Source organism: Actinomycetospora endophytica, assembly GCF_021026375.1.
In the GTDB taxonomy this organism is placed as follows: Bacteria; Actinomycetota; Actinomycetes; order Mycobacteriales; family Pseudonocardiaceae; genus Actinomycetospora; species Actinomycetospora endophytica.
Map to the genome: position 1 here is coordinate 112,303 of NZ_JAJNDB010000008.1, position 198,436 is coordinate 310,738.

The window sequence follows — 198,436 nt, forward strand, 5'->3', positions numbered from 1 at the left end:
GATGGATCGTGCGGGTGCTGTCTTCGCGGGGGGAGGTCCCGGACGCGGAGATGCGGGCGGCGCACGCGGCGGTGCTGGCGCCGGTGGCTGAGGTGACGCTGGGTCGGATGGCGGGGTTCGTGTACGGCGGTGCGCCGGTCTCGGACGAGGAGCTGTACGCGCCGTCGGTGCGGGCGTTGCTCGCTCGGGTGCGGGAGGCGGTCGACCCGCGGGGGATGTTCGGCGGGTGATCGCGCGGTCCCGTTCTGAGCGAGGGGCCCCTTCGGTCGGCTCTATCGACTGCGGGGGCCCTTCGCTCGTCTCGTCGGGCCGGGTCGGCGTTCTGGCCGGGGGCGCCCTTCGCCGGTCTGTTCGAGCGAGGGGCCCGGCGCTCAGAACGAGCGGGGGTGGGGTGAGGCGGGGGTGGGTCGGGCGCGGGGCTCAGCGGAGGAGGACGTCGAGCGCCGGCTCGAGGAGGCCGCGGTGGGACGAGCGGGACTCGCGGAGCTCGGCGCCCAGCCCGAGCACGCGGAGCCGGACGAGCGGGGAGGGTGTCTGCTGGTCTTCGACCGAGTCGTCGTGACTCGGTTGCGAGCGGGCACTCGACGGTTGGGCGTGGTGTGTCGCATCCGGTGACCACGTCCCGGACGTCACCGTGCCGCTGCTCGCGACCTCGCTCCGGCGCGCAGGTCGGTCGTCGGAGCCCGACGCGCCGGCCGCGTCGGAGGAGCCGGACAGGCGCGCCGCCGACTCCTCGGTCTGCGGTTGGGCCGCGACCGACGGGACACGTGCGACGTCGGGTCGTGCGCTGGTGCCGGGACCACCCGCCGCCGCACTCGACGGTCCGGAATCGCCCGCCGTCGTGCCCGACGAGCCGACACCACCCGCCGTCGTGCCCGACGACCCACCGGGCCCGCTCGGTGCGGAGCCGCCGGGAACGGTCGGAGCCGAGGGCATCCCGAGCGCCCCGGGGGCGGCCGGGCCGGGCGGCGACAGCCCGGGAAGCGCCCCCGGCAGCACCGATCCCGGGAACGTCACCGCCGGGGCCGCCGCCTCGGGTACCGCCGGCGCGCCGGTGCCGAGCGCGGTCGCCGTCGCCACCCCCAGCCCCGCGAGCCCCACCGCCGCCGCGCCCAGGCGCCGGGCCCGCGGGACCTCGGCGGCGCGGACCACACCCCCCACCGAGCCGAGCACTCCCACGACCCCACCGCCGGCGACGACCCACTCCGCCGTCGTCGGCCACGAGCCCGTGAACACGCCGGGCGCCGCGCGGTCGGCCAGGTAGCCGACGAGGGCGGCGCCCAGGACCAGCGGCGCGATCGTCGAGCGCAGGATCCCGGAGTTGACCTCCCGCAGCTCCGAGGCGAGCGCCCGGCACTCCGCGCACTCGCGCAGGTGCTCCTCGACCTTGGCCGCGTCGCGCTTGGACAGTCCGCCCCGGGTGTAGGCGCCGAGCTTCTCCTCGGCCTCGCGGTGCCTGCGGTCGCGCGGCGGGGCGGCGGCGCCGCCACCGGCGAGGTGCTCCTGCAGGTACGCCTGCCGCAGCCCCTCGCGGGCGCGGTAGCCCAGCGCCGAGACCGCGTTCGCGGTGAGACCGAACAGCGGGGCGATGTCGGCGGGCGAGTCCCCCTCGACCTCCAGGTGCCACAGCACGGCCTGCCAGCGCTCGGGCAGCGTCGCGAACGCCCGGGCGGCCAGCGAGCGCTCGAGCCCCGCGACCGCCGGATCGGCGAAGGGCACGACGGTGCGCTCCGGGTCGATGCCGATGACGTCGCCCATGTCCTCGGTGAGGTCGAGGCGGCGTTCGGCGCGGGTGCGGTCGTAGGCGAGATGGCGCAGCGAGGTGAGCAGGTAGGCCCGGAACGCCTCGGTCGGACCGCCTCCGGCACGGAGGATCTCCAGCAGGCGGGCGAAGGCGGCCGAGACCAGGTCCTCGGCGTCGGCGGGGGAGCGGGCGAGCTGGCGGGCCAGGCCCCGGGCGGCGTCGCGGTGGCGGGCGTAGAGGGTGCCGAAGGCGCGTGAGGACGCCGCGTCCCCGGGGCGCCCCCGCACGACGGCGAGCAGTTCCGCGTCGCTGCGGGCGTCCGCGCGTCCGGACCCGTCGTCCGGCTCACCGCCGGACACGGGCCCGTCGACCGGACCGCCGCCGTCCGCCATCTCGGCACACCACCCCCTCGCGGGCGAGTGTGCGGGCGCGCACGAGAGGATCCCTGCAGCGTCACCGTCACGGATGACCGTCTCGCGCGTCGCCACCACAGGACCCGGCGATGGTGTACGGGCCGACGGACGAGTAGGAGAGGCGTGCATGACCCTCGCGGACGAGCGCACCGAGGACGTCGCGTCCTCGGACGACCGGGCGATCGGTGACACCGTGAGTCGCCGCCCGGGCCGCGGTCTCGCCCTCGAGGCACTCCGGGAACGGTGGTTCGCCTGCAGCAACGCGCTCGGGTGGTCGGTCGTCTCGGAGTGGCCCGACCCGGCCGTCGACGAGGTCTGCGAAGCCGTCCTCGACGGGCACACCGGCCCGCCGCTGGAGCAGGCGCTGACCCACTGGGCGGGCGCGCGCGCCACCGCGGGCATCGGGCTCGACGAGACGCTGTCCGACCTGGCCGCCCTGCACACCGCGGTCAGCGGGGCACTGGGCGAGCTCGGGCCCCGTCGTCGGCTCGCTCTTCCCGGAGCGGACGGGTCGCGGCTGGTGCGGGTCGTGTCGCTGGGCTGGACCGACGTGGCGTGCGGGGACCTCTCCGAGACCGCCGCCGTCGACCCGCTCTCCGGGCTCGCCAGCTCCCGCTACCTGCTCACCCGGCTGGCCGAGGTGCACCGCGCCGCCCGCGCGGGCGGCACCCGCGTCCCCGAGACCCACGCCCTCGTCGCGATCAACCTCCCGGTGGCGGGGTGGTCGCGGGTCGCGCCGTTGACGGTCGCGGGCGACGCGGCGTCGGTGGTGTTCGACGCCGGCGAGACGATTGCGGTGGTCGGGCGCTCGACGGTCGTCGTGCTCGCCCCGCGCGCCGGCCTGGCCGCCCGCGTCCGGGTGCTGCGCGGGCTGCTCGCACGGCGGCTCTCCGGAGCCAGCGGGGTCACCGGGACGCCGGGCGCGCGCATCGTCGCGCTGCCCGCCACGCTCGACGGTGTGCGGGACACCCTGACCCGGCTCCGCGACGCCGAGCCGCCCCTGCCGCGGCGTGACCGCATCATCGGTCTCGACGTTCCCGCGATGGGGACCGAGTCCGGCGCTGGTGCTGGTGACGACGACCGGCCGGGTCCGCCTGAGGCCCCCGGTCCCGCGCCCGATTAGTCTTCCCTGCTCGTGGAGAAGCGCACCGGCCTGCCCGTCGTCGCGATGGTGGGAGGCGGCCAGCTCGCGCGGATGACCCACCAGGCGGCGATCGCCCTCGGTCAGTCGTTGCGGGTGCTCGCGGTGGGGCCGGACGAGCCGGCCGCGCTGGTCAGCCCCGACATCGTCCTCGGCGACCACCGCGACCTCGACGCGCTGCGCCGGGTCGCCGCGGGGGCCGAGGCGCTCACCTTCGACCACGAGCACGTCCCCGGCGAGCTCCTCGAGACGCTCGTGGCCGAGGGCGTCGCCGTCCACCCCGGTCCGGACGCGCTGCGCCACGCCCAGGACAAGCTGGTGATGCGCCGCCGCCTCGCCGAGCTGGGCGAGCCGGTGCCGCCGTTCGCGCCGGTCGAGGGCACGTCCGACGTCGAGGCCTTCGCCGCCGAGCACGGGTGGCCGGTGGTGCTCAAGGCCGTGCGCGGCGGCTACGACGGGCGCGGGGTCTGGATGCTGGACTCCCTGGAGGAGGCCGCCGCGACCGTCCCCGAGCTGCTCGACGCCGGCACGCCGCTGATGGTCGAGCAGAAGGTGGCGCTGCGCCGCGAGCTGGCCGTGCTGCTCGCCCGCTCGCCCTACGGGCAGGCCGCGGTCTACCCGACGGTCGAGACGGTGCAGGTCGACGGGATCTGCACCGAGGTCCTCGCGCCGGCGCCGGGGCTGTCCGACGACGCGGGCGAGGCCGCCGAGGAGCTCGCGCTGCGGATCGCGGCCGCGCTCGGCGTCGTCGGGCTGCTCGCGGTGGAGCTCTTCGAGACCCCCGACGGGCGGGTCGTGGTCAACGAGCTGGCGATGCGCCCCCACAACTCCGGGCACTGGTCGATGGACGGCGCGGTCACCGGGCAGTTCGAGCAGCACCTGCGCGCGGTCCTCGACTATCCGCTGGGCTCGACGTCGACGCTGCGGCCGGCGTGCGTGATGGCCAACGTGCTCGGCGGTGATCCGGTTCCGGCCACCGGTCCCGACGAGCGCCTGCACCACACCCTGGCGCGGTTCCCCGAGGCGCGCGTCCACCTCTACGGCAAGGCCGAACGGCCGGGCCGCAAGATCGGGCACGTCAACATCACCGGCGACGACATGGACGACCTCCGGCGCCGCGCGCGCCTGGCCGCGGACCATCTCGCGACCGGTGTCTGGACCGACGGATGGAGCGTGCACTGATGTCCTCGGAGCTCGAGGTGGCTGGTCACCTGCCGCCGCTCGTCGGCATCGTCATGGGCAGCGACTCGGACTGGCCGACGATGCAGGCCGCCGCGGAGGCGCTCGACGAGTTCGGCGTGCCGTGGGAGGCCCGCGTCCTCTCGGCGCACCGGACCCCGCGGGCGATGCTCGACTGGTCGGAGTCGGCCGCCGGGCGTGGGCTCCGCGTGGTGATCGCCGGGGCCGGCGGCGCGGCACATCTGCCGGGCATGGTGGCCGCGGCGACGGTGCTCCCGGTGATCGGCGTGCCGGTGCCCCTCAAGCACCTCGACGGGATGGACTCGCTCCTCTCGATCGTGCAGATGCCGGCGGGGGTCCCGGTCGCGACGGTGTCGATCGGGGGCGCCCGCAACGGCGGTCTGCTCGCGGTGCGGATCCTGGCCGCGGCGGACGCCGGGCTGGCCTCGCGCATGGCGGACTTCCAGGCTGATCTGCGCACCTCGGTGGCCGGGAAGGACGAGGCCGTGCGCAAGCTCGGACCCGGCGGGGCCTGAGCGTTCCAGCGTGACTGTCAGGGGGTCGCGACCCCTTCTGCGACGCCCCGGCGAGCCTCGCGAACGGTCGTGGGGTGTGTGCCCGCGGGAACTACGTCAAGGAGATGCCGGGCCGGCAGACCGACGTGATCCATGACGGTCGAGGCGAGCAGCCGCACACGGTGCGAACCACCACCCCGACCGGCCACACCTACACCAGCCGCGCCGGACCCTGACCTCGCGGGCCTAGGGTGGCCCCGTGGACCTGAGGATCTTCACCGAACCCCAGCAGGGCGCCTCCTACGCCGACCTCCTGCGCGTCGCGCGCACCGCCGAGGACGCGGGCTTCGACGCGTTCTTCCGCTCCGACCACTACCGAGCCATGGGTGGGGTGTCCGGCGAGCCGGGGCCGACCGACGCCTGGACCACGCTCTCCGCGCTCGCCGTGCAGACGGAGCGGATCGCGCTCGGCACGCTGGTCACGTCGGCGACGTTCCGCCTGCCCGGCCCGCTCGCGATCACCGTGGCGCAGGCCGACCAGATGTCCGGCGGGCGGATCGAGCTCGGGCTCGGCGCCGGCTGGTTCGAGGCCGAGCACACCGGCTACGGCATCCCGTTCCCGCCGCTGGCCGAGCGGTTCGAGCGGCTCGCCGAGCAGCTCGAGATCGTCACCGGGCTGTGGACGACCCCCGCCGGCCAGCCCTACTCGTTCTCCGGCGAGCACTACACCGTCGTCGACTCGCCGGGCCTGCCCAAGCCGGCCCGGCCGATCCCGGTGATCATCGGCGGGAAGGGTCCGCGCCGCACCCCCGCGCTCGCCGCCCGGTTCGCGACCGAGTTCAACATCCCGTTCACCCCGCTCGACGAGGCCGCGCCGCAGTACGAGCGGGTCGCGCAGGCGTGCACCGACGCCGGTCGCGACCCCTCGGAGCTGGTCCTGTCGGCCGCGCACACGCTGGTGATCGGGCGGGACGACGCCGAGGTCGCCCGCCGCGCCGAGGCCGTCGGGGGCGGCACCGGGCCGCTGGAGAGCAACCCCCTGGCGGGAAGCCCGGCGCAGATCGTCGACGCGCTCGGGCGTTGGCGCGAGCGCACCGGCATCACCCGCGTCTACCTGCAGGCGCTCGACCTCACCGACCTCGACGCGCTCGAGCTGGTCGCCTCGGAGGTCGCGCCCCAGCTTCGCTGACGCCCGTGCGTGCGTTTCCGTGCTCAGGCACGGAAACGCACGCACGTGCCGTCAGGCCAACGTGAGACGCGGGCCATCACCCGGACCGTAGGACGTCCTAGCTTCTGGCGGTACCGTGGCACGAAAGCGCTGGTGCTGGGAGGAGTCGCAGTGAACCCGGAGTTCGACGTCTACGACCTGGGCGAGGAGCGCGCCGCACTGCGGGAGTCGGTCCGCTCGCTCTGCGAGAAGGAGATCGCCCCGCACGCGGCGGAGGTCGACGCGACGCCCCGCTTCCCCCGGGAGGCCCGCACCGCGCTCACCGCGGCCGGCTTCCAGGCGATCCACATCCCGGAGGCGTACAGCGGCGAGGGCGCCGACTCGATCGTCGCCTGCATCGTCATCGAGGAGGTCGCACGCGTCGACGCGTCGGCCTCGCTCATCCCGGCGGTGAACAAGCTCGGCTCGATGCCGATCATCCTGTCCGGCTCCGAGGAGCTGAAGCAGCAGGTCCTGCCGACCATCGCGTCCGGCGAGTCGATGATCAGCTACGCGCTCTCGGAGCGCGAGGCCGGCTCGGACACCGTCTCGATGCGCACCCGCGCCCAGGCCGACGGCGACGACTGGATCCTCAACGGCACCAAGTGCTGGATCACCAACGGCGGCGAGTCCGACTGGTACACGGTCATGGCGAAGACCGACCCGGACAAGGGCGCCAACGGGATCTCGGCCTTCGTCGTGCACAAGGACGACCCCGGGTTCAGCGTCGGCCCCAAGGAGCACAAGCTCGGCATCAAGGGCTCGCCGACCACCGAGATCTACTTCGAGAACTGCCGCATCCCGGGCGACCGCATCATCGGCGAGCCCGGCAGCGGCCTGAAGACCGCGTTCGCGACGCTGGACCACACCCGCCCGACCATCGGTGCGCAGGCCGTCGGCATCGCGCAGGGCGCCCTCGACGCGGCGGTGGACTACGTCCGCGACCGCAAGCAGTTCGGCAAGGCGATCTCGGAGAACCAGGGCGTGCAGTTCATGCTCGCCGACATGGCGATGAAGATCGAGGCGGCCCGCCACCTCGTCTACGTCGCGGCCGCGAAGGCCGAGCGCGGCGAGAAGAACATCGGCCTGGTCGCGTCGGCCGCGAAGTGCTTCGCCTCGGACACCGCGATGGAGGTGACGACGGACGCCGTGCAGCTCTTCGGCGGCGCCGGCTACACCACCGACTTCCCGGTCGAGCGGATGATGCGCGACGCCAAGATCACCCAGATCTACGAGGGCACCAACCAGATCCAGCGCATGGTGATGGCCCGGCAGGTCCTGCGGGGCTGACGCCCCGCGTCAGAGCACGCGCAGCGCCTTCTCCACCTCGCCCTTGCGGTCCAGCGCCGCGAGGTCGGGGTGGCGAACCTGCACCAGTGAGCCCCCGACGGCGAGGACCGCGAGCAGACCGTCGACCAGGCCGCCCTCGAGTCGCAGCGGCCAGTCCGCGATGGACAGAACGCGGGACCCGGCGTCGTACCCCAGTTCCGCGGCCCGACGGCGGGACACGGTCACCACCTCGTCGACGCTCGCGTCGTCGAGCGCCGGGGCGTCGCCGGGGACGGGGTCGAGCGGGGCGAACGCGTCGCCGTGCATCCGGACCTCGCTCGCGTAGTCGACCGCGTCGCCCGGCAGCCCGTCGAGCGGGCGGCCGAAGGCGTCGAGGGACAGCCCGACGACGAGGCCCGCGGCGGTGGCCGCGTCGAGGTGCTCGGCGTCGGCGAGCGCGACGTCGGCGCCCGCCGGGTCGTCGGTCACCACCGCGCCGTTCCACCAGGCACCGAGCAGCACGGCCGCCGTCTGCCAGTGCGCCGGCAGCAGCACCGCCACCCGCATCCCCGGCTCGACGTCGCACTCGTCGCGCAGGAGGTTCGCGGTCTTCGCGATCCAGTTCGCCAGCGTCTCGCCGGAGAACTCCAGACGCTCGCCCGTGGCGTCGTCGTAGAACGTGATCAGCGGCCGTCGCGCATCGGCGGCGAGCGCGGGGGCCAGCAGGGCGTCCGTGACGGTCATCGGCTCGTGAGGATACGGCCGGCTCAGTTCACGCAGGGCACCCCGTCGGCGGTGATCGGCGGTTGCGACGGCGGCGGCGGCGCGCTGTCCTGCGAGTCGCCGGTGGGCTGGGGCGCCACCGCGCCCGGACCCTTGTAGTCGGACGCGAGCAGCACCCGGACGGTGTTCGGCGGCACCGTCGGGTCGGGCTTCGTCGTCAGCCCGCCGAGCGTCTTCGCGACGACGCCCGCGGCCGCGTCGCCGCCGGGGCCGAACACGATCGACGACGCGTCGGTGTGCTGGTCGGCGTTGCCCGAGGTGACGTGGGTGTAGCCCTGCGCACCGAGGATCTGCACGACGCGGCCCGCGGCGCCCTCGGTGCCCGAGGCGTTGCGGACGTCGACCGGGATCGTCCCCGGCGCGGGTCCACTGGGCGTGGCCGCCGTGGGTGCGGGCTTCGGGCCGATCGCGTCGGCGACGAAGCGCTGTACCTCTACGGGGTCGACCTTGAGCGCATCGCCCGACGAGGTGTTCTCGCCGCCCTGGGTCGGGATCGTCATGAACGACACCGAGCCGCCGCTGACGCCCTGCATCTGCTGCGCCAGGCCGAGCAGGTCCCAGCCGTTGTCGAGGATGACCGACTGCTTCACGGCGTCGAGGAGCTTGGTGAGGGTGATCGGGTCGGCGAGGGTGCCCGCGGACAGGATCTTGTGGGAGAGCCCGGCGAGGAACGCCTGCTGGCGCCGGACGCGGTCCAGGTCGCCGAGCGGCAGCCCGTGGCGCTGGCGGACGAACGCCAGCGCGTCCTTGCCCTGCACCGTGCGCGGACCGGCGGCGAAGTGCGCCCCGGAGAAGTCGTCGTCCACCGGGTTCTTGAGGCAGACGTCGACGCCGCCGATGGCGTTCGTCAGGTTCGAGAAGCCGAGCAGGTTGACCTCGGCGTAGTGGTCGACCCCGATGCCGGTGAGGTCCTGGACCGCCTCGATGAGCGACTGCCGTCCGGCCTCGGAGGACTTCACGTCGACGTCGGCGGGGTTGCTGTCCCCACTCGCCGCGAGCTGCTGCTGCGCGGCGGCCTTGGCGGCCGGGTAGACCGAGTTCAGCTTCCCCTTGCCCGTCTGGCCCGGCAGCTTCACGAAGCTGTCGCGGGGCAGCGAGAACGCCACCGCGCGGCTGCCGTCGTTCGGCACGCGCACCAGCATCATCGTGTCGGTGTTGAGCTCGCCGTCCGCGGACCCGGCGTCGAGTTGGTTGAGGACGTCGCGCGGCAGCGGGTTGCCCTGCGCATCGGTCCGGCTGTCGGTCCCCACGAGCAGGATGTCGGTGGCGCCGTCGGCGGCGGTGCCCTTCTTCGACAGTGCGCCGGAGCTCGAGAAGCTGCCCGAGAGCGCGGCCCACGCGGTGCCGCTCATCGCGAACACCAGGACGGAGGCGACGACGGCGACGATGCGCAGGATCCGCCGGCCCCGGCCGGGCTTCGGACCGTCGCCCGACGGTGGCGCCGGCGGCCCGCCGGGACGGGGCGGCGGGACGGGGCGTGCCGGGGCCGGGCGCGTCGGGGCGGCACCGTTCGGACGGGCACCGTCCGGGCGCTTCCCGGCGGCCCCGGCCGGCGCCTTGGCGTCACGCGGGGGCGCCTTGGGATCCCGCGGCGGTGCCTTGGCGTCACGCGGGGGCGCCTTGGGATCCCGCGGCGGTGCCTTGGCGTCACGCGGGGGCGCCTTCGGCTCACGCGGCGGCGCCTTCGGTTCGCGCGGCGGTGCCTGGGGCTCGGGCGGAGGGCCACCGCCACGGGCGGCGCCCTCGGGCGGCGGGCCGTCCCGGAAGCCGACCGTGCCCCGGCGTCCGCGGGCCTCGTCGGCGCCGGGGGCCTCACCGGGACCCCGCGCCGCGGGCGGGCCGTTCGGGGCCGCCGCAGGCTCGGCGCCGCGTCCGGCCGACGGTCCGAACCGGCGTCCGGGATCCCGCGGGGGACGACCACGCTCGTCCTTCACGCGGGCCTCCCTTCGGGGTCGGCGGGCCCGGGCAGCCGGGGGTCGGGGTCGGGCGTCCGTGTCACCGTTGCCGCGCGGGGGGACCCGCGGGGCGGCGCTCGCGAACGAGGACGTCATCGTCCGTCGTGCGCAACTCACCAGGCAGGTTAGACGGCCTCCACGGCGGTTCGTGCCCACCACCCGTTCGGGCCTGCCACGGCGCGTCGGAGGATGACACACGCTCGCGCAGGTCCTCGGAGCCGGGACGGCCCCCGGGGACCTGGGATCCGACGACGCGGGGCCGATGCCGACGACGGGAGGACGACGACGTGCGCTGGATGGTGACGGGAGCGGGCGGGGCGCTCGGGACGGACCTCGTCCGGCAGTTGCGCGCGGACGGTGAGCGGGTGGCCGCCTTCACGCGCGCCGAACTCGACATCACCGACGCGGACGCCGTGGAGCGAGCGGTCGCGGCGTGGGTGGAGCCGGACGCCGTCGGGCCCGCCGTGCTGCTCAACGCCGCCGCGTTCACCGCGGTCGACCTGGCCGAGACCGACCCCGACGCGACGCGCGCCGCCGAGGCGGTCAACACGGTGGCGCCCGGCCTGCTCGCCGAGGCGTGCGCCCGCCACGGCGCCCGGATCGTCCACGTCTCCACCGACTACGTCTTCGACGGCGCGGGACCCGGGCGCACCGCCCCGGACGGCGGCACCGCCGGGTACGAGCCGGACGATCCGACGGGTGCGGCGGGTGTCTACGGGCGCACCAAGGAGGAGGGCGAGCAGCGGGTCCGCGAGGCGGCGGCCGCCCATCACGTGGTGCGCACCGCCTGGGTCTACGGCGGCACGGGCGCCAACTTCGTGGGCACCATGGCCCGGCTGGCCGGCGAGCGGGAGACCCTCGACGTCGTCGACGACCAGCACGGCTCGCCCACATGGTCCGCGGACCTCGCGGCCGGACTGGTGGCGCTCGGGCGCTCCGACGTCGCGCCCGGCACCCTGCATGCGACCGGCGGCGGGATCACCACGTGGTGCGGGTTCGCCCGCGCGGTGTTCGAGGAACTGGGCGCCGACCCCGAGCGGGTCCACGGGTGCACCACCGAGCAGTTCCCGCGCCCGGCACCGCGCCCGGCGTGGTCCGTGCTCTCCCCGGCCTCGTGGACGGCGGCCGGACTGCCCCCGCTGCGCCCCTGGCGCGACGCCCTCGCCGCGGCGGTGCGCCGTCACCCGGAGCTCATCGGCCGTACCCCCGCCGTGCGCTGAAGGGTAATCATCAGACGACGGACGGCTTCCCCGCGCCGCCGCCCGGCGGCACCCGTCGTCGGGACCTTTTCTCGACCCCGATCAGGCGTGTCGGCGAAAGACCGTCACCTCCCGGCGCCCCGCGCGTTGGTCGGGCATGGCGATGGAGACGGTCCTGCTGGCCCTCCTGGGTGTGGTGGCGGTCTGGTTGGTCATCGACGCCGGGCGGGAACGCCATCGTCTCCGTGCGCGGATGGACCGCGCCGCGCGCCGAGCGGTCGGTGACGACAGCCCCATGGGCGTCTCCGCCTCGCACCGCCGGTCCGTCCGCACGCCGGCCCCGGCGGCCCGTCCCGCGGAGCTGAACACCGGCGGCGTCGGACCCGACTCGTGGCGCTACTGGCCGCTCGCGCTCCCGGCGACCGACGAGTTCCACCGGTAGCCCTCGGGCGGGCCGCGTGATCGCCGCCCGGACCCCGGGGCCAGGATGGCCCCCATGACCGCGGCGCCCCGGAGCTCCAGCGCGACCACGACGTACGGCGACGGCCTGGCCGTCGTCGTCGTCACCTACTCCCCGGGCGACTCGCTGGCCGCCTTCCTCGACTCCGTCGTCGACGCGACCGACCGCCCCGTCCGCACGGTGCTGGCGGACAACGGCTCCGTCGACGGTGTCCCCGAGGCCGCCGCGTCGGCCGGGCGGGCCGAGCTGCTGGGCATGGGGGAGAACCTCGGCTACGGCGCCGCCGCCAACCGGGCCGTCGCGGGACTGGACCGGTCGGTCGGCTGGGTGCTGGTCAGCAACCCCGACATCGTCCTGGGCGCGGGCGCGCTCGACACCCTGCTGGAGGCCGCCGAGCGCTGGCCCCGCGCCGGGTCGCTCGGCCCGTTGATCCACACCGACGGCGAGGTCTACCCCTCGGCGCGGCTCCAGCCGTCCCTCGGGCGCGGGATCGGGCACGCGCTGTTCGCCCGGGTGTGGCCGGGGAACCCGTGGACGCGGTCCTACCGGCAGGAGGGCTCGGTCGAGGAGCGGACGGCGGGATGGCTCTCCGGCTCGTGCGTGCTGCTGCGTCGCGAGGCCTGGGACTCCGTCGACGGTTTCGACCCGCGGTACTTCATGTACTTCGAGGACGTGGATCTCGGCGACCGGCTCGGACGCGCCGGCTGGCTCAACGTCTACGTGCCCGACGCGCAGGTGGTACACACGGGCGGCCACGCCACGACCCGCGACGACGGGACCTCGGCGCGGATGCTCCGCGAGCACCACCGCAGCGCGTACCGCTTCCTCGCCGACCGCTACTCGGGCGCCCGGTGGGCCCCGCTACGCGGCGGGCTGCGGATGGCGCTCGCCGCGCGGGCGCGCTGGGAGACCCGGAAGCAGCGGGCCTAGCCGAGGCCGAAGAGGCGCTTCCACCACGGCACGCGGATCCCGACAGGCGGCGTGGTGGGCGTGTCGTCCGGCCCCGGCCCCGGGCTGGAGTCGGGGCGCGGGGTGGCGGGGCGGGCGGCCGGTGATCCGCCCTGGGCGGGGAACGGCGCCGTGCGCGGCCGGGTGGCGGCGGTCCGCACGGTCGGCGGCTCCACCGGTGAGAGCGGGCGCATCAGCGTCGGGTCCGAGACCTCGACCGGCGTCGTCTCCGGCTCGCTCGGATTCGGCCGCCCGTGGCTCCCCCGACGGTGCGGGTCCTGACCGGGTCCCGGACGACGCCCGTCGGCAGGGGGACGCGGCGACGGCGGCCGCCCGGGCTGGCGACCGTGCGTGTTCATCGACCCGTTCTGGTACCCCGGAGTCGGGATCATCTGGGTCTTCGAGGCGTCGAACGGTGACTCGGCGTTGTCGGGTGTCACGACGGTGCCGTTGCGTTGCTGCGCGCGGGCGATAGCCTGCTGAGCACGGTCCCACGCGTTCGACGGCTCCACCACGCTGCTCCTGCCCGGTCTCGGTCGGAGTGGCCCCGACGGCGGGGTCCGTTACCCGTTACGTGCCGAGGAACGTCACAGTAGCGCCCGGCCGGGACGCCGTCGTCACGCCGGGCCCACACGATCATGAGGGAGGTCGGTCGTGGACACCATGGGGGGACTCGACCGGACGGCCGCCGTCGTCCTCGTCGGGGGGCAGGGGAGCAGGCTGCGCCCGCTCACCGCCTCGACACCGAAGCCGATGCTGCCGACCGCGGGCGTGCCGTTCATCGGGCATCTGCTCTCGCGGATCGCCGCGGCGGGGATCCGCCGGGTGGTGCTCGGGACCTCGTACCGCGCGGAGGTCTTCTCGTCCTATCTCGGCGACGGTTCGTCGTTCGGGCTGCAGCTCGACTGCGTGCCCGAGCCCGAGCCGCTGGGCACCGGCGGCGGCATCCGGCACGCCGCGGACGCGCTCGAGGACGACTACGACGAGATCATGGTCTTCAACGGCGACATCCTGTCCGGGGTCGACCTCGGCGCCGTCGTCGACGAGCACCGCGCCGCGTCGGCCGACGCGACGCTGCACCTGGTGCGGGTGCCCGACCCGACCGCGTTCGGCTGCGTGCCCACCGACGACTCGGGACGGGTCGAGCGATTCCTCGAGAAGACGCTGAATCCGCCGACGGACCAGGTCAACGCGGGCTGCTACGTGTTCCGCCGCGAGGTGGTGAACGCGATCCCGACCGGGCGCGCGGTCTCGGTCGAGCGCGAGACGTTCCCGGGGCTGCTCGACCGCGGCGCCCGGCTGCAGGGGCACGTCGAGTCGTCCTACTGGCTCGACCTCGGGACGCCGGCCGCCTTCGTGCGCGGCTGCGCCGACCTGGTGCAGGGCATCGCCCCGACCTCGGCGCTGCCCGGGCCCGTCGGCACCGCGCTGCTGCTCGAGGGCGCCAAGATCGCGGGGTCGGCGTCGCTGTCGGACGGCACGACGCTCGGGCGCGAGGTCGTCGTCGGCGACGGCTCGCGCGTGATCGGATCGGTGGTCATGGACGGTGCGCGGATCGGCGACAACGTCACGGTGACCCGCTCGGTGATCGGGCCCGGCGCGGTGATCGGCGACGAGACCGTCGTGAACGACGCGGTCGTCGGCGACGGCGTCTCGGTCGGCGCCGGGTGCGAGCTCCGCGAGGGCGTGCGGCTCTGGCCCGGCATCACCATCCCGGACGGTGGTCTGCGATTCTCGGGGAGTGCCTGAGGTCCGTTCCGCCACGGAGGCGAAGCGCAGCGGAGCCCGACCGTCCGAGTCTGCTCCGGCCGGAGCCCGGCGTCGTCGGTGGGAGCCCGGTTTCGTCCTCGACATCGGGGCGCTGATCGGGCCGCTGCGGCACGGTCGCGGGGACCCCACCTGCCGCATCGACGACGACGGCGTCGTCTGGCGGGTCTGCTCGACCCCGATCGGCCCGGCGACCACGCGGATCCGGCGCACCGGCACCGAGGTCGTCGCCGACGCCTGGGGCGACGGCGCCGAGTGGGTGCTCGACGGCCTGCCCGCGCTGCTGGGCGCCGAGGACGACGACGCCGGCTTCGTGGGCCACCACCCCGTCGTCGCGGACGCGCGTCACCGGATGCCGGGCCTGCGCCTCGGCGCGACGGGCGCGGTGTGGGACCTGCTGTTCGCCGCCGTCCTGGAGCAGAAGGTCACCGGGACCGAGGCGCACCGCTCCTGGCGGGAGCTGTGCTGGCGCTTCGGTGCCGCCCCGCCCGGACCGGCCCCGCGCGGCATGCGCGTCCCGCCGACGCCGAAGGACACCAAGGCCGTCCCGGACTGGGAGTGGCACAAGGCCGGCGTCGACAGCGCGCGACGGCGGGCGATCCTGGCCTCGGCGACCGTCGCGCACCGGCTGGAGAAGGCGGTCGAGCTACGGGGGCTCGAGGGGCGGACCCTGCTGCGCAAGATCCCAGGCATCGGCGTGTGGACCGCCGCCGAGGTGGCCCAACGGGCGTGGGGCGACCCGGACGCGGTCTCCGTCGGGGACTTCCACATCCCCTCGACCGTCGGCTACGCCCTCGTGGGCCACAAGCTCGACGACGCCGGGATGCTCGAGGTCCTGGCGTGCTACGCGCCGCAGCGGCAGCGGGCGGTGCGCTACATCGAGGCGTCCGGTTTCCGGCGGCCGCGGTTCGGGCCGCGGTACTCGCCGCGCGACTTCCGCGAGATGTGAGGGTGTCCCGATCCAGGGGGGCGGCATGCAGGGGTGGAGTGCGGCGGAGGTGGCGCGTGCGAGCGGCGCGTCGCTCGCGCAGCTGACCGCCTGGGAGGGTTCCGGGCTGGTGGTGCCCGACGTCGTGTCCGACGACGGGTACCGCGCCTACGGTCCCGACGACCTCGTCCGGCTCCGGCGCGTCCTGCTGCTGCGCGCGCTCGGAGTGCCCGACGACGGGATCGGGGCGGCTCTCGACCGCACCGACGACCTCGCGACGGCGCTGCGGATGCACCTCGACGTCCTCGAGGCGATGCGCGAGCGGCTGGGGCGGCAGGTCGACGGCGCGGCGGCGCAGGCCCTGGCGGCGCGGCACCGCGGGCTCACCGGGCCGGACGTGTCGCCCGGGGTCGCCGACGCCCTGGACCGCCACGGCCTCGGGACGGCCGCCTACGCCCGGGACGCGCTCGCCGTCGCCGTGGGGTGATCGGGCCGGGAGGTCTCCCGGTGTGCGGCGCGCACACGGCGAGCCAGGTCGGCGTGGTGTGTCGGCGCTGGTGTGCGTCGCGCACACGGCCGGGCCAGGGCTGATGGGGACTGCTGGACCTCGTCCGCATGTCCGACGGGGCGTGATCACGAGTTCGGGAGCGTGTCGCGTCAGATCTTGCGCGTGTCGCTCCCGAAGTCGCGATGTTCGAGGAGCGCGACGGCCGGCGGACGACAGGGACCGGCGAGCCGCGGGCCCGGTCGCAGGCGTCGCTCGCGCGATCCCTGCGGGGGTCCTCGAGGTTCGCACAGGGCGGGGTGTCGGCAGCCCTGGTCGTGTGTGCCCCGCACACCGGCGCGGGGGCCGGATGCCGACGACGTCGGCCGTGTGTGTCCCGCACACCGGCGCGGGGCCGTCGACAGCGCCTGTCCGTGTGCGCGTCGATCCCGCCGAGCCCCGAGCCCCGAGCCTCAGCTCAGGAGCAGGGCCCGGCCGAAGGCGACGTCGTCGGGCAGCTCCGCCAATGGCCACCACCGCAGGTCCACCGACTCGTCGCTGCGCACCCCGCGGGCCCCCGCTGGCGCGCGGACGAGGTAGCGGACGTCGAGGTGGCGGGTCGGGATCCCGAGCGAGCAGGTCACCGGGTGCACGTCGAGGTGCACGGGCGCCTCGGAGATCGTCAGGCCCTCGATGCCGGACTCCTCGGTCGCCTCGCGCAGGGCGGCGCCGGCGAGCGTGGTGTCCTCGGGCTCGATGTGCCCGCCGAGCTGCAGCCACCGCCCGACCCGGGGATGCAGCGTGAGCAGCGCGTGCTCCCCGGCCTCGTCCACCACCAGCGCGGACGCCGTGAGGTGCCCGGCCTCGCAGGAGCGCGAGCACGCGTCGTCCCGCACCGCGAGATAGGCCAGCAGGGCCTCGCGGATCGCGGACTGCCCGGCGTCGGGGGCCTTCCACGCCGCCAGTACCCGGGTGGCGTCGGCGTGGACCGCCGCGGTCGGCGAGCTCACCGTTCGAGCAGCCGCTCGTCGGGCCCGGCGTCCGGGCGGGCGGCGGGCGGCTCGGCCGGGTGCCCGACGGCGACCGCCCCGAGCGGCTCCCACTCGGGCGGCAGGTCGAGCACGGACCGGGTGACGTCCGCGGCGAAGATCGTCGAACCCACCCAGCACGACCCGAGCCCCTGGGCGGCCAGCGCCACGAGCAGGCCCTGTACCGCCGCGCCGCCGGCGACCGTGAACATCGACCGCTCGCAGTCGGCCCGCCGCTCGTCGGGGTAGTCGTGGGCCCCGCCCTCGGGACCGCGCACCAGGAAGGGCAGCACCAGCTCGGGAGCGCGCCGCAGCAGGTCACCGCGCGCGGTCCGTCGGGCGATCTGCTCGGCGGTGAACCCGTCGGCCTTCAGGTCCACCTGCCACGCGTCGCCCATCGCGTCGAGCAGGGCCGCCCGCCGGGCCGGGTCCCGCAGCCAGACGAAGCGCACCGGACGGGAGTGGTGCGGGGCGGGTGCGGTCAGGCCCGCGCTCACCGAGCGGCGGACCGCCTCGGGATCGACCGGGTCCGGGCCGAACGACCGGACCGACCGCCGCGCGCCGACCGCCTCCTGCGCCCCCCGCGCGAGCGCCTCCGCCGTGCCCAGCCAGAACAGGTCCTCCTCGACGGGACGCACCAGCTCGCCCGCCGACCGCCCCGCGCCGATGAGGTGGCGCAGGCCGCGCACCACGGCCACCGGCACGCCGCCGAGCTTGCCCTTGACCAGGTCGGCCGCGGCGGCGACCTCGTCGGCGACGGCGACCTCGGTGACCAGCAGCTCGTTGCCCTGGGCGTCGAACGCACCGCCGTAACCGTGCAGCGCGACGAGGCCGGCGGAGCCGATCGCGGCGTCGGTCTGCCCGAGGCGCCAGCAGCGGCCCATGGTGTCGGTGACGACGACCGCGACGCGCACCCCGAGCGCGGCGGTGAGCCCGGCCCGCAGCGTCTCGGCCGAGCCGTCCGGGTCCTCGGGCAGCAGCGCGACCTCGTCGCCCTCGACGTTCGACCCGTCCACCCCGGCCGCCGCCTGCACGATCCCCAGGCGGTTGGTGACGATCTTCGTGCGGCCCTTGGTGGCGATCAGGCGCACGGTCTCGTCGTCGATGAGCGCCCGCCGGGCGGTGTCGCGCTCCTCGGGGTCGCGCGGCACCGTGACGAGCCTGCCCTCGACCTTGGAGAGCACCTTCGAGGTCACGACGACGACGTCGCCGTCGGCCAGGGTGGGTTCGAGCGCGGTGGCGAGGGCGGCCGTGAGGTCGTCGCCGGGGCGGAACTCGGGCAGTCCCGTCACGCCCCAGGCGGTGACCGTGCCGGTGGCCCGGTGGTCGGTGTGCTCAGCCTGCTCAGCCTGCTCAGACACCGGCGAGCCCGACCACGTCCAGCGCCTCACGGACCATGGCCGCCGTCGCCTCGGCATCGCTCATGAGCAGCGGCACCGAGCGCACGGCGACCCCCGGGACGTCCGCGGTGTCGCCCTCCGCCACGAGCCAGCCGTCGAGCAGGCCGCCCTCGGCGCGGGCGCCGTAGTGGCGCGCGACGCCCTCGGCGGAGACCTCCACGCCGATCGCGTCCAGGCACGGCTCGGCCATCCCGCGCACCGCGGCCCCGCCGATGATCGGCGACACCCCGACGACGGGTCCGGGGGCCTGCGCGAGCGCGGCCCGCAGCCCCGGGACGTCGACGATCGTGCCGATGCTGACCACCGGGTTCGACGGGGCGAGCAGCACGACGTCGGCGTCGGCGATCGCCGCGAGGGCGGCCGGGCAGGCGCTCGCCTGGTCCCGTCCCACCGACGCGAACCCGTGGGCGGTCGGCCCTGCGTGGTGGCGCACCCACCACTCCTGGAAGTGCACCGCGCGGCGCTCGCCGGTCTCGGGGTCGTCGATCACGACGTGGGTCTCGACGCGGTCGTCGCTGGCCGGGATGAGCGCGACGCCCGGCGACCACCGGCGGCAGAGCGCCTCGGTGATCTGGGAGAGGGGGTAGCCGGCGCGCAGCATCCGGGTGCGCACCAGGTGGGTGGCGACGTCCCGATCGCCGAGTCCGAACCACGTCGGGTCGGCCCCGTACGCCTCCAGCTCGGCCTTGACCGACCAGGTCTCGTCGGCGCGTCCCCAGCCCTTGCCGGTGTCGATGCCGCCGCCGAGCGTGTACATGCACGTGTCGAGGTCCGGGCAGACGCGCAGCCCGTGCAACCAGATGTCGTCGCCGATGTTGACGACCGCGCGCACCTCGTGCCCCGAAGCAGCGTCACCGTCGCCCAGCGCTGCCAGTACTCCCTGCAGGAACCGCGCGCCGCCGACGCCCCCGACCAGAACCGTCACCTTCACACCGCTGATCGTGCCCCGACCCCCCGACAGCGTGCCGCTCCGGGGCCCGGAAGCCGACCGGTCACCGCTGCCAGAAGAAGAACAGCTCCTGGCCGAGGCTCGCGAGCGTGCTGTCGCCGCCGACCGCGCCGTAGATGAACGACGCGAACGCGAACAGCGCGCTCGCCACCGGGCGCACGAACACCAGCAGCCCGAACAGGACCAGCGGGGCGTAGGGCGCGAAGCGGGAGACCGCGGCCCGCGTCTGGTACGAGAGGTACGGGTCGATCACGCCCCAGCCGTCCAGGCCGGGGATCGGCAGGATGTTGAGGATGAAGGCCAGGACCTGGATCAGCGCCAGGAAGGACATCCCGGCGCCGAGCAGGGGCGGCACGAACGGCACGACGACGGCCAGCAGGAACGCCAGCAGCAGGTTCATCAGGGGCCCGGCGATCGAGACCGCACTGGCCGCGATCCGGGACCGCAGCGCCGAGCGCTGGATCCACACCGCGCCGCCGGGCAGCGGGATGCCACCGATGAGCAGGAACAGCAGCGGGAGCACGAACGTCAGCCCGACGTTGGCGTAGCGGCGGATGTCGAGGGTCAGGTACCCGAGTCCGCGCACCGAGTGGTCGCCGCAGCGGTCGGCGACGAGCGCGTGGGAGAACTCGTGCAGGCACAGTGACACCGCCCAGCCCGCGAGGACGAGGATCACGACACCCGCCGTCACCGGGATCCGGGTGCCGAGGAGGGTGAGCGCGCCTCCCGCCGCCGTGACGAGGACGAGCCCGAGGAAGATCGGGCTGATCCGGGGGGAGCTCCGGGCGGAGAACACGCTGGCCACGGTTCCAGTGTCCCAGGCCCGCGGTACCGTCCTTCGCCACGCTGCGTCGATGAGATGGCCGCTCGCGTTCACCGCACGTGACGACCGTCCGTCGCGACATGCGGCCGGTTGTGTGGCTCAGCTTGACCCACATGGAACGACACCGCTGTAATTCACTGCGAGGTACACGCCGGTGCGGGGCCGGCGCTCCGCCAGCTGGGGAGTGCTAGCGGTGAGGGAGGCCGTGTGAACGGTGCGGAGAGCGGGTCGGTGGTGCTGGGCAGCGTCGGATCTGACGGATCACGGGATGTCCTCGGTGAGCTGATGGCCATCGCGGGCGAGGACGAACAGGAGTGGCAGGAGCGCGCGCTGTGCGCCCAGACCGATCCTGAGGCGTTCTTCCCGGAGAAGGGCGGATCCACGCGGGAGGCCAAGCAGATCTGCAACAGCTGCGAGGTCAGGTCGGAGTGCCTGGAGTACGCCCTGGGGCACGACGAGCGTTTCGGGATCTGGGGCGGGCTGTCGGAACGGGAGCGCCGTCGGCTCAAGCGCCGGGTCGTGTAGCCGGGCGCGCGGACGGCGTCGTCCCGTCGTCCGCACGTGGTCGAGGGGACTGCTCCCCGACCCCCGGCCACACCCCTGACGGTGGCGTCGTGGCGCCCTTCTAGTCTCGGGGTCGTCCGGCGCACGCCGGGGAACCGACGACGGCGCGACGAACGCGGTGGGGGCGAGGACGCTCCCGCCGTGCCCGCGGGAGGGACGGACGCGTGGCTCCGACGGCGCCCGTGCTGGCAGTTCTGGTCTGTCACGACGGCGAGACCTGGCTGCCCGAGACCCTCGGCGCGCTCGGACGCCTGACCGTCGGGCCGCGCCGGGTGATCGCCGTCGACACCGGCTCGACCGACTCGACGCCGGACCTGCTGCGCTCGTCCAACCGGGTCGACGTCGTCCTCGACCTCCCCCGGGACACCGCCTTCGGGACCGCGATCGCGGCGGCCGTCGCGGACGCCGACCGTCGCTGGGGCGCGCCCGGCAGCGAGCGCAGCTCCGGCGAGTGGCTCTGGGTGCTGCACGACGACGCCGCCCCCGAGCCCTCCTGCCTGGACGTGCTGCTCTCGGTGGCGGAGTCCTCGCCCGCGGTCGCGATGCTCGGGCCGCTGCAGCTCGACTGGGACGACCCCCGCCTCGTCGTCGAGGCCGGACTGTCCACCGACTCCTCGGGACACCGCCAGACCGGGATCGGCTCCGACGAGCTCGACCTCGGGCAGTTCGCGACGAACTCCGAGGTCCTCGCCGTGGGCTCCGCCGGGGCGCTCGTGCGCCGCCGGGAGTGGGACGCCCTCGGCGGGTACGACTCCGCCTACGGCCTGCTGCGCGAGGACGTCGACCTCGGCTGGCGGATCAACCGCGCCGGCGGCCTGGTGCTCTGCGTCCCCTCCGCCCGGCTGCACCACGCCCGCGCGGCGAGCACCGGCAACCGCGCCCTCGACGCCGCCGCCGTCAACGGCGCCGCGCCGCCCACCCTCCGCACCGTCGACCGCCGCAACGGCCAGTGGACGGTGCTCGCCAACGTCTCCGGCGCGGCGTTCGCCTTCGGCCTGGTGCGGTTCCCGGTGCTCGCGCTGCTCCGCGCGCTGGGCTTCCTGCTGCTGCGCCGCCCCGGCGACGCCGGCGCCGAGCTCGGCGCGACCAGCCGGGTGCTCTCCGACCTGTCCGACCTCAGCGAGGCCCGCCGGCGCCGCGTGCCTGCGGGGTCCGGGGTGCCCCGCGGGATGCGCGGCCTGCTGACCAGCCGCACGACCCGGCTGCGGAACGCGGTGCAGGGCGGCCTCACCCGGGTGGTCCGGGCCCGGATCCGCGACGAGCTCGACCTCGGCCGGCTGCCCGACTGGGCCGCCCGGCCGTCCCGGCCCGCCGCGTCGTCGGTCGCCGCCGCCGACGGCCCCGAGGAGGGGTCGCTGCTCGTCGGGCAGGGCGCCCTGCCCGCCGGGGCCACCGCCCCGAGGCGCAGCACGCGCCGCAAGGCCGGGCTGCGCCGCCCCGGGGAGGGGGTCGGCGTCACGCTCGCCGCGGCCGGGGCGGCCGCCGGGGTCCCGGCCGGCCCGACCGAGGCCATCGTCTCGCCGCACGCCGAGACCTCCGTCGTGGGGATTCCGCGCACCACGGACGACGAGCGATCGGCCGCCGACGACGAGTCCCTCGTCGTCGTCCCGGTCACCGTCGGCCGGGTGCTGCGCGAGCTGCTGCTCGCCCCGCCGCTGCTCATGGTCGTCGCACTGACGGCGGTGTCGCTGCTGGTCAACCGGTCCCGGCTCGGGCTCGACCTGGCCGGTGGGCGGATCGCGTCGCTGCCGGGCCTGGGCGCGCTGTGGAGCTCCTACCTCGCCGAGTGGCACCCGGTCGCCGGCGGCACCGCCGCTCCCGCGTCGGCCGCCCTCGCCGTCGTCGGGGTCCTCGGGGGAGTGCTCTGGCCGTTCGTGGGCTCCGACGGTCCCGGCGTCGCGGTCTCGCTGCTGCTGCTCGGGGCCCTGCCCCTCGCCGGGCTCTCGGCCTACCTCTCCACCCGCGACATCCGGGTCGGCCGCGTGCTGCGCGCGCTCGCCGGCGCGGTCTACGCCTTGCTCGGGATCGCGGGCGCCGCGGTCGCGCAGGGCAGGCTCGACGGCGTCGTCGCGGTGGTCCTGCTGCCCGTGGTCCTGGCCGGGGTCGCCGCGGTGCTGCGCGGCAGCCGCATCGAGGGCCGTCGCGGGTCGTGGTGGAGCGCGGCGGCCGGGACCGTGCTGCTGCTCGCGGCGGTCTCGGCGTTCGCGCCGCTCGTCTACGTGCTCGTGCTCGTCGTCGTGGTGGTCGGGTTCGTCCTCGTGCCCGCGCCCGCCGGGGCCGCCCGACGGCGGGCGATCGCGCTCGGCGTCGTCGTCGTGCTGCCCGTGCTGCTGCTCATGCCGTGGCCGTCGACGCTGCTGCGCGCGCCCCAGATCCTCGTCCACGGCACCGGCTCGCCGGTGCTCGAGCAGTTCGCCGGCGCGCTCGACGTCCTCTCGCTCGACCCGGGCGGACCCGGCTCGCTCCCCGTCGTCGGCCTCGTGGTGCTGATCGCCGCCGTCGGCGGGGCGCTGCTCGCGCCGCGGCGCAGCGTCGCCCCGGGTCTCGCGATCACCGTGCTCGGCGTGGTCGCCGCGGGGATCGTCGGGTCGGTCGCGCTCCCGCCGCTGTCCGGTGGCGACGCCCGCCCCGGCTGGACGGGCGCGGCGCTGGCGTTCGCCGCCTGCGGGACCGTGTGGACGCTGCTGGCGCTGGTCGCCGAGGCCCAGGTGACGCCGCTCGGCACGCTCGTGACCGGGCGCAGCGGCCCGAGGCACCGGCCCGCGCCCCGTCGTCGCGGCGAGTCCGAGATCGACCTGGGTCCCGACGGCGTGCTCTCCCGCGTCGGGGGTGGGACGCGCTCGGCCGCCTCCCGGGTCGGCACCGTGGTGGGGTCCCGGTTCCGGACCCGTCGCGCCGCGGAGGGAACCGGCGGGCGCCGGGCCCGCGGCGCCGCCGTCCCGGTGACCGCCGCGGTGGCCGTCGCGCTCGCGGTGTCGGCCATGCTGCTCTCCTCCGGCGGACCCCTCGCCCCGCGTCCGGCCGCGACGCTCGACCCGACGCTCGCCGAGAAGCTCACCGGCGCCGGGGCGACCGTCGCCGACGTCGGCCTGACCCGGCTGCCCGACGGTCCCGGCTACGCCCTCGACGCCGACCGCACCCGCCGGTCCGGGCCCGACCTGCCGCGCTACGGCGACGACGACCTCGCGCCGGTCGGCGCCGCGCCCGCCCGCCTCACCCGCGACGTCACCGCGCTCCTGTCCGGCGACCCCGCCACGGTGCAGGCCGGCGCCGCCGAGCTCGCGACCGCGGGCACCGCCGCCGTCGTGCTGCCCGACCCTGCCGTCGCCGATCGCGCCAAGGCGGCCGGGACGCCGCTGCTCACCGACGCGCCCCCGACCAGCGACGGCCGCCCGGTGCTGGCCATCGGGCTGCCCGCCGCCGGGGCCGTGATCCTCGAGCCGCCGGTCTCCGACGACGCCACCGACGCCAAGGCCGCCCCGACGAAGGCCGCGGGCATCACCCCGTTGCCGGCGACACCCCCGACGGTGGGCGTGCAGATCTCCTCGGGCGCGGACCGGCGGCTCGTGGTGCTCGCCGCCGAGCGCGAGTCCGGGTGGAACGCCACGGTCGGCGGCCGGCCGGCGCCGATCGTGTCGGCCTGGGGGCACCTGGTCGGCGTGGCGGTGCCGTCCGGGGGTGGCCCGGTGGTGGTCGCCCGCGACGACACGCTGCGCAGCCTGCTGCTGCTCGGCCAACTCGCGCTGGTGCTGTTCACGGCGGTCTCCGCGCTGCCCTCGCGTCGCAGACTGGACTGAGTGTCAGGGGGTGGCGCTAGCGTCCGGGAGGTGATCGATCACTTCGGGTTCCCGGTCGCCGACGTCGACGCCTCCGTCGCGACCTATCTGCGTGTGTTCGCCCCGCTCGGCCTGCAGGAGGCGATCCGCATCCCGCACGAGGGCAGCTCGGTCGTCGGGCTCGCCGGGGCCGCGGGCATCCCCCAGTTCTGGCTCACCCCGGGCGGTGCGCTGGGCAGCGAGCTTCACGTCGCGTTCTCGGCGCCGGACCGCGCCGCGGTCGAGGCCGTGCACGCGGCGGCCGTCGAGGCCGGGGTGGAGGTGCTGCACGCGCCGCGGGAGTGGCCGGAGTACCACCCGGGCTACTACGCGGTGTTCCTGCGCGACCCCGACGGGCACAACGTCGAGGCCGTCACCCACGGGTTCTGAGGCTCGCGGTCAGCCCTCGCCGTCGACGGTGTCGGGCTCGACGCCGAGGTACTCGGCCACCTGCTCGACGAGCACGTCGTGCAGCAGGTCGGCCAGGTCCTCGCCGTCGAGCGCGCGGGCCTCGAGGGGCCGGCGGTAGAGCACGATCCGGGCGCGGGTCGCGGCCCCGCGGCGGTCGACGCCCGCGGGCACCAGCCGCGCGAGCGGGATCTCCCCGTCACCGACCACGCCGTCCTCGTCCGGGGCCGCGTCGCTGATCTCGGGCACGTCGTCCACCGCGACGTCGAGCTCCTCGAGCTCGGCGCCCCAGCGGTCCTCGATCGGCTCGAGGGCCTCGAGGACGACGGCGTCGAAGCGCTCCGCCCGGGTGCGGGCCGCGGGCGAGCCGGCCGGGTAGAGCGGCGCGCGCATCCCGCGTCCGCGGCGGTCGCGACGCCGCCTCGGGCGGGCCGGGAGCGTGGCGCGCGCCGAGCCGCGCTCCGACCGGTCGGGCTCCCGGGCGCCGGTCCGCGTCCCACCTCTCGCCACGCCGCGCGAGCCTACGCCGCCCGCGGGTCGGACAGCGTGCGGCCGGGAGAGTGGCGCGCCGGGGGGTCGTCGCGGCGGGTTCCTTGATCACCAGCACATGGGGCAGGCCGCGGGGCCTCCGAACCTGCCCAGTGTGCCCTTGGTGGGGCGGCTGAGGCCGTGGTCGTCCGGACACGACCGGCACGTGACCGGACGGTGACGTCGGACCCTCGACGCGCCGAGCGCGCCTGTGCGGCGTCCGAGCCGGAGGCGACTATGGTTCCGGCTCGTGCGAGGAGTGCGGAAGTGCTCACGGACCGGGTGCGGCCGTGCGGCCGTTGCCACGCTGACGTACGTCTACTCCGATTCGACGGCCGTCGTGGGTCCGTTGGCGACCAGTGCGGAGCCCCACTCGTACGACCTCTGTGAGCACCACGCCCTGCGCCTCACCGCCCCCCGGGGCTGGGAGGTCGTGCGCTACGAGGGCGAGTTCCCCTCGGAGCCCTCGGCCGACGACCTCACCGCGCTCGCCGAGGCGGTGCGCGAGGCCGGCCGGGCGGAGCCCCCGAGCGAGGCCGTCGGACAGGTCGGCGCGATCGCGGGCACCGGGCGGCGGGGACACCTGCGCGTCCTGCCGGACCCCTCCGGCTCCTGACGGGGCGATCGCGGGAGCCGCCCGGCGACCGGCACACCATCGGGTGGCCGCCGTGCCGCACGGTGTCGGGCCCGGCCGATACGCTGGCCGACGTGAGCAGTTCAGCGCCAGCTCAGCACGCCAGCACCGAGACCGCGGACGCCGCCCGCGCCCGTGTAGTGAGTCAGGTGATCAAGGCCTATGACGTCCGGGGGCTCGTCGGTGAGCAGCTCGACGCCGCCTTCGTGCGCGACGCCGGGGCCGCGTTCGCCCAGCTCCTGATCGGCGAGCAGGGCGGCGCGCCGACGAACGGGATCGTCGTGGGTCACGACATGCGGGACTCCTCGCCGGAGCTCGCCGCCGCGTTCGCCGAGGGGATCACCGGCCTCGGGGTCGACGTCACCGAGATCGGCCTGGCCAGCACCGACATGCTCTATTACGCGTCGGGCGCCCTGAACGCGCCGGGCGCCATGTTCACCGCGAGCCACAACCCGGCGCGCTACAACGGCATCAAGCTCTGTCGCGTGGGCGCGAGCCCGGTCGGGCAGGACACCGGGCTCGACGAGATCGCCGCGCTGCTCGACCAGGGGCCGGGCGCGGCCGCCGGTGCCGACCCGTCCGGGACGACGGGCAAGATCGCGCAGCGCGACCTCCGGGACGACTACGCGGCCTACCTGCGCAGCCTCGTCGACCTCTCGGGCATCCGGCAGCTGTCCCTCGTCGTCGACGCCGGCAACGGGATGGCGGGCTACACCGTTCCGGCGGTGCTCGGCCCGCTGCCCATCGAGGTGCACCCGCTGTACTTCGAGCTCGACGGCACCTTCCCGAACCACGAGGCGAACCCGCTGGACCCGGACAACCTCGTCGACCTGCAGCGCGAGGTCTCCAACCTCAAGCACGTCGACGGCGGCCTGGCCTTCGACGGCGACGCGGACCGCGTGTTCCTCGTCGACGAGAAGGGCGACGCGGTGAGCCCCAGCGCGATCACCGCGCTGGTCGCCACCCGCGAGCTGGCCAAGGAGCCGGGCGCGACGATCATCCACAACCTGATCACCTCGCGCGCCGTCCCCGAGATCGTCACCGAGGCCGGTGGCGTCCCGGTGCGCACCCGCGTGGGGCACTCGTTCATCAAGGCGACGATGGCGCAGACCGGCGCGATCTTCGGCGGCGAGCACTCGGCGCACTACTACTTCCGGGACTTCTTCCGCGCCGACTCCGGGATGCTGGCCGCGCTGCACGTGCTGGCCGCACTCGGTGAGCAGGACAAGCCGCTCTCGGAGCTGATGGCGCAGTACTCGCGCTACGCGGCGTCGGGCGAGGTGAACTCCACCGTGGACGACCCGCAGGCGAAGATGGCCGAGGTCGAGGAGCGCTACGGCGACCGCGACGACGTCACCACCGACACGCTCGACGGGCTGACCGTCTCGTTCGAGAACGGGGACTGGTTCAACCTGCGGCCCTCGAACACCGAGCCGCTGCTGCGACTGAACGTGGAGGCGTCGGACGCCGGCGCGATCGACGCGCTGCGCGACGAGGTGCTCGCGGTGGTGCGGCGATGAGCGCCGGCCCGCTGGGCCTCGACCCGGTGCTGCTCGAGATCCTCGCCTGCCCCGCGCCGGACCACGGCGAGCTGCGTCCGGGCACCCCCGACGACGGGTCCGCCGCGGCCCTGACGTGCCAGAGCTGCGGGCGCAGCTACCCGGTGACCGAGGGGATCCCGGTCCTGCTCCTCGACGAGGCGACCGGCGGTCCCGACGACGCCGGGTCGTCGGCGAGCCGGGGCGGCGGGGCCGCCGGGACTCCCGCGGACGGGTGAGCGCCGTGCTCGACGAGGCACTGCTCGAGGACACCGGCCGGCTGCTCGACGCGGACCGGGCCGGACTGCTGCGTGCCGCGGCGACGGCGGGCGCCCAGGTGCGCGCCACGTGGGCCGCGGCGGTCGAGGCCGGCGTCGGGTCGCAGGGCGCCCTGGACGGGCTGCGCCCCCGGGCGCTGGTCCTGCTCGCGCGCGCCGGGACCGAGCAGGCCGCGGCCCGGCTGGTCGCCGCGCTGCTCGCGCCGACCTGCCCGTGCCCCGTCGTCGTCAGCGAGGTCGCGCCGCCGTGGCTGGGGGCGCTCGACGTCGTCGTCGTGTCGCACCGGGGCTCCGAGCGCGACCCGGGCGACGCGCTGGTGGCGGAGGCGGTGGACCGCGCGGTCCGGCGCAGCGCCCACGTCGTGCTCACCGGCCCTGCCGAGGGGCCGGCGCCCGCGGCCGCCGCGGGCCGGGCGATGCAGGTGGTGCCGCGGGTCCCCGGGCTCGAGGGTCTCTCGACGGCGACCGACCTCGCGGCGACCCTGGCGACCACCCGGGCGCTCGGTCTGCTCGAGATCGACGGCGAGGCGCTCGCCGACCGGCTCGACGACGAGGCGGAGCGCAGCGGGCCGCGCCACGAGGCGTTCGTGGCGCCGGCGAAGGCGCTCGCGCTCCGGTTCGCCGAGCACACCCCGCTGCTGTGGGGCACCGACCCGGTGGCGACGGCGCTCGCGGGCTACGGCGCCGTCGTGCTCGCCGCCCACGCCGGCGTCGTCGCGCACTCCGGGCCGCTCGCCGGCGCGTCCGCGGTGCCCGCCCTCGCCGCCCGGCTGGAGTCCGACACCGCCGCCGACTCGATCTTCGCGGACCCGTTCGAGGACCCGGGCGGGGACGCGCCGCCGCCCCGCCTCGCCGTCGTCTCCGTCCGGGAGGACCTCGGGACCCGCCGGTTGGCCGAGGACGCGACGCGACGCTGGCCGTCGGCGGACCTGCTCGAGCTCGACGACGTCGAGCTCGCGGGGGACACCCCGGGCCACGACGCGGTCCGCGCGGGCGTGCTCGGCCTGCGGCTGGACTTCGCCGCGCTCTACCTGGGCCTGGCCACCGGGACCACCGGCGCCGACCCGGCGGACGCGGCACGCCCGGGCGTCGGTGCGGGATGACCGACGGCCCGGCACTCCCGGGCTCGTCGGCGGGCGACCGACCGGCCCGGCCACCGTCACACCAGGCGACGTGAGGGGGATACGTGGAGCTGCTCGAGGGGACCGTGCGCCCGTACGCATGGGGCTCGCGCACGCACATCGCGGCGCTGCTCGGTGAGCCGGTCCCGTCGCCGCACCCGGAGGCCGAGCTGTGGCTCGGCGCGCACCACGACGCGCCGTCGCGGCTCGTCGAGCGGCCCGGGGAGAGCACCCTGCTGCACGCCCTCGCCGACGACCCCGACGCCACGTTCGGGGCCGGGCGCGCCGAGCACTGGCGGGGCCGCTTCCCGTTCCTGCTCAAGGTCCTCGCCGCCGACGAGCCGCTGAGCCTGCAGACGCACCCGTCGGCGGAACAGGCCGCGGCCGGCTTCGCCCGCGAGGAGGCCTCGGGCATCCCGCAGAGCGCCCCGGAGCGCAACTACCGCGATCCGCTGCCGAAGCCGGAGATCCTCTGCGCCCTCGAGGAGTTCCACGCGCTCGCCGGGTTCCGGGACGCCTCGGTCACGGTGCGCCTGCTGCGCGCCCTCGACGTCGACTGCCTGGCCCACCACACCGAGCTGCTCGCCGCGCAGCCCGACCCCGACGGCCTGCGTGCCCTGTTCACCACCTGGATCACCCTGCCGCAGCGCACCGTGGACCAGCTGGTGCCCGCGCTGCTGGACGGCTGCGTGCGCCTGGCGAAGACCCCCGGATCCCCGGGTGCGCCGGGCGGGGAGTTCGAGCGCGAGGTCCGCACCCTGCTCGACCTCGGGGAGCGCTACCCCGGCGACGGCGGCGTGCTCGCGGCGCTGCTGCTCAACCGCGTGGTGCTCGCCGAGGGCGAGTGCCTCTTCCAGCCCGCCGGCTCGCCGCACGCCTACCTGTCCGGATGTGGCATCGAGCTGATGGCCAACTCCGACAACGTGCTCCGCGCGGGACTCACCCCGAAGCACGTCGACGTCCCCGAGCTGCTGCGGATCCTCGACTTCCGCTGCGGTCCCCCGCCGGTGATCCGCCCGACGGTGGAGGGCCCGCGCGCGGTGTTCACCGCGCCGAGCGAGCACTTCCGGCTGGTGCGTCTCGACGTGGGCCCCGACGACGGCCCGGTCGACCTCGGCATCGACGGTCCCCGCATCGTGCTCGTGATCCGCGGCGACGCCGAGCTGCGGGCCGGTCAGGGCCGGGCCGTGGCGCTCGCGCAGGGCCGGGCGGTGTGGGCCCCCGCCGCCGACGGGCCGGTGACCGTCCACGCCGGACCGGGCCGGGCGCTCGTGTTCGCGGCGGGCGACGGCTGGACCGCGGGTCCGAACGGGGCCCTCGGGACGATCGGCGGAGCCGACTAGATTGCCGCGGATCGGGCACCGTGCCCGGTTCGTCCCGTCCTTGCGCCCGAGGAGGTCGCGGTGTCCGCATCCGGAGGCTCCAAGGCGATCATCGCCGCCCTGTCCGCCAACGCGGGGATCGCGGTGGCGAAGTTCGTCGGCTTCGCGATCACCGGCTCGTCGTCGATGCTGGCCGAGGGGGTCCACTCGGTGGCCGACACCGCGAACCAGGGCCTGCTGCTCTTCGGCCGCCGGCGGGCCTCGCGGGCGGCCACGCAGGCGCATCCGTTCGGCTACGGGCGGGACCGCTTCTTCTACTCGTTCGTGGTCGCGCTGCTGCTGTTCAGCCTCGGATCGGTGTTCGCGATCTACGAGGGGGTGCACAAGCTCTCCGCCCCCGAGGAGCTCACCAGCCCGCTCGTCGCGGTCGTCATCCTCCTGGTGGCCATCGGGCTCGAGGGCTACAGCTTCATGACCGCCATCGGCGAGTCCCGCGAGCTCAAGGGCGACCTCTCGTGGTGGGGCTTCATCCGGCAGTCGGTGAACCCGGAGCTGCCCGTCGTGCTGCTCGAGGACACCGGGGCGCTGATCGGGCTCGTGCTGGCCCTCGGCGGGGTCGGGCTCACCGTCGCGACCGGTGACCCGATCTGGGACGCGATCGGCACCATCGCGATCGGCGTCCTGCTCGGGGTCATCGCCGTCGTCCTCATCGTGGAGACGAAGAGCCTGCTCATCGGCGAGGGGGCGCGGCCCGCGCTGGTCAACACGATCACGGCGTCACTGATCGGCGGACCGGTGGAGCGGGTGATCCACATGCGCACCCAGTACATGGGGCCCGAGGAGCTGCTGGTCGCCGCCAAGATCGCGGTTCCTGCCAGCCTGCCGACCGAGACCGTGGCCCGGGCGATCGACGCCGCGGAGGCGCGGCTGCGGGCGAAGGTCCCGGAAGCCCGGATCATCTACCTCGAGCCCGATCTGGACCGCACCGGTTCCGAGGACGGGCTCGACCCCGCGCTCGACCCGACGCCGTAGCCCGCTGTGCCGTGTGGGCCAGCCCATCGTCCTGAACGGTGGCCCGATCGTCGCCGCACGCCGATCCACTGGTACGAACCTCCGCGGACCAGGGAGCACACCGGGGTCACTGTGAGTATGGTGCCCGTCACCGCACAGGTGGACATACAGCTAGTGACAGCACGAAAGGGGGCCGGACATGGCAAGTCCCACGCGTTCCGGGAGTCTCTTCCGGACGAAGTCGGTCGAGCAGTCGATCGCCGACACCGACGAGCCGGACAGCAAGCTGCGCCGCGAGCTCGGTGCGCTGGATCTCACGATCTTCGGCGTCGCGGTCCTCATCGGCGCGGGCATCTTCACGATCACCGCGCGCACGGCCGGTGACGTGACGGGTCCCGCGATCGCGGTCTCGTTCGTCATCGCCGCGATCGCATGCGGCTTCGCCGGGCTCTGCTACGCGGAGTTCGCCTCGACGGTGCCGGTCGCGGGCAGTGCGTACACGTTCTCCTACGCGACCTTCGGCGAGTTCATCGCCTGGATCATCGGCTGGGACCTGATCCTGGAGTACGCGCTCGGTGCCGCCACCGTCGCCAAGAGCTGGTCGTCCTACCTCGGCAAGATCTTCTCGGTGCTGGGGCTCGGCGACTCGACGTCGTTCGACATCGGATCGGTCGAGGTCGACTGGGGAGCGATCCTCGTGATCGGTGCCCTCACCGCCGTGCTGGTGCTCGGCATCAAGCTCTCCAGCCGGGTGTCGACGATCATCACGTCGATCAAGATCCTGGTCGTCCTCTTCGTGATCATCCTGGGCGCGACGTTCATCAAGGCGTCCAACTACAGCCCCTTCATCCCGCCGGCCGAGCCGCCGAAGGAAGGGGCCAGCGGGCTCGGGTCCTCGCTGCTCTCGCTGCTCGTCGGCAGTGAGGGCAGCACGTACGGCGCGTTCGGGCTGCTGGCCGGGGCATCGCTGGTGTTCTTCGCGTTCATCGGCTTCGACGCGGTCTCGACGACTGCCGAGGAGACCAAGAACCCGCAGAAGGACCTGCCGCGCGGCATCCTCGGCTCGCTCGCCGTCGTCACCGTGCTCTACGTCGCGACGTCGTTGGTCCTCGTCGGCATGGTCAACTACACCCAGCTGAAGAGCTCGCCCGACGGCGAGAACAAGACCCTCGCCGACGCGTTCAGCCTGGTCGGGGCCAACTGGGCGTCGACGATCATCGCGGTCGGTGCGCTGGCCGGCCTGACGACCGTCGTGCTGGTGCTCATGCTCGGCCAGAGCCGCGTGTTCTACGCGATGAGCCGTGACGGCCTGCTGCCGCGGGGCCTGGCGAAGACCGGGCGCTACGACACCCCGAGCACGATCACGATCATCATCGGCACGGTCTGTGCGCTCATCGCCGGCCTCGTGCCGATCACGACCATCGAGGAGATGGTCAACATCGGCACGCTGTTCGCGTTCGTCCTGGTCGCGATCGGGACCTGGGTGCTGCGGGTCAAGCGGCCGAACCTCTCCCGCAGCTTCACCGTGAAGGCGCTGCCGGTGGTCGCGACCCTCGCCGTGATCTCCTGCCTGTGGCTGATGCTCAACCTCAGCGCCGAGACGTGGCTGCGGTTCATCCTCTGGATGGTGATCGGCGTCGTCGTCTTCTTCGCCTACTCGCGCCGCAACTCCGTGCTCGGCCGGCGGGAGAGGGGCGAGGAGGCGAGCGTGGCGGCCTCGTCGCAGAGCTAGGTGGCCTGCGGCCTCGTGAGCAGTAATCCGTGCCAGGGCACGGATTACTGCTCACGAGCGCGGAGCGCACCTACCTACCCGACGAACTTCTCCCGCAGCGTCTTCTTCGAGAACTTCCCGGTCGAGGTCTTCGGCACCTCGTCGATGAACTCGACGTCGTCCGGGACCTGCCACTTCGCGACCCGCGTCAGCAGGTGGTCCCGGACCTGCTCGGCGGTGAGCTGCGACCCGTCGCGGACCACGACACACGCGAGCGGGCGCTCCGACCACTTCTCGTCCGGGATCGCGATGACGGCGGCCTCGGCGACCTCGGGCATCGCCATGATCTCGTTCTCCAGGTCTACCGAGGAGATCCACTCGCCGCCGGACTTGACGAGGTCCTTGGTGCGGTCGACCAGACGGACGTAGCCGTAGCGGTCGATCACCGCGACGTCGCCGGTGCGCAGCCAGCCGTCGGCGGTGAACTGCTTCCCGCCGTCCTCGTTGAGGTAGTACGAGTCCGCGATCCACGGCCCGGACGCCTGCAGCTCCCCGGACGAGACCCCGTCCCACGGCTGGATCTCGCCGGTCTCGGGGTCGGCGAGGCGCAGGTCGACCATCGGCGCCGGCTGACCCGCCGTCGAACGGACGTCGGCGAGGTCGTCGTCGGACAGGCCGTCGTGGATCGAGCGCAGCGTGCCCGTCGTCGCGATCGGGCTGGTCTCGGTCATGCCCCAGGCCTGCGTGATCGGCAGCCCGATCTTCTTCCGCCAGGCCTCGGACAGCGACTTCGGCACCGCCGACCCGCCGCAGAGCAGCAGCCGCAGGTGCGGGACGTCCTGGGGACCGGACAGCTCGGGCAGCACGCCCATCCAGATCGTGGGCACGCCCGCGGTCAGGGTGATGTCGTGGTCGCGCAGCATCCCCGCGATGGCCTTCGGCACCATGTTCGGCCCGGGCATCACGAGGGCCGCGCCGGCGAACACCGCGGCATAGGGCGTGCCCCAGGCGTTCGCGTGGAACATCGGCACGATCGGCAGCACGATGTCGCGCTCGACCAGGCCCGCGACGTCGGCGATGAGCACCGAGACGGAGTGCAGCACCGTCGAGCGGTGCGAGTAGACGACGCCCTTGGGGTTGCCGGTGGTGCCGGACGTGTAGCACATGGCCGCCGCGCGGTTCTCGTCGTCGACGACGAAGCGCCCCGCGTACGGCTCCACCGAGGCGAGCAGCGTCGCGTGGTCGACGATGCGCTCGTCGTCGGGGACCGGGGTGTCGGAGCCGTCGTCGATCACGACGAACTTCCGCACGTGCGGCATCTGGTCCGCGAGCGGCCAGAGCTGCCCGAACAGCGCCCGCTCGACGAAGATCACGTCGTCGTCGGCGTGGTTGACGATGTAGACGAGCTGCTCGGCGAACAGCCGGATGTTCAGGGTGTGCAGCACGCGCCCGCTGCAGGGCACGGCGAAGTACAGCTCGAGGTGGACCGGCGTGTTCCAGCAGAAGGTTCCGACCCGCGCGTCGTGCGCCACGCCGAGCGCGTCGAGGGCGGCCGCCGTGCGGCGGACCCGGACGGCCCAGTCCGCGTAGGTCGTCGTCGTGACGGCGCCCCCGACACCCACGCCCGTCAGCGTCTTGTGGCCGAAGAGCTGCTCGGCACGGTGGAAGACGTGAGGGAGGGCGAGGGGGGTGGTCTGCATCTGTCCGAGCACGGCTGGGGCCTCCTGGGCGCGCGACGGGGGCTGGGGCCACGAGCCTACGGCGGCTGTGGTCCCGGTCATACCGTTCGGGTGGTCCCGGTCATACCGTCCCAGCCGCGCCCGCCTGGACGCTCGCGCCGGTCCGTCCGGCGGCGACGGTGTGACCTGGTCGACGCCGACCCGGCGGACCGGGCGACGACCTGCGACGGGGCCGTCCGGTGCCCCGTGCTCGTGCGCGCGCCGTCTTGACCGTCCCGACGGCCTGTGTGAGTGTCGTTTCCACGGCAACAGGTCGCACCGCTGGTGCGACGGGCCTGACGAGTGGCGCTGCAACGGACACCTCGTGTCCGCCACGCTCGGCAGGGCTCCGGATCATCAAGGGCGCCTCCAGATGGTGGAGGTCCGTGCTCTGAACCTTCGCGGACGCGGGAGTGGGTTGTTCCCCCGACGCCGCCGGGACAGACAGTTCAACGGTCCGACCACCGGACAACCGACGAGTTCACACCGACCGGATGAGGAGTCATGGCAGCAGTAGGGACCACGCACGAGAAGTACGCCGAGAAGAACGGGATCGACTTCGCGGTCGCCGACCTCGGTGAGGCCGACTTCGGCCGCCGTGAGATCCGCCTGGCCGAGCACGAGATGCCCGGGCTCATGGCGCTGCGCCGGGAGTACTCCGAGGCGAAGCCGCTGCACGGTGCGCGCATCTCCGGCTCGCTGCACATGACCGTCCAGACGGCGGTCCTCATCGAGACGCTGACCGCGCTCGGTGCCGAGGTCCGCTGGGCCTCCTGCAACATCTTCTCCACCCAGGACCACGCGGCCGCCGCGGTCGTCGTCGGCCCGAACGGGACGCCGGACAACCCCAAGGGCATCGCGTGCTTCGCCTGGAAGGGCGAGACGCTCGAGGAGTACTGGTGGTGCGCCGAGCAGATGCTCGCGTGGGCCGACTCCGACACCCGCGGCCCGAACATGATCCTCGACGACGGCGGGGACGCCACGATGCTCGTCCACAAGGGCGTCGAGTTCGAGAAGGCCGGCGTCGTCCCGTCGACCGAGGCCGACGACCCCGCCGAGTACCAGGTCGTGCTCGAGACGCTGCGCCGCAACCTCACCGCGGACCCGCAGCACTGGACCAAGGTCGCGTCCGGCATCAAGGGCGTCACCGAGGAGACCACGACGGGTGTCCACCGTCTCTACGAGTTCGCCAACGAGGGCAAGCTGCTCTTCCCGGCGATCAACGTGAACGACTCGGTCACCAAGTCGAAGTTCGACAACAAGTACGGCTGCCGCCACTCGCTCATCGACGGCATCAACCGCGCCGTCGACGTGCTGATCTCCGGCAAGAAGGCCGTCGTCGCCGGCTTCGGTGACGTCGGCAAGGGCTCCGCCGAGTCGCTGCGTGGCCAGGGCGCCCGCGTGACCGTCACCGAGTCCGACCCCATCTGCGCGCTCCAGGCGCTCATGGAGGGCTACGACGTCAACACGCTCGAGAACGTGATCGACGACGCCGACATCGTCATCACGACCACGGGCAACAAGGACATCGTCACCCTCGAGCACATGAAGCGGATGAAGCACCAGGCGATCCTGGGCAACATCGGCCACTTCGACAACGAGATCCAGGTCGAGAAGCTCGAGAAGTCCGGTGCCACGCGCATCAACATCAAGCCGCAGGTCGACGAGTGGCGCTTCGACGACGGCCACTCGATCATCCTGCTGTCCGAGGGGCGCCTGCTGAACCTCGGCAACGCGACCGGGCACCCGAGCTTCGTCATGTCGAACTCGTTCGCCAACCAGACGATCGCGCAGATCGAGATCTTCACCAAGCCCGGTGAGTACCCGATCGGCGTGTACCGCCTGCCGAAGCACCTGGACGAGAAGGTCGCGAAGGTCCACGTCGAGGCGCTCGGCGCGGAGCTGACCAAGCTCACCAAGGAGCAGGCCGAGTACATCGGCGTCGACGTCGAGGGCCCGTACAAGCCGGACCACTACCGCTACTGAGTTCTCGCGGTTGGACGTTCTGAGCACGTTCTGACCGAAGGGCCCCTCCGCTCGATCTGCTCGAGCGGAGGGGCCCTTCGCTCGTTCGCCCCGCGCCCGCCGGTTCCGAGCCCACCACCGTCGTCACACGGCGCCGCTGGCTAGCGTGGTCGCCCGTGGGTGTGGTGGTGGCCGTGGAGGGCCTGGACGGAGCGGGCAAGGCGACGCTGGTGGACGCCCTCGGCCGGGCCGCCCGGGCACGCGGGGCCTCCGTCGCGACCCTCGCCTTCCCCCGCTACGACGACGACGTCCACGCCGCGCTCGCCGGGGAGGCGCTGCACGGCGAGCACGGGGACACCGCCGCCTCGGTCCACGCGATGGCGCTGCTGTTCGCGCTCGACCGGCGCGCGGCGGCCGGCCACATCGACGACCTGAGACACGCCAACGACCTCGTCCTCGTCGACCGGTACGTCGCCTCCAACGCCGCCTACGGGTCGGCGCGGCTGCACCAGGGCGTGGGGGAGTTCGCGGCGTGGGTGCGCGCCACCGAGATCGAGCGCTTCGCGGTGCCCGCCCCCGACGCCCAGGTGCTCGTCCGCGTACCGCCGGAACTGGCCGCGGAACGAGTCAGGGAACGCGCCCGGACGGCCCCCGACCGGGACCCCGACGGCTTCGAGGCCGACGCGGCCCTGCAGCAACGGTGCGCCGAGGTCTACGACCGACTCGCCGCGGGGCACTGGTGGAGCCCCTGGTGGGTCGCCGAGAATCGGCATTCAGGTGATGAAGCGCTCACCCGTACGGCTGACGCCGTGATTAGTGCCGTGCTGACCGCGGAGTTCGCTCCCGGATCGTCGGTGAGAAGTGACACCATTGAGACATGAGCTCTCGAATCCTCGTCGTGGACGACGACTCCTCGCTCGCCGAGATGCTGACGATCGTCCTGCAGGGCGAGGGGTTCGACACGACCGTGGTGTCCGACGGGGCCCAGGCTCTGCCGACCGTCCGCGAGTCCTCACCGGACCTCGTGCTGCTCGACCTGATGCTCCCCGGGATGAACGGGATCGACGTCTGCCGGGCGATCCGGGCGGAGTCGGGGGTGCCGGTCGTGATGCTCACCGCGAAGACCGACACGGTGGACATCGTGCTGGGGCTGGAGTCCGGCGCCGACGACTACATCGTCAAGCCGTTCAAGCCCAAGGAACTCGTCGCGCGCATCCGGGCGCGCCTGCGGCAGTTCCCCACCGAGCCGAGCGAGCAGATGCAGATCGGCGACGTGACCATCGACGTCCCGGCACACCAGGTCCGGCGCAACGGCTCGCCGATCCCGCTCACCCCGTTGGAATTCGACCTGCTCGTGGCCCTCGCCCGCAAGCCGCGCCAGGTCTTCACCCGCGAGGTGCTGCTCGAGCAGGTCTGGGGCTACCGGCACGCGGCCGACACCCGTCTGGTGAACGTGCACGTCCAGCGGCTGCGCTCGAAGGTCGAGAAGGACCCGGAGCACCCCGAGGTGGTGCTCACGGTGCGCGGCGTCGGCTACAAGGCCGGCCCGCCCTGATCGACCCCGGATCGGTGAGCCGTCGTGGCTGACCGCATCGCGAGCGTGCGCCGCCGCCTCGAGCTCGCGCTCGCCGAGCGGGTCGGGGCCGTGCGGGTGCTCTGGCGCCGCTCGATGCAGCTGCGCGTGGTGCTGTCCACGGTCGCGATGTCCAGCGTCGTCGTGCTCGTGCTGGGCCTCGTGCTGCAGACCCAGATCGCCGACCGGCTGCTCCAGGGCAAGCAGCAGGCCGCGCTGATCCAGGCCGACATCAGCCGGCAGAACCTCGAGCGGGACCTCGCCCGGGTCGACCCCGACCGCGACGGCACCCAGTCCACCCTCGACGAGGCCCTGGACCGGCTGACGTCCTCGGGCTCCGGGTCGGACTCCCGGGACGCCGGCGCCTTCGAGGCGGTGCTCGTCGCGGGCACCGAGCCACTCGGCGCGACGAGCACGTCGGGCACCGCGACCTCGGCCGCGCCCGAGGACTCCCAGGCGACGTCGGAGCCGTCGTCGGGACCCGCCTCCGTGGTCCCGCCGCAGCTGCGCGACCCGGTGCTCAAGGGCTTCCTCGCGACCAAGTACGTCACGGTGTCCGAGCCGGGGCACGCCGACGTGCCCGCGCTCATCGTCGGCCAGCCGGTGCGCACCGCGGGCCGCAACCTGCAGCTCTACCTGATCTTCCCGCTCTCGGCGGAGCAGCGGACCCTCGCGCTCATCCAGTCGACCCTCGCACTCGCGGGGCTCGCCCTGCTGGGGCTGCTCGCGGGCATCTCGAGCATCGTCACGCGCCAGGTGGTGCGCCCGGTCCGGCAGGCCGCCGACGTCGCCGAACGGTTCGCCGACGGCCACCTCGACGAACGCATGCCGGTCTACGGCGACGACGAGGTGGCCCGCCTGGCGGAGTCCTACAACGAGATGGCGGCGAGCATCCAGCAGCAGATCCACCAGCTCGAGGAGTTCGGCGCGCTGCAGCGACGGTTCACCTCCGACGTCAGCCACGAGCTGCGGACCCCGCTGACGACGGTGCGCATGGCGGCCGAGGTGCTCCACGCGCAGGCCGAGGACCTCGACGCCGTCGCCCAGCGCTCGGCGCAGCTGCTCGTCGACGAGCTGGACCGCTTCGAGTCGCTGCTCGGCGACCTGCTGGAGATCAGCCGCCTCGACGCGGGCGTGGCCGAGCTGGCGAACGAGCGCGTCGACATCCGCGACATCGTGCGGCGCTCCGCCGAGACGGTGCGCCACCTCGTCGACGAGACCGCCACCCCGCTGCTGCTCGACCTCACCGAGGACGCCGACGCCGAGGTCGACCCGCGCCGCGTCGAGCGCATCCTGCGCAACCTGCTCGCCAACGCGATCGACCACGGCGAGTCCCGGCCGATCGAGGTGCGGGTGGCGGCGGACGAGCACGCCGTCGCCGTCGTCGTCCGCGACCACGGGATCGGGCTCAAGCCCGGTGAGGCCGGGCTGGTGTTCAACCGGTTCTGGCGCGCCGACCCGTCGCGGCAGCGCCGCAGCGGCGGGACCGGGCTCGGTCTCGCGATCAGCCTCGAGGACGCCCGGCTGCAGGGCGGCTGGCTGCAGGCCTGGGGCGAGACCGACCACGGCGCGGTGTTCCGGCTGACCCTCCCGCGCACCGCGGGTGCGCTGCTGCGGACCAGCCCGCTGCCGCTCATCCCGGTGACCGGCGCACCGGCCGGGGCCGAGCCCGGGATCCGGGAGGCGGCCGCCACCACCGGCACCGCGCTGCCCCCGCCCACCGGCGAGATCCCGGCCGTGCGGAGCGGGGACGACGACGAGGGCCCCGCGGCGGGCGGTGACGGGCCGGGGTCCGCGGAGACCGACCGGCCGGGCGCGGTGTCGGGGCGCGGGGAGACCTGGTGAGGCGCGGTGTGCTGGTGGCGCTCCTCGGGCTCGTCACCACGCTGCTCGCCGGGTGCGCGACGGTGCCCGGCTCGTCCGACGTGACCGTGCTGCGGCGCGTCGGCGACCCGGCCGAGCCGAGCGCCCCGCCCGGACCCGCCCGCGGGGCCGGCCCGCTGGAGATCGTCCGCGGCTGGATCCTGGCCTCGGGCGCCACCGCCGAGCGGCACAGCGCGGCCCGGGCCTTCCTCTCGCCACCGGCGGCGGGCTCGTGGGACGACGGGTCCTCGCCGACGGTCGTGTCGGACCGGGTCGACACGGTGTTCTCCCAGGGCAGCGGGCAGTCCGGGACGGCGTCGGTGCGCGTCCGCGCCGACAAGCTGGGCACGCTGCGTCCCGACGGGGCGTTCGTCCCCGCGACCGGCATGGTGGACGTCGTCGTCGGGCTCACCCAGAACAACGGGGTCTGGCGCATCTCCTCGGTCCCGCCGGGCACGATCGTGCGGCGCTCCGACCTGCGGGCGAACACCCGCCCGGTCCGCATCTGGTTCGTCGGGGCGGTCGGGGGCGCGCCGGTCGGGGAGACGCGCTACCTCCCGACCAGCCCGGTCCGCTCGGTGCCCGCGCGCGTGCTCGACGAGCTGTTCTCCGGCCCGTCGGACGGCCTGCGGGGCGCGGCGGTCTCGGCGCTGCCGCCGGGCGTGCTGCTGCGGTCCGCGGTCGGCACCACCTCCGACGGGGTCACGACGGTGGACCTGACCCGGGCGGGGTCGGCGGCGGCGATGGACGAGGCGCGGCGCACCGAGATCGCCCAGCAGATCGTGCTCACCCTCGCGGGCGTCGGCATCGACCGGGTGCAGGTCACCGTCGACGGCGCCCCCCTGCTCGACGGCCGCCCGCAGCTCGGGGTCGCCGACGTGCTCGCCGGCCTGCCGCCCGCGGTGCGCGACCGTCAGGACCTCCCCAGCGCGGGGACCGGCGGTGACGCGGCGATGACGCCGCCCGCCGTCGTCGTCACCGGTGGCCGGGTCCGGACCGTCCCGCAGGACACGACGGTGGCGACCGACGCCGGGCGGCCCGCGACGCCCGACCTCGTCACCGGGGTGGACGACGCCCGCAGCGCGAGCATGTCGCCGGACGGCCGCGACGTCGCCGTCGTCGGGCTCGAGGGCGCGACCATGCGCCTCTCCGTCGGACGCGCCGGTGCCGCCGCCGCCGCGACGTCGATCACCGGCACGACGATGACCCGGCCCTCCTGGACGCCGGACGGCTCCGAGGTGTGGACGGTCGTCGACGGCCGGCCGGTGCGGGCGGTGCGGTCCGGGTCGTCGTCGGACTCGTCGGGTCTCACCCCGGTCGCGCTCGACACCTCACCGCTCGCCGGACTCGGGCCGATCAGCGTGCTGCGGCTCTCCCCGGACGGCACGAAGGTCGCGATGGTCGCCGGGGGGCGCGTGGTCATCGCGACGGTGGTGCGCGACGGGGCCGGGGGCGTGCAGCTCGGCGCGGTGCGGGTGCTGCGCCCGGCGCCCGCGGCGGACGTCCTGGAGGGGGTCCTCGACGTCACCTGGTCGCAGACCGACCGGCTGGTGGCCGTCGGGGCCGGTGTCGGCCACCCGGTGCAGTTCGCCTCGGTCGACGGGCTGGACCTGGACGACGGCCCCACGACCAACCTGACGCCGCCGGTCAGCGCGGTCGCCGCGGCGCCGGACCGGCCCACGCTCGTGGTCGACCAGGGCGGCCTGTGGTCGCTGCCCTCGGACGGCGGCGACGTGTGGAGCTCGGTGCCGGGCGGGTCGAACACCTCGGTGCCGGCGTATCCGGGGTAGGTGGCCTTCGGTGTCCTGGTGTCAGCGATGCGGCGTTGCTGACGCTGGACGTCAGTAGCTCCACATCCTCGATCGCGCGGGGCGGCTGCTGCGTCCGGCCCAGTCGGTTGTCCACACCGGCAGCGGACCCGTCGGTTGTCCACAGGCGGTGAGGCGGCGCTGGTCGGCGGGGGCATGCTCGGCCGAGGCTCGACGGCGTGCTCCCACGACTCCTGCGGGCCCTCGTCGACCTGCTCCTCCCCGCGCCCTGCGGCGGCTGCGACGCGACCGTGCCGCCCGGGACCGGCCTGTGCGCGGCCTGCCTGGCCTCGCTGCGACGTCCGCTGCCCGCCTCCGAGCGGCACGACCTGCCGCCCGCGATGGCGCTCGCGCCCTACTCCGGCCCCGCGCGGCACACCGTGATCGCCTACAAGGAGCGCGGGCGACGGGACCTCGCGGAGCCGCTGGCCGCCGTGCTCGGCGCCGCGCTGGACCGTCTCGGCATGGGCGGCGGCCTGCTGGTCCCGGCGCCCTCGCGGGCCGCGGCCGCCCGGGCCCGCGGGGGCGACCACATGCTCCGCATCGCCCGTCGGCTCGCCCGTGCCGGCCACGGGCAGGTGCTGCCCGCACTCGCGCTCGGGCGTCGCGCACGGGACTCCGTCGGCCTCGATCCCGCGGCGCGCGCGGCGAACCTCGCGGCCCACCTGCGGGTACGCCACGCCGCGCTGGACGGGCTGCCGCCGCATCGGGGACCGGTCGTTCTCCTCGACGACGTGCTCACCACGGGGGCGACCGCGGCCGCCTGCTCCGCCGCGCTCGCCGAGGCTGGGCTGCCAGTGGATCTGGTGCTCGTCGTGACCGCCGTCGGGGCGCGGCGACCCCGGGTGCCGGGGGCTCGCGCGCCCAGCGCGGCGTCGCCCGTGCCGCGTCCCTCACCTGCGTCCCTCACCCGTGCGGACGGACCCCCGCCCGGCGCAACGGACACGGCGTGCGTTCGTCCTGTCGTGGCGTTCCCTCGACACGGGGGCCGCCCACTCGACACCTTCCGGACACCCGCCGGAGTCGATAGCGTGTCCCATCTCACCGGTCAGGTCGACCGAGAGGAGGCGCGAACGGCGTACTGCGGCGCCATGGGTCTCCGGGAGGCGCGACCGCCCCCTCCCCACCCGGTCCTCACCGAGGACACGGCCCGACGACGGGCCGGACGAGGCGCCGCTCCTACTTCCCTCGGGAGTTGATGTGGAGATCGTCATCTGCGGCCGCAACGTCGAGGTCCCGGAGCACTTCCGCGACCACACGACCGACAAGCTGGCCCGACTCGGACGTTACGACCACAAGATCATCAGATTGTCCGTCGAGCTCTCGCACGAGAACAACCCGCGTCAGGCCAAGACCTGCCAGAGCGTCGAGATCACCGGTCGCGGACGGGGGCCCGTCGTGCGGGCCGTCGGCTGTGCGTCCGACTTCTACTCCGCGATGGACATGGCCCTGGGACGGATCGAGGAACGACTGCGCCGGGCGCACGACCGCCGGGTGCACAAGGCGGGACGACGCCGGGTCGCCGTCGGGGTGGGCGGCCCCGCGGAAGACCTGCCCTCGTCCGGGGCCGACCTCGACGAGGCGCTCCCCGCACCGCTGCGGGAGGACGTCGGCGAGGACGAGGGACAGTCCTACCTGCCGGAGAGCGAGGTGCCCGCCGCGCGCGAGGCGCTCGACGACCGCTTCGGTCGCGAGGTCGACGGCGACGGGCCGGGACACATCGCGCGGGTCAAGGAGCACGAGGGCCTGCCGATGACCGTGGACGACGCGCTGTCACACATGGAGCTCGTCGGGCACGACTTCTTCCTGTTCTCCGACAAGTCGAGCGGTCGGCCGAGCGTCGTCTACCGGCGCCGCGGTTACGACTACGGCGTGATCTCACTGGTGTGATCCAGGTCTGATCGGAGAGGCGACGGGGCCCGGCCGGGCGGCGGCCGGGCCCCGTCGTCCGTCCGGACCAGCCGCCCCGGGCCGTCGCCGACAAGGTCGCGCTTACCATGGGAGGAAGCGCACGCGCGTATTCGCCGTGCGGTGTGGCGGAGAGGGCCCCGAGCGGTCGGTTTCGCCGCGACACCGGGACGGTCCTCCCACGGGCCCCCGGAGCCGATGAGAGCCAGCGACGAGGACGAGCGAGGTCACCCATCGTGGTGCTGAACCGACTGCTGCGGGCGGGCGAGGCGAGGACGGTCAGGCGTCTCGGCGCGATCGCGGACTACGTCGACACGTTCGCCGACGAGGTCGAGGCACTCTCGGACGACGAGCTGCGCGCGAAGACCCAGGAGTTCAAGGACCGCTACGCCGAGGGCGAGTCGCTCGACGACATGCTCGGCGAGGCATTCGCCGTCGTCCGCGAGGGCGCGTCCCGCACCCTCGGCCAGCGTCACTTCCGCGTGCAGCTCATGGGTGGCGCCGCGCTGCACCTGGGCAACGTCGCGGAGATGAAGACCGGCGAGGGCAAGACGCTGGTCTCCACGCTGCCCGCCTACCTCAACGCGATCGCCGGCGAGGGCGTGCACGTCGTCACGACGAACGACTACCTCGCCCGCCGCGACTCCGAGTGGATGGGCCGCGTCCACCGCTTCCTCGGCCTCGAGGTCGGCGCGATCTACGCCGAGATGCCCCCGGACGAGCGCCGCGGCGCGTACCTGGCCGACATCACCTACGGCACGAACAACGAGTTCGGCTTTGACTACCTGCGCGACAACATGGCCTGGGCCAAGGCCGAGTGCGTCCAGCGCGGGCACGCCTTCGCGATCGTCGACGAGGTCGACTCGATCCTCATCGACGAGGCCCGTACGCCGCTGATCATCTCGGGGCCCGCGGAGCAGAGCGCACGCTGGTACACCGAGTTCGCGCGGCTCGCGCCGAAGATGACCAAGGACGATCACTACGAGATCGACGAGCGCAAGAAGACGGTCGGCGTCACCGAGGAGGGCGTCGCCTTCATCGAGGACCAGCTCGGCATCGAGAACCTCTACGAGGCCGCGAACACGCCGCTGGTCGGCTACCTCAACAACGCGATCAAGGTGAAGGAGCTCTTCCTCAAGGACAAGGACTACATCGTCCGCGACGGCGAGGTCCTGATCGTCGACGAGTTCACCGGCCGCGTCCTGGCGGGGCGGCGGTACAACGAGGGTCTGCACCAGGCGATCGAGGCCAAGGAAGCGGTCGAGATCAAGCAGGAGAACCAGACCCTCGCGACGATCACGCTCCAGAACTACTTCCGGCTCTACGAGAAGCTCTCCGGGATGACCGGTACGGCCCAGACCGAGGCCGCGGAGCTCTCCAAGACCTACAAGCTCGGCGTCGTCACCATCCCGACGAACAAGCCGCCGCTGCGCGTCGACCAGCCCGACCTGGTCTACAAGACCGAGGCGGCGAAGTTCGAGGCCGTCGCGGACGACGTCGCCGAGCACTACGAGCGCGGCCAGCCCGTGCTCATCGGGACGACGAGCGTCGAGCGCTCCGAGTACCTCGCCAAGCTGCTCACCCAGCGCGGCGTGGAGCACTCGGTGCTCAACGCGAAGTTCCACGAGCAGGAGGCTGGGATCATCGCCCAGGCCGGGCGTCGTCAGGCCGTCACGGTCGCGACGAACATGGCCGGCCGCGGTACCGACATCGTGCTCGGCGGCAACCCCGACTTCATCGCCGACCTGCAGCTCCGGGCCAAGGGCCTCGACCCGGTCGACACGCGCGAGCAGTACGAGGCCGCGTGGGACGACACGCTCGACCAGGTCAAGGGCGAGGTCTCCCGCGAGGCCGAGCTCGTCAAGAAGGCCGGCGGCCTCTACGTCCTGGGTACCGAGCGCCACGAGTCGCGCCGCATCGACAACCAGCTCCGCGGCCGCTCCGGCCGTCAGGGCGACCCGGGCGAGTCGCGGTTCTACCTCTCGCTGGGCGACGAGCTCATGCGGCGGTTCAACGGCGCCATGGTCGAGACGATCATGACCCGGTTCAACCTGCCCGAGGACATGCCGATCGAGGCGAAGATGGTCTCCCGGGCCATCCGCAGCGCGCAGACCCAGGTCGAGCAGCAGAACTTCGAGATCCGCAAGGACATCCTCGAGTACGACGAGGTCATGAACCAGCAGCGCACGGTGATCTACGCCGAGCGCCACCGCGTGCTCGAGGGGGAGAACCTCGCCGAGCAGATGCAGAACATGATCGTCGACGTCGTCACCGCCTACGTCGACGGCGCGACGTCCGAGGGCTACAGCGAGGACTGGGACCTCGAGAAGCTCTGGACCGGTCTCGGGCAGCTGTACCCGGTCGGCGTGCGCTGGGAGGACGTCGTCGAGGAGAACGACGACATCGACCGCGACGTGCTCGTGGACATCCTCACCGAGGACGCGCTCGACGCGTACCAGCGCCGTGAGGACGAGATCGACGGCATCGTGCCCGAGGGCGGGATGCGCGAGCTCGAGCGTCAGGTCATCCTCTCCGTGCTCGACCGCAAGTGGCGCGAGCACCTCTACGAGATGGACTACCTGAAGCAGGGCATCGGGCTGCGCGCCATGGCCCAGCGCGACCCGAAGATCGAGTACAAGCGCGAGGGCTTCGAGATGTTCTCCGCGATGATGGAGGGCATCCGCGAGGAGTCCGTCGGGTTCCTGTTCAACCTCACCATCCAGGTCGAGGAGATCGCCCCGGTCGACGCCGTCCCGGGCGCGAACCCGCAGACCGAGACCGCGATGCAGCCGGTCATCCGCCCGGAGGACCCCGACCCGCGCCGGCTCTCGACGGCGGGTGCCGCACCCGTCGGGATGCCGCCCACGCGTCCGGTCGCGCCCGCGGCGGGCGGCCCGGTGCCGCCCCAGGGCCAGGGTCAGGGTCGGCCGATGATGGTGCCGCCCAACGCGCGCCGTCCCGGGTTCGAGCCGACGGCGGCGATCCCGACCGCCCAGGGCCAGCAGCCTGCTCCTCCTGCTCCCACGACCGCGCCGACCGACCGGCCGTCCCAGCCCGGGACGAACGGGGCAGGTCACCCCGGCGCGGGCCAGCGTGGCGCCCCGACCGGGCGACGGGGTCGGCAGGGCCCGCCCCGCGGACCGCAGCCCGGCCAGGCTCCGCCGCCGCAGGACGCCCCGACCTCGGCGGGTCCGGCCATGTCGCAGCTCGGCGGCGCGCCCGCGCCGAACGCGTTCCGCAGTGCGGGCCTCGGCGGACAGCGTCCGCAGCAGCTCAACTACTCCGGCCCCGACGAGGACGGTCAGGCGGCTCCGGCCGGCGGCAACGGCGGGGCCGGTCGGCGCCCGGCGAACCCGCAGCAGGCGCGCCGCGCGGACACCCCGTCCCGCAACGCGCCCTGCCCCTGCGGTTCCGGGCGCAAGTACAAGCAGTGCCACGGGGCGCCGGCGCGCGGCTGACCTCAGAGCACGGCCAGCTCGGTGACCCGCCACGTCCGCGTCGCGTCCAGCTCGAAGCGGGCGGCTGCTGCCCGTGCCCGACCCTGACCACATAGCGCCGCAGCCACCTCGACGGCGACCCCCGACGCCCCGACCACCGGGCACAGCCGCAACCCCCGCACCCGTGCACCCTGCGGAAACTCACGACTCCGCGCCACACCGGCCCGCACCCGCTCGACCAGCGGCGCCGGGCACAGCCGCATCAGGTGAGCCGGTGGCCGACGCCTGTCGAGGACCTCGGCCACCGCGGTGAGCAGCCCGACCGCGAGCGGCCCGACCTGGGCGCACGCGGCCTCCAGCGCCGCGTCCCACCCGGGCCCGCTCGCCGCGTCCGGCGTCGCCGAGTCGCCGACCCCGGAGCGCTCCTCGAGGGACCCGCGCTGCTCGGCGAGCACCGCCGTCAGGGCACGCAAGCGCGGGAGCGGACGCCGATCCATCCGCCGGGCCCGGGTCGGCGCGCTGCAGGCGGACGCCTCCCGCGGCCGCAGCAGCGCTCGAGATCCACCCGACCCGGAACCGCCTCCCGCCGGCTCCGGAACGGCCTCGCCCGCCGTCACACTCATGACCCGTCCTCCCGCCGTCGCACCGCACCGATCCGGATGCGGCGGGAGGAACCGCGCCCGGAGCCCGAATCTAGGCGAGTGTCGGGACGGGCGGGTGCGGTTCGAGGAGGATCAGCGGCGGGCGAGCTCGAAGCAGGCCAGCGTGGCCGCGCACGCCGCGTTCAGCGACTCCACGCCACCCGCCATCGGCACGACGACGGTGTCGTGCAGCTCGCCGCGCACGTCCTCGGTGAGCCCGTCGGTCTCGCCGCCGACGACGATCGCGACCCGGTCGGGCAGTTCGACGTCGAACAGCGACGACTGCCCGCCGCCGTCGAGCCCCAGCAGCACGAACCCGGCCTCGGCCAGCGCGCCGAGCCCCGCCGCGGCCGTCCCCGCCCGCAGCACCGGCGCGTGGAACGCCACCCCGGCCGACGCCTTCACCACCAGCGGGTCGATCGACGGCGCTCCCCGACGCGGCAGCAGCACCCCGGAGAGGCCTGCCGCCGTCGCCGAGCGCAGGATCATCCCGACGTTGGACGGGTTGGTCAGGCCGTCGAGGACGAGCACGCGCGCCCCGTCGTCCGGACCCAGCCCGGCGACGAACGCCTCCACGGTCCGCATCCCCGGCGCGACGACGTCCGCGACCACGCCCTGGTCCTGGCGACCGTTCCCGGCGAGCACCTTCACCCGCTGCGCCGAGGCCCGCCGCACCGGCACCCCACGTTGACGCGCGGCGTCGAGCAGCGGACGGACGGCCCGCGGGTCGGCCCCCTCGGCGAGGATCACCTTGTCCACGTCCAGCGCCGGGTCCGAGAGCGCCTCGAGGACCGGCTTGCGCCCGTAGACGGTGACGAACCGGTCCTTCGGCGACGGGCCGGTGGGCTCGTCGGTGGCCGGATCGGCTGACCCCGCGGGCGGTTGGGAGGGGGACATCACTGTGCACTCTCGCAGACGGGGCGCTCCGGAGTGACGTGCGAGGATCGGGTCCATGCCGGACCGCCTCTCGGCCCTGGACGCCTCCTTCCTCTACATGGACCAACCGACGACGCCCATGCACGTCGGCAGCGTCGCCGTCTTCCGCAAGCCCCGGGCCGGCTTCGACTACGAACGTCTCGTCGAGCTCATCAGCGGCCGGATCGGCCTGGTTCCGCGCTACCGGCAGAAGATTCGCGAGATCCCGGCCGGGATGGCCCGCCCGGTGTGGGTCGACGACACCGAGTTCGACGTGACCTACCACGTGCGCCGCTCCGCGCTCCCCGGTCCGGGCACCGACCGGGCGCTCAACGAGCTCGTCGCGCGCCTCATGTCGCGGCCGCTGGACCACACGCGGCCGCTCTGGGAGATGTACCTGGTCGACGGCCTGTCCGGCGGACGGGTCGCGATCGTCACCAAGACCCACCAGGCGATGGTCGACGGCATCGCGTCGATCGACATCAGCCAGGTCGTGCTGGACGACTCGCCGGAGGGCCGCGACGAGCCGGTCGACGAGTGGAGCGCCCGGCCCGAACCGGCGCCGTGGAAGCTGATGCTCGACGCGATGGGCGAGGCCGTCGCGCGGCCCGGCAACGCGGTGGAGGTCGCGCGGGCGGCGGTGCGCGACGCCACGGAGACCGTCGCGCAGGTCGCCGGCGTCGCGGGTGGGCTGCTGTCGGCGGTACGGACGGCGGTCCGGCCCGCCCCGACCAGCCCACTGAACGTCCCGATCTCCACGCAGCGCCGCTTCGCCCACGCGCGCACCGACCTGGAGGACTACCGGGCGGTGCGCCGCGCGCACGGCGGGACCATCAACGACGTCGTCCTCGCCGTCATCTCCGGGGCGATGCGCAACTGGCTGCTCTCGCGCGGCGCCTCGGTGACCCCTTCGACGACGATGCGCGCGATGGTGCCGCTCTCGGTGCGCGGCGAGGCCGAGGCGACCGGCGCGATCAACGGGGCGGGGCTGCTCGGCAACCGGATCGCGTCGTACCTGGTGGACCTGCCGGTCGGCGAGCCGAACCCGGTGCTGCGGATGCACCACGTGGCGCACGCGATGCGCGAGCACAAGCAGTCCGGGCAGTCGGTCGGCGCGAACGCGCTGGTGCAGGTGGGCGGGTTCACCCCGCCGACGCTGCACGCGCTCGGCGCCCGTGCGGCGAGCGGGCTGTCCCGGCGGCTGTTCAACGTCGTCGTCTCCAACGTGCCGGGCCCGCAGCACCCGCTCTACGCCGGCGGGGCGCGGATGCTCGAGATGTACCCGGTCGTCCCGCTGGCGAAGGGGCAGTCGCTGGCCGTCGGGCTCACCAGCTACGACGGCGGGGTGTTCTACGGGTTCAACGCCGACCGCGACGCCATGGCCGACGTCGACGAGTTCGGTGACCTCGTGGCCGAAGCGCTCGCGGAACTGGTCGCGACGGTGCCGCGATGAGAGGGGCAGCCGGGTGAGCCGCACCCCGTCCCGGCGGGCCGTCGTCCTCGGGACCGGCGGGTCGCTCGGCTACGCGTGGACCGTCGCGGCGCTCTCCACCTGGCAGCAGGCGACCGGGCTCGACGCACGCGACGCGGACGTCGTCGTCGGGACCTCCGCCGGATCCATCGTCGCGTCCGCGCTGGCCAGTGGCCTTGCCGTCGAGGACCTGGTGGATCACCTGCTCGACGCGCCGTCGCGCCCGTCGTCGAACCGGAAGCCCCGACGACGCGGCGCCCGGGGCGGGCTCCCGCCGATGCCGCGGATCGGGCCGGGCTCGGTGCGCCTGCTCGGCCGGATCGCGCAGGCCCCGACGAAGTTCCCACCGCTCGCCGCGGCCTCGGCGCTGCTGCCGGTCGGTCGCGCGGACACCTCCGGGGTCGTGCGGCTGGTGTCGTCGTTCGCGTCGGAGACCTGGCCGGCGCCGCCGGACGGGCCGGAGCTGCGCATCGTCGCCACGGACTACGACAGCGGCGCCCGGGTGCCGTTCGGCCGGGCCGGGGCACCCCCGACGTCGCCGGCCGAGGCGGCCTCGGCGTCGTGCGCGGTGCCCGGGTGGTTCGCGCCGGTGCGGATCGCGGGGCGGCGCTACGTCGACGGCGGGGTGTGCTCGGCGACCTCGGCCGACCTGCTCCTCGGGCCGGACATGCCGCCGCTCGACGAGGCCCTGGTGCTGATCCCGCTCGCCCGGCGCGGCCGGATGCAGCTCGGCGGGGCGGGGGCGGCGGCGGACGGACTGTTCCGTGGGATCGTCGGCGGCCGCAGCGCCCGGGAGATCGGCCGGCTGCGGACCGCGGGGCTGCGCGTGACGGCGCACGCCCCCGGCCCGGAGGACCGCGCGGCGATGGGATGGAACGTGATGGACGCCCGGAAGCAGGGCGACGTCCTCCGCACGGCGCTGCGCACGACGGCGGCCTGGTGGGCGCGCAAGGACCGGGGCCGGACGATCGGGGAAGGACACGAGTGAGGGTCTACGTACCGACGACCGTCGCGGGGCTGCGCGCGCTCCTGGCCGACGAGGCGCTGCAGCCGCTCTCGGGGACGGCGTTCGCGCTGACCCCCGCGCTGCGGGAGGCCTACATCGCGGGTGACGACGAGGAGCTGGAGTACGTCGCGATGACCGAGGCGGCGCGGGCCTCGCTGCGGCTGCTCGCGACCGATCTCGTCGAGGACCCGGACACCCCGGCCCGGCGCGCGGTCGTCGCCGCCGACGTGGACGAGGTGACCCTGCGTCCCGACCTGGACGCCGCGGTGGTGCGGGTGGCCGGCCCGATCCCGATGCCTCGGCTCGCGTCGGTGCACCTCGACGTGTCCGACGCGGTCGAGGACGTCCGCCGGGCCGCCGGGGTGATCGACGCCGCCGACATGGGCGACGAGGACGCGGAGCTCACGCTCGGGGACGCCGAGGATCACGACCTCGCCTGGTACGGGCTCCAGGAGCTGCCGTTCGTGCTGGACCTGGAGGTGCCTGACGGCACGTGAGCACTAATTGACGCCAGGGCGTCAATTAGTGCTCACGAGCGCGGAGCGCACCTACGCGGGCATCCCCTTCCGCCACGCCGTGTAGCTCTGCAACCGGCCGGCGTTCGGGCGGAACAGCCACGGCCAGGGATGCACCGCGTTCGGCTGCAGCTGCGTCGAGAGCCGCCGGAAGCCGGGCACCGGCGCGAACGTCACGGCCAGCCGTCGCTCGCCCAGCTCGTCCGGGACCCGGCCGCGGTACAGCTCGACCGGCCGGCGCGTCGCCAGGTCGGCCAGCGTCTCGGCGAGGAACACCAGCCGCTTGCCCGAGAGCCGCAGCCGGCGCAGCAGCGGCTCGTCGAACACGAACACCGCCGGCACGTCGGAGTGGGCGGCCAGTGCCGGGTCGTCGTCGCCGAGCGACTCCGCCGTCAGCCACACGGCATCCACCTCGGCGGCGGGTGACGACGACGGGCCCGCGGTCGCCTCGGGATCGGGGTCGGAGCGCAGCAGCGACGGTGGCTCGATCCGCTCGGTGCGCTGCTCGGGCGGCCAGTCCTGGACGGGACAGGCCTGGTTCAGGGCACACCCGGCGCAGAGCTTCGGCGCCCGCTTCTCGACCTGGTAGCGCGAGAACCCGTACGCCTTGCCCGTCCCGGAGCCGACCGTCCACTGCCAGCCGAGCCGGTTGGCCGCCCGCGACCCGTCGAGCAGGTGGGTGAAGAACGCGTCCTCGCCGTCGCGCCAGCGGGCCCCGGCGCGCACGGTCCACTGGCTCGCGAGCCACATGCGGGTCTGGTTCACCAGCCACCCGTCGTCGTGCAGCTCGGAGACCGTGGTGTCCATGCAGGCCATGTCGCGCGGCCACGGGTCGTCCCAGAGCTCGGGCGGACGCGGCGGGTGGGCGCGCAGGTCGTCACGCAGCCGCGTCCCGACCCGCGCGTACACGTGCCGCGCGTACTCCTGCCAGGCGAGCTCGTCGCGGTACTTGGTGCGGTCGCGGGGGGCGGCGTCGGCGACGTGCTCCCACAGCGCCGGCAGCGAGAGCAGCCCGTGACGGATCCACGGCGACATCCGCGAGGCGCCGCGCCGCTCGGGCGGCCAGACCTCGTTGCGACGCCGGGCGTAGTGCGTGACGTCGAGGGCCGCGAGTGCGGCGTCCGCGGCCGTCTGCCCGCCCCGGAACGACGGCGAGGCGGCCGGGGTGTCGCAGGCGAGGTCGGCGAGGTGCTCGCCGACGAAGGCGACGGCGGCGTCGGGACCGGGGTCGGGAACGGGAAGGCGCACATCGGGGCGTACCCCGCCCGCCCCGAGCGGACCCTCACGGTTGCCGCGGCGGCCCTCGTGGTCCACTCGGCGGGACCAGCCCCGGAGGAGGTCCCGTGCTCGCCCGCGCCCGCGCTCTCGCCGCCGGCCCCGACCGCCGCATCCTGGGCATCGTCGGGGGACCCGGGGCCGGGAAGTCGACGCTCGCCGACGCGCTGGGCGAGCGGCTCGACCCGCACCGGGTCGCCGTCGTCGGGATGGACGGCTGGCACCTGGCGAACTCCACCCTCGAGCGGCTCGGCCGCCTCGAGCGCAAGGGCGCGCCGGACACCTTCGACGCGGCCGGCTACGTCGCCTTCCTCGAGCGGTTCCGGACCGAGCGCACGACGACGATCTGGGCGCCGGAGTACCGGCGGTCCGTGGAGGAGTCGATCGGCGGCGCGCTGGAGATCGGCCCCGAGGTCACGCTGCTGGTCACCGAGGGCAACTACCTGCTGCTCGACGAGCCGCCCTGGGACCGCGTCCGCGGCCTGCTCGACGACGCCTGGTTCCTGGAGCCGGACGAGGCCACCCGGCGACAGCGCCTGATCGCCCGGCACGAGCGCGTCGGGCGCACGCACGACGAGGCCGTGGCCCGCGCCGACGGGTCGGACGCCGCCAACGCCGTCGTGATCGCCCGGACCGCCCACCGCGCCGACCGCCGCCTGACCGACGACACAGACCTCGACGACTGACCCTCACGCCTCCCAGGCCGGCGTGCGCAGCGCCGTCAGCACCCGCCGCAGCGCCTCCAACCGCCCCGCCGAGAGCGCCCCGGACTCGACCAGCGGGTCCAGCGCGCACTCCGGGTCCGCCGGCGGGCCGAGGTGGGAGCAGCCGCGCGGGCAGTCCTCGACGGCCGCCGCGAGGTCGCCGAACGCGGCCACGACGTCGTCGGGGGAGATGTGCGCCAGCCCGAAGGAGCGGATGCCCGGGGTGTCGACGACCCAGCCTGATCCAGGGAGCGCCAGCGCCACCGCCGAGGTCGACGTGTGCCGCCCCTTGCCGACCCCGCTGACCTCCCCGACCGCCCGCTCGGCGTCCGGCACCAGCGCGTTCACCAGCGTCGATTTCCCGACCCCGGAGTGCCCGATCAACGCCGACACCCGCCCGATGACGACCTCCCGCAGCGCGACGGGGTCCTCGTCGAGCCGCGTCACGACCACCGGCAGATCCAGCTCGGCGTAGGCGGACGAGAAGCCCGCCCCGCCGTCGTCGACCAGGTCGGCCTTCGTCAGGCACAGCACCGGCTCCAGCCCGCCCGCGTAGGCGGCGACCAGGCAGCGGTCGACGAACCCGGTCCGCGGGGTCGGGTCGGCGAGCGCGGTGACGATCACGAGGTGGGAGGCGTTCGCGACGACGACCCGTTCGTAGGGATCGGTGTCGTCCGCGGTGCGGCGCAGGACGCTCGTGCGGTCGGCGACCCGCACGATGCGGGCGAGCGTGTCGTCGGCGCCCGAGGTGTCGCCGACGAGGTCGACGTGATCGCCGACGACGACGGGGGTGCGGCCCAGTTCGCGGGCGCGCATCGCGACGACGCGGGTGGTCGGGTCGTCCTCGGGCGCGCAGGTCCAGCGGCCGCGGTCGACGCCGACGACCATCGCGGCCCGGGCGTCGGCGTGGTCGGGACGGCGCTTGGACCGTGGCCGGGTGCCCTTCCCGGGCCGGACCCGGACGTCGCTCTCGTCGTAGCGCCCCGCCGCGCCGCCGCGGGTCACGCCGGAATCCCCACCCCGTGCACGAGGGCGGGCCAGTCGGTGGCGAAGTCCGGGAGCGTCTTGGTGGTGGCGCTGACGTCGTCGATCTCCAGGCCGGGGACGACGAGCCCGACGAGCGCGCCCGCCGTGGCCATCCGGTGGTCGGCGTAGGCGCCCCACGGCCGCGTCGGCGCGAGCGTCGAGGACGGCTCCACGACGAGCCCGTCGTCGGTCTCGGTCACGCGCGCGCCCAGGGCGGCGCCCTCGGCGGCCAGCGCGGCGAGCCGGTCGGTCTCGTGCCCGCGGATGTGCGCGACCCCGCGGAGCCGCGAGCGGGCCCCGTCGCGCGCCGCGAGCATCGCCAGCGCCGTCGCGGTGGGGGTGAGCTCCCCGATCTCGGCGAGGTCCACGTCGACGCCCGGCAGCCGGCCGTCACCGCGCACCGTCAGGCCCGCGGCGTCGACGGTGACCGAGCCGCCGAAGGCCTCGAGGACCTCGCGGACGGCGCCGATCGGCTGCAGGTCGGGGCTCCCCGGCGTCGACTCCGGCCAGCCGGCGACGGTGACCTCGCCGCCGGTCACGAGGGCGGCGGCCAGGTACACCGCGGCGCCGGAGAGGTCGGGCTCGACGACGAAGCGGTCGGCCGGGGTGATCGGTCCGGCCGAGACGGCCCAGCGCGAGGGGGTGGCGCCGTCGCTCTCGGAGGTCACCGTGACGCCCGCGGTGCGCAGCATCGTCACGGTCATGTCCACGTGCGGCAGCGAGGGGACGGCGCCCGGGCCGCGGTGGGTGACCGCGAGCCCGTCGTCGTACCGGGCGCCGGAGAGCAGCAGCCCGGAGACGAATTGCGACGAGCCCGACGCGTCGACGCTCACCGCGCCGCCGGCGACCCCGCCCCGGCCGACGACGGTGAACGGCAGCCGGTCGGCGTCGGCGGGCCCGATCGCGACGCCGAGCCCGCGCAGCCCCTCGAGCACGCCGCTCATCGGGCGGGCGCGGGCGTGCGGGTCGCCGTCGAACTCGACCGGGCCGTCGGCGAGCGCGGCCGCGGGCGGCAGGAAGCGCATGACGGTGCCGGCGAGACCGCAGTCGACCCGGCCGGCGTGCAGGTGGGTGGGAGCGGTGACGGCGACGTCGAGGGTGCCGTCGCGACCCGGGGTCACCGCGGTGTGCGCGCCGAGCGCGGTCAGGCCGTCGACCATGAGGGTCGTGTCGCGGGAGCGGGCGGCGCCCGCGACGGTGCGCATGGCGCCGTCACCGGCCAGCGCGGCCAGCAGCAGCGCGCGGTTGGTGATGGACTTCGACCCGGGGACCGCGACGGTGCCGCGCACGGGTCCTTCGGCGACGGGCGTGCTCCAGGTGCTCACGCCGCCATTCTCGCGTGTCGGGGTGGCTGTCGGTGGGCGGTGGCAGGATCGGTGGCATGTGCGGTCGCTACGCCCTGGCCAAGGACCCGGCCGACCTGGCCGAGGAGTTCGAGGCCCAGGACGCCACGGACGGCGCGGTCGAGGGACCCGAATACAACGTCGCGCCGACGCTGACGGTCCCCGGTGTGGTCGACCGGCACCCCCGCGACGACTCCGGGACCCCGGACCCGTCGACGCTCGAGCGCTCGTTGCGCGCCATGCGTTGGGGGCTCGTGCCCTCCTGGGCGAAGGACGAGTCGGTGGGCAACCGGCTCATCAACGCGCGCGCGGAGTCGCTCACCGAGAAGCCCGCGTTCCGCCGCGCGGCCGCGTCCCGGCGCTGCCTGCTGCCCGCCGACGGCTGGTACGAGTGGCTGCGCGACGGCGGGCACAAGATCCCGTACTTCATGACGTACTCGCAGTCCTCCGGCCTGGCCGGGCACCCGCTGGCGCTCGCCGGGCTGTGGGAGACCTGGCGTCCGCGCTCGGCCGAGAAGGGGACGGCGCCGCTGGTGTCGGCCACCGTGGTCACGGTCGCGTCGGCCGGCCCACTCACCGAGATCCACAACCGGATGCCGCTGGTGCTGCCGCGCGAGCGCTGGGCGGAGTGGCTGGACCCGGACCACGAGGACCCGACGAGCCTGCTCACCCCCTCCGAGGACGTGCTCGCCGCGATCGAGATGCGCCAGGTGTCCTCGAAGGTCAACAACGTGCGCAACCACGGTGCCGAGCTCGTCGAGGAGGTCCACGACCAGCCCGAGCAGCAGGGGCTCGACCTCGAGGCGGTCAACCCCTCGTGATCGTCGGCGTCGACGAGTTCGAGGTCGAGACGCCGCACGGGCCCGCCCGGGTGGCCCTGGAGGCGTCGAACCTGACCTGCGGGCTGCTCGTGCTCGGCCACGGTGCCGGCGGGGGGATCGAGGCACCCGACCTCCTGGCCGCGGCCGGGGCAGCCGGCAGCACGATCGCCGTCGCGCGGGTCCTGCAGCCCTACCGGGTGGCGGGTCGGCGCGGTCCGGCCCCGGCGGTGCAGCTCGACGAGGCGTGGGCGGCGGTGCTGGCCGAGCTGATGCGGCGCTTCCCGGACGTGCCGCAGGTCCACGGCGGGCGGTCGTCGGGCGCGCGGGTGGCGTGCCGGGGGGCGGTCGTGGCCTCGCCGCCGCCGGTCGGGGTCCTGGCGCTGGCGTTCCCGCTGCTCGCGCCGCCGCGCAAGGACGGCACCCGGGGAGACCGCACGCCGGAGATCGACGCGGTGGACGCGGCCGGGATCCCGGTGCTGGCGGTCTCGGGGGACCGCGACCGGTTCGGGGTGCCGCCCGAGGCGCCGCACCGCGAGGTCGTGACGGTGCGCGGGGACCACTCGCTCACGGCGAAGGGGCCGATCCGCGATGCGGTCGAGCCGTGGCTGGGAAAGCTCCTCCCGACCCCGCCCGGCCCGATCTCCTGAGTCCGGTCAGCCCAGGGCCGCGGCCACCGCGTCGTGGTACAGGTCGATCGCGATCGGCTCGTGCGAGGCGACGACCTGCGGGGCCATCCGCCCGTGCTTGGGCACCTCGGTGGTCATCGAGCGGTGGAAGAGCGTCACACCCTCACCGGATCGCGTGAACGTGTAGGAGATCGTCGTGATGCCCTCGAAGCCGCCGGAGTGGTCGTCGGGATCGTGGGCGAGCAGGCCGACCGACCGGAACTCGAAGCGCCACGGCCGCTCCGCGGTGACGAGCCGCCAGGTGAACCGGCACTCCAGGTCCTCGAGCTTGCCCGCCTCGCTCCAGACGTCGCCGACCTGCAGCGGCACGCTCTCGATCCCCTCGATGCCCGCGCTGCCCGGGTAGGTCTTGGGCCAGTTCCGGGGGTCGGTGACGAAGTCGTAGAGCTCCTCGGGACTCTGGCGGAACGTCGTCTCGGAGCTGGTGGCGATGATGCCCATCGGGCCTGGTCCTCCCGTGGTCGAGGTGTCGATCTCGGGATGCCCGGTGAACGAGCGCTTACTCGTCGGCGACCTGTGACGTCGTCGCCGCGGCCGCCGCGACCAGATCCGCGGGTGCCGTCTCCAGCTGCAGACCACGCTTGCCCGCGCTGCAGAAAACCGTCTCGTGCTCCAGGGCGGAGGCGTCCACGACGACGGGCAGGCGCCGCTTCGTCCCGAGCGGGCTGATGCCGCCGGTGACGTAGCCGGTCAGGCGCTCCGCCGTCGTGGGGTCGGCCATCACCGCCTTCTTCCCGCCGCGCGCGGCCGCGAGCGCCTTGAGGTCGAGCGTGCCGGCCACCGGCACCATCGCCAGGACGGGCGTCCCGTCGACCTCCGCGACGAGCGTCTTGAACACCCGGCGCGGGTCGAGGCCGAGTGCCTCGGCCGCCTCGGCGCCGTAGGCAGCCACCCCCGGGGCCTCGTACGGGTGGGTCCGGTGGGTGATCCCGGCGCGCTCCAGGGCGCTCAGCGCGGGCGTCCCGCCGGAGGTTCGTCGCGCCACGGGCACGGAGGCTAGCGGGGAATCGGCGCGGGGGCGTGGGCGTTCCGTCCTGCAGAGGCGCCGCGGTCGTCGTTGCCGCGGCCGAGGAGAGGTGACGATGCCAGCGATGACGATGGAGCGCGGCACGCAGCTCGGGGTGCGGAGCCCCGACGCGGCCGACGGGGTCGTGATCCTGCTCCCGGACACCGGCCCGAAGCACTCGGAGGAGGGTGCGGGAACGCTCGTGGGGGTAACCTCCCGGCGTTCCGACGCCGCGGCCGACGCGCGGCGCGAAGGGAGTCCGGTGGCCGAAGCCGTGCGCGCGGACCACGACGTGGCGACGAGCGACGCGACGGTGCCCGCTCAGCAGGACGGCACCGCGACGTCCGAGTCCGCCGTCGACCAGGGTGGGTCCACCCCCGCCGACCTCGAGACCGAGACCGTCGCCGAGCGGGCGGAGCGCTTCGAGCGCGACGTCATGCCGATGGTCGACCAGCTCTACGCGGCGGCGATGCGGATGACGCGCAACCCGCCGGACGCGGAGGACCTCGTCCAGGAGACGGTCCTGAAGGCGTACTCGTCGTTCACGTCCTTCAAGCCGGGCACCAACCTGAAGGCCTGGCTGTACCGGATCCTGACGAACTCCTACATCAACACCTACCGCAAGCGGCAGCGCCAGCCGCAGCAGAGCCCGACCGACGAGTTCACCGACTACCAGCTCTCGCAGTCCGCGGAGCACAGCTCGTCGGGTCTGCCCTCGGCGGAGGTGGAGGCCCTCGACCGGCTGCCGGACACCGACATCCGTGACGCGCTGCAGGCCCTGCCGGACGACTTCCGGATGGCGGTCTACCTCGCCGACGTCGAGGGGTTCGCCTACAAGGAGATCGCGGAGATCATGGGGACGCCGATCGGCACCGTGATGTCCCGTCTCCACCGGGGCCGCAAGCAGCTGCGGGAGGCCCTGACCGGGACCGCGCGGGACCGTGGGTTCATTCGGGGCGAGGCTGAGGGGGTGCAGTCGTGAGCTGCGGAGAACCCCACGAGACCGACTGCGACGAGGTCCTCGCCGAGGTCTGGCTGCTGCTCGACCACGAGTGCGGCGAGGAGCGCGACGCCCAGCTGCGGCGTCACCTCGACGAGTGCGGGCCGTGCCTGGCCCGCTACGGGCTCGAGGAGAAGGTCAAGATGCTGCTGGCCCGCACCTGCGGCGGGGACCGCGCTCCCGAGGAGCTGCACTCCAAGCTCCGCGAGCGGATCCGCGCGACGGTGCTGGAGCAGGCGCAGGTCAGCGTCGAGCGGACGCCGTCGGGCACCGTGGTCGAGGTGAACCAGACCCGCGTCGAGACCTGGCGCCGCACGTAGGCACCACACACGAAGGGCCCCGGAGAGACTCTCTCCGGGGCCCTTCGTCGTTCGTGGGCACGGTGCCCGCCTCAGCTGTTGGGGCGCTTGCCGTGGTTCGAGCTCTTCTTCTTGCGGTCCCGCTTCTGGCGTGCGCGCTTCGACATGTGGCCATCTTCCCACGAGGGTCAGGTGTCTCATGAGGGCGAGGGCGGTCCGGTCGGTGGTTGGATGTCGGTCGTGGCTGACGAGATCCGCGCGGAGATGGTCGCGAACGTCCTCGAGGTCGTCGCCCGTGAGGGCACCCGGGTGAGCGACGGCGACACCGTCGTGCTCCTCGAGTCGATGAAGATGGAGATCCCCGTCCTGACGGAGATCGAGGGAACGGTCGTGTCGGTGGCGGTCAAGGAGGGCGACGTGGTGCAGGGCGGCGACCTCATCGCCGTCATCGAGCGGGCCGCGGAGTCCGAGTGAGCGCTCGTTCATGTCGACGCTGAGCTTCCTGCTCGCGACGCACACCGAGCTCTCCGGGGACGAGGTCGCGCACCTGCAGCGGCTGGCCTCGGAGTGGCAGCTGCTCTCCGACCTGTCGTTCGCGGACTTCCTGCTCTGGGTGCCGGTGACGGTGCCGGACGGGCCCGACGGCGTCGCGACCGGTCCGCACGCGGCCGCGACGTTCCTCTGCGTCGCCCACAGCCGGCCCACGACGGCGCCGACCGCGCATCCCGACGACATGGTCGGCGGTACCTCGTCCGCCGCGCAGCACCCGCAGCTCGTGCGCGCCCTCGGCGACACCACGATGCGCCGCGAGGAACAGCCGCGCTGGCACCGCGGGCGGTCGATCCGCCGCGAGGTCGTCCCCGTCGGTTACGAGGGCCGCATGATCGCCGTGCTGGGCCGCGACACCAACCTGGCCGCCCCCCGCGTCCCGTCGACCCTCGAGATCTCCTATCTCGCGGTGGCGGGCGACCTCTGCCAGATGATCGCGGACGGCACGTTCCCGACCGCCGAGACCGTCGACGAAGGGCGCTCGACGCCACGGGTGGGCGACGGGCTCGTCCGGGTCAGCGCCGTCGGCACGGTCCTCTACGCGAGCCCGAACGCCGCCTCGGCGTTCCACCGGCTCGGCTGGGCCGACGAGCTGGTGGGAGCCGACCTGCCGACGGTGGCCCGCAAGGTGTCCGCCGACCCGTTCGAGGGCGCCGAGGTCGTCACGCTCCTGCGGGATGCGCTCGCCGGTACCCCGTCCGCCCGCGTCGAGGTGGAGAGCCGCGGCGCGACCGCGGTCGTCCGGGCGCTGCCGCTGCGCCCGCGCGGGGTGCCCGGCGGCGCGCTCGTGCTCGTGCGCGACGTGACCGAGGTCCGTCGTCGGGACCGCGCCCTGATGAGCAAGGACGCCACGATCCGCGAGATCCACCACCGGGTGAAGAACAACCTGCAGACGGTGGCCGCGCTCCTGCGCCTGCAGGCCCGCCGGACCCCTCACGACGAGGCCCGCTCCGCGCTGACCGAGTCGATGCGCCGGGTCGCGTCGATCGCGCTGGTCCACGAGGCACTCGCGGCGTCGGTCGACGAGCGGGTGGACATCGACGAGGTGCTGGCCGGCGTCGTGCCGATGATGAACGACGTGGTGCGCCCCGGCGCGGGCGTCGAGATGCGCCGGGAGGGCCGCGCCGGCGTGCTCCCTGCGGTGATGGCGACCCCGCTCGTCATGGTCGTCACCGAGCTGGTCTCGAACGCCCTCGAGCACGGCTTCGGGGAGGGGACGACGGGCGCCGTCCGGATCGTCTCGACCCGCAGCGCGAGCCGCCTGCTCGTCGAGATCGTCGACGACGGCCGCGGCCTGCCCGAGACCTTCTCCCTGGAGCGGGCGCCGGGACTCGGGCTGCAGATCGTCCGCACGCTCGTGGACTCCGAGCTCGGCGGCACGCTCAGCCTGCGCCCCGACGCCGAGGGCGGGACGCGCGCCGAGCTGACGATCCCGCTGCCGCACCGTGGGGACCCCCGCGGCCGCTGAGCGGCGCCGTGCGGCCCCGGAAACCGCAGCGGCCGGGTCGCAGCGGCCCCGGAACGAGCGAAGGGCCCCTCCGGTCGAATAGATCGACCGAAGGGGCCCTTCGCTCAGGTCCTGCAGGTTCCCGCCGGCCTGGGGCGGACGCGTGGGGAGCGAGCGTCCGCCGCTCTACCGGCCGGCGGGGGTCGGGCTCAGGCCTGCGCGTCGACGCGGACGCCGTAGCGCTTCATGGCGCGACGCTCGTCCTCGTCCGCACCGCCCCAGACGCCGGCGTCCTGACCGGACTCGAGCGCCCAGCTCAGGCACTCCGACATCGCGGGGCAGCGGCGGCACACGGCCTTGGCCTGTGCGATCTGCGAGAGCGCGGGGCCGCTCGTCCCGACCGGGAAGAACAGTTCCGGGTCCTCGTCGCGGCAAGCAGCTTCGTTCCGCCAGTCCATCGTGCTGGTCTCCTCGCTGGGTGCGCGCTCGGGGTGCGCACCGGGTTGCGGTGGTCATCGGCGATTCCTTCGGGGCGGAATCGCCCGGGGCCTCCAACGGCCCCTGTGCTGTTCTCGTCGTACTGGGGAGCCGGTCCGCAAAATGTCCGGACCTGCGGCAACCGTGCCGCCGGCCGAACACCCTGGCGTGTCCGCCTCCCTCGCCCTCGGTCGGCGGAGACAATGTCTCCGGCTTCCCGTGGACCCGGCCGGGCAGTTCTGCTGGTGCATTCCTGCCCGGCTCTCGCGGGGGATGTCCAAGAATCTGCAGGACGATCGCCTCTGGATCGAGTCCCAAGCGGCTCGACGGGCTTGGTCGGTCGGTGAGCGGATATCGGCGCACCGTGACGGCTCGGTCACTGCGACGAGCGGAAAAAGCCGCACGACGAGGCGTCGACCCGGGCGACGGGGGGCGACGAGCGGTCGCTAGGATCACCGCAGGAGCCCCGTCGGCCCGGATCCGACCCGCTGAGGTCCCCCGATGGCCGGATACAGCCCCCGTTCGTCGGGTTACGGAGGGCATCCGGCGGCCCGTTCACCGCACGGGCGTGACCTGGCTCACTTCGACTAGACGACGACGCGCAGCGCGCCAGGCACCGCGAGGAACTCCACGTCGCTGCGGCGCCCGAGGTGGTCGCCGTCCACCTGCAGGTTCACCGGCTCCTCCGAGACGATCCGCAGCGCGGAGACGTCGTCGTCGCGCAGGACGGAGTCCAGCTGACCGAAGCCGTCCTCCGAGAGGATCTGGCGGACGATCCGCCCGATCGTCGGCAGGCCCAGGGAGCGCAGCCCGAACAGGCCGAGCCCGGTGTCGAACGAGCACCCGGGGTTGGTGCGCACCGCCCGGCCGCCGAGATAGGTCCACGGGTCGGTGTTGGAGACCAGGGCGAGCTTGACGTCCTCGACCGGATCCCGCCCCGGGATCTCGACCCGCAACGACGGCGGCCTCGCGCGCGCCGTCGTCCACCGCCGGATCGAGGTGGCGACGTAGCGGGCCGGCGTCGCCTCGCGGCCCTTGTCGCGCGCGTGCTCCATCGCCGAGATGACGTCCGCATCCCAGCCGAGCCCGGCGTTGAAGCTGAACCACCGCTCGTCCGCCCGCCCGAGGCCCACCGTGCGGCTCCGCCCGGCGGCGAGCGCCTCCAGGAGCTGGTGCGTGGCCTCCAGGGGGTCGCGCGCGGCACCGAGGGCGCGGGCGAAGACGTTCGCCGACCCGCCGGGCACCACGCCCAGCGCGGGCACCCGGTCGCCGGGGCCGTCGACGAGCAGGCCGTTGAGGGCCTCGTTGACGGTGCCGTCGCCGCCGAGCACGACGACGAGGTCGACGCCCTCGGTCGAGGCCCGTGCCGCCAGCTCCGCGGCGTGGCCCCGGTAGCGGGTGGCCACCACCTCGAGCTTCACCTCGCTGGCGAGGGCGTGGGCGATGACGTCGCGTCCGGCTGCCGTGGTGGTGGTGGCCGAGGGGTTGGCCACGAGCAGGGCGCGCACGGCACTCACCGTAGCGCCGGGCCGCGCGGCGTTGGGCCGGGCGTGGTGCACGGATCGCTCGGAACGGGCCGACCTAGGCTGGGGGACGTGTCCGGTGCGCCCGTCCCGCCGCCCGCTCCCGAGGCGGCGGCGCCCCCGCGATCGCTCGTGATCGCGGCGCTCGGTGCGGCGCTGGAGGGCCTCGCGCTGTTCGTGGGCGGCGTCGTCGCGCTGATCGTCGAGGGCACCCCCCAGGTGTGGGGGTTCGTCGTGCTGCTGGGGGTCGGCGTCGCCGCGGCCGGCGTCGCGCTCGCGCGGGGCGCGCGGGGTGCCCGCGGCCCCGTCGTCGTGGTGCAGCTGCTCGGTCTCGGCGTCGCCTTCTACGCGGGGGTGACGAGCGAGCGCCCGGAGTGGGGCGTACCGATCGCGGTCGTGTGCCTGGCGATCCTCGTGGGGGTGCTCACCCGGGCCGGCCGGGACTGGGCCGAGCAGTAGGTGCGCTCCGCGCTCGTGAGCAGTAAGTGAGGCTCTGGCATCAATTACTGCTCACAAGCGCGTCAGCGCACCTACCGGTCAGCCGGCGGGGGCGGCGGTTCGACGAGCCCGCCGGGCGCGTTGAGCAGGTCGATGCGGTGGCTGCCGCGCTCGTGGCCCAGCACGGTCACCGAGGCCGGGTCGAAGGCGAAGCCCACCCCCGCGGCCGGCGTCAGGCCCAGGTAGCGCGCGATGAGCACCCGGCCGGCGTGCCCGTGGCCGACGAGCACGACGTCGCGCGAGGCGAGCTCACGATCGGCGTCGGCGATCACCCCGTCGATCCGCTGCGCGATCTGCGGCGCGGTCTCGCCGTGCGGCACCGGGTGGGTCCAGACGGTCCAGCCGGGATCCTCGGTGCGGATGTCGGGCGTGGTGCGGCCCTCGTAGTCGCCGTAGTCCCACTCACCGAGGTCCTCGCGGATCGCGTCCGGCTCCAGGCCCGCCAGCGCGGCGGTGTCGCGGGCGCGACGCCGTGGGCTGCACCAGACCACCGGCGGCGCGATGTCGGTGCCCCGCAGCGTGGTCAGCAGCCGACCCGCCGTGCGGGCCTGCTCCTCGCCGCGCGGGGTCAGCGGGATGTCGGTGAGCCCGGTGTGCTTCCCGTTCGCCGACCACTCGGTCTCCCCGTGGCGCAGCAGGAAGATGCGCCCGACCGGACTCTCGCTCACCGCGACTCCTCTCGAGGCCCGACGCACGACGCGCCCGCCCCGAGCCGGGACGGGCGCGTCGCCAAGTGCGTCGAGGGCTCAGCCCTTCTTGGTCTCCCAGAAGATGTCCGAGATCTCGCCGATGTAGCCGAGCAGCTCGTCACCGGTCTTCGGGTCGTTCGAGCCCTTGGTGCCGGTGGCCCCCGCGGCCTTCGTGGCCTTGTTGAACAGCTCGTGGAGCTGCGGGTACTTCTCGAAGTGCGGCGGCTTGAAGTAGTCGGTCCACAGCACCCAGAGGTGGTGCTTGACGAGGTCGGAGCGCTCCTCCTTGATCTGGATGGCGCGCTCCCTGAACGACGGGTCCTCGTTGCCCTGGTACTTCTCCTGGATCGCCTTGACCGACTCGGCCTCGATCCGGGCCTGAGCCGGGTCGTACACGCCGCAGGGGAGGTCGCAGTGAGCGGTGGCCTCAAGGTTCGTACGGAGGATGCTCGTGAGCAGTCCCATGTCGCCTCCCAAACTCCCCTCTGACGGGGAACACGATGATCGTTCCGACCGTGGCCCAACCTACTCCCGTGCGGCCCGCCGGGCAGCCGCGCGGACGTGACCGTCAACCCGTGTGGCGACGGACGGCACCGGGAATCATCACCGCTGGTCGGGAGGGCTGTCGATGCGCAAGGGTTGGCTGCGGGCGGGGTTTCTGCGCTCGGTGCGCGGGGTACCGCGCCGCGTCACCGTCCGCGGCGGCTCGATGGCTCCCACCCTGCGCGACGGCGACGTCGTCCTCGCCGTCGGGTGGCTGCGACCCGCCGACGGTGCGGTGGCGCTCGTGCGCTGGCCGCAGCGGCCCGGGCAGCTCTCGGTGAAGCGGCTCGCGCTGCGTTTCCCCGACGACGATCCTGCCGGCGCCTGCTGGTTCGCGGTGGGCGACGCCTCCACCGCCTCGACCGACTCGCGCAGCCTCGGGCCGGCCGTCGCGCTCGCCGTCGTCACCCACCGCCTGTGGCCGGCGCCGGGGCGGCTGCCGCGCCGCTGAGCCGGGATCGGGTCAGGTCTGCGCCAGGCCGCCGTCGACGAGGATCTCGCTGCCGGTCACGTACGCGGCCTCGTCACCGGCCAGGAAGAGCACCGCGTGCGCGACCTCCTCGGGCCGGCCCCAGCGACCCATCGGCACCGCGTCGGCGACCCAGGCGTCGATCGCGGCCTGCATCTCGGCGTCCTCCTGGTCGGTGAGCGGCGTGGCGATGCACCCGGGCGTGACGGCATTGACGCGAACCCCGCGGGCGAGCACGTCCTCGTCGAGGGCGAGCGTGCGCACGAGGCTGCGCACGGCGGCCTTGCTCGCGGCGTAGAGAGGGTCGGCCGGGCGGCCCTTCGCCTCGGCGACGGAGCTGGTCGCGACGACGGCGCCGCCACGGGCCATGAGCGGCAGCGCCCGCACGATCGTCGTGAACACCGCGTGGACGTTGGTGTCGAAGAGGCGGTCGACGTCGGCGCGGGTGGTCTCGGCCGGTGGCGGTGCGTCGGAGACCCCGGCGTTGGCGAACAGCAGATCGAGGTGGCCGTGCCGCGTGCCGACCGTCGCCACGAGCCGGTCGACGTCCTCCTCGCGGCGCAGGTCGGCGGCCACGGCCGTCACCGTTCCCGGTCCGGGCATCGCGGCGCGTGCCGTCTCGAGGCGGCCCTCGTCCCGTCCGACGATCACCACCGCCGCACCCCGCGCGCTGAGCTCGGCGGCCGTCGTCCGGCCGATCCCGCTGCTCCCGCCGGTGACCACGGCCACCCGCCCCGTCCAGTCCACGTCACTCACCCTCAGTCGGTATCAAAGGTAAGTCACTCACCTATGTGAGCGCCACCCGTCGTCGTGGTGGGATGAGGGCGTGAGTCCTCCGGGGGAGCGGCTCCCGCTGCGGGAGCGGAAGAAGGCCGCGACGCGGGCGCGCATCCTCGAGGTCGCCCAGCAGCTGTTCGAGCAGCGCGGGTACGACGACGTCACGGTCGCCGAGATCGCGGACGGCGCCGACGTGTCGGTGAAGACGCTCTTCGTCTACTTCCGCTCGAAGGAGGACCTGGCCTTCGCGGACACCGCCCTGCTCGACGCGCTCGTCGCCGCCGTGCGGTCGCGGGAGCGGAGCCCGGCCCGCGCGGTCGGCCAGGTGCTCGAGGGTGCGCTGGACGCACCCGGTCCGGCGGGGCTCGAGGGGTACTTCCGCCGGGCGGGGGACGCGCCGGCGCTCCGCTCCCGGCTCCTGCGGCTGTGGGCGGAGTGCGAGGACGCGGTGGCCGAGGCCCTCGCCGACGAGTCGCCCCCGGAACCCGCCGACCGGCTCGCCGCGATCGCGCTCGTCGGGATCGTCCGGTCGTTCACCGCACCGGAGGTCCGGCGGGTCGCGGCGGAGGCGGACGACCCGGACGCGGAGACGGCCGCGCTGCGCTCGTGGCTGGCGGATGCGGTGCGACGGGTGGAGCTCATGGGCCCGTCGGTCCCGGCCCGGACACCGCCGGGTCACGAGACGGCGACGGTCGCGCGCGATCAGGGGACTCCCGGTAGCGCGGAGCACCCCCGCGGACGACGTTCCCCGTGACGCCCGGGGACGAGATCACCGTCCGGGCGCACCGATCCGGGGGGACGGGGACAGCACGTGGGGGACGATCACCGGCCGCGGGGCAGCCATCGGGCTTGCCGTCGCAGCCGACGGGCGCCGATCGCCTGCGCGTTCGGCGCGCTGGTCCTGCTCGCCGTCCTCGGGGGCGGCGGCCCGGGCGCGCCGGTGACCACCGTGACCGCGCTGCCCCCGCCCGACACCACCGCCTTCGGCGCGACCGGCCGGCTCCCCGACCCCACGCCCGTCCCGCTCCCGGACGCTCCGGCGGGAGCCCTGCCCGGCGACCCCGGTCTCGGCCCGACCGTGACCGGGTCCGGGCTCGGCATCCCCGAGACGGTGCTCGCCGCGTACCGCTCGGCGGCGACCACCGTCGACCGCAGCGCGCCCGGCTGTCGCCTGACCTGGCCGCTCGTCGCGGGGATCGGGAAGATCGAGTCCGGTCACGCGTCCGGCGGTGCGGTCGACGGTGACGGCACCACGCTCCGCCCGATCCTCGGCCCGCGGCTCACCGGGACCGGCGGCAACGCCGCGATCCCCGACACCGACGGCGGGCGGCTCGACCACGACGCCGTCTGGGACCGGGCGGTCGGCCCCACGCAGTTCATCCCGTCGAGCTGGCGGACCTACGGCGCCGACGGCAACGGCGACGGGCGCGCCGACCCCGACAACGTCTTCGACGCCGGCCTCGCCACCGCCCGCTACCTGTGCGCCGGGGGTGGCGACCTCACCTCGGCGTCGGCCCGGCACGACGCGGTGTTCCGCTACAACCACTCGGAGGCCTACGTCGCGACGGTGCTGCGGTGGGCGGACGCCTACGCCTCCGGCGCGCTGCCGGTGCCGGACTCGACGACGCCCACCGAGACCGGCGAGACGCTCGCCGACGGTGCGCCGACCTTGGCGGCGCTCCCGGAGCCGGCGACGGCGGGTGCGGGGCTTGTGGTGCCGGGGGCGGGGCCCGGAGCGCCGGTGATCACGAGTTCGGGAGCGACACGCCCGGGGACCATCGCGACACGCTCACCGGGTTCGGATCTTGTTGCTGGCGCCCCGGCCGCGACCGCGCCGACGACGACCGGTGCGGGCCCGACGACGACCGGCGCCGCTCCGTTGGCGGTCGGTCGCCCGGCGCCGGGCTCCCCGCTCTCGAGCACCTCGACGACGCCGGGTACGACGACCGTCCCGGTCACCACGACACCGGGAACGACTGCCGCAGGTACCGGCCCGCCGAGCACGAGGCCGTCGTCGAGCAGACCTGCGCCGACCAAGCCCGCGCCGGTGGCCGCCTCGTCACCGACCAGGCCTGCACCGGCGCCGAGCGTGCCCGCACCGGCCGCGGCGCCGTCGTCGACGACGCCTCGTCAGCCCGCGCCGACCACGACCACACCGACCACCCCGCCGACGACCACCCCGCCGACGACCACCCCGCCGACGACCACCCCGCCGACGACCACCCCGCCGACGACCACCCCGCCCACCACGACCCCCGCCGCGCGCTGCACCGCCGCGGTTCCCGTCGTCGCCCGCGCGCTCGGTGTCCCGGCGGCGCAGGTGACGGCGTCGAGCGAGGCCGGCCCGGGCGCGGGGCGCACCACCTGCACGGTGCGCGGACCGCACGGCCCGCTCCTCGTCGCGGTCACGGCCGACACGGGCGCGCCCGCCCCGCCCACCCCCGCCACCGGGGTCGGTCGCGCCGTCGCGGGAGGACGCACCGTGCTGACGGTGCCGCCTACCGCGGGTGTCGCCGCCGACCGGGCGCGCACCGCCCTCGCCACGATCGGGACCGCGTGGTCGTGACGCTGGGCAACGACCCGATGCATCACGCAGCGTGAGTCAACATCACGCTGTGTAGTAGCTAACTCGCGGCCATCAGCGCGGCCATCCGAGCCCGGCAGGCCTCGGCGTCGGGCAGGGCTCCGGCGTCGCGGGCCTCGGCCAGGGACGGCGCCTCGGTGTCCTTGGCCGAGAGCACGAGCTCGTCGGCGGGCACGTGCTCGGTCCAGGGCAGGCCGAGCTCGGGGTCGAGCGGATTCACGCCGTGCTCGGCCCCCGGGTTGTAGGCCGTCGAGCAGAGGTAGGTGGCCACGGTGCCGTCGGCGAGTGCCAGGAACGCGTGCCCGAGACCCTCGGAGAGGTAGACCGCGCGGAGCCCCTCGGCGTCGAGCACGACGGCGTCCCAGCGGCCGAAGGTGGGCGATCCCACTCGGATGTCCACCACCACGTCGAGCAGGGCGCCCGCGGAGCACTGGACGTATTTCGCCTGGCCGGGCGGCACGTCGGCGTAGTGCAGTCCGCGGACCACGCCGCGGCGGGATACGCTCGTGTTGGCCTGCGCCACATGCAGCGGGTGCCCGACCGTCCCGGCGAACACCTCCGCCTGGAAGGGCGCTGCGAATGCCCCGCGCGCATCGGGGAACACCGGCGGGGTGAACACCCACGCACCGGGTACGGCGAGCTCCTCGGCCTTCACGCCGCGGCAGCCTAGTGGCCCCGTCGGTGCGTCCGCCGCGCCGCGGTCGAGACGTGACCCGCCCGACGGAGCACGGACAGCGGGCGCGGGAGCCGTCAGGATCGACCGGTCCGGGCCCACCCCGTCCGCCCGGATGCGCCGGGCGGCTGGATCCGCACCCTGATCCCGACCTGCCCGAGCCCGAGACCCCGCCGGCCCGAGACCGCCGGCACCCGACCATCGCCGACGGCGACCGCCCCGCCGCGCCCCACGCGGTGCGAGGCGACGCCGTCCTCCACCCCGCGACCCACCACACGTAGGAGGACCGCGTGAGCAGCATCCACGCCGGGACGAGCACCCCGGACATCGACGGCCGTGACCTCACCGACGACGAGATCTTCGCGTCGCACGAGAACGGCAAGCTCTCGGTCGCGCCCACCGTGGCGCTCCAGGGCCGCCGTGACCTCTCGATCGCCTACACCCCGGGCGTGGCGAAGGTGAGCCGCGCGATCGCCGACGACGCGGCGCTGACCGCCCGCTACACCTGGACGCACCGGCTGGTGGCGGTCGTCAGCGACGGCACCGCGGTGCTCGGCCTGGGCGACATCGGCCCGCGGGCGTCGCTGCCGGTGATGGAGGGCAAGTCGGCGCTGTTCAAGGCGTTCGCCGGGCTGGACTCCATCCCGCTGGTGCTCGACACCACCGACGTCGACGAGATCGTCGAGACCCTCACCCACCTGCGACCGTCCTTCGGTGCCGTGAACCTCGAGGACATCGCGGCGCCGCGCTGCTTCGAGATCGAGCGCCGGCTGATCGAGGCGCTGGACTGCCCGGTGATGCACGACGACCAGCACGGCACCGCGATCGTCGTGCTCGCCGCGCTGCGCGGTGCTGCGGCGGCGCTGGGCCGGGATCTGGAGCCGCTGAAGGTCGTCGTCTCGGGCGCGGGCGCCTCCGGCGTGGCCTGCGCGAAGATCCTGCTCGAGGCCGGGGTCGAGGACGTGACCGTGCTCGACTCCCGCGGGGTCATCCACACCGGGCGCGAGAACATGAACGTCGCCAAGTACGCGCTGGCCGAGCAGACCAACCCGCGCGGACTGCGGGGCGACATCGCGTCGGCGATGCAGGGCGCCGACGTGTTCCTGGGGCTCTCCGGCTCGACGGTGCCCGAGTCGGTGATCGAGACGATGGCCGAGGACGCCATCGTGTTCGCGCTCTCCAACCCGGACCCGGAGATCGACCCCGACGTGGCCCGCGCACACGCGTCGGTGGTCGCGACCGGCCGCAGCGACTACCCGAACCAGATCAACAACGTGCTGGCGTTCCCGGGCGTCTTCGCGGGGGCGCTCGACGCCTCCGCCCGGCGCATCACCGAGCACATGAAGCTCGCGGCGGCGGACGCGATCTTCCGGATCGCCTCCGAGGACCTCGGGGTCGACCACATCGTCCCCAGCGCGCTCGACCCGCGCGTGGCGCCGGCGGTGACGGCTGCCGTGGCCGACGCGGCGGGGTCGGACGGCGTCGTCCGGCGGCACGTCGCGGAGGTCGCGAGCCACGACGAACGCTGAGTCGCACGGACACTCGGGTGATCAGGGATGAACCGATCGGGGCTCGGGTACCGGTCACGGCTCGTCGGTGACCGCTGACGCGGACGATCTCCCACGTACCGTGCGAACCGACACGCGTCTGGGTGAACCAGTGCGCGTTGGAGCGACACGCGGTGGAGGTTGTGCCGTTCGTCGCATCCACCGGGAGTTCGGAGACCGTTCATCGTTCGGGTTGAGACAGAACGCTCGACTTGATGCCACCCGACCGCGTGGAAAAGGACGGTCGGCGCCACGGGCCACTCGACAGGGTGATGTGCCCGGACCCCGGCGGGGTCTCCTTCGTTGCGGTGATCAGGAGACGGCACAGTCGACCCGGACGGGGCGACGCGGAGTCCGTCGGTGAAGGAGCGATCGCGTGAACGGAGCGGGGCGCACGCCACGACTCACCGTCGTCCGGGTCTCGGAGGACGACGGTGCCGAGGTGGCGTCCACCCGGGGGCCCGCCGGGCCTCCGGCGCTCCCGTCGCCCGCCCAGCCGACGGCCTCGGGTGTGTTCATGAGCCCTCGTCGCGACGCGGACGGGCACGACGACGCGGGCCGTGGGTACGACGCGGCGACGCTTCCGACGGTGCCCCGCGTGCGGCCGGCGCGCCCCGACGCCCCGGCGCTCGACGCCCCGGTTCCGGACGCCCCGGTCGCGACCCCCGAGGACGACGGGCAGGACGCCCCGGCCGGCGTCCCGGCGGCCCGGACCCCCGCGCTGCCCGCGACGGTCCCGGCGATCACGCCGCCGCGGTCGGCCCGGTCGGAGGGCGCCGAGGCCGGCGCCGAGCGTCCGTCACCGACCGTCCGCCGTCGTCGGGAGACCCGGTCCGACGAGCCGGTGGTCGCCGCTCCGACGGTCGCCGTCGCGGCGGACACGACGGCGGGTGTGCCGGGGCCGATGCCCGACGGCCCCGTCGTCCTCTTCGACGCGGTGGGCCACGTCGTGACGGTCTCGCCCGAGTTCGCGCGCCTGGCCGGGGTGCCCGCGGAGGACCTGGTCGGGCGCCCGGTCGAGGCCGTCGTCACCCGCGGGTCGTCGGCCGGCGACCAGGGTGAGGTGCTCCGACCCGGCCGGGCGCCGCTGCCGGTCCGGATCGTGCGCTGGCGCCAGGTTCCCGGGACGCCGCACCAGGCCCTGCTCGTGGTGGACGTCAGCGACCTGACGGCTCCGGCCGCGCCGCCCACCGACAAGGAGCGGCGCGCGGTGGACGCCGCCGTCGCCGAGGAGCGCCGCCGGCTCGAGGATCTGAGCCGCCTCGCCGGGGTCGGTTCCTTCGAGAACGACCGCACCCGCGACTCCTGGACCCTCACCTCGGTGGCCCGCTCGCTGTTCGGGCTGCCGCCGTTCGGCGCGCTGCAGCGGGCCCACGTCGCGGAGTGCGTGCATCCGGTCGACCGGCCGCAGGTCGGGGCGCGCTGGCGCGCGATGCTCGAGGAGAACGTCCCGCTCGACCTCGAGGTCCGTCCCGCGCACGATCCCGCCCGTGTCCTGCACGTCAAGGCGACACGGACCGTCGTCGGGGAGCGGGTCGTCGTCGCGGGCGCCGTCGAGGACGTCACCGAGCGCCGCGCCATCGAGACGCAGATGCGCACCTCGACGCAGCGGTTCACCGACCTGCTCGCGGTCGCCCCGGTGGGCGTCGCGCTGTTCGACGACCACGAGCGCCTCGTCCAGGCCAACCAGTCGCTGTGCCGGCTGCTGGGTGAGGGACAGGAGGCGCTGCGCGGTCGCCGTGCCGATGAACTGCTCGACCTGTCCGCCGAGCGCGCCGCCCTCTCGCCCGGCGTCGCGACGACCGGTGCGACCCCGCTGCTCGGCCGTCCGGCGGGCTCGGCCGGCTCGATCTCGTGGTCGTGCCCGGCGCGGGCGCTGCGCCGCCGTGAGCGGGGCGCGCGGGGTGCGGTCACCGAGCCGGTGTGGGCCGAGCTGCACGTCTCGGTGTCGGTCGACGACATCGGGCGGGCCACCCACCTCGTCGTCTTCACCGACGTGACGGAGAACCGCCGGGTCGAGGCGTCACTGCGCCACCAGGCGATGCACGACGAGCTGACCGGCCTGCCGAACCGTCGCGCGCTCACCCGCGCGGTGTCCCACCTGCTGGCGGGCCCGAGCGCGCGCCGGACCGCGGTGCTGTTCTGCGACCTCGACAACTTCAAGCGGGTCAACGACTCGCTCGGCCACGACGCCGGCGACGAGCTGCTGGTGGTCCTCGCCGACCGGCTCCGCGAGAGCCTGCCGGCCGGGTGCACCGCCACCCGCCACTCCGGGGACGAGTTCGTCGTCCTCTGCGCCGACGTCGACGCCCACGGCGGACTCGACGAGCTCACGGCGGCCGTCGGGCGCATCCTGCGGACGGCGGTTCCGGTGCACGGCCAGCTGGTCCGGGTCTCGGCGACGATCGGAGCCGCGGCGGGCGCGACGCTCGGGCTGCCGGCCTCCTCCGGGGACCCGGACATCGACCTCGCGGGCGACCCCGTGGAGCAGGTGCTCGCCACCGCCGCCGACGACGCCCCGGACCACCCGGCCACGGCCGACCTCGTCCGGTTCGCGGACGCCGCGCTGTTCGAGGCGAAGAGCGGGTCCAACCGGTTCGCGCTGGCCGACGAGGCGATCATGCGCGGCGCCGACGAGGCGCTGAAGCTGGAGTCCCAGCTGCGCCAGGCGATGGTCAACGACGAGCTGGTGCTGCACTTCCAGCCGGTCGTCGCGCCGGACGGCCGGGTGCAGACCGCCGAGGCGCTGGTGCGCTGGCAGCACCCCGAGCACGGGCTGATCTTCCCGGACAAGTTCCTGCCGGTCGCCGAGGCCGCGGACCTGCTCGGCGACCTCGACCGCTGGGTGCTGCGGACCGCGGTGCGCGAGGCGGCGACGTGGCCGACCCACGACGGGTACCCGGCGGCGTCCGTCGCGGTGAACCTCGCGGGCCTGCTGCCCGGCGACCCGGACTTCCTCGCGACCGTCAACGAGGCGGTCACCGAGGCCGGGCTGCCGTGGGACCGGCTGGTGCTCGAGCTCGTCGAGACCTGCCTCGCCGACCTGCCGCCCGCGACGCTGCGCGAGATGAACGAACTCATCGCGGCGGGCGTGCGGTTCGCCGTGGACGACTTCGGCACCGGCTACTCGTCGCTCTCCCGCCTGACCGGGCTGCCCGCCCAGATCGTCAAGCTCGACCGCGGGTTCGTCCGCGGCGTGGCGACGGGGGAGTCCGACCGGGCGGTGGCGCGGGCGGTCGTGGAGCTCGCCGCCGCGATCGGCCAGACCTGCGTGGCCGAGGGGGTGGAGGACCTCGACCAGTTCGCGGTGCTGCGCGACCTCGGCGTCGACGCCTATCAGGGCTGGCTGTTCGCCCGGGCGATGCCGTCCGCCGCGCTCGAGGAGATCCTCGCGTCGGGCCCGATCACGGCCGAGGTGGCCGACGCCTCGTAGGTGCGCTCCGCGCTCGTGAGCACAAATTGATGCTATGGCGACGATTTGTGCTCACAAGCGCGTGGCGCACCTTTCGGCTAGCGTCCGTCCGGTGATCGAGTTCCGGGACGTCGGCAAGGCGTACCCCGACGGCACCGTCGCCCTGCGATCGCTCTCGCTGACCGCCCGCGAGGGGCAGATCACCGTCCTCGTCGGGCCGTCCGGCTGCGGCAAGACGACCACGTTGCGGATGGTCAACCGCATGGTCGACCCGACGTCGGGCCAGGTCCTGCTCGACGGCGCCGACGTCGGCGGCCGCGACCCTGCCGCGCTGCGCCGCGGGATCGGCTACGTCATCCAGAATGCCGGGCTCTTCCCGCACCGCACGGTGCTCGACAACGTCGCGACCGTCCCCGTGCTGCTCGGCCGCAGCCGCCGGGAGGCGCGCACCACGGCCGCCGAGCTGCTCGAGCGCGTCGGGCTCGACCCGCGCGTCGGCTCCCGTTATCCCGCCCAGCTCTCCGGCGGCCAGCAGCAGCGGGTCGGCGTCGCCCGCGCGCTCGCCGGCGACGCGCCGGTGCTGCTCATGGACGAGCCCTTCTCGGCGGTCGACCCGGTGGTGCGCGCCGACCTGCAGGACGAACTGCTGCGCCTGCAGTCCGACCTCGGCCGCACCATCCTCTTCGTCACCCACGACATCGACGAGGCGATCCGGCTGGGCGACATGGTCGCGGTGCTCCGGGTGGGCGGCACTCTGGCGCAGTTCGCGCACCCCGCCGAGCTGCTGTCCTCGCCCGCCGACGACTTCGTCGCGGAGTTCGTCGGCCGCGACCGCGGCTACCGGCGGCTGCAGTTCCTCGGGGCGGGCGAGCTCACGCTCACCGACCTGCCGACCGGTCCCGACGACGGCGAGGGTGGCTGGGTGCTCGTCCTCGACGACGACCGCCGCCCGGTCACCTGGCGTCACGACGGCCAGGACGTCGCCGTGGGCTCGCTGTACCGCGCCGACGGCGGGTCGCTGCGGGGCGCCCTCGATGCGGCGCTGAGCTCGCCGTCGGGCCGCGGGGTGGCGGTGGACGGCGACGGCCGGCTGCTCGGCGGCATCGACGCGGAGGCCGTGATCGCCCTGCTGCACCGGTCCTCGGACCCGGCCGGGGCGGCTCGTTGAGGCTCTTCGGCGAGGACATCCTGCCGCTGGCGGCCGAGCACGTGGTCCTCGCCGTCGTGCCGGTGCTGATCGGGCTCGTCATCAGCCTGGTGCTCGGGTGGTGGGCGTGGCGCGTGCCCGCGGTGCGCCGCGTCCTCGTCCCGCTGACCGGGGTGCTCTACACGATCCCGTCGCTGGCGCTGTTCGTCGTGATGCCGCTGATCCTGGGGACCCGCATCCTCGACCCGCTCAACGTCGCCGCCGCGCTGGTGCTCTACGCGGTGGCGCTGCTGGTCCGCACCGTCGTGGACGGGCTCGACGAGGTTCCCGACGACGTCATGACGGCGGCGGTCGCGATGGGCTACCGCCCGGGCGGGCTGCTCGTCGGCGTCCAGCTCCCGCTCGCCGTCCCGGTGCTCATCGGCGGGCTGCGGGTGGCGACGGTGAGCTCGTTCAGCCTGGTCGCGGTCGGCGCGATCATCGGACAGGGCGCACTGGGCGCGCTGTTCACGCAGGGCTTCGAGCGCTTCTACACCGCGCAGATCGTGTTCGGGCTGGTCTCGATCGTGGTCCTGGCGCTGATCTTCGACGCGCTCTGGGTGCTCGTCGGGCGCCTGCTCGCGCCGTGGACTCGGGCGGCGCGGGGCCCGGGACGGTCGGCGGCCGAGGACGACGCCACGGTCGGTGCGAGGGTCTGACGTGCTCACCCGGATCGTGGCCTGGTTCGCCGCACCCGCCCAGTGGTCGTCGTCGACCGGCATCCCGGCCCGCCTGGCCGAGCACCTCGGCTACACCGCGCTGGCGGTGCTCGTCGCCGCGGTGATCGCGGTCCCGATCGGTGCCTGGATCGGGCACACCGGCCGCGGGCGGCTGGTCGTCGTGGGGATCGCCAACGGGCTGCGCTCGCTGCCCGAGCTGGGCGTGCTGGTGCTGTTCGTGCTGCTCATCGGGCTCGGCCTGCTCCCGGTGGTGCTCGCGCTCATGCTGCTCGCGATCCCGCCGCTGCTCGCCGGCACCTACTCCGGCGTCGCGGGCGTGGACCCGGCGGCCGTCGACGCGGCCCGCGGCATGGGCATGACCGAGCGGCAGATCCTGCTCGAGGTGGAGCTCCCCAACGCGCTGCCGCTGATCGTCGCCGGGCTGCGGACCGCGACGCTGCAGGTCGTCGCGACGGCGACGATCGCCGCGTACGTCTCGCTGGGCGGTCTCGGCCGCTACATCGTCGACGGCCAGGCCCAGCGCGACTTCGCCCAGATGGCGGGCGGCGCGATCCTCGTCGCCGTGCTGGCGATCGTGCTGGAGTTGGCGCTGCAGGCCCTCGGCCGCGCCGTCGCGCCGGGCCGCCCCGGGGACCGCGCGGCCCGCCGCGTTGCAGCCTTCCTCGCGGCCCGCGGCTCCGACCGGTCGTCGGACCCCGACCGGTCGTCGGGCCCTGACCCGTCGTCAGGACCCGACGTCGTTCCCGTCCCCGCTCCGTCAGGAAGGACCGCCCCGTGACACCGTCGCGCTCCGCACGTTCGCTCGGCGCCGCCGTGCTGGCCACCCTCGGGCTCCTGCTCGCCGCGTGCGGCGGCGGGGGCGACCCGCTCGCGCAGAGCCCGCAGGCACCGTCGGCGGCCGACACGGTGCGCATCGGGTCGGCGAACTTCACCGAGAACCGGCTGATCGCCGAGATCTACGCGACCGCGCTGTCGATCAAGGGCGTGAAGGTCGAGCGGCAGTTCGGCATCGGCAGCCGCGAGACCTACTTCCCGGCCCTGCGCGACGGGTCGATCGACCTCATCCCGGACTACACCGGCAACCTGCTGCAGTACCTCGACCCGCAGGCGACGGCGACCGCGCCCGCGGACGTCTACGCGCAGGTCCAGCAGAAGCTGCCGCCGGCGCTCAAGGTGCTGCAGCCCAGCGCGGCCGAGGACAAGGACGCCGTCGTCGTCACCAAGGCGTTCGCCACGCAGAACAACCTGCGCTCGATCACCGACCTCGCGCGGCTCTGCACGACGGTGACCTTCGGCGGGCCGCCCGAGTTCCAGACCCGCGCCTACGGCATCCCCGGTCTGCAGAAGAGCTACGGGTGCTCGTTCAAGGAGTTCCGCGCGCTCGACTCGGGCGGGCCGCTGACGGTCGCCGCGCTCCGGGACAACTCGGTCCAGGCCGCCGACCTGTTCACCACCGACTCCTCGATCCCGACCAACGACTTCGTCATCCTCGACGACCCGAAGTCGAACTTCGCCGCGCAGCAGGTCGTGCCGCTGGTCAACGGGGCGAAGCTGGCCGACCCGACCGTCGCGAACGTGCTGAACCAGGTCTCGTCGAAGCTCGACACCGCGACGCTGACCGACCTCAACCGCCGCCTCGACGGGCCCGACAAGCCGGACCCGTCGCAGGTCGCCCGCGACTGGCTGTCCTCGGCGGGCATCGGCTGACGCATGTGAACGATTTTGGTCGCTGGGACGACCAAAATCGTTCACATGGCGCTCGCGCCTACTCCTCGTCCCGCGCCAGGAACGTCGCGAACCGTTCCGCCGCGCCCGCGTCGTCGGGGTGGACGTCGACGAACGCCCGCAGCCGGTCGGCGAGCCAGGCCAGCGTGACCTCCTCCTCGCCACGCCGGTCCTCGAGCTCCTCGATCCCGCGGTCGGTGAAGTACATGAGCGCCTACTGCTCGATCGCCTCGGCGATCAGCGCCTTCTGCTCGACCTCGTGCACCTTGGCGACGCCGGCCGCGGGCGCAGCCATCCGGCGCCGCGAGATCCGGCGCAGCCCCCGCAGCGCGGGCACCTTGTCCGGGAGCATCAGCCCGAAGAACGGCCACGCGCCCTGGTTGGCCGGCTCCTCCTGGACCCAGGCGATGTCGTCGACCGTCGAGTACCGGCCGACGATCGCGGAGAGCTCGTCCGGCGAGATCGGGTAGAGCTGCTCGAGACGGACGATCGCGATGTCGTCGGTCCTCCCGGCCTTCTCGCGGGCCGCGACGAGCTCGTAGTAGAGCTTGCCGGCGCAGAGCAGCAGCCGGGAGGCGCCCGAGGCCCTCGCGTTGTCGGCGAACGTCGGGTCGTCGAGCACCGGGTGGTACCCGCCGGAGGTGAACTCCTCGACGGGGCTGACCGCGGCCTTGTTGCGCAGCATCGACTTCGGGGTGAAGACGACGAGCGGGCGGCGCACCCCGTCGGTCGCGTGGCGGCGCAGCAGGTGGAAGTAGTTGGCCGGCGACGACGGCAGCGCCACCGTCATCGAGCCCTCCGCGCACAGCTGCAGCCACCGCTCGATGCGGCCCGAGGTGTGGTCCGGGCCCTGGCCCTCGTGGCCGTGGGGGAGCAGCAGGACGACGTCCGAGGTCTGCCCCCACTTCGCCTCACCGGACGAGATGAACTCGTCGATGATCGACTGGGCGCCGTTGACGAAGTCGCCGAACTGGGCCTCCCACAGCACCAGCGCGTTGTGGTTGACCACCGAGTAGCCGTACTCGAAGCCGACCGCGGCGAACTCGGAGAGCGCCGAGTCGTAGGGCATGAACCGGCCCTGGTCGGCGGTCAGGTGCCGCAGCGGGACGTACTCCTCGCCGGTGTGCCGGTCGATCAGCACCGAGTGGCGCTGCACGAACGTGCCGCGGCGGGAGTCCTGCCCGGAGAGCCGGACGAGCTTGCCGTCGACGAGCAGCGAGCCGAAGGCCAGCAGCTCGGCGTACGCCCAGTCGATGCCCTCCTCGGTGTCGGTCGCGGCGGCCTTCCCGCGGCGCTCGAGCACCGGCTTCACGCGCGGGTGCACGGTGAAGCCCTCGGGGAGCTCGACGAACGCCCGCGCGATGCGCTGGATGACGTCGAGCGGCACCGCGGTCTTCAGCGAGTTCGGGACCGCCTGCTCCCACTCGACCGAGGGGCTGGGCTCGATCTGCGCCTTCTCCAGCTCGCGGACCTCGTTGAACACGTGCTCGAGCTGGCTGCCGTAGTCGCGCAGCGCGTGCTCGGCCTCGTCGAGGGAGATGTCGCCGCGGCCGATGAGCGACTCGGTGTACGTCTTGCGCACCGAGCGCTTGGCGTCGATGACGTCGTACATCTCCGGCTGGGTCATCGAGGGGTCGTCGCCCTCGTTGTGGCCGCGGCGCCGGTAGCAGATCATGTCGATCACGACGTCGGAGTTCCAGCGCTCGCGGAACTCGACGGCAAGCCGCGCCACCCAGACGCAGGCCTCCGGGTCGTCGCCGTTCACGTGGAAGACCGGCGCGTCGATCATCTTCGCCACGTCGGTGCAGTAGTGCGTGGAGCGGGTGTGCTCCGGCGCCGTCGTGAAGCCGACCTGGTTGTTGACGATCACGTGGACCGTGCCGCCGGTGCGGTAGCCGCGCAGCAGCGCGAGGTTCAGCGTCTCGGCGACCACGCCCTGGCCGGCGAACGCGGCGTCACCGTGCATGGCGACCGGCAGCACCGTGAAGCCTTCCTGCCCCTTGTCGAGCAGGTCCTGCTTGGCGCGCACGATGCCCTCGAGCACCGGGTCGACCGCCTCGAGGTGCGACGGGTTCGAGGTCAGCGACACCGTGGTCTCGCCGTCGCCGAACATCCGGAAGAACTTGCCCTCGGCGCCGAGGTGGTACTTCACGTCGCCGGAGCCGTGCGCCTGGCCGGGGTCGAGGTTGCCCTCGAACTCGCGGAAGATCTGGGAGACCGGCTTCCCGACGATGTTCGCGAGGACGTTGAGGCGGCCGCGGTGCGGCATCCCGACGACGACCTCGTCCATCTCGTGCGCCGCGGCCTCGTCGAGCACCGCGTCGAGCAGCGGGATGACGGTCTCCGCGCCCTCGAGCGAGAAGCGCTTCTGCCCGACGTACTTGGTCTGCAGGAACGCCTCGAACGCCTCGGCGGCGTTGAGCTTCGACAGGATGTACTTCTGCTCGGCGACCGGCACCTTCTCGTGCGGCACCTCGATGCGCTCCTGCAGCCAGTCGCGCTTCTCGGGGTCGAGGATGTGCATGTACTCGACGCCGATGGTCCGGCAGTAGGAGTCGCGCAGCACCCCGAGGATGTCGCGCAGCTTCATCTGCTGCCGGCCCGCGAACCCGTCGACCGGGAACTCGCGGTCGAGGTCCCACAGCGTGAGCCCGTGGGTCTGGATGTCCAGGTCCGGGTGCCGGCGCTGCGGGTGGTCCAGCGGGTCGGTGTCGGCCATCAGGTGGCCGCGGGTCCGGTACGCGTCGATCAGCTCGATGATCCGCGCGGTGCGGTCGATCGAGGTCTCCGGCAGGTCCTGGGTCCACCGGATCGGCTCGTACGGGATGCGCAGCGACGCGAAGATCTCGTCGTAGAACCCGTCCTCGCCGAGCACGAGGTTGTGGATGCGCCGCAGGAAGTCGCCGGACTCGGCGCCCTGGATGATGCGGTGGTCGTACGTGGACGTCAGCGTGACGATCTTGCTGATGCCCATGTTCGCGAGGCGCTCGTCGCTCGCGCCCTGGAACTCGGCCGGGTACTCCATCGCGCCGACGCCGACGATCGTGCCCTGGCCGACCGTCAGGCGGGGCACCGAGTGGTTCGTCCCGATCGTGCCCGGGTTGGTCAGGCTGATCGTGACGCCCGCGAAGTCCTCGGTGGTGAGCTTCCCGGTGCGGGCCTTGCGGACCATCTCCTCGTACGCGGCCCAGAACTGCGCGAAGTTCAGCTTCTCGCAGCCCTTGAGCGCCACCACGACGAGCGAGCGGGACCCGTCCTTGCCCTGCAGGTCCATCGCGAGACCGAGGTTGACGTGCCCCGGGTCGACGACCGCGGGCTTGCCCTTCTCGTCGGTCCCGTAGTGCCGGTTCATGTTCGGGAACTCCTGCAGGGCACGGACCATCGCGTAGCCGAGCAGGTGGGTGAACGAGACCTTGCCGCCGCGGGACCGGCGCAGGTGGTTGTTGACGACGATGCGGTTGTCGGCCAGGAGCTTCGCCGGCACGGCGCGCACGCTGGTCGCGGTCGGCAGCTCCAGCGACGCCTGCATGTTCTTGGCGATGGCGTTGGCGGCGCCGCGCAGCGGCTTGACGGTCTCGTCCTCCGAGCCGGGCCCGGACGACTTCGCCGGGCTGGTCGAGCCCGCCGCGGGCTTCGTCTCGCCCTTGGCGTCCGTGCCCGACGGGCGCGGCGCGGCCGGCCCCGTCGTCGGGCCGTCGGAGGTCGTGGTGCCGGACGGGGTGTACGCGCTCGCCTGCTGCGCCGGGGCGGCGCTGCGGGCGGGCGCATTCCCGTTCGCGGTGCCGCCGGCCGACGACGACGCCGGGGCGGATCCGTTGGCCGCCGCGCGCGTGTCACCCCCCGTGGAGGAGGTGCCGGACGAGGACGCGGTGGTGCTCTCTCCGTCGGAGGGAGCGTAGTCCGCGAAGAACTCGTGCCAGGCCGTGTCCACGGAGTCCGGGTCGGCGAGGTAGCGCTGGTACATCTCGTCGACCAGCCACTCGTTGGGACCGAACTGAGCTGCCGGGCTACTCGTCGACACGGCTCGAAATCGCCTCAATCACGTGCGGGAATGGAAACGGCACCAGGTTAGACCCCGGGGTGCGCGCGGGTGGCGGCCCTGTTGCCCACTGCACCGGTTCATGCGACGGCAGTGCCCGCCCGGGTGACGCCGTCGCGCTCGACGAGCTCCTCGGCGTCGTCCGCGGTCGCCGCTCCGGTCCGCCAGAGCAGGGCATAGCGCCCGTCCGCCGCCAGCAGCTCCTCGTGGGTCCCCTCCTCGACGATACGCCCGCCGTGGAGCACGACGATCCGGTCGGCGCGGGCCGCGGTGGCGAGCCGGTGGGCGACGACGAAGGTGGTGCGCCGGGCCGCGACCCGGTCGCCGGCGGCCAGCACCGCCGACTCGGTGGCCGGGTCGAGCGCGGCGGTGGCCTCGTCGAGCAGCAGGAGCGCCGGGTCGACCAGCTCGGCCCGGGCCAGCGCCACCAGCTGGCGCTGCCCGGCGGAGAGCCCGCCGCCGCGCTCGCCGACCGGCTGCCGGAACCCGGCGGGCAGCGCGGCGACGGCGTCGAGGGCCCCGACCCGCCGCGCCGCCTCCTCGACCTCCGCCGGGCTCGCGTCGGGCCGGCCGTAGGCGATGTTCGAGGCGATGTCCCCGACGAACAGGTGTGCCTCCTGCGGCACCACGCCGAGGCGGTGGCGCAGCCCGGACAGGTCGTAGCGGCGCACGTCGACGCCGTCGACGAGCACCGACCCCGTCGTCGTGTCGTAGAAGCGCGCGACGAGCTTGACGACGGTCGACTTCCCCGCGCCGGTGGCGCCCACCAGGGCGACGGTGCGCCCGGCCGGAACGTGCAGCGACACCTCCGACAGCGCCGGCGTCTCAGCTCCCTTGTACGAGAACGAGACGTCACGCAGCTCGACGTCGCCGCGCAGCGTCCCCACCGCGACCGGGTCGGCCGGGGCGGGTACCGAGGTCGGGGTGCGGAGCAGCTCGGAGATGCGGGTCAGGCCGACGCGGGCCTGTTGATAGCCGTCGAAGACCTGGGAGAGCTGCTGCACCGGGCCGAAGAACATCGACAGGTAGAGCAGGAACGCCACCAGGATCCCCGACGACAGGTCGCCGCTCGCCACCCGAGCCGCGCCGACGCCGAGCACCGCGGCCTGCGCGAGGTCGGAGAGCAGGTTGGCGCCCGGGAAGTAGGTGGCGATGAGCCGCTGGGCCCGCATCCGGGCGCGGCGGTAGGCGTCGCTGTTCCAGGCGAACTGTGCCGCCGAGACCCGCTCGTGGGTGTGGGCCTGCGCGACCCGCAGCCCGGCGACGTTCTCCTGCAGGTCGGCGTTGACCACGCTGACCCGCTCGCGCGCCTCGGCGTAGGCGACCGACGACAACCGCCGGAAGATCACCGTGGCGACGACCAGGATCGGCATCGCCGCGAGCGCGACCAGCGCCAGTTCCACGTCGGTGACCAGCAGCGCCACCGCCACCCCGACGACGGTCAGCAGCGCGACGACCGCCTGGGCCAGCCCGGTCTGGAGGAACGACGAGAGCGCGTCCACGTCCGTCGTCATGCGCGTCATGATCCGGCCGCCCAGCTCGCGCTCGTAGAAGTCGAGCCCGAGGCGCTGCAGGTGGGCGAAGCTGCGCACCCGCAGCAGGTAGAGCCTGCTCTCGCCGACGCGGGCGGTGAGCACGGTCTGGGCGAACACGACGATCCAGTCCACGACGACCACCACGAGGCCCACGGCCACCGCGAGGACCAGGATCGACGGCGCGTGACCGTTGATGCCGCCGTCGACCGCGAGCCGTGCCAGCGACGGGAACGCGATGGTGGCCAGTGCGTCGAGGGCCACCAGCCCGATCACCCCGGCGAGGGCGAGCCGCACCGGGCGCAGCAGGCGGGCGAGCCGGAAGTGCGGGTCGGGCGCCGTCGGGTCCTCGCCGTGCAGGTCGGGACGCTCCTCGGCCGGGGGCAGCGTCGCCAGTGCGGCCTGCATCTCGCGGGACGAGACGGTGCCGTCGAGCCCGGCCGCGACGGGGTCGGGGGCGCCGCGGTCGCCGGGCGGGGCGTCCACGGGGACCTCGGCCGGGTCGGGCCAGAGCGACGGCGTCGTCCCGTCCGGACCTGGGTGGGTGGGGGAGGACACGGCGGTGTCGATGCGCGCCGGGCCGGGTTCGTCGATCCGCTCGCCCGGCCCGGCGAGCAGTGCGTTGAACAGGTCGCAGCGCGCCGCGAGCTCGGCCGCGGTGCCGACGTCGACGACGTGGCCCTCGTCGAGCACCGCGATCCGGTCGGCGAGGGCGAGCGTGGAGCGACGGTGCGCGATGACGAGGGTGGTGCGCTCGGCGGTGACCGCGCGCAGCGTCTCGCCGATCGCGGCCTCGGTGGCGGCGTCGACAGCGCTGGTCGCGTCGTCGAGCACCAGCACGCGGGGGTCGTAGAGCAGGGCGCGGGCCAGGGCGACGCGCTGGCGCTGCCCGCCGGACAGCGTCAGGCCGCGCTCGCCGACCCGGGTGTCGTAGCCCTGGGGCAGCTCGCGGACGAACTCGTCCGCCTGCGCTGCCGCCGCGGCCGCCCGGACCTGCTCGTCGGTCGCGTCCGGGGATCCGTAGGCGATGTTCGCGCGCACCGTGTCGGAGAAGAGGAACGCCTCCTCGAACACCACCCCGACGGCCCGGCGCAGCGAGGTCAGCGAGAGCTCCCGCACGTCGTGGTCACCGACCCGCACGGCCCCGCCCTGCACGTCGTAGAACCGTGGGACCAGCAGCGCGACCGTGGACTTGCCCGAGCCCGCCGTCCCGATCACCGCGAGGGTCTCCCCGGGACGCACCGCCAGCGTGACGCCGTCGAGGACCGGCTCGCTGCGCGCGTAGCCGAACCGGACGTCGTCGAGCTCGAGACCGACCGGGCCGTCCGGGACCTCGATCGCGTCGGCCGGGTCGACGATGTCGGGCTGGGAGTCGATGAGCTCGTAGACCCGCTCGACGCCGGCGCGGGCGAGCTGCCCGGTGACGACGACGGCCGCGACCATGCGCGCCGGGGCGATGAGCGCGGCGATGTAGGTGGTGAACGCCAGGAAGGTCCCGATGGTGATCTGGCCGGAGAGGGCCAGCGAGCCGCCGAGGGCGAACACCACGAGCTGGCCGAGGGTCGGCAGCGCGGAGAGCGTCGGGGTGAGCCGGGCGGTCAGCCGGGCCGCCCGCAGCCGCTCGCCGTAGAGCCGCCCGGCGACCCCGGCGAGCCGGTCGGTCTCCCGCTCCTCCTGCCCGAAACCCTTCACCACCCGGACGCCGGTGACGGTCTCCTCGACGCCCTGCGCGACCTCCGCGGCCCGCTGCTGGGCCGACCACGTCGCCGGGAAGAGCCGCCGTCGCATCACCGTCGTGAACACCAGCGCCACCGGCAGCGTGATCAGCGCGACCACCGTGAGCAGCGGTGAGAGCCACGCCATGATCACGACCGAGACGACGACCTGCGCGAGCGTGCCGACCGAGTACGGCACGATCCCGAGCAGGCCCTGGACCTGCTGCAGGTCGGAGTTCGCGCGCGACACCACCTGCCCGGTCCGCAGCGCGTCCTGGCGCGGGCCGTCGAGGTGCGAGATCGACCGGAACACCCGGCGTCGCAGGTCGTGCTGGACCGTCAGCGAGAGCTTGCCCCCGAGGTAGCGCCGGGTGAACGCCATCGCGAACTTCACGACGGCGAGGGCGGCGACGGCCGCCACGATCGGCCCGAGCCCGGCGGTCGACCCCTTGACGGCCCGGTCGACCGCGACCGCCACCAGCAGCGGACCGACGGACTCCAGGCCCACACCGAGCGTCGAGGAACCGATCGACGCGACCGTCAGGCCGCGGTGGCGCCAGCAGTCGCGGGAGAGGCGGCGGACCCAGCCGCGCTCGGGGTCGCGGGGCGTGTCGGGAGCGGTGTCGCGGGGAGCGGGTTCCGTGCTGGGGGTGGTGGGAGCCTCGGCAGAGGCGGGGTCGGGCACGCGATCCAGGCTAGGTCCGTCCCCCGACAGTGTCCTTCCGAAGCGCGACGGTGCTGGTCAGCGGTCCTCACGGAGCGCACAGGGCCCCGCGGGTGACGAGCGGGCCGGACCGTGATGAAATGACGACGTGATCCGCCGCGAGGAGCTCGACCCGTTCTGGGTGGGTCGGCGTGCGCACGTGTTCGACCAGCGCTGTCGCTGACGACGAGTCCCCGCTCCCCACGCGGCCAGGCCCCCGGGGAGCGTCCTGAAGGCCGGTATCGGCCGATCGTCACCTCGAGGATTCGTCCCGCCATGACTTCCGCCGTCGCTCGCACCGAGGCACGCGTCGACGCCCCCGCCACCCTCCCCTTCCTCCCCCGCACCCTCCGCGGTGACCGCCGCCGCTGGCACGACGGGCCGACGCCCGCCAGCCTCGCCGACCTCACCGCGATCACCCGGCAGGTCGCCGCGGAGGTGGTCGCCGGGATGCACGAGGTCCGCGTCGACCACACCGCCCGCTGGTCGCGGCGCCTGCACGCCGACCCCCACCTGGACGTCTGGCTGATCAGCTGGACCACCGAGCAGGCCGCCGAGCTGCACGACCACGGCGGCTCCATCGGCGCGCTCACCGTCGTGCGCGGTGAGCTCACCGAGTGGCGCTGGAGCTCCGGGCGCGCCGAGGACCACGAGGTGACCCCGGAGGAGCTCGCCGCGTCGGGGCCGGGGCTCCGCCGCCGCACGCTCGGTGCGTCCTCGGGTGCAGCCTTCCCGCTGGGGCACGTGCACGACGTGTCGAACCGGCGCCCCGAGCCCGCCGTCAGCGTCCACGCCTACTCGCCGCCGCTGTCGACGATGTCCTACTACGACGTCGACCGGGGCAACTTGACCCGCACCCGCTCCGAACTGGTGGAGCCGGGTGCGTCGCCGGAGGGTGGCGAGGTCCTCCGATGACGACGATCGCCGACGTGCTCGCCGCGGCGCGCGCCCGCCTGACCCGGCTGGAGCCGGAGGACGCGGCCGCCGCGGTGGGCGCCGGCGCGCGGCTCGTCGACATCCGGCCCGGCTGGCAGCGGCTGGCCGAGGGGACCGTGCCGGACGCGGTGGTGATCGAGCGCAACCACCTGGAGTGGCGCCTCGACCCGGCGTCGGACGCGCGCATCCCGGAGGCATGCGACCACGACGTGGCCTGGGTGGTGCTGTGCTCCGAGGGCTACACGTCCTCGCTCGCGGCCGCCGCGCTGCAGGACCTCGGGATCCACCGGGCCACCGACGTCGTCGGGGGGTACCGGGCGTGGGAGGCGGCCGGCCTGCCGACGGCCCCGGGCTCGGACGCGCCACCGGAGTATGCGACCTAGGTGGCCTTCGGCCCTGTGAGCAGAAATTGAGGCCCTGGCATCAATTTGTGCTCACGAGCGCGGAGCGCACCTACTCACGACCCCGTCCGGACGCACCAGCATCGGCCTGACCCCGGACGCGCGCACCGTGGTCGTCCGACCGTCGCCCGGACCGGCCACCGTCCCGTCGGTGACCAGCGTGAACCGGCCGTCGCGCGCGACCTCCGCGAGCCGGCGCCCGTCGTCGAGCCGCACCTCCGGCGCGAGCCGGCCGATCAGCGGGTCGTCGTCCGACCCCGCGATCGGGGCGTGCACGTCCGGCCCGGCCAGCAGCGCCGCGGCGGCGTTGACGCCGACGTGCGTGTTCAGCAGATCCGCCGCGTACCGCCGCAGCGCGAGCGTCTTCGGGTCCGGGCGCATCAGCGCGACCTGCGCCCGGGTGAGCTCCAGGACGGCCTCGCCGGCGGGGCGCCGCTCGGGGTCGTAGGTGTCGAGCAGCTCCTCCCCGCTCGTCCCGTGCACCACCTCCGCGAGCTTCCAGCCCAGGTTCATCGCGTCGGACAGGACCAGGCCGAGGCCCTGGCCACCGAAAGGCGGATGCACGTGGGCGGCGTCGCCGGCGAGCAGCACCCGGCCCGCCCGGTAGGCCGAGGCCTGCCTGGCGTTGTCGGTCCACCGGGTGGCGCTGTGCACCGCGGTGACCCGCGCCCGCGACCCGGTGACCCGCCGCAGCGACTTCTCGAGCTCCTCGGCGGAGACGGGGGCGTCGCGGTCGGCGGGCGGGCCGTCGAACTCGACGGTGAGGATGCGCCCCGGCGCGGGGCCGAGGCACCACACGCCGTCGGGACCGTGGTGCCAGCCGCCCTCGAGGTCGTCGGCGTCGGCCAGCTCCACGAGCGCCTGCCGCCCGGTGATCTCCGGGTCGGTGCCGGGGAAGCCGATGCCGGCGGCCTGCCGCACGACCGAGCGCCCGCCGTCGGCCCCGACCAGCCATGCCGCGCGCCGCGGGCCGCCGTCGGAGAGGCCCACGGTGACGCCGGCGTCGTCGGGCTCGATGCCGACCACGTCGACACCCCGGTGCACCGGCACCCCGAGCTCGGCCACCCGGTCGCGCAGGATCGTCTCCAGCTCGTGCTGCGGGATGACGACCATGAACGGCATCGGGCCGTCGTCGGGACCGTCCTCGGGAACGTCGAGCAGGTCGAGGCGCAGCGGGAACGCGGCGATGTGACCGCCGGTGGGCGGGCCGGAGCGGCGTGGGGCGGCCCGGGTGAACTCCGCCATCACGCGCTGCTGGACCGCGAGCGCCGCGTCGAGCAGCCCGCGGCGATCCAGGGCGTGCACCGCGGAGCGGACGATCGCCCCCGCCTTGATCGTGGTGTCCGGCTCGGTGCGGCGCTCGATCACGGCGACGTCCACGCCGGCGAGCGCGAGCTCGGCAGCGACCATCAGCCCGACCGGTCCACCGCCGGAGACGAGCACGTCGTGGTCAGGGGTCGCGGTCATGCCGCCTCCGTTCCGGCCGTGTCGGCCTCGATGAGTTCGGTGAGTCGTTCGACGACGAGCGCCCCGCTGACGACCGCGGCGACGACGATCGCGGCGACGGTCACCGCCCCGCCGATCCAGGTCAGCCAGGCCTCGGGCACGAGGAACGCCGCCACCGCGCGCCCGACGCAGTCCGTCAGCAGCACCCAGCCCCACACCGCGGTGTAGCGGCGCTCGAGGCGGCGGAACGGGGCCGAGCCGGCCGAGAGCCGCTCCCAGGCCGCGATCGTCGCGGGGTCCCCGCGGGTGATCCAGGGCAGCAGCCCGGCCGACATGATCGGCGTCCCGCGCAGCGTCGAGAGCAGCATCGCCGCCGCGATCGTCGCGCTGACCAGGCCGTCCTTCGCGACGATGAGGCGCGGGTCGCCCACGATCAGGCCGCCGACGATGCCTGCGACCGACGTCGCGAGCATCAGCGCGGCCAGCCGGTTGAGCCGCCGACCGAACGCCAGCGAGCCGACGGTGCGGGTCACCGGGACCACCGCGCCCGCGGTCAGCGACGCGACGGTGCCGAACCCCAGGTGGGAGACGGCGAGGGTCGCCGTCAGCGGCAGCGCCACGTCGACGACGAGCGGGACGAGCGTGGCGCCGAGGCCTCCCGAGGTGGTGGGTTCTTTCACGGCGACGTCCATGCGGAAGAAATTAGGCTCGACCTACGAAAAGGTCAAGCATAAAAATGGGTTGATGCTTTAAGCTTGGCCGTATGACGACGGCGGGCCCCGGGCTCCGGGAGCGCAAGAAGCAGGCGACGCGGACGCACATCGCGGCCGTCGCGACGCGGCTGTTCGTCGAGCAGGGGTTCGAGGCGACGACGATCGCGCAGATCGCCGAGCGGGCCGAGGTCGCGAAGATGACCGTGACGAACTACTTCGCGCTCAAGGAGGACCTGCTCTTCGACCGGGCGCCCGAGATCATCGCGCTGCTCGCCGACGCGGTGGCGGAGCGGGCGGCCGGGAGCACGCCGGAGCAGGCCGTGGCGGCGGTGTACCGACGGCGGCTCGAGGAGCGCTGGCCCGCGCTGGCGTTCGTCGGGCTCGAGTTCGCCCGCACCGTCGAGGCCAGCCCGGCGCTGCGCACCCGGGAGCGCACGATGATGCTCGAGCAGGAGGACGCGCTGGCCGCGGTGCTGGTGGCGGAATCCGACGACGAGGTTCCCGCCCGGGTGGAGGCGGCGCGCCTGGCGGGAATCTTCCGGGTCCTGTACTTCGAGGCACGACGCCGGGTGCTCGCGGGCGAGGATTCGGAGGCGGTCGTCACGGCGCTCGAGAGCGCATGTGAACGCATTTGGTCGCCATGACGACCGATTCCACTCACCTAGGCTGTGCCTTATGACCTGGATCACCCAACTGACGCCGCTGTCGTTCCTGCGCCGCTCGGCCGGGGTCTATCCGGACAAGACCGCGATCATCCACGGCGCCGCGCGGTGGACCTATGCGGAGTTCGCCCGGGACGCCCAGCGGCTGGCACGCGGCCTGCGCGCCTCCGGGGTGGCGCCCGGCGACCGCGTCGCCTGCCTGCTGCCCAACGTCCCGGCGATGCTCCACGCGCACTTCGGGGTACCGCTCGCCGGCGCGGTGCTCGTCGCGGTGAACACCCGGCTCTCGGCCGAGGAGGTCCGCTACATCCTCGACCACTCCGGCGCGACGGTCCTCGTCGTCGACTCCGCGCTGCTGGGCGCGGTCGAGCCGATCCGGGAGAACCTCGAGACCGTCCGCGAGATCGTCGTCCACGTCGATCCGGAGGGTCCCGACGCCGGGTCGACGGTCACGGATCCGACCTACGCCGACCTCCTGGCCCGCGGCGACGACGGCGAGGACCTGCCCTGGGCGGTCGACGACGAGCGCGGCACCGTCTCGATCAACTACACCTCGGGCACCACCGGCCGGCCCAAGGGCGTGCAGTACCACCACCGCGGGGCCTACCTGAACTCGCTCGGCGAGATCGTGCACTCCGACCACGACCCGTCGAGCGTGTACCTCTGGACCCTGCCGATGTTCCACTGCAACGGCTGGTGCACCCCGTGGGCGCTCACCGCGATCGGCGGCACCCACGTCTGTCTGCGAGAGGTCCGCGGCGACGCCATCTGGGGCCTCATCGACGAGCACCGCGTCACCCACCTCAACGGCGCCCCCACCGTCGTCACGACGATCATGAACGCGCCCGAGGCGCGCATCCTCGACTACGCCCTCGTCGTCACGACGGCGGGCGCCCCGCCCAGCCCGACGACGATCCTCGAGATGGAGCGCCTCGGGTTCCGGGTGGTTCACGTCTACGGGCTCACCGAGACCTACGGCCCGTACACGGTGTGTCAGTGGCAGGACGACTGGGCGGCGCTGGAGCCGACCCGGCGCGCCCGGCTGCAGTCCCGTCAGGGCGTCGGGATGATCCAGACGGACGCGGTGCGGGTGGTCCAGGTCATGGGCGACGACGTCACGGACTGGGCGTCGGTCGACCTGGTCGACGTCCCGGCCGACGGCACGACCATGGGCGAGATCGTCATGCACGGCAACAACGTCATGTCGGGCTACTTCCGCGACCCCGACGCCACCGCGAAGGCCTTCGCCGGCGGCTGGTACCACTCCGGCGACCTCGGCGTCATGCACCCCGACGGCTACGTCGAGCTCCGCGACCGCGCCAAGGACGTGATCATCTCCGGCGGCGAGAACATCTCGACGGTCGAGGTGGAGCAGGCTGTGCTGGCGCACCCCGCCGTCCTCGAGGCCGCCGTCGTCGGGGTCCCCGACGAGCGCTGGGGCGAGCGGCCGAAGGCCTTCGTCATCCTCCGGCAGGGGAAGAAGGCGGAGCCGGAGGAGATCATCTCCCACGTCAAGACGGCCATCGCGCGCTACAAGGCGCCGCGGGACGTCGAGATCGTCGCCGAGCTGCCGAAGACCTCCACCGGCAAGATTCAGAAGTTCGAGCTGCGCAACAAGGAGTGGGGCGGGCAGGAACGGCGCATCCAGGGATAGCCGATCCGTCACTCGACCTGGTGCCGCGATCACGGATGGGTAACGATGGTCGTCGTTGACCCGATAGGACCACTGATGAGCCTTCCGACTGATCCGTTCGCCGCTCCCTCCAGCGGCCCCTTGGCCCTGGATCTGGCGCGTGCGCAGGACCAGGAGACCGCGGCCGCCCCGCGCCGGCGTCGCTTCGTGCTGGCCGGGGTGACCGGGACCCTCGCCGTCGGCGCCGCCGCGGTCGGGCTCTCGCTCTCCGGCGGCGGCGAGCCGGAGGTCACCTCGGCCGCCGCGTCGCTGGCCCCGGCCGCCGGGGCCGCGGCGACGCTGGCCCCGCCCGCCGTCGGTGCCCCGATCGTGCCCGCGAGCCCGGCGCCGCCCGTGGTGACCACGACGCCGAGTCCCGCCGCCGAGACCGCGGCGCCGACCACCCGCAGCCGTCCGACCACGAAGGCGCCGTCCGACCGCGATGCCCGGATGCAGGCCTACGCGGCGGCGATGCGGGCGCGGGCCGCGCAGATGCGGGCCTGGGAGCAGGCGTACGCCCAGGCGTGGGAGCGCGCCATGATCGCCCACGCGCAGGCCGGTGGCGGGCACGGCCACGGGCACGGTCACCACCGCTGACGGGGATCTCCCCCTGCCGGACGCATGACCGGCCCCGCCGCCGGGAACGCTCGTCCGACCGTGCACCATGCATCCGTGGCCGGGTCGCGTCGTCTCCCCGGTCGAGGCAGGACAGGAGCCACCACCCGTGAGTGAGCAGTACGCCGAGCAGGCCGAGGCCGTGGTCGACAACGACACGAGCGCCCTGGACGCGGAGCCGTCGCTGGTCCTCGACGAGGACCGGATGGGTGCCGACCCGCTCGAGGACGGCATGGACACCGCCGAGGGCTACAGCCGTGACGTCCGGCTGGGCGGGACGCAGGACGCCGAGGACCAGGACACCCTGGCCTACCGCATCCCGCAGGAGGAGCCCGACGTCGAGTCGGAGGAGCCGCCCGCGCGCCCGGTCGCCGCGACCCCCGCGATGGACCTCGACGAGTCAGTGGACGACCCCGCCAACTCCGTCGACGACATCGACGGCTCCGAGGCTGCGGACGTCGAGGGTGAATGGCCGACCGAGGGCGCCGAGCGCTCCGCCCTGCACGTGCAGCAGGAGAGCTGACCCTGCGCGCCGTCCCGCCCGTCCTCCGCGACCGCCGCCTCCAGCTGGGGGCGGCCGCGGTCGTGCTCGTGGTCGTCGTGTTCGCCGTCGGCGCCCTGGTCGGGGGCTGGCGGCCGTTCACGTCGCAGCCCGAGGTCTTCACCTACGGACCGGGCGGCGACCTCCCGGACTTCTCGCTCTTCGACGGCCAGTGCGCCAGCGGGACGCTCGGCGACGGCGCGGCCTACTCGAGCGGCTCGAACACGCCCTGCGGCGACCCGCACGACGTCGAGGTGGTCGGCTCGACGACGCCGCTCAACGAGAGCCGGCAGGTCACGTACCCGGGCGACGACGCGATGGCGGCGTTCGGACGATCCTTCTGCGCCATGGTGGCCAGTTCGGGCCAGGTGGCGCCGAACGCGAGCGGCGTCGACCGGTCCGATCTCCGGGTCGCCGCGATCGTGCCGGACGCAGCAACGTTCAATGACCCGAACGGCGCGGGCGCTGGGTCGTCCGGTGGACGCCTCGTGTCCTGTCTCATCACTCGGTCGGATGGACAGAAGCTCACCGATCGCTTCTCCGTGATCTGACCGTTCCGCTGAGTGAACTGGAGCCTTGCCCGGATCGAGTGTGACGCGCACCATCTTCGGCCATGGCAACCAGCGCCTCGGCATCCCAGTTGTCCGATCCGGCCGCCCGCCGGCGGATCAAGCGACGCGCCGTGGTCGCCAGCACGGTCGGCACCACGATCGAGTGGTACGACTTCTTCCTCTACAACACGGCGGCCGCGCTGGTCTTCGGCCCGCTGTTCTTCAACAACTCGGCCTCCGGCGGCGTGCTGCTGGCGTTCTCGACGCAGTTCGTCGGGTTCGCCGCCCGCCCCATCGGCGCCGCGATCTTCGGGCACTACGGCGACCGGATCGGCCGGAAGTACTCGCTGATCGTCACGCTGCTGCTCATGGGCGGCGCCACGGTGCTGATCGGGGTGCTGCCGACCTACGCCGCGATCGGCGTGTGGGCGCCGATCCTGCTCACGCTGCTGCGGGTGCTGCAGGGCATCGGGGTCGGCGGCGAGTGGGGCGGCTCGGTGCTCATGTCGATGGAGTGGGGCACCCGGCGCCAGCGCGGGCTGATGGCCGCCTGGCCGCAGGCGGGCGTTCCCATCGGGCTCGCCCTGGGCACCGCCGTCGTCTACTTCTTCTCCGGGCCGGGCTTCCTCGACGGCGGGTGGCGCTGGCCGTTCATCGCCTCGATCGTGCTCATCGGCATCGGGCTGTTCGTGCGGCTGACCGTGCTCGAGTCGCCGGCGTTCGCGGCGCTGCGGACCCGCGGCGCCGTCGTGAAGATGCCGTTGATCGACACCTTCCGGTACCAGTGGCGTGACGTGCTCAAGGCGATGTTCGTGCGCACCGCCGAGCAGGCGCCGTTCTACCTGTTCACGTCGTTCGTGCTGGTCTACGGCACGAAGCAGCTGAAGCTGGCCCAGACGGACCTGCTGCTCTACCTGATCGTCGCGGCGCTGATCGGCATCGTGTCGGTGCCGTTCTTCGGCTGGCTCTCCGACCGCGTGGGCCGCCGGGTGGTCTACGGCGCCGGGGTGGTGCTCACCGGGCTCTACGCCTTCCCGTACTTCTGGCTGCTCGACACCCGCGTCGGCGGGCTCGTGATCCTCGGGATGATCCTCGGGCTCGTCTTCCACGACATGATGTACGGCCCGCAGGCGGCCCTGATCTCGGAGAGCTTCGGTACCGGGGTGCGCTACACCGGGGCGGGCCTGGGCTACCAGCTCGCCTCGGTCATCGCGGGCGGGCCGGCGCCGTTGATCGCCGCCGCCATCCTCGCCGCGACGGGGAACTTCTTCTGGATCGCGATCTACATCATCGCCTGCGCGGTGGTCTCGCTGATCGCGCTCCTGCTGATGCACCCGCGGCCGCCGGACTCCGACGACGAGCACTCCGAGGAGCACGCGTCGGTCCCGGTCGTGGCGGGCGAGTCGGCGCGGGTCGGGGACGGGCCGGTCGCCCAGGCCTGAGGCCCGCGCGCCTGGGAACCTGGACGGTGATGACCAGCCCGTCCATCCGCCCGCTCACGCCCGACGCCCTGCTCGACCAGCTCGCGGAGGAGATCCACGCGCGGCCGGTGCCGGACGGCGGGTCGGGTCCCGACGGCGGATCGGGCTCGGCCCGGGGTGCGGTGCGGGTCCTCGTGGACGGCGCCGCGGCGGCCCGCCCCGACCGGTGGGCCGACGGGCTCGTCGAACGGTTGCAGGCGCTGTCGCGGGCGGTGCTGCGGGTGTCCGCGTGGGACTTCCTGCGCCCGGCGTCGTTGCGGCTGGAGCGTGGCCGCACCGACCCGGACTCGTTCTACGACGACTGGCTCGACGCGGGGGCGCTGGTGCGTGAGGTGCTCGCGCCCGCCGCCGTCGGGGACCCGGTGCTGCCGCGGCTGTGGGACGTCGAGACCGACCGCGCGGTGCGGGACGCCCGGGTCGACCTCGCGCCGGGGGCCGTGGTGCTCGTCGACGGCCCGCTGCTGCTCGGGCGCGGGCTGCCAGCGGACATGGAGATCCACGTGTCGCTCTCGGCCGGGGCGCTCGCGCGGAACACTCCGGAGACCGACGCGTGGACGCTGCCCGCGTACGCGCGCTACGCCGCGGAGGTGGACCCGGCCGCGTTCGCCGATCTCGTCGTGCTCGCCGACCACCCCGACCGGCCGGCCCTGCAGGTCCGCTGAGGCGTGCTCAGCGGTCGGCGGGCACCTCCTCGTGGTCGCTCTCCCGTTCGAGCGCGTCGACGACCTGCTCGGCCCGCCGGCGCAGGACGAGCGACACGACGCCGGTGGCCACCAGGACCAGCGGCAGGACGCTGATCAGCCACACCCATGCGTCGCTGTCCGGCCGCCCGTAGCTCGCGTTCTGCGCCATCAACCAGCCCCCGAGCCAGATCTGCGTCGGACCCCGCGCCGGCCACTCCATCTTCCGGGTGGCCCAGCCGACCGCGTACCGGCGCAGCTCCACCGGTCCGGGACGCCCGGCCCAGAGCTCGCGGCGCAGCGGCCACCGGGCCGACCGCTCGACGTCGACCAGCCCGAGGTTCGCGGGCGGATCCGCCCGGTCCGCCCGGACGAACGGGACCGACACGAGCAGCCCCACGACCATGAGGCCCACGACGAGCCCGCTCCGGACCGGGGCGGCAGGCCAGTTCGTCCAGAAGAGGACGGCGTAGGTGCTCACCAGCACGATTGCCACGAGGCCGACCACCGCCCAGGCCGTCTCGCGCCGCGTCGGGGGTCGTCGGAGCATCGGGTGGCACCTCCTGCGCACGGGGCGCCCGACCGAGGAGACCGCGTCGGCGTCGGTCCGTGCTGACGTGACCACGCATGGTGCCGTCTTTGTCGGATCTTCGCCAGGGTGGTGCCGGTGTCAGCGATGGGGCGTTGCTGACGTCGGACGTCAGGAACTCCGCATCCTCAGGGCGGCCCGGCTCCGGGGTTGAGCAGCCCGTCCGGGTCGAGCGCCGCCCGGATCCGCCGCATCACGGCGAGTGCGCCCGGGTCGCCGAGCTCGGCCAGCGCGCCGGCCTTAGCCCGCCCGACCCCGTGCTCCCCGGACACCGCCCCACCCAGCGCCGTCCCCGCCGCCAGCACCTCGTGCAGCGTCGCGTGGAGCGCCTCGTCGTCGGGCTGGAAGACCGCGAGGTGCGCGTTGCCGTCGCCGAGGTGCCCGCAGCCGAGCACCCGCGACCCGTGCCGCTCACCGGCCGCGCGGGCCCGCGCCAGGAACTCCGCCAGCGCCGAGCGGGGCACGACGACGTCGACGATCTCGTCCGCCCCGCGCGCCTTGATCGTCCAGAACGTCTGCTCGCGGGCGGCGACCAGGCGGCGCGCGGAGCCGTCGGGCAATGCGTAGACGTCGACGGCCCCGCGCTGGGTGAGCAGCGTTCCGAGCTCGGTCAGGTCCTCCTCGACCCGGTCCTCGCGGCGTCCGACGAGCTCCACCAGCAGGTAGGCATCGGCGGCCGCGCGGACGTCGTCGGGGATGCCCAGCGTGAGGTCGGCGGCCGTGCAGATCGCGTTCATCGTCGGGTCGTCGAGGTACTCGCAGAGCGCCGGCGCGAGGCCGCTCCCGACGACGCGGGCGACGGCGGCCGTCGTCGTCGCCAGGTCCCGGAACGGCGCGAGCACGGTCCGCCGCACGGGCAGATGCGGCTGGAGGCGGACGGTGACCTCCGTGACGAGCGCGAGCGTTCCCTCGGACCCGGTGAGCAGCTGGGTGACGTCGTAGCCGGCCGAGATCTTGGCCAGTCGGCCGCCGGTCCGGACGACGCTGCCGTCGGCGAGCACCGCCTCGAGCCCGACGACGTGCGTGCGGGTCACCCCGTAGCGCACCGCGTGCATCCCGCCGGCGTTGGTCGCGACGGTGCCGCCGAGGCTCGCGCTCTGCTCGCCGGGGCGGACCGGGTAGGTGAGCCCGTGCTCCCGGGCCGCGGCGTCGAGCTGCTCGAGGGACACCCCGGGTTCGACGACGGCGACGTGATCGGTGGTGTCGATCGTGCGGATCGCGGTCATGCGGTCGAACGCGACCACGACGGCGCCGTCGGGTGCGTTCGCGCCGCCGGAGAGCCCGGTACCGGCGCCGCGGGCGACGAGCGGGGTGTGGGTCTCGCGGGCCGCGGTGACGATCGCGGCGACCTCGGCGGTGCTGCCCGGCCGGACGACGTGGGCGGGGGTGCCGTGCCCGACGGCGAGGGCCTCGTCGTGGGCGAGGTCGCGCGCCGCGTCGTCGGTGCCGTCGAGGACGTGCGCGGCACCGACCGCCGCGACGAGCCGCTCCCGGAGGTCACTCATAGCGTCGATGGTGCCCCACCCGGGAGGTCAGCGATGCGGCGTCGCTGGCGTTGGACGTCAGCGACGCCGCATCCTCGGTCCGTGATCGAGGCACGTGACGTCGCACTGCGTGATCTGTGGACCAGGCTGGACGCGCCCGGCCCGCCGCCGTCGGTCCCGTGGCGCGGCGACTCGACCGGCCTCGCCTCGCCGCTGCCCGTCGACGCGCTCGCCCAGGCCTCGGTCGGCGTCGCGGCCGGAGCGGCGGCACTGCTGCGGGGCGCTCCGGTGCCCGAGATCGACCCGGTCCGGATCGGGAGCTCGTTCCGCGCCGACCAGCTGATGCGCCTCGACGGCGAGGCGCCGGGTGGGTTCGCGCCGCTGTCGGGGTTCTGGACTGCCGGCCTGGGCGAGCGGAGCGACGGGGGAGGCACGCGCGGCTGGATCCGCACGCACGCCAACTACCCGCACCACCGTGCGCGCCTGCTCGCCGCGCTGGCCCTTCCCGACGACGCCGGTCCCGATGAGCTGGCCGCCGCGATCGCCGCCCGGCCCGCGCTCGAGGTGGAGGACGCGGTCGCCGCCGCGGGCGGGATCGCGGTCGCCGTCCGGGACCGGACCACCTGGTCGTCGTCGGGACCCGGCCGTGCCGTCGCCGCCGAACCGCTGGTGACGATCCGCCGCACCGGCCGCGCGGGAGCACCCCCTGGCCGTCGGTTCCGCGTCCTCGACCTCACCCGCGTGATCGCCGGTCCCGTCGCCACCCGGACGCTCGCCCTGGCGGGTGCCGACGTGCTGCGCGTCGACCCGCCGCACCTGCCCGAGATCCCCGCCCAGCACGCCGACACCGGCCTCGGGAAGCGAACGACGATCCTCGACGCCGCCGACCCCCGGCTGCGCGCGCTGGCGGAGACCGCCGACGTCGTCGTCACCGGCTACCGGCCCGGTGCTCTCGACCGGTTCGGCCTCGCCCCGGAGGAGCTGCTCGAGCGACGTCCCGACCTCGTCGTCGTCCTCCTCGACGCCTGGGGCTGGACCGGGCCGTGGGCCGGGCGCCGCGGGTTCGACAGCATCGTGCAGGCGGCGTCCGGGATCGCGGTCGCCTGCGCCCGCGACGACGGCCGACCGGGCGCGCTGCCGGCCCAGGCGCTCGACCACGCGACCGGCTACCTCGCCGCCGCCTCCGCCCTGCTGGGTCTCGCGGAGCGGTCGACCGTCGGCGGGTCGGTACGCGAGCTGGCGCTGGCGCGGACGGCGGAGTGGCTGTGGTCGGGTCCGGTGGGTGGCCTCGATGACGCGAACCGGGTGCCCGCCGTCGAGGCGGTCACTCAGGCGCTCGGCCGCGTCGAGGTGCCGCCGCCCGCCGTCGTCATGCCCGGCGGCCCGTCGTCGTGGGCGGGTCCGGCGCGCGAGCTCGGGGCGGACGAACCGGAGTGGGCTCCGGTCTGAGGATGTGGAGCTGCTGACGTTCAGCGTCAGCCATGCCGCATCGCTGACAAGACAGCCGGAGACCTACCGCCGAGCCGCCTTCTTCTCCGCCCGCACGATGTTCATCACCGCCTGGATCAGCCCCAGGTGCGTGAAGGCCTGCGGGAAGTTGCCCAGGTGCCGGCCGGAGTGCGGGTCGATCTCCTCGGCGTAGAGGTGCAACGACGACGCCGAGGCCAGCAGCTTCTCGCACAGCGCGGTCGCCCGGTCGACCTCACCGATCACGGCCAGCGCCGAGACCAGCGCGAACGAGCAGATCGTGAACGTGCCCTCCTCGCCCTGGAGGCCGTCGTCGGTGTCCTCGACGAGGTAGCGCAGCACCAGGTCGTCCTGGGTGAGCTCGTCGGCGATCGCGAGCACCGTCGCGCGGCACCGCGGGTCCTCGGGCGAGAGGAACCCGACGATCGGCATCAGCAGCAGCGACGCGTCCAGCCCCGTCGTCGCGTAGTGCTGGCAGAGCACCCCGCGCGAGTCGACGGCGTGCGCGAGGACGTCGTCGCGGATCTCCTGGGCGGCGCGCGACCAGCGGTCCTCGCGCTTGGCGTCGCCGCGCAGTGCCGCGAGCCGGGCACCGCGGTCGGCGGCGAGCCAGCACGCGATCTTCGAGGTGGTGAAGTGCTGCGGCTCGCCGCGGACCTCCCACGGCCCGCGGTCGGGCCCCTGCCAGTTCTCCAGCGCCGCCTCGACCTGGGTCACGACGATCGACCACAGCCGGTCGTCGAGCCGGTCCCGCGAACGCACGTACTGGTAGATCGCACCGACCGCCGCGCCCCAGACGTCGTGCTGGGCCTGGTCGTAGGCACCGTTGCCGATCCGCACCGGATAGGCGCCCTCGTAGCCGTCGAGGTGGCCGAGGACCTCCTCGTCGAGCGTGGAGCGGCCGTCGACGCCGTACATGATCTGCAGGTGCCCGGCCGCGGCCTCGGCCGCCTCGGCGACGAAGTAGAAGAAGTCGTTGGCCTCCCAGTCGAAGCCCAGCGCGTAGAGCGCCCACAGCGCGAGCGCCGAGTCCCGGATCCAGGAGTAGCGGTAGTCCCAGTTGCGCTCACCGCCCGGGGTCTCGGGCAGCGACGTCGTGGCCGCCGCGGCAATGGCGCCGGTCGGGGCGAACGTGAGGCCCTTCAGCGTCAGGGCCGAGCGCTGCAGGTAGGGCAGCCAGCGGTGGTCGGGGAAGTCGCCGCGGTCGAGCCAGTGCCGCCAGTGGTGCTCGGTCCAGGTGAGGCGGTCGAGGGCGTCGTCGACGGTGGCCGGGGGCGCGTGCTCGCTCCACGAGAGCGCGACGTAGCGCCACTCGCCTTCCTTGATCAGCGTCCGGGAGGTCGCGTGGGTGCCCTCGAACCCGACGTTGGTGTCGGTGGTCAGCAGCAGCTCCGGCGTCCCCTCGCCGCCGACCGCGCGCGCCGTCCGGTACCCCTCCTCGGGGTAGGACCAGGTCGCGGGCGAGCGGCCGTAGTCGAACACCGGCGCGCATTCCATGCGCAGCTGCACCTGGCCCGAGAGACACCGCGCGACCCGCAGCAGCACGTGGTCGGCGTCGTAGTCGGTGGGTGCGCGCATGTGCGAGCCCGACCGCTCGCCCTCGTGGTGCCACGGCCCCATCAGGAGCACGTCGAGCACCTGCAGCCAGCCGGTCCGCGTGCACCACGTCGTCTCGAGCACCATCGTCCCGGGCACGTAGCGCCGGGCGGCCGGGACGTCGACGCCGTCGGGGGAGAGCCGGAACGTGCCCGCGTCGCGATCGAGCACCGCGCCGAAGACGCTGGGCGAGTCCATCCGCGGCAGGCAGAGCCACTCGACGGCGCCGTTCGGGGCGACGAGGGCCGTCGTCTCGCAGTCGGAGAGGAACCCGTAGTCGGCGATCGGCGGGAACGGGCTCGCGACGAGGCCGGGGACGTGGCCGGTGCGGGCGACCGGGTCGCGAGGGGCCGCGTCGAGGTCCGTGTGCTGCGCAGTCACGGTCGGCGATGCTGCCGTACGCCCGTGGCGGGCGGGTTCCGGGTCCGCGAGACGGGGTGAACACCCGCCGTTAGCGTGACACCCATGGTCGTCCGCAACGCCCCCGTGATCACGCAGGAGGCCCATGACGTCGACCCGGTGCGGGTCGAGGTCGTCGGTGCCGACGACGTGACGCCGCGCATGCGACGGGTCCGGTTCCGGGCGACGACGACGGGTGCGGTGGCCGCTCTGCCCGTGTCCGGCCCGACCGACCACGCCAAGCTGTTCTTCCCGCTAGAGCCCGGCGGCGAGCCCGAGCGCCCGGAGATCGGTCCGCGGGGACTCGTCTCCCCGCCGGCCGGGCGGCCGCGTCCGTACCGCGAGTACACGGTGCGGCTGGTGGACGGCGACGAGCTCGAGATCGACATGGTCCGCCACGGCGCCGGGCTCGCGGGTCGCTGGATCGAGGAGCCGGGCGGGGCGCTCTGGGTGTTCGGGCCGCGGTGGTCGCTGGCCGCGGAGCCGCGCGACTGGTACCTGCTCGGCGGCGACGAGACCGCCCTGCCGGCGCTGACGCGGTGGCTCGCGCGGCTGCCGTCGTCGGCGCGCGGGACGGTGCTCGTCGAGGTGGCGGACGCGGCGGAGGAGCAGTCGCTGGTCGGGCCGGCGGGGGTCGAGATCCGCTGGCTGCACCGCGACGGGGCCGATCCCGGCACGACGACGTTGCTCGGCGACGCCGTCGCGGGCTGGGAACGTCCCGACGGCGAGGGTCTGGTCTGGATGGGTGCCGAGGCGTCGGCGCTGCGTCCGGTGCGCCGCCGGCTGCGGGACCTGCTCCCGACCGAATGGATCGACCTCGACGGCTACTGGCGCCGCGGGGTGGAGGGGACCGGGTTGGGCTGAGCGCCTCGGTGCCGCCCGGCCGGTGCGCGACGTGTCCATCCCACCCGGAGCCTGTCGGGCTCTGACGGCGTGTGTGGGGCGCGCACGGTCGGGCCGGGAGGTGGTCGGGTTCTGGTGGCGTGTGCGGGACGCGCACGGTCGGCCCGAGACGTCGTGCGGTTCGGACGGCATGTGCGGGACGCGCACGGCTGGCGGCGCCGACCGGTCCTGTGCGGTTGAACTCGTGCGACCCACGGGCCGCACGGGACGCTCCTGGTGACCGTGTGCGTGGCGCACCGTCGTGCCGGAGTTGGGTGGCGCGCCGGCCGGCCGTGTGCGTCACGCAGAGCGGCACCGGAGCGGGTGGGTCCGCTGCCTGACTGTGTGCGCGGCGCACACGATCAGCCCGATGGACGGGACCGGCGTTCGGGCGAGGGCGCCCTTCGACGATCTATTCGACCGAAGGTGCCCCTCGCTCAGAGCCTCGTCAGCCGAACACCTCGCGGAGCCGCGCGGCGAACGCCGTCGCCTGGCCGGGCCACGGGTCCTGCTCACCCGCGAACCCGCCGTGACCGCCGGGGAAGACCATCGGCTGCTGGTCGAGCTGGGCGGCGACGATGCCGGTCGTTCGGGCGGTGAAGATCCCCGCGGACTCGGCGCCCACGGCCATGACGACGCGGGTCGGGGCCTTCTCCAGGGCGGGCACATCGACCGCGTAGCGGACCACCGGCTGCGAGCGGTCGGAGAGGATCGGGTCGTCCCGCGAGCCGTCGTCCTGGGTCGGCATCCCGAACGCGGCCGGGTCGGGGAGCGGCTGCGCGAAGAACTCGTCGGTGAACTCCCCGGGCCAGGACGTGAACCCGACGAACGCGGCCATCCCGGCGCCCCAGCCGCGCTCCTCGTAGGCCGCCCGCGCGCGGTCGTAGCCGCGCACCGCGGCCTCGGCGTCGGGCAGCACGCTGATCAGCGGCGGCTCGTGGGCGACCAGCGTCGCGACGTCGTCGGGGAACGCCGCGACCCACGCCAGCGCGGTGACGGCGCCGCCGCTCGAGGCGAACACGTCGACCGGTCCGGCCCCGAGCGAGGCGACCAGGGCGTGCAGGTCCCGCGCCTGTACCTCGGGGTCGCTCTCGGTGCGCCCGTCGTGGCGGATGCTGCGTCCGAGGCCGCGGGGGTCGTAGGTGACGACGGTCCGGTCGTCGAAGTGCGAGGCCAGCGCCCGGAACCCGGAGGCGTCCATCGGCTGGCCGATCATCAGCAGTGGCGGGCGTCCGTCGGCGGGCGGGAGCGGACCCGCGACATCGTGGACGAGGTCGACCTCGGGGGTCTCGAGCGTGCGGGTCTCCACGAAAAGTACGGTAACAGGACCACGCGTTCCCGAGAAGCTATCCGGCCGGAGTGGGCCGGTGCCGCCGCAGCCAGAGCAGGCCCAGGATCGGCAGGATCACCGGGACGAAGCCGTAGCCGATCCCGAAGTCCGACCACACCGTCGAGCGCGGGAAGTCCCCGGCCGCGACCACGCTGAACAGTCCGACCGCGAGCACCCCGACCAGCTCGATCCACACCGCGACCAGGGCGAGGCCACGGCGTCCCTGCCCGATCGCCACCGCTGCCACGAGGTACACCAGCGCCGAGAACGCCGAGAGCAGGAACGCGACCGGGGCGTCCGAGAACTGGGTGGCGATCTGGAACACCGCCCGGGCGCCCGCGGAGATCGCGAACACCACGTAGACGACCAGCAGGACCCGCCCCGGGCCGTCGTTGATGCGCCGCAGCCGGGGCGCACCGTTGCCGACGGCGTCCGTCGGACCCGCCTCAGACACGTGTCGCCTCCCAGACCTGCGTCGTGCGGAGCACCAGTACCGCCAGGGTGAACCCGGCGATCGCGAGCACCACCGACCCGTACCGCGTCCGCTCGCCGTACGCGAGCGCCGCCCCGATCGGCAGCGTGATCACCACGGCGACCAGGTACCCGACGATCTCCGCGACCGCCCCGGTCCCGCGTCCGCCCTGCACGATCAGCAGCACGACCGCGATCACCGCCTGCACCAGCGCGGCGACCTCGATCCCGAGCAGCGTGACCCGGTGCCAGTAGGTGGGCGCCTGGTCGAGCACCGCCGAGACGGCGCACCAGAGTGCCCAGGCCAGGGCGGCCACGCCGATCACCCAGGCGATCGCGATGATCACCGGCCCATCCTCCCACCGGCCACATGGGTCGCGGTCAAGTCGGGCACCCTGCGGAGATGTCCCGCAACGACGACCTCGCCGCCACCCTGCGCGGACTCGACGGCCAGAGCTACGGGCGCTACAAGTCCCTGACCGGCGACTGGCCGGCCGGCGACGCGACGCTGACCATCGTGCGGGTCCAGGCCGACCCGTTCGCGCCGCCGTCGCGGGTCCGCGTGACGCTGCCGGGCGCGGCCCCGGAGGAGCTCACGACGACGGCCGACCGTCGCCGGGCGCTGGCCGGCTTCCTGCTGCGCCGTCTGCGCCGGGCGCTGCGTGGCACCTCGCTGCACGTCGACGCCGGCGGCCCCGAGGTGCTCGAGCGCAGCGCGGGCCGGGTCGCCGCCGACGGCACCGTCACGATCGAGCTCGGCGTGCCGATGCCCGGCCCGAAGCGGCGCATCCTCGGGCGGGAAGCGGCCACCCTGCTCGGGGAGACGCTCCCGGACGCCGTCGCCGACCTGCGCTGGAGCGTGTTCTCCGAGCACGACCGCGCGGCGGCGACCGGCTTCGTCGAGACCGTCGAGGACGCCGTCGCACTGCGGGCCGCGCTCGCCGACCGGGGCCTGGTCGCCTTCGTCGCCGACGGGGCGGTGCTGCCGCGGCGTTCCGGGGTGGACGACCGGCCGCTGGAGGGGGCGACCGCGTTCCGCTCGCCGGAGTCGCTGCGGGTGACGATCCCGACCCCGAACGCGGGCGACGTGACCGGGCTCGGCGTCCCGGAAGGGGTCACGCTGATCGTCGGCGGCGGGTACCACGGCAAGTCGACGCTGCTGCGCGCGATCGAGGCGGGCGTCTACGACCACCAGCCCGGCGACGGCCGCGAGTGCGTCGTGGCCCGCGACGACGCCGTGAAGGTCCGCGCCGAGGACGGCCGCAGCGTCGTGCGCACGGACGTCTCGGCGTTCGTGTCGCACCTGCCCAGCGGCGAGCCGACCGACGACTTCTCGACGACGAACGCATCCGGCTCCACCAGCCAGGCCGCGTCGATGGTCGAGGCCGTGGAGGCCGGGGCGGGCGCGCTGCTCGTCGACGAGGACACGTCGGCCACCAACATCATGATCCGCGACGGCCGGATGCAGCAGCTCATCGAGACCGAGCCGCTGGTGCCGTTCGTGGAGCGCATCCGGCCGCTGCACGCCGAGCGCGGGGTGTCGTCGGTGCTGGTCATGGGCGGGTCGGGCGACTACCTCGAGGTCGCCGACACGGTGATCATGATGGACTCCTACGTCGCGTCCGAGGTGACCGGGCGCGCGCACGAGATCGCCGCGCAGGGCCGCGCCCGCGTGGTCGAGCACTCCGGCTTCCCGCCGGTCACGCGCCGCGTCGTCGACCCGTCGTCGTTGGACCCGACCGGCCGGCAGGGCAAGCGCCGGGTGACCGCCCGCGGCGTCGACACGCTGACCTTCGGCGAACAGGACGTCGACCTCGCGGCCGTGGAGCAGATCGTCGACCGCTCGCAGGTGGCCGGCATCGGCCGCGCGCTGGCGCTGCTCGGGGAGGGCGTGCTCGACGGGACCGTCCCCCTCGCCGAGGGCCTCGACCTGCTCGACGCCGAGCTCGCGCGCGGCGGGGTGGACGCCCTGCTCTCCGGCGGGCGCGACGCCATCGATCTCGCACTGCCCCGCCGTCACGAGGTGGCCGCGGCGCTCAACCGGTTGCGCTCGGTGAAGGTGCGTGAGCTGCTGCGCGACTGAGCGGGACACCGCGATGCGCTGAACGGGTGATGCTGACCGGTAACTTCTCGCTCAGCGTGGTCACTGCGAGGCATTCACTGCCAGGCTCTCGTCCAGTGAGAGGACTGGGGGATCTGCGCATGGCCACTGGACCGATCGTCGTCACCGACGTCCTGCGCCGGGAGGCCTACCGGGCGGCGATGGCCGCGTGGGTCGACCAGATGGGACGGGCGCCGGTGGAGATCCCGGAGCAGCGGCGTCGGTCGGAGCCCGCCCCGATCCACCGCGTGCCGCGCTGACCCCGGTGGACTCTCAGAACTCGCGGATCTCGTCCTCGGAGTAGCCGAGCTCCGCGAGCACCTCGGCCGTGTGCTGGCCGAGCAGTGGGGGCGGCCCCGACGGGGCGGGCGGGGTCGCCCCCGGCCCCGAGGCGTGCACCGGGAAGCCGGTGCCGTGGTACGTCCCGACGCCCGGGTGGTCCATCGTCACGTGGTGGCCGCGCTCGACCGACCAGTCGTCGCCGTAGAGGTCGTCGAGCGAGTTGATCGGCCCGATCGGCACGCCCGCCGCCTCGAACGCCGCCGCCCAGTGCGCGACCGGCTGCTCCCGCATCACCGCCTCCACCAGCGCCATCAGCTCCTCCCGACGTCCGGCGCGGTCGGCGTTGGTGGCGAAGCGCGGGTCGTCGACGAGCTCGTCGAGGCCCAGCACCTGACAGAACAGCCGCCAGAGCCGCTCGCTCCCGGTGGCGACGACGAGCGTCCCGTCGGCGCAGGCCATCGGCTGGTACGGCACGACCGTCGGGTGGGCCGAGCCGAGCCGGCCGGGACGGGCGGCGTCGTGGAACACCGCCTGCGCGGCGTAGATGTGCCACGCGGTCTGGGTGTCGAGCAGCGAGACGTCGAGGTACTGGCCCGTCCCGGTGGTGTGCCGGGCCTGCAGGGCCATGAGCACCGCGATGATCGCCCAGGTGCCGCCGTTGAGGTCTCCGATCGGCAGCCCGACCTTCGTCGGCGGCCCGTCCGGCTCGCCGGTCAGGCTCATGATCCCGCCCATGGCCTGCGCGAGGACGTCGTAGCCCGGCCGGTCGCGGTACGGGCCGGTCTGCCCGAACCCGGAGATCGCGACGTGGATCAGCCGCGGGTTCTCGGCGGTCAGCGTCGCGTAGTCCAGGCCCCAACGCTCCAGGGTGCCGGGCCGGAAGTTCTCGACGAGCACGTCGGCGCGGGCGGCGAGCCGGCGGACCGCGTCCTGCCCGCGGTCGGTCTTGAGGTCGAGGACGATCCCGCGCTTGTTCCGGTTCGTCGACAGGTAGTAGAGCGACTGTCGGTGACGGGCCTCGTCGTCGGGGTCCGCGTCGTCGTTGAGGAACGGCGGGCCCCAGCCGCGGGTGTCGTCGCCGGCCGGTGGTTCGACCTTGACGACGTCGGCCCCCATCTCGCCCAGCCACTGGGTGGCATAGGGGCCGGCGAGCACTCTCGAGAGGTCGAGGACGCGGATGCCCTCCAGGGGTCGCACGGCTGCGGAGGTTACGTCGCCGCGGTCTGGCAGGCTCGCCGGGCGTGAGCCACCGTCATCCCCGCGACCGCACCGTGCCGGTGGTCCTCGTCGCCGGGCACCTCGGCGTCGGGAAGTCCTCGCTGGTCAACCACCTGCTGCGCCACGCCGACGGCACCCGGATCGGCGTCGTCGTCAACGACTTCGGGGCGCTCGGGATCGACGCGATGCTCGTCGCGGGGCAGGCCGACTCGGTGACGTCGTTGGCGAACGGGTGCCTGTGCTGCACCACCGACGCCGACGGCCTGTCCGACCTGCTCGCCGACCTCACCGCCCCCGCGACCGGGCTCGACCTCGTCGTCGTCGAGGCCAGCGGGCTCGCCGAACCGCGCGAGCTGGTGCGCCTGCTGCTGGCGCCCACCGACCCGCACGCGGTCTACGGCGGGCTCGTCGTCGTGCTCGACGCCGCCGACCCGGATCTCGAGCAGGCCCGCCTCGCCGACCTCGCCGTCGTGAACGGCCTGGACCGCGTCGACGATCCCGACGCCGCCCTGGCGACGGTGCGCGCGGTGGCGGCGGGCGCCGTCGTCGGGACCCGGCACGGGGCGCTGGACCCGGCGCTGCTGGTCGATCCGGTGTCGCGGCCGAAGCCGGCGCAGCTGGGGCTCGACGAGCTGCTGCGCGAGGTCGACGGCCCGCATGCGCACGACGAGGCCCAGAGCGTCTCGTTCTCGAGCGAGCAGCCGGTGGACCCGGGTCGGCTCGCTGCGTTCCTGGAGGCCGGGCCGGCCGGGGTGGTCAGGGCGAAGGGGGTCGTGCGGCTGGCCGGGGACGGCGAGCTCTGGGAGGTGCAGACGGTCGGGACGGCGATCCGGGTGCGGCCGGCGCCGGTCCGGGCGGCCACCTCGGGCGCGCGGCTGGTGCTCATCGGGACGGGACTCGACGAGGCCGGGCTGATCCAGGCACTGGAGGGTTGCGTGGCCGGCGCGGACGACCCGGAGCCGACCGAGCACGCCGCGCTGGCGTTGACGCGGTACGCATAGGTGCGCTCCGCGCCTGTGAGCAGAAATTGACGCCCTGACGACGATTTCTGCTCACAGGCGCGCAGCGCACCTAGGCTCTGCGACATGGCGAGCGAACCGGACGAGGTGCGCGACGGGGTCGGGCTCACCCACCTCGACCAGGAACTGCTCAGCGGCGACACGGTCACCAAGCGCGCGCTGGTCGACCACCTCGACGCCGCCGCCGACCGGCTCGTCCCGCTCCTGACCGGCCGGCCGCTGTCGGTGGTCCGCGCCCGGGGCCGTGAGCGCTTCATGCAGAAGAACCTGCCGAAGGGCGCGCCGGACTGGATCAGGTCCGTCACCTTCTGGTCGGAGAGCTCGCAGCGCGACGTGCACTACGCCCTCGCCGAGGACCGCGCGACGCTGCTGTGGTTCGCCAACCAGCGCGCCGTCGAGTACCACGTCCCGCTCACCCTGGCCGCCGACCCGGGCACTCCGACCCACCTGGTCCTCGACCTCGACCCGCCCGAGGGCAGCGGCCTCGGACCCGTCGTCGCCGCGGCCCGAGCCGTGCGCGAGGTGCTCCGCGACGCCGGGTTCGACCCCGCCGTGAAGACCTCCGGCGCGAAGGGCCTGCACGTGGTCACCCCGATCGCCCCGGCCGCGATGGAGGACGTGCACGCCGCCACCCGCGCCGTCGCCGCCCGCGCCGAGAAGCTCGACCCGGACGGCACGACGACGGCGTTCATCAAGGCCGACCGCGGCGGCAAGGTCTTCCTCGACGCCACCCGGGCCGGCGGCGCCACCGTCGTCGCCGCCTACAGCCCCCGCGTCCGACCCGGCCTCCCGGTCTCGTGCCCGTGCGACTGGGACACGCTCGACGACGTCGTCCCCGCCGAGATCACCGTGGCCACCCCGGACCGCTTCCTGCGCGGCCCGACCTGGCAGGAGCGCCTCGGCGAGGGCCGGGCGATCCCGGCCGAGCTGATCGAGGAGGGCCACACCATCCCCGTCGCGCGCGTCGCCGCGATGCACGAGGGGAAGCGCCGCAAGCGGGCGGCGGAGCGCGACGAGGGCTGACTCAGCGCCGCGCCACCAGGAAGTCGTTGTCCAGCGACACCCCGGTGCTGGTCTCGGGCAGCGGGCGGCCCCACTGCTTCGCGACGTCGGCGGTCTGCGTCGTCTCGGTGGTCCACCCGTCGGCCCCGAGCTGCTCGGCCGGGTGCGGTCGGCGCTCCGACATGTCGACGAGCCCGCTCATCTCGACGCCGAACGCCCGACCGAAGCGGGGCAGTGCCTCGTCGTGCTGGAGCTGGTCGAAGGCGCTCCCGAAGTTCTCGACGACGACGGTGCTCCCCGGTGCGGCCAGCCCGCTCATCCGCTCGAGCAGCGCGGACTCGGCGTCCGCGGGCAGGAACGGGAGGAGGCCCTCGGCGAGCCAGACCGACGGGCGCAGCTGGTCGAACCCGGCGTCGCGCAGCGCGGCGGGCCAGTCGTCGCGCAGGTCCACCGGCACGCTGACCCGGCGGCAGCGCTCGTGCACGCCCTCCTCGGCCAGGGTCCGGTCCTTGAACGCGAGCACCTGCTCCTGGTCGACCTCGAACACCGTGGTCCCGGCCGGCCAGTCCAGCCGGTAGGCGCGGGCGTCGAGGCCCGCCGCGAGCAGCACCACCTGGTCCGCGCCCGCCGCCGTGGCCTCGAGCAGCGCGCGGTCGAAGAAGCGCGAGCGCACGCCCTGGTAGGTCGTCATCATCGACCAGAACTCGTCGACGGGGGTGGTCTCGTCACCGACGCGCTCGGGGTCGGGCCAGGGCTGGTCGGCCCGGGTCGGGACCGGCTGCGGGGTGTCGGCGCGGGCGATGAACATCTCCGCGTACGGGTCCTCGACGAGGGGCTCCGGACGATGGGTCTCCACCGCTCGGCCCGCCGCCACCATCAGCGCCGTCCAGCCGACGCTCGACACGATGTCCCACTGGTCGTTCGGGGTACGCATACCCCGAAAGTATCCGATCTTTGCGTTCCCTAACGGGTGTGCACGGACGAGTGACGGGTCCATCGGACGGCGCACCAGCCGACGACGGCGAGCACTCCGGCGACGGCGACCGAGATCGCCATGCCGACCGACCCGGACGGGACCACACCGACGAGCTGCCCCAGCACGTCGACGAGGAGGGCGACGACGAGGGCCCCGCGGATCCAGGAGCCGTTGGTGAGGTGTGCGGTGTCCATGCCCTGAAGGGTCCGCCCGGGCGATGAAGCGGCGGTGAGCGCTCGCTGTGCGTCACCTACGTGCCGTGCGCTGATCTCACCGGGCGCCTGAGAGGGTGATCCGTCACGGGGCCGGGCGGAGGTGAGCGTGCGACGACGGGTGCTGCGGTGGCTGCGCCGGACCGGGATCGCGCTCGTCGTGGTGGTGCTCGTCGTGCTGTCGCTCGCCGGGCTCTACCTGGCCTGGGATGACCTCGCCCCGGTCCACGTGTCGACCACGGTCCCCGGGTACACCGTCGACGCCGCCGGCGTGGCCACGCACGTGGAGCACTGGCCCGCCGTGCACCCGTCGGGTCAGCCGCCGCTGGTGCTCGTGCCGGGGTTCGCGGAGTCGACCTACGTCTTCTCCCGGCTCGCGCCACGGCTGGCCGCCGACCGTGACGTCTACGCCTACGACGTGCGCGGCTACGGCTTCACCGCGCACCAGGAGCCGTATACGCTCGCGTCCGACACCGACCAGCTCGCGGGCCTCCTCGCCGCGCTGCACCTGACCCGGCCCATCGTCGTCGGTCACTCGCTCGGCGCCGCGATCGCGCTCTCGCTGGCCCTGCGCGACCCGGGCGCGGTCACCGGGGTGGTCGCGGCCAACGGCGACGGCACCCCGTACTTCGGGAACGACCGCACGGCCGCGGGCGGAGGTGGGGGAGTGCTGCGCTCGCTGGTGACGCTGCCGCCGCTCGGGCCCGCCGTGGTCACCGGCGTCGTCCGCCACCGCGACCCGATCCGGAATCTCGTCGCCTCGCAGTGCGGTCCCGGATGCCCGACCGACGACCGCGCCGTCGACCGCTGGCGCGCCCCCTTCCTCGCCCCCGGCGGCGTCACCGCTCTGCTCGCGATCGGGCGCCAGCCCCTCATCGGGCTCACCGACGACCAGGAACGGCAGGTCCGCGTCCCGACCGCCGTCATCTCCAGCAGCGAGGACACCAGCTTCGACCACACCCAGGCCGTCGCGACCGCGGCCCGGCTGCACACCACCCTCGTCGCCGACCTGCCGGGCGCCCGCCACCTCGCGCTGCTCGGCGAGCCCGACCGCTTCGCCGCCGCGCTGCGCCCCCAGCTCACCGAGCTCGCATCCGGGGTGAACCCGCAGCGGTAGGGCTCGGGCACCGGCCGTGACCCGACCCTCAGCCCAACCGCCGCACCTCACCCGGCGTCGCACCGAGGCGCTTGCGGACGACGCGGTTCATGTGGCTCTGGTCGGCGAACCCGCAGGTCTGGGCGACCTCGGGCAGCGGGATGCTGGTGCGCTGGAGCAACCGGCGCGCCCGGTCGACGCGCTGCCGGAGCACGAACTCGTGCGGGGTCGTCCCGGTCGAGGCACGGAACCGGCGCGCGAAGTGGAACTTCGAGAGTCCGACGGCGTCGGCGAGGTCCTCGAGGGTGAGCCGGTCGTGCAGGTGGCTCTGCACGTAGTCGCGGATCAGGTGCTCCTGGCGGAAGGTCAGGCAGGCCGACCCGTCCGGCTCCCGGAAGATCACGTTCGCGTGCTTGCGCAGGATCGTCACGGACAGCTGCGTGGTCAGGGAGTCGACGAGCAGCTCGCTGCCCACCCCGCCGTGCGCCGCCTCCTGCGCGATGGCCATCGCGGTGCGGTGGATGGCCGGGTCGTCGGCCTTGATCGTGTCGTGCAGCGCCACGTCCTCGACCTCACGCTCGTACATCGCGCGGCACGTGGCGGCGAGCTGGTCGTGGGTCAGGTAGACGTGAACGACCTCGATCGGGCTCGACCAGGTCCAGTGCGAATCGGCGGCGCGGGTGAGCAGGGAGACGTCGCCGGGGCCGAGCCGCTCCTGGTGCCACCCGGCGTCGAGACGCCGGCGCATGTCGGTGACGCCGCGCCGGTAGGCCACGACCATGAAGTCGCGCAGCGGCGGCACCTCGACGTCGGAGTCCTGGTACCGGTACCCGCGCACCGCGACGCCGTCCCACGACTCGTCCGGGCTGCGCACGGTGACCTCGCCGGGGACCCACGTGGGCAACTCGTCGGGCAGGATGAATGCGTCACCCATGGCGTCCCCCGTCGACGTCGACGGCGTCACGCTAGCTGTGACCGTGGTCACGGGCCAGCCGGGGAGCAAGGACGTCCAACGGCGGGCGCGCGCGTCCAACATCGCCGGACACGACTTCCGGACACGCTGACCTGCGGTGACGCAGCGGCCGTCGTCGCGCGCAGCAAGGCTGACCGATCGACTCCGCCGATCGTCCAAGCCCTGCGGAACCGTCCGCCCCAAGGTCCTCCCCGAGATCGCCCACCGGCGAGGGAGGACCGACGAGGATGACGACCAGCACGGACCGCGCGACGAGCGTGGTGGACGCCGTGATCATCGGGGCCGGGTTCTCCGGCCTCTACATGTTGCACAAGCTGCGTGACGAGCTGGGTCTGCGGGCCCGGGTCTTCGAGACCGGGAACGGCGTCGGCGGCACCTGGTACTGGAACCGCTACCCGGGCGCGCGCTCGGACTCCGACTCCTACATCTACGGCTACACCTTCGACAAGGACCTCTGGGAGTCCTGGGAGTGGACGGAGCGGTACCCGGAGTCGCCGGAGATCCGCGGCTACCTGGAGCACGTGGCCGAGCGCTTCGATCTGACCATGGACATCACCTTCGGCACCCGCGTGGAGTCGGCGACCTTCGACGAGGACGCCGAGCGCTGGACGGTCACGACCGACTCCGGCGAGACGGTCACCGCCGACTACGTGATCTCCGCGGTCGGGGCGCTCTCGGCGTCGAACACCCCGCCGTTCGACGGGATCGACACCTTCGCCGGGCCCACGTTCCACACCGGGCACTGGCCGCACGAGGGTGTGGACTTCACCGGGCAGCGGGTCGGGATGATCGGCTCCGGGGCCAGCGCGGTGCAGGCGACGCCGATCATCGCCGGGCAGGCGAGCGAGCTGACGGTCTTCCAGCGCACCGCCAACTACATCGTCCCCGCGAACAACGGGCCGGTGGACCCCGCGGTGAAGGCCGAGCGCCTCAAGGACTGGGCCGGCATCCGGGAGCGGATCCAGCAGTCGAACTTCGGGTTCGAGCTCTACCTGCAGGAGAAGGGCGCGGCGGAGGTCTCCGACGCCGAGCGTGAGGCACTGCTCGAGGACTTCTGGAACCGCGGCGGCTTCCACATCTGGCTCGGCGGCTACGCCGACATGTTCTTCACCACCGAGGCGAACGATCTCGTCCGGCGCTTCCTCGACCGCAAGATTCGCGAGAAGGTCGACGACCCCGAGACGGCCGAACTGCTCGTCCCGAAGGGCTATCCCTTCGGCTGCAAGCGCAACCCGCTGGACTCGGGCTACTTCGAGACGTTCAACGAACCGCACGTGCACCTCGTCGACGTGAAGTCCAACCCGATCGCCTCGATCACCCCGACGGGGCTGCGGCTCGAGGACGGCACCGAGCACGAGTTCGACGCGCTGGTGCTGGCCACCGGGTTCGACGCGATGACCGGGCCGCTCAACCGCATCGACATCCGTGGTCGCGGTGGTGCGCTGCTCCGGGAGAAGTGGGCCGAGGGGCCCCGCACGTATCTCGGGCTGATGAGCCACGGCTATCCGAACCTGTTCACCGTCACCGGCCCGCAGAGCCCGTCGGTGCTCTCGAACATGCCGGTGTCGATCGAGCAGCACGTCGACTACATCGGCCGGATCATCACCGATCTCCGGTCGCGCGGTGCCCGCGTCATCGAGCCGACCGAAGAGGCCGAGAACGGCTGGTGCGACTACAACCAGGAGATCGCGCACGCGACGCTGTTCCCGACCGCGGACACCTGGTACATGGGCGCGAACATCCCCGGCAAGCCGCGGACGTTCATGCCCAATCTCGACTTCGTGGGCCCGTACCGGGCCAAGTGCGATCAGATCGCCGCGAACGGGTGGGAGGGCTTCGCCGTCGACGGCGAGGCGACCCCCGCGGGCGAACACGTCTACCAGTGGGCGGTGGCCGGATGAGTATCGAGAACCCCTTCTACACGCCGGAGTTCCACGGCGAGTACGACCTGGTCAGCATCGGTCGCCTCGATCTCGAGGACGGCGGGTCGATCCCGGACTGCGTGCTGGCGGTGGCGACGTTCGGGACGCTGAACGAGTCGAAGGACAACGCGGTCCTGGTGTCGACCTGGTACTCGGGCACCCACCAGATCTGGCGGGACGCCTACATCGGGTCCGAGCACGCGCTGAACCCCGACCGGTACTTCATCGTGGTGGTCGACCAGATCGGCTCCGGGCTCTCGACCTCGCCGCACAACGCGTCCGGTGCGAACGCCGGGATCACGATGTCGGCGTTCCCCCACGTGCGGATCGGCGACGACGTCGTGGCCCAGGAACGGCTGCTGCGCGAGCACTTCGGGATCGAGTCGCTGGCCCTGGTGACCGGCGGGTCGATGGGGGCCCAGCAGACCTACGAGTGGGCGGTGCGGTTCCCGGACAAGGTGCGCCGGGCGGCCCCGATCGCGGGGACGGCGCAGAACACCGACCACGACTTCCTGTTCACGCGCACCCTGATCGAGGCGATCACCTCGGATTCCGGGTTCGCGGGCGGCGAGTACACCTCGAACGACCAGGTCCAGCACGGGCTGGAGCGCCACGCCCGCATCTGGGGCGTCATGGGGTTCTCCACCGAGTTCTGGAAGCTGCGCGTCTACGCGGGGCTCGGGTTCGAGGACATGGACGCGTTCCTCGCCGGCTTCCTCCAGCCCTACTTCACCGCGATGGACCCGAACGACCTGCTGTGCATGGCCTGGAAGTGGCAGCGCGGCGACGTCGCCCGCCACACCGGCGGCGATCTGGCCGCGGCCCTCGGGCGCATCACCGCGAAGACGTTCGTGCTCCCGATCAGCGAGGACATGTTCTTCCCGGTGCGTGACCACACCGCCGAACAGGCGCTGATCAAGAACTCCGAACTGCGGGTGGTCGACGACGTCCTGGGCCACCTCGGGCTGTTCAGCGTGAATCCCGAGTTCATGCCGCAGATCGACCGGCACCTGCAGGAACTGCTCGACACCCCGGCCTAGGGAGAGACGACCCATGAGCGACACCATGAAGGCCCTGGCGATCCTCGGGACCGGCAAGTTCGGTCTCGTCGAGCGCGACGTCCCCCGCGCCGGCCCGGGGGACGCGGTCGTCAGGACGACCGCGGCGCTGATCTGCACCTCCGACGTGCACACCGTGGCCGGGCTGCTGCCGGTCCCCGAGGGGCGCCTGCTCGGTCACGAGAGCGTCGGCATCGTCCACGAGATCGGCGAGGGCGTGACGTCGGTGCAGGTCGGGGACCGGGTGGCGGTCAACGCCGTCACCCCCGACGGCACGTGCGACAACTGCCAGGCCGGCCACACCTCGCAGTGCGGCGGGGCGCTCGGCGGCTACCGGTTCACCGTCCAGAAGGACGGCAACATGGCGGAGTACTTCCACGTCAACGACGCCGACTACAACCTCGCGCCGATTCCCCAGGGTCTGTCCGACGAGGCCGCGGTCTACGCCTGCGACATGCTCTCCACCGGGATCATCGGCTCCGAGAACGCCAACATCCCGGTCGGCGGGACCGTGGCGATCTTCGCGCAGGGCGCGGTCGGCCTGTCGGCGACGCTCGGCGCGAAACTGCGCGGCGCCGGCCTCGTCATCACCGTCGAGGGGATCCCGAACCGGCAGGAGATGTCGCGGCGCTTCGGGGCCGACGTCGTCATCGACCCGTCCTCGGGCAACGTCGCCGAGCAGGTCATCGGGCTCACGGACGGCGGCGCGGATTCGACGGTGGAGGCGCTGGGCAACCAGGCCACCTTCGAGGCGGCGCTCTACGCCACCCGCGCCGGCGGGACGCTGTCCAACGTCGGGTACCACGGCGAGTCGGGCCCGACGATCACCATGCCGCTCGACGCGTGGGGCCTCGGGATGGCCGGCAAGAAGATCGCCACGGACCTCTGCCCGGGCGGCCGGCTGCGCATGGAGCGGCTGATGCGGCTGATGGTCAACGGCAAGATCGACCCCACGCCGATGACCACCCACCGCATGGGCATCGACCAGGTCGAGGAGGCCTTCGACATGATGACCCACAAGCGCGACGGGATCATCAAGCCGCTGATCACCTTCTGAGCGGGGGGCATCCGCGGCGGGACCCGCCTCCTCAGGGCACGACGCTGATCATCGCGATCGTCGCGATGAACAGGATCGTCAGGACGGCCCAGGGGAGCGGGTTCCGCCGCGGATCGGTGCGCTGCAGGTGCACGGCGCGCCAGGCGGCGAAGGCGGCCGCGAGCAGGAGCACGACGCGCACGGCGGTCATCGCCGCGAACCACGGGCTCGGCTGGGTCGCCACGACCCGCAACGCTAGGGACCCCGACGGTCCCCGTGGTGCGGTTCCCGAAGATCCGGAGTCGTCCGGTCGTGGTGGCGCAGGAATGTCTCGGGAACGCGCCTGGTTGCCGCCGAGGTGAGCGAAGAGACGGCAGAACTCAGCCCCACGGGCTGGGTCAGCGACCAGACCGAGAAGATCCTCCAGACCGGGACGACCGACGGCATCGAGGTGCTCGGCTCGCCGATCGTGCTGCTGACGCTGCGCGGCGCGAAGTCCGGCAAGCTCCGCTACACCCCGGTGATGAAGGTGGAGCACGGCGGCAGCTACGCGGTCGTCGCCTCCAAGGGCGGCGCTCCGGAGCACCCCGTCTGGTACTACAACATCAAGGCCCACCCGGAGTTCCCGCTCCAGGACGGGTCGGAGACGAAGACCTACGTCGCCCGTGAGGTGTCCGGCGACGAGCGCGCGCAGTGGTGGGAGCGGGCCGTCGAGGCCTACCCGTCGTACGCCGAGTACCAGGAGAAGACCGACCGCGAGATCCCGGTGTTCGTGCTGGATCCCAAGTAGGTGCGCTGACGCGCTCGTGAGCACAAATTGACGCCAGGGCGTCAATTTGTGCTCACAGGCGCGGAGCGCACCTACCAGACCCGGTACGGCAGGAACTTGCCGTTCCACGTCAGCTTCACCCGGTCACCCTTGGGGTCGGGTACGCGCTCGAACTCCAGCTCGAAGTCGATCGCGCTCATGATCCCGTCGCCGAACTCCTCGCGGACGAGCTCGTGCAGCGCGGTCCCGTAGACCTGCAGCGCCTCCTGGAAGCGGTAGGTGACCGGTTCGGTGGGGTCCGTCGCGGCCTCGCCGCGGACCGGGGGCAGCGACAACGCGCCGATCGCGTCCCCGTCGAGCCCGAGCACGGCGCCGATCTGCTGGGCCTGGTCCTGCGTCAGTGGCTGCTGGCCCAGGAGCGCGGACGTCGTCCACACCAGGGAGCGGCCCAGCTCGTCGGCGAGCTGCTGCCAGGACAGCCCCTTGGCCTCCTTGGCCCTCACGATCTCCCGCCCGACGTCGAGCCGGTCGTCCCTGCTGGTCATGGTGGGTGTCCTCGTCTCCGGATCGGGTGTGACGTCGAGGGTGTGACGTCGGGTCAGGTGCCCGGGGTGTGCAGCTCGTCCTCCCACCGGCGCACGTCCTCGACGGCCCGCCGGCAGCGCTCGTGCGTGGCGGTGGTCGCCGCGGGGTCGTCGGCGGTGCACCAGGGGCACGGGTGCCAGCGGCGGTGAGGCATCGTCATGTGCGGGTCCTCGACGACGGGGTAGGGCAGCGGCCCGCCGAGGTGGTGCCAGAGCCGGCCGCAGCCGGGCACCGGGCAGCAGTAGGCCGCGAGCGGGCCGGGGTCCACCCAGGCGAGGGTCCCGGCCTCGACCGCGCGCCGCAGCGTGGTCCGCGCGCGCCACCGTTGTCGCTCGTCATGCGCACAGTCCGGGCAGCACGGGAGCAGCAGGACCCCGGCCCCGAGGCGGTAGCGCACCGTGCCCCGGACCTGGTCGGTCTCGCGGGTCTCGGCGCCCTCGCCGCCGCACTGGTGGCAGAGGTAGGTACGGGTCGTGAACGCGGCGAGCAGCTCCGCGCCCGGGCCGTCCGGTCCCGGACGGCCCGGGGCGGGTCGGGGCTGTGACACCGTCGGGCCTACGAGCTGGTGCTGTAGGAGTGCGCCCCGGCGCCGGCGAGCTTGCCGCCGTCGACGATGAGGTACTCGTCGCGCAGCGCGGTGCCGGCGAAGAACGACTCCAGGATCTCGCGGGTGCCCGCGGCGTACCGGGCCTGGGCGGAGAGCGTCGACCCGGAGATGTGCGGGGTCATGCCGTGGTGCGGCATGGTGCGCCAGGGGTGGTCGGCCGGGGCGGGCTGGGGGTACCAGACGTCGCCGGCGTACCCGGCGAGCTGCCCGCTCTCCAGCGCCCGCACGATCGCGTCGCGGTCGGCGATCAGGCCGCGCGCGGTGTTGATCAGGTAGGCGCCGCGGCGCATGGTGGACAGGAGTTGGTTGTTGAACAGGCCCCGGGTCTCGGGGTGCAGCGGCGCGTTGACCGTGACGACGTCGCAGTGCGGCACCATGTCCGCGGCGGACTCGTGGAACGTCAGGTTCAGTTCCTTCTCGGTCTGCGCGGGCAGGCGGTGGCGGTCGGTGTAGTGCAGCCGCACGTCGAACGGGGCGAGCCGGCGCAGCACCGCGAGCCCGATCCGGCCGGCGGCGACGGTGCCGACGTCCATCCCCTCGACGTCGAAGGCGCGCGCCGTGCAGTCGGCGATGTCCCAGCCGCCCTCACTGGCGATCCGGTTCGACGGCAGGTAGTTGCGCACCAGCGACAGGATCATCATGACGACGTGCTCGGCGACCGAGATCGAGTTGCAGTAGGTCACCTCGGCCACCGTCACGCCCGCCTCGATCGCGGCGTCGAGGTCGACGTGGTCGGAGCCGATCCCGGCGGTCAGCGCGAGCTTGAGGTTCTTCGCCTTCGCGATCCGCTCGGGGGTGAGGTACGCGGGCCAGAACGGCTGGGAGATCACGACGTCGGCGTCGACGAGATGGCGGTCGAACTCGGAGTCCTCGCCGTCCTTGTCGGAGGTGACCACCAGCTCGTGCCCGGCGCCCTCGAGGAACCGTCGCAGGCCGAGCTCCCCGGACACGCTGCCGAGCAGGGCGCCCGGGGTGAAGTCGATCGCCGACGGGGTCGGCAGGGTCTGCCCGTCCGGGTAGCGCTCCAGGTGCGGGAGACCGTCGCGCACCAGCGGCGGCGGGTAGCCGCCGGCCGGGTCGGGGTAGAGCACGCAGAGCACCTTGGCCATGAGGGGCCTCCTCGCCGCTGAAGTCGGTCCGGTCGACCGTCCTCGTCGATCCGCATCTGCGGCAACAGATCGCCGATCGGGTCCGCAGATGCGTGTATTCACGCCGTGGATCGTCGGGCTAGGGTCGGTGGCCGTGTCCGGCGACGTGCTGATGCGTCAGCTCGAGTACCTCGTCGCCCTGGCACGTGAGGAGCACTTCGGGCGCGCGGCGCAGGCCTGTCACGCCAGCCAGCCCGCGTTGTCCACCGGGCTGGCGAAGCTCGAGCGCGACCTCGGCGTCACGCTCATCCACCACGGTCACCGCTTCGCCGGGTTCACCGAGGAAGGGCGCCGGGTGCTCGGCTGGGCGCACCGCATCCTCGCCGAGCGCGACGGCCTGCACGACGACCTCGCCCGCATGCGCGGCGGGCTCGACGCCACGCTGCGCCTCGGCGCGATCCCGACCGCGATGCCGACCGTCAGCACCCTCACCGGCGGGTTCTGCGCCGAGCACCCGCGCGCACGGGTGCGGGTGGAGGAGCTGTCGTCGACCGAGATCGTCGCGCGCCTCGGCGACTTCACGCTGGACGCGGGCCTGACCTACCTGGACCCGGAGCCGCCGGCGGGCACCCGCGCGGTCGAGCTCTACCGGGAGCGCTACCTGCTCCTCACCCCCGAGCACCTCGTCCCGCCCGACGGCGAGGTCGGCTGGGCCGAGGCGGCCGACCGGCCGCTGTGCGCCCTCGTCCGGCTGATGCGCAACCGACGCATCCTGGAGTCGGCGGCGCTGGCCGCGGGGGCGCGGCTCAGGCCGGTCATCGAGGCCGACTCCGTCGCCGCCCTCTACACCCACGCCGCCCGCGGGTGGTCGTGCATCGTCGCCCACACCTGGCTGGACGGCTTCGGCGTGCCGCCCGGGATGCGGGCGCTGGAACTGCCGGCGGTGCCGACCCCGCCGGTCGGGATCCTGACGGCCGCCGAGGATCCGCCGAGCCTCGTGACGGCGGCCCTGCTGGCCACCGTCGCCCGCCCGTCGCCCGCTGACCCGCCGTCGCCGCGGCACCTGCCGTCGCTGCCGGACCCGTCGTCGTAGGCGCATCTGCGGAGGTTCCGACCTCCCGATGCCGCAGGCGCGGCGGCCACGGGTTGTTGGACACGCGCTCTCGGGTCAGGATGGGTTGTGTGCGGCCAGTCACAGGGCCGCTACGAAGCTCACTCGAGGATGAGGCGACGTATGAGCATCACCACCGAACCGAAGGCCCCGATCAAGGGTCTCGACAAGTTCTTCATCGGCGGGGAGTGGGTCCAGCCCTCGTCGTCGGACACCATCGACGTCATCGAGCCGGCCACCGAGCAGGTGTACTTCCAGGTCGCCGAGGCGCAGGACGCCGACGTCGCGCGGGCGGTCACCTCCGCGCGCGAGGCCTTCGACAACGGCCCGTGGCCGAAGCTGACCCACGCCCAGCGCGCCGAGTACCTCCGCGCGATCAGCTCCGCGGTCCGTGAGCGCACCGACGACGTCACCCAGATCTGGCCGCGCGAGTCCGGCATCCTCTACGGCGTCGCGCAGGCGATGATGGGCGGCATCCCGGACGCGTACACCTACTACGCGGACCTCGCCGAGACGTTCCACTTCGAGGAGCCGGCCACCCCGACGGCCGGCGGCAACTTCGGCATGATCGCCCGGGAGCCCGTGGGGGTCGTCGGCGCGATCATCCCGTGGAACGCGCCGATGACGCTGATCGCCTACAAGCTCGCCCCGGCGCTGCTCGCGGGGTGCACGGTGGTCCTCAAGGCCTCGCCCGAGGCGCCCGGCGCGCCGTACATCATGGCCGAGATCGCCGAGAAGGTCGGCCTGCCGGCGGGTGTCCTGAACGTCCTCACCGCCGACCGCGAGGTCTCCGAGACCCTCGTCCGCGACCCGCGGGTCGACAAGATCGCCTTCACCGGCTCGACGGCCGCGGGCAAGAAGATCGCCGGCATCATGGCCGAGCGGATCGGGCGCTACTCGCTCGAGCTCGGCGGCAAGTCCGCGGCGGTCATCCTCGACGACGCGGACATCTCGTCCACCGCGGCCGCCCTCTCCGGCGCCGAGTGCTTCCTGTCCGGGCAGGTCTGCTCCTCGCTGACCCGCATCGTCGTCCCGCGCAGCCGGCACGACGAGATGGTCGAGGCGCTCGCCGGGACGTTCTCGCAGGTGCGCGTGGGCGACCCGTTCGACGCGAACTCGCAGATGGGCCCGCTGGCCATGCAGCGCCAGCGTGACCGTGTCGAGTCCTACATCGAGATCGGCAAGTCCGAGGGCGCGACGCTGGCCACCGGCGGCGGCCGTCCGAAGGATCTCGACCGCGGCTGGTTCGTCGAGCCGACGGTGTTCGGCAACGTCGACAACTCCTGGCGCATCGCCCAGGAGGAGATCTTCGGACCGGTGCTCTCCGTCCTCCCCGCCGAGGACGAGGAGGACGCGATCCGGATCGCCAACGACACGGTCTACGGGCTCAACGCCGCGGTGTTCACGAACGACGCCGACCGCGCCCGCGACGTCGCCGGGCGACTGCGGGCCGGCACCGTCGGGCACAACAACTTCCGGACCGACTTCGGCATCGGGTTCGGCGGGTTCAAGCAGTCCGGCATCGGCCGCGAGGGCGGCGTCGAGGGGCTGCACCACTACCTCGAGAACAAGACGATGATCTTCGAGGAGAAGCCGAGCTCGTTCCCGAAGTAGGTGCGCTTCGCGCTCGTGAGCAGTAATCCGTGCCAGGACACGGATTACCGCTCACGAGGGCTGCGCCCACCTAGAACGGGTACTGCGCCAGCCGGCTCTGCGCGGTGACCCACTGGGTCTCGGTGTAGGCGTCGAGGTTCGCCTGGATGCCGCCGGTGCGGGAGCCGTTGCCGGAGGCCCCCCAACCGCCGAACGGGATGGTGGCCTCGTCGGCGACGGTCTGGTCGTTGATGTGCACCGCGCCGCTCGGGATGCGGTCGGAGAGCTCCAGCGCGCGGAGGCCGTCGCCGGCGAGGATGCCGAGGGACAGGCCGTACTCGCTGTCCGCGGCGAGCGCGACGGCCTCGTCCTCACTCGCGTACGGGATCACCGGGGCCACCGGACCGAACACCTCCTGGGCCCACGCGGGGGACTGCCGCGTCACGCCGGAGAGCACGGTCGGCCGGTAGTACAGGTCCTCGTAGGTGCCGCCCGCCTCGAGCCGGGCACCGCCGTCGACCGTGCCGGTGACCAGCTCGTGCACGTGGTCGCGCTGCCCGGCGTCGATGATCGGGCCCAGCGCCACGGTTCCCGACGACGGGTCCCCGACCGGCAGCTTCTCGGCGTGCTGGGCGAGGGCCGCCACGTAGTCGTCGGCGATGGCCGCGTCGACGACGTGGCGACCCGTCGTCATGCAGATCTGGCCCTGGTGCATGAACGAGCCGAACGCGCCGATCGAGGCGGCCTGCTCGACGTCGACGTCGCCCATGACGATCAGCGCCGAGTTGCCGCCGAGCTCGAGGTGGGCACGGGTGAGGTGCTGCGCGGCGAGCGCGCCGACCGCGCGGCCGGCCCGGGTCGAGCCGGTGAAGGCGACGACACGCACCCGCGGGTCGGCGATCACGGCCTCGCCGACGTCCTCCGCCCCGCCCGGCAGCATCGCCAGCAGCCCGGCCGGCAGTCCCGCCTCCTCGAACACCCGCGCGATGCTCACGCCGCCGCACACCGCGGTGCGGGGGTCGGGCTTGAGCACGACGGCGTTGCCCAGCGCCAGGGCGGGTGCGACGGCCCGGATCGCGAGGATGAGCGGGAAGTTGAACGGCGCGATCACCCCGACGACGCCGGCCGGGCGACGGCGGGCGAAGCTGAGTCGCGGCTGCTCGGAGCGCAGGATCTCGCCGGTCGGGTGCGAGGCCAGGGCGGCGGCCTCGAAGCACTCCTGCGCGGCGATGTGCGTCTCCAGCTGGGCCTTCGGCGTGATGCCGCCGGACTCGCGGACGATCCAGCCCTGGACCTCCTCGGCGTGCGCCTCCCACAGGTCGCCGGCGCGGCGCAGGATCGCGGCCCGCTCGGTGAAGGGTCGCGCGGCCCACTCCCGCTGGGCGGCGGCCGCACGGTCGGCGGCACCGGTGACGTCGTCGGGGCTCGCCGTCGCGACCCGGCCGAGCTCGGTCCCGGTCGCGGGCTCGACGACGATGCGTTCCGCGCCGGCCCCGGCCCGCCACCCGCCGTCGAGCAGCTTCCCGGTCCAGACGTCGGCGTCCAGCAGGCCCATGGCGGTTCTCCCGTCGGTGTCCACGGTGATCAGGAACCCTGATCGTACCGCCGGGATTGCCGCGAAAACGCCGTCCGAACGCCGCAGGAGCCGCATCTGAGGTGCGCTCCGCGCTCGTGAGCACAAAGTGACGTCATAGCGTCAATTACTGCTCACGAGCGCGACAGCGCACCTAGGAGGACGGCGCCCGGCTGAGATCGACCACGCAGAACAGGTTGCCGTCGGGGTCGGCCAGGACGACGAAGTCGGGCTCCGCCGGGTAGATCTCCCAGCCCGGGTCGGTCGCGCCGAGCCCGATCAGCCGGCGGACCTCGGCGTCCTGCTCGGGGGTGGTGTCCACGAACAGATCCAGGTGCTGGCGCGGCCGCGGGTCCGGCGCCGAGCCGCTGACCATCAGGGCCAGTGCCCGCGCTCCGTCGGGCGCGACGAGCGTGCGCCAGGTCGGGCTCGCCCACTCCTCGGTGGTGCTCAGCTGCAGCGCGGCCGACCAGAAGGCCGTGGCCCGGTCGAGGTCGGTCACGCCGATCACGGGGAAGCCGAGGCGGAGCACCGGCCCACTCTCGCCCGCGTGGCCGTGGAACGCACCCCGGTCACCGGACGCGGTACCGCAGGTGCGTGACCCGTCGGGGGAGGTCCTCGGCGTCCGGGCTGGTCAGCCGGCGGACCAGCTCGAGCTCGACGTGCCCGGAGCCCAGCCCGTCGAACAGCCGCCGTCCCGACCCGAGCAGCACCGGCACCACGTGCAGCTCCATCTCGTCGAGCTCCCCGGCCCGCAGCAGGGCCTGCGCCGCACCCGCGCCGTGCACCATCACGTCGCCGTCCCCGGCCGCGGCGCGCGCCCGCGAGGCGGCGTCCACGGGGTCGGTGGCGTAGACGACGCTGCCCGGCGGCGGCTCGGCCGGGACCTCGTGGGTCAGGATGACGATCGGGACGCCGTCGTGATGATCCCCGTTCCAGCGCCCGGCCAGCTCGTAGGTGCGGCGACCGGACAGCACGGCCCGGGTGGCCATCGCCTCCGCGTGGACCTCGCCGGCCGGTCCGGGGTCGAGGCGGCGGTCGAGCCAGTTGAACAGCCGGAACCCGCCGGCTCCCAACGGCGCGTCGGGGCCGTCCTCCGGCCCGGCGACGAACCCGTCGAGCGACATCGTCATGTCCAGCCGGACGGCCATCAGCCGGGCTCCTTCCCCAGCACGCGGTAGCGCAGGTGCACCGTCCCGGGCCCGTCGACGGAGTGCAGCAGCTCGAGCTCGACGTGCTCGGGAGGCAGGTCGTCGAAGAGGCGCCGACCCGCTCCGAGCAGCACCGGGACCACCTGCAGCGCGAGCTCGTCGAGCACCCCGGCCCGCAGGCACGCCTGTGCCGCCGAGGCGCCGTGGAGGAGCACGTCGCGGTCACCCGCGGCCTCCCTCGCCAGGGCCGCGGCCTCGACCACGTCGGTGAGGTGGCGGGCGTGCCCGAGCGGGGGCTCGGCGGGCGCCGACCGGGTGAGGACGAAGATCGGGACGCCGTCGTGGTGGTCGCCGTGCCACTGGTTCGCGTGGTCGAAGGTGCGCCGCCCGGTGAGCACCGCGCCGGTCCGCATCGCCTCCGCCATCACCGCGGCGGTGACCTCGTCGTCGCTGCGGCCGGTGGCGGGATCGTCGTCGCTGATCGCGATGGCGTCGTGCAGCCGCTCGCCGCCGATCCCGAGCCCGCGATCCGGTCCGTCGTCCGGGCCCGCGATGAACCCGTCGAGCGACATCCACATGTAGAGCACGATCCTGGCCACGGGTCCCCCTCCAGCGAGTATGGAACGGAGATAGAACAGTACTGATTTAGGACTGTCAAGCCGGGACCTCGTCCGATCCACCCCGCCGTGCCACGATGCCGAGAGCCGCCATCGCGTGCGCGGGCGGCGCCGTGGGGGGCACGTCATGGCGGCGACGACGCAGCTTCCGGTCGAGCTGAGCTCCTTCGTCGGGCGCGAGGCCCAGATCGAGCGGGGCGTCGCGCTGGCCGGCCGGACCCGGCTGCTCTGTCTCGTCGGGCCGGGTGGGGTCGGGAAGACCCGGCTCGCGCTGCGGGTCGCGTCCCGACTGGCCGGAGCGGACGTCTGGTGGGTGGAGCTGGCGGCGCTGACCGACCGGGGCCAGGTCGAGGCGGCGATCTCCCGGACCGTCGGGCTGCCGACCGCGACCGGACCGGCCCGGTGCGTCGACGTCCTGGCCGAGTACCTCGGCGGTGCGCGCGCCGTGATCGTGCTGGACAACTGCGAGCACCTGCTCGACGACGTCGCCCCGCTCGTCGACGACCTGCTCCGGGCCTGTCGGAGCGCCACGGTCCTGGCCACCAGCCGCGAGCCGCTCGGGGTCGAGGGCGAGCTGGTCTGGCGTGTGCCGCCCCTGGAGACCCCGCCGGACGGCACGGGCGCGTCCCAGACATGGGACTACGAGGCGGTCCGCCTGTTCGTCGCCCGCGCCGCGTCCGCCGGGTCGCGGCCCCTGGCGACGGCGGACGCCGACGTCGTCGCCGGTATCTGCCGCGCTCTGGACGGGATGCCGCTGGCCGTGGAGCTCGCGGCCGCCCGGGTCGGGGCGATGTCGGTGTCGGCGATCCTGGCCGCCCTCGACGACCGGTTCCGGCTCCTCACCGGAGGTCCCCGCCCGGCATCCCCGCGGCTGCGCAGCATGCTGGCGTCGCTGGAGTGGTCGTACGGGCTGTGCGCGCCCGACGAGCACGTGCTGCTGCGCCGGCTCGGGGTCTTCGTCGGTGGGTTCGACGCGGCCGGGGCGGTCCGCGTGGCCGGCTTCGCGCCGCTCGACCGGGCCGCCGTCGACGCCGCCCTGACCGAGCTGGTGGCCAAGTCGCTCGTCCAGCGCGAGCCCGACGACGGCGGCCGGACGCGGTGGCGCCTCCTGCAGACGGTGCGGGCCTTCGCCCGGGACCGCGCCGAGGACGCCGGCGAGACCGCCGTCCTCGACGGACGCCACCTCGGGTGGGCGGCCGAGCTCGCCGAGGAGCTGGAACCGGCCACCGCGCGGTGCGACGTCGACGCCCTCGACCGGCTGGAGCGCGAGCTGCCCGATCTGCGGCGCGCGCTCGACCACGCCGCCACCGATCCGGACGACGACGGCGGGCTGCGGCTGATGACCGCGCTCGGCTTCTTCTGGGCCCGCCGCGGCCACGGCATCCCGGGTGCGGAGCTCGCCGAGGACGTGCTCGCGGCCGCCACGACGTCGAGCGCGGCGCGCGGACGGGCGTGGTGGTCGACGGCCTACGCCCGCTTCTACGGCGGCGCGTTCCCGCAGGCCGCCGAGGCCGCCGCCACGGCGCTGGCCGACGCCGACGCGGCCGGGGACCGGGCCCTGGCGGCGCGGGCGCGGATCGTCCTCGGCGGGGTACGGAACTTCTCCGACCCCGACGGCGCGCGCACGCTGCTGCACGAAGCCCTCGCCGGCGCCGTCGAGACCCACGACCCCGTCGCCGAGTACGACGCCACCTACCTGATCTCCTTCTCGCACCTGATCGTGCACCGGACGACCGACGCGGAGCCCTTCATCGAGCGGCTCGACGCGCAGGCCACGGCTCGAGGTGACCTCTCCGGGCAGGCGTGGGCCCACCTGCACCGGGCGATGGCGGCCCAGGCCGCCGGCGAGTTCGCGGCCTCCCGGGAGTCCCACCGCGCCGCGGCCGCGGTCGGCGAACGGGTGGCCGACCCCCTGCTCCTGCTCTACGCCTACAGCGGTGCGACCAACATCGCCCTCGCCACCGGACGGTTCGACGACCTCGCGCCGATCGCGGCCGCGATGCACCGGCCGGAGCTGCGCTTCGCGGCGCTCACGCTGGCGTTCGCCGAATCCCTCCCCGGCATCGCGGCGATCGGGTCGGACCGGTCGGCGGGCGCCGCGGCGCTGATCGCCGGGGGACTGACGATCGTGCCCTACGTGCCGTTCGACGCCGCCCGGCTCGTGCTCGAGGGCGCCCGGCACACGCTGGCCCTCGGCGACCCGGCCGCCGCCGAGCGGGCCGCCACCCTCGCGCTGGCCGGCGGCGAGGCCATCGGGTCGGCCCACGTCGGCTCCTGCCGCGTGGTGCTCGCCCGCATCGGCGCGGCCCGGGGCGACGACCCGGCCACTGTCGAGACCCTCGCCCACGCCGGGCTCGCGGAGATCGAGGACGCCCGGCTGTGGGCCGACGCCCCGGACGCCCTGGTGGTGCTGGGCGCCGCCGCACTCGACACCGGGCGCCTCGAAGAAGGCACCCGCCTCCTGGCCGCCGCGCACGGGATCCACGACCGGGCGGGCCGCGTCGACCCGCTCGCGGCGACCGCGGAGGCCGAGCGCCACCACGCCGCCCGGCACCTCGGGGACCGGTTCGACGACGTCTGGACAGCCGGCGCGGCCCTCGACGCCCCGAGCGCCGTCGCGTATGCGCGACGCGCCCGCGGCCCCCGCCGTCGGCCCCGCTCGGGGTGGGACAGCCTGACCCCGACCGAGCTCGACGTGGCCCGGCTGGTCGCCGCGGGGCACGCCAACGTGGACATCGCCGAGCGGCTGTTCGTCTCGCGCTCGACGGTGAAGACCCACCTCGTGCACGTCTACGCCAAGCTGGGGCTCGCCTCCCGGGCGGAGCTCGCCGCGGCGGCCGTCCACCACGGCCTCTAGCTGATATCCACCGGCTGACCGATGTCCCGGCGCGCCGCCCGCCCGACCCTGGTTCCTCGCCAGACACATCCCGATCCGGGAGGAACCATGACCGCCACCGACGTCGTCCGCACCTCGATCGCCACGTGGAACGAGGCCGACCGCCAAGGCTTCCTCGGCTGCTACGCCGAGGACTGCGAGATCGTCTCCCCGGGCCTGCTGGGCTCCGGGCACGACGGGGTCGCGGAGTTCTGGAGCAGCATCATGGACACGATCCCCGACTGCCGGGTGGAGGCCGTCCGCCTGATCGCCGACGGCGACACGGTCCTCGAGGAGGCCCGCAGCCGCGGCACCAACACCGGTCCGGTCCAGGGCCCCGACGGCAGCGACGTGCCGCCGACCGGTCGTACCGTCGACTTCGCCTTCGGCGCCGCGCACACCGTGCGCGACGGCCGGATCGTCAGCTCCCGGTTCTACTGGGACCGGCCGACCTTCCTCGTCCAGCTCGGCCTGTTGCCCGACCCGGCCGGGACCGCAGGGGCGACGGTCCCGGCCGGATCGAGCTGATCACGCCATGGTCGGGGCCACGGCGTCCCGCAACATGCCCGTTGCGGGGTGGCAGTTGATGTACTCGTAGTACTGGTCGGCGGCGTCGAACACCGAGACCTCGTGGTAGAGCCGCAGCTTCTCGAGGCTCGCGACCACCCGGAAGAACGTCGTGAAGATGCGCAGGTGGGTCGGGTGCGACTCGGCCCACCGCTCGAGCTGGCCCAGCGAGCGCCAGTGCCCGATGTTGTAGCTCTTCTCGATCGGGTTGCCGTCGAGGTCGATGTAGTGGACGTAGCGGTTGCTGTAGCAGCCGATGTCCTCGCCGTTGTCGCGCAGGAAGTCCATCCCCGCGCGCAGCACCGGCTCGACCTCCTCGAGGTAGAGCTTGCGCTCGTCGTCGCCGGTGTCGGCCCAGTCCTGGCCGGAGCGGATCAGCGCCACGTTGTCGTGCCCGCGGACGACGACCCGCCCGGTCAGCGACGGGTCCGCGAGCGCCTCCAGCTCGCCCGTGGGGCTCATCCAGTCGGTCTGCGAGACCGGGATCCGGTCGCGCATCGATCCCCAGTACGCGTGCTCCTGGATCTCGCCGCTGACGGTGTCCATGACGCCGCCGACGCCGGGGAACTGCTCGGTGAACGCGTAGAGCGTCTCGAACTGGTCGGCGCGCGGCGAGACGATCTCGCGGAAGAAGCCGAGGTTCCCGCCGAGTCGCTCGTCGGAGTTCCACCAGCCGGCGATCTCGGGGCGGGAGAGCCACCGCTCGTAGGTCTCGGGGTCGCGCCAGTAGCCGACCGCGATGATGTTGTCGTAGCCCTGCTTGTCCTGGTGCCGGGTCGCGTCCCACTCACCGGGGCCGTCGTCGGAGCCGAACCCGTCGACGATGTGCCGCAGCGCCGCCAGCGCCTCGGCCTTGTGCTCCTCGCCCCGGTACTGGACGCCGAAGTAGCCCATGACGACCTGGGTGAGGTCCTGCGCCGCGCGTCCGACGAACATCGGGAACGGCGGCTGGTACTCGTCCGGGACGCGCCGGGTCAGCGTGCGCGGGCATTGGAGGTGCCTGTCGATGGCGGATTCCATGGTCGGCTCCTTCGGTGGTGGTGAGCCAGCCTAGGAACGGGGATGCGCGCGATCTGTGCACTGCGCGCCGCGGATGCGGCAGTGCGTGCCCGGGTGACTACGGGAGGGCGAGACGACGGCAGGCGCGCGGGCTGTGCCCGTACTCGTCGCGGAAGGCGCGGGCGAACACGCTCGCGTCGGAGAAGCAGAACTCGGCGGCGATCGCGGCGACGGGGCGCGTCGGCTCGCAGAGCAGCGCCTCGCGGGCCTTCTCGAGCCGGCGCAGCCGGATGTGGCCCGCGAGCGTGCGCGGGGCGTCGGCGAAGAGCCGGTGCAGCGAGCGCAGTGAGAGGTGGCAGCGCCGCGCGACGAGGGCGGGGTCCAGGGCCGGGTCCCGCAGGTGGGCGTCGACGACGGCGAGCACGGCCGGGAGCCCCACGGCGGGTGCGCCCGCGGCGGAAGCCGGCAGGTCGGTCCGGGCGGCGCACAGCACCAGGTCGACGAGCGCGGTGGCCAGCTGGTCGCCCTCCGCCCCGCCGACGTCGTCCGACCCGGCCCCGGCCTGGCGGAGCGCGGCGGCGGCGATGGAGGTGCTCGGGCCGCCCACGGGGACGCGGGCGGTGACGGCCGTCGTCGACTCGACGGTCAGCAGGCTGCGCGGCCAGGTGAACACGTCCATCACCCAGGGCTGGGTCATGCTCCACGTGAAGGGCCGCGAGGTGTCGTAGACGGCCAGCCCGCCGGGCTCGAGCCGGCAGCGGCGGCCGTCCTGTTCCAGGTCCGCGGCGCCCTGGCGCAGGTGGCCGACCTGGAGGTACTGCTCGTCGTCGCCGCGGATGAGCCCGGGCGTGCGGTGGAAGTCCTGCTCGACCGAGCGCACCCGGGCGACCGACAGCGGCCCGATGTGGTGCATGTCGACGGCGCCGCGGAAGGGCTGCTCGCTCCCGGGCCGGATGTCGAGCGAGACGAAGTGGGTCCGGATCAGGTCCTGCCACTCGTCCAGCGGCCACTCCGGGTGCGCCGCCTGCTCGTGCTCACCGATCCGTGCCATGACACGGACCAGTGAACACGAGCGGGCTGCGGCTGGTCACCGGATCGCGGGGTCGGTCGCGATCGGTTCGCGGTGCGCCTCGTGGTGGTTGGCGTTGCGCGGGGTGGCGAGCACCGCCCGGGTCCGCTCGTCGAGGTCGGCCTCGGAGAGCAGACCGCTGCCCGCGAGGACCGTCTCGAGCGCGGTCAGCCAGTGCTCGTAGTAGCTCCAGGGCTCGGCGCCCTCGTCGGCCCCGTCGGCCTCCCACCGGCGGATGGACTCGATGAGCGAGAGCTGGAACTCCGACCACTCGTACTGCCCGGCGTGGTATGCCGCGACGGCGAGGGCGAAGGCCCGCAGCTCCCACGGCTCGCGGAACGAGGCCTCGCCGTCGCCACCCGGGGTGCCGGCGATGAGGGTCTCGACGCGACGCCGGGCGTCGCCGACCTCGGTGCTCTCGCGGGTCGGGCTGCTCATGCGCTCACCGTCCCGACCCCGACCATGGAGTCGCGCGTGATGATCGCCTCGAGCTGTTCCTCGGTCCAGCCCTCGGTGCCGGCCGGGCGCTGCGGGACCACCCAGTAGCGCAGCTCCGAGCTGGAGTCCCAGACGCGGACCTCGGTGGAGTCGGGGACGGCGCAGCCGAACTCCTCGCGCAGCACCTTGCGGGGCTCGCGCACGATCCGGGCGCGGTAGGCCGGCTGCTTGTACCAGTTCGGGGGCAGCCCGAGCACCGGCCACGGGTAGCACGAGCACAGCGTGCACACGATGACGTGGTGGACGTCGTCGGTGTTCTCGACGGCGACCATCTCCTCGCCCTGCAGCCCGCCGATGCCGAGCTCGGCGCACGCCGCGGTGGCGTTCGCGAGCAGCCGCGCCTTGAACTCGGGGTCGGTCCAGGCCTTGGCGACGACCTTCGCCCCGAGCTGCGGCCCGACCTCGTTCTCGTAGATCTCGGCGAGCCGGTCGACCGCCTCGGTCGACATCAGGCCCTTCTCGATCATGATCGACTCGACCGCCTTGACGCGGGCGGCGACCTCGGCCTGGTGCTCCGGCGTCGCGGCGGCGGCGACGGTGTGGGGCACGGTCATGCGGCACTCTCCTTGGCAGCGGCGGGGACGATGTAGGGCTCCCAGACGTCGAAGGTGACCGAGCCGTTCGGCTCGGCCGCGTCGGCGCCCCAGAGCTCCTCGTTGGTGAAGAGCACGGTGTAGACGTGTTCCGGGGCCTCGCCCTGGCTGTTGCCCGCCGAGTCGGGGTAGATCATCTCGCCGTGGGCGAGCTCGATCACCCCGGTCCGGCCGCGGACGTAGGCGGCCTTGCGGGTGTGTCCGCGCGGGGCGTCGGCGACCACGGTCACCCGGTCACCGACGCGGAACTTCGCGGTCTTGCCGGTGTCGCGGACCGCGGTGGCGCCCGCGGGGATCACCGCCTCGATGAACTCGACGAGGGCCGGGTCCTGCTTGTCGGGCAGCGGCGCGTCGGGGTTCTCGAGGTAGTACTGCGCGCGCTTCTCGATCTCGGCCGGGTCGAAGGCGCCCGCCCGCACGCCGTAGTGCTCGACGGCGTGCAGCCAGTGCTCGTAGTAGGCGGAGGACAGGTACTCGACCGGGTCCATCTGCTCCATGGCGAAGCGGAACTCGTCGATGCCGAAGTACCCGGCCCGGAACGCCAGCGGGAACATCGTGTGGGCGTGCTTCTCCCACTCGGCCTTCCACACCGGCTCGACCCCCGGCGGGGGAGGGGCGACGGCGCCGAGGCCGTCCCGTCCGCCGAGATCGTGGATGCCGTTCATGAAACCTCCGTGATCGGTCGTGCGTGGACTCCTCAGACGGCGGCGGTGGCCGCCGCGGGAGCGGGGAAGCCGCCGACGGCCTGCTCGTAGGCGTGTGCGGCACGGAGGACGGTGGCGTCGTCGAACTGGCGGCCGACGAGCATCATCCCGACGGGCAGGCCGCCCGCGAGCGGAGCCGGCACCGAGCACGCGGGGTGGCCGGTGACGTCGAACGGGCTGGTGTTGGCGAGCATCTCCAGCGCGGTGCCGAGGATCTCCGGCGGCCGGGCGTCCGGGCCGGGGCGCACCGTGGCGCGCATCGGCAGCGTCGGCATGACCAGCACGTCGACCTCGGCCAGCGCGGCGTCATAGGCCGCGGCGAGCTTCGGGGCGAGGTTGCGGGCCATCGCGTAGTAGCGGCCGTGCGCGGTGTCCAGGCCGTACTTCCCGGCGAGCAGCACCAGGTTGACGGTCTCGGGGAAGCGGCGGCCGTCCTCGGTCCAGCGCCTGCCGTAGTGGTCCATGACCTCGGGGTCGTAGCGGCCCTTCCAGTTCAGGCCGTACCCGTAGGTGTCGATCATCTGGGAGGTGGCGCCCTCGGTGGCGATGACGTCCCAGATCCGCGGCCCGTGCAGGTGCCAGGGGACCGAGACCTCGGTGACGGTCATGCCGGCGTCGGCGAGCGCGCCGGTGGCGGCCCGCACCGCCTCGTCGGTCTCGGGCTCGGACTCGGCGAGGCCGAAGCCCTCGCGCAGCACCCCGACCCGCAGGCCCTGCGCGCCGGTGGCGAGCGCCGCGACGTAGTCCTGCCCCGTCAGATCCATCGGCTGGCGCGGGTCCTGGCCGTCCGCGCCGGCGATGACCGTGAGCATCAGCGCCGCGTCGGTGACGGTGCGGGTGATCGGCCCGACGTGGTCGATGGTCGCCTCGATGGGGAAGGCGCCGGTGTAGGGCACCAGGCCCCAGGTCGGCTTGTGGCCCACCACCCCGCAGTCCGAGGCCGGGATGCGGATCGAGCCGCCCTGGTCGCCGCCGGTGGCCATGTCGACCACGCCGCCGGCGACGAGCGCCGCGCTGCCGCCCGAGGAGCCGCCGGCGTGCCGGGCGGGGTCCCAGGGGTTCCGGACGTGGCCGGTGGAGGCGGTGATGCCCGCGCCGGAGAAGCAGAGGTCCTCGCAGACGGCCTTGCCCGCGATGGTGGCCCCGGCGTCGAGCAGGCGGCGCACGATGGTCGCGTCGCTGCTGGGGACGAACCCCTCGACGGTCGCCGAGCCGTTGGTCATCGGCACCCCGGCGACCGCGGTGTTGTCCTTCACCGCGACCGTCCGCCCGGCCAGCGGGCCGCTGCCGGACTCGGTGATCGACGTCGTCACGTACCAGGCGTTGTACGGGTTCTCGGCCTCCTCCGGCCGGGACCAGGCGCGCCGGGGGGCGACGGGGGCCTCGGCGTCGTACAGCTCGGCGACCGCGTCCCAGGAGGCGAGCAGGCCGGCCACCACCGGGGCGTACTCGTCGACCTCGGCGGCGGACAGGCCGAGGCCGTAACCGGCGGCGACAGCGGTGAGGGCGTCATGGTCCGGGGTGGGAAGCGGCATCAGACGTGCTCCAGGGGCGTGAACGGCGGCCATCCGGCTGTGAACGGGAACACAGTAGGAAGCCTTTCCGGTACATGTCAACGATCACCGACACGTCAACATGTTTCGGTCTGATGACTGCGTTGACGCTGTGTTGCGTACGTCGACGACTATCGACATGTGAAGCTGAACAGGCCTACTGTCCGGCGGCCGCCGGCGTCGCCCGGGGCCACGGCCGCCGTCGGAGGAGGACCCCCGTTGACCTCGAGCGCCCTCGCGCCGTCCACGAGCTGGTCGCGCGGTCAGCGCCTGCAGCTGTCGGCCATCGTCGCCGTCGTCTGCCTGCTCCACGTGGTGGGCTGGACGCTCTACCTGTCCCTGACCGCCGGGCCGCTCGGCGCGGGGGCGTTCGCCGGGGCCGGGGTGCTCGCCTACGTGCTCGGCATCCGTCACGCCTTCGACGCCGACCACATCGCCGCGATCGACGACACCACCCGGCTGATGGTCCAGCGCGGCCGCCGCCCGGTGGGCGTGGGCTTCTTCTTCGCCATGGGCCATTCCTCGGTGGTGGTGATCCTCGGGCTGGTCGTCGCGCTGGCGGCGGGCCTGGCGAGCTCGAGCGGGGTCGACACCTTCCGCGAGGTCGGCGGCACCGTCTCGACCGTCGTGGCGATGGTGTTCCTGGGGCTGGTCGCGGTGCTCAACGCGATGGTCCTCACCGGCATCGTCGGCTCCTGGCGCGACCTGCGCCGCGGCCGTCTCGACGAGGACGAGCTGGAGCGCCGGCTGCTCAACCGCGGCCTGGTCAACCGGATGCTCGGCGGGCGCGCCCGCACCCTGATCCGCCACTCCTGGCACATGTACCCGCTGGGCCTGCTGTTCGGGCTCGGGCTGGAGACCGCCTCCGAGGTCACGCTGCTGACCCTGTCCGCGTCGACCGCCTCCGGGGCGGGCGGGACCGCCGGCGGCGCGCCGCTGCTGGCGGCCCTGACGCTGCCGCTGCTGTTCGCCGCCGGGATGAGCGCGTTCGACACCGCGGACGGGCTGCTGATGTCGATCGCGTACTCGTGGTCGAACCGCAGCCCGGCGCGGCGGCTCTTCTACAACATCGCGACCACCGCCGCGACGGTCACGGTCGCCGGGTTCATCGCCGCCGTCTACCTGGCCGGGGTGCTCGCCGACGATCTCGGGGTCACCGCGCTGGCCGGGTTCGCCTCGATCGCCGACGACTTCGAGCTGCTCGGTTACGTCATCGTCGGCTTCTTCGTCCTGGTCTGGGGCGGTGCGGCCCTGCTCTGGCGGGTCGGCGGTTTCGAGCGGCGTCACGGGTCCGTCGCGGTCCGTGACACCCTCGACATCCCGCCCGCCGCGGCGTTTGCTGAACATCCCGACAGTCCTCGGAAGGACGTGCTGTGACGATCTCCGTCGGCGAGAAGGTCCCTGACGTACCGCTCAAGGCGATCTCCGGGGGCGAGGTGAGCGATGTCCGCACCGGTGAGCTCCTCGGCACCGGGAGGGTCGTGCTCTTCGGCGTGCCCGCCGCGTTCAGCCCGACGTGCAGCGACGCCCACCTGCCCGGGTTCGTGATGCACGCCGCGGAGCTGGCCGACAAGGGCGTGTCGAAGATCTTCTGTCTGTCGGTCAACGACTTCTTCGTGATGCAGGCCTGGGCTGCCTCGCAGCACGCGGACGACATCGTGATGCTCGCCGACTCCGCCGCCGCCTTCACCACGGCGATGGGGCTGGAGGTCGACACCGGGGACTTCGGGCTCGGGGTGCGCTCGCAGCGCTACAGCGCCGTCATCGAGGACGGCGTGATCACCTCGCTCGACGTCGAGGCCGGTCTCCCCGACCACGACGTGTCCTCGGCCGAGAACGTGCTGACCAAGCTCTAGCGCGGCCGTCCGACCTCGCTGAGGATCCGCAACGACGACCCGTCGGCCTGCGCCACGTAGAGCTGCGGGCGCAGCAGGTCGCGGCTCCCGATCGCGTCGGGGGCCGTGACCGGCCGCTGCCGTCGCAGCGCCCGGCCGTGGGCGGCCGCGGACCCGTCGGGGTCGAGGTGCACGATCCGCGCGTACTGGTGGATCGACTCGTAGACGATCTCGGAGAGCGCGGTGACCGCGGGCGCCCACACGCCGTAGGCCGTGCGGTAGCGGCGGAGCAGTTCGCCGTTGCCCGCGACCGGGCTGTCCTGGAAGTACCCCAGCGCGGTCTGCAGGCCCTCGCCGGCCCGCGGCCCGATGTGGGCGATCGTGGCCTCCTCGAGCGCGAGCGCGACGGTGCGGGTGGTCGCCCGCAGACCGGCCGCGTGGCTCTGGCGCTCGAACGCCACCTCGTCGGCGCCGACCAGGCTGGACAGGATCAGGTCGGCCCCGGAGCGCTCGATCCGCTCGATGGTGGCGGCGAACTCCCCGGTGCCCAGCGGGTGCAGGGCCTCGCCCGCGACCTCGCCCCCGGCGCGGGTGATCGCGCGACGTGCCGCGGCGTGGGCCCCGTAGGACCACACGTAGCTCTGCCCGACGAGGAACCACCGCCGTCCGCCCGCCGTCGCCATCGCCGGTGCGACGAGGGCGTCGAGCTGGGCGTCCGGCCGCTCGCCGAACCGGACCGCGGTGGGGGACAGGCCGCCGCCCTCGTTGAGCACGGTGTGCACGACGAGCACGTCCCAGCCGGTCACGGCCCGCCGCACCGCCTCGAAGCTCGCCGAGGTGCTGTTGACGAAGATCGCGCGGCAGCCGAGCCGGGCCATCCGCTCGGCCTCGAGCGCGGCCTGGTCGGCGTCGGTGGCGTCGTCGGCGGTGACCAGGTGCGCCGCCGAGCCCCGGATCCCGCCGTCGGCGTTGACCTCGTCGACGGCGAGCTCGGCCATCAGCTCGGCCGACATCGAGTAGACCGCGCCCGAGCCCGAGGCGTTGGTGATCGCCCCCAGCCGCACCGCGCCGTCGTCGGGGGGCTCCGGCAGCGGGATCCCACGCCGGTGCAGCAGCCACTCCATGCCCTCGCCGGGGACGTGCGCCCGGACCTGGAGCCGGGTCTCGCGCGCGCCGCTGGGAGTGAACCGCAGGCTCAGCCGCCCGCGCCACGGCTGGGTGTGCTCGATGTCGATCACGGCGCCCGGGACGACCCGCGCCAGCGTCCCCAGGACGTCCACGGCGTGACCGCCGAGCCCGTCGAGGGGCAGCCGCAGGCTCACCACCGCGCCCGGCCGGACCTCGTCGCACTGCGCGTCGAACAGCCAGCCCGCGCCCTGGGCCGTGCCGAACAGGGCGAACACCTCGTGGGGCGCGAGGCGCACCGTGCGCTCGGCCGCGATGGTGACGGTGTCGCTCATGCGCGCCGCCGCGGCGTCTACCCGGCCGCCTGCCGGGCCGACCCCGGCGGGTCCTCCCCGGAGGTCGCCCCGGGGTTCTCGACCGCCTCGACGCCCTGGCGCAGGATCGACTGCAGGAACACGAACGCGTCGCGCACCGCGCCGTCGGCGTCGAGGGAGTAGAAGCGGTTCCGTCCGTCGCGGCGCTCGCGGACCAGCCCGGAGGTGCGCAGCACCCGCAGGTGGCTCGACACCGTCGTGCGACCGACGGCGTCGATCCGCTGGGCGATGTCGCCGACGCTCAGCTCACCCTGCTCACCGAGCACGGCCAGGATGCGCCGGCGGACACGGTCGGACAGAGCGTCGAACGCCAGGTTCTCGTTCGGCTCCACGCACGCACGGTAACACCCGTCGATGGATGAGCACATGTCGTCGATCCGGCACCCGCGCGGATCTGGCTAAGGTGGCCGCCGTGCCCGACATCACGACGCTGATCATGGACGACCACGCGTGGTTCCGTCGGCAGTTCGCGGCCCTCGACGAACTGCAGGCCCGTCCCTCCTCGGAGCCCGCCGAGCTGACCGCGATCTGGACGCCGCTGGCGAACCGGCTCGACGTGCATGCGCTCGCCGAGGAGAAGATCTTCTACCCGCAGCTGCTCGCGCACGGTGAGAACCCCGAGGACGAGACGCTCGACGCGATCGGTGACCACAACGAGATCCGGGACGGCGTCGCGGCCGCGGAGCGCAACCCGGTCGGCAGCCGGGGCTGGTGGGACGGCGTGTGGGCCGCCCGCCGCGCGAACGACGAGCACATGGGCGAGGAGGAGAACGAGGGCCTCGCCGACTTCCGCCAGCACGCCACCACCGGGCTGCGCGACAGCCTCGGCGTCCAGTTCCAGGAGTTCCTGGACGCCCACCCGACCCCCGACGATCTCGACAACCGCGACAAGGACCCCGAGGCCTACGTCGCGGCCGTCGAGAGCGAGCTCGACACCCCCGCCCCGGCCGGTCACGGTCTCGGGATCGGCAGCCTGAAGGGACAGCAGTGACCGTCCACGACCACCTCCTGCGCGACAAGGCGCCCATCCCGACGACCGCCTGGGCGGCCGTCGACGACGAGGCCCGCGAGCGGCTCACCCCGCTGCTCACGGCCCGCCGTCTCGCGGACTGGACCGGGACCGCCGGCTGGAAGGCGTCGTCGGTCGACCTCGGCCGGTCGCACCGCCTCGCCGGCCCGCCCCCGGGCGCGGCGGCGGGCAGCGCCCGTGCGCGGCTGCGCCGGGTCCAGCCGCTCGTCGAGTTCCGGGTGCCCTTCACGGTGTCCCGCGAGGAGATCGACGACCTGCAGCGGGGCTCGCAGGACCCCGAGTTCGACGACCTCGCCCGGGCCGCCCGGGAGGCCGCCGAGATCGAGAACCGGGCGATCTTCCACGGGTGGCCGGACGCCGGCATCACCGGGATCACGGAGATCTCGCCCTACGACGCCGTCCCGCTCGGCGAGGACCCGGCCAAGTACCCGGGCGCGGTCGCGCGGGCCGTCGACCAGCTGCGGCGCCAGGGCATCGAGGGACCGTACGCGCTCGCCATCGCCCCGGCGGGCTACACCCGCATCGTCGAGACCACCGAGCACGGCGGCTATCCGCTCTTCGAGCACCTCAGCCGCATCCTCGGCGGCCAGGTCCACCGCGCGCCGGGGCTCGACGGCGCCCTGGTGGTCAGCCAGCGCGGCAGCGACTTCCTGCTCGACGTCGGGCAGGACCTCGCCATCGGCTACCACGACCACGACGGCCAGGTGGTGCACCTCTACTTCGAGGAGTCGTTCACCTTCCGCGCCGTCGAGCCGGACGCCGCCGTGGTGCTGCGCTAGCGGTCACGGCTCCACGCGCAGGACGACGACCGCCGCGTCGTCGTCGTTCGTCGCCCGCGCGTGGTGCCGGGCGGCCGCGGTGACGAGGGTGCCGGCGAGCGCCTCGGCGTCGGCGCCGTCCTGCGCGGCGAGCGACCGGGCCACGCCGTCCTCCTCGAACTGCGCGCCCGCCGGGTCCCGCGCCTCGGTGATGCCGTCGGTGTAGAGCACCAGCGCGTCGCCGGGAGCCAGCTCGACGGTGTCGATCGCGGTGGGGTGGTCCGCCGTCAGTCCCAGGACGCGGCCGCCGCCGGGGCGCTGCTCCACGGTGCCGTCGTCCCGGCGCACGAAGCCCGGGGGATGTCCGGCGCCGGCGATCCGCACGCTCCAGCCCGCCCCGGTGCGGGCGAAGGTCGCGTAGACGGCGGTGACGAAGCTCCGCCCGGCGCCGAACCAGGACAGCAGCACCTCGTTGACGGTGTCGAGGACGGCGCCCGGGTCGGGCTCCGAGAGCGCGGCGGTGCGGACCGCGGAACGGGCCAGCGCCGTCGTCCGCGCCGCCGCGGCGCCCTTGCCGCAGACGTCGCCGATCACCACCCCGAAGCCGCCCCCGACGAGGGGGACCACGTCGTAGAAGTCGCCGAGGACGTCCACGCCGGTGCCGCCCGGGATGAAGCGGGTGGCGATCTCCATGCCGGGGACGCGCGGGGCGTGGGCGGGCAGCAGCGACTGCTGCAGGATCTCGGCGAGCTCGGCGCTCTCCTCGGCGTAGTGCGCGAGGTCCTGGGCGGCCAGGCGCAGGCCGATCGTGTCGTTCGCGGCCGCGGCGAGGGTCCGGATGGCGGCGACCTCCGCCGCGGTCCAGTCCCGGACTTGGACGTCCATCGCGCAGAGGTTGCCCAGCACGTACCCGTCGGGGTCGAGGACGGGGACGCCCAGCCACGCCCGGGCACCGAACGCCTTGATCTGGATCAGGTCGCGCAGCCGGGGGTCGGCCGCGGTGTCGGGGGCGACGACCTCCACGCCGCTGTCGACCACGAGCTGGCAGGCGGCCTCCCGGGCGGGCGCCTCGAAGGTGCCGTCCGGCCCGCAGAGCGCCGCGGAGTCGGGGGCGCCCTTGAGGAACGACCGGACCTCGTCGACCACGGTCATGTACGTCATCGGGACGTCGAGCAACGACTTCCCCAGCACGCACAGCCGGTCGAACGCCTCCTCCGGCCCGGTCTCCAGCAGGCGCGTGGCACGCACCGCCGCTGCGCGCGAGGCGGTCTCCACGCCGGTGCGCCCTTCGCTCACGACCCCTCCTGCGGTCACCGTTCGTCACCACAGTATCCGCGCCAGGAGAGTGAATGCTCCGCTCCCGGACGGTCGTGACCCCCTGCGACGGGCCGATCGCAGGTGGTGAGATCCGGATGAACCGGTCGTCGTCCGAGCCTCGAATCGCGAGGGTCGGCCCCGGCCGCCGCGCCTGGTGGGGGGTACCGGGCGGCGGTCGGGGCCGACTTCTCCACGGTGCCCGACGCCGCCGGGGAAGTCATCGTGCGCCGTGCACGTTCCTCCTGCCTCGCGGGGCCAAGGCCCTGTCCTGCCGTCGGACCGTGCCGTACGTTCTCCGCACCTCGATGACGGTGACGACGGCGGAGGCGACCGGGTGCGCGTTCCCGCGGCGGCGGCCCTCGTCGTCTGCGCTCTGGCCGTCGCCTGCGCCCCGGCACCGCCCCCGGAGTCGCCGTCGGACCTGCGGGTCATGACCTGGAACGTGCTCACCGCGCGCTACGACCCGGCCGACTGGATCGGCACGATCGCCGCGTGGCGGCCGGCGGTGGTGGGGCTGCAGGAGATCTGCGCCGGCGAGGCCGTCGCCCTGGCCGACGAGCTCCGCCGGGACCGCGGGCTGCCCTACGTGGCCGTGCCTGGACCGGTCCGGCCCACTCCGGCCGAGGACGTGGCGCCGGTCAACGCCGAGCTCCGCCACCCGTGCCACGACGGCGCCGTGGTGTCCTACGGGCTGGCCGTGCTCACGTTGCTCCCGGTGACCTCGGCGACGACGGGTCTGTACGCGCCGGATCACCGCGACGAGCAGCGCGGGTACCAGCGGCTGACCCTCCGCGCGCCGGACGGGACGCCGCTCACGCTCTACAACACCCACCTCGGGCTGAACGGCGTGGCTCTCGGCCAGATCCGCGATCTCGCGACGAGGGCGGGCGCGGAGCCCGCGCCGACCGTCGTCGTCGGCGACCTCAACGAGCCGCAGGGAGCGGACCCCGCCGCGACGGCCCCGCTGCGCGACCGCTTCGGCGAGGTCGATCCCGACGGGAACCTGCCCACCTCCCCGAACGATCCCGGGAACCCGGCCGCCCCGGCCCGGGAGAAGATCGACTACCTCTTCTTCCGCGGCCTGGTGTCCGTCGTGCCCCCGGCGGTGCCGTGGGTGCCGGCGTCGGACCACCGTCCCGTGATCGGGACGCTCGGACCCGGTCGGTGACGCGGCTCAGCTCATGCCGGACGCGGCCAGCGGGTCGTACCCGGGGGAGAGGAACAGGCTCTGGAGCTGGCGGCGGCGGATCCCGATGTTGCTGCCCTCGATGATCGGGTAGGCCAGCGCGTCGTCGAGGAATCCGGCGAGCGGGAAGTTCCGGTCGTAGGCCGTGACACCCACGACCTGAACCAGCTTCGTGATCACCTCGACGGCCGTCTCCGACCCGAGGACCTTGGCGTGCAGGCCCAGCTCGAGGGCGGACGGGTGCTGGGTCATCACGGCGTCGAGCGCCCGCCAGGCGAGCAGCCGGGCGGCCTCGATCCGGCCCTTGGCGTCGGCGAGGGCGTCCGAGACCGCCTGGTGTTCGAGGATCGGCACCGCCCCGCCGCGGGTCTCGGTCCGGGCGAAGCGGTAGGCGACGTCGAAGGCCTCGCGCATGGCGGCGACGGCGAAGACCCCGATCGAGGCCCCGCTGGGGAGGAACGCGTTGCGGGTGAGCGCGACGCCCTGGCCCTCCTGGCCGAGCAGGTTGGCCCTCGGGACACGGACCCGGTCTAGACGGACCCGCGACGTCAGGCAGCCGCGCAGCCCCGGCAGGTCGTAGTGCTCCTCGACCTCGAGGTGCCCGGCGAGGTGCTCGCGCTCGGCCACCAGCAGCGAGATGCCCCCGGGCGCCCGGCAGACGATGGTCATGAGGTCCGGCCCGTCGCCGTCCCAGCCCGACAGGTGTGACGCCCAGGCCTTCGTGCCCTCGATGACGTAGTGGTCGCCGTCGGGGGTGGCGGTCGTGGTGATCCCGGCCGCGGGCGCCTCGGCGTCGAAGTTCGCGCTGCCGCCCGGCTCGCTGAACGCCATGGCCGCCAGCGGCGCCCCGGAGTCGGCGAGGAACGGGGCGACGAAGCGCTGCACCTGCTCCGGGGTGCCGGCCTGGTAGACCGGCATGAGGGCGATCAGCGGCCCGGCGAAGGAGATGGTGAAGTCGGGGCTCTTCGCGGCCCACTCCTCGACGAAGATCGCCGCCTCGACACCGCCGCCGGCCGCCCCGCCCACGGCCGCCGGGATCAGGCCCTTGAGGAAGCCCTGTCCGACCGCCTTCTCGAAGACCGGCCGCGCCAGCAGCGCCCGGGTCAGCGGGTCGGGCTCCGCGCGCACCGCGGCGGCGAGGTCGCGCAGGTGCTCGTCCGCGAAGGCGCGGGCCGCGGCCTTGAGCTCCTCCTGCTCGGGGCTCAACAGGAACGACACGGTCATGGCTGCTCCTCCGCTCGGTGAGGGCCCGAGCATCGCCGGGCGGACGGCGGCGGTCTCGGCGTTCCGTGCACGGTGGGCCGGCCGTTCGTGCAGACCGGTCAGGTCGCGACGTCGCGCGGCGAGACCCCGAACCGGCGGCGGAAGGCGCGGCTGAACGACGTCGGGTCGTCGAATCCGTGGGCGGCCGCGACGGCGGTGACGGTCGCGGTGTCGGCGGGATCGGCCAGCCGGGCGGCGCTGCGCTCGAGCCGGAGGCGGCGCACGGTGGCCGCGAAGGTCCCGTCGGTGTCCGCGAAGAGGTTGTGCAGGGTGCGCGGCGAGATCGCGAACCGCCGGGAGACGCCGTGCACGGTCAGGTCGCGGTCGCCGAGGTGCCGTTCGACGTACGCCAGCACCGCGGCCCGGGTGACGCCGCGCTGCTCGTCGGGCCCGGCATCTCGCCGGCCCTCCGCCGTGGCCGCCGCGACCGCGGCCGCGAAGGAGTCGGTGAGGTCGGCCGCGCCGGGTGTCGTGGTCCCGAGCGGCCACAGCGCCGTCATCAGGGCGGTGACCACCGAACCCACGCCGGTCCCGTCCACGGGTCGGCCGAGGGCGGGCCGGCGGCCGTGGAGGGCATCGGTCAGCGCGGCGTGGGGGAGCCGGTAGGACAGCATCTGCCACGGCTCGTCGAGGTGGAAGAAGTAGGGCTCGGTGGTGTCGACGACCACGAACTGCCCCCGCTCGACGACGCTGGTCTCACCGCGCACCGTCGTGATGCACCGTCCCGCGAGCTGCAGGTTGACGAAGTAGTGGTCGTCGTCGGTGCGTGCGACCTCGCGGGGGCCGTGGTCGGTGCGTTGTGGGCGGGCGCGGAGACGCGCCCGGTTCAGCCCGGCGAGCGGGCGTGTCTCGACGCGGGCCGAGAAGCCCTCCTCGTCCAGCGTGCGGTGCGGGGTCAGCGGGACGAAGGCCTGGCAGATGACCTCGTGCCAGTAGCCGAACTGCTCGCGGGGCGGCAACGCCGCGATGTCCCAGACACCCACCGGGGCACCTCCCACCGCCGCGTCGGATTCGTGGCGGCCATTCCAGCGCACCACGATGACGACGGCGTCACGATCGGCCTCCACCTGCCCGGAGTCGTCCGCTGCCGCGGACGGCCCCGGGCCGGGGATCAGAAGTAGGTCCGGCGCCCGACGGGCCGCCCGACCGCGCCCAGCAGGGTGAGGATCAGGCCGACCACCAGGAGGATCCAGCCGATGGTGCCGACGATTCCTGGGACGGCGGGCACCACGTAGGTCAGGACGATGAGAATGATTCCGAGAATGATCACGAGGAGATCTCCGATCGCGGGGAGCGTCAGGGGAACTGAATCCGGATCTCCGAAACGAGAGTCCGTTCCAGCTTCCCGTTCAACGACTCCCGACACTTCCGCGATGCTGGCGTGAAGAAGATCTGTCGAGAATTGCGCCGGTCGCCTGTCCGGCCACGGCGAGTGGCCGAACGTCCCGGGCTCTTTCCCCTACGGGGGCCGAAATTGTGTCAGTTCGACGTGCTGTCCCGGGAAATGTCCGCCCGGAGCCCCTCGCGGGCCGCCTCGAGTACGACGAGGTCGGCGAGGTCGAGACCCGCGATGCCGGTCAGCACGGCCACGTCCGTGATCCACGCGAAGGCCTCGGGGGCGCCGAGGCCCAGCGAGTCCATGACGATGCCCGCGGCGGCGGCCAGCCGTGCCTCGTCGGCGTCGAGCAGGGGGTTCGGCAACTCGAGCATCGCCAGCGCTCCGATCGGCTCGTCCTGCCCGTCCACCCCCACGGCCCGCCGGCCCGGCGGGAGGGCCCGGGCCCCGCCTCCCGGGGCCACGGCCGAGCGGCCAGGGGGCGGCGCTCGGCGTGCGGTGGTCCCGGGAGACGGAGCAGGGGCGGGGCAGGCCCGCAGGCCGCCTCTCGCGAAACGTACTCGTGATCTCGTGCGGCGGACAAGGCCCGGCACTCAGCGGCGCAGCGTCTCGCTCGGCGGGGGTCCGAAACGCCGGCGGTAGGCGGCGGTGAACCGGCCGAGGTGGGTGAAGCCCCACCGGCGCGCCACCCCGGAGACGGTGTCGCCGCGAGCCGGGTCGCCCTCCAGCAGCTCGTGGTGCGCCCGCTCCAGGCGGACGGCGAGCAGGTGGGCCCGCGGCGTGGTGTCCCGGTGCTTGCGGAAGGCGTGCTGCAGGCCGCGGGGTCCGATCCCGGCCGCCTCCGCGATGTCGGCGAGATCGATCGGCTCTCCCGCGTGGCGCTCCATGAAGTCGATCGCGCGCCGCACGACGGCCGGCTCGGCCGACCCGGCGTCCCGTCGGGTCGCGTCCTCGACCGCGTCGAGGGCGGTGTTGGGGAAGGTGTGGATCAGGGTGGTCGCCAGGAGACGGAACGCCTCCGCGCGGGCCATCGGGCTCGCGGCGATCTCGGGGTCGCCGAGCACGTCGCGGCGCACGTGCTCGGCCGCGGCGTGCCAGTGCCGTTCCCGGCTCGCCGACAACGGCCGCGACAGCCAGAAGCGCACCCCCTCCGGCGCCAGCCCGGAGAGGTCGGCGGCGATCCGTGCGGTCTCGCCCAGGTCGAGCCGCACCACGTCGTAGTCGACGTCGTCGAGGCACGTCGACAACGGGCGCAGCGGGTCGATCAGTACGGTCTCCCCGGGGCCGAACTGCACCTCCCGTTCGTCGGTGCTCACGTCACACCGTCCGGCCCGGGGCCGTGCGACGAACAGCGCGCCGCTCGGTGCCGTGCTCGTCCCGAACGCGACCGACTGCCGCATCCGCTCGAGGGAGAACCGGTCGGTGTCGGTGCCGCGCAGGTGGAGCTGGAACGCGTCGCGGTGGCCGGAGATCCGGAACGTGCTGTCCGAGTACCGCGCACAGATCATCGCGTAGGCGAGATCCGGGTCGTCGGTGGCGAACTCGTACGCCTCCGGCTCGGACACCGCCGTCATGCCACCCACCTCTCCCGACGATTCCCCGTGCGCCGATCCGTACATTCCAGACGGGTCAGGCATACCACTGCGTCGGGTCCCGTGTCTCTTCCCGAGCATCGCCGATCCGACTCGTCGGCGGCCGTCACGATCGGGTCGGCACGCGGGAGGCCACGGCGGCTCCCCGACGCGATGGCTACGCTCTCGCCGTGATCGTTCACGCCGACCGGACGGTGAGTGACGTGCTCGTCGACGAGGCCGTCGATGCCCTCGACGGGCTGCTGCCCGGGCTCGGCGCCGCCGTGGTCGATCTGTTCGACGCGATCCACGACCGCACCGACGACCCCGGCGCGGCGCGCTCCGAGCCGCTCGTCCGGCTGGCCGAGCACCTGACGCGGGCCTGGCCGCGGACCGCGGCGCCGGATCGTCCGCTGGTGGTGCTCGACGCCGTGCGCAGCGTCATGCACTCCCGGCCGTGAAGGCCTGAACGACTGAGGACCTGGATGTCGCCGTCCCGGCTCAGCCCGGCGTCCAACGCCGGAGGGCCTCGTAGACCAGCCCGCCGGCGACCGCGGCGGGCAGGTCGATGACGCCGGTGAGCAGGAGCGCCCCGGCTCCCAGGTAGGCGGGCGTGCGGTTCGGGAGCACGGCGTGCACCAGCCGGGCCGTCTCCGTCGCGGCGCTGCCGACCTGCTCGACGAGACCTCGTCCGGACCCGTCGGGTCGGGTGCCGGCGGCGTCGCCGTCGGTGGGTCCGTGCCGCTCCACCGGCAGCGGAGTGGGCGCCGGTACCCGCTCGCCCGCCGTCGCCGGCTTCGGCTCGGGGTGCTTGTCCTTGGCCATGGTCACGCCACCTCGTCGGGACGGGGGCCGGTCTCGAGCCGGCCCCGGACGGCGCGCTCGACCAGGATCGGGACGAACGCGTGGACGGACGCGTCCTGGAAACGTTCGGCCTCCGCGTCGACGGTCCGCCGGATCTGCGCGGCGCGCCCGTCGTCGTGGGCGCCGTAGCGGCTCACGAGCCGTTCGGCGACGTCGTGCAGTGCATTCGCGGACTGCTGGCTGAACCCACCCACACCCCGAGCGTCCTCCGGCCGGCCACGTCGTCAAGCGCCCGGCCGCGCCACCCCGCTGCGCCCACCTGGAGGCCCGCTGTCCACGGTGCGAAGAACCGCGCCGTCTCCGCGTCGGCCCTAGGCTCTCCCGGGTGTCCCCGATCATCGTGGCCTCGAAGTTCGTCTGGTCCCACTACCCGGGCATGCGCGCGGGCCGCATCTACGCGGGCAAGTCCGACCTGACCCGGCATCCGAACGCCGAGACCCATCTCGTGGCGGGGCCGGACGCCGTCGAGACGCTGTGCGGCCTGCCGCGCGCGCAGTTCCCGCACGAGTTCGCGGAGGGCACGGCGCCGGGGAAGCGGGCGGAGCTCTGCGTCACCTGCCTGCCGGCGGCGCAGTCCTGACCGGTGGCGCAGTCCTGACGACTCAGCCGCGCACGGCGCTGACGATGCTGATCACGGCGAGGACCATCATCGCGACGGCCGCGAGCCGGGTCAGCCACACCAGCGAGAGGATCCGCTGCAGCTTGCGGCCGCCGAGGATCGCGAGGCCGCCGACCGCCCAGAGACCGAGCGTCGCGCCGACCCCGACCGCGATCGGGTCGTGGTAGTGGGCGGCCAGGTTCGCGGTGACGATCTGGGTGAGGTCGCCGAACTCGGCGACGAGGATGACCCCGAAGCTGGTCGCGGCGACCCGCCAGCCGCCGGTCCGGCTCGGCGCCGGCAGGTTCTCCTCGGCCTCGTCGTCGCCGCGCGCCCCCCGCAGGAGCAGCACGGCGCCGAGGAGGAACAGCGCCGCGACGATGCCCTCGAGCACCCGGTGGGGGAGCAGGGTGAGCAGGCTGCCCGCCGCGACGGCGAGGCAGACGTGGACCAGGAACGCCCCCGCGACGCCGAGGAAGACCCGGCGCGGGTCGTACCGGCTGCCCAGCATCAGGCTCGCGAGCGCGGTCTTGTCCGGCAGTTCGGCCGGGAAGATGATCGCGAAGACGATGCCGGTGACGGCGAGGTTCACGGGGTCGGGGACCTCTCACGGTCGGGGCGACCACCCCGGGCCCCGACGGCGGACCTCGGTGCGGCCGCGCGCGGGCACGGCTCGGGCACCGAAGGTCTCGCCCACCCCGTCGGAACGGGACCACCGGGCCGGGCGAGCGGACTCGCCAGCATGTCGACGCCGGTGCGGGGGGCTACTCCCCTTCGCTGACCTGACGCTCCCATCATTTCGTCAGCTTCGCAACTGACGAGCGGGCGTCGTGCCCCGGGTCACCCGGCCGGGGATCCGGGTGGGTCCGGGGCGAGGGAGCCGTCGACGTCGATGTGGCTGAAGATCTGCTCGACGAGCTCCAGGACGTGCGGGTCGTCGACGGTGTAGAAGGTGCGCTTGCCCTCGCGCCGGGCGGACGCGATGCCGCCGAGGCGGAGCTTCGCCAGGTGCTGGCTGGTGGTGGCCAGGCTGAGCCCGACCCGGCGGGCCAGGGTCCCGACGTCGGCCACCTCGTGGGTCATCAGCCACGTCAGGTGCAGCCGCGAGGAATTGCCTAGCAGGGCGAACGTCATCGCCGCCGACGCCAGCTGGGGTCCGGTCGGCTCACCGCCGCCGAGCGCCTCCGGCGGCGTGGGCCCGTCCGTCTCGGCCCGGGACATCGGGTCAGTGTCGCTGATCGTCGACGACGTGACCAGGAGCGCACCGACCGGCGATTCCGCCGGGCGTTCGGACGGACGGCCCACGACGACCTGCTCCGGCTGTCCGAGCGAACGGCGCGGCGGGCAACGATTGCGTGGCGGTCGCTTCTCCCGACCGGCCGTCGGTGGTGTGCTCGACCTCCGCCTGTTCCATCCAGGGAGGTCGACGATGCCCCCTCCGACCGACGCGCAGACCTTCGACCTGGGTGACGTGACCCTGGCCAGTGGGACGACGCTGCGCGGCGCCCGGCTCGCGTACCAGGTCTACGGCTCGCTGAACGCCGACCGGACCAACGCGATCCTCTACCCGACCTGGTACTCGGGCTGGCACACCGACAACGAGTGGCTGATCGGCACCGACAAGGCGCTCAATCCCGACGAGTGGTTCATCATCGTGCCGAACATGCTCGGCAACGGGTTGTCGACCTCGCCGTCGAACGCCGACTCGCCCCACGACCACGCGCGGTTCCCGATGGTGACCTTCGCCGACCAGGTGGAGTGCCAGTACCGGCTGGTCACCGAGCACTTCGGGATCCGGACGCTGCCGCTGGTCACCGGGTGGTCGATGGGCGCCGGCCAGACCTACCAGTGGGCGGTCGCGCACCCGGAGATGGTGCAGCGCGCGGTCCCGTTCTGCGGGTCGAGCGTGACCGCCGCGCACAACCAGGTCTTCCTCGAGTCGCTGGCGACGGCCCTGGTCGCCGACGCGGCCTACGCCGACGGCGACTACGCGCCCGACCGCCTCCCGGTGAAGGGGCTGCGCGCCTTCGCCCGGATCTACTCCGGGTGGGGCTTCTCGCAGGCGTTCTACTGGCAGGAGGAATGGCGCACCCTCGGGTTCACCTCGCTCGACGACTTCCTCTACGGGTTCTGGGAGCAGTTCTTCCGCGACGGCCGGGACCCGAACAACCTGCTGGCGATGCTCCGCACCTGGCACGCCGGGAACGTCGGGAACACCCCCGGGTTCAACGGGGACACCCGGGCGGCGCTGCGCTCGATCCGCTGTCCGTTGCTCTCGCTCCCGGCGGAGAAGGACCTCTACTTCCCGCCCGAGGACGAACAGTGGGCCTCGCAGTTCATCCCGGACGGCCAGGTGCGGGTGATCCCCGGGGTGTGGGGCCACTTCGCCGGCGGCGGCAAGAACCCGGTGGACACGAAGTTCATCGACGGCGCGATCGCGGAGATGCTGGCGCGCCCCGGGTACGTCGGCTGAGCGGGATGGTGACGCACGCCCGGGAGGTGCTGACACCCCGCTCGTGATCACGCCGTGGCCCTGTCCGGAGCAGACTGCGGGGTATGGCTGACGCCGAAGCGCTCCCGGGCCCGACGCCCGCGGCAGCGACAGGGGACTCACCGACGCCGCGGCGGCGCGCCGGCAAGGCCGAGCACCCGGCGTCGTTGGGAGCGGGCATCACGGGGCTGGCGCTCGGGGCGCTGGGCGTGGTGTTCGGTGACATCGGCACGAGCCCGCTCTACGCGATGCAGACGGTGTTCTCGATCGACGGCAACGCGGTGAGCCCGTCGCAGTCCGACGTGTACGGCGTGATCTCGCTGATCTTCTGGTCGGTCACGGTGATCGTGTCGATCAAGTACGTGATCTTCATGCTGCGCGCCGACAACGACGGCGAGGGCGGGGTCATGGCGCTGGCCGCGCTGGTGCGCAGCGCGGTGCGTGACGGGCGCTGGGCGTCCTTCGCGCTGGCCCTCGGGGTGCTGGGGGCGTCCCTGTTCTACGGCGACTCCCTGATCACGCCGGCGATCTCGGTGCTCTCCGCGGTGGAGGGCGTCGAGGTGGTCCGCCCGGAGCTCGCCGAGGCGGTGCTGCCGATCGGCGCCGTGATCCTCGCCCTGCTGTTCGTCGGGCAGCGCGCGGGCACCGAGCGGGTGGGCCGGTTGTTCGGGCCGGTCATGGCGGTGTGGTTCGTGGTCCTCGCCGTGCTGGGGCTGCCGCACATCGTCGCCCACCCGGACGTGCTCCTCGGCCTCTCGCCGACCTACATCGTGCTGTTCTTCGCCGACCACCCGTTCACCGCGTTCATCGCGATGGGCGCCGTGGTCCTGGCGATCACCGGCGCCGAGGCGCTCTACGCCGACATGGGGCACTTCGGGCGCCGGCCCATCCGCCGGGCCTGGTTCGTCGCGGTGTTCCCGGCCCTGATCATCAACTACCTCGGGCAGGGCGCCCTGATCCTGCACGACCCCTCGGCGGTGTCGAACCCCTTCTACCTGCTCGCTCCCGACTGGGCGCGGATCCCGCTGATCGTCCTCGCGACGGCGGCGACCGTGATCGCGTCGCAGGCCGTGATCTCCGGGGCGTTCTCGGTGTCGCAGCAGGCGGTCCGGCTGGGCTATCTCCCGCGGCTGACGGTCAAGCACACCTCGGAGCACGAGAGCGGGCAGATCTACGTGCCCACCGTGAACTGGCTGCTCTTCGGCGGGGTGCTGATCCTCATCGCCACGTTCCGGTCGTCGTCCAGCCTCGCCACCGCCTACGGCCTCGCGGTGACCGGCACGCTGCTGCTCTCGACGACGTTGTTGCTGGTCCACGCCGCGACGACCTGGCGCTGGGCGACGTGGCAGCTCGTCACCCTCGGCATCGTGTTCGGCGGCATCGAGCTGCTCTACTTCACGGCGAACCTCACCAAGATCGTCCACGGCGGGTGGCTCCCGCTGCTGGTCGCGGCGTTCGTCATCGTCGTCATGACGACGTGGCAGCGGGGCCGGCGCGTCGTCACCGCCCGGCGGACCGACATGGAGGGATCGCTGCGGGAGTTCCTCGACGAGCTTCCCGACGAGATCGTGCGGGTGCCCGGCACCGCGGTGTTCCCCCATCCGACCAACGAGACCGCACCGCTGGCCCTGCGCGCCAACGTGGAGTTCAACCACGTCCTGCACCAGCACGTCGTGATCGTCTCGCTGGTGTCGACGTCGGTGCCGCACGTGCCGGTGGACCAGCGGCTGACCGTCGACGACCTCTGGCACCCGCAGGACGGCGTCGTCCACGTGAGCGCGCGCTTCGGGTTCCAGGACGTCCAGGACGTGCCCGGTGTGCTGCGCCAGGCGTGCGAGCTGTCCCCGGAGCTCGCGGCGGGCGACCCGGACGAGGCGCTCTACTACATCTCACGGATCACCATCGAGCGCGGCACCGAGCCCGGGATGCGCACGTGGCGCAAGCGGCTGTTCGTCGGGCTCGCCCACAACGCCGCCTCCCCGGCCATGTCGTTCCGGCTGCCGACCGAGCGCACCGTCGTCATGGGATCGCGCGTCGACCTGTGAGCGCGATCCCCGCGGGGGTGTCGGGCCCGCTGCTCGCCGCCGACCGGGGGCCGCGGTTCGCCGCCTGGGTCGGCCGGCCGGACGCGGCGCCCTGGGCGTCGGCGGCGGACCTGTTCGGGTCGGGGCTGGCGGCGGCGGTCGCTGCGGTCGGGGAGGCCCGCGGGGCGGCGAACCCGGCGGTCGCGGGGGCGCTGCTGTTCGAGGGCTACGCGATGCGTCTGATCCCACCGGTGCTGGCCGCGGCGCTGACCGAGGCGCGTGCGCCCGACCCGGGCCTCGACGCGGTGCGGGTCGAGTGGGCGGACGCCCGGGTCGGGCAGGTGGCGCTGGACGGGTCGTGCGGCGCGGCGTCCGAGGTGGTGCCGGCGCTGATGGAGCGGAACCTCGCGGTCGCGCTCGACGCCGTGCACCGGGCGGCAGGGACCGGCCTGCGGGTGCTGCGCGGCGCGGCCGCCCACGCCGTCACGGTGACCGCCCTGCACCTGTCGTGGCCGGACGAGCAGCCGGCGCGCTACCTCGGGCCCGCCCGCGAGGTGCTCGACCGCTGGGGCGTGGGCGAGCTGGTGCGCATGGCGGCGGTGCCGGTCGCGGGCGAGCGGTGGCTCTACGCCGAGCGACGCAGCTGCTGTCTCGCCTTCCGCACCGCCGATCACCGTCGTGCCGCCTCGTTCTGCGCCACCTGCCCGGTCACCCCCGAGGCCGAGCGGCGCGGGTCCTTCCACGACGCCGTCGGCGCGTTCATCGACCGCACCGGGCGGGCCCGCCGGGGTCATTGACGCGACCTGCCCGGGCCCCGAAGCTGATCAGGTCACGCCGGTGTGACCCCTCCGCCGGCCGTATCCCGTCCCGTCCGCGAGAGGCCCGCGATGAGTGAGACCACCTTCCAGCAGACCTGGCTCACCGCCGTCGAGGAGCACGCCGACCGCCCGTTCCTGATCTTCCGGGCCGAGTCCGGGGCGGTGTCCCGGTGGACGTACGGCGAGTTCGACGGCGTCGTGACGCGGGTCGCGGGCCGGCTGCGCGCGGGCGGGGTCCGGGCCGGGTCCCCGGTGCACCTGGTGCTGCGCAACTGCCCCGGCTTCGTCGCGGTCTGGCTCGCGGCCGCCCGGCTCGGGGCGTGGATCGTGCCGGTGGACCCGGCCTCGGCGGTCCGGGATGTCGCCAGCCAGGTCCGGCGGGTGAAGCCGGTCGTCGGCATCTGCGCCGTCGAGCGCGCGGCGGTCTACCACGAGGGCGCCGACGGGGCGGTGCCGCTGGTGATCGAGATCGACGAGAGCGAGTCCGACGTCGCGGACGGTGGCGTCCTCGACGGCCCGCCCGACGACGCGCCACCCGCCGTCGTCGCCCCGACCGACCGGATGGCGGTCATGTTCACCTCGGGCACCACGTCCGAGCCCAAGGGCGTCGACCTCACGCAACGCAACTACGCCCACGTCGCCGCGGCCATGGCCGACGCCGCCGGGCTCGAGGCGCGGCACCGCTGGTACGTGACGCTGCCGCTGTTCCACGCCAACGCGCCGTTCTACTGCTTCGCCCCGGCGATCGCGCGCGGCGCCAGCGTCGCGCTGCTGGCCACGTTCACCGCCTCCGGGTGGGTCGCGTACGCGCGCGAGCTCGAGGTCACGCACGCGTCGCTCTTCGCCGCGCCGATCCGGATGATCCTGGCCCGCACGCCCGAGGACCAGGCACCCGCGGCGCTGGAGCACGTGTGGTTCGCCCAGAGCCTCGGCGCCGAGCACCACGCGCAGTTCGGCGCGCTGGTCGGTGTCCCGCCGCGGCAGCTCTACGGGATGACCGAGACCACCGCGATCGTCTGCTTCGACCCCAACGACCCGCCGCGCAACGACGTCATCGGCCGCCCGCTGCCGGGCCGGCGCATCCGCCTCGACGACCCCGTCGACGGCACCGAGGCGGAGACCGGCACCCCCGGCGAGCTCGTCGTGCTCGGCGTCCCCGGCGACGACCTGTTCGCCGGGTACCTCGACGACCCGGACAAGACCGGCGAGGTCTTCGACCCGACCCCCGAGGGCACCTGGTTCTCCACCGGCGACCTGGTCTCCGCGGACGCCGAGGGCACGCTGCGGTTCGTCGGGCGCGTCGACGACGTCATCAAGGTCTCCGGCGAGAACGTCAGCCTCACCGAGGTCGAGGCCGCCGTCGCCCAGGCGCCCGGCGTCCTCGAGGTCGCCGTGATCGCCCAGCCCGACCCGATCCGCGACGTGGTGCCGGTGGCCTACGTCGTGGCCCGCGACCCGGCGTCGCCGCCGTCGAGCGACGAGCTGACCGCCTGGGCCGAGCGCAACCTCAGCCCGGCCGCCCGGCCGCGGAGCTGGAGCCTGATCGACGAACTGCCCCGTACCAGCGTCGGGAAGGTCCGCCGCTTCCGGATCGGGAAGTGAGGGCCTCCGGCCCATGTGAGTGGAAGTGGACGTCCGGACGTCCACTCCCACTCACATGCGTCAGCTGACGATCTCGAAGTGCACCGTCGACCACGGGTCGGTCGGCCGGGCGTCGTGGACCTCGACGGCGCCGGGGAACGCCCGCCAGAACGCCAGCGCACCGGGGACCGAGGCGTTGGTGTGCAGGCAGACGGGGGAGTAGCCGGCCTCGAGGGCCCAGCGCGCCGCCGCCTCGGCGAGGGCCCGGCCGACGCCGTGTCGACGATGCCCGCGGTCGACCCACACGCGTCCGACCTGCCCGGTCACGGCGTCGGCGTAGCGCCGCGCGAGCCACGTCGGGACGTGGTGGGCGGACGGGCCACCGGGGCGGACGACCGCGGTGCCCGCGATCTCGCCGTCCCGGGTGCACACGAGCAGCGCCCGGGTGGGGTCGTCGAGGTAGAAGGCGGCGAGGTCATCGACGTCGGCGTGCAGCGCGGGGTCGTGGCCGCCGAGATCCCGGGCGAGCATCCGCCGCATGTGGGCCTCGACGGCCGGGAGGTCGGACCGTGTGGCGAGGCGCACCGCGGGGCGTGTCGACCGTGGTGGTGCCTCGAGCGCCTGGATCACGGTCATGTCGGCACTGTCGCATAACTATGGCAGTAAGCACGAGAGTGCTGGAGCGAGACTGTCTCGTCGGACGGGTCAGGGTGCGCGGTCGTCGAGACGGTGCCCGGCGTCGTGGATGAGACCGGAGATCAGGTCGGCCACATGGTGGTCGCGGGCCCGCGAGAGCACGCGTCGTCCGTCGCGGCGCTGGGTGATGAGTCCGACGAGGCGCAGTTTCGCCAGGTGCTGCGAGACGGCCGGGCGGGCCACGCCGAGACGCTCGGCCAGGGTGGACACGTCGAACTCGTCCCCCGACAGCAGCCACAGGATCCGCAGCCGGGTGGGGTCCGCGAGCATCCGCAGCCCCTCGACGGCCGTCTCCACGCGGTCGTCCGGCGGCAGTTGTTGCCACCGTTCGGCCGCTGCACCGTTGTCGCGTGCGCACACAAGCACGTATGTTGGCACGTAAGTCCGCCGGGCACCACCGTGGAGGTCACCGTCATGACGAGCGCGCTGCCCGTCCGTCGCCCGGTCGGGCCTGCCGAGCATCTCGCCGACGTGCGCGGCGGGGCGTCGCGGCTCGGGGTGCGTTCCTGCGGGCACGCCGACACCGGCTCGACCACGGCCGCCGTCGTCGCTCGTGTCCGTGCCCTGTACGAGGCCCTCCTGGCGCGGCCGCACCTGGCTCCCGAGCCGGTGACCAACGAGCTGTTCACCCGCCTGGTGTCGCTGGCCATCGACCCGGTCGCGGCCCGGGACGCCGACGCGGTGCTGGCCGATCCGGCGGTTCAACGGCTCCTGCCGGGTCTGCGCGACCTGTGCGCGACGGGCGAGTTCGAGCTCGAGCGGTGGTGGGCGCAGCGCGTCGTCGCCGATCCCGAGCCCCGGGCGGCGCTCGCCGGGTTCCCCTATCACCAGAACTACCGCGACCTGACCCGGCTCGAGCACCACGCGGTCGCCGGGCTGACGTCGGCTCCGGTGCGTCGGGTGCTGTTCATCGGGTCGGGCCCGCTGCCCCTGACGTCGCTGCTGCTCGCCGAGCAGTACGGGTGCGCGGTCGACAACATCGACCGCGAGCCCGAGGCCGTGCGGCTGAGTGCTTCCCTCGCCGGTGGGCTCGGCGTCGACGGCCTGCGGTTCCGGGTCGGTGACGTGCTCGACGGCTCCGACGGGTTCGGCCGGGACGACTACGACCTCGTCTACCTCGCGGCGCTCGCCGGCCTGGATCCCGAGTCCAAGCGCGGGCTGCTCGACCACCTCGCGCGCACGCTGCGGCCGGGCACGCTGGTCCTCGCGCGCAGCGCCCACTCGCTGCGCGGCCTGCTCTACCCGGTCCTCGATCCCGACGACCTGCCCGGCCTGCGCACACTCGCCGTCGTGCACCCGTGCACGGAGGTGGTCAACTCCGTCGTCGTCGCCGAGGTGTGCTGACGCACCTCAGGACCGTCCGGTCGGCCAGTTGCGGGATGTGAGCACGCCCGTCGCCCGGGAGTGATCGAAAGACGAGTTTTCCGACATTTCGCCACCGGTGGTCGATTGCAGGCGGTCGCCAATTGCCTAGCTCTTGCATCAGCAACACCCACGGGGGAACGTCTCCCGGGTGACCTCCGTGACCACCGCCGCGCAGACCACCACGCGCCGATTCGCCATGTCCCGCCCGGAGAAGCGTTCCGTGGCCGGGATGGCCGGGTTCATCCTGCTGCTGCACGTGCTCGGCTGGGGCACCCTCGCCCTGGTCATCGCGCCGGCGCACTACACCCTCGGCGGCGCCGGGGTGTTCGGCATCGGTCTCGGCCTGACCGCGTACCTGCTCGGCATGCGCCACGCGTTCGATGCCGACCACATCGCGGCCATCGACAACACGACGCGCAAGCTGCTCGCCGACGGCGAGGGGTCCGAGGTGTCCCGGCCCCGGCCGCTCTCGGTCGGGTTCTGGTTCTCGCTGGGTCACTCCACGATCGTCTTCGTGCTCGTGCTGCTGCTCGGCCTCGGTGTCCGCGCGGTCACCAGCGAGATCGGGCAGGACGACTCGCCGCTCAAGGTCATCGGCGGTCTGATCGGCACCGCCGTCAGCGGCGTGTTCCTGGTCCTCATCGGCGTGATCAACCTGGTCGTGCTCGTGGGGATCGTCCGCATCTTCCGGCGGATGCGCCACGGCGACTACGACGAGGCCGAGCTCGAGCGTCACCTCGACGAGCGCGGCTTCATGAACCGCATCCTCGGCCGCGTGACGAAGGCCGTGCGCAAGCCGGCCCGCATGTACCCGGTGGGCGTGCTGTTCGGCCTGGGCTTCGACACCGCGACCGAGGTCTCCCTGCTCGTCCTCGCCGGCGGCGCGGCGGCGGCGACCCTGCCCTGGTGGGCCGTGCTCGTCCTGCCGATCCTGTTCGCGGCCGGGATGAGCCTGTTCGACGCTCTGGACGGAGCCTTCATGTGCTTCGCCTACGGCTGGGCGTTCATGCGGCCCGTGCGCAAGGTCTTCTACAACATCACCATCACGTCGCTGTCCGTGCTGGTCGCGCTCGTCATCGGTGGCATCGAGCTGAGCTCGATCCTCGCCGACCAGCTCGACATCCAGGAGGGGCCGCTCGCCTGGATCGCCGGCCTCGATCTCGACAACGTCGGGTTCGTGATCGTGGGGCTGTTCGTGGTCGCGTGGCTCGTCGCCCTGGCGGTGTGGAAGGTCGGGCGCGTCGAGGAGCGCTGGGAGGGCGACCTCCGGGGCGAGACCTCCTAGCGCGACGACGACCCCCGGAGCGACGAGAGGGGACTCCGGGGGCCGTCGTGCGGGCGCGGCGTTCGAGCTGGTCGGAACGATCACCGCGCGGTCATGGGGGGCGGGTTCAGATCAGCTGGGTTCCGCGGGCGGACTCGAAGCGCTTGGCGGCGTCGGCCCAGTTGACGACGTTCCACCACGCCTTGACGTAGTCCGGCTTGACGTTGAGGTAGTCCAGGTAGAAGGCGTGCTCCCACATGTCGAGCATGACCACCGGGATGATCCCGAGCGGCACGTTCGCCTGCTGGTCGTAGAGCTGGAAGATGCGCAGCTTCTGCGCGAGCGTGTCGAAGCCCAGGATCGACCAGCCCGACCCCTGGATCGTCGTGGCGACCGACGTGAAGTGCTTCTGGAAGAGCTCGAACGACCCGAAGTCCCGGTCGATCGCCGCGGCCAGCTCGCCGGTCGGCTTGTCGCCGCCGTCAGGGCTGAGGTTCTGCCAGAAGACCGAGTGGTTGATGTGCCCGCCGTAGTTGAAGGCGAGGTTCTTCTCCCACAGCAGCGCCGTGGTGCCGATCGTGTCCTTCTCCCGGGCGTCGGCGAGGGCGTCGATCGCCGTGTTCAGCCCGGTGACGTAGGTGTTGTGGTGCTTGTCGTGGTGCAGCTCCATGATCTTGCCCGAGATGTGGGGCTCGAGGGCGCCGTAGTCGTAGGGCAGGTCGGGCAGGACGTACTCCGCCATGGGGCTCCTCCGGCAGGGCGTGCAGTGCAGTCGCAACCCTGCCGCTATCGCAAGCTTATTGCAACACGAGACGAAGACGTCCGCGAGATCTCGTGAGGACGACCTGGCGCCAGCAAACCGTTCTTGCAACCGAGTCAGCGTGACTCGCTTGCGAGATGAGGGTTCCGGGTCCGCTGCCGCGTCGTCGGGACGAACGATCACGACGAGCGCGCCGCACACCTCGTTCCGACCCGGTAGCCGCGCCGCGCGGCGGGGGAGAGGTCAGCACGATCGGGCTCCGGCTCGCCCGCCCGGGCCCGCCGCGTCGCCTCGAGCTCCTCGGCGTCTCCGAACTCCGCCATGACCTCGTCGAACGCAGCGTCCGCTGCCGCGTCGTAGGGGTGCTCCCGCCCCAAAGCGTCGTGGTGCGGGTGCGGCGGGAAGACCGACGCGACCGGGACGAGGCCGTCCGGGACCGGATCGGTGGCCGGGTGGGTGCGCCGGTGTGCCAGGAGAGCCGGCAGCAGGTGGGTGTGCGGGCCGAGGGGGCTCTCGCCGTCGACGGGCGGGATCGGCGTCTCGACCTCGATGCGCCCGACCGCGGTCCGGAACACCCGCGCGGCGCCGGCGTGGAAGATCGCGTGGACCAGCGGCCCGTCGAGCTCCGAGGCCGCCTCGCACTGCGCGACGAGGTCGGCGTCGGTGGTCCGGATACAGGCCTCGAGGTGTCCGACGCCGAGGCCGAGATCGACGAGCGTCCCCGGCCGGACCAGCGGGTCGGGGTCGGAGCCGAGCACGGTCACCGTGCGGCGCGCCGGACCGGCGGCGACGTCGTCGGGCAGACAGAGGGCCACGGCGTGGGTCCAGCCGTCGGTGCCGGTGGGGCGCCGCCAGGCGTGGGCGCTCACGTCGTCCGGCACCGGACCGCGCAGGTCGATCCGCACCGCCCCGTCGTCGCACGTCGCCGTGTGGACGCCGGGGCGGTGCTCGACCGTGACCGTCGACCCCGGTGGATGCAGGAACTCCGCGATCGCGCCGAAGGTGCCGACCGCGAACCCGGCGAGCGGGTCGTCGAGCCAGCCCGCCACGGCGTCGTCGAGGGTGCTCAGCATCCGATCATCATGTGGCCTCCGGCCCTGTGAGCACTCATTGATGCCAGAGCGTCAATGTGTGCTCACAGGCGCGGAGCGCACCTACCGACGGGCCTCCTGGGCCGCCTCGACCATCGCCTGCAGCGTCGGCTCGACCTCGGCGTAGCCGCGGGTCTTCAGCCCGCAGTCCGGGTTGATCCAGAGCCGGTCGTCGGGCACCGCGCGGCGGGCCTCGGCGATCAGTGCCGCGATCTCCTCGCGCGACGGCACCCGCGGCGAGTGGATGTCGTAGACGCCCGGGCCGACCCCGCGGGAGTACCCGATGGCCTCGAGGTCGGCGAGCACCTCCATCCGCGAGCGGGCCGCCTCGATCGTCGTGACGTCGGCGTCGAGGCCGTCGATCGCGTCGATGACGTCGCCGAACTCGGAGTAGCAGAGGTGGGTGTGGATCTGCGTGGTGTCCGCGGCGCCGCCGGTGGCCAGCCGGAACGCCCCGACCGCCCAGTCCAGGTACGCGCCCCAGTCCGCCCGGCGCGGGGGCAGGAGCTCCCGCAGGGCGGCCTCGTCGACCTGGATGATCTCGATCCCGGCCTGCTCGAGGTCGGCGATCTCGTCGCGCAGGGCGAGCGCCACCTGGTCGGCGGTCGTGCCGAGCGGCTGGTCGTCGCGCACGAACGACCAGGCCAGGATCGTCACCGGGCCGGTGAGCATGCCCTTGACCGGCTTCGGGGTGAGCGACTGCGCGTACGTGGCCCAGTCCACCGTGATCGGCTCGGGGCGGGACACGTCGCCGTGCAGGATCGGCGGGCGCACGCAGCGCGAGCCGTAGGACTGCACCCAGCCCAGCGACGTCGTCGCGAACCCGGGCAGGGTGTCGGCGAAGTACTGGACCATGTCGTTGCGCTCGGGCTCGCCGTGCACGAGGACGTCGAGCCCGAGGTTCTCCTGCAGTTCGATGACGCGCTCGATCTCGCCGCGCATCCGGGCGGTGTAGTCGGCCTCTCCGAGCCGGCCCGCCGCGTGGTCCGCGCGCGCCTTGCGCACGTCGGAGGTCTGCGGGAAGGAGCCGATCGTCGTCGTCGCGAGGTCCGGCAGCCCGAGCCGGTCGGCCTGGGCCTTGCTGCGGACCTGGTAGTCCGCCCGCGTCCGGTCCCCGGGCTCGACGGCGGCGACGCGGGCCCGCACGGCCTCGTCGCGGACGCTCGCGCCGCCCGCGGTCGCCGCATCGGAGACCGCCCGGCGCAGCTCGTCGGATCCCTCCTGGGTGAGCGCCCGCCCGAGCAGCGCGATCTCGGCGACCTTCTCCCGGGCGAACGCCAGCCGGGCCGTCACCGCCGGGTCCAGCGCCGTCTCGACCGACACGTCGTAGGGCACGTGCAGCAGCGAGCAGGAGCTCGACACCGCGAGCTCACCGACGCTCCCCAGCAGCGACGCGACGCGGGAGAGCGCGCGCGGCAGGTCGCTGCGCCACACGTTGCGGCCGTCGACCACCCCGGCGACGAGCGTCTTGTCCCGCAGACCGGTGACGCCGGCGACGCGGTCGGCGAGGTCGGGGGACGTCACGAGGTCGAGGGCGACGCCCTCGACGTCGGTCCGGGCCAGCACGTCCAGCGCCGGGCCGGGGTCCCCGTAGGCGCTCGCGACCAGGATGCTCGGGCGGTTGCGCAGCGCGCCGAGGCGCTCGTAGGCCCGGCGCAGCGCGTCGAGCTCGGCCTCGCTCCGGTCCTGCACGAAGGCGGACTCGTCGAGCTGTACCCACGCCGCCCCGACGTCGGCCAGCTCAGCGAGCAGCTGCTCGTACACCGCGACGACGTCGTCGAGGCGCGAGAGCGGCTCGAAGCTCTCGGGCGCGCCGTCGGCGGGCTTGGCCAGCAGCAGGTAGGACACCGGCCCGACGAGCGCGGGGCGGGCGTTCGTGACGCCGTCCGCCACCGCCTCGGTGTAGTGCTCGACAGGAGTGCGCTCGGCGAGGCGGAACGTGGTGTCGGGCCCGATCTCCGGGACCAGGTAGTGGTAGTTCGTGTCGAACCACTTCGTCATCTCCATCGGCGGCGCCGACCTCGTACCGCGGGCGATGGCGAAGTACTCCTGCAGCGCGGTCCCCTCGCGCGTGTCGTGCGGGCGGAAGCGCGGCGGCACGGCGTCGAGCAGGGCGGTCACGTCGGCGACGTGGTCGTAGTACGAGAACGTGCCGGTGGGCTGGGAGTCCAGGCCGGCCAGGTCGCGACGGGTGCCGGCGCGGATGTCCGCGGCGACGGCCTCGAGCTCCTCGGCGGAGGACTTCCCGGCCCAGTGGGCCTCGAGCGCCTTCTTCAGCTCCCGGCGCGGGCCGATGCGGGGATACCCCAGGACGGTGGAACCGATCTGACGTGACACTTGCTCTCCTCCTCGTCGAGCACGGCGTCGGCCGGGCGAGCGTGAGGAGGGTGACGACGACGACCGGTGTGCGGACCGCCCGCCCCGGGTCCCTCCCACGAGGACCGCCAGGCCGCGCACGCCGGCGTTCGGCGCACGCACCGATGGCAGGTCTTCGGACTCGTGGGCGTCCGGCTCGCTCCTACTGGCCGTCGCTTCCCGGACCCCTCGCGGGATCCAGTGCTTCGTTGACGGCGGTCGTTCCCACTCACCGCTGCGGGGCAGTCCCGGAGTCTCGCCGGGTTCCCTGTTGCCACGAGAGCCGGCCGCAGACCGGATCTCGAACCATCAGCGCGGCGGACCCTACATGTCGTGGCGATCGCTCGCAGGAGTCCCACATCCGGGGCCGCCTCGCTCCCGGCTCGCGATCATGCCGCGGAGCGGGCCACCCTCGGGCACATGATCCCCCACGAGGTCCGCGTCCACCCCAGCGAGGACCGGCTCGCGCGCGCCGACCAGCTCGCGTGGCGGCTCGCCGAGCTCGCCGCCGACCCGGTGGCGCCCGAGCCCGCCGTCGTCGACATGGTCGTGAACCGGCTCGTCGACGACGTCGCGGTGGCCACGGCCTCGCTCGCCCGCCACGCCCCGACGACGGCCCGGGACCAGGCGCTGCGCCACCCCGCCGGACCGGGGGCGACGGTGCTGGGAGCAGCGCCCGGCGTCCGGGTCTCCCCGGAGTGGGCGGCCTGGGCCAACGGGACCGCGGTCCGGGAGCTCGACTTCCACGACACCTTCCTCGCCGCGGACTACTCGCATCCCGGCGACACGATCCCGCCGTTGCTCGCGGTCGCCCAGCAGACCGGGGCGTCCGGCGAGCAGCTCACCCGGGCGATCGTCACCGCCTACGAGGTGCAGGTCGCGCTGGTCCGCGGCATCTGCCTGCACTCCCACCGGGTAGATCACGTCGCGCACCTCGGGCCCGCCGTCGCCGCCGGGCTGGGGACGCTGCTCGACCTCGACCCGCAGATCACCTGGGCCGCGATCGGCCAGGCCCTGCACACGACGACCGCGACGAGACAGTCCCGCAAGGGCGAGATCTCGAGCTGGAAGGCGTTCGCGCCCGCGTTCGCGGGCAAGGTGGCGATCGAGGCGGTCGACCGGGCCATGCGCGGCGAGGGCGCCCCGAACCCGATCTACGAGGGTGAGGACGGGGTGATCGCCTGGATGCTCGACGGCCCGAAGGCGGCCTACACGGTGTCGCTGCCCGGGCCCGGCGAGCCGCGCCGCGCGATCCTCGACACCTACACCAAGGAGCACTCGGCCGAGTACCAGAGCCAGGCGCTGATCGACCTCGCCGTCCGCCTCCGCGAGAGCGTCGACCTCGACCGGGTCACCGACGTGCTGATCGAGACCAGCCACCACACCCACCACGTGATCGGGTCGGGCGCGAACGACCCGCAGAAGTACGACCCGGAGGCGAGCCGCGAGACCCTCGACCACTCGATCGGGTACATCCTCACGGTCGCGCTGCAGGACGGACGGTGGCACCACGAGCGCTCCTACGCCCCCGAACGCGCCCGGCGTCCCGACACCGTCGAGCTCTGGCGGAAGGTCCGCACCGTCGAGGACCCCCGCTGGACCGAGGCCTACCACCACGACGTGCCCGAGTTCGGCGGCCGCGTGGTGATCACCCTGGACGACGGCAGCCGGGTCGCCGACGAGCTCGCGGTGGCCGACGCCCACCCGCGGGGAGCCCGCCCGTTCGGGCGCGAGCAGTACGTGGCGAAGTTCCGCGCCCTCACCGAGGGGGTGCTGGACGTCGCCGAGCAGGACCGCTTCCTCGAGGTCGCCGGGCGGCTGCCCGAGCTCGCGGCGACGGAGCTCGACCAGCTCACCATCACTGCCGCCGGGCTGCCGGCGGGCGACCGTGAGGGGATCTTGTAGATGCTGCACACGACGACGACCGCCGCCGGGCGCCGGGCCGCCTTCCGCGCCGGCCTCGCCGCCCCCGGCCTGCTGCGCCTGCCCGGGGCGCCGAACCCGTTGGGCGCGCGGATGATCGAGACCGCCGGGTTCGACGGCGTGTACGTGTCCGGCGCCGTGGTGTCGGCCGATCTCGGGCTGCCCGACATCGGCCTGACGACGCTGTCCGAGGTCGCCGGCCGCACCGAGCAGATCACCCGGGTCACCGACCTGCCGGTGCTCGTCGACGCCGACACCGGCTTCGGCGAACCGCTCTCGGCGGCGCGGACCGTGCAGGTGCTCGAGGACAGCGGGGCCGCCGGCTGCCACCTCGAGGACCAGCAGAACCCGAAGCGCTGCGGGCACCTCGCGGGCAAGGCGCTCCGACCGCCCGAGGACATGGTCCGCACCCTGACCGCCGCCGTCCGGGCCCGTCGTGACCCGGACTTCGTCGTCTGCGCCCGGACCGACGCGGCGGCCGTCGAGGGACTGGACGCCTCGATCGACCGGGCCCGCGCCTACGTCGACGCCGGCGCGGACATGGTCTTCGCCGAGGCGATGGCCGGCCCCGCCGACATCGAACGGTTCCGCGCGGCGATCGACGTGCCGCTGCTGATCAACATGACCGAGTTCGGCCGCAGCGAGCTGCTCACCGCCACGGCGCTGTCCGACCTCGGCGTCGACGTCGTCATCTACCCGGTGACGCTGCTGCGGCTGGCGATGGGCGCCGTCGCCGACGGCCTGCGCGCCCTCGCCGACGAGGGCACGCAGGCCGGGCTGCTCGACCGGATGCAGACCCGCGAGCAGCTCTACGACGTCCTCGACTACGACGCCTACGCGGCGTTCGACGAGAGCGTCGCCGGCTTCAGGCCTTGACCAGCCCGTGCGGGTCGATGACGAACTTCTCGGCGACCCCGGAGTCGAACTGTGCGTAGCCCTGCGGTGCCTCGTCGATCGAGATCGTCGTGGCGTTGACGGCCTTCGCGATCTGCACCTTGTCGCGCAGGATCGCGTTCATCAGCTGCCGGTGATACCGCATCACGGGGCACTGACCCGTCGTGAACGAGTGCGACTTCGCCCAGCCCAGACCGATGCGGATCGAGAGGCTGCCCTCCTGCGCGGCCGCGTCGACGCCGCCGGGGTCGCCGGTGACGTAGAGGCCGGGGATGCCCAGCTTCCCGGCCGCCCGCGTGATCTCCATGATCGAGTTGAGCACGGTCGCCGGTGCCTCGCCGGCGTCCTTGCCGTGGCCGCGGGCCTCGAAGCCCACCGCGTCGACGGCGGCGTCGACCACCGGCTCACCGACGATCTGCTCGATCTTGTCCGGCAGCGCGCCGCTCTGGGTGAGGTCGACGGTCTCGCAGCCGAAGCTGCGCGCGTGCGCGAGCCGGTCGGCGTTCATGTCCCCGACGATCACCACCGACGCCCCGAGCAGCTGGGCCGACGCGGCAGCGGCGAGCCCGACCGGTCCCGCCCCGGCGACGTAGACGGTGGAGCCGGTGCCCACCCCGGCCGAGACGCAGCCGTGGTAGCCGGTCGGGAAGATGTCCGAGAGCATCGTCAGGTCGAGGATCTTCTCCATCGCCTGGTCGCGGTCGGGGAACGGCAGCAGGTTCCAGTCCGCGTAGGGCACCATCACGTACTCGGCCTGGCCGCCCTGCCAGCCCCCCATGTCGACGTAGCCGTACGCCGAGCCGGGCCGGTCGGGGTTGACGTTGAGGCAGACCCCGGTGTGGCCCTCCTTGCACATCCGGCAGCGTCCGCAGGCGATGTTGAACGGCACCGAGACCAGATCGCCCTGCTTGATGAACTCGACGTCGCGGCCGACCTCGACGACCTCGCCGGTGATCTCGTGGCCCAGGATCAGCCCGGGCGGCGCGGTGGTGCGGCCGCGGACCATGTGCTGGTCCGAGCCGCAGATGTTGGTGGACACGCAGCGCAGGATCACCCCGTGCGGGCACTGGCGTCCGACGTTCGCCGGGTTGACCCCGGGTCCGTCCTTCAGTTCCAGGCCCGGGTACTCGATGTCCTGGACCTCGACCTTCATGGGCTCGATGTAGGCGACGGCCTTCATGAGCACTCCTCCCGACGTGCGTCGAGTGCCCCCTTAGCCCCGACGCCTCGGCCATCGTGACTCCGGGCTGTGGCCTGCGTCACCCGCCGCGTGGTCCCCGGATTCGGCCGCCGTTCGGCGGAGGACGGGCATCGCCTTGCCGGTCGGTCCGGCCGGCAGCGCGATCATGGTCACTCATTTCATCAACTGCTCAGATATTGACCGTGTGAGTCGGCTGGTCCTAGCGTCCTTGCGTCGGCCCCCTGCCCCTGGAGGACTCCCGTGACCACTGCCGGTGCTGCCGCACGCGCCCGCGTGACCGCGACCACTGCCGCGTCGAACATGCCGTACCTGATCGGCTCGCTGGTCGTCGGCCTGCTGCTCTTCTACTTCATCGGGTTCGACGAGGGCGCCACGTCGCTGTTCGGGAACACGATGGTCGTGCACGAGTTCGTCCACGACGCCCGGCACTTCCTCGGCTTCCCGTGCCACTGATGCACGCCAAGCAGGTGATCCCGCGGGCGGCGCTCGCGGGAGGCATCGGTGGTCTGGTCGCGTTCGGCTTCGCGCGGATCTTCGCGGAGCCGCTGATCCAGCAGGCGATCGACTACGAGGACGGTCGCGACGAGGCACAGGACGCTCTGGCCGCCGCCGCGGGCAAGCCCGCAGCGGAGATGGGCCCGGACATCTTCAGTCGGACGGTGCAGGCGAACGTCGGCATCGGGGTCGGGATGATCCTGGCCGGCGTCGCGCTCGGGCTGCTGTTCGCGGTGGTCTACACCGTGGTGCAGAGCCGCGTGACGTGGCGGCCGCGGGTGCTGGCGCTGCTGGTCGCGGGGGCGGGGTTCCTGACCCTCTACGCGACGCCGTTCCTGAAGTACCCGGCGAACCCGCCCGCGGTGGGGCACGAGGAGACCATCGGGGACCGCTCCGGGCTCTTCCTCGTGATGATCCTCGGTTCGGTGGTGTTCCTGGTCGTGGCCGTGATCGTCGGGCGCAGGCTCGCGGCACGGGTCGGGACCTGGAACGCGGCACTGCTCGGCGGGCTGACCTACGTCGTGCTCTCCGGCGTGCTGATGGCGCTGCTGCCGTCGCTGGGGGAGCTCGCGGCGAACGTCGCCACCTACGGCCCGGTCGCCACCGAGACGCCGCAGCCGTTGCGGGACGCGGCGGGACGGATCGTGTTTCCCGGGTTCGACGCGGACCTGCTGTACTCGTTCCGGGTGTACTCGTTCGCCGCGCAGGCGCTGATGTGGGGCGTGCTGGGCCTGGTGTTCGGGGCCCTGGCCGAGCGGGCCTCCGGACGCACCGGTGACGCCGTCGAGGCGGGCGCGCCCGCGGAGGCCGTGGACGCCTGAGCGGCATCGACTGAACGACATCGACGCGTCACGGCGGGTCCGGGGAAACCCGGGCCCGCCGTCGTCGTCAGCGGGGCTGGATCTCGCCCATCGGGCCGAAGCCGTCGTGCGGGGTGTCGATGTAGAGGATCTGCGGCTGCGCCGACACGAGGTCGGGGGCGGTGTCGAAGAAGTTCTTCACGTAGGGCTGCTGGACGTGGAACGCGCCCGCGTCGGCGTCCCGGAAGCCCTCGATGCAGACGTACTCGTTCTCGTCGGTGAGGCTGCGGGAGAACTTGAAGTACAGGCAGCCCTCCTCGGAGTTGACGCTCTTGGCGTAGGAGTCGGCGAGGGCCAACCACTCGTCGGTCTTCTCGGGCCGGATCGGCATCACGATGTTGATCACGATCATGGAGGCGCTCCCCTTCGACGTCGACGTCGTCATCGTCGTGACCCGCGCCACTGGCCGTCAACATCGGTGCAGGATGTGCCCTTCGCTCGGGGCGGTGCGTCTTCAGGGGCGTCCTGACCCAGGTTGATCCGCGCCGGCCCCCGTCCGAGGGGCCTGCGGGTCTCTGCCGTCAGAACGTCCCGGGTCCGCCGGGTCGGGGTTGTCGTGCCGGGTCGAGCCAGGCCGGCGGGATGAACTATGGCCGGCCGTCGATCATCTCGATCTGCCATTCGCCGTGGTGGACCAGGCGGTGGTGGAACGGGCACAGCAGGCACAGGTTGTTCAGGCAGGTCTCGCCGTCGTCGATCCAGTGTTCGATGTGGTGGCCGTCGCAGCGTTCGGGGCGGCGGGTGCAGCCCGGGAACGCGCATCCCTGGTCGCGGAAGACCAGCGCCCGGCGGATGTTCTCCGGGACCTTGTAGGACAGTCGCTCGACGTCGAGGGGTTCCGAGCGGGTGCCGAGCACCATCGGCACGATCCCGGCGTCGCAGGCCAGTCGGCGGGCCTCGGCCGGGCCGATCCGCTCGTCCGGGCCCACCAGCGCGTGCCCGATCCCGTCCCGCAGCCAGGTGTAGGGCATGGTCACCGTCAACAGCGCCCGCCCCGGCGACCGCGCTGGCCGGACCAGCGCCGGCGGGACCCCGCCCGCCGGCTCCGGGTCGGGGTCGCGGAGCTGCTGTTCGTGCCGTTGCCGGCGGGCCATGTCGTCGGGGTGACGCTGCTCCGGGAGCAGGTTCTTCGGGTCGCCGTCACCGCGTTCGGTCGGGCCGGTGGTCTCGGCCGGGTTCGCCCGGTCCTGCGGTGCGACGTTCGCCCCGATCCCACCGGGGGCCATCGCCAGACCGCACAGCTCCAGCAACGTCGCCGCGTAGCGGGCCTCGAGGTCGCGTTCGTCCTCGGCGCCGGCCCGCCCGGACAGCGCGTCGAACGCCGCGAGGATCAGCTGGATGTCCGCCCGTCCGGTGAACCGACCCCGCAGCGCCAGCGACCCGTCGGCGCGCCGCACGATCCGCAGCTCGTCGGTCGGCTCCGGGCCCTCCTCGGGCGCGACCCCGTCGGGGTCCAACGCCGAGATCAGCTGCGCGGCCACCCGCGCCAGGCCCTTCGGGGCCAGCGTCGCGGCCTTCTCGGCCAGGAACTGTTCGGCCTCGCCCAACGCGGCCGGGTCGATCCCGTCGACCTTCTCCAGGTAGCGCATCGCCTCGTCGATCACCCGCACGTGCCCGCGGTCCAGCCCGCCCGCCGCGGCCACCGGCGCGGTCGTCGACAACCGCGGCTCGACCGTCGAACCGCTCGGCGAGACCTGATCGCACAGCGCGCGGGCGTGACGCACCAGCCGGCGCGCTTCCCCCAGATCGACCCGCCACAGATCCTGCAGCAGCCGCTCGGTCGACTTGTAGCCCGACATCTCCGCAGCCCCGGTCGCCTCCAGCTCGGCGACCTCGGACACCACGGCATGCTCGGCGCGCCGGGCGGCCACCATGACCTCCTGGGCGTGGTGCATCACCGCCTCGTCGACCGCCGGCCTGCTCATGGTGACGACTGTAGACGCACCCCCCGACAATCACGCCTGACCAGCGAGAACGAGGCCCGAGACGGCTTCTCTGTCGCCTCGGTGACACAACGGGCGTGCGCGAGGGGACTGACCGGCCCGAGGACCGGACGGACCCTGCTCGGTGCCGGGAGCGAACGACGCTCCCGCCGGACGCCGAGGAGATTCGACGATGAGCAGCCCCGCCTCCCTCCAGCAGCACGCGGTCCCCGGCGGCGGCCCCCGGTGGATCGGCGACCGCGCCGAACGCCGGGCCCGGAACCGCTGGTGGATCCGATGGTGGTGGTCCAGCGCCGCGTTCGGCGTGGTCGGGCTGGGGTTCCTCGGCGCGGTCGCGCTCGTCGAGGACCCGACGAACGTGCTGTCCGCGTGGTTCGGCTGCTGGATGGTCGCGATCCTCGCGATGGTCCCGGCCTACCGCCTGGGCTGGGTGGCCCGCTACGACCGGTACGACGACGAGCTGTCCCGCTACGCCCACGGCGTACGGGCGGAGATGTCGCTGCGCACCGGCGACGGGGTCGTGCGCCTGGGCGACCGGATCGTCGCCACCTCGTCGGTGGACGCGACCGGCCGCCGTCGCATGGTCCTCGACGACGCCACGCTCTCGGTCGACGAGCAGATCCTCGAGCGGGCCGGCGACCGCAGCATCACGGCGGTGGCGCTCCGCCTCGTCGACGAGGCCGATGTCGTCATGGCCTCGGCCCGGGGTGACCGCCGCGGTGACCGGGTCGACTGGACGATCGACGTCCCGCTCGGCGAGCTGCGCCTGCGCCAGCTGCTCTCGGCTGTGCCCAGCCGACGGACCCTGCTCGACGACGACGGGTGTGCCTGGCGGATCCGCGGCGACGCCGACGCCCCGTCGTGGAGCGCGGAGCTGCCGGAGCGGGCGGGAGCGATCGACGCCGTGGTCGTCACCTGGCTCGCCTGCCACCTCGACGCCGTGGGTCTCGAGCGGTGCTACGGGGCCGGCGACGGGCCCGCCCTGACCGCCTACCGCTTCGGCGGCGACGCGAGCCGGCGCCCGGTGGGCAACCCCGGCGTCCGGCCCGAGGTCCCGACGGCGTCCGGCGGGGGGATCGATCTCTGATGAGTCACCCCGTGTACCTCCCACCCCCGACCACCTACGGCCCGCGTCCCCAGCACACCGGGGCCCGGATCCACGCCGGTATCGCCCTCGGTGTCATCAGCATCGTCGGCTTCTTCGGCAGCACGGTCGCGTTCCTCGCGGTCGCGTTCATGGGTGACGGCTGCGGATTCGCCGACTCGCCCCCGATCTGCTCCTCGGCCGGCGCGGCGTGGGGCCTGATGCTCGAGCCCGCGCTGGCGACGATGATCGCGGCCGCCCTCGCGCTCACCGGTCTCGTGCGACGTCCGCCGAGGCACGCCTGGCCGGTCGCCGCGTGGGTCGTCTGGCTCGCCGGGGGCGCCGCGTGGGTGCTCCTGCTCTCGGTGGCCGGTGTCGGCTGAGGCGCTGGACATCCACGCGGCGACCACGGGATCGTCCGGGGCATGGATGAGCCGGAGGCGCAGGTCGTGCGGGCCTCGCGCACGATCGACGCAGGCGCGGACGTGATCTTCGAGCTCGTCGCGGACCCGGCGAACCAACCGCGGTGGGACGGCAACGCGAACCTGGCCGAGGCCGCGCCCGGCCAGCGGGTCCGCGCGGTCGGCGACGTCTTCGTCATGACGCTGACGCGGGGCACGGACCGGGACAACCACGTGGTCGAGTTCGAGGAGGCCCGCCGGATCGCGTGGACCCCGTCCGATCCCGGCGCGACCCCGGCCGGCCACCTCTGGCGGTGGGAGCTCGAGCCGGTGGACCCCTCGCGCACGCTCGTCACGCACACCTACGACTGGTCGCGGCTGACCGACGAGGCGCGGTTCGCGCGAGCCCGGGCCACCACGGCCGAGAACCTCGAGGCCTCGCTGGACCGCCTCGCCGCGCTCGCCGAGGGCCGGTCCTAGGAGATCCCGGCGTCGAGCCGCGCCAGCCGGTCCCGGACGTCGTCGGGCAGGGCCGCCTGCCACTCCGCCTCCTGCCCGGGCGCCGGGAGCACGCGCCCGAACTCCACCATCTGCTCGGCCGGGATCTCGCTGACGTAGACCCAGACCAGGTCGTCGGGCACTCCGAGGGCCGCGACGACGGCGTCGCGCAGCCCGACGATCAGCTCGTGCTTCGCCTCGGCGGTGCGACCGGCGCGGATGTGGCCGTGCACGAACACCGCGCGCGGGTCGACCGGCTCGCCCGCGATGAAGTGCTCGCCGACGATCGGATGGACGATCACCTGGACGAACGAGGGCGGCGCCGCCGTGGCCCGGGCGTGGACGGCGCTGATCCGGCGGGCGAGATCCGCGCGGGCGGCCGCCGTGCTGGACTCGGTGCGGAGATGGATCGCGTAGTTCGGCACGGATGCGGCCTTTCGTCGTCGACCCCGGACGTGACGAGGGCCGCGCGTCTCGGTCCGGACCGGGCCCCGAGGAGAGGTTAGGCTGCCCAAAGTCCGGCGGAGAAGGGCAGGGTTGCGGGTGGCTGTCGGTGTGTCGACGACCTCGACGGGACCGGAGCCCGGGACCCGCCCCCGGCGATCCCTCCGCTCCCGCCGCGCGGGGCTCGTCCTCGCCCTGCTCGCGGCGGTGCTCGTCGCCGTGGTCCTCTCGCTGGCCGTCGGGTCGCTGGTCATCCCGCCGGGCCGCGTGCTCGAGGCACTGCTGCACCCCGCCGCGTCGGGCGACGCCGACGTGGTGCGCTCATTGCGGGTCCCGCGCACCCTGCTGGGCCTCGTGGTCGGGGCCGCGCTCGGGGTCGCCGGTGCCCTCGCGCAGGGCTTCACCCGCAACCCGCTGGCCGACCCGGGACTGCTCGGCATCACCTCCGGCGCGGCGTTCCTGGTGGTCCTGGCGATCTTCCTGGGCGGGGTCGCGAGCTTCGCCGGGTACATCTGGTTCGCACTCGCCGGCGCCGCGCTGGCCGGGGTGCTGGTGTTCCTGCTTGGCGCCTCCGGGCGCGCCGGCGGCACTCCCGTCACGCTCGCGCTGGCGGGCGCCGCGCTGTCCGCGGTGCTCCTCGGTCTGACCACCGCGGTGGTGCTCTCCGACCAGACCACCCTCGACCAGTACCGGTTCTGGAGCGTGGGTTCGTTGTCGGGCCGGGCGGCGGACACGCTGATCCCGGTGCTCTTCGTCGTCGTGCCGGGGCTCCTCCTCGCGCTCGCGACCGCGCCCGGACTCAACGCCCTGGCCCTCGGCGACGACGTGGCGCGCTCGCTCGGCGTCCCGGTGGGGGCGATCCGCATCGTCGGCCTCGTGGCGATCACCCTGCTCGCCGGCGGTGCCACCGCCGCGGCGGGCCCGATCGCCTTCGTCGGCCTGGTCGTGCCGCACGTCGTCCGGGCGGTGACCGGACCCGACTACCGGTGGTTGCTGCCGTGCGCCGCCCTCGCGGGAATGGTGCTGATCCTGGTCGCGGACGTCGTCGGCCGGGTCGTCGCGCCGCCGGGGGAACTGCAGGTCGGGGTCGTGCTCGCCGTCGTCGGCGCCCCGTTCTTCGTCGCGCTCGTCCGCCGGCGCCGGCTGGCCGCCGCATGAGCAACGGCGTGACCACCCGCACGGCCGGCCACGAGACGCGCGTTCCCGGACGCGTACCGCTCCGCGTCGGGCGGTTCTCGACGGTGTGGCGCCTGCCGCCCGTCGTCGTGGTCGCCGTCGGGGCCGTCGGCGTCGTCCTCGCCGGGGCGGCCGTGCTGACGGTCGGCGACTACCCCGTCGGGTTCGCGGACGTCTTCGCCGCGCTGGTCGGCGCGTCCGACCGTGCCACCGCGGTGATCGTGCTCGACCTGCGCCTCCCCGAGGTCCTCACCGGGATCCTCGTCGGGGCGGCGCTGTCCCTGGCCGGGGCGCTGACGCAGACGATCGCGCGGAACCCGCTCGCGAGCCCCGACATCACCGGCATCACCCAGGGCGCGAGCGCCGCCGCGCTGATCGCGATCGTGCTCGGCGTGCCGTCGGGCGGTCTGGCCGGCGCCCTGGTGCTGCCCCTCGCTGCCCTCGTCGGCGGACTCGGCGCGGGCCTGCTGGTGGTCGCGCTCGCCTGGCGCAACGGGCTGGAGAGCCAGCGGCTCGTGCTCGTCGGGGTCGGCGTGAGCTTCGGACTGACCGCGGTGGTCTCCTACCTGCTCGCGGTGGCCCGGATCGAGCAGGCCTCGCAGGCCAAGGTGTGGATCACCGGCTCGCTGACCGGGCGCGGGTGGGAGCACGTGATCCCGGTCGGGATCGCGCTGGTCGTGCTGGTGCCGACGGTGCTGCTTGCGAGCGGCGGACTCGGTGCCCTGCAGTTCGGCGACGACACCGCCAGGGGCCTCGGGGTCCCGGTCGAACGGGCCCGCACGACGATGCTGGTGATGGCGGCCGCGCTCGCGGCGGTGGCGACGGCGGCCGCGGGCCCGATCGAGTTCGTCGCGCTCGTCGCTCCGCAGGTCGCGCTCCGGCTCACCCGCAGCGCGCGGCCCCCGCTGATCGCGTCGATGGTGGTCGGCGCGCTGCTGGTGGTGGTCGCCGACCTCGTCGCGCGGACCCTCCTGAGCGGCATCGGCACCCCCGTCGGCGTCGTCACGGCGGTGCTCGGCGGGCCGTTCCTCCTCTACCTGATCACCCGAGGCCGACGGGAGACCGCTCGATGAGCACGCAGACCGGCGACGACGTCATCGACGGGCACACCGGGCGGGTCCGGCTGCGCGCCGAGGGCATCGAGGTCGGCTACGGCGGCCGGCCCGTCGTCTCCGGCCTCGACCTCGAGATCCTCGACGGCACCGTGACCGCGGTGATCGGCCCCAACGGGTGCGGCAAGTCCACGATGCTGCGCGCCTTGGCACGGCTGCTGCCGGTGACGGCGGGCCGGGTGCTGCTCGACGGCGAGCCGCTGCGCGACGTCCCGAGCCGGCGGATCGCGACGGTGCTCGGGGTGCTGCCGCAGTCCCCGCAGGCGCCGGAGGGGCTCACCGTCGGCGACCTGGTGGCGCGCGGCCGCTACCCGCACCAGACCTGGTACCGCCAGTGGTCCTCCGACGACGAGGACGTGGTCGCCGACGCGCTCGAGCGGACGGGGATCCTCGACCTCGCCGAGCGGCCGATCGACGAGCTCTCCGGCGGCCAGCGCCAGCGCGCGTGGATCTCGATGGTGCTCGCCCAGGGCACCGACCTGCTGCTGCTCGACGAGCCCACGACGTTCCTCGACCTCGCCCACCAAGTCGACGTCCTCGAACTGGTCGATCGCCTGCACCGCGAGGACGGCCGGACGGTGGTCATGGTGCTGCACGACCTCAACCTGGCCGCCCGGTACGCCGACCGGCTCATCGCCATGCAGGGCGGTCGCATCGCCGCGGACGGGACGCCCGCCGAGGTGCTCACCGAGTCGCTGCTCGCCGAGGTCTTCGGCCTCGCCGCCTCGGTGATCACCGACCCGCACACCGGGGGTCCGATGGTCGTGCCGAAGGGGACGTCACGGTCCCAGTGACGCGCCGCCGTCGACGTAGAGCGTCTGCAGGGTGACGTGCCGGGCGGCGCCGGAGAGCAGGAACGCGACCGTGGCGGCGATGTCGCCCGGCTCGCCGACCCGCCCGAGCGGGATGCCGACCTTGTAGAGCTCCGGGCTGCCGGCGACGACGTCGGCGAGCGAGCGGTCGTCGTCGGGATCCGGCCACATCGAGCGCAGCATCGGGGTGTCGGTCGAGCCCGGGCACACCACGTTGGCGCGGACGCCGTGGGCGGCGACCTCGAGCCCGAACGAGCGGGTGAACGCGGTCGCCGCGGCCTTCGAGGCGGCGTAGGACGCCATGTGCGCGCGGGGCACCCCCGCGGCGTTCGACGCGACGGTCACCACGGACCCGCCCCCGCGCGCGACCATGCGCCGCCCGACGGCCCGGCAGGCGGTGAACACCCCGGTGGCGTTGACGTCGAGGCAGGCGCGCCAGTCGTCGTCGGAGGTCTCGAGGACCGGGCCGGTGCGCAGGACGCCCGCCCCGCACACCAGGGCGGTGACCGGGCCGAGCGCGTTCTCGGCGTGTTCGACGGCGGCCTCCACCGCAGCCGGGTCGGCGACGTCCGCGGCGAGCCCGAGAACGCGCTCGTGCTCGACGACCGGCGCGGTGCGGTCGACGGCGGCCACCGCGTACCCGCGGGCGGCGAGGTCGGCGACGATCGCGCGGCCGATGCCGCCGTCCGCGCCGGTGACGAACGCCGTGCTCACGGATCCGTCCGGTCGTTGCGGAACTGCCGGTCGTAGTCGGTCTCGGTCAGCCCGCGGCGCCAGTAGCCGGTGCAGAGCTGCTCGTCGCGGCCCAGCCCCCAGCCCTCGCGCAGGAGGGTCCGCAGGGTGCGCACGACCTCGGACTCCGCCGCTACCCAGGCGAACACCGTGCCCGACGTCGGGCGGGCGATCCCGCGGACGGCGTCGACCAGCCCGGTCTCGTCGTCGTCCGGGGTCGGAACGATCTGCAGCTCGACCCCCGGCGGGCGGGGGAGCGGCGGCTCGTCGGCGGGGTCGGGGAGGCCGAGGACGGCGACGCCGCGGGCGTCGTCGGGCAGCTTGGCCAGAGACGTGGCCAGGGCCGGAGCGCCAGACAGGTCGGCGACCAGCACCGTCCAGTCGGCCGGCCGCACCGTCTTCCCACCCGGCCCGGTGACCCCGAGGAGATCGCCCGGCCGCGCCGCCTCCGCCCACAGCCCGGCCACGCCGGACCCGTGCACCACGAAGTCGACGTCGAGCTCGCCGGCCTCCGGATCGTGGCGGCGCACGGTGTAGGTGCGCATCACCGGGCGACGGTCCTCCGGCGGCCAGAGGAGGTTGCCCTCGCCGTCGGGCTCGGGCATCTCGGGCCGGGTCTGGCCCTCGCGGGGGATATAGACCTTGATGTTCGGGCCGACCCGGTCGGTGCCGAACCCGGCGAGCTCGTCGCCGCCGAGGGTGACCCGCAGCAGGTGCGGGGAGAGCCGCTCGGTGCGCAGCACCTCGAGCACGCGGTAGACGTAGTTCGGGAGGGCGCGGGCGCGCTCGCCGGTGACGGTCATGAGGTCTCCTGCCGGGTCGGGTTCGGCGTCGAGGAAGTGGCCGGGATCGCGGCGGCGAGGAGACGACCGATCACCGCCAGCGGACCGGCCTGCGTCATGTCCTTGTGCTCGCAGGCCACGTCGTGGTTCCGGACGGTGCCGTCGACGTACGGGGCCCAGTCGGCGTGCGAGAGCCCCGGGTCGATCGGGTTGACCGTCGCCGTGAAGAACAGCACGTCGCCGGCGAACCGCCGGTGCGCGATCCGCTGCTGCAGCACCGCCGAGTTCACGAACGTGCTCATGACCTGGCCGATCGACGCGTCCGGCAGTTCCGCCAGCACGCCACCATGCTCGGCAACCAGGGCGGACACCGTCGCGCGGTCCAGCGGCCCGGGCGGGAGCGTCTCCAGGTCGTAGTGCGACATGTAGAGGAGCGAGCGCAGCGCCTGCTGCTCGTGGTCGTCCGCGAGCCGGTCCCAGGGGTAGGCCGGGTAGGAGTCGAGCATCGCCAGCAGCTCGACCTGCTCGCCCTGCTCCTGCAGCAGCGTCGCCAGGGTGTGCGCGACGACGCCGCCGAAGGACCACCCGACGAAGCGGTACGGCCCGTGCGGCGCGACGGTCCGGATCGCCGCGAGGTACTCGAGCGCCATCTCCTCGATCGACGAGGGCACCGAGCCGTCACCGGAGCCGTCGAGCCCGCGGGCCTGGACGCCGTAGAGCGGGACGTCCTCGCCGAGGTGCTTGCGCAGCCCCGCGAACGGCCAGCTCAGGCCGGAGGCGGGGTGGAAGCAGAAGACCGGCGCGGCCTGGGTGGCCGCGTCGATCGGCCGCAGCGGCAGCAGCATCCCGAGCGCCTCGGTGCCGCCGCCGGTGGTCTCCGCGGCGAGGTAGGTCGCGAGGTCGCGCACCGTGGCGTGGCTGAACAGGTCGAGGACCGGCACCGCGTGGCCGATCTCGCGCTGGAGCCGGGTCTGCACCCGCGCCAGCAGCAGTGAGTGGCCGCCGAGGTCGAAGAAGTTGTCCCCGGCCCCGATCCCGGTCACGCCGAGGACGTCCTCCCAGACGGCGGCGACGGTGCGCTCGAGGCCGTTGCCGGGGGACTCGACGGGGGCTCTCTCGCGGCCTGCCTCCTCCGTGGGGATCCGGGCCAGAGCCTTGCGGTCGACCTTGCCCGAGGGCATGAGCGGGAACCGGGGGACCGCGGTGATCCGGTCGGGGACCATGTGCGCGGGCAGCCGGTCGGCGACCCAGTCGAGCAGGGCGGTGGTGTCGGCGGTGGCTTCTCCCGAGGTGACGAACGCCCGCAGCGATCCACCGTCCGCGGCGAGCAGCACCACGGCCTGCCGGACCGCGTCATCGCGCCCGAGGACCGCCTCGATCTCCTCGAGCTCGACGCGCATCCCGCGGATCTTGACCTGGTTGTCGACGCGGCCGAGGAACTCGACGTTGCCGTCGGGGCGCAGCCGGGCCAGGTCGCCGGTCGCGTAGAGCCGTTCGCCCGGACGGCCGGAGACCGGATCGGGGACGAAGCGGTCGGCGGTGCGCACCGGGTCGTCGAGGTAGCCGCGGCCCAGCGGGACGCCACCGAGGTACAGCTCGCCGGGCACCCCGACCGGGACCGGGTTCATCGCGGCGTCGAGCACGTGGACCCGGGCGTTCGGGTTAGGCCGGCCGATCGTGATGCCGCCGCCGTGCTCGCCGCGGTAGACCTGGCAGGTCACCCCGATCGTCGCCTCGGCCGGCCCGTAGCCGTGGTACATCGTCGCGCCGGACACCCTCCCCGTCGCTTCGCTCGCCCCGAGCCGATCGGTGAACCGCCGGTGCAGCTCCGGGGTCAGCACCTCGCCCCCGCACCAGACGTGCCGCAGCGACCGTGCCCGCACCCCGACGTCGTCGTGCTCGAGCATCAGGTCGAGCATCGTCGAGACCAGATAGACGAACGTGACCCGTTGCGCCGCGACCAGGTCGAGCAGGTAGGACACGTCGCGCTCGCCGCCGGGCACCGCGACCACCAGCCGGGCGCCGACCACCAGCGGCAGCAGCACCTCGTTCACCGAGATGTCGAAGGTCAGCGGGGCCTTGAACAGCACCCCGTCGTCGGGTCCCAGCTCCAGCAGCCCGACCTGCCACGGCAGCCGGTTGCTGACCGCCTCGTGCCGGATCATGGCGCCCTTCGGGGTGCCGGTGGAGCCGCTGGTGTAGATCACGTACGCCAGCGAGTCGGGGTCGATCACGACGTCGAGCGGCGTGATCGGTTCGTCGTCGAGGGTCGGGTCGAGTGGGTCGACGACCGCGATCGCCGGGTCGCCGGTCGGCCCGTCCGGGCGCGATGGATCGGGATGGGAGAGCACCGCGCGCAGCCGGGCTGCGTGCGCGACCTCCGCGGTCCGGGCCGCCGGCCAGTCCTGGTCGAGCGGCACGAACGCCGCGCCCGCCTTGAGCACGGCGACCAGCCCGACGACGAGCTCGACGCCCCGCTCGAGGTGGATGCCGACCGTGCGCTCGGGCCCGACGCCGAGCCCGGCCAGCCGGTGCGCGAGCCGGTTGGACCGGACGTCGAGCTCGCGGTAGCTCAGCGTCAGACCCTCGTACACGACGGCGGGTGCGTCCGGGTCGAGGCGGGTCGCCGCGGCGATCATGTCGACGACCGAGTCCGGCGGGACCGGGGCGTCGGTGTCGTTCCACTCGTGGACGAGCATCCGGCGCTCGTCAGCCCCGAGCACGTCGACGGCCTCGATCGCGACGTCGGGGTCGGCGGCCACCGCGCGCAGCACGCGCTTGAACCGGTCCGCGATCGCCGTGGCCCCGGCGGGCTCGAACAGGTCGGTCGCGTACTCGAGGTAGCCGACCAGGGCCCCGTCGCGCGGGGCGAGCGAGGCAGTCAGGTCGAACTTCGCGGTGCCGGTCGGGACCGTCTCCGGCCGCACCGTCAGCCCGGGCAGAGCCACCTCGGGAGCGCCGGAGCCCAGCGAGAGCATCACCTGGAACAGCGGGTGCCGGTCGAGCGCGCGCGGCGGGTTGATCGCCTCGACGACGTGGTCGAACGGCACGTCCTGGTGGGCGAACGCGGCGAGGTCGACGTCGCGCACCCGTTCGAGCAGCGCCGCGAACGACGGCGCGCCGGACAGGTCGGTGCGCAGCACCAGCGTGTTGACGAAGAACCCGACGAGCTCGTCGAGGGCCTCGTCGGTGCGCCCCGCGACGGGGGTCCCGACGGCGATGTCGTCACCGGCGCCGAGGCGGTGCAGGACGGTGGCCAGAGCCGCGTGCAGGACCATGAACAGGCTCACGCCGTGGCGGCGCGCGAGGGTGCGCAGTGCGGTGTGCAGCTCCGGGTCGAGCTCGATCCGGACGTGCTCGCCGCGCCCGCTCGCCGTGGGTGGGCGCGGGTGGTCGGTGGGGAGCTCGATGCGGTCGCCGAGCCCGTCGAGGGCGGCCGTCCAGAACTCCAGCCCGCGGCCGAGCCGGGAGCCCTCGTCGTCGGGATCGCCGAGCAGCTCGCCCTGCCAGGCGGTGTAGTCCCGGTACTGCACCGGTAGCGGCGGCAGCCCCGGAGCACCGTCGCACCGGGCCCGGTACGCGGTGCCGAGGTCGGCGGCCAGCGGGCGCATCGAGCTGTCGTCGGAGGCGATGTGGTGCGCGACCAGCAGCAGGACCGCGTGGTCGTCGGTCACCGTGAACAGCTCCGCGCGCAGCGGGGGCTCGTGCGCGAGGTCGATGCCGCGGCGCGCGGCGGCGGCGACGGCGGCGGACAGCTCCTCGGCGGTCACCGGGGTGATCGCCATCGGCGGGACCTGGTCGAGCACCCGGTGCCCGGGTTCGCCCCGCCGCGCGGGGAACACCGTCCGCAGGCTCTCGTGGCGGGCGACGACGTCGGAGACCGCCTCCCCGAGCGCGGCCACGTCTAGCGGACCGCGCAGGCCCAGGGCCCACGGCAGGTTGTACGTGGGGACCGGGCCGTCGACCTGCTGCCGGAACCACATCCGCCGCTGCGCCGGGGACAGCCCGGGGTCGCTGCCCGCCGGCCGTCGGGTCAGCGCCGGGCGGGCCGCGCCGTCGAGCGCGGTGGCGATCGCGGCCGGGGTCGGCGTCGTGAACACCGTCCGGATGTCCAGCTCGGCGCCGAGCACCGAGCGCACCCGCGCGATGAGCCGCATCGCGAGCAGCGAGTGCCCGCCGAGGGCGAAGAAGTCGGCGTCGCGGCCGGGCGGGCGGACCAGCCCGAGGATCTCGGCGAACAGCCCCGCGATCACCTGGGCGACCGGGCTGCCCCCGCCGTCGTCGGCGGTGTCGAGGTCGGGAGCCGGCAGCACGGCGCGATCGAGCTTGCCGTTCGCGGTGACCGGGAGGGCGTCGAGCACGACGATCGCCGAGGGCACCTGGTGCGCGGGAAGCACGTCGGCGAGTGCTCGGCGTAGAGAACTCGGGTCGGGATCGGCGCCCATCACGTAGCCCACCAGCCGCGGGTCGTCGGCCCGGTCCTCGCGCAGCACGACGGCGGCGTCGGTCACCCCCGGCAGGGCCAGCAGCGCCGCCACGACCTCACCGGGCTCGATGCGGTACCCGCGCAGCTGCACCTGGTCGTCGGACCGCCCGAGGTGCACGAACGTCCCGTCGGGCTGCCGGCGGGCGAGGTCGCCGCTGCGGTACATGCGCGAGCCCGGCGGGCCGAACGGGTCGGGCCGGAAGGCCGCGGCGGTGAGTTCGGGACGGCCCCGGTACCCGCGTGCCAGCCCCTCACCCGCCACGTGGATCTCGCCGACGGCGCCGGGCGGCACGAGTCGTCCGGCGCGGTCGAGCAGGCGGATCGACCGGCCCGGCAGCGGCCGGCCGATCACCCCGTCGCCGCGGCGCAGGTCGGCGGCGTCGAGCCGGTGCCAGGTGACGTGCACCGTCGTCTCGGTGATGCCGTACATGTTCACCAGCGCGACGGCCGCCGGGTCGTGGCGCGCGGCCCAGCCCTGCAGGCGGACCGGCTGCAGCGCCTCGCCGCCGAAGATCACCAGGCGCAGCGCGAGCCGGTCGCCCACCTCCGGGCGCTCGGCGTCGGCCGCGGCGAGCTGGCCGAACGCGCTCGGGGTCTGGTTGAGCACCGTGACCCGCTGCGCGACGAGCAGGTCGAGCAGCTCGCGCGGCGAGCGCGCCACCGGCGGGGGCACGACGACGAGCCGGGCGCCGTGGGCGAGCGGGCCCCACAGCTCCCAGACGGAGAAGTCGAACGCGCCGGAGTGGAACCAGGTCCAGACGTCGTCCGGGCCGAACCGGAAGCCCGCGCTGGTCGAGGCGAGCAGGTCGACGACCGCGCGATGGGGTACGAGGACGCCCTTGGGTCGCCCGGTCGATCCGGACGTGTAGATGAGGTGTGCGCCGTCGTCGGGATCCGGGGGGCGGAGCCGGTCGTTGTCGGTCAGCGGTCCCGGCGAGGCGGCCTCGACGCGGGCGCGGTCGGCGGGGTCGTCGAGGCGCCGGACCCTGACGTCCCCGGGCAGGGTCTGGTCGCCCGTGGTCAGCACGAGCGCGGGCGCGGCGTCGGCGAGGGTGGCGGCGAGGCGCTCCGCCGGGTGGCCGGTCTCCAGCGGCAGGTAGGTCGCCCCGGCGCGGAGCACGGCGAGCACCGCGACGACGAACATGGGGCGTTGTCCGAGGGCCAGCGCGACGATGTCGCCGGGGCCGACGCCGTCCGCGATCAGGGTGCGGGCGAGCCGCGCGGACTCCGCGTCGAGCTCGGCGTAGGTGAGGCCGGCCCCTGAAGGGTCCACGAGCGCGGTCGCCCCCGGCTCGATCGCGGCGCCGCGGGCGAACACCTCCGGCAGCGTCGCGGGCCAGGATCCGTCGTGCGGTTCCGGCGGCGTCACCGCGCGGGCCCGCTCGGCGGGGGTGGCGACCTCGAGCGAGCCGAGGGTGGCGCTCGCGTCGGAGGCGAAGGCCGCCACGAACCCGGCCAGGCGGGCGGCGAGCGCGTCGAGGTCGGCGGCGGTCCACCGGCGCGCCGAGCCGGTGAGCAGGAGCTCCTCCCCGACCGGGGTGATCGCGACGTCGTCGACCGGCCCGGTCGCGATCGCGTGCACCGGCCCGGACGCGACGCCGAGGCGCAGGTACGGCGGGTCCGGCTTGAGGTTGACCACCGGGCCGGTCAGGCGCTGGTCCCGCCCGACCAGCCCGAGATCGCGGCGCAGGTCCTCGCCGCGGTGTCCCTGGTGGGCGCGCAGGTCTCCGAACGCGGCCGCGGCGTCGTCGACGACCCGGGCCACCTCGTCGTCGTCGGCGGGAGCGAGCCGCAGCGGGAGGATCGAGGCCGTCGTCGTGGGGACCCGCAGCCCGACCGGCCGCGACCGGCCCATGACGGGCACGCCCAGGACAGTCGCTCCGTCGGCGCCCGGCGGGGTCGCCCGGCGGACGAACGCGCCGATCGCGGCGACCAGCACCTCGGCGCGGGTGACGCCCCGGTCGCCGGCCAGGGCGTCGATGTCGGCCAGCACCGTCGACCCGAGCCCGGCCCGTGCGTGATGCGGCGGCTCCGGGCCGTCGTCCGGTTCCGGACGGGTACCCAGCACCGTCGGGACCGGCCGGTCGGCGAAGTGCGCCCGCCACCAGTCGCCGTCCGCCTCGCGGTCGCCCCCGGCCCGGCGGGCGGCGTCCTCGACCAGCAGCGCCTCGAGGTCCGCGAAGCGACCCGGGCCGGGCTCCGCCCCGTCGTGCAGCGCCGCGACGACCTCCGCGAGGCGGCGCCACAGCAGGGCGAACCCGTAGCCGTCGAGGGTGAGGTGATGGGCGCGCAGGTACCAGAACCAGCGCCGGTCGGTGAGCCGCAGCAGCGCCGACTCCAGCATCGGGCCGGACTCCAGATCGGTGGGTCGACGCAGGTCGGAGGCCATCCAGCCGCGGGCCGCGGCCTCCGGATCGGCCTCCGGCCGGAGGTCGTGGACCGCGACGTCAGCGGTCGGCTCGACCGGGAGGACCTGCTCGGGCGCCGTGCCGTCCGGTCCCGGATCGACGACGGCGCACAGCTGCGGCGCCTCGGTGACCACCCGCGCGACGGCCCGGGCGACCAGCTCCGGATCGAGCGATCCCTCCAGGTCGGCGTACTCGGCGACCACGAACGTCGGGTCGGTGCAGTCGATGCGCTGCGCGTACCAGACCGCGGCCTGGGCGTCCGACAGCGGCAGCCGTCGGCCGGCGGGCGCGACCACGGGTCCCGCGCTCACCGGTCACCCTCCTGACGCCGGCGCAGGCTCGCCGGCCGCAGGTCGGTCCAGACGCGTCCGACGTGGGCCAGGCAGTCCTCCCGCGTGCCGCGGTGACCGGCCTCGTGCCAGCCCGCGGGGAGCTCGCGGTCGAGCGGCCAGACCGAGTACTGCTCCTCGTCGTTGCGGACCACGCGGTGCTGGGGCGTCGGTGCCGGGGTGCTCATCGGTCCTCCGGTGAGGTCGGGGATGGCGGCGCGGGCCGGTCGTGGGCGGCCGACCACGCCTGCCAGAGGTGGGCGTAGCGCCCGCCCGCGGCGAGCAGGTCGGCGTGCGTGCCGTGCTCCACGACGCGGCCCGCGTCGAGGACGACGACCCGGTCGGCCGTCGCGGCCTGGGTGAGGCGGTGGGCGACGACGAGGGCGGTGCGCCCGTGCAGCGCGGCGTCGGCGGAGGCCTCGAGGACGCGCGCGCCGGTGCTGCCCGCCTCCGCCGTGGCCTCGTCGAGCAGGGCCACCGGCGGGTCGCCGAGCACCAGCCGGGCGAGCGCGAGCTGCTCGGCGCGGGCGGCGTCGACCGGCCGACCGCCCTTGCCCACCCGCGTCTCCAGCCCCTCGGGCAGGCTCGCCACCCACTCGCCGGCGCCGACCCGCTCCAGCGCGGCCAGCAGCTCGTCGTCGTCGGCGTCGGGTGCGGCCAGCCGGAGATCGTCGGCCAGGGTGCCGGCGAAGACGTGCGTCTCCTGGGAGACCACGGCCGCGGTCCGGCGCAGCGTCCGCGGCCCGAGGTCGTCGACCGCCACCCCGCCGAGCCGGATCGCGCCGCGGTCGGTGCGGTGCAGCCCGGCGACGAGCCCGACCAGCGTCGTCTTGCCCGCGCCGGTGGTCCCGACGACGGCGACGCGTTTCCCGGGCTCGACGACGAGGTCCACGTCGCGCAGGACGTCGGGTCCGTCGTCGGAGTAGCGGAACGACACCTCGCGCGCCGCGATCCCGACGCTCCCCGCCTCCGGCCGCGGCCCCTCGGCGGGGGCGGGCCGCTCGGGCATCGCCGCGACGCCGACCAGCCGGGCGAACGCCGCGCCGGCGGTCTGGGCGTCGTCGAAGAGCCCGAGGAGCTGGTTGAACGGGTCGAACAGGCGGTGGAAGTACAGCGCCGCGGCGGACGCGGCGCCGACCGTCGCCGAGCCGTTACCGACCAGGACGTACCCGACGGCGAGGATCGCGCAGAGCCCGACGACCTCGCCGTAGTTGAGCTTGCCGAAGAAGCGGCGCTGCACCGCGGCGAGCCGGATGGAGAGGACGCGCGCGTCGTCCGAGCGGGCCGCGATGCGGGCGACGTGCTCGTCGGAGGCGCAGTGGGCGCGGACGGTGTCGGCCCCGTCGACCGAATCCAGGATCTGCTGGGCGCGGGCCCCCTCGGCGATCCGCTCGGCGTGGGTCACCGGGACCACGGTGCGCAGGAACCAGCGCAGCGCGACTGCTTGCAGCGGCACCGCCAGCAGCCCGGCGACCGCGAAGCGCCAGTCCAGGACCAGCAGCGCGACCAGCGTCAGCGCGACCAGCAACGCGGCCTCGACGAGGGTGGGGAAGACGCCGGAGACCGCGTCGTTGACCGACTCGACGTCCCCGGAGACGCGGGCGACGAGGTCCCCGCTGCCGGTGCGCTCCAGCTCGGGGGAGGGCACCCGCAGCGCCCGGTCCACCACCCGCTCGCGCACCGAGGCCACCGCGGTCTGGCCGAGACGGGCCATGAGCGCGGACCCGGCGCCGGTGAACAGCGCCTGGCCCAGCGAGGCGAGCAGCAGGACCCCGGCCGAGACCGCCAGCGCCGTCGTCGTCCCGCCGTGCAGCACCAGGTCGATCATGTGGCCGAGGACGCGCGGCCCGACCAGCCCCAGGACGGTCCCGACGACGAGGGTGGCGAGCGTGGCGACGACGAGGCCGCGCTGCGGCCGCAGCACGGCGCGGGCCTCGGCGCGGGTCTGCGTGGGGCTCGCGGTGGGCAGCAGGTCCGTCATCGCAGCACCAGCTCCCGGTAGGCGGCGTCGATGCCGGCGAGCTCGGCGTGGGTCCCTTCGGCGCGCACGCGGCCGCCGCTGATCACGACGACGCGGTCGGTGCCGGCCAGCAGCGCGGGGCTGCGGGTGACCGTCAGCGTCGTGCGGCCGGCGCGCAGGGCGGCGACCCGCTCGGCGATCAGGGCCTCGGTGACGCCGTCGACGCCGGTGGTGGGGTCGGCCAGGACGAGCACGTCGGTGTCGGCGGCGAGGGCGCGGGCGAGCGCGACCCGCTGGCGCTGCCCGCCGGAGAGCGAGCGCCCGCGCTCGGTGAGCACCGCGTCGTACCCGCCCGGGACGACCTCGGCGACCTGGTCGGCGTCGGCGGCGCGGACGGCGCGACGGACCGCAGCCTCGTCGAGCCCCGGGACGCCGAGCCCGAGGTTCTCGGCCAGCGTGCCGGTGAAGAGCACCGCGTCGTGGTGGGCCACGAGCAGGCGCTCCCGGGCGGCGACGGGGTCGACGTCGTCGAGGTCGACCCCGCCGAGCCTGATGGTGCCCCGCTCCGGGTCGGCCTCGCGGGCCAGGCAGGTCAGCAGGGTCTCGACCGCGGCGCGGGACTCGGCGTCGGACACCACGATCCCGACGCGCTCGCCCGCGAGCACCACCAGGTCGAGACGCCCGCCGACCCCGTGCACCTCGAGGGCGAGCGGGCCCGGCGGGAGCGAGAACACCCCGCCGGCCGGAACCGCGGCCGGCGCGGCGAGGACGTCGGCGATCCGGCCGGCCGATGCCCGGGCCCGGGCGATCTGGGCGCCGACCGCGGCGATCCGGGTGAACGGGCCGAGCAGGAACTGGGTGAGGCCCAGCGCGCTGATGAACTCGCCGACGCTGATCTGCCCGGTGAGCGCGAGACGCGCCCCGAGGAAGGCGACGACGGCGAGGAAGAGCCCGGTCAGCGCGGTCACCACCGCCGTGCGCAGCGCGATGACGACGGCCGCCCGGATCGCCGCGTCCCGCGACGTCGCGCTCGCCGCTGCGTACCGGGCGGCGGCGACGGCCTCGGCGCCCAGCCCCTTGAGGACCCGCAGGCCGGCGAGGAAGTCGGTCGCGGTGCCCGCGGCGCGCGCGGCGGCCGCCTGCTCGACGGCGCTGCGCCGCACCAGCGGCCGGGAGATCAACGTGGTCAGCAGGGACACCGGGACCAGCCCGAGGATCACGACGAGGCCGAGCAGCACCGACGCCTGGACCAGCAGAGCGGCGCCGACGACGAGGGCAGCGGCGGCGCCCGCCGCGGTCCACACCGCCGCGTTGACCATGCCGACGCGCTGGGCGTCGGACGTGGCCGTGGAGAGCAGCTCGCCGGTCTTCACCGTCCCCGGCTCGGTGCCCCGCGGGTCCAGGACGCGTGACGCGACCCGGACGCGCATCTCGTGCCCGGCGCCCTGGGTGGCCCGGCGGACGAGCCGGCCGCCGGCGCGCATCGAGCTGGTGAGCACGAGGAAGAGCACGACCATCGCGCCGAGGGTGACCAGCAGCGACGGGAGGCTGTGCTGCGCGATCGCCCGGTCGACCGTGATGCCGATGAGGACGGGCACGGCCGCCTCGCAGGCCTGGTGCACCATCGCGAAGACCGAGGCCGGCACGACGAAGCGGGCCTGGCCGCGGACGGCCCGGCGCAGCACCCCGCGCGCATCGGGCGCGTCGAGCGCCGGCAACGGTCGCCCGTCGATCACCAGGCCGTGCGCCGCCGGCGGTGACCCGGGGGAGGGGTCGTCCGGCAGGACCCCCGGGCGCTCCGCGTCCGCCCCGGCTCCCCGGGTGGTCGTCCGTCCTGCGGTCATCGCGTCACGGCCCCCCTGCTCCCTCCGGCGCTCACGGTGACGGACCCACTCTGTCACGCACCGTGCTCAAGAGATAGCGCAGCCTCACCTAAGAGGGAAGAGTGCAGCTGCCGTGGCGAGCGCCTCACTTCGACACTTGTGTCGGCTCATGAAATAAGCAAGCCTTCCCTCACTATGCGGCCCGATTTTACGTTCGGCGCGTCCAGCGCCCGTGTCGTCGGCGAGGACGCCGACCTCCCGTCCACCCCACGCCGGCCCCGGTCGTCCGCCCGCGGCACGGTGATCGCCGTCCTGCTCGGCGTCCTCGCCCTGCTCGGGGCGGCCTGCTCCTCGGGAGGGGGCGACGCGCCCGCCGCGGGTGGGTCGGGAGGCGCCTTCCCGGCGACCGTGACCGGCAAGTTCGGCAGCACGACGGTGCCGGCCAAGCCGCTGCGCGTCGTCGCGATGTCCTGGACCGACGCCGACCTGGCGCTCGGCCTCGGCATCGTGCCGGTGGGCATGCCCCGGGTGCCGACCCAGCAGACCGGGATCGAGCCCTGGACCCAGGCCCGGCTGAACGGGGCGACCCCGACGCTGTTCGACGTCGCGAACGACGACCCGGTCGAGGCGGTCGCCGCGCTGAAGCCCGACCTGATCCTCGCGACCAAGGACTACAACCTCGACCGCAGCTACGCCCAGCTCTCGCAGTTCGCGCCGGTGGTGACCTACCAGCAGGCGCCGAACTCCGAGACCTGGCAGCAGGGCCAGCGCTCGGTCGCGACGGCGCTGGGGGTGAAGGAGCAGGGCGAAGCGCTGATCAACGAGACCCAGTCCCGCATCCAGGCGGCCGCCGCGTCGCACCCCGGGCTGAACGGGAAGACGTTCAGCCTGATCGTCACGCCGCAGCCGTCGGGCTTCTACGTCGTCAACTCGAACGAGGACGCCTCGGCCCAGTTCCTCTCCTCGCTCGGACTGAAGATCGCCCCCGCGCTCGCGTCGCAGCCGACCTCGAGCATCCCCGGCCGTGCGCTGCTGAGCTGGGAGCGCCTCGGCCTCGTCGACGCCGACCTGGTGACGGCCACGGGCCCGCCGAGTTCGCTCGCGCTGCTGAGGTCCCAGCCGGGCTTCCCGGCGCTCCCGGCCGTGGCGGCGGGGCGCTACCTGCCGCTCACCCCGGTGCAGGCGCAGTCGATCGCGTTCCCCTCGGCGGTCAGCCTGCAGTGGTCGATCGACAACGTGATCCCGGCGCTGGCGGGCACGCTCAAGGCCTGAGGCGTGACCGGGGCGAGCGCAGCGACGGGGGATTCGACGCCGCGCTGACGGGGTGCTCGTCCCGACGCTCGAGGACGACCACCTCGTCGCCGACCCGCACCGTCCCCGTCGTCGACGGGATCGCGTTCACCCCGAAGCTCACGCCCGGTCGGTGCCTCCCGAGCTGGCGCAGCGGCCCGCCCGGCTCCACGGTCCCGGTCTCCGGCACGACGGAGGTCATGACGCAGCGGGCGCAGGGCTTGACCAGGCGCAGCGTGACCTCGCCGACCGCGATCACGGTCCAGTGGTCCTCCGCCCACGGTTCGTCCGTGTCGACGACCAGCGACGGCCGGAACCGGTCCATCGGCAGCACCCGGGCCCCCGCCTCGCGCTGCCAGCCGTTCAGCACCGCGAGCGAGGCGCGGTTCGTCACCAGCAGCGGGAAGCCGTCGGCGAAGCTGACCGACTCGCCGGGCTCGGCGTAGTCCGGGTCGATCGGACGCGCCGACGCCGGGTGCGCCAGGTGGACCAGGGTCACGTCCCGCCCGAGCGCGGTGGAGAGCCAGCGGTCCGCCTCGGGCGAGCCCCGGACGGCCCGCACCTCGTCGCGCCACACGCTCACCGTGGTCTCCGGGCCGGTGGGCACCAGCGGCATCGGGTCGGCGCCCGCGGCGCGCAGCTCGACGAGCCCGTCCGCGCGCCGCACGGTGCCGACGAGTGCCATCGCCGGCGTGCTGCGCTGGGTGACGAACCGGCCCTGCGGATCGACCACCATCCAGCGCCGGTCCCCCTCGTACCCCCAGGGGCGCACCTCCGCGCTGTCCACGTCGAGCCCCCGCAGGGACTTCACGGGGAAGACGCCGAGCTCACCGACCACGGCCTGTCGTCGCACCGGTCCATCCTGCCTGGCGCGGCCGCCCGGTCCGGTGAGCGCACCACTCGGCCCCGGAGCGAGACGCTTTGCGGTTTCTTTACTCGAAGATGAGATCAGCGTCGCTCATGAGTTGCTTAGGCTAGCCTTTGTAGCTAGCTTCAGAGCGCGCTCGACCTGACACACACAGTGGCGGAGTTCGTCACCACCGGGTGATGGGCGATGACGAGGAGCTGATCGCGATGACGACGTCGCCGACGTCCGGCCACGAGTCACCCCGGGCGCCGCAGGCGTCCGCGGACGTGCTCGCCCGCCTCCGCGGCGACGTCGCCCGCCTGCTCGACCGGGAAGCCGACGCCGTCGGGGACGAGGAGGACCTCACCGACCTCGGGCTGGACTCGATCCGCCTGATGAGCCTGCTCCAGGGCTGGTCGGGCCCCGGGGTCGAGCTCGACTTCGTCGACTTCGTCCAGGACCCCCGGCTCGGCCGGTGGGCCGAGCTCGTCACCGCCGCGACGACGGGCGCCGCCACCGACTGAGCACGACCGTCGTCCCCGCGACAGCGAACGGAGCCTCGCGTGAGTCCAGCCAGCGGTCCCGGCCTCGTCGGCACGGTCCCCGACGACGACACCCTCATCTCGGACTACCGGCCCGGGACGACCCTGCTCGCCGGTCCCTGTCGCACCGTCCTCACCGAGGGAACCCGGGCGGTGCTGACCGATCCGGCCGGCGACGGCGGGCTCCCGGCCCGGGTGCACGCCCTGCTGCGCGCGCAGGACGGGCCGCTCATCGTCGGCGCGGTGCCCTTCGAGGACTCGGAGCGGACCATGCTCCGGGTCCCCGAGCACGTGCGGTGGGCGCCGGCCCGCACGGCGGCCCCGACCGGTGCTGGACGCGGCGCCCCGATGCCGGCCCCGGCCCGGGTGCGTGCCCTGCCGAAGCCCGCGCGCTACCGCGCGATGGTCCGCGACGCGCTGGCCGCGATCGACGGCGGCGCGATCGACAAGGTGGTGCTCGCCCGTTCGCTCGCGGTGGAGTACGACGACGACATCGACCCGGTCCGGGTGCTGGACGCGCTGCACCGCGGCGACCCGACGGGCTACCTGTTCGCCGTCGACCTCGAGCCCGACGCCGACACGGCCGGCCTCGCTCCCCGCACCCTCGCCGGGGCCAGCCCCGAACTGCTGGTCTCCCGCGACGGCGACCGCGTGACCGCGAACCCGCTGGCCGGCACCGCGCCGCGCCACCCCGACCCGGACACCGACGCCCAGGTCGCGCGCACCCTGCTCGTCTCCCCGAAGGACCGCCACGAGCACGCCCTGGTGGTCGACGCCGTCGCCCGGGCACTCGAGCCGTTCTGCTCGCACCTCGACGTCCCCGCCGAGCCCGAGCTGACGTCCACCTCGCGGCTCTGGCACCTCTCGACGCACGTCACCGGCACCCTGGCCGACCCCGACGATCCCGAGTCGTCCGCCCTGGGGCTCGGGCTCGCCCTGCACCCCACGCCCGCGGTCTGCGGGGCCCCGCGCGCCGCGGCCCACGACCTGATCTCCCGCATCGAGCCGACCGCCCGCGGGTTCTACGCCGGGCTCCTGGGCTGGGGTGACCTCGACGGGAACGGCGAGTGGGTCGTCGCGCTGCGCTGCGGCGAGCTCGCCGGGAAGCGCGCCCGCGTGCACGCGGGCGCCGGCATCGTCGCGGGATCCTCACCCGACGCCGAGCTCGCCGAGACCCGCGCCAAGCTCGGGACCATCCTGGCCGCGCTCGGGGTGGACGGGGTCGACCGATGAGCCCGCTGCCCGGGTTCACGCCGTTCCCGCCGGAGCGCGCCCGCCGCTACCGGGAGCTCGGGTACTGGCGGAGCGAGTCGCACGGCGCACTGCTCCGCGCGTCCGCCACGACCTGGCCGGACCGGCTCGCCGTCATCGGGGGTGCGGACCGCTGGACCTACGCCGAGCTCGACGCGCGGGTCGACGCGACGGCCACCGGGCTCGTCGACAACGGCGTGCGTGCCCGCGACCGGGTCGTCGTGGCCCTCCCCAACACCGCCGAGTTCGTCGAAGTGGTGTTCGCGCTCTTCCGGTCCGGCGCGCTGCCGGTGTTCGCGCTGCCCGCGCACCGCGAGACCGAGCTGACCCATTTCGCCGCGCTCGGCGAGGCGGTCGCGGTCGTCGTCGACGGGACCGATCCGGCCGCCGTCGACCGCGCGGTGGCGGTGGCCGACCGGGTGCCGTCGGTGCGGCGGATCGTGCTCACCGGAGCGACCGTCGGATCGTCGGATCCGAGGGTCACGGGGCTGGCCGACCTCCGTGCCGCGCCGCCCCGCCGACTGCCGGAGCCCGACGCCGACGAGGTCGCCTTCCTGCAGCTCTCCGGCGGGAGCACCGGCATCCCGAAGCTCATCCCGCGCACCCACGACGACTACCTCTACAGCGTCCGCGAGAGCGCCCGGATCTGCGGGCTGGGGCCGGACACCGTCCAGCTCGTCGTCCTGCCCGTCGCGCACAACTTCCCGATGTCCTCGCCGGGCATCCTCGGCGCGCTCCACGCCGGCGGCACCGTGGTGCTGGCGCCCGACCCCAGCCCGACGACCTGCTTCCCGCTGATCGAGGCCGAGCGCGTCACCGACGTCGCGCTCGTCCCGCCGCTGGCGCTCGTCTGGACCGCCGCCGCGGCCTCGGGCACGCGCGACCTCTCGAGCCTGCGGCTGGTGCAGGTCGGCGGCGCGAAGTGCACCCCCGAGCTCGCCGCGCGCATCCCGCAGACGCTCGGCGCCCCGCTCCAGCAGGTCTTCGGCATGGCCGAGGGGCTGGTCAACTACACCCGCCTCGACGATCCCGACGACGTCGTCCGCCTCACCCAGGGACGGCCGATCTCGCCCGACGACGAGGTCCGGGTGGTCGACGACGAGGACCGCGACGTCCCCGACGGCGCCGAGGGCCACCTGCTCACCCGCGGCCCCTACACGATCTGCGGCTACTACCGCGCCGACGAGCACAACGCGCGGGTGTTCACCCCCGACGGCTTCTACCGGACCGGGGACCGCGTCCGCCGCCTCGCCGACGGCAACCTCGTGGTGGAGGGCCGGGCGAAGGACCAGATCAACCGCGGCGGGGACAAGATCGCCGCGGAGGAGATCGAGGACCACCTCATCGCCCACCCGCGCGTGCACGACGCCGCGGTCGTCGCGGTCCACGACGCGTTCCTCGGCGAGCGCAGCTGCGCGGTCGTCGTGCTGCGCGGCACGGAGGACCCGGCTCCCAGCGCCGCCGACCTGCGCGCGTTCGTGCGCGGCCGCGGCGTCGCCGACTTCAAGGTCCCCGACCGCGTCGAGTTCGTCGACGCGCTGCCCGCCACCGGGGTCGGCAAGACCCATCGCTCCGACCTGCGCGCGGCCGTCGCCGGCTGGTTCCGCGCCCCCGCCGTCGACCACGCCGAGGTGATCTGATGCCCCTGCCCGTCATCGACTCCTACCCGATGCCCGGCGAGACCGACCTCCCCGAACCCCGGGTGCCCTGGTCGGTCGACCCGGACCGGGCAGTGCTGCTGATCCACGACATGCAGCACCACTTCCTGCGGGCCTACGCGGCGGCGCGCCCGCTGGTCGCCGACCTCGTCGGCAACATCGCGCGGATCCGCGACGCGTGCCACGAGGCCGGGGTGCCGGTCGTCTACAGCGCCCAGCCGGAGAACCAGAGCCCCACCCAGCGCGGCCTGCAGCTCGAGATGTGGGGCCACGGCATCGCCGCGGGCGACGGCGGCATCGTCGAGTCCCTGGCGCCCACGGCCGACGACCGCTTCATGACCAAGTGGCGCTACAGCGCCTTCCTGCACACCGAGCTGGGCGACCTGCTCGGCGCCTGGGGCCGCGACCAGCTGGTGGTCACCGGGATCTACGCCCACATCGGCTGTCAGACGACGGCCACCGAGGCCTTCATGCGCGACGTCCAGGCGTTCCTGGTAGCCGACGCGGTCGCCGACTTCTCGCTCGAGGACCACCTCATGGCCGTGCGCTACGTCGCGCGCCGCGCCGGGGTGGCCACGACGACGGCCCGCGTGGTGGGCGCGCTCGACCGCACCGCCTCCCGGGCGGTCGTCCCCGACGCCGTCTGACCCGGGCGCACAACCGCACCGATCACCCGGAGCCGGGCCCCGCCCGATGCTCCGCGTCCCTGCACGCCCTCGACCGATCCCTGGAGTCCGCCGTGCCCGCACCGATCCCCGATCCCGCCGACGTCACCGCCTTCACCGACCTCGCCGCCGTGCTCGGCACCGGGGACCCCAACGACGTCGTGAAGGCCTTCGCCGCCAACCAGGCCTTCCGCGCGGCCGAGTGGGAGGAGCTGACCACCGAGGACGACCCGTACCGCCGCCCGGTGCGCCCCGACGACCTCGAGTGGCTGGACTACGACAAGCCGCTGCCGGCCGAGAAGGCGCTCAAGCTCTCCGCGCTGCTCGGGCACCGGATGCTGCGCAACGTCTACGACGCCGACCGGCACTTCCTGCCGGCCGTGTCGTCGGAGGCGAGCCGGAACGACGCCGCCGACTTCTACTCGACCCGCAACCGCGTGCTCGGCGCGCTGGCCCGCCCGGTGCTCGAGCGCCACCTGTTCGCGCCGCTCGCCGAGCTGGCGACCCCGACCGGGACGGGCGTCGACGCCGCCCGCGCCGAGGTGCTCGCCGAGTACGAGCGCCGCTCCGCCGAGCCCGGGGCCGCGTTCGAGGCCGCGCGGGCGACGAAGCACCGCGCCGAGTCCGCGAACTTCGTGCTGCTGCAGATCGCCGCGTACCGCCCGGCCGCGGCCGGCGCGTGGGGCGGGCTCGCGCTGGGCGAGTACGACGAGGCCCACCCGGGCCTGCGCCGGATCGCGGTGGAGCGGTACCGCCGGTGGGTCGAGCAGGCCCCCGCGTGGCGCTCGCTGCTCGCGACCGCCGACCTGCGCCCCGGCGCCGCCGCGTACTGGCAGCTCTGGCTCGGGTCGTCGCTCGGGCGCGGCAACCACCTCCAGCACCTCTCGCGGGCCCCGGAGCACCAGGTGGCCGCGCTCGGCGCGCTGGTCCACGAACTGCTCGACCAGGCCGTCACGGACGCCCCGCTGTCCGCCGTGCTGGCCGAGGGTCTCGGCGCCGACCTCGCCCCCGGCGCCGACCCGTTCGCCGTCGCCGACGTGGACGGCGCCGCCCTCGGGCGCCTCGTCGAGGAGATCCTGACGCCGCTGCAGGCCGCATTCGGCGACGTCGTGGTCGACGACTTCCGGGCCGGTTTCGCGCAGGCGCGGTGGTTCGCCGGGCTCTGGGATCGCGACCTCGCCGACCAGGTGAGCTGGGCGGACCGGATCGAGGAATACCAGGAGAAGGCCGAGAAGATCGACCAGCACCTCTCCAACGAGAACATCGAGGTCGATCTCGACACGTTCGTCGAGTCCAACGAGGAGACCTCGACGACGCACGTCCACAACGAGCACCGGCTCGTGATGATCGAGCGCGGCCAGATGCACTTCTGGAACAACACCACACACAAGATCGAGCTGAACGAGGGCGACAAGCTCCTCATCCCGGTGTCACGGCTGCACGGCTCGACCGTGCTGTCCGGTGAGTGCACCTATCACCAGCCGATCATCCCGGACGAGATGCTCGCGCAGTTCCTCTGACCCGCACCCACGGTTCGAAGAGGAGCCAGCGATGAGCACTGCACAGCCGGAGCGGCCCGACGATCCCGACCGACGCGGGGGCCCGTGCCCGGGGACGTCGTCGGACACCGTCCGCGACATGGTGATCGGCGAGTTGCCCGCGTGGGGCGAGCCGCTGCTCGCGGACATGATCGGGACGCTGCTCTCGTCCGACGAGCCCTTCCCCTGCACGTTCGCGGTGTCCGCGGCCCGCAAGCAGACGTTGCGGCTCGCCTTCCTCGACGACCCCGACGACGCGGCCGCGTGCGACCGGCTCCGGGACGTCCTGCGGCACTACCTCGACGGGTACGAGCACCTGTCGAAGGACACGTCGCTGGTCGTGATCTTCCGGCCGGAGGAGAGCGACCGCACGCTGGCCGAGTACAGCGCCCTGTTCTGGTCGATCCTGCAGCGCCTGCACGACACCGACCCCGAGCGCTGGCCCGCCGACGTCCCCGCCGACCCGGAGGACCCGTGGTGGGAGTTCTCCTTCGGCGGGACGTCGATCTTCGTCGTCTGCAACACCCCCGCCCACAAGGAACGCCTCTCGCGGCACAGCCCGTCGTTCACGATCACCTTCCAGCCGCGCTGGGTCTTCGACGGCATCGGCCCCGAGACCCGTCAGGGGCAGGCCGCGCGGAAGGTGATCCGGCGTCGGTTGGCGCGCTACGACGACGTTCCGGCGTCGGAGCACCTCGGCGACTACGGCTCGCCCGACAACCGCGAGTGGCGGCAGTACTTCCTGCACGACCGCGATGACGACACGGGGCCGCGCTGTCCGTTCCGGCCCCGGGAGTGACGCCGCCTCAGGCGCGGTAGCGCGCCGCGAGCCGGGGGCTCTGGCCGCCGAAGGCCGCGAGGTCGGCGGAGGACACCGCGTCGAGGAGGGCGGTGTCCTCGACGCCGGGTGCGCAGACGACCTCGCCGAGCTCGAGCCCCCGCAGGCCCGCCGTGACGACGTCGTCGGCGCTCATCCGCGGCACCGCGCTCAGGTCCACGCCCTGGCGCTGGTGGAACTCGGTGGCGACGACTCCCGGGCAGAGCACCTGGATCTTCACCCCGGTGTCCTCGAGCTCCGCGGCGAGCAGCTGCGAGAACGCGACGAGGTGGGCGAGCGCGCCGCCGTAGACCGCGCGGCGGGGCATCACCGACGCCGCGGCCGGGCCGCTGAAGGCGATCATGCCGGCGACGTTGACGATCGCCCCGCTCCCGCGCTCGATCATGCCGCCGACCGCGGCGCGGGAGAGCATCGTCGGGGCGACGACCTTGACGCCCAGCAGCTCGCGGGCCTTGTCCACCGGCAGGTCGGCGAGCGGCATGTAGTGCGCGACGCCGGCGTTGTTGACCAGCAGATCCAGCGGCCGGTTCGCGACGACGTCGGCGACCTGTCCGACGCCGTCGTCGGTCGCCAGATCCGCGGCGACCGTCTCGACCGCGCGCTCCGGGTGCTCGGCGACGAACGCGTCGAGTCGCTCCGTGTTGCGGCCGACCAGCACGAGGTCGTGGCCGTCGGCGGCCAGGCGTTCGGCGAAGGCCTTCCCGATGCCGGAGGTGGCGCCGGTGATCAGGGCGAGGGGGCTCACGTCGGGTCGTGTCCTTCCGGTCGGGTGGCGTCGAGCCTGCCCGCTCCGGAACCGCGGTGCGGGGGTCCCGTCAGGACCCCCGATCATCGGGTGAGCCGCGCGAGCCGCTCGGCGTCGTCGCTGCCCGCGACGGCGTAGTGGACGACGAGCATCGCGCCGTGGGTCCCGGTGATCGGATAGTTGCCGCGGCGCAGGGTCAACGGCCCGGCCGGGCGGCCTCTAGCCAACGTCGCAACATTGCTGGTCGGGGGAGGCTAGCAACGCCTCGAATAGCGCGGCTGGTGTGTGGTCGGCCAGGACCAGTCGGGGGCGGGCGTTGATCTCGTCCTCGACCGCGCGCAGATGTTCGGGTCCGTGGACGCTG

General features: G+C 74.0%; 187 protein-coding genes and 2 riboswitches (1 of these 189 cut by a window edge). Of the genes, 104 read left to right on the top strand and 83 right to left on the bottom strand.

Annotation, left to right across the window (positions count from 1 at the left end):
* Nucleotides 1-230, top strand: the 3' portion of a protein-coding gene (locus tag LQ327_RS29055; RefSeq protein ID WP_230739472.1) for an FAD-binding oxidoreductase. 1,096 nt of this gene lie to the left of the window's left edge; 230 of the gene's 1,326 nt are visible here — the last part of the coding sequence; its start codon lies off the left edge, out of view; the stop codon is at nt 228-230.
* Nucleotides 231-420: 190 nt separating this feature from the next.
* On the opposite strand, the gene LQ327_RS29060 is transcribed toward LQ327_RS29055, so the two are convergent.
* On the bottom strand, nt 421-2,136 hold the full coding sequence (locus tag LQ327_RS29060; protein ID WP_230739474.1) for a sigma-70 family RNA polymerase sigma factor: 1,716 nt from the start codon (nt 2,134-2,136) through the stop codon (nt 421-423).
* Nucleotides 2,137-2,284: 148 nt separating this feature from the next.
* Here LQ327_RS29060 and LQ327_RS29065 point away from each other — a divergent pair, with 148 nt between their 5' ends.
* The 5 genes from LQ327_RS29065 (at nt 2,285) to LQ327_RS29085 (ending at nt 7,489) form a co-directional block, all read left to right on the top strand.
* Nucleotides 2,285-3,280 carry a GGDEF domain-containing protein gene (locus LQ327_RS29065; RefSeq protein WP_230739476.1) on the top strand — a complete coding sequence of 332 codons (996 nt, stop codon included), beginning with the start codon at nt 2,285-2,287 and terminating at the stop codon, nt 3,278-3,280.
* 12 nt (nt 3,281-3,292) lie between these two features.
* The gene (locus LQ327_RS29070) at nt 3,293-4,480 is read left to right on the top strand and encodes a 5-(carboxyamino)imidazole ribonucleotide synthase (protein WP_230739478.1); all 1,188 of its coding nucleotides are present in this window, start codon (nt 3,293-3,295) and stop codon (nt 4,478-4,480) included.
* Nucleotides 4,481-4,509: 29 nt separating this feature from the next.
* The gene (purE, locus tag LQ327_RS29075) at nt 4,510-5,013 is read left to right on the top strand and encodes a 5-(carboxyamino)imidazole ribonucleotide mutase (protein WP_230739784.1); all 504 of its coding nucleotides are present in this window, start codon (nt 4,510-4,512) and stop codon (nt 5,011-5,013) included.
* Nucleotides 5,014-5,251: 238 nt separating this feature from the next.
* The gene (locus tag LQ327_RS29080) at nt 5,252-6,181 is read left to right on the top strand and encodes an LLM class F420-dependent oxidoreductase (protein WP_230739480.1); all 930 of its coding nucleotides are present in this window, start codon (nt 5,252-5,254) and stop codon (nt 6,179-6,181) included.
* 150 nt (nt 6,182-6,331) lie between these two features.
* A complete protein-coding gene (locus LQ327_RS29085; protein ID WP_230739482.1) occupies nt 6,332-7,489 on the top strand; it encodes an acyl-CoA dehydrogenase in 1,158 nt (385 codons plus the stop codon).
* 9 nt (nt 7,490-7,498) lie between these two features.
* Here LQ327_RS29085 and LQ327_RS29090 read toward each other — a convergent pair whose 3' ends face one another.
* Both LQ327_RS29090 and LQ327_RS35060 read right to left on the bottom strand, forming a co-directional pair.
* Complete coding sequence (locus tag LQ327_RS29090) at nt 7,499-8,212, bottom strand: TIGR03089 family protein (protein ID WP_230739484.1); 714 nt, start codon at nt 8,210-8,212, stop codon at nt 7,499-7,501.
* Between the two features lie 23 nt (nt 8,213-8,235).
* On the bottom strand, nt 8,236-10,185 hold the full coding sequence (locus LQ327_RS35060) for an LCP family protein (RefSeq protein WP_230739486.1): 1,950 nt from the start codon (nt 10,183-10,185) through the stop codon (nt 8,236-8,238).
* A 317-nt stretch (nt 10,186-10,502) separates the two neighbouring features.
* Between LQ327_RS35060 and rfbD the strand changes: the two genes are divergently transcribed.
* The 3 genes from rfbD (at nt 10,503) to LQ327_RS29110 (ending at nt 12,795) form a co-directional block, all read left to right on the top strand.
* A complete protein-coding gene (gene rfbD, locus LQ327_RS29100; RefSeq protein ID WP_230739785.1) occupies nt 10,503-11,426 on the top strand; it encodes a dTDP-4-dehydrorhamnose reductase in 924 nt (307 codons plus the stop codon).
* A gap of 136 nt (nt 11,427-11,562) precedes the next feature.
* Entirely contained in the window at nt 11,563-11,847 is a 285-nt protein-coding gene (locus tag LQ327_RS29105; RefSeq protein ID WP_230739489.1) for a hypothetical protein, read from the top strand.
* Between the two features lie 54 nt (nt 11,848-11,901).
* Nucleotides 11,902-12,795 (top strand): glycosyltransferase family 2 protein, encoded by an 894-nt coding sequence (locus LQ327_RS29110; protein ID WP_230739491.1) that lies wholly within the window; start codon nt 11,902-11,904, stop codon nt 12,793-12,795.
* On the opposite strand, the gene LQ327_RS29115 is transcribed toward LQ327_RS29110, so the two are convergent.
* Nucleotides 12,792-13,328, bottom strand: a complete 537-nt coding sequence (locus LQ327_RS29115; RefSeq protein ID WP_230739492.1) for a hypothetical protein — start codon at nt 13,326-13,328, stop codon at nt 12,792-12,794. The two genes, LQ327_RS29110 and LQ327_RS29115, sit on opposite strands and share 4 nt — an antisense overlap.
* A 148-nt stretch (nt 13,329-13,476) precedes the next feature.
* Here LQ327_RS29115 and manB point away from each other — a divergent pair, with 148 nt between their 5' ends.
* The 3 genes from manB (at nt 13,477) to LQ327_RS29130 (ending at nt 15,995) form a co-directional block, all read left to right on the top strand.
* Nucleotides 13,477-14,562 carry a mannose-1-phosphate guanylyltransferase gene (gene manB / locus LQ327_RS29120; protein ID WP_230739786.1) on the top strand — a complete coding sequence of 362 codons (1,086 nt, stop codon included), beginning with the start codon at nt 13,477-13,479 and terminating at the stop codon, nt 14,560-14,562.
* A gap of 103 nt (nt 14,563-14,665) precedes the next feature.
* On the top strand, nt 14,666-15,529 hold the full coding sequence (locus LQ327_RS29125) for a DNA-3-methyladenine glycosylase family protein (RefSeq protein WP_230739787.1): 864 nt from the start codon (nt 14,666-14,668) through the stop codon (nt 15,527-15,529).
* A gap of 49 nt (nt 15,530-15,578) precedes the next feature.
* Nucleotides 15,579-15,995, top strand: a complete 417-nt coding sequence (locus tag LQ327_RS29130) for a MerR family transcriptional regulator (protein ID WP_230739494.1) — start codon at nt 15,579-15,581, stop codon at nt 15,993-15,995.
* Between the two features lie 470 nt (nt 15,996-16,465).
* On the opposite strand, the gene LQ327_RS29135 is transcribed toward LQ327_RS29130, so the two are convergent.
* The 4 genes from LQ327_RS29135 to LQ327_RS29150 all read right to left on the bottom strand — a co-directional run bounded on the left by LQ327_RS29135 (nt 16,466) and on the right by LQ327_RS29150 (nt 20,174).
* Complete coding sequence (locus LQ327_RS29135) at nt 16,466-17,002, bottom strand: NUDIX hydrolase (RefSeq protein WP_230739496.1); 537 nt, start codon at nt 17,000-17,002, stop codon at nt 16,466-16,468.
* Nucleotides 16,999-18,381: a coenzyme F420-0:L-glutamate ligase gene (locus LQ327_RS29140; RefSeq protein WP_230739498.1), complete on the bottom strand. Its 1,383-nt coding sequence runs from the start codon at nt 18,379-18,381 to the stop codon at nt 16,999-17,001. Before LQ327_RS29140 ends, LQ327_RS29135 begins: the two co-directional genes overlap by 4 nt.
* Entirely contained in the window at nt 18,374-19,351 is a 978-nt protein-coding gene (gene cofD, locus LQ327_RS29145) for a 2-phospho-L-lactate transferase (RefSeq protein WP_230739500.1), read from the bottom strand. Before cofD ends, LQ327_RS29140 begins: the two co-directional genes overlap by 8 nt.
* A 61-nt stretch (nt 19,352-19,412) precedes the next feature.
* Nucleotides 19,413-20,174 (bottom strand): site-2 protease family protein, encoded by a 762-nt coding sequence (locus tag LQ327_RS29150; RefSeq protein ID WP_230739503.1) that lies wholly within the window; start codon nt 20,172-20,174, stop codon nt 19,413-19,415.
* A 303-nt stretch (nt 20,175-20,477) separates the two neighbouring features.
* Here LQ327_RS29150 and LQ327_RS29155 point away from each other — a divergent pair, with 303 nt between their 5' ends.
* The 3 genes from LQ327_RS29155 (at nt 20,478) to LQ327_RS29165 (ending at nt 24,961) form a co-directional block, all read left to right on the top strand.
* The gene (locus tag LQ327_RS29155) at nt 20,478-20,717 is read left to right on the top strand and encodes a WhiB family transcriptional regulator (protein ID WP_230739788.1); all 240 of its coding nucleotides are present in this window, start codon (nt 20,478-20,480) and stop codon (nt 20,715-20,717) included.
* Between the two features lie 203 nt (nt 20,718-20,920).
* Nucleotides 20,921-24,553 carry a glycosyltransferase gene (locus LQ327_RS29160; protein ID WP_230739504.1) on the top strand — a complete coding sequence of 1,211 codons (3,633 nt, stop codon included), beginning with the start codon at nt 20,921-20,923 and terminating at the stop codon, nt 24,551-24,553.
* A 30-nt stretch (nt 24,554-24,583) separates the two neighbouring features.
* Nucleotides 24,584-24,961, top strand: a complete 378-nt coding sequence (locus tag LQ327_RS29165) for a VOC family protein (protein WP_230739505.1) — start codon at nt 24,584-24,586, stop codon at nt 24,959-24,961.
* A gap of 9 nt (nt 24,962-24,970) precedes the next feature.
* Here the strand turns inward: LQ327_RS29165 and LQ327_RS29170 are convergent, their stop codons facing one another.
* Nucleotides 24,971-25,372 carry a metallopeptidase family protein gene (locus LQ327_RS29170; RefSeq protein ID WP_230739790.1) on the bottom strand — a complete coding sequence of 134 codons (402 nt, stop codon included), beginning with the start codon at nt 25,370-25,372 and terminating at the stop codon, nt 24,971-24,973.
* A gap of 394 nt (nt 25,373-25,766) precedes the next feature.
* On the opposite strand from LQ327_RS29170, the gene LQ327_RS29175 reads away from it, so the two are divergent.
* The 7 genes from LQ327_RS29175 (at nt 25,767) to LQ327_RS29205 (ending at nt 33,143) form a co-directional block, all read left to right on the top strand.
* Nucleotides 25,767-26,123, top strand: a complete 357-nt coding sequence (locus LQ327_RS29175; RefSeq protein ID WP_230739791.1) for a DUF3499 domain-containing protein — start codon at nt 25,767-25,769, stop codon at nt 26,121-26,123.
* 158 nt (nt 26,124-26,281) lie between these two features.
* Entirely contained in the window at nt 26,282-27,661 is a 1,380-nt protein-coding gene (locus LQ327_RS29180; protein ID WP_230739792.1) for a phosphomannomutase/phosphoglucomutase, read from the top strand.
* On the top strand, nt 27,658-27,918 hold the full coding sequence (locus LQ327_RS29185) for a Trm112 family protein (RefSeq protein ID WP_230739507.1): 261 nt from the start codon (nt 27,658-27,660) through the stop codon (nt 27,916-27,918). Before LQ327_RS29180 ends, LQ327_RS29185 begins: the two co-directional genes overlap by 4 nt.
* Nucleotides 27,915-29,060 (top strand): hypothetical protein, encoded by a 1,146-nt coding sequence (locus LQ327_RS29190; protein WP_230739509.1) that lies wholly within the window; start codon nt 27,915-27,917, stop codon nt 29,058-29,060. Before LQ327_RS29185 ends, LQ327_RS29190 begins: the two co-directional genes overlap by 4 nt.
* Before the next feature lie 83 nt (nt 29,061-29,143).
* Nucleotides 29,144-30,421 carry a mannose-6-phosphate isomerase, class I gene (gene manA / locus LQ327_RS29195; protein ID WP_308286398.1) on the top strand — a complete coding sequence of 426 codons (1,278 nt, stop codon included), beginning with the start codon at nt 29,144-29,146 and terminating at the stop codon, nt 30,419-30,421.
* A 60-nt stretch (nt 30,422-30,481) separates the two neighbouring features.
* Nucleotides 30,482-31,432, top strand: a complete 951-nt coding sequence (locus LQ327_RS29200) for a cation diffusion facilitator family transporter (RefSeq protein WP_230739511.1) — start codon at nt 30,482-30,484, stop codon at nt 31,430-31,432.
* 178 nt (nt 31,433-31,610) lie between these two features.
* Complete coding sequence (locus LQ327_RS29205; protein ID WP_230739513.1) at nt 31,611-33,143, top strand: APC family permease; 1,533 nt, start codon at nt 31,611-31,613, stop codon at nt 33,141-33,143.
* 74 nt (nt 33,144-33,217) lie between these two features.
* Here LQ327_RS29205 and LQ327_RS29210 read toward each other — a convergent pair whose 3' ends face one another.
* Nucleotides 33,218-34,822, bottom strand: coding sequence for a long-chain fatty acid--CoA ligase (locus LQ327_RS29210; RefSeq protein ID WP_230739515.1), 1,605 nt, complete (start codon nt 34,820-34,822; stop codon nt 33,218-33,220).
* A gap of 313 nt (nt 34,823-35,135) precedes the next feature.
* Nucleotides 35,136-35,216: riboswitch (S-adenosyl-L-homocysteine riboswitch) on the top strand.
* Nucleotides 35,217-35,344: 128 nt separating this feature from the next.
* Here LQ327_RS29210 and ahcY point away from each other — a divergent pair.
* From ahcY to secA, 8 genes are all read left to right on the top strand, one after another.
* Nucleotides 35,345-36,826 (top strand): adenosylhomocysteinase, encoded by a 1,482-nt coding sequence (gene ahcY, locus LQ327_RS29215; RefSeq protein ID WP_230739517.1) that lies wholly within the window; start codon nt 35,345-35,347, stop codon nt 36,824-36,826.
* 155 nt (nt 36,827-36,981) lie between these two features.
* Nucleotides 36,982-37,686: a dTMP kinase gene (locus LQ327_RS29220; protein WP_230739519.1), complete on the top strand. Its 705-nt coding sequence runs from the start codon at nt 36,982-36,984 to the stop codon at nt 37,684-37,686.
* Nucleotides 37,683-38,360 (top strand): MtrAB system response regulator MtrA, encoded by a 678-nt coding sequence (gene mtrA / locus LQ327_RS29225; RefSeq protein ID WP_230739521.1) that lies wholly within the window; start codon nt 37,683-37,685, stop codon nt 38,358-38,360. Before LQ327_RS29220 ends, mtrA begins: the two co-directional genes overlap by 4 nt.
* Before the next feature lie 24 nt (nt 38,361-38,384).
* Nucleotides 38,385-40,223 carry an MtrAB system histidine kinase MtrB gene (gene mtrB, locus LQ327_RS29230; RefSeq protein ID WP_230739522.1) on the top strand — a complete coding sequence of 613 codons (1,839 nt, stop codon included), beginning with the start codon at nt 38,385-38,387 and terminating at the stop codon, nt 40,221-40,223.
* Nucleotides 40,220-42,031, top strand: a complete 1,812-nt coding sequence (locus LQ327_RS29235) for an LpqB family beta-propeller domain-containing protein (protein ID WP_230739524.1) — start codon at nt 40,220-40,222, stop codon at nt 42,029-42,031. Before mtrB ends, LQ327_RS29235 begins: the two co-directional genes overlap by 4 nt.
* Nucleotides 42,032-42,228: 197 nt before the next feature.
* Nucleotides 42,229-43,248, top strand: coding sequence for a ComF family protein (locus tag LQ327_RS29240; RefSeq protein ID WP_230739525.1), 1,020 nt, complete (start codon nt 42,229-42,231; stop codon nt 43,246-43,248).
* A gap of 1 nt (nt 43,249) precedes the next feature.
* Complete coding sequence (hpf, locus tag LQ327_RS29245) at nt 43,250-43,939, top strand: ribosome hibernation-promoting factor, HPF/YfiA family (RefSeq protein WP_230739526.1); 690 nt, start codon at nt 43,250-43,252, stop codon at nt 43,937-43,939.
* 254 nt (nt 43,940-44,193) lie between these two features.
* Nucleotides 44,194-47,415: a preprotein translocase subunit SecA gene (secA, locus tag LQ327_RS29250; RefSeq protein WP_230739527.1), complete on the top strand. Its 3,222-nt coding sequence runs from the start codon at nt 44,194-44,196 to the stop codon at nt 47,413-47,415.
* Nucleotides 47,416-47,417: 2 nt separating this feature from the next.
* On the opposite strand, the gene LQ327_RS29255 is transcribed toward secA, so the two are convergent.
* Complete coding sequence (locus LQ327_RS29255) at nt 47,418-47,867, bottom strand: Rv3235 family protein (protein WP_230739529.1); 450 nt, start codon at nt 47,865-47,867, stop codon at nt 47,418-47,420.
* A gap of 261 nt (nt 47,868-48,128) precedes the next feature.
* Entirely contained in the window at nt 48,129-48,932 is an 804-nt protein-coding gene (locus LQ327_RS29260) for a TrmH family RNA methyltransferase (protein ID WP_230739531.1), read from the bottom strand.
* Nucleotides 48,933-48,987: 55 nt separating this feature from the next.
* Between LQ327_RS29260 and LQ327_RS29265 the strand changes: the two genes are divergently transcribed.
* From LQ327_RS29265 to LQ327_RS29275, 3 genes are read left to right on the top strand one after another with little or no spacing between them, the layout of a single operon-like run.
* Complete coding sequence (locus LQ327_RS29265) at nt 48,988-50,403, top strand: WS/DGAT/MGAT family O-acyltransferase (protein ID WP_230739532.1); 1,416 nt, start codon at nt 48,988-48,990, stop codon at nt 50,401-50,403.
* Between the two features lie 13 nt (nt 50,404-50,416).
* Nucleotides 50,417-51,409 (top strand): patatin-like phospholipase family protein, encoded by a 993-nt coding sequence (locus LQ327_RS29270; protein ID WP_230739533.1) that lies wholly within the window; start codon nt 50,417-50,419, stop codon nt 51,407-51,409.
* On the top strand, nt 51,406-51,924 hold the full coding sequence (locus LQ327_RS29275) for a DUF6912 family protein (protein WP_230739534.1): 519 nt from the start codon (nt 51,406-51,408) through the stop codon (nt 51,922-51,924). The genes LQ327_RS29270 and LQ327_RS29275 overlap by 4 nt, the downstream gene beginning before the upstream one ends.
* Nucleotides 51,925-51,975: 51 nt before the next feature.
* Here LQ327_RS29275 and LQ327_RS35065 read toward each other — a convergent pair whose 3' ends face one another.
* The gene (locus tag LQ327_RS35065) at nt 51,976-53,256 is read right to left on the bottom strand and encodes an FAD-binding domain-containing protein (RefSeq protein WP_230739535.1); all 1,281 of its coding nucleotides are present in this window, start codon (nt 53,254-53,256) and stop codon (nt 51,976-51,978) included.
* 29 nt (nt 53,257-53,285) lie between these two features.
* Here LQ327_RS35065 and LQ327_RS29285 point away from each other — a divergent pair, with 29 nt between their 5' ends.
* Entirely contained in the window at nt 53,286-53,903 is a 618-nt protein-coding gene (locus tag LQ327_RS29285) for a nucleoside/nucleotide kinase family protein (RefSeq protein WP_230739536.1), read from the top strand.
* A 3-nt stretch (nt 53,904-53,906) separates the two neighbouring features.
* Here the strand turns inward: LQ327_RS29285 and rsgA are convergent, their stop codons facing one another.
* Entirely contained in the window at nt 53,907-54,926 is a 1,020-nt protein-coding gene (rsgA, locus tag LQ327_RS29290) for a ribosome small subunit-dependent GTPase A (protein WP_230739537.1), read from the bottom strand.
* A complete protein-coding gene (aroA, locus tag LQ327_RS29295) occupies nt 54,923-56,272 on the bottom strand; it encodes a 3-phosphoshikimate 1-carboxyvinyltransferase (RefSeq protein ID WP_230739539.1) in 1,350 nt (449 codons plus the stop codon). The genes rsgA and aroA overlap by 4 nt, the downstream gene beginning before the upstream one ends.
* Before the next feature lie 56 nt (nt 56,273-56,328).
* Between aroA and LQ327_RS29300 the strand changes: the two genes are divergently transcribed.
* Both LQ327_RS29300 and LQ327_RS29305 read left to right on the top strand, forming a co-directional pair.
* Complete coding sequence (locus LQ327_RS29300; protein ID WP_230739541.1) at nt 56,329-57,111, top strand: SOS response-associated peptidase; 783 nt, start codon at nt 56,329-56,331, stop codon at nt 57,109-57,111.
* Complete coding sequence (locus LQ327_RS29305; RefSeq protein ID WP_230739543.1) at nt 57,108-57,758, top strand: alpha/beta hydrolase family protein; 651 nt, start codon at nt 57,108-57,110, stop codon at nt 57,756-57,758. Before LQ327_RS29300 ends, LQ327_RS29305 begins: the two co-directional genes overlap by 4 nt.
* Before the next feature lie 6 nt (nt 57,759-57,764).
* On the opposite strand, the gene LQ327_RS29310 is transcribed toward LQ327_RS29305, so the two are convergent.
* Nucleotides 57,765-58,238, bottom strand: a complete 474-nt coding sequence (locus tag LQ327_RS29310) for an SRPBCC family protein (protein WP_230739545.1) — start codon at nt 58,236-58,238, stop codon at nt 57,765-57,767.
* A 58-nt stretch (nt 58,239-58,296) separates the two neighbouring features.
* Nucleotides 58,297-58,782, bottom strand: coding sequence for a Cys-tRNA(Pro) deacylase (gene ybaK / locus LQ327_RS29315; RefSeq protein ID WP_308286399.1), 486 nt, complete (start codon nt 58,780-58,782; stop codon nt 58,297-58,299).
* Nucleotides 58,783-59,116: 334 nt separating this feature from the next.
* Here ybaK and LQ327_RS29320 point away from each other — a divergent pair, with 334 nt between their 5' ends.
* On the top strand, nt 59,117-59,785 hold the full coding sequence (locus LQ327_RS29320) for a sigma-70 family RNA polymerase sigma factor (protein ID WP_230739794.1): 669 nt from the start codon (nt 59,117-59,119) through the stop codon (nt 59,783-59,785).
* Complete coding sequence (gene rsrA, locus LQ327_RS29325) at nt 59,782-60,123, top strand: mycothiol system anti-sigma-R factor (protein ID WP_230739547.1); 342 nt, start codon at nt 59,782-59,784, stop codon at nt 60,121-60,123. Before LQ327_RS29320 ends, rsrA begins: the two co-directional genes overlap by 4 nt.
* Before the next feature lie 71 nt (nt 60,124-60,194).
* Here the strand turns inward: rsrA and LQ327_RS35350 are convergent, their stop codons facing one another.
* Nucleotides 60,195-60,269, bottom strand: a complete 75-nt coding sequence (locus LQ327_RS35350; RefSeq protein WP_372460785.1) for a 50S ribosomal protein bL37 — start codon at nt 60,267-60,269, stop codon at nt 60,195-60,197.
* Between the two features lie 64 nt (nt 60,270-60,333).
* Between LQ327_RS35350 and LQ327_RS29330 the strand changes: the two genes are divergently transcribed.
* The gene (locus LQ327_RS29330) at nt 60,334-60,576 is read left to right on the top strand and encodes a biotin/lipoyl-binding carrier protein (protein WP_269071152.1); all 243 of its coding nucleotides are present in this window, start codon (nt 60,334-60,336) and stop codon (nt 60,574-60,576) included.
* A 10-nt stretch (nt 60,577-60,586) separates the two neighbouring features.
* Nucleotides 60,587-62,119: a sensor histidine kinase gene (locus tag LQ327_RS29335; protein ID WP_230739551.1), complete on the top strand. Its 1,533-nt coding sequence runs from the start codon at nt 60,587-60,589 to the stop codon at nt 62,117-62,119.
* Nucleotides 62,120-62,307: 188 nt separating this feature from the next.
* On the opposite strand, the gene LQ327_RS29340 is transcribed toward LQ327_RS29335, so the two are convergent.
* Both LQ327_RS29340 and LQ327_RS29345 read right to left on the bottom strand, forming a co-directional pair.
* Nucleotides 62,308-62,556 carry a WhiB family transcriptional regulator gene (locus tag LQ327_RS29340; RefSeq protein ID WP_230739553.1) on the bottom strand — a complete coding sequence of 83 codons (249 nt, stop codon included), beginning with the start codon at nt 62,554-62,556 and terminating at the stop codon, nt 62,308-62,310.
* Between the two features lie 606 nt (nt 62,557-63,162).
* Entirely contained in the window at nt 63,163-64,083 is a 921-nt protein-coding gene (locus LQ327_RS29345; RefSeq protein WP_230739555.1) for a diacylglycerol/lipid kinase family protein, read from the bottom strand.
* An 87-nt stretch (nt 64,084-64,170) separates the two neighbouring features.
* On the opposite strand from LQ327_RS29345, the gene LQ327_RS29350 reads away from it, so the two are divergent.
* A complete protein-coding gene (locus LQ327_RS29350; RefSeq protein ID WP_230739557.1) occupies nt 64,171-64,557 on the top strand; it encodes a hypothetical protein in 387 nt (128 codons plus the stop codon).
* Nucleotides 64,558-64,628: 71 nt separating this feature from the next.
* Here the strand turns inward: LQ327_RS29350 and LQ327_RS29355 are convergent, their stop codons facing one another.
* Together LQ327_RS29355 and sodN are read right to left on the bottom strand one after the other, a co-directional pair.
* Nucleotides 64,629-65,264 (bottom strand): histidine phosphatase family protein, encoded by a 636-nt coding sequence (locus tag LQ327_RS29355; protein ID WP_230739558.1) that lies wholly within the window; start codon nt 65,262-65,264, stop codon nt 64,629-64,631.
* A gap of 78 nt (nt 65,265-65,342) precedes the next feature.
* A complete protein-coding gene (sodN, locus tag LQ327_RS29360; protein ID WP_230739559.1) occupies nt 65,343-65,750 on the bottom strand; it encodes a superoxide dismutase, Ni in 408 nt (135 codons plus the stop codon).
* Between the two features lie 163 nt (nt 65,751-65,913).
* On the opposite strand from sodN, the gene LQ327_RS29365 reads away from it, so the two are divergent.
* On the top strand, nt 65,914-66,279 hold the full coding sequence (locus LQ327_RS29365; protein ID WP_230739560.1) for a S24/S26 family peptidase: 366 nt from the start codon (nt 65,914-65,916) through the stop codon (nt 66,277-66,279).
* A 12-nt stretch (nt 66,280-66,291) separates the two neighbouring features.
* Here the strand turns inward: LQ327_RS29365 and LQ327_RS29370 are convergent, their stop codons facing one another.
* Nucleotides 66,292-67,053: an SDR family NAD(P)-dependent oxidoreductase gene (locus LQ327_RS29370; protein ID WP_230739561.1), complete on the bottom strand. Its 762-nt coding sequence runs from the start codon at nt 67,051-67,053 to the stop codon at nt 66,292-66,294.
* Nucleotides 67,054-67,123: 70 nt separating this feature from the next.
* On the opposite strand from LQ327_RS29370, the gene LQ327_RS29375 reads away from it, so the two are divergent.
* Both LQ327_RS29375 and LQ327_RS29380 read left to right on the top strand, forming a co-directional pair.
* Entirely contained in the window at nt 67,124-67,828 is a 705-nt protein-coding gene (locus LQ327_RS29375) for a TetR/AcrR family transcriptional regulator (protein ID WP_230739562.1), read from the top strand.
* Nucleotides 67,829-67,885: 57 nt separating this feature from the next.
* On the top strand, nt 67,886-69,640 hold the full coding sequence (locus LQ327_RS29380; RefSeq protein WP_230739563.1) for a lytic transglycosylase domain-containing protein: 1,755 nt from the start codon (nt 67,886-67,888) through the stop codon (nt 69,638-69,640).
* A 58-nt stretch (nt 69,641-69,698) separates the two neighbouring features.
* Here LQ327_RS29380 and LQ327_RS29385 read toward each other — a convergent pair whose 3' ends face one another.
* Complete coding sequence (locus tag LQ327_RS29385; protein ID WP_230739564.1) at nt 69,699-70,313, bottom strand: dTDP-4-dehydrorhamnose 3,5-epimerase family protein; 615 nt, start codon at nt 70,311-70,313, stop codon at nt 69,699-69,701.
* 308 nt (nt 70,314-70,621) lie between these two features.
* Here LQ327_RS29385 and LQ327_RS29390 point away from each other — a divergent pair, with 308 nt between their 5' ends.
* The 6 genes from LQ327_RS29390 to LQ327_RS29415 all read left to right on the top strand — a co-directional run bounded on the left by LQ327_RS29390 (nt 70,622) and on the right by LQ327_RS29415 (nt 78,863).
* Complete coding sequence (locus LQ327_RS29390; protein ID WP_230739565.1) at nt 70,622-71,860, top strand: NAD(P)-dependent malic enzyme; 1,239 nt, start codon at nt 70,622-70,624, stop codon at nt 71,858-71,860.
* 394 nt (nt 71,861-72,254) lie between these two features.
* Complete coding sequence (locus tag LQ327_RS35070) at nt 72,255-75,311, top strand: putative bifunctional diguanylate cyclase/phosphodiesterase (RefSeq protein WP_230739567.1); 3,057 nt, start codon at nt 72,255-72,257, stop codon at nt 75,309-75,311.
* Between the two features lie 91 nt (nt 75,312-75,402).
* Nucleotides 75,403-76,458, top strand: coding sequence for an ABC transporter ATP-binding protein (locus LQ327_RS29400; RefSeq protein WP_230739569.1), 1,056 nt, complete (start codon nt 75,403-75,405; stop codon nt 76,456-76,458).
* The gene (locus LQ327_RS29405) at nt 76,455-77,135 is read left to right on the top strand and encodes an ABC transporter permease (RefSeq protein ID WP_230739571.1); all 681 of its coding nucleotides are present in this window, start codon (nt 76,455-76,457) and stop codon (nt 77,133-77,135) included. The genes LQ327_RS29400 and LQ327_RS29405 overlap by 4 nt, the downstream gene beginning before the upstream one ends.
* Nucleotides 77,122-77,934, top strand: coding sequence for an ABC transporter permease (locus LQ327_RS29410; RefSeq protein WP_372460779.1), 813 nt, complete (start codon nt 77,122-77,124; stop codon nt 77,932-77,934). The genes LQ327_RS29405 and LQ327_RS29410 overlap by 14 nt, the downstream gene beginning before the upstream one ends.
* Nucleotides 77,931-78,863 (top strand): ABC transporter substrate-binding protein, encoded by a 933-nt coding sequence (locus LQ327_RS29415; protein WP_230739573.1) that lies wholly within the window; start codon nt 77,931-77,933, stop codon nt 78,861-78,863. Before LQ327_RS29410 ends, LQ327_RS29415 begins: the two co-directional genes overlap by 4 nt.
* 58 nt (nt 78,864-78,921) lie before the next feature.
* Here LQ327_RS29415 and LQ327_RS29420 read toward each other — a convergent pair whose 3' ends face one another.
* The 3 genes from LQ327_RS29420 to LQ327_RS29430 all read right to left on the bottom strand — a co-directional run bounded on the left by LQ327_RS29420 (nt 78,922) and on the right by LQ327_RS29430 (nt 86,852).
* On the bottom strand, nt 78,922-79,089 hold the full coding sequence (locus LQ327_RS29420) for a DUF6104 family protein (protein ID WP_230739575.1): 168 nt from the start codon (nt 79,087-79,089) through the stop codon (nt 78,922-78,924).
* A 6-nt stretch (nt 79,090-79,095) separates the two neighbouring features.
* The gene (locus LQ327_RS29425; RefSeq protein ID WP_230739577.1) at nt 79,096-82,902 is read right to left on the bottom strand and encodes a multifunctional oxoglutarate decarboxylase/oxoglutarate dehydrogenase thiamine pyrophosphate-binding subunit/dihydrolipoyllysine-residue succinyltransferase subunit; all 3,807 of its coding nucleotides are present in this window, start codon (nt 82,900-82,902) and stop codon (nt 79,096-79,098) included.
* 98 nt (nt 82,903-83,000) lie between these two features.
* Complete coding sequence (locus LQ327_RS29430) at nt 83,001-86,852, bottom strand: ABC transporter ATP-binding protein (protein ID WP_372460780.1); 3,852 nt, start codon at nt 86,850-86,852, stop codon at nt 83,001-83,003.
* 294 nt (nt 86,853-87,146) lie between these two features.
* On the opposite strand from LQ327_RS29430, the gene LQ327_RS29435 reads away from it, so the two are divergent.
* Together LQ327_RS29435 and LQ327_RS29440 are read left to right on the top strand one after the other, a co-directional pair.
* A complete protein-coding gene (locus LQ327_RS29435) occupies nt 87,147-87,785 on the top strand; it encodes a cysteine dioxygenase (protein WP_230739579.1) in 639 nt (212 codons plus the stop codon).
* Nucleotides 87,782-88,189, top strand: coding sequence for a rhodanese-like domain-containing protein (locus tag LQ327_RS29440; RefSeq protein WP_230739581.1), 408 nt, complete (start codon nt 87,782-87,784; stop codon nt 88,187-88,189). Before LQ327_RS29435 ends, LQ327_RS29440 begins: the two co-directional genes overlap by 4 nt.
* A 51-nt stretch (nt 88,190-88,240) precedes the next feature.
* Here the strand turns inward: LQ327_RS29440 and LQ327_RS29445 are convergent, their stop codons facing one another.
* Nucleotides 88,241-89,674, bottom strand: a complete 1,434-nt coding sequence (locus tag LQ327_RS29445) for an FAD-dependent oxidoreductase (RefSeq protein WP_230739583.1) — start codon at nt 89,672-89,674, stop codon at nt 88,241-88,243.
* Nucleotides 89,671-90,345, bottom strand: coding sequence for a VC0807 family protein (locus tag LQ327_RS29450; protein WP_230739585.1), 675 nt, complete (start codon nt 90,343-90,345; stop codon nt 89,671-89,673). The genes LQ327_RS29445 and LQ327_RS29450 overlap by 4 nt, the downstream gene beginning before the upstream one ends.
* Nucleotides 90,346-90,416: 71 nt before the next feature.
* Here LQ327_RS29450 and LQ327_RS29455 point away from each other — a divergent pair, with 71 nt between their 5' ends.
* From LQ327_RS29455 to LQ327_RS29485, 7 genes are all read left to right on the top strand, one after another.
* Nucleotides 90,417-91,010, top strand: coding sequence for a TetR/AcrR family transcriptional regulator (locus LQ327_RS29455; protein ID WP_230739587.1), 594 nt, complete (start codon nt 90,417-90,419; stop codon nt 91,008-91,010).
* A 31-nt stretch (nt 91,011-91,041) separates the two neighbouring features.
* Nucleotides 91,042-92,682 carry an acyl--CoA ligase family protein gene (locus LQ327_RS29460; RefSeq protein WP_230739589.1) on the top strand — a complete coding sequence of 547 codons (1,641 nt, stop codon included), beginning with the start codon at nt 91,042-91,044 and terminating at the stop codon, nt 92,680-92,682.
* 75 nt (nt 92,683-92,757) lie between these two features.
* Nucleotides 92,758-93,297, top strand: a complete 540-nt coding sequence (locus LQ327_RS29465) for a hypothetical protein (protein WP_230739591.1) — start codon at nt 92,758-92,760, stop codon at nt 93,295-93,297.
* Nucleotides 93,298-93,424: 127 nt separating this feature from the next.
* A complete protein-coding gene (locus tag LQ327_RS29470; RefSeq protein ID WP_230739593.1) occupies nt 93,425-93,838 on the top strand; it encodes a hypothetical protein in 414 nt (137 codons plus the stop codon).
* Between the two features lie 62 nt (nt 93,839-93,900).
* A complete protein-coding gene (locus LQ327_RS29475) occupies nt 93,901-94,407 on the top strand; it encodes a hypothetical protein (protein ID WP_230739595.1) in 507 nt (168 codons plus the stop codon).
* Between the two features lie 62 nt (nt 94,408-94,469).
* Entirely contained in the window at nt 94,470-95,849 is a 1,380-nt protein-coding gene (locus LQ327_RS29480) for an MFS transporter (RefSeq protein ID WP_230739597.1), read from the top strand.
* 29 nt (nt 95,850-95,878) lie between these two features.
* Nucleotides 95,879-96,550 carry a nucleoside/nucleotide kinase family protein gene (locus tag LQ327_RS29485; protein ID WP_230739599.1) on the top strand — a complete coding sequence of 224 codons (672 nt, stop codon included), beginning with the start codon at nt 95,879-95,881 and terminating at the stop codon, nt 96,548-96,550.
* A 7-nt stretch (nt 96,551-96,557) separates the two neighbouring features.
* On the opposite strand, the gene LQ327_RS29490 is transcribed toward LQ327_RS29485, so the two are convergent.
* Together LQ327_RS29490 and LQ327_RS29495 are read right to left on the bottom strand one after the other, a co-directional pair.
* Nucleotides 96,558-97,118: a hypothetical protein gene (locus tag LQ327_RS29490; protein WP_230739601.1), complete on the bottom strand. Its 561-nt coding sequence runs from the start codon at nt 97,116-97,118 to the stop codon at nt 96,558-96,560.
* A 167-nt stretch (nt 97,119-97,285) separates the two neighbouring features.
* Nucleotides 97,286-98,662 (bottom strand): FAD-binding oxidoreductase, encoded by a 1,377-nt coding sequence (locus LQ327_RS29495; RefSeq protein WP_230739603.1) that lies wholly within the window; start codon nt 98,660-98,662, stop codon nt 97,286-97,288.
* Between the two features lie 81 nt (nt 98,663-98,743).
* Between LQ327_RS29495 and LQ327_RS29500 the strand changes: the two genes are divergently transcribed.
* Nucleotides 98,744-100,090, top strand: coding sequence for a CoA transferase (locus LQ327_RS29500; RefSeq protein ID WP_230739605.1), 1,347 nt, complete (start codon nt 98,744-98,746; stop codon nt 100,088-100,090).
* Between the two features lie 63 nt (nt 100,091-100,153).
* On the opposite strand, the gene LQ327_RS29505 is transcribed toward LQ327_RS29500, so the two are convergent.
* Nucleotides 100,154-102,085, bottom strand: coding sequence for a glycoside hydrolase family 15 protein (locus LQ327_RS29505; RefSeq protein ID WP_230739607.1), 1,932 nt, complete (start codon nt 102,083-102,085; stop codon nt 100,154-100,156).
* 84 nt (nt 102,086-102,169) lie between these two features.
* Between LQ327_RS29505 and LQ327_RS29510 the strand changes: the two genes are divergently transcribed.
* Nucleotides 102,170-102,967, top strand: coding sequence for a siderophore-interacting protein (locus LQ327_RS29510; RefSeq protein WP_230739609.1), 798 nt, complete (start codon nt 102,170-102,172; stop codon nt 102,965-102,967).
* 466 nt (nt 102,968-103,433) lie between these two features.
* On the opposite strand, the gene LQ327_RS29515 is transcribed toward LQ327_RS29510, so the two are convergent.
* Genes LQ327_RS29515 through LQ327_RS29525 form a run of 3 tightly spaced genes read right to left on the bottom strand, consistent with a single transcriptional unit; the run spans nt 103,434 to nt 105,133 of the window.
* Complete coding sequence (locus LQ327_RS29515) at nt 103,434-104,294, bottom strand: alpha/beta fold hydrolase (RefSeq protein ID WP_230739611.1); 861 nt, start codon at nt 104,292-104,294, stop codon at nt 103,434-103,436.
* 37 nt (nt 104,295-104,331) lie between these two features.
* Nucleotides 104,332-104,769 carry a hypothetical protein gene (locus tag LQ327_RS29520; RefSeq protein WP_308286400.1) on the bottom strand — a complete coding sequence of 146 codons (438 nt, stop codon included), beginning with the start codon at nt 104,767-104,769 and terminating at the stop codon, nt 104,332-104,334.
* Entirely contained in the window at nt 104,762-105,133 is a 372-nt protein-coding gene (locus LQ327_RS29525; RefSeq protein ID WP_230739612.1) for a hypothetical protein, read from the bottom strand. Before LQ327_RS29525 ends, LQ327_RS29520 begins: the two co-directional genes overlap by 8 nt.
* Nucleotides 105,134-105,189: 56 nt before the next feature.
* On the opposite strand from LQ327_RS29525, the gene LQ327_RS29530 reads away from it, so the two are divergent.
* Complete coding sequence (locus LQ327_RS29530) at nt 105,190-106,869, top strand: ABC-ATPase domain-containing protein (RefSeq protein WP_230739613.1); 1,680 nt, start codon at nt 105,190-105,192, stop codon at nt 106,867-106,869.
* A gap of 119 nt (nt 106,870-106,988) precedes the next feature.
* Nucleotides 106,989-107,147, top strand: a complete 159-nt coding sequence (locus tag LQ327_RS29535; protein WP_230739614.1) for a hypothetical protein — start codon at nt 106,989-106,991, stop codon at nt 107,145-107,147.
* 13 nt (nt 107,148-107,160) lie between these two features.
* On the opposite strand, the gene LQ327_RS29540 is transcribed toward LQ327_RS29535, so the two are convergent.
* Nucleotides 107,161-108,366, bottom strand: coding sequence for a CaiB/BaiF CoA transferase family protein (locus LQ327_RS29540; protein ID WP_230739615.1), 1,206 nt, complete (start codon nt 108,364-108,366; stop codon nt 107,161-107,163).
* Nucleotides 108,367-108,410: 44 nt separating this feature from the next.
* Here LQ327_RS29540 and LQ327_RS29545 point away from each other — a divergent pair, with 44 nt between their 5' ends.
* Complete coding sequence (locus LQ327_RS29545; protein WP_230739616.1) at nt 108,411-109,388, top strand: CobW family GTP-binding protein; 978 nt, start codon at nt 108,411-108,413, stop codon at nt 109,386-109,388.
* A gap of 84 nt (nt 109,389-109,472) precedes the next feature.
* Nucleotides 109,473-110,429, top strand: a complete 957-nt coding sequence (locus LQ327_RS29550; protein WP_230739617.1) for a DNA polymerase domain-containing protein — start codon at nt 109,473-109,475, stop codon at nt 110,427-110,429.
* A 1-nt stretch (nt 110,430) separates the two neighbouring features.
* Here the strand turns inward: LQ327_RS29550 and LQ327_RS29555 are convergent, their stop codons facing one another.
* Both LQ327_RS29555 and LQ327_RS29560 read right to left on the bottom strand, forming a co-directional pair.
* Nucleotides 110,431-111,342, bottom strand: coding sequence for an SAM-dependent methyltransferase (locus tag LQ327_RS29555; protein WP_230739618.1), 912 nt, complete (start codon nt 111,340-111,342; stop codon nt 110,431-110,433).
* A 29-nt stretch (nt 111,343-111,371) separates the two neighbouring features.
* The gene (locus LQ327_RS29560) at nt 111,372-111,578 is read right to left on the bottom strand and encodes a hypothetical protein (RefSeq protein ID WP_230739619.1); all 207 of its coding nucleotides are present in this window, start codon (nt 111,576-111,578) and stop codon (nt 111,372-111,374) included.
* Nucleotides 111,579-111,705: 127 nt separating this feature from the next.
* On the opposite strand from LQ327_RS29560, the gene LQ327_RS29565 reads away from it, so the two are divergent.
* Complete coding sequence (locus LQ327_RS29565; RefSeq protein WP_230739620.1) at nt 111,706-112,713, top strand: alpha/beta fold hydrolase; 1,008 nt, start codon at nt 111,706-111,708, stop codon at nt 112,711-112,713.
* A 28-nt stretch (nt 112,714-112,741) separates the two neighbouring features.
* On the opposite strand, the gene LQ327_RS29570 is transcribed toward LQ327_RS29565, so the two are convergent.
* Complete coding sequence (locus LQ327_RS29570) at nt 112,742-113,626, bottom strand: AraC family transcriptional regulator (RefSeq protein WP_230739621.1); 885 nt, start codon at nt 113,624-113,626, stop codon at nt 112,742-112,744.
* Between the two features lie 266 nt (nt 113,627-113,892).
* Between LQ327_RS29570 and LQ327_RS29575 the strand changes: the two genes are divergently transcribed.
* From LQ327_RS29575 to LQ327_RS29585, 3 genes are read left to right on the top strand one after another with little or no spacing between them, the layout of a single operon-like run.
* Nucleotides 113,893-115,566: a flavin-containing monooxygenase gene (locus tag LQ327_RS29575; protein WP_230739622.1), complete on the top strand. Its 1,674-nt coding sequence runs from the start codon at nt 113,893-113,895 to the stop codon at nt 115,564-115,566.
* The gene (locus tag LQ327_RS29580; RefSeq protein WP_230739623.1) at nt 115,563-116,627 is read left to right on the top strand and encodes an alpha/beta fold hydrolase; all 1,065 of its coding nucleotides are present in this window, start codon (nt 115,563-115,565) and stop codon (nt 116,625-116,627) included. Before LQ327_RS29575 ends, LQ327_RS29580 begins: the two co-directional genes overlap by 4 nt.
* Before the next feature lie 13 nt (nt 116,628-116,640).
* Entirely contained in the window at nt 116,641-117,702 is a 1,062-nt protein-coding gene (locus LQ327_RS29585; RefSeq protein ID WP_230739624.1) for an alcohol dehydrogenase catalytic domain-containing protein, read from the top strand.
* A 31-nt stretch (nt 117,703-117,733) separates the two neighbouring features.
* On the opposite strand, the gene LQ327_RS29590 is transcribed toward LQ327_RS29585, so the two are convergent.
* Nucleotides 117,734-117,925: a hypothetical protein gene (locus tag LQ327_RS29590; RefSeq protein ID WP_230739625.1), complete on the bottom strand. Its 192-nt coding sequence runs from the start codon at nt 117,923-117,925 to the stop codon at nt 117,734-117,736.
* Nucleotides 117,926-118,039: 114 nt separating this feature from the next.
* On the opposite strand from LQ327_RS29590, the gene LQ327_RS29595 reads away from it, so the two are divergent.
* The gene (locus LQ327_RS29595) at nt 118,040-118,471 is read left to right on the top strand and encodes a nitroreductase family deazaflavin-dependent oxidoreductase (RefSeq protein WP_230739627.1); all 432 of its coding nucleotides are present in this window, start codon (nt 118,040-118,042) and stop codon (nt 118,469-118,471) included.
* Between the two features lie 71 nt (nt 118,472-118,542).
* On the opposite strand, the gene cynS is transcribed toward LQ327_RS29595, so the two are convergent.
* The 3 genes from cynS to LQ327_RS29610 are packed head-to-tail and all read right to left on the bottom strand — an operon-like array spanning nt 118,543 to nt 120,751.
* Complete coding sequence (cynS, locus tag LQ327_RS29600) at nt 118,543-118,995, bottom strand: cyanase (protein WP_230739629.1); 453 nt, start codon at nt 118,993-118,995, stop codon at nt 118,543-118,545.
* A 53-nt stretch (nt 118,996-119,048) separates the two neighbouring features.
* Entirely contained in the window at nt 119,049-119,582 is a 534-nt protein-coding gene (locus LQ327_RS29605; RefSeq protein WP_230739632.1) for a hypothetical protein, read from the bottom strand.
* An 8-nt stretch (nt 119,583-119,590) separates the two neighbouring features.
* Complete coding sequence (locus tag LQ327_RS29610) at nt 119,591-120,751, bottom strand: NAD-dependent formate dehydrogenase (protein ID WP_230739634.1); 1,161 nt, start codon at nt 120,749-120,751, stop codon at nt 119,591-119,593.
* Nucleotides 120,752-120,884: 133 nt separating this feature from the next.
* Between LQ327_RS29610 and LQ327_RS29615 the strand changes: the two genes are divergently transcribed.
* Together LQ327_RS29615 and LQ327_RS29620 are read left to right on the top strand one after the other, a co-directional pair.
* Nucleotides 120,885-121,823 carry a LysR family transcriptional regulator gene (locus LQ327_RS29615; protein ID WP_230739636.1) on the top strand — a complete coding sequence of 313 codons (939 nt, stop codon included), beginning with the start codon at nt 120,885-120,887 and terminating at the stop codon, nt 121,821-121,823.
* A 141-nt stretch (nt 121,824-121,964) separates the two neighbouring features.
* Nucleotides 121,965-123,455, top strand: coding sequence for an aldehyde dehydrogenase (locus tag LQ327_RS29620; protein WP_230739638.1), 1,491 nt, complete (start codon nt 121,965-121,967; stop codon nt 123,453-123,455).
* A 70-nt stretch (nt 123,456-123,525) separates the two neighbouring features.
* Here the strand turns inward: LQ327_RS29620 and LQ327_RS29625 are convergent, their stop codons facing one another.
* The 4 genes from LQ327_RS29625 to LQ327_RS29640 form a co-directional block, all read right to left on the bottom strand.
* On the bottom strand, nt 123,526-124,989 hold the full coding sequence (locus tag LQ327_RS29625; RefSeq protein WP_230739640.1) for an aldehyde dehydrogenase family protein: 1,464 nt from the start codon (nt 124,987-124,989) through the stop codon (nt 123,526-123,528).
* 172 nt (nt 124,990-125,161) lie between these two features.
* Nucleotides 125,162-125,539: a VOC family protein gene (locus LQ327_RS29630; protein WP_230739642.1), complete on the bottom strand. Its 378-nt coding sequence runs from the start codon at nt 125,537-125,539 to the stop codon at nt 125,162-125,164.
* 40 nt (nt 125,540-125,579) lie between these two features.
* On the bottom strand, nt 125,580-126,158 hold the full coding sequence (locus LQ327_RS29635) for a dihydrofolate reductase family protein (RefSeq protein WP_230739644.1): 579 nt from the start codon (nt 126,156-126,158) through the stop codon (nt 125,580-125,582).
* A complete protein-coding gene (locus LQ327_RS29640) occupies nt 126,158-126,757 on the bottom strand; it encodes a dihydrofolate reductase family protein (protein ID WP_230739646.1) in 600 nt (199 codons plus the stop codon). The genes LQ327_RS29635 and LQ327_RS29640 overlap by 1 nt, the downstream gene beginning before the upstream one ends.
* A gap of 145 nt (nt 126,758-126,902) precedes the next feature.
* Here LQ327_RS29640 and LQ327_RS35075 point away from each other — a divergent pair, with 145 nt between their 5' ends.
* Both LQ327_RS35075 and LQ327_RS29655 read left to right on the top strand, forming a co-directional pair.
* Nucleotides 126,903-129,632 carry a helix-turn-helix transcriptional regulator gene (locus LQ327_RS35075; protein ID WP_308286401.1) on the top strand — a complete coding sequence of 910 codons (2,730 nt, stop codon included), beginning with the start codon at nt 126,903-126,905 and terminating at the stop codon, nt 129,630-129,632.
* A gap of 87 nt (nt 129,633-129,719) precedes the next feature.
* On the top strand, nt 129,720-130,178 hold the full coding sequence (locus tag LQ327_RS29655) for an ester cyclase (RefSeq protein WP_230739648.1): 459 nt from the start codon (nt 129,720-129,722) through the stop codon (nt 130,176-130,178).
* Here the strand turns inward: LQ327_RS29655 and oxdA are convergent, their stop codons facing one another.
* From oxdA to LQ327_RS29685, 6 genes are all read right to left on the bottom strand, one after another.
* Complete coding sequence (gene oxdA, locus LQ327_RS29660; RefSeq protein ID WP_230739650.1) at nt 130,179-131,237, bottom strand: aliphatic aldoxime dehydratase; 1,059 nt, start codon at nt 131,235-131,237, stop codon at nt 130,179-130,181. It abuts the gene before it with no gap.
* A gap of 97 nt (nt 131,238-131,334) precedes the next feature.
* Entirely contained in the window at nt 131,335-132,267 is a 933-nt protein-coding gene (locus tag LQ327_RS29665; RefSeq protein WP_230739652.1) for a helix-turn-helix domain-containing protein, read from the bottom strand.
* A gap of 36 nt (nt 132,268-132,303) precedes the next feature.
* Nucleotides 132,304-132,723 (bottom strand): nitrile hydratase accessory protein, encoded by a 420-nt coding sequence (locus tag LQ327_RS29670; protein ID WP_230739654.1) that lies wholly within the window; start codon nt 132,721-132,723, stop codon nt 132,304-132,306.
* Nucleotides 132,720-133,337, bottom strand: a complete 618-nt coding sequence (gene nthA, locus LQ327_RS29675; protein ID WP_230739656.1) for a nitrile hydratase subunit alpha — start codon at nt 133,335-133,337, stop codon at nt 132,720-132,722. The genes LQ327_RS29670 and nthA overlap by 4 nt, the downstream gene beginning before the upstream one ends.
* The gene (gene nthB, locus LQ327_RS29680; RefSeq protein ID WP_230739658.1) at nt 133,334-134,041 is read right to left on the bottom strand and encodes a nitrile hydratase subunit beta; all 708 of its coding nucleotides are present in this window, start codon (nt 134,039-134,041) and stop codon (nt 133,334-133,336) included. Before nthB ends, nthA begins: the two co-directional genes overlap by 4 nt.
* Before the next feature lie 32 nt (nt 134,042-134,073).
* Nucleotides 134,074-135,615, bottom strand: a complete 1,542-nt coding sequence (locus LQ327_RS29685) for an amidase (protein WP_230739660.1) — start codon at nt 135,613-135,615, stop codon at nt 134,074-134,076.
* A 237-nt stretch (nt 135,616-135,852) separates the two neighbouring features.
* Between LQ327_RS29685 and LQ327_RS29690 the strand changes: the two genes are divergently transcribed.
* Both LQ327_RS29690 and LQ327_RS29695 read left to right on the top strand, forming a co-directional pair.
* Nucleotides 135,853-137,010, top strand: a complete 1,158-nt coding sequence (locus LQ327_RS29690; RefSeq protein WP_230739662.1) for a HoxN/HupN/NixA family nickel/cobalt transporter — start codon at nt 135,853-135,855, stop codon at nt 137,008-137,010.
* Nucleotides 137,007-137,489, top strand: coding sequence for a peroxiredoxin (locus LQ327_RS29695; RefSeq protein WP_230739664.1), 483 nt, complete (start codon nt 137,007-137,009; stop codon nt 137,487-137,489). Before LQ327_RS29690 ends, LQ327_RS29695 begins: the two co-directional genes overlap by 4 nt.
* Here the strand turns inward: LQ327_RS29695 and LQ327_RS29700 are convergent.
* Together LQ327_RS29700 and LQ327_RS29705 are read right to left on the bottom strand one after the other, a co-directional pair.
* Nucleotides 137,486-138,928, bottom strand: a complete 1,443-nt coding sequence (locus LQ327_RS29700; protein ID WP_230739666.1) for an ABC transporter substrate-binding protein — start codon at nt 138,926-138,928, stop codon at nt 137,486-137,488. The two genes, LQ327_RS29695 and LQ327_RS29700, sit on opposite strands and share 4 nt — an antisense overlap.
* 17 nt (nt 138,929-138,945) lie before the next feature.
* Nucleotides 138,946-139,299 (bottom strand): ArsR/SmtB family transcription factor, encoded by a 354-nt coding sequence (locus LQ327_RS29705; RefSeq protein WP_230739668.1) that lies wholly within the window; start codon nt 139,297-139,299, stop codon nt 138,946-138,948.
* An 80-nt stretch (nt 139,300-139,379) separates the two neighbouring features.
* Here LQ327_RS29705 and LQ327_RS29710 point away from each other — a divergent pair, with 80 nt between their 5' ends.
* Nucleotides 139,380-139,958, top strand: coding sequence for a hemerythrin domain-containing protein (locus LQ327_RS29710; RefSeq protein ID WP_230739670.1), 579 nt, complete (start codon nt 139,380-139,382; stop codon nt 139,956-139,958).
* Nucleotides 139,955-140,776, top strand: coding sequence for a family 1 encapsulin nanocompartment shell protein (locus tag LQ327_RS29715; RefSeq protein WP_230739672.1), 822 nt, complete (start codon nt 139,955-139,957; stop codon nt 140,774-140,776). Before LQ327_RS29710 ends, LQ327_RS29715 begins: the two co-directional genes overlap by 4 nt.
* Nucleotides 140,777-140,779: 3 nt before the next feature.
* Here the strand turns inward: LQ327_RS29715 and LQ327_RS29720 are convergent, their stop codons facing one another.
* Nucleotides 140,780-142,051, bottom strand: coding sequence for a PP2C family protein-serine/threonine phosphatase (locus tag LQ327_RS29720; protein WP_230739674.1), 1,272 nt, complete (start codon nt 142,049-142,051; stop codon nt 140,780-140,782).
* A gap of 355 nt (nt 142,052-142,406) precedes the next feature.
* On the opposite strand from LQ327_RS29720, the gene LQ327_RS29725 reads away from it, so the two are divergent.
* Nucleotides 142,407-143,240: an endonuclease/exonuclease/phosphatase family protein gene (locus LQ327_RS29725; RefSeq protein WP_230739676.1), complete on the top strand. Its 834-nt coding sequence runs from the start codon at nt 142,407-142,409 to the stop codon at nt 143,238-143,240.
* 6 nt (nt 143,241-143,246) lie between these two features.
* On the opposite strand, the gene LQ327_RS29730 is transcribed toward LQ327_RS29725, so the two are convergent.
* From LQ327_RS29730 to LQ327_RS29750, 5 genes are all read right to left on the bottom strand, one after another.
* The gene (locus tag LQ327_RS29730; RefSeq protein WP_230739678.1) at nt 143,247-144,482 is read right to left on the bottom strand and encodes an acyl-CoA dehydrogenase family protein; all 1,236 of its coding nucleotides are present in this window, start codon (nt 144,480-144,482) and stop codon (nt 143,247-143,249) included.
* A gap of 98 nt (nt 144,483-144,580) precedes the next feature.
* Nucleotides 144,581-145,504, bottom strand: a complete 924-nt coding sequence (locus LQ327_RS29735) for a helix-turn-helix domain-containing protein (RefSeq protein ID WP_230739680.1) — start codon at nt 145,502-145,504, stop codon at nt 144,581-144,583.
* Nucleotides 145,505-145,632: 128 nt separating this feature from the next.
* Nucleotides 145,633-145,791 carry a DUF6131 family protein gene (locus tag LQ327_RS29740; RefSeq protein ID WP_230739682.1) on the bottom strand — a complete coding sequence of 53 codons (159 nt, stop codon included), beginning with the start codon at nt 145,789-145,791 and terminating at the stop codon, nt 145,633-145,635.
* A 209-nt stretch (nt 145,792-146,000) separates the two neighbouring features.
* On the bottom strand, nt 146,001-146,231 hold the full coding sequence (locus LQ327_RS29745; protein WP_230739684.1) for a hypothetical protein: 231 nt from the start codon (nt 146,229-146,231) through the stop codon (nt 146,001-146,003).
* 219 nt (nt 146,232-146,450) lie between these two features.
* Nucleotides 146,451-147,431, bottom strand: coding sequence for a helix-turn-helix transcriptional regulator (locus LQ327_RS29750; RefSeq protein ID WP_230739686.1), 981 nt, complete (start codon nt 147,429-147,431; stop codon nt 146,451-146,453).
* 188 nt (nt 147,432-147,619) lie between these two features.
* On the opposite strand from LQ327_RS29750, the gene LQ327_RS29755 reads away from it, so the two are divergent.
* Nucleotides 147,620-147,889, top strand: a complete 270-nt coding sequence (locus LQ327_RS29755; protein ID WP_230739688.1) for a hypothetical protein — start codon at nt 147,620-147,622, stop codon at nt 147,887-147,889.
* Between the two features lie 40 nt (nt 147,890-147,929).
* Here LQ327_RS29755 and LQ327_RS29760 read toward each other — a convergent pair whose 3' ends face one another.
* Nucleotides 147,930-148,259 (bottom strand): hypothetical protein, encoded by a 330-nt coding sequence (locus LQ327_RS29760; protein WP_230739690.1) that lies wholly within the window; start codon nt 148,257-148,259, stop codon nt 147,930-147,932.
* Complete coding sequence (locus LQ327_RS29765) at nt 148,256-148,486, bottom strand: three-helix bundle dimerization domain-containing protein (protein WP_230739692.1); 231 nt, start codon at nt 148,484-148,486, stop codon at nt 148,256-148,258. Before LQ327_RS29765 ends, LQ327_RS29760 begins: the two co-directional genes overlap by 4 nt.
* 131 nt (nt 148,487-148,617) lie before the next feature.
* Between LQ327_RS29765 and LQ327_RS29770 the strand changes: the two genes are divergently transcribed.
* On the top strand, nt 148,618-148,872 hold the full coding sequence (locus tag LQ327_RS29770) for a hypothetical protein (RefSeq protein ID WP_230739694.1): 255 nt from the start codon (nt 148,618-148,620) through the stop codon (nt 148,870-148,872).
* Nucleotides 148,873-148,894: 22 nt separating this feature from the next.
* Here LQ327_RS29770 and LQ327_RS35080 read toward each other — a convergent pair whose 3' ends face one another.
* Nucleotides 148,895-149,482 carry a TMEM165/GDT1 family protein gene (locus LQ327_RS35080; RefSeq protein WP_230739696.1) on the bottom strand — a complete coding sequence of 196 codons (588 nt, stop codon included), beginning with the start codon at nt 149,480-149,482 and terminating at the stop codon, nt 148,895-148,897.
* Between the two features lie 248 nt (nt 149,483-149,730).
* On the bottom strand, nt 149,731-150,111 hold the full coding sequence (locus LQ327_RS29780) for an ArsR/SmtB family transcription factor (protein ID WP_230739698.1): 381 nt from the start codon (nt 150,109-150,111) through the stop codon (nt 149,731-149,733).
* Nucleotides 150,112-150,319: 208 nt separating this feature from the next.
* Here LQ327_RS29780 and LQ327_RS29785 point away from each other — a divergent pair, with 208 nt between their 5' ends.
* The 4 genes from LQ327_RS29785 to LQ327_RS29800 all read left to right on the top strand — a co-directional run bounded on the left by LQ327_RS29785 (nt 150,320) and on the right by LQ327_RS29800 (nt 155,825).
* Nucleotides 150,320-151,363 carry an alpha/beta fold hydrolase gene (locus LQ327_RS29785; RefSeq protein WP_230739700.1) on the top strand — a complete coding sequence of 348 codons (1,044 nt, stop codon included), beginning with the start codon at nt 150,320-150,322 and terminating at the stop codon, nt 151,361-151,363.
* Between the two features lie 83 nt (nt 151,364-151,446).
* The gene (locus tag LQ327_RS29790) at nt 151,447-153,426 is read left to right on the top strand and encodes a potassium transporter Kup (protein ID WP_230739702.1); all 1,980 of its coding nucleotides are present in this window, start codon (nt 151,447-151,449) and stop codon (nt 153,424-153,426) included.
* Nucleotides 153,423-154,202: a (2Fe-2S)-binding protein gene (locus tag LQ327_RS29795; protein ID WP_230739704.1), complete on the top strand. Its 780-nt coding sequence runs from the start codon at nt 153,423-153,425 to the stop codon at nt 154,200-154,202. Before LQ327_RS29790 ends, LQ327_RS29795 begins: the two co-directional genes overlap by 4 nt.
* A gap of 90 nt (nt 154,203-154,292) precedes the next feature.
* A complete protein-coding gene (locus tag LQ327_RS29800; protein ID WP_230739706.1) occupies nt 154,293-155,825 on the top strand; it encodes a class I adenylate-forming enzyme family protein in 1,533 nt (510 codons plus the stop codon).
* 60 nt (nt 155,826-155,885) lie between these two features.
* Here LQ327_RS29800 and LQ327_RS29805 read toward each other — a convergent pair whose 3' ends face one another.
* Both LQ327_RS29805 and LQ327_RS29810 read right to left on the bottom strand, forming a co-directional pair.
* A complete protein-coding gene (locus LQ327_RS29805; RefSeq protein WP_230739708.1) occupies nt 155,886-156,440 on the bottom strand; it encodes a GNAT family N-acetyltransferase in 555 nt (184 codons plus the stop codon).
* Nucleotides 156,441-156,509: 69 nt separating this feature from the next.
* Entirely contained in the window at nt 156,510-156,797 is a 288-nt protein-coding gene (locus LQ327_RS29810) for an ArsR/SmtB family transcription factor (RefSeq protein WP_308286402.1), read from the bottom strand.
* A 117-nt stretch (nt 156,798-156,914) separates the two neighbouring features.
* Here LQ327_RS29810 and LQ327_RS29815 point away from each other — a divergent pair, with 117 nt between their 5' ends.
* Nucleotides 156,915-157,844, top strand: a complete 930-nt coding sequence (locus tag LQ327_RS29815) for a nicotianamine synthase family protein (RefSeq protein WP_230739711.1) — start codon at nt 156,915-156,917, stop codon at nt 157,842-157,844.
* 217 nt (nt 157,845-158,061) lie between these two features.
* On the top strand, nt 158,062-159,150 hold the full coding sequence (gene nicT, locus LQ327_RS29820; protein WP_230739797.1) for a Nickel transporter NicT: 1,089 nt from the start codon (nt 158,062-158,064) through the stop codon (nt 159,148-159,150).
* Nucleotides 159,151-159,256: 106 nt separating this feature from the next.
* Here nicT and LQ327_RS29825 read toward each other — a convergent pair whose 3' ends face one another.
* The 3 genes from LQ327_RS29825 to metE all read right to left on the bottom strand — a co-directional run bounded on the left by LQ327_RS29825 (nt 159,257) and on the right by metE (nt 163,317).
* Nucleotides 159,257-159,871 (bottom strand): superoxide dismutase, encoded by a 615-nt coding sequence (locus tag LQ327_RS29825; protein WP_230739713.1) that lies wholly within the window; start codon nt 159,869-159,871, stop codon nt 159,257-159,259.
* Nucleotides 159,872-160,068: 197 nt separating this feature from the next.
* The gene (locus LQ327_RS29830; protein WP_230739715.1) at nt 160,069-160,962 is read right to left on the bottom strand and encodes a DUF6925 family protein; all 894 of its coding nucleotides are present in this window, start codon (nt 160,960-160,962) and stop codon (nt 160,069-160,071) included.
* Between the two features lie 81 nt (nt 160,963-161,043).
* Complete coding sequence (gene metE / locus LQ327_RS29835; protein ID WP_230739717.1) at nt 161,044-163,317, bottom strand: 5-methyltetrahydropteroyltriglutamate--homocysteine S-methyltransferase; 2,274 nt, start codon at nt 163,315-163,317, stop codon at nt 161,044-161,046.
* 136 nt (nt 163,318-163,453) lie between these two features.
* A riboswitch (cobalamin riboswitch) is annotated at nt 163,454-163,652 on the bottom strand.
* Between the two features lie 103 nt (nt 163,653-163,755).
* Here metE and LQ327_RS29840 point away from each other — a divergent pair.
* Both LQ327_RS29840 and prpB read left to right on the top strand, forming a co-directional pair.
* Nucleotides 163,756-165,240: an MmgE/PrpD family protein gene (locus LQ327_RS29840; protein ID WP_230739718.1), complete on the top strand. Its 1,485-nt coding sequence runs from the start codon at nt 163,756-163,758 to the stop codon at nt 165,238-165,240.
* A complete protein-coding gene (gene prpB, locus LQ327_RS29845) occupies nt 165,241-166,134 on the top strand; it encodes a methylisocitrate lyase (RefSeq protein ID WP_230739720.1) in 894 nt (297 codons plus the stop codon).
* Here prpB and fdhA read toward each other — a convergent pair.
* The gene (gene fdhA / locus LQ327_RS29850) at nt 166,124-167,332 is read right to left on the bottom strand and encodes a formaldehyde dehydrogenase, glutathione-independent (RefSeq protein WP_230739721.1); all 1,209 of its coding nucleotides are present in this window, start codon (nt 167,330-167,332) and stop codon (nt 166,124-166,126) included. The two genes, prpB and fdhA, sit on opposite strands and share 11 nt — an antisense overlap.
* Nucleotides 167,333-167,593: 261 nt before the next feature.
* Between fdhA and LQ327_RS29855 the strand changes: the two genes are divergently transcribed.
* Nucleotides 167,594-167,806, top strand: coding sequence for a CbtB domain-containing protein (locus LQ327_RS29855; RefSeq protein ID WP_230739722.1), 213 nt, complete (start codon nt 167,594-167,596; stop codon nt 167,804-167,806).
* Nucleotides 167,806-168,669 (top strand): CbtA family protein, encoded by an 864-nt coding sequence (locus tag LQ327_RS29860; RefSeq protein WP_230739723.1) that lies wholly within the window; start codon nt 167,806-167,808, stop codon nt 168,667-168,669. The genes LQ327_RS29855 and LQ327_RS29860 overlap by 1 nt, the downstream gene beginning before the upstream one ends.
* Nucleotides 168,670-168,736: 67 nt before the next feature.
* Here the strand turns inward: LQ327_RS29860 and LQ327_RS29865 are convergent, their stop codons facing one another.
* Nucleotides 168,737-169,093 (bottom strand): putative quinol monooxygenase, encoded by a 357-nt coding sequence (locus tag LQ327_RS29865; RefSeq protein ID WP_230739724.1) that lies wholly within the window; start codon nt 169,091-169,093, stop codon nt 168,737-168,739.
* Between the two features lie 202 nt (nt 169,094-169,295).
* Complete coding sequence (locus LQ327_RS29870; protein WP_230739725.1) at nt 169,296-170,633, bottom strand: HNH endonuclease signature motif containing protein; 1,338 nt, start codon at nt 170,631-170,633, stop codon at nt 169,296-169,298.
* Between the two features lie 190 nt (nt 170,634-170,823).
* Between LQ327_RS29870 and LQ327_RS29875 the strand changes: the two genes are divergently transcribed.
* Genes LQ327_RS29875 through LQ327_RS29885 form a run of 3 tightly spaced genes read left to right on the top strand, consistent with a single transcriptional unit; the run spans nt 170,824 to nt 172,616 of the window.
* Nucleotides 170,824-171,738 carry a hypothetical protein gene (locus tag LQ327_RS29875; RefSeq protein WP_230739726.1) on the top strand — a complete coding sequence of 305 codons (915 nt, stop codon included), beginning with the start codon at nt 170,824-170,826 and terminating at the stop codon, nt 171,736-171,738.
* The gene (locus tag LQ327_RS29880) at nt 171,738-172,118 is read left to right on the top strand and encodes a hypothetical protein (protein ID WP_230739727.1); all 381 of its coding nucleotides are present in this window, start codon (nt 171,738-171,740) and stop codon (nt 172,116-172,118) included. Before LQ327_RS29875 ends, LQ327_RS29880 begins: the two co-directional genes overlap by 1 nt.
* Nucleotides 172,119-172,160: 42 nt before the next feature.
* The gene (locus LQ327_RS29885; protein ID WP_230739729.1) at nt 172,161-172,616 is read left to right on the top strand and encodes an SRPBCC family protein; all 456 of its coding nucleotides are present in this window, start codon (nt 172,161-172,163) and stop codon (nt 172,614-172,616) included.
* Here LQ327_RS29885 and LQ327_RS35085 read toward each other — a convergent pair.
* Nucleotides 172,613-173,059: a tautomerase family protein gene (locus tag LQ327_RS35085; RefSeq protein ID WP_230739731.1), complete on the bottom strand. Its 447-nt coding sequence runs from the start codon at nt 173,057-173,059 to the stop codon at nt 172,613-172,615. The genes LQ327_RS29885 and LQ327_RS35085 overlap by 4 nt on opposite strands.
* A 118-nt stretch (nt 173,060-173,177) precedes the next feature.
* On the opposite strand from LQ327_RS35085, the gene LQ327_RS29895 reads away from it, so the two are divergent.
* From LQ327_RS29895 to LQ327_RS29905, 3 genes are read left to right on the top strand one after another with little or no spacing between them, the layout of a single operon-like run.
* Nucleotides 173,178-174,236, top strand: a complete 1,059-nt coding sequence (locus tag LQ327_RS29895) for a FecCD family ABC transporter permease (protein WP_230739733.1) — start codon at nt 173,178-173,180, stop codon at nt 174,234-174,236.
* Between the two features lie 8 nt (nt 174,237-174,244).
* Nucleotides 174,245-175,327, top strand: a complete 1,083-nt coding sequence (locus LQ327_RS29900; protein WP_230739735.1) for a FecCD family ABC transporter permease — start codon at nt 174,245-174,247, stop codon at nt 175,325-175,327.
* Complete coding sequence (locus tag LQ327_RS29905; protein WP_230739737.1) at nt 175,324-176,160, top strand: ABC transporter ATP-binding protein; 837 nt, start codon at nt 175,324-175,326, stop codon at nt 176,158-176,160. Before LQ327_RS29900 ends, LQ327_RS29905 begins: the two co-directional genes overlap by 4 nt.
* Here the strand turns inward: LQ327_RS29905 and LQ327_RS29910 are convergent.
* The 6 genes from LQ327_RS29910 to LQ327_RS29935 are packed head-to-tail and all read right to left on the bottom strand — an operon-like array spanning nt 176,146 to nt 188,719.
* Complete coding sequence (locus LQ327_RS29910) at nt 176,146-176,892, bottom strand: SDR family NAD(P)-dependent oxidoreductase (protein WP_230739739.1); 747 nt, start codon at nt 176,890-176,892, stop codon at nt 176,146-176,148. The two genes, LQ327_RS29905 and LQ327_RS29910, sit on opposite strands and share 15 nt — an antisense overlap.
* Nucleotides 176,889-177,713 carry a siderophore-interacting protein gene (locus tag LQ327_RS29915; RefSeq protein WP_230739740.1) on the bottom strand — a complete coding sequence of 275 codons (825 nt, stop codon included), beginning with the start codon at nt 177,711-177,713 and terminating at the stop codon, nt 176,889-176,891. Before LQ327_RS29915 ends, LQ327_RS29910 begins: the two co-directional genes overlap by 4 nt.
* Nucleotides 177,710-184,897: a non-ribosomal peptide synthetase gene (locus tag LQ327_RS29920; protein WP_230739742.1), complete on the bottom strand. Its 7,188-nt coding sequence runs from the start codon at nt 184,895-184,897 to the stop codon at nt 177,710-177,712. The genes LQ327_RS29915 and LQ327_RS29920 overlap by 4 nt, the downstream gene beginning before the upstream one ends.
* Nucleotides 184,894-185,103, bottom strand: a complete 210-nt coding sequence (locus tag LQ327_RS29925) for an MbtH family protein (RefSeq protein WP_230739744.1) — start codon at nt 185,101-185,103, stop codon at nt 184,894-184,896. Before LQ327_RS29925 ends, LQ327_RS29920 begins: the two co-directional genes overlap by 4 nt.
* Complete coding sequence (locus LQ327_RS29930; protein WP_230739746.1) at nt 185,100-186,896, bottom strand: ABC transporter ATP-binding protein; 1,797 nt, start codon at nt 186,894-186,896, stop codon at nt 185,100-185,102. The genes LQ327_RS29925 and LQ327_RS29930 overlap by 4 nt, the downstream gene beginning before the upstream one ends.
* On the bottom strand, nt 186,893-188,719 hold the full coding sequence (locus LQ327_RS29935; protein WP_230739748.1) for an ABC transporter transmembrane domain-containing protein: 1,827 nt from the start codon (nt 188,717-188,719) through the stop codon (nt 186,893-186,895). Before LQ327_RS29935 ends, LQ327_RS29930 begins: the two co-directional genes overlap by 4 nt.
* A gap of 174 nt (nt 188,720-188,893) precedes the next feature.
* On the opposite strand from LQ327_RS29935, the gene LQ327_RS29940 reads away from it, so the two are divergent.
* Entirely contained in the window at nt 188,894-189,970 is a 1,077-nt protein-coding gene (locus LQ327_RS29940) for an iron-siderophore ABC transporter substrate-binding protein (RefSeq protein WP_230739750.1), read from the top strand.
* Here the strand turns inward: LQ327_RS29940 and LQ327_RS29945 are convergent.
* Nucleotides 189,960-190,841 (bottom strand): MOSC domain-containing protein, encoded by an 882-nt coding sequence (locus LQ327_RS29945; protein ID WP_230739751.1) that lies wholly within the window; start codon nt 190,839-190,841, stop codon nt 189,960-189,962. The two genes, LQ327_RS29940 and LQ327_RS29945, sit on opposite strands and share 11 nt — an antisense overlap.
* A 194-nt stretch (nt 190,842-191,035) precedes the next feature.
* Here LQ327_RS29945 and LQ327_RS29950 point away from each other — a divergent pair, with 194 nt between their 5' ends.
* The 6 genes from LQ327_RS29950 (at nt 191,036) to LQ327_RS29975 (ending at nt 197,288) form a co-directional block, all read left to right on the top strand.
* A complete protein-coding gene (locus LQ327_RS29950; RefSeq protein WP_230739752.1) occupies nt 191,036-191,359 on the top strand; it encodes a phosphopantetheine-binding protein in 324 nt (107 codons plus the stop codon).
* A 39-nt stretch (nt 191,360-191,398) separates the two neighbouring features.
* Nucleotides 191,399-192,610 carry an isochorismate synthase gene (locus LQ327_RS29955; protein ID WP_230739753.1) on the top strand — a complete coding sequence of 404 codons (1,212 nt, stop codon included), beginning with the start codon at nt 191,399-191,401 and terminating at the stop codon, nt 192,608-192,610.
* Nucleotides 192,607-194,268: a (2,3-dihydroxybenzoyl)adenylate synthase gene (locus LQ327_RS29960; RefSeq protein WP_230739754.1), complete on the top strand. Its 1,662-nt coding sequence runs from the start codon at nt 192,607-192,609 to the stop codon at nt 194,266-194,268. The genes LQ327_RS29955 and LQ327_RS29960 overlap by 4 nt, the downstream gene beginning before the upstream one ends.
* Nucleotides 194,268-194,933, top strand: coding sequence for an isochorismatase family protein (locus LQ327_RS29965; protein ID WP_230739755.1), 666 nt, complete (start codon nt 194,268-194,270; stop codon nt 194,931-194,933). Before LQ327_RS29960 ends, LQ327_RS29965 begins: the two co-directional genes overlap by 1 nt.
* Nucleotides 194,934-195,025: 92 nt before the next feature.
* Entirely contained in the window at nt 195,026-196,471 is a 1,446-nt protein-coding gene (locus LQ327_RS29970; protein ID WP_230739756.1) for a cupin domain-containing protein, read from the top strand.
* A gap of 31 nt (nt 196,472-196,502) precedes the next feature.
* Nucleotides 196,503-197,288 carry a YqcI/YcgG family protein gene (locus LQ327_RS29975; protein WP_230739758.1) on the top strand — a complete coding sequence of 262 codons (786 nt, stop codon included), beginning with the start codon at nt 196,503-196,505 and terminating at the stop codon, nt 197,286-197,288.
* A 7-nt stretch (nt 197,289-197,295) separates the two neighbouring features.
* Here LQ327_RS29975 and LQ327_RS29980 read toward each other — a convergent pair whose 3' ends face one another.
* Nucleotides 197,296-198,072, bottom strand: coding sequence for an SDR family NAD(P)-dependent oxidoreductase (locus LQ327_RS29980; protein ID WP_230739760.1), 777 nt, complete (start codon nt 198,070-198,072; stop codon nt 197,296-197,298).
* Nucleotides 198,073-198,155: 83 nt separating this feature from the next.
* Nucleotides 198,156-198,299: a hypothetical protein gene (locus LQ327_RS29985; RefSeq protein WP_230739762.1), complete on the bottom strand. Its 144-nt coding sequence runs from the start codon at nt 198,297-198,299 to the stop codon at nt 198,156-198,158.
* Between the last annotated feature and the right edge of the window lie 137 nt (nt 198,300-198,436).

Excerpts from the sequence above, each read along its gene's own strand:
- LQ327_RS29060 (WP_230739474.1), bottom strand. The coding sequence starts at position 2,136 with ATGGCGGACGGCGGCGGTCCGGTCGACGGGCCCGTGTCCGGCGGTGAG.
- LQ327_RS29065 (WP_230739476.1), top strand. The coding sequence starts at position 2,285 with ATGACCCTCGCGGACGAGCGCACCGAGGACGTCGCGTCCTCGGACGAC.
- LQ327_RS29090 (WP_230739484.1), bottom strand. The coding sequence starts at position 8,212 with ATGACCGTCACGGACGCCCTGCTGGCCCCCGCGCTCGCCGCCGATGCG.
- rfbD (WP_230739785.1), top strand. The coding sequence starts at position 10,503 with ATGGTGACGGGAGCGGGCGGGGCGCTCGGGACGGACCTCGTCCGGCAG.
- LQ327_RS29105 (WP_230739489.1), top strand. The coding sequence starts at position 11,563 with ATGGCGATGGAGACGGTCCTGCTGGCCCTCCTGGGTGTGGTGGCGGTC.
- LQ327_RS29110 (WP_230739491.1), top strand. The coding sequence starts at position 11,902 with ATGACCGCGGCGCCCCGGAGCTCCAGCGCGACCACGACGTACGGCGAC.
- manB (WP_230739786.1), top strand. The coding sequence starts at position 13,477 with ATGGGGGGACTCGACCGGACGGCCGCCGTCGTCCTCGTCGGGGGGCAG.
- LQ327_RS29155 (WP_230739788.1), top strand. The coding sequence starts at position 20,478 with ATGGCCATCGCGGGCGAGGACGAACAGGAGTGGCAGGAGCGCGCGCTG.
- LQ327_RS29170 (WP_230739790.1), bottom strand. The coding sequence starts at position 25,372 with ATGCGCGCGCCGCTCTACCCGGCCGGCTCGCCCGCGGCCCGCACCCGG.
- LQ327_RS29185 (WP_230739507.1), top strand. The coding sequence starts at position 27,658 with ATGAGCGCCGGCCCGCTGGGCCTCGACCCGGTGCTGCTCGAGATCCTC.
- LQ327_RS29205 (WP_230739513.1), top strand. The coding sequence starts at position 31,611 with ATGGCAAGTCCCACGCGTTCCGGGAGTCTCTTCCGGACGAAGTCGGTC.
- LQ327_RS29210 (WP_230739515.1), bottom strand. The coding sequence starts at position 34,822 with ATGCAGACCACCCCCCTCGCCCTCCCTCACGTCTTCCACCGTGCCGAG.
- ahcY (WP_230739517.1), top strand. The coding sequence starts at position 35,345 with ATGGCAGCAGTAGGGACCACGCACGAGAAGTACGCCGAGAAGAACGGG.
- mtrA (WP_230739521.1), top strand. The coding sequence starts at position 37,683 with ATGAGCTCTCGAATCCTCGTCGTGGACGACGACTCCTCGCTCGCCGAG.
- LQ327_RS29260 (WP_230739531.1), bottom strand. The coding sequence starts at position 48,932 with ATGTCCCCCTCCCAACCGCCCGCGGGGTCAGCCGATCCGGCCACCGAC.
- LQ327_RS29265 (WP_230739532.1), top strand. The coding sequence starts at position 48,988 with ATGCCGGACCGCCTCTCGGCCCTGGACGCCTCCTTCCTCTACATGGAC.
- LQ327_RS29300 (WP_230739541.1), top strand. The coding sequence starts at position 56,329 with ATGTGCGGTCGCTACGCCCTGGCCAAGGACCCGGCCGACCTGGCCGAG.
- LQ327_RS29310 (WP_230739545.1), bottom strand. The coding sequence starts at position 58,238 with ATGGGCATCATCGCCACCAGCTCCGAGACGACGTTCCGCCAGAGTCCC.
- LQ327_RS29330 (WP_269071152.1), top strand. The coding sequence starts at position 60,334 with ATGTCGGTCGTGGCTGACGAGATCCGCGCGGAGATGGTCGCGAACGTC.
- LQ327_RS29335 (WP_230739551.1), top strand. The coding sequence starts at position 60,587 with ATGTCGACGCTGAGCTTCCTGCTCGCGACGCACACCGAGCTCTCCGGG.
- LQ327_RS29340 (WP_230739553.1), bottom strand. The coding sequence starts at position 62,556 with ATGGACTGGCGGAACGAAGCTGCTTGCCGCGACGAGGACCCGGAACTG.
- sodN (WP_230739559.1), bottom strand. The coding sequence starts at position 65,750 with ATGGGACTGCTCACGAGCATCCTCCGTACGAACCTTGAGGCCACCGCT.
- LQ327_RS29365 (WP_230739560.1), top strand. The coding sequence starts at position 65,914 with ATGCGCAAGGGTTGGCTGCGGGCGGGGTTTCTGCGCTCGGTGCGCGGG.
- LQ327_RS29420 (WP_230739575.1), bottom strand. The coding sequence starts at position 79,089 with ATGTACTTCACCGACCGCGGGATCGAGGAGCTCGAGGACCGGCGTGGC.
- LQ327_RS29435 (WP_230739579.1), top strand. The coding sequence starts at position 87,147 with ATGACTTCCGCCGTCGCTCGCACCGAGGCACGCGTCGACGCCCCCGCC.
- LQ327_RS29440 (WP_230739581.1), top strand. The coding sequence starts at position 87,782 with ATGACGACGATCGCCGACGTGCTCGCCGCGGCGCGCGCCCGCCTGACC.
- LQ327_RS29445 (WP_230739583.1), bottom strand. The coding sequence starts at position 89,674 with ATGACCGCGACCCCTGACCACGACGTGCTCGTCTCCGGCGGTGGACCG.
- LQ327_RS29450 (WP_230739585.1), bottom strand. The coding sequence starts at position 90,345 with ATGGACGTCGCCGTGAAAGAACCCACCACCTCGGGAGGCCTCGGCGCC.
- LQ327_RS29455 (WP_230739587.1), top strand. The coding sequence starts at position 90,417 with ATGACGACGGCGGGCCCCGGGCTCCGGGAGCGCAAGAAGCAGGCGACG.
- LQ327_RS29460 (WP_230739589.1), top strand. The coding sequence starts at position 91,042 with ATGACCTGGATCACCCAACTGACGCCGCTGTCGTTCCTGCGCCGCTCG.
- LQ327_RS29465 (WP_230739591.1), top strand. The coding sequence starts at position 92,758 with ATGAGCCTTCCGACTGATCCGTTCGCCGCTCCCTCCAGCGGCCCCTTG.
- LQ327_RS29480 (WP_230739597.1), top strand. The coding sequence starts at position 94,470 with ATGGCAACCAGCGCCTCGGCATCCCAGTTGTCCGATCCGGCCGCCCGC.
- LQ327_RS29485 (WP_230739599.1), top strand. The coding sequence starts at position 95,879 with ATGACCAGCCCGTCCATCCGCCCGCTCACGCCCGACGCCCTGCTCGAC.
- LQ327_RS29490 (WP_230739601.1), bottom strand. The coding sequence starts at position 97,118 with ATGCTCCGACGACCCCCGACGCGGCGCGAGACGGCCTGGGCGGTGGTC.
- LQ327_RS29495 (WP_230739603.1), bottom strand. The coding sequence starts at position 98,662 with ATGAGTGACCTCCGGGAGCGGCTCGTCGCGGCGGTCGGTGCCGCGCAC.
- LQ327_RS29510 (WP_230739609.1), top strand. The coding sequence starts at position 102,170 with ATGGTCGTCCGCAACGCCCCCGTGATCACGCAGGAGGCCCATGACGTC.
- LQ327_RS29530 (WP_230739613.1), top strand. The coding sequence starts at position 105,190 with ATGTCCCGCAACGACGACCTCGCCGCCACCCTGCGCGGACTCGACGGC.
- LQ327_RS29535 (WP_230739614.1), top strand. The coding sequence starts at position 106,989 with ATGGCCACTGGACCGATCGTCGTCACCGACGTCCTGCGCCGGGAGGCC.
- LQ327_RS29550 (WP_230739617.1), top strand. The coding sequence starts at position 109,473 with ATGGCGAGCGAACCGGACGAGGTGCGCGACGGGGTCGGGCTCACCCAC.
- LQ327_RS29555 (WP_230739618.1), bottom strand. The coding sequence starts at position 111,342 with ATGCGTACCCCGAACGACCAGTGGGACATCGTGTCGAGCGTCGGCTGG.
- LQ327_RS29560 (WP_230739619.1), bottom strand. The coding sequence starts at position 111,578 with ATGGACACCGCACACCTCACCAACGGCTCCTGGATCCGCGGGGCCCTC.
- LQ327_RS29570 (WP_230739621.1), bottom strand. The coding sequence starts at position 113,626 with ATGGGTGACGCATTCATCCTGCCCGACGAGTTGCCCACGTGGGTCCCC.
- LQ327_RS29575 (WP_230739622.1), top strand. The coding sequence starts at position 113,893 with ATGACGACCAGCACGGACCGCGCGACGAGCGTGGTGGACGCCGTGATC.
- LQ327_RS29580 (WP_230739623.1), top strand. The coding sequence starts at position 115,563 with ATGAGTATCGAGAACCCCTTCTACACGCCGGAGTTCCACGGCGAGTAC.
- LQ327_RS29585 (WP_230739624.1), top strand. The coding sequence starts at position 116,641 with ATGAGCGACACCATGAAGGCCCTGGCGATCCTCGGGACCGGCAAGTTC.
- cynS (WP_230739629.1), bottom strand. The coding sequence starts at position 118,995 with ATGACCAGCAGGGACGACCGGCTCGACGTCGGGCGGGAGATCGTGAGG.
- LQ327_RS29610 (WP_230739634.1), bottom strand. The coding sequence starts at position 120,751 with ATGGCCAAGGTGCTCTGCGTGCTCTACCCCGACCCGGCCGGCGGCTAC.
- LQ327_RS29620 (WP_230739638.1), top strand. The coding sequence starts at position 121,965 with ATGAGCATCACCACCGAACCGAAGGCCCCGATCAAGGGTCTCGACAAG.
- LQ327_RS29625 (WP_230739640.1), bottom strand. The coding sequence starts at position 124,989 with ATGGGCCTGCTGGACGCCGACGTCTGGACCGGGAAGCTGCTCGACGGC.
- LQ327_RS29635 (WP_230739644.1), bottom strand. The coding sequence starts at position 126,158 with ATGGCCGTCCGGCTGGACATGACGATGTCGCTCGACGGGTTCGTCGCC.
- LQ327_RS35075 (WP_308286401.1), top strand. The coding sequence starts at position 126,903 with ATGGCGGCGACGACGCAGCTTCCGGTCGAGCTGAGCTCCTTCGTCGGG.
- LQ327_RS29655 (WP_230739648.1), top strand. The coding sequence starts at position 129,720 with ATGACCGCCACCGACGTCGTCCGCACCTCGATCGCCACGTGGAACGAG.
- oxdA (WP_230739650.1), bottom strand. The coding sequence starts at position 131,237 with ATGGAATCCGCCATCGACAGGCACCTCCAATGCCCGCGCACGCTGACC.
- LQ327_RS29665 (WP_230739652.1), bottom strand. The coding sequence starts at position 132,267 with ATGGCACGGATCGGTGAGCACGAGCAGGCGGCGCACCCGGAGTGGCCG.
- LQ327_RS29670 (WP_230739654.1), bottom strand. The coding sequence starts at position 132,723 with ATGAGCAGCCCGACCCGCGAGAGCACCGAGGTCGGCGACGCCCGGCGT.
- nthA (WP_230739656.1), bottom strand. The coding sequence starts at position 133,337 with ATGACCGTGCCCCACACCGTCGCCGCCGCCGCGACGCCGGAGCACCAG.
- nthB (WP_230739658.1), bottom strand. The coding sequence starts at position 134,041 with ATGAACGGCATCCACGATCTCGGCGGACGGGACGGCCTCGGCGCCGTC.
- LQ327_RS29685 (WP_230739660.1), bottom strand. The coding sequence starts at position 135,615 with ATGCCGCTTCCCACCCCGGACCATGACGCCCTCACCGCTGTCGCCGCC.
- LQ327_RS29700 (WP_230739666.1), bottom strand. The coding sequence starts at position 138,928 with ATGAGCGACACCGTCACCATCGCGGCCGAGCGCACGGTGCGCCTCGCG.
- LQ327_RS29730 (WP_230739678.1), bottom strand. The coding sequence starts at position 144,482 with ATGACCGTGTCGTTCCTGTTGAGCCCCGAGCAGGAGGAGCTCAAGGCC.
- LQ327_RS29745 (WP_230739684.1), bottom strand. The coding sequence starts at position 146,231 with ATGCTCGAGTTGCCGAACCCCCTGCTCGACGCCGACGAGGCACGGCTG.
- LQ327_RS29750 (WP_230739686.1), bottom strand. The coding sequence starts at position 147,431 with ATGACGGCGGTGTCCGAGCCGGAGGCGTACGAGTTCGCCACCGACGAC.
- LQ327_RS29780 (WP_230739698.1), bottom strand. The coding sequence starts at position 150,111 with ATGTCCCGGGCCGAGACGGACGGGCCCACGCCGCCGGAGGCGCTCGGC.
- LQ327_RS29785 (WP_230739700.1), top strand. The coding sequence starts at position 150,320 with ATGCCCCCTCCGACCGACGCGCAGACCTTCGACCTGGGTGACGTGACC.
- LQ327_RS29790 (WP_230739702.1), top strand. The coding sequence starts at position 151,447 with ATGGCTGACGCCGAAGCGCTCCCGGGCCCGACGCCCGCGGCAGCGACA.
- LQ327_RS29800 (WP_230739706.1), top strand. The coding sequence starts at position 154,293 with ATGAGTGAGACCACCTTCCAGCAGACCTGGCTCACCGCCGTCGAGGAG.
- LQ327_RS29805 (WP_230739708.1), bottom strand. The coding sequence starts at position 156,440 with ATGACCGTGATCCAGGCGCTCGAGGCACCACCACGGTCGACACGCCCC.
- LQ327_RS29815 (WP_230739711.1), top strand. The coding sequence starts at position 156,915 with ATGACGAGCGCGCTGCCCGTCCGTCGCCCGGTCGGGCCTGCCGAGCAT.
- nicT (WP_230739797.1), top strand. The coding sequence starts at position 158,062 with ATGTCCCGCCCGGAGAAGCGTTCCGTGGCCGGGATGGCCGGGTTCATC.
- LQ327_RS29825 (WP_230739713.1), bottom strand. The coding sequence starts at position 159,871 with ATGGCGGAGTACGTCCTGCCCGACCTGCCCTACGACTACGGCGCCCTC.
- LQ327_RS29830 (WP_230739715.1), bottom strand. The coding sequence starts at position 160,962 with ATGCTGAGCACCCTCGACGACGCCGTGGCGGGCTGGCTCGACGACCCG.
- LQ327_RS29840 (WP_230739718.1), top strand. The coding sequence starts at position 163,756 with ATGATCCCCCACGAGGTCCGCGTCCACCCCAGCGAGGACCGGCTCGCG.
- prpB (WP_230739720.1), top strand. The coding sequence starts at position 165,241 with ATGCTGCACACGACGACGACCGCCGCCGGGCGCCGGGCCGCCTTCCGC.
- fdhA (WP_230739721.1), bottom strand. The coding sequence starts at position 167,332 with ATGAAGGCCGTCGCCTACATCGAGCCCATGAAGGTCGAGGTCCAGGAC.
- LQ327_RS29860 (WP_230739723.1), top strand. The coding sequence starts at position 167,806 with ATGCACGCCAAGCAGGTGATCCCGCGGGCGGCGCTCGCGGGAGGCATC.
- LQ327_RS29865 (WP_230739724.1), bottom strand. The coding sequence starts at position 169,093 with ATGACGACGTCGACGTCGAAGGGGAGCGCCTCCATGATCGTGATCAAC.
- LQ327_RS29870 (WP_230739725.1), bottom strand. The coding sequence starts at position 170,633 with ATGAGCAGGCCGGCGGTCGACGAGGCGGTGATGCACCACGCCCAGGAG.
- LQ327_RS29875 (WP_230739726.1), top strand. The coding sequence starts at position 170,824 with ATGAGCAGCCCCGCCTCCCTCCAGCAGCACGCGGTCCCCGGCGGCGGC.
- LQ327_RS29880 (WP_230739727.1), top strand. The coding sequence starts at position 171,738 with ATGAGTCACCCCGTGTACCTCCCACCCCCGACCACCTACGGCCCGCGT.
- LQ327_RS29885 (WP_230739729.1), top strand. The coding sequence starts at position 172,161 with ATGGATGAGCCGGAGGCGCAGGTCGTGCGGGCCTCGCGCACGATCGAC.
- LQ327_RS29905 (WP_230739737.1), top strand. The coding sequence starts at position 175,324 with ATGAGCACGCAGACCGGCGACGACGTCATCGACGGGCACACCGGGCGG.
- LQ327_RS29915 (WP_230739740.1), bottom strand. The coding sequence starts at position 177,713 with ATGACCGTCACCGGCGAGCGCGCCCGCGCCCTCCCGAACTACGTCTAC.
- LQ327_RS29925 (WP_230739744.1), bottom strand. The coding sequence starts at position 185,103 with ATGAGCACCCCGGCACCGACGCCCCAGCACCGCGTGGTCCGCAACGAC.
- LQ327_RS29930 (WP_230739746.1), bottom strand. The coding sequence starts at position 186,896 with ATGACGGACCTGCTGCCCACCGCGAGCCCCACGCAGACCCGCGCCGAG.
- LQ327_RS29935 (WP_230739748.1), bottom strand. The coding sequence starts at position 188,719 with ATGACCGCAGGACGGACGACCACCCGGGGAGCCGGGGCGGACGCGGAG.
- LQ327_RS29940 (WP_230739750.1), top strand. The coding sequence starts at position 188,894 with ATGCGGCCCGATTTTACGTTCGGCGCGTCCAGCGCCCGTGTCGTCGGC.
- LQ327_RS29950 (WP_230739752.1), top strand. The coding sequence starts at position 191,036 with ATGGGCGATGACGAGGAGCTGATCGCGATGACGACGTCGCCGACGTCC.
- LQ327_RS29960 (WP_230739754.1), top strand. The coding sequence starts at position 192,607 with ATGAGCCCGCTGCCCGGGTTCACGCCGTTCCCGCCGGAGCGCGCCCGC.
- LQ327_RS29965 (WP_230739755.1), top strand. The coding sequence starts at position 194,268 with ATGCCCCTGCCCGTCATCGACTCCTACCCGATGCCCGGCGAGACCGAC.
- LQ327_RS29975 (WP_230739758.1), top strand. The coding sequence starts at position 196,503 with ATGAGCACTGCACAGCCGGAGCGGCCCGACGATCCCGACCGACGCGGG.